The organism is Burkholderia sp. RF2-non_BP3, assembly GCF_001522185.1.
In the GTDB taxonomy this organism is placed as follows: Bacteria; Pseudomonadota; Gammaproteobacteria; order Burkholderiales; family Burkholderiaceae; genus Burkholderia; species Burkholderia diffusa.
This window is the reverse complement of record NZ_LOSU01000011.1, coordinates 1-210,094: the sequence shown is the minus strand read 5'-3', so window position 1 is coordinate 210,094 and position 210,094 is coordinate 1. Positions and strand designations below refer to the sequence as shown.

Sequence of the window (210,094 nt, the reverse complement as noted above, 5' to 3'; positions counted from 1 at the left end):
ATCTGTTCGAATTGGGCTTCGGAGATTTCCATCTCCGAAGCATAACCTTAAATCAGCATAGTGTGAACACGCCCTAGTTCGTCGCCCCAAGAGAAACGCTATAGTTATAGTAATCTGCATAAAAGTGCTGGTCTTTCGGCCAGCCAGATGGTCCGATAACCGGGGGAGGTTAGGATGCATTTGAAGAAGCTGGCTGTCCGGAATTTCAGGCGGCTGCGCAATGTTGTCATTGATCTTGCTTCCGACATCTCCATTTTTGTCGGTGCCAACAACAGCGGCAAGACGTCGGTCGGGCATGCGCTCCAGTTATTCACTGGCAGTGGCCGCTTCAACATTCACGACTTTAGTGCCGAACTGTGGGCCGACATCGTTGCGTTTGGTGAAGGCGATGGCGAGGCGAGTCTTCCCACGATGGAAATCGACGTTTGGTTCGAAATAGGCCCGGACGATGTTCACCGCGTCATCGATCTTCTTCCCAGCCTTGCTTGGGAAGGAAAGCTGGTGGGGATGCGTGTTGCCTACGCGCCCACCAATCCTGCGGCGACGCATGCACGCTATGTCGAAGTGCGCCAGCGCGTGCTCGATGCGGTCGCTAAGGGCGAAGACGGAGCACCCGCCTTCGATCCGTCGCCGCGTAATCTGCGGGAGTTCCTTCGCGACAGGCTGCATGACGAATATGAGCTGCGTTATTTCGTACTCGATCCCGCGCGGTTCGATGCGAAGATGGTCGCAGAGGCTGGCTATGACCCAGCCACTCTCACCGGACGCGATCGCAGCGGCCGTGAGATCTTGAACGGTCTTCTCCACATTGACTTCTTGAACGCGCAGCGCCATCTCTCGGACAGCCCAGGTGGCTCTCGCGCCGAGGATCTCTCTCGTGTACTCAGTCGCTTCTACGGGCGCAACCTCGAACAAAAAGGCGAAGATGTCGAAGCGTTGCGAGCCCTCGCAGCGTCCGAGGTCTCGCTTAACGAGCATCTCGAACGAGTCTTCGAACCGACGCTCAAGAGTTTGTCGAAGCTCGGCTATCCGGGCCTCTCAAATCCGCGCATGATGATCCGCTCGGCCCTCGACCCTGCCCAGATCATGAGCGGTCGAGATGGCGCGGTCGTTCACTATGCGTTGGGAGGAGCCGATGACGGGAATCCCGACCCACCTACCTTGCCCGATCGATATAACGGCCTTGGCTTCAAAAACCTCATCTTCATGGTCGTCGAGCTACTCGACCTCCATGCTCAATGGCTGGCGATCGAGGAAAACCGTCCGCCGGTCCACCTGATCTTCATCGAGGAGCCCGAAGCGCACCTCCATGCCCAGCTTCAACAGGCCTTCATCCGCAAGGTGATGGACATCCTAACGCTCAAGGGCGAGGACCGCACGCACTACACGAGCCAAGTCGTCGTCACGACCCATTCGACTCATATCCTTTACGAACGAGGCTTCCGGCCGATCCGCTATTTTCGTCGAGGCCGTGCACGGAATGGCTCGACTTCCGATGTGCTCAATCTCTCGGTCTTCTATGACAACACCGATCCGGACATCCGAAGCTTCCTCGAGCGCTATTTGAAACTCGCGCACTGCGATCTGTTCTTCGCTGATGGCGCCGTGCTGGTCGAGGGCAATGTCGAACGGCTGCTATTGCCGCAGATGATCGCCAATGCCGCGCCGAGACTGCAATCAACCTATCTCACCGTCCTAGAAATCGGCGGAGCGTTCGGCTACCGATTCAAAACGCTGATCGAGTTTCTCGGACTGACAACGCTCATCATCACAGATCTCGACAGCGTGTTCGGTCCGCTGGGGCAGGATGGCGAGGGTGCGGCACCCGCTGGCCAACCGGAGGCCGCGGAGGCAGTCGGCGAGGACGCGCAGGCTGCCGGCGCCGAGGCTGAGGACATTGATGATGACGAAGAGGATTTGCCCGTGGCTGCGGAGAAGCCCGGGAAGGCGTGCATAGCCGGTCATCCGGGCGCGGCGACGTCCAATCAGACCTTGCTCCAATGGCTACCGAAATGCGACACGGTTGCCGCCCTGTGGGAGGCGACGGCTGAGCAGAAGATCCAGGCGAGGACGGACGACAATGACGCTTTGGTGCGCGTTGCCTATCAGTGCCGGACCGATGTCACTTGGGGCGGAGAAACCCTCGCGCTCGCCGGCCGCACGTTGGAGGAAGCATTCGCACTCGAAAATCTTGAATGGTGCCAGGACAAGAACCGTAAGCCGCTTCAGCTCCGCATCGCCAAGGCCGACGAGAAGAACCTGACCACGCTTGCGGAACGGATCCACAAGCGCGTGCAGGCTAAGAGCTTCAGCAAAACCGACTTCGCGCTCGCCTTGTTAGCCGAAGATCCGAGCAGTTGGTCGGTCCCAACCTATATCGCCGAGGGCCTGAACTGGCTTGAGACCGAGATTGCGCCGCCGGAACCGGTCGAGGACCAGCCGCGTGTGGACGCGCCTCAGGGTGTGCCTGCCGCCGTCGGCGACGAGGTGGCAGCATGACAAGCCGAATCGGCAGTCCTGACACACAAGCCGATCTAGATGTTCGAGGATGTCTCGATCGGATGCCTCCACGCTCGTTTGTCATGGTCGCCGGTGCGGGGTCGGGGAAAACGACCTCGCTGATCAAGGCTATCGCGCACCTAGCCGAGACCCGCGGTCCTGTCCTGCGCCGCGCCGGGCAGCAGATCGCCTGCATCACATATACCGAAGTCGCCGCCGGTGAGATTTCGGCCGATGTCGGGGTCTCGTCGCTATTCCACATCTCGACCATCCACAGTTTCTTGTGGTCAGTCATCCGGCCGTTCCATTCGGATATCGCGGCTTGGGTAGCCACCCGCATCGATGAGAAGATCGCGGAGCGACGCGCACACTACGACAAGCCTCGGACTCAGGCGAAAACGAAGGCCCGCCTTGAGCAGGAGATCGAAGATCTCGAGGCCGAGTTGGCTGCGATCAGTGAAGTGGAGAAGTTCGTGTATGGCACGGGTAGCAGCTACGCTGAAGGCATCCTTGGCCATGACGATATCCTCAAGCTCACCCCAGCCTGCGTCGCAGCGCATCCGCTGCTGAGGCAGCTCGTTGCTAAGCGCTTTCCCTACATCTTCGTCGATGAGAGCCAAGACACCAATCCGGAGGTCGTCGAGGCGTTACGGCACATTGCGGGCGATCATCCTGGTCTGTGCCTCGGGTTCTTCGGAGACCCGATGCAGAAGATCTATATGAGCGGAGCAGGCGCTATCCCGCTAAACGACGGCTGGGCAGAGATCACAAAGCCCGAGAACTTCCGGTGCCCGACATCGGTGCTCGGAGTCATCAATGCAATCCGCGCCCCTGGCGACGGCCTTGCGCAGGTGCGTGGTCGGACGACAATCGTTGATGGCAGCGAGCAACCGGTTGCCGGTACCTCCAATCTGTTCATCCTACCGGCAGACACGGAGCGGAGTGCACGCCTCGCGGCCATTAGGCAGTGGCTGGCCGCCGAAACCGGTGACGGTCTGTGGCTAAGCGACGTGCGGGAAGGAGATGTCCGCCTGCTTGTGCTGGTGCATCGTATGGCGGCCAACCGGCTCGGGTTCCCTAATCTGTATGCTGCGCTCAATGACCGAGCCCCAATGAGTCTGAGTGAAGGGCTGAGCGATGGCACAGCCTGGCCGCTCCGTCCGCTTGTCCAGCACATACTTCCGCTCGTTGTCGCGGCCCAGGCGGGCGATCGGTTCACGGTGATATCGACCTTGCGCAGCGAATGCCCGAGACTTGAACCAGCGCGGCTTCGAGGGCAAGCGACTGCCCCCGTTCTTACAGCGCTACAGCAAGCGCTCGACGGGCTTGTAGGTCTGCTGGCAGCAGGATCGCAGGCGACTATTCGGGACGTCTTGACGCATGTGCGAGATAACGAGTTGCTGCGCCTCGATGATCGCTTTGCCATGCATCTGGTTGCAGAGCCAGTGGATGACGGCAGCAGCGGCTTCGAGAACGTTCAAGCCTATCTGGCATGCGGTGTCGACGAACTCTGGGCCTACCGGCGCTACTTTACAGAGGAGTCGCCGTTCGCGACGCATCATGGGGTGAAGGGCGCCCAATTTGAGCGCGTATTAGTTGTCATCGACGATGAGGAAGCGGCCTTCCGGCAGTATTCTTACGGGAAGTATCTGGGGTACGTCCCCATCTCGGACAAGGACGAAGCCAACATAGCCGCAGGTGAAGAGTCCGTACTCGATCGAACCCGCCGCCTCTTCTATGTATGTTGCTCGCGTGCAATGAAGGATCTGGCAGTCGTGGTCTTTGTGCCCGATGTCGCAGCGGCCCGCACCGCGATCGTTGCGCAGAATTTGTTCCCCGAGACCGCAATCCGGGGCGCCGAGCATCTGGGGTAGGGTCTTAACAGATCGCTAATCAATCGGCGAAGGCCTGGATCTTGCTCATCGGCCTGACGATCTAGCGCAGCAGAACTGACCTCGACTAGATGCGGCTGAATAACGCCGTGTTATCGGGCTTATGAAAGGCCTCGCGGCCTAAAGAGTGGAGGGGGACCCAAGTCCGAAGCTCACGGCGAAGTGAAGATCGGAAAGGTCGCCGTGTTGCGTTATTCTAGAAGGCGATTGACGATGGTGTTGCTAGAGTCGTCGCCCCTCAGATCCCTCCATCCTCCGCGCAAGATAAAGCTCTTGCCGGAAGACGGTAAAAGCGACGGTAATGGCCAATGTCGATCATCGCAAATCCCTTTAACCACGCGGGCTTGCGTGACCTGTTGATGATGGAGTGGGAGTGATCCGGCGCCGGGGCGCGCCTCGGTAGCGGACCACGGCATCTGACGATGCGGACGCCCGGCAGGGATGACCTGCCGGGCGTTGTCGTTTGTGCGATCGGCGAGTGACGGGCGCACGGAAGCGGTGTAAGTCGCCGTCTGGGGGAGGCCGAAACGGGCGGCCCGATGCGAGTCGATTCGTCGGCGCTCAGTCCGCTGGTCGTCCAAACGCGAGCACATCGCACGATGCGATGCGCGCATCCGGCTCGTCTCTGCCCAGTTCCGCCAGATATGGCCACGGATAGATGCCGCGCGCGTGACCGTCGCCGAACAGCAGGCGGATGCCGTAACCGGCCGCTTCCACGCCGTTGAGCGTCAGGTCGGGCGGCGCGTCGACTTGCCTGCCGTCGAGCCGGATCTTCCGGCACGCGGCGCACGGACAATCGCCGCGCAACCTCGCAAAGCCGATACGCTGCGTGCTGCCGTCCGGCCAGCACAGCGTCAACGCACGAGTCGCATGATCGAGGCGAATCTCGGCCGGCGGCGTCATCGTGCATCTCCTCCAAGCTGTGCGATGGCAATCCGCACGGCCTTGCGGACTTCGGGATCGCGATCGTCCAGTGCGTCGCGCAGCGCGGGCAGCGTCTTGGGATCGCGCAGTTCGCCGAGTGCGAGTGCGGCCTCCTTGCGCAGGTTGGTGATCGCATGCGACAGCAGCGCGGCGACGGCCGGCGCCGCGGCGGCGTCGCGCAATTGCCCGAGTGCGCGCACCGCACGCAGGCGCACCTGCCAGTAATCGTCATCGAGCGCGGCGACGAGCGGCGCGCGTGCGACCGAGACACGCAGCTTGCCGAGCGTCGCGGCCGCTTCCTCGCGTACCTGCCATTCGGCGTCGCGCAGTGCGGCAAGCAACGCGGTGACGACGGCCGTGTCGCCGGACGCCGCGAACCCGACCGCGCCGACCGCGATGCGCCGCACGTCCGCATGCGTGTCGGTCGTGGCGATGCGTGCGAGCGGCGACAACGCGCGGACGTCCCTGAGCCAGCCGAGCACGGCGACGGCTTCGGCGCGCACGACTGCTTGCGGCGCGTCGAGCGCGTGCAACGCAGGCGCGAACGCGTCGGGGTCGCGCAGTTCGCGCAGCGCGCGCAACGCGGCGCCGCGCACGAACGGCTCGGCGTGTCCGGCCCAGCGGCACAGCACCGCACCGGACGCGACATCCTTCAGTTCGGACAGGCTGCGTGCCGCGGTCGCGCGCACGTCGTCGTCCGGATCGAGCAGCGCGTGGCACAGCGTGTCGACGACGTCGGGCTGCTCCCAGGCGCCGAGCACGCGCGCCGCTTCGCCGCGCACGTCGGCGGCCGGATCGTCGCGCAGTGCCGCAACGAAGATCGGCACGAGATCGGGATCTTCAAGATCGGCGAGTTCGAGCAGCGCGATGCGGCGCACGGATGCGTCGGGCGCCGCAACACGCGCGACGAGCGCGGCAAGGTCGGAAGCGTGCGCGCCAGGTAGCGGGAAAGCAGGGGAGGATGTGGTCATGGGCAAAATTCGGAGCATTAGCGATGCGTAAGAGGCGTGACGAACAACATGGTCGCGCCGATCCGCGACCCAATGGCGCGCAGCAGCGTCCGCATCATGCGGCGCCTCTGCGTGTCGAGCATGCCGAACGATTCATCCATTGGCAGGATGCGCGGCCGGATGATCGGCACACGCGCGATGTCGACGCACGGGCGGTCCGCCGGGTCAGCGCAGCAGGTATGGGATGTCGACCTTGACCGCGCCGGTCGGGCAGTCGCGTTCGCACGGCATGCAGTACCAGCATTCGTCGAACTGCATGTAGGCCTTGCCTTTGGTCACGTCGATCGCGAGCAGGTCGAGCGGGCATACGTCGACGCAGACGGTGCAGCCCTTGTCGGCGATGCAGCGGTCCTCGTCGATCGTCACGGGCGCGCTGCTGCGCAGAAAGATGTCTTGCGGGGTATGGGGCACGGTCAGGCTCCTCGGAGTCAGAGGGCGGCCGCGAGGGCGGCCGGTTCGCGGATGCGCAGGTGCGCGTAGGCGCTGCGTTCGTCGTCGGCGAGCGGCACGACATAGGGCTCGACCGGCCGCTTCTCGCTGCGCATCGTGCCGTCGGCATCCTTGCGCAACCATGTGTGGCAGAACCATTCGGCGTCGTCGCGATGCGGAAAATCGACGCGATGGTGATATAGCCCCCAGCGGCTCTCGGTGCGGAACAGCGATGCACGCGCGGCCATTTCGGCGCAGTCGCGGATCGCGCGCACTTCGGCCGCGCGCATCAGTTCATGAGGGTGGTTCGCCTTGAGTTCTTCGATATCCTCAATAATGGCGTCAAAACGTTGCAGCCCGATTTCCATCTTGCGCGTCACCTTCGGCGGTTGCAGATAATCGTTCACCATGCGGCGCAGCTTGTATTCGACCTGCGCCGGCGCGAGGCCACGCTCGCGCGTGAGCGGCGCGAGCACGCGGGTGCGTTCGGCCGCGACCTGTTGGTCGTCCACCGGCGCGTGATCGCGGCCGGCCACGTAGTCGGCCGCGTTCTGCCCGGCGAACCAGCCGTAGGTGAACGCGCCGAGCATGTAGTTGTGCGGGACGGCCGCCATGTCGCCGGCCGCGTAGAGCCCCGGCACGGTCGTTTCGGCGCGGGCGTTCACGTACACGCCGGACGCGCTATGGCCGCTGCAGAAGCCGATCTCGGAGATGTGCATCTCGACCATCTGATGCCGGTAGTCGGTGCCGCGTCCTGCGTGGAAGCGACCGCGGCTCGGCCGCTCGTTCGTGTGCAGGATCTGCTCGATGGTCTGGATCGTTTCCTCCGCGAGGTGGTCGAGCTTCAGGAACACCGGGCCGTTGCCACTTTGCAGCTCTTGGTAGAACTCCCACATCATCTGGCCGCTCCAGTAGTCGCACTCGATGAAGCGTTCGCCCTTGCCGTTCGCGGTGAAACCGCCGAGCGGGCCGGTCACGTACGCGCACGCCGGGCCGTTGTAGTCCTTGATCAGCGGATTGATCTGGAAGCATTCGAGGTTCGCGAGCGCCGCGCCGGCGTGGTACGCCATCGCGTAGCCGTCGCCCGCGTTGGTCGGGTTTTCGTACGTGCCCATCAGGTATCCGGACGCCGGCAGCCCGAGACGGCCGGCGGCGCCGCAGCACAGGATCACGGCTTTCGCGCGGATCACGTGAAAATCGGCCGTGCGGCAGTCGAAGCCGAGCACGCCGCTCGCGCGGCCTTGCGCGTCGGTCAGCACGCGCGTCGCGATGATCCTGTTCGTGATCGCGATGCGGGCACGTTTCAACTGCCGATACAGCACCTTCTTGATGTCGTGACCTTCCGGCATCGGCAGCACGTACGAACCCATGTGGTGGACCTTCTTCACCGCGTAGTCGCCGGTGCCGTCCTTTTCGAACTTCACGCCCCAGCGGTCGAGTTGCTCGATCGTCGCGAAGCTGTGCGCCGCATACGCATAAACGGCTTCCTGGTCGACGATCCCGTCGTTGGCGATCGTGATTTCGCGCGTGTACTGCTCGGGCGTTGCGTGGCCGGGAATCACCGCGTTGTTCAGGCCGTCCATCCCCATCGAGATCGCGCCGCTGCGCTTCACGTTGGCCTTCTCCAGCAGCAGCACGCGCAGCGACGGATCGCGCTCCTTCGCCTTGATCGCCGCCATCGGGCCGGCCGTGCCGCCGCCGACCACGACGATGTCGTATTCGAGTACATGGGTGTTCATTGCGGATTCCTTAAGGGTTGGTGCGTTTTCTGCCGGTCGATGCGCAGCCGGTACTGGAACGCGTCGCCGCGGAAGTACAGGTGTTCGTAGTCGATTGGCGCACCGGACGCATCGTGCGTCAGGCGCTCGATCCGCAGTACGGGGCTGCTTTCCTCGACGCGCAGCGCATCGACGATTTCATCGTCGGCGAGGATCGCGTCGATCGACACGTCGGCGTGACCGAGCGGCACGCCGCAGTCGTTCTCGAGAATCAGGAAGATGTCGCGGGTTGCGAGATCGGCGCCCGCGAGCCGCTTGCCGAGCGCCGCGGGCACCCACGTCTGCTCGAGCGACACGGGCTCGCGGTTCAGCAGCCGCACGCGGCGGATCTCGACGAGCGGCGCGCCTTCCGGCACGTTCAGCTTCGTCGCGAGATGGCGGTCGGCCTTCACGGTGCGAAAGCTGCGCAACTGGTTGACGATCTCGTAGCCCATCGACGACATCGCCTCGGCGAAGCCCTGCAGCGACGTCACGTTCTGGAACGCCTTCGGCTTCGACACGAACGTGCCCTTGCCGTGCAGCCTGAACAGCAAGCCTTCCTTCTGCAGGTCGCCGAGTGCCTGGCGCACCGTGATGCGGCTCACGTCGAACATCGCGCAGAGTTCGTGCTCGGACGGCATCCTGCTGTGCGGCGCATAAGTGCCGTCGAGGATACGCGTGCGCAGCGTGTCCTTGATCTGTACGTAGAGCGGAGCCGCCGATAGCGGCACGACGTTGGAAGAGGTCATCGGTCAACTTGTCATGACAAGAGGACTCGAGTGTAGTGACCGCGCTCGCGCGCCCAAACCAACGATTTCTGATTTCGACTTTCCGATTCCGGAAAAGCGGGGGCGGCTGCGTGGCCGAGCTTCGTCCGGATCTGCCGCTTGTCGGCTGCCCGAATCGGCAGACAATCGGAGATTCGCGCTCGCATGTGCCGCGCATGTCGATTTCACGCCGCGTCGTTCGTCGTATCGATGTCGACCGGATTCGCGACGGCGTCCGCAGTCCGGTTCCTCATCGATGCCTGACCGACAGAGCGAAAGGAGGTGCCAGATGCCTGATTCCCGCTATCGCTGGGTGATCGTCGCCGCGGGCGGCCTGATGGGCTGCATCGCGATCGGCGCGATGTTTTCGCTGCCCGTGTTCCTGCGGGCCATCGCACACGACACCGGCTGGTCGATGACCGGCATTTCCGCCGTGATGACGATCGGCTTCATCGCGATGGCCTTCGCGAGCATCGGCTGGGGCAGCCTGTCGGACCGGATCGGCACGCGTGCGGTGGTCGTGACGGGCGCCATTCTGCTGTCGGCGAGCCTGGCGCTTGCGAGCCGAGCGCCGTCGCTGCTCGCGTTCCAGCTGATTTTCGGGCTGGCCGTCGGCAGCGCGACGGCCGCGGTGTTCGCGCCGATGATGGCCTGCGTGACGGGCTGGTTCGACACGCACCGCAGTCTCGCGGTGTCGCTGGTGTCGGCCGGCATGGGCATGGCGCCGATGACGATGTCGCCGCTGGCGGCGTGGCTCGTGTCGGGCCACGGCTGGCGCACGTCGATGCTGCTGATCGCCGCGCTCGCGGCCGCCGTGATGATTCCGGCGTCGCTGCTCGTGCGCCGCGCCCCCGCGCTCGACGGGCCGCACGCCGAGCCGGCGCCGGCGGGCGGGGCCGGGGCCGCGCCGCTGTCGGTCGGCGGCGCGCTGCGTTCGCCGCAGTTCATCGTGCTGCTGCTGACCAACTTCTTCTGCTGCGCGACGCATTCCGGCCCGATCTTCCATACGGTCAGCTACGCGGTGACGTGCGGGATTCCGTTGATCGTCGCGGTGTCGATCTACAGCGTCGAGGGGCTCGCCGGCATGGGCGGGCGCATCGCGTTCGGGCTGCTGGGCGACCGCCTCGGTGCGAAACGCATGCTGGTGGCGGGGCTGCTCGCGCAGGCGCTCGGCGCGCTCGGCTACTACTTCGTGCGCACGCTCGACGGGTTCTACGCGGTCGCGATGCTGTTCGGTTTCATCTATGCGGGCGTGATGCCGCTCTATGCGGTGCTCGCGCGCGAGAACTTCCCGCTGCGGATGATGGGCACCGTGATCGGCGGCTGCGCGATGGCCGGCAGCCTCGGGATGGCGGCCGGGCCGGTCGCGGGCGGTTTGATCGTCGATGCGCTGGGCAGCTATGGCTGGCTGTACCTCGGATCGTTCGCGATCGGCATCGGCGCGTTCCTCGTCGCGATGATGTTCCGGCCGTTTCCGAAGGCGCGGTCGCACGTGGTCGCCGCATGACCCGGCAGTCGCGAAACGGCGATTTCTGCGGGATGACGAACGCCGACCGACCCAGGCGAAAATAAAAAAACAGGGCCGGACGTCGCCCGCGCGGACGACGCCAAATCGGCGCGGAGCCTGCTGCGGCGCAGCACAGCGGCAAGTCGTGGCGATCGGCGCGCATGCACGCCGATTCGGCCCCTAAAAACACAATATCGAGCATACCTTCGAAGGGCCTGTCATACGCACGTCACCCTGCTAGAATTCGGCTGCCGCATTTGTTCCGATTGACTGATGAGATTGCTTGACGCACTGGTCGAACAACGCATTGCCGCCGCCGCCGCGCGGGGCGAGTTCGACGATTTGCCGGGTACCGGCGCGCCGCAGGCGCTGGATGACGACCTGCTCGTACCCGAGGAGGTGCGGGTGGCCAACCGTATCCTGAAGAATGCGGGCTTCGTGCCGCCGGCCGTCGAGCAACTGCGCGCGCTGCGCAACCTGCAGGACGAACTGCAGGCGGTCAGCGATCGTGCCGCGCGCTGCCGGCTGCAGGCGAAGATCCTCGCCCTCGACATGGCGCTCGAATCGCTGCGCGGCGGCCCGATGGTGATGCCGCGCGACTATTGCCGGCGCATCGCGGAACGTCTGTGCGAGCGTGGGCTCGACGACGCGTCCGCCGAAGCGGGGCCGATGTGAGCGCCGACGCGCTGCACGACGCCGCAGCCGGATCGGCCGCAGCTCCCGATTCTCCCGTTCCCGAAGCCGTGCCCGTATCGGCGCGCGACCTGCATTTCATGCGGCTCGCGCAGGCCGCCGCCGAAGAGGCGCGCGCGGCCGGCGAAGTGCCGGTCGGCGCGGTGCTCGTGAGTGGCGACGAGGTGATCGCACGCGGCTTCAACCATCCGATCGGCGGGCACGACCCGTCGGCCCATGCGGAAATGGCCGCGTTGCGCATGGCCGCTCAGCACTTGCAGAATTACCGGATGCCCGGCTGCGAGCTGTACGTGACGCTCGAGCCGTGCCTGATGTGCGCGGGCGCGATCATGCACGCGCGCATCGCGCGAGTCGTCTACGGCGCCGCCGATCCGAAGACGGGCGCGTGCGGCAGCGTGATCGACGCGTTCGCGAATCCTCAGCTCAACCACCATACCGACGTGACCGGCGGCGTGCTCGCCGACGAGTGCGGCGCCGCGCTGAAGTCGTTCTTCGCGGAGCGCCGTCGCGCGCTGCGTGAGGCGCGGCTCGCACGCGACGCCGAATCCGGCGCGCCGTAACCCCTGCCGCGCCCGTCGCCTGGAGCGGGGCGGGCGGCACGGTTCCGTGAACCGGAGACGGTTCGGACCCTCTAAGCAGGTTTGACGATCCCGATACCTTTCGCCATGTCCCTCCAGCCCGCTGCGTCCTACACCATCCGCCTGCTGGCGCCGTCCGGCTATCCGCACGACCCCGATGCGATCAACCGCGCGCTCGAGCGCCTGAGCGGCTCGCAACATCGCATCGAGAACATCGAGGCGACGCAACGCCGCTTCCAGCGATTCGGCGGCACCGACGGCGAGCGGGCCGGCGACCTGAACCGCCTCGCGGATCCGGAGCGCGCGCTGCCGGACATCGCACTCGCGGTGCGCGGCGGCTACGGCGCCGCACGCATCCTGCACGGGCTCGACTATCGCGGGCTCGAGCGCCGCCTGCGCGACCAGCCGATCGCGCTCGTCGGCCACAGCGACTTCACCGCGATCCAGCTCGCGCTGTACGCGAAGGCGCGCATCAAGACGTTCGGCGGCCCGATGCTGTCGGCCGACTTCGGCGCGGAAACGCCGAGCGATTTCACGATGCAGCACTTCTGGCGGACGTTGTCGCAGCCGACCACGACAATCATCGCCGAGGCGCCGCAGGTGCAGACCGTGAACGTGACGGGCACGCTGTGGGGCGGCAACCTGGCGATCCTCACATCGCTCGTCGGCACGCCTTACATGCCCGACATCGAGGGCGGCATCCTGTTCGTCGAGGACGTCAACGAGCAGCCGTTCCGGATCGAACGGATGATCTACCAGTTGCACCTGTCGGGCGTGCTCGCGCGCCAGCAGGCGCTCGTGCTCGGCCAGTTCACGGGTGCGCGGCCGTTCGAGTACGACAACGGCTACGACATGCAGGCGATGATCGACCAGGTGCGCTCCGTGGTCGGTATTCCGGTCGTCACGGGGCTGCAGTTCGGCCACGTTCCCGACCTGCTGACGTTGCCGTTCGGTGCGCAGGCGCAGCTCGTCGCGAATGCGCACGGTTTCCGGCTCACGCTGTCGGACTATCCGCATCTCGGCTGAGTCGGGCAGTGACGATCGAAAGGCGGGGCTTCCCGCCTTTTTCTTTAAGTAAGCGCGCAACTAACGGTCATAAATTTTTGTCGCCGTCGATCGGGTTGGCGGCAGCGCGCGCACCATTTTTGTCAACAAAATGACCGGAAGGGTATACACCGTGAGCCGCGATGGAAAAGCAACAGAGGCTTGTCATGCCTGGATTTGGTGTGCCGCGCACCGCTCTGATACAGGGGAATGCACGCAGATTGTGCGCATTCCGGGAAAAGAATTGTTGACAATCTTTATGTCCGTCCTAGGATGAGGACCATCACGCGATGCAGAACATGAACGACACCGATCCCCATCCGTCCGGCGTTGCCGGTCCCGAAGCGATCGCCGAGCGGATCCGCACGGCGATCCTCGAGCATCGGCTCGCGCCCGGCGCGAAGCTGACGGAGGCGCAGCTTTGCGACGTGTTCGGCGTGAAGCGCGGCACGATCCGGCAGGCGCTCTCGCAGCTCGCGGCCGACAAACTGGTCGATCTCGAGCCGAATCGCGGTGCGTTCGTCGCGAGTCCGACGCTGCAGGACGTGCACGAGGTGTTCGAGATGCGCCGGATCATCGAGCTGGCCGTCGTCGAGCGGCTCGCGACGGGGCCGGGCGCGAAGCGGCTGAAGGGCGTTGCGGCGCTGATCGACAAGGAACGCAAGGCGTTCGAGCGGCACGATTTCGCGGCGTGGATCCGCCTGTCGGGCGAATTCCACACGGCGCTCGCGGCGCTGACGGGCAATGCGACGCTCTGCGAGTGCCTCGACGGGCTCGTCGCACGCTCGACGTTGATGTCGGCGCTGTATGAATCGCACGGACGCAGCCCGTGCTCGTGCGACGACCATGACGAGATCCTGACCGCGCTGGAAGCGGGCGATTCGAAGCGGGCGGTGACGCTGATGGCGCACCACCTGCAGCATGTCGAACTGAAGATGCTGGACCGGCCCGCGCAAGGGCAGGTCGATTTGCGCGAAGTGTTCGGCGGCGCCTGAGCGGCGACGCGAATCCGGCCGCGCGCCACACGACGAGAGCAATGCAGGCCGGCGGTTTGCACCGCCGGCCGCCAGTCCGACTCCGGGCGATGATCCGGAGCGATATCGATGACGGTGGAGCGGCTGGTTGGCCGCGTCAAGGAGAAGTCATGGCTCAGTTCAGTGTGGCGCACGACAGCGCGTATCCGGCGGAAGAAGGCGGCGAGGGCGGTGGACCCGTGTTGCCGGACGGTTACAGTCAACGTTTGTACAACGAAGATTTGGCACCCCTTAAGAATCAGACGTGGGGCGCCTACAACATCTTCGCGTTCTGGATGTCGGACGTGCACAGCGTCGGCGGCTACGTGTTCGCGGGCAGCCTGTTCGCGCTCGGGCTGACGAGCTGGCAGGTGCTGATCGCGCTGATCGTCGGCATCACGATCGTGAACCGGCTGTGCAACCTGATCGCGCGGCCGAGCCAGCAGATCGGCGTGCCGTATCCGGTCGCGTGCCGCGCGACGTTCGGCGTGCTCGGCGCGAACGTGCCGGCCGTGATCCGCGGGCTGATCGCGATCGCGTGGTACGGCATCCAGACCTATCTCGCATCCAGTGCGCTCGTGATCGTCGTGCTGAAGTTCTTTCCGCAATGGCTGCCGTATGCGGACGTCCATCGCTATGGCTTTCTCGGGCTGTCGGCGGTCGGCTGGGCCGGCTTCATGCTGCTGTGGGTGCTGCAGGCGCTCGTGTTCTGGAACGGGATGGAGACCATCAAGAAATTCATCGACTTCGCGGGCCCGGCCGTCTACGTCGTGATGTTCATCCTGGCCGGCTACATGGTGTGGCGCGCGGGCTGGCGCAACATCGGCATCAACCTCGGCGGCGTCAAGTATCACGGCGCGGAAGTGATTCCGGTGATGATCACGGCCGTGTCGCTCGTCGTGTCGTACTTCTCCGGGCCGATGCTCAATTTCGGCGACTTCTCGCGCTACTGCCGCTCATTCGGCGACGTGAAGCGCGGCAACTTCTGGGGGCTGCCGGTCAACTTCCTCGCGTTCTCGCTCGTCACGGTGATCACCACCGCCGCGACGCTTCCGGTGTTCGGCGAACTCATCACCGATCCTGTCGAGACGGTCGGCCGCATCGACCATCCGACCGCCGTGATCCTCGGTGCGCTGACGTTCACGATCGCGACGATCGGCATCAACATCGTCGCGAACTTCGTGTCGCCCGCGTTCGACTTCTCGAACGTCGCGCCGCGGCTGATCAGCTGGCGCGCGGGCGGGATGCTCGCGGCCGTCGCGTCGATCTTCATCACGCCGTGGAACTTGTTCAACAACCCGGCCGTGATCCACTACACGCTCGACGTGCTCGGCGCGTTCATCGGCCCACTGTACGGCGTGCTGATCGCCGACTTCTACCTCGTCAAGCGCGGCCGGCTCGTGCGCGACGACCTGTACACGATGTCGGAGCGCGGCACCTACTGGTACAAGGGCGGCGTGAACCGCCGCGCGCTCGCCGCGCTGCTGCCGGCCGCGGTGATCGCCGTCATCTGCGTGATGGTGCCGGGCTGGCAGGCCGCCGCGAACTTCTCGTGGTTCATCGGCGCCGGGCTCGGTTTCGTGTTCTACCGGCTGCTCGTGCGCACGAAGGCCTGAGGAGCGCGCGATGAAGATCAAGCTGATCAATCCGAACACGACGCAGCGGATGACCGATGCGATGGGCCGCTGCGCGCGTGAAATCGCGGCGGCAGGCACCGAGATCGTCGCGGTGAGCCCGCCGATGGGGCCGCCGTCGATCGAAGGCTATTACGACGAGGCGCTCGCGACGCCCGGGCTTCTGGCCGAGGTCGCGCAGGGCGAGCGCGACGGCTGCGACGCGTACGTGATCGCGTGTTTCGGCGACCCGGGCCTTTATGCGGTGCGCGAACTCGCGCGCGGGCCGGTGATCGGGATCGCCGAGGCGGCGATGCATGCGGCGAGCGTGCTCGCGCCGGGCTTCTCGGTCGTCACGACCCTCGCGCGCACCTGCGGGATGGCGTGGCATCTCGCCGAGCGCTACGGGATGAAGCGGTTCTGCCGCAACGTGCGGGCAACCGACGTCGCGGTGCTCGAACTCGACCGGCCCGGTTCGGCCGCGCGGCGGATCATCGTCGACGAATGCCGGCGCGCGCTCGACGAGGACGGCGCCGACGCGATCGTCCTCGGCTGCGCCGGGATGGCCGAATTCGCGCACGAGATCGAGCAGCAGATCGGCGCGCCGGTCGTGGAAGGCGTCACGGCGGCCGTCAAGTGGGCCGAGGCGCTCGTCGCGCTGCGCCTCGCGACCGCGAAGCGCGGCGACTATGCGCGGCCGCTGCCGAAGCGCTACGACGGCGAATTCGCGCGTTTCAGCCCGCCGGAGGACGCGCCCGCGCCCGCGCCCGCGTCGGCCGCCGCCACGGCGCGAAGCGGGAGCGCCGCGTCGGAACCGGTCCCGAATTTGCCGCAACCGCACATACACGCCGTCTGACATGCACTATCTGCGCCGCTGTATGGGCGCGTATGAACGTTTTCGCTACACTGGGCCGTCATCGCATCGGCCCGTGCGGCCGGCCTCCGGCACCCGCGCGGGTCGATGCGAACCCATTACTTCAGCAAGCTTTCGCCGCACTTCGAACCCATGTCACTCGATCCCAACTATCCTCGCGACCTGATCGGCTACGGCCGCCATCCCGTGCAGGCGAACTGGCCCGGGCGTGCCCGCGTCGCCGTGCAATTCGTGCTGAACTACGAGGAGGGCGGCGAGAACTGCGTGCTGCACGGCGACCCGGGCTCCGAGCAGTTCCTGTCCGAAATCGTCGGCGCGGCCGCGTATCCGGACCGCCACATGAGCATGGAATCGATCTACGAATACGGGTCGCGTGCCGGCGTGTGGCGCATCCTGCGCGAATTCGAGAAGCGCGGGCTGCCGCTGACGGTGTTCGGCGTGGGCATGGCGATCGAGCGTCATCCGGAACTCGCACGCGCATTCGTCGAACTGGGCCACGAGATCGCGTGCCACGGCTGGCGCTGGATCCACTATCAGAGCATGACGCCCGAGCTCGAGGCCGAGCACATGCGCCTCGGAATGGAAGCGATCGAGCGCGTGACGGGCGAGCGTCCGCTCGGCTGGTACACCGGCCGCGACAGCCCGAACACGCACCGTCTCGTCGCGGAATACGGCGGCTTCCTGTACGACTCCGACAACTACGGCGACGACCTGCCGTTCTGGATGGACGTCGAGGTGTCGGGCGGCGGGACGTCGCCGCAGCTGATCGTCCCGTACACGCTCGATACGAACGACATGCGCTTCGCGACGCCGCAGGGCTTCAACACCGGCGACCACTTCTTCGACTACCTGCGCGACGCGTTCGACGTGCTGTACGCGGAGGGCGACGACGCGCCGAAAATGCTGTCGATCGGCATGCACTGCCGTCTGCTCGGCCGGCCGGGACGTTTCCGCGGGCTGCAGCGTTTCCTCGATCACATCGAGAAGCACGATCGCGTATGGGTGACGCGCCGTGTCGATATCGCGCGTCATTGGCGTGAACATCATCCGTATCAGCCCAATCATCGAAACGAAGGGAAAGCATGAAGGCGATGCGTTACACGTTGGAGCAACTGAACACGATGGCGCCGAGCGCATTCGTCGCGGCGCTGTCGGGGATCTTCGAACATTCGCCGTGGGTGGCCGAGGTCGCCGCGGGCGAGCGGCCGTTCGCGAGCATCGACGCGCTGCACGAGACGATGTCGAACGCGGTGGAGACGGGCGGCGAAGCGCGTCAGCTCGCATTGATCAACGCTCACCCGGAGCTGGCCGGCAAGGCCGCCGTGCGCGGCGAGCTGACGGCCGAGTCGACCCGCGAGCAGAGCGGCGCAGGTCTCGACCAGTGCACGCAGGAAGAGTTCGACAAGCTGCTGACGCTGAACCGCACGTATCGCGAGAAGTTCGGCTTCCCGTTCATCCTCGCGGTGCGCGGCTACGACCGGCACGGCATCATCGCGAACTTCGAGTCGCGCGTGAATCATTCGCGCACCGAGGAACTGCGCGCGAGCCTCGACCAGATCTACCGGATCGCGCGCTTTCGCCTCGACGACCTGATCGACGCCTGACACCTCACGACGGCCTGCTGCGTCGCGGCGGCCGATCGCATCACTGAAACAAGGAAACATCATGGCTGTTCCGCTTCTCGATCCCGACGCCCCCGACTTCACGCGGCGCTACGTGAACCTCGCCGACCCGCGCCTCGGTGCGCAGGCGCTCGAGGCCAGCGACGATTTCTTCGCGCCGAAGGATCGGATGCTGAACCCCGAGCCGGCGGTGTTCATCCCCGGCAAGTACGACGACCACGGCAAGTGGATGGACGGCTGGGAGACGCGCCGCAAGCGCACGACGGGCTATGACTGGTGCATCGTCAAGCTCGCGCGGCCGGGCGTGATCAAGGGCTTCGACATCGATACGAGCCACTTCACCGGTAACTTCCCGCCGGCCGCATCGATCGAGGCGGCATACGTGGCCGACGGCGCACCGACGCATGCGACGGAATGGGTCGAGATCGTGCCGTCGACGACGCTGCAGGGCAACAGCCATCACTATGTCGAAGCGCGCGACGCGCGTGCGTTCACGCACCTGCGCGTGAACATCTATCCGGATGGCGGCATCGCGCGCCTGCGCGTGTATGGCCAGCCGCAGCTCGACTGGGCCGGCGCGAGCGCGACCGAGCAGTTCGACCTTGCGGCGATGGAAAACGGCGGCTACGTGGTGGCCGCGAACAACCAGCATTTCGGCGTCGCGTCGAACCTGCTGCTGCCGGGCCGCGGCGTGAACATGGGCGATGGCTGGGAAACCCGCCGCCGCCGCGAACCGGGCAACGACTGGGCGATCATCGCGCTCGCTCAGCCCGGCGTGATCCGCAAGATCGAAGTCGATACCGCGTTCTTCAAGGGCAACTATCCGGACCGCTGCTCGATCCAGGCCGCGTACGTGTCGGGCGGCACCGACAGCTCGCTGATCACGCAGTCGATGTTCTGGCCGGTGCTGCTCGGCGAACAGAAGCTGCAGATGGACAAGCAGCATTACTTCGAGCACGAGATCGCATCGCTGGGCCCGGTGACTCACGTGCGCCTGAACATCATTCCGGACGGCGGCGTGTCGCGCCTGCGTCTGTGGGGGACGCTCGACAAATGAAGACGCTCGCAATCGAACCGCTGACCAAGGACGCGTTCGCGCCGTTCGGCGACGTGATCGAAACGGACGGCGCGAAGCAGATTCCGATCAACCTCGGCACGACGATCCGCTTTCACGATCTCGCGAAGGTCGACGTGACCGACGAAGACGGTCGCACGCTCGTCAATCTGTTCCGCGGCCAGCCGCGCACGCTGCCGTTCGAGGTGAAGATGCTCGAGCGTCATCCGCTCGGCAGCCAGGCGTTCGTGCCGCTGAACGACCAGCCGTATCTCGTCGTCGTCGCGCCGGCGGGCGATCTCGATCCGTCGAAGATCCGCGCGTTCGTGACGAGCGGGTGGCAGGGCGTGAACTATGCGAAGGGCGTGTGGCATCACCCGCTGATCGCGCTCGGCGGCGTCAGCGACTTCATCGTCGTCGATCGCGGCGGCGACGGCCTGAATCTGAACGAGCAGGACCTCCAGGAATCGCTGTGGCTCACCGAGGACGCGCTGGATGCACTGACGGCCTGAGCAGCATTTCGACAGTACCGTTTCATCGAAGAGACCCGCGCGATCTGCGCGGGTTTTTTTATGCTCGCCGCGCGCACAGGCCCATGACGTTGCCGCTACGTCGAAGACGTCGATCGCGTGCTATCGTGCCCGCATCGCCACCGCACGACGCCCGGTTCCCGGGCCGTACCACGATGAGCCAACCTGAAAACGACCTCGCGATCCTGTTGCGCACGATGCAGCCCGAACTGCATCGCGGTGCGTTCGCGTTCGTCGCGCTGCCGGCCGATGCCGACATATCGTTATCCGAAGCGATTGCAACGTTCCGCGAAACGGAAGGCATGACCGTCGTCGTCGACGAGGAAACGGCCGCACGTCGCGGCTGGCCGGTGCTGTTCCGCGCAGCGTGGATCACGCTGACGGTGCATTCGGATCTCGCGGCGGTCGGCCTGACGGCCGCGTTCGCGAGCGCCCTCGGCGCGGCCGGCATCAGCTGCAACGTGATGGCCGCCGCGTATCACGATCACATCTTCGTGCCGTTCGACGACGGCCCGCGCGCGCTCGATGCGCTCGTCGCGCTGCAGCGCGACGCGATGCGGAGCTAGCGCGAGACACGTTCCGCGCGGGCAAAAAAACGGGCCCGTTTCCGGGCCCGCGAACGGAGAGGACTGCACCGACCAACCAAGCGGCGGCCGGCGCAGGGCGGCTTACTTGACCGCGCCGCCCTCGAACCAGGCGGCGAGCTTCACGCGCTCGTCGTCGGTCATGTGCGTGACGTTGCCGATCGGCATCGCCTTCAGGCGCACGGCCTGTTCGTAGATGCGTTGTGCGTTCTTCGACACTTCGTCCGGCGTGTCGAACATCACGCCGGCGGGCGCGCTGCCCATCAGCGTCGGCTTCGACGAGTGGCACTCGACGCAGCGCTGCTGCAGGATCGGCATGATGTCGTTGATCACGATCTTCGGTGCGTTCGCCGCCTGCGCTTCCGGTGCGACCGGCTTCGGCATCGTCCACACCAGTGCGCCCGACAACAGCGCGACGCCGCCGATCGGCAGGTACCACAGCTGCTTGCCGCGGTGACGCATCACGAAGAACTGACGGATCAGCGCGCCGGCCAGCATGATCAGCACGAGCACGACCCAGTTGAACTTGTTCGTGTACGTCATCGCATAGTGGTTCGACAGCATCGCGAACACGACCGGCAGCGTGAAATACGTGTTGTGCACCGAACGCTGCTTGCCGCGCTTGCCGTAGATCGGGTTCGGCTCTTCGCCCTTGAGCATCTTGTCGACCATCTTGCGCTGGCCCGGGATGATCACGAAGAACACGTTCGCCGACATGATCGTCGCGAGCATCGCGCCGACGATCAGGTACGCCGCACGGCCCGAGAAGATGTGGCACGCGAGGTACGCGGCGACGACGACGTAGAGGCCGACGCAGATGCCCAGCACGCGATCGTTGGTGCCGAGGATGCGGCACAGCGAGTCGTAGACGATCCAGCCGGCCGCGAGGAAGCCGAGGGCGGACGCGACGGCGACCACGGGGCCCATGTCGAGCACGCTCTTGTCGATCAGATACGTGTTCGGTGCGAGCAGGTACAGCACGAAGAACAGCGAGAAGCCCGACAGCCAGGTCGTGTACGACGGCCACTTCGACCAGTGCAGGTCATCCGGCATTTCCGGCGGGGCGACCGTGTACTTCTGCATGTTGTAGAAACCGCCGCCGTGGACGTGCCACAGCTCGCCGAACACGCCGCGCTTGCGCTGGTTCGCGTCGGTCGGCGGTTTCAGGCTGTTGTCGAGCGCGACGAAATAGAAGGACTCGCCGATCCACGCAATGGCGACGATGACGTGCAGCCATCGCAGCGCGAGGTTCAGCCAGTCGGTGATGAAGCCTTCCATGAAACTCCTCCAGACTCAGATCGTTGTCTTTGATGCGGGCGCCGATGCGTGTGTCAGCTGCCGCGATAGGTGCTGTACGACCACGGCGACACGAGCAGCGGCACGTGGTAGTGCGATGCGGTGTCGGCGATGCCGAAGCGCAGCACGACGCGGTCGACGAAGCGGGGTTCGGGCACCTTCACGCCGAGCGACGCGAAGTAGTCGCCGGCATGGAACACGAGTTCGTATTCGCCGGCGGCGAGCGCGGCGCCTTCGAGCAGGGGTTCGTCGCAGCGGCCGTCGCTATTGGTCAGCACGGTCTTGATCGCGCGGCGCGATTCGCCGTCCAGCGCGTAGAGGTCCACCTTGATGGCAGCGCCGGGGCGACCGTGTGCCGTATCGAGTACGTGGGTAGTGAGCTTTCCCATTCGCAATTGTCCTTGTGTGAATGCGAGGTTCGGCGGCGACTCGATCCATTGACTGTGCGGCGGATCGAGGCTCCACGTCACGTGGCTACATACCCGTCGGCGAGAGTGAAGCGAGCGCCGTGCAGGCATTGTAAAAAGGTTCCCCGTGCAAATACGGGCGCGATATCAAAGATAATGCGCCGCGCATGAACCGCTGTCGACGCCCCGCCGGAAGCGGCCGGCGGCCCGGGATTCCGGCGCCTGCCGGGGCCGCGCGCGGCGTACCATATCGAATCCGTGAAGCGCGGTATTCCGGATCGCGCATTGTGCGTTGCGCGCGCTTGGGCGATGCTCCGGCCGTGCGCGTCGGGCCGTGGGCCCGCGCGTACCCCGAAGACGGCATTCACGCCGGGTAACCGGGCCAGCGCGTTCGAACGGACGCAGGCACCGGGGCGTGCCGCGAATCAGCGTTCGAACGGCCTTGTGACGGCCTCCGGGAGCGGCTCCCGGGGGCAGAACGACGCGGAGAACGCATGAACCTCGAGCAGCACGCCGGCGCACGCGCGCCGCACCCATCCTCATCCCGCCCGACGACCCTGCTGGTCAAGCACGCCGACGTGCTCGTGACCATGGACGACACGCGCCGCGAATTGCGCGACGCGGGCCTCTATATCGAAGACAACCGGATCGTCGCGGTCGGCCCGAGCGCCGAGTTGCCCGATACCGCCGACGAAGTGCTCGACCTGCGCGGCCACCTCGTGATCCCGGGGCTCGTGAACACGCATCACCACATGTACCAGAGCCTCACGCGCGCGGTGCCGGCCGCGCAGAACGCCGAGCTGTTCGGCTGGCTCACGAACCTGTATCGGATCTGGGCGCACCTGACGCCCGAGATGATCGAGGTGTCGACGCTGACCGCGATGGCCGAGCTGCTGCAGTCGGGCTGCACGACGTCGAGCGATCATCTGTACATCTATCCGAACGGCAGCCGGCTCGACGACAGCATCGGCGCCGCGCAGCGAATCGGCATGCGCTTTCACGCGAGCCGCGGCGCGATGAGCGTCGGCCAGCGCGACGGCGGGCTGCCGCCCGATTCGGTCGTCGAGCGCGAGCCCGACATCCTGCGCGACGCGCAGCGCCTGATCGAGACCTATCACGACGAAGGTCGCTACGCGATGCTGCGGGTGGTGGTCGCGCCGTGCTCGCCGTTCTCGGTGAGCCGCGGCCTGATGCGCGACGCTGCCGTGCTGGCGCGCGACTACGGCGTGTCGCTGCACACGCACCTGGCCGAGAACGTCAACGACATCGCGTACAGCCGCGAGAAGTTCGGGATGACGCCCGCCGAATACGCGGAAGATCTCGGCTGGGTCGGCCACGACGTATGGCACGCGCACTGCGTGCAGCTCGACGATGCGGGCATCGGCCTGTTCGCGCGCACCGGCACCGGCGTCGCGCACTGTCCATGTTCGAACATGCGGCTCGCGTCGGGTATCGCGCCGGTGAAGAAGATGCGTCTCGCGGGTGTGCCGGTCGGACTCGGCGTCGACGGTTCCGCGTCGAACGACGGTGCGCAGATGGTCGCGGAAGTGCGGCAGGCGCTGCTGCTGCAGCGGGTCGGTTTCGGGCCCGACGCGATGACCGCGCGCGAGGCGCTCGAGATCGCGACGCTGGGCGGCGCGAAGGTGCTGAACCGCGACGACATCGGCGCGCTGAAGCCCGGCATGGCCGCGGACTTCGCCGCATTCGACCTGCGCCAGCCGCTATTCGCGGGCGCGCTGCACGATCCGGTCGCGGCGCTCGTGTTCTGCGCGCCGTCGCAGACGGCGTACACGGTGGTGAACGGGAAGGTGGTGGTGCGGGAAGGGCGGCTCGCGACGCTCGACCTGCCGCCGGTCATCGAGCGTCACAACGCGCTGGCGCAGGCACTCGTGGAGGCGTCGCGCTGACGCATCGATGTGAAGGCCGCGCCGCGCGTCGCGGATCGGGCGCGGGGTGGCGGTGGCGGCCGCCACACGCCGCGCATCGCACCGGGCCGCACCGCGACGGCATGGCCGGCGCGTGCGTCGTGCGCGCTTACGCCTCGATCAGCGTGCGGGTCGCTTCGGCGACGAGGCTGCGCAGCCAGCGCACCTCGTCGGAGTAGTGGCAGCGTTCGTGCCACAGCTGGTAATACTGCATCGGCGGAAAGTCGAGCGGCGCCGGCACGACCGACAGCGGCAGGAATTTCGCGTAGTGATCGGCGAACAGGCGCGTCGTCGTGAAGATCAGGTCGGACTTCACCAGCACGTACGGTGCGAGGTTGAAGTACGGCAGCGTGACGACCACATGACGCTTGAGCCGTTCGCGCGCGAGATGCACGTCGATCGCGCCGCGCTGGCCGACCGAGTACGGCGTCGGCGCGAGATGCGGCGCGTTCAGGTACTGGTCGAGCGTGAGCCCGCCGCGCTTCGCGAACGGGTGCGTGTTGCTCATCAGGCAGACGATTTCGTCGACGAACAGGTTCGACAGATGCAGTTGCTCGGGCGGCTCGGGCCAGTTCCCGACGACGATGTCGAGCTTGCCGTCTTCCAGCGCGAGCTCGTAGTCGAATGCGGGGCCGAGCGAGTGGAACTCGAGCGTCGCGTTCGGCGCCGCCTGGCGGAAGCGTTCGACGACGGTCGGCACGAACAGCACGTTCAGGTAGTCGGGGCAGCCGATCCGGTAGCAGCGGATCGACGTGGCCGGGTCGAAATTGTGCTGCTGGAACTTGATGCGCTCGATTTCGCGCAGTGCGTTCTGCACCGGCTCGAGCAGGCGCAATCCGTATTCGGTCGGGACCATGCCGGACTTGCCGCGCACGAGCAGCGGGTCGCCGGTGATGTCGCGCAGGCGCCGCAGTGCGGCGCTGATCGCCGGTTGCGACTGGTTCAGTTTGACGGCCGCGCGCGTGACGCTGCGCTCCATCAACAAGGTGTGCAAGACGCGCAAGAGGTACGTGTCGATCGCCTCGCGTTGCTGACTCATGATTTCTCCAGTTTATATGGCTGGGCTGATCGAGGGGTGATGTGGGTATATGGTTTTTAATATGAACGAAAGTCAGCGTCAAGAGATGGATACCCGCAGACGCGCGCCGGCCGGGCCTCGCGGAGGGGGCTGAACGGGGCGTGATGCGGGTGGGCGCGGCACCGCGCGGATGCGCATTGCACGCATCCGGGGGCCAGGGCACCGCGCGTGACGCGCGTGCGTCAGTCGTCGATGCGCATGCCGACTTTCAGCGTGACCTGCCAGTGGATGACCTGGTCGCCTTCGATGTGGCCGCGCGTTTCGGTGACCTGGAACCAGTGCAGGTTGTGCAGCGTCTTGCCGGCTTTCGAGATCGCGTTGCGGATGGCGTCGTCGCACGATTGCCGCGATGAACCGGTCAGTTCGATCAGCTTGTAGACGTGGTCGCTCATGATGCGCTCCCTGGGTTGTCGGTGTGTGCGGCCGGCGCAAGCGGCGGGCCCGAGACGGCGCCGTGCGTGTCCGGCTTCTTGAGTGATAGGTATGATGGGCGGCAAGTGCAACCCCAATTGGAGACGAGGAACATCGTGGAAGTCGGATTTTGCGGACCGGGATTGATGGGCGCGCCGATGATTCGGCATTTGCTGGCGGCGGGCCATCGGGTCAGCGTATGGAACCGGACGCGCGCCAAGGCCGAGGAGCTCGAAAAGGATGGTGCGCAGGTGGTCGACACGCCGCGCGAACTGGCCGAGCGCGTCGACACGGTATTCGTGTGCGTGCTCGACGGCCGCGCGGTCGGCGACGTCGCGTTCGGCGAGCACGGGCTCCTTGCCGGCGATCCGAATGCGCGTCGCCTGAAGCGCATCGTCGATCATTCGAGCATTCCGCCTGCGGCGACGCGCGACTACGCGGCGCGCGCGGCCGCGCTCGGCGTCGGCTGGATCGACGCGCCGGTGTCGGGCGGCGTGCCCGGCGCGCAGGCCGGCACGCTCGCGGTGATGGCGGGCGGCGGCGAGGCCGACCTCGACGCGGTGCGGCCGCTGATCGACACCTACGCGTCGCGCATCACGCACATGGGCGACGCGGGCGCGGGCCAGACCGCGAAACTCTGCAACCAGGCGATCGTTACCGCGACGGTGACCGCGATCGCGGAAGCGGTCGGCCTCGCCCAGGCGAGCGGCATCGACGCTGCGCGTCTGGCCGACGCGCTGGCGGGCGGGTGGGCCGATTCGGTGCTGCTGCAGACTTTCGTGCCGCGCATGACGTCAGGCGGTCATCCGCCGATCGGCGCGCTGAGCACGTTCCAGAAGGACGTCGACGCGATCGCCGACGCCGCGCGCGACACCGGCGCGGTGATGCCCGTATCGGCCACGGTGCAGCAGGTGCTGCGGCTGGGCGCCGCGCAGGGGCTCGCCGGTGCCGATTTCGCCGCGTTCATCGACATCGTCCGGCCCGGCAACGGGCGTGCGACGGCGCGGTGATCGCGCGGCGACGGTGAAGCGGGAAGCCTGAATGGCCGATGGGCCGCCCGGAGGCGGCCCATCGTGTCGGTGTCGGTTCAGCCGAGGGAGCGCGGTGTCGTATCGCCGGCGTTCTGGCGTCCGAGGCCGCCGCGCAGGCTCGCCTTCGTGCCTGCACCAAATTCGGGCAGGATGCGCGCGCGGGCGCGGCTCGCGAACACGAGGAAGCCGAAGCCGTTCGCCTCGTACCAGTACCCGCCGTTCTCGAGGCCGTCGAGCGGTTGTTCGAGTGCGTTGGCGATCGATTCGATGCAGCGCTTGCGCAGTTCGGCGATGGCCGGATAGGGCGGCTGAGCGCCGCGCACGCTGCACAGGAGCACGTCGAGGCCGGGCAGCACATGCGCATAGAGGACGGGCTCGTCCTGCGCACGGGCGCGGGCAATCTTGGTGTCGAGCTGCGCGAACGGTTTCGAGTGGCGCAATACCGCGAGGAACGACTCCTGGCCGTCCTGTTGCGCACGTCGACGTTTTTTCGGGAAGGACATAAACACTCGCCTCAAAAACAATTGCAAGAAATGCGGCACTTTCATGCGACCCACTCCCGGCTATGTACGCCGCATGTCGATCCTTTATAGCACACGAAAATGCTGCACTCGTGCGGTACGACGATCAATGTCTCCCGTCGACCCGCTTGCCACGATGATCGACACAGCCAGCGTCTTGGCGCCCGTACTGTCGTTTAGTCTCCATCATAGACCTGCTTTTCCCGCGCGTGCATTCGCGCGTCACAAAAAAGTGAGACAGGCCGCGCACGGCGCGCGCCCATGAAAAAGGCCCGCACTTGGCGGGCCCGGCGGATGCTGCGTCGCGCGGTGCTCAGCGTTGCTTGAGCGAATCGCGGATCTCGCGCAGCAGCACGGTGTCTTCCGGCGTCGCGGCCGGCGCGGCTTCGTCAGGCTTGCGCAGCTTGTTGATGAATTTCACCATCAGGAAGATGATGAACGCGAGGATCACGAAATTGATCGCCACGGTGATGAACGAGCCGTAGCCGAATGCGGCGACGCCCGCGGCCTGCAGGTCCTTGAACGAATCGGGATTACCCTTGAACGACGGAGGGATGGTGCCGAGCAGAACGAACTTGTTCGAGAAATCCAGACCGCCCGTCAGCACGCCGATGACCGGCATGATGAGGTCTTTCACGACCGAGTCGACGATCTTCGAGAATGCGCCACCGATGATCACGCCGACGGCGAGATCCATCACATTGCCTTTGACGGCGAACTCCTTGAATTCCTTGATTATGCTCATGAGCGGCTTTCTCCTGGTTGGGCGAGGGGAGGCGTGCCGCGACGCGCAGGGCTGCGAAGCGTCTGGCGGGTCGGAGGGGGATCGGAGGCACGCCGATGGCCGCATGATAGCGAACGTGCCCCATTGCCGGTAGCCCATCTTGAAATGATTAACAAATCACAAATGGGCCGGTGCGAGCGGAAATGAAAGGAAGCGCGGTGTGAGGCGGCGGGCGCGGCGCGATGCGTCGACGCCCGCGTGTGCACGGCTCAGGTGTTGTCGTCGGTCCAGCCGTCGTCGTTGCTGCCGAGATCGACGCCGCCACCGCCGTTGCCGTCGCTCCAGTTCGCGTTGTCGCCGCGGCCGAAGTCGAAGCCCGGATCGTTGTTCTCCTGGGGCCGGCGCTGGTCGTCGACGATCACGTCGCGTTCGACCACGCGTTCGCGGCCGCCGGACATCGCCTCGCCGAGCAGCACGCCCGTCAGCAGCCCGCCCATGCCGCCGCCGAAGCCACCGCCTTGCTGGACCACGACGGGCGGCTGCTGTTGCGGATACGGCTGCTGCGGGTACGGTTGCTGCTGATATGGCTGGCCTTGCATGCCGGTCATGCGATCGGCTTCCTGCGCATACACGGAGCCGCCGCCGTTCGCGGGCGCCGCGGGCTGCGCGCTCGGATCGGGGCGGCCCTCGACGCGCGCCTTCACGCTCGCATGTCGCTGTTCGAGTTCGTCGATGCGATACGGCGGCACCGGGTTCTTGCCGTTCGACAGCGTCTCGACGAGCGTGCGTGCGTCGGTCTCGATGCCTTCGAGTTCGCCGGTGAGCGCGGCGGCGCCCGGCGCCGTCGACAGCTTCGCGTCGAGTTTCAGCGGACGGATGTCGTTCAGCACGTCGGTCGCGCGCTTCAATTGCGTGCGGCGTTCGTCGTCGGCGCGGCTGTTGTCGGCGGAGCGCGCGCGCCGCAACGTCCAGCGCAGCACCAGCGCGATGATCGCGACGATCAGCCCGAGGCCGATCCACATGCCGGTCGACGGATCGTGCTTCGCGACCGGCGCGGCGGGCGCGAGCGACGACTGCAACGAACCGGCCTGGGTGGCCGACGGTGCGTTGCCGCCGGTGCGCGCGGCGTCGGCGCGAATGCGCGATTCGGTCTGCGCGAAACGCGACGCGTCGGTGAAGCGCAGTTGCGGATCGAGCGACTTCGCCCGCTGCAGTTGCGCGAGCGCGTCGGACGCGCGGCCTTCGCGGTCCAGCACCTGGGCGTACAGGTAGCGCGCATGCGCATTGTTCGGATGCGCGTCGATGACTTGCGACAGCTGCGTGTCGGCTTGCTGCCAGTTGCGCTGCGCGATCGATTGCTCGACCTGCTGCAGCGACGGGACCGCAAACGCGGCGGACGACAGCAGCATCAGCGAAAGGCCGAGAGCGGCGAGAGATTTCTTCATGGTCGAACCGGGCGCGAGCGCCCGTCTCCTGACGATCGGTGCGCGCCGCGGGCCCGGCGGGCCGCGGCGCGGTTGCCGTTACTGCGCGGGCGTGTCGAGCTGCTTCTTCAGCGCGGCGAGGCGGTCCTCGACCGACGGGCCCTTGTTCAGCGCGGCGAGCTTGTCGTCGAGCGCCTTGCCGCTCGACGTGTCGGCCGAATTCAGGCGGGCGTCCGAGCGCGCGTTCTGCAGCGCGACCTTGTCCTCGAGCTTCTGGAAGTCCTCGGACAGGTTCTTGCCGCCGATGCCGCCCAGCGCGCTGGCCGCGACGTCCTTCGCCTGCGCGATTTCCTGCTTGGCCTGCAGGATGTTCGAGCGCGCGTTCAGGTCGTTGCGGCGCTGACGCATGTCGGCGATCTGCCCCTTCAGCTTGTCGACCGACGGCTCGAGCGTCGTCAGTTCGGCCGCGAGCGCATCGCGCTCGGCTTCCGCGTTCGACTGCGCGGCGAGCGCCTCGCGTGCGAGCGCTTCGTCGCCGGCCTGCAGCGCGCGCTTCGCGCCGTCCTCGTACTTCTTCACCTTGTCGTCGGCCGCATCGCGCTTGCTGCGCTGGGTCGCGACTTGTGCCTCGATCTCGATCAGCGAATTCTCGGCACGGCCGATGCTGTCGTCGAGCTCCCGCACGATCTGCCGTGCGTCGCGCGACGGATCCTGTACCGAGTCGGCCGCATCGTTCAGCAGGCCTTTGATCGTGCGCGAAACAGAGTCGAAAAGCGACATGAAATCCTCCGTGGTTGAAAGGTGCCGCGTCGGCGGCAATACCCGTCGCGAATCGGTTCCGACCCGCGTGAGCTGGCGGATATTACACCGCCGGCCCCTTAAATACGGCTTAAGTGCCGGAGTTCAAGCGCGAGGCGTGTGCGGACTTCCACCTTTCGCATCTGAAAGAAACGGCGCGGCACGCGCCGGGTTGCGAGTCCATGATAGGCGGAGCATGGCGCCGATACGTTCCGCAATTCACGCTTGTGCGGGAATTTTTACAAAAAATCGCGAAGCCGATCGGTCGATTTCATTAAAATGCGCTGTCACGTCGCGGGAACGGATCGCCGCGCGGCGGGGTCTGTCGACGTGACAGTTGCCACGATGCACCCACTCTGATTCATCCGCTTGCATTTTCCGCATGCGTCCGAGGGCGCCACGCCGCCCGCCATTCCGACATGCCAATTATCAAACGACCGTCTTCTTCTTCCGATCGGAACGAACCTCACTACACGTTGCGCCGTTCGCCGTCGGGAGCCTATTACCCCGATGACGACGACCGCGGCGACGACCGGCGCGCGCAGCGTCGCGGCGGCGGGGGCGGCGATCGCCGTTCGTTCGGCTCGCGCGTCGCGCTGTGGTTCGTCGGCCTGTTCGCGACGCTCGCGATCGTCGGTGCGCTGATCGTCGGCTACGCACTCGTCGTGATGGCGCCGCAGCTGCCGTCGCTCGATGCGCTGACCAACTACCAGCCGAAGGTGCCGCTGCGCGTGTTTACCGCCGATCACGTGCTGATCGGCGAGTTCGGCGAGGAGCGCCGCAGCCTCGTGCGCTTCCAGGACATTCCCGACGTGATGAAGAAGGCGGTGCTCGCGATCGAGGACTACCGCTTCTACGAGCACGGCGGCGTGGACTTCCTCGGCATTCTGCGCGCGGGCGTCGCCGACCTGATGCACGGCGGCGCGCGCCAGGGCGCGAGCACGATCACGATGCAGGTCGCGCGCAACTTCTTCCTGTCGAGCGAGAAGACGTATACGCGCAAGATCTACGAGATGCTGCTCGCGTACAAGATCGAAAAGGCCCTGACGAAGGACCAGATCCTCGAGCTGTACATGAACCAGATCTACCTGGGCCAGCGCTCGTACGGTTTCGCGGCCGCCGCGCGCGTGTATTTCGGCAAGGACCTGAAGGACATCACGCTCGCGGAAGCGGCGATGCTCGCGGGGCTGCCGAAGGCGCCGTCCGCGTATAACCCGGTCGTCAATCCGAAGCGCGCGAAGGTGCGTCAGGAGTACATCCTGAAGCGCATGCTCGAGATCGGCTACATCACGCAGCCGCAGTACGACCAGGCGGTGAAGGAAGAGATCCACGTGCGCACGCCGGGCAACCAGTACGCGGTGCACGGCGAATACGTCGCCGAGATGGTGCGGCAGATGATGTACCAGCAATACAAGGACGAAACCTATACGCGCGGGCTGACCGTCACGACGACGATCAACTCGGCCGACCAGGAAGCGGCGTACCAGGCCGTGCGTCGCGGCATTCTCGATTACGAGCGCCGCCACGGCTATCGCGGGCCGGAAGGCTCGATCAACCTGCCGGCGGCCGGCGACGATCGCGACGAGGCGATCGACGATGCGCTCGCCGATCACCCGGACAACGGCGACCTGCAGTCGGCGGTGGTGCTGGCCGCGTCGCCGAACGCGGTCGAGGTGCAGTTCGTCGGCGGCGCGACGACGACGATCGGCCCGGCCGGGCTGCGCTTCGTGTCGGCCGCGCTGAGCCCGCGCGCGAACGCGACGCTGCGGATCAAGCCGGGCTCGATCGTGCGCGTGCTGAAGGACGGCAAGGCGGGCTGGCAGGTCGTGCAGCTGCCGCAGGTCGAAGGCGCGCTCGTCGCGATCGCGCCGCAGGACGGTGCGATCCGCTCGCTCGTCGGCGGCTTCGACTTCAACAAGAGCAAGTTCAACCACGTGACGCAGGCGTGGCGCCAGCCGGGTTCGTCGTTCAAGCCGTTCATCTATTCGGCGTCGCTCGACAAGGGCCTCGGACCGGCGACGATCATCAACGATGCGCCGTTGTACTTCCCGCCGAGCGTGCCGGGCGGCACCGCGTGGGAGCCGAAGGACGACGATCAGCCCGACGGCCCGATGTCGATGCGCACGGGCCTGCAGCGTTCGAAGAACCTGGTCTCGATCCGGATTCTCGCGTCGATCGGCACGCAGTACGCGCAGGAGTACGTGACGCAGCGCTTCGGCTTCGATCCGGCGAAGACGCCGCCGTACCTGCCGATGGCGCTGGGTGCCGGCCTCGTGACGCCGCTGCAGCTCGCGACCGGCTATGCGGTGTTCGCGAACGGCGGCTACAAGGTCGATCCGTACCTGATCGCCGAAGTCGACGACGCGCGCGGCCAGCCGCTGCAGAAGTCGCAGCCGGTGATCGCCGGCGGCACCGCGCCGCGCACGATCGAAGGCCGCAACGCATACGTGATGAACAGCCTGCTGCACACGGTCGCGACGGCCGGCACGGGCGCGGGCACCAACGCGCTCGGCCGAAGCGACCTGCAGGGCAAGACGGGTACGACGAACGATGCGAAGGACGGCTGGTTCGCCGGCTACCAGCAGTCGCTCGTCGCCGTCGCGTGGATGGGCTTCGACCAGCCGAAGAGCCTCGGCAGCCGCGAATTCGGCGCGCAGCTCGCGCTGCCGATCTGGGTGAACTACATGCGCACCGCGCTGAACGGCGTGCCCGAGCAGCAGATGCCGATGCCGGACGGGCTGACCTCGATCGACGGCGAGCTTTACTACGCGGATCGCACGCCGGGCAACGGCTTCGTCGCGAGCGTGGACATCAACCCGGCCGCGAACGCGATCAGCGCGAACGACGCGCTCGGCTCGGCCGGCTCGGAGGGGCTCGCGCCGCCGCCCGTCACGCAGCAGGAGAAGCAGCAGATCATGGACATGTTCCAGAACAAGTAAGCGATACGCGGATGTTTCGCATGCGACGGGCGCCTTCGGGCGCCCGTTTTCTTTTGCGTGTCGCCGTGCGCCGGCGATGACGACGAATCAGAACGACGCGCAGGCCGGCACGAGCGTGATGCCGACGGACTCCTGCCGGAAGCGCTCGCGGTACGCTTGCCGGATCTCGGCAAGCCGCGCGTGCGTGTTGGGCGTATCGTCGGCGACGATGCGGACCACGAAACTCGCTTCGCGGATGATCTGGCCGGTGGCGCGGTCGCGCCATTGGCCGCGGGTGTCCCAGTAGGTGAAGCCGTCCGGGAAGCGCGGCGTGACGACGTCGGCGAGGAACGCCGCGCGTTCCGCATCGGTGACGGGGCCGCGTCCGGCGATATCGCGCCCGAACAGCAGGTCGGCCTGCAGCATCCGGTGCGCGTCCGGCTGCACGCAGGCCGTGGGCGTGTCGACGACGGGCGAGGGCGGCGCCGCGCAACCGGCGAGCAGCGCGATGGCGGCGGTGCCGATCGCGTGATGCGCGCGACGCCGCCACGTCGCGGGACGTGCGTTCGAAGGCGGCATCTGCCTATTTCGCGTCCGGCGTGCTTCGCGCGCGTAAAACGCTGCGCGCTCAACCACTTGCGTGCATGTTCGGCGGGTTATCAACAGGGCTGTCAACATAAACTGGGGATAACCCGGGGTGCCGTGCACGGCGTCAGTGCTGCAGCTTCGCGTGCGCGAGATGCATGCCGAGCGTCGCGGGGTCGGTGTTCGTGCCCGACAGCAGCACGCCGATCCGCTTGCCCTGCAGCGTTTCGCGCAGCGGGCCGAGCAGCGCCGCGAGCGCGGCCGCGCACGCCGGTTCGACCGCCAGCTTCAGGTGAGAAAACAGGAACAGCATCGCCGCGCGCAGCGCGTCGTCGGACACCGTGACGATGCGGTCGACGTGGCGCCGGCACAGCTGGTAGCTGTATTCCTCGGTGTGCGGCGCCATCAGCGAGTCGGCGATGGTCTGCATCGCGGTCATCTTGATCGTGTGATTCGCCGCGAAGCTGCGGCTCATCGCATCGGCGCCTTCCGGTTCGACGCCATACACGTGCACGCGCGGATTCGCGAGCCGCAGCGCGGTCGCCATGCCGGCCGCGAGCCCGCCGCCGCCGATCGGCACGATCACCGCGTCGAGATCGGGCGTCTGCGTCGCCCATTCGTAGCCGAGCGTCGCGGTGCCGAGAATCGTGTGATAGCCGTTGAACGGATGGATGAAGAAGCGGCCTTCCTCGGCCTCGATCCGCCGCACGAGGTCGAATGCCTGCGACGCGCTGCCGGCGAGCACGACTTCGGCGCGGTACTGCTTGCACTGCGCGATGCGCGCCGGGCTCGCGGTATGGAACATCACGACCTTCGCGCTGCTGCCGAGCCGCATCGCCGCGTACGCGACGGCTGCCGCGTGATTGCCGGCCGACACGCACGTGACGCCGGCGTTCTTGCGCGCTTCGTCGAGGGCCATCAGGTGCGTGAACGCGCCGCGCGCCTTGAAGCTGCCGCTCACCTGCAGCAGCTCGAACTTGAAGTTGACGTGCGTGCCCTCGAGGGACGGCAGGTCGGCGCGCTCGAACACGGGCGTGCGCGCGACCCACGGCGACAACGCGAAATGCTGCGCGGCGATTTCGTCGAGCGTCGGAATCGGCTCGCCGTCGATCGTCGTATGGGCGGTGCCCTGTTGTTCAGTCGACATGACGTGGCGGATGGCGGGGTGGGCCGGCCCGCGCACGCAGGCCGGCGTGGCGGGGGGCAGTCAGTGTGCGTCGACCGACATGCTGCGGATGAACTTGCGCAGGAACTGCTCGCAGGCGGCGAGCTGAGCGAGTTCGACATACTCGTTCGGCTTGTGCGCCTGTTCGATGTTGCCGGGCCCGCACACGATGCTCGGAATGCCCGCGCGTTCGAACAGGCCGGCCTCGGTGCCGTATGCGACCTTGCGCTTGTCCTGGTCGGCCGTCAGCGCGCGCACGAGCTGCGTGATCGCGGCCTGTTCGGTCGCATCGAGCCCGGGTGCGGCGGCGATCTTCGAGAACTCGATCGCCGCGTTCGGATGCTCGCGACGCATCTGCGGCAGCAGCGTTTCCTGCGCATACGCTTCGATGCGCGTGAAGATCTGCTCGGGATCGAGCGTCGGCAGGTTGCGGAACTCGAAGTCGAACCGGCATTCGGCCGGCACCGTGTTGATCGCGTTGCCGCCCTGGATCGTGCTCGTCTGCGCGGTCGTGAACGGTACGTCGTACAGCTCGTCGAACGGGCCTTCGGCGCGGAAGCGCTCGGCGATGTCGCGGATGTGGCAGATGAGGCGCGCCGCGTATTCGATCGCGTTCAGGCCTTTCGGCGTCAGCGACGAGTGTGCCGCGTGGCCGCGCACGCAGCATCGATACGCGTTGATGCCCTTGTGCGCGATGATCGGTCGCATGCTGGTCGGCTCGCCGACGATGCAGCCGGACGGCTTCACGCCGCGCTTGACGAGATCGGCGATCAGAAGCGGTGCGCCCGCGCAGCCGATTTCCTCGTCATAGGACAGCGCGAAATGGATCGGCTTCGCGAGCTTCGTCGCCTGCATCTCCGGCAGCAGCGCGAGCGCCGCGCCGATGAAGCCCTTCATGTCGCACGTGCCGCGGCCATACAGGCGGCCGTCGCGCAGCTCCGGCGCGAACGGATTGCTGTCCCACTGCTGGCCGTCGACCGGCACGACGTCGGTGTGCCCCGACAGCACGATGCCGCCGTCGGTCGAGCCGTCGTGCGCGGGCACGGTCGCGAACAGGTTGGCCCAGCCTTCGCGCGGATCGTGCGTGAGCGTCGACACGATGCCTTTCGCGGCCAGTGCGTCGCGCACCGTTTCGATCAGCCCGAGGTTCGGCACGCGGCTCGTCGTGTCCATCGACACCAGCCGCTCGATCCAGGGCAGGCTGACGAGCGAAGCGTCGCCTTGCGGGGCGGCGGACGGCGCGGGCGCGTCGAGTGTGGACATGGCAAAACTCCGTCTGATGAATGGGAAAATCATACTCAAAAACGCGCGCGCCCGCCTTCGCCGGCCGCGATGCGGTGCAGCATCGCGGCCGTGCGGTCAGCGTGCCGCGCTCGCCGCGTCGGCGCGCGGCGCGAGCGCGCGCAGCGTCTCCTTGATCGTCGACACGCGGATCGCGAGGTCGGGCGAGCGCGTCTCGATGCGCAGCTTGTCCTGGCCCGCGAGCTTGATGTGCCGGTGCTTCTGCACCATCTCGATGATCCGCATCGGATCGATCGGCGGGTTCGGCTCGAACTGCAGCCCGATCGCGACCTCGCTCGCGTCGATCTTGACGATGCCGAGCGGCTTCGCGGCCAGCCGCAGCCGGTGCGTCTCGACGAGCGCGTGCGCCTGCGGCGGCAGCTTGCCGAAGCGGTCGATCAGCTCTTCCTGGATGCCGTCGATCGCGTCGCCGTGTTCGCAGTTCGCGAGACGCTTGTACAGCGACAGCCGTTCCTGCACGTCGGCGCAGTAATCGGCCGGCAGGATCGCGGGCGCGTGCAGGTTGATTTCCGTCGTCGCGGCGAGCGGGGCGGTGAGGTCGGGCTCCTTGCCGTTCTTCAGCGCCTTCACCGCGTCGTTCAGCATGTCGGTGTAAAGCTGGAAGCCGATCTCGTGGATCTCGCCCGACTGCTTGTCGCCGAGCACCTCGCCGGTGCCGCGGATCTCGAGGTCGTGCATCGCGAGATAGAAGCCCGACCCGAGTTCCTCCATCTGCTGGATCGCCTCGAGCCGGCGCTGCGCCTGCTTGGTCAGCGACTGCGGGTCGTGGACCAGCAGGTACGCATACGCCTGGTGATGCGAACGGCCGACCCGGCCGCGCAACTGGTGCAGCTGCGCGAGGCCGAACTTGTCCGAGCGATGCATGATGATCGTGTTCGCGCTCGGCACGTCGATGCCGGTCTCGATGATGGTCGTGCACAGCAGCACGTTCGCGCGCTGCGCGACGAAATCGCGCATCACGCGTTCGAGTTCGCGCTCGTGCATCTGGCCGTGCGCGATCACGATGCGCGCCTCGGGCACGAGTTCCTCGAGCATCGCCTTGCGGTTCTCGATCGTTTCGACCTCGTTGTGCAGGAAGTACACCTGGCCGCCGCGCTTCAGTTCGCGCAGCATCGCCTCGCGGATCACGCTTTCTTCCTCGCGCCGCACGAAGGTCTTGATCGCGAGCCGCTTTTGCGGCGCGGTCGCGATCACCGAGAAATCGCGCAGCCCCTCGAGCGCCATGCCGAGCGTGCGCGGGATCGGCGTCGCGGTCAGCGTCAGCACGTCGACCTCCGCGCGCAGCGCCTTCAGCGCTTCCTTCTGGCGCACGCCGAAGCGGTGTTCCTCGTCGATGATGACGAGGCCGAGGCGCTTGAACTGCACGTCCGACGACAGCAGCTTGTGCGTGCCGATCACGATGTCGACGCTGCCTTCGTTGATCTGCGCGATCGCCGCGTTCACTTCCTTCGCGGTCTTGAAACGCGACAGCTCGACGATGCGTACCGGCCAGTCCGCGAAACGGTCGGCGAAGGTCTGCGTGTGCTGCTCGGCGAGCAACGTGGTCGGCGACAGCAGCGCGACCTGCTTGCCGCCCATCACCGCGATGAACGCGGCGCGCAGCGCGACCTCGGTCTTGCCGAAGCCGACGTCGCCGCACACGAGGCGGTCCATCGGCTTGCCGCTCGTCATGTCGCCGATCACGGCCGCGATCGCCGCGGCCTGGTCGGGCGTTTCCTCGAAGCCGAAGCTTTCCGCGAACTTCACGTAGTCGCGCGGCTCGAGCGCGAACGCATGGCCTTCGCGGGCCGCGCGCCGCGCATACAGGTTCAGCAGCTCGGCAGCCGTGTCGCGGATCTGCTGCGCGGCCTTGCGCTTCGCGCGCTCCCACTGGCCCGAGCCGAGCGCGTGCAGCGGCGCGCTGTCGGGATCTGCGCCGCTGTAACGCGAGATCACGTGCAGTTGCGCGACCGGCACGTAGAGCTTGCTTTCGCCCGCGTATTCGAGATGCAGGAATTCGGTCTCGCCTTCGCCGAGATCCATCGATACGAGGCCCATGTAGCGGCCGATGCCGTGCTGCGCATGCACGACCGGATCGCCGACCTTCAGCTCCGACAGGTCGCGCACCATCGCATCGACGTTGCTCGCCTGTTCCTGTCGGCGACGCCCGGCGCGGCGGCCGAGCGCACCGTACAGCTCGGTTTCGGTGACGATCGCGTAGCCTTCGCCCGGCACCGCGAAGCCGCTCGCGAGCGGCGCGACGCCGAGCGCGAAGGGCGCGTCGCTTTCGAGCCAGCCTGCGAAGTGGTCGTTCGACGCGGGGCGCAGGTGATGCTCGGCGAGCAGTTGCAGGATCGTTTCGCGGCGGCCGGCCGATTCGACCGTCAGCAGCACGCGCTTGCCCGACGATTCGACGAACGTGCGCAGCGCGGCGAGCGGATCGTCCGCATGGCGGTCGACGGTGAGCTCGGGCAGGCCCGTCGCCCAGCCGCCCGCCGGCTGCGCGGGCAGCACGACGCGCGCGAACGGCTTCGCGAACGCGAAGAAATCCTCGTCGGACAGGAACAGGCGCTGGGGCTCGAGGATCGGCCGCTCGCGATCGTGTGCGAGGAACGCATGACGCTGCTTCGTATCGGCCGTGAAGCGTCGGATCGACGCTTCGAGGTCGCCGGTGAACACGAGGTGCGCATCCTGCGGCAGGTAGTGGAACAGCGTGGCCGTCTCGTCGAAGAAGAGGGGCAGGTAATACTCGATGCCGGCCGACGGCACGCCGTTGCCGATGTCCTTGTAGATCGGCGCGCGGCTCGGGTCGCCTTCGAAGGTTTCGCGCCAGCGGCTGCGGAAGGCCGTGCGCGCGGCTTCGTCGAACGGAAACTCGCGGCCGGGCAGGAGGCGCACGTCGCGCACCGGATAGAGGCTGCGCTGCGTATCGGGATCGAACGCACGGATCGAGTCGACCTGGTCGTCGAACAGGTCGATCCGGTACGGCAGCGGCGAGCCCATCGGGTACAGGTCGAGCAGCGAGCCGCGCACGCAGTATTCGCCGGGGCGCACGACCTGGCTCACGTGCTCGTAGCCGGCCAGCGTGAGCTGCGCCTTCAGCTTCGCCTCGTCGAGCCGCTCGCCCTGCGCGAACGCGAACGTGTACGCGGCCATGAACGATGCGGGCGGCATCCGGTACAGCGCCGTGGTCGCGGGCACCAGCAGGATGTCGCAGCGGCCCTCGCCGAGGTCGTGCAGCGTCGCGAGGCGCTCGGAGACGAGATCCTGGTGCGGCGAGAACGTGTCGTACGGCAGCGTTTCCCAGTCCGGCAGCAGGCGCACGCGCGCGTCGGGCGAGAAATAGCGGAGTTCCTGCGACAGCCGCTGCGCGTCGACCGCGTTCGCGCAGATCACCGCGAGGAGCGGGACCGCGTCGCGGTTGTCGGCGAGATAGCGGGCGATGGCGAGTGCGTCGGCGGAGCCGTGCGCGCCGTCGAAGGCGAACCGCTGGCCCGGTTTGACGCGGGCGACGGGCGAGGCGAACGGGGTGGAAGCGTTGTCTGGCATAGGGACGGCAGGGGTGGCGGGCACGGGCGCATCGCGGTGCGCCGGTCGAGACGAAAGACCTATTATAAAATCCGCTTCTCGATTTCATCTTTCCGGCGTTTCCCCTTCGTGACTCCCCGACTTTTCGCCCTGATTCCTTGCGCCGGCACGGGCAGCCGTTCCGGCTCTGCCGTGCCGAAGCAATACCGCACGCTGGCCGGCCGCGCGCTCCTGCATTACACGCTCGCCGCGTTCGACGCGTGCAGCGAATTCGCGCAGACGCTCGTCGTCCTCGCACCCGACGACACGCACTTCGACGCGCGCCGTTTCGCGGGCCTGCGTTTCGCGGTGCGCCGCTGCGGCGGCGGCTCGCGGCAGGCGTCGGTGCTCAACGGGCTGCTCGAGCTGGCCGAATTCGGCGCGACCGACCAGGACTGGGTGCTGGTGCACGACGCCGCGCGCCCGGGCATCACGCCCGAGCTGATCCGCACGCTGGTCGCGACGCTGAAGGACGACCCGGTTGGCGGCATCGTCGCGCTGCCGGTGGCCGATACGCTCAAGCGCGTGCCGGCCGGCGGCGACGCGATCGCGCGCACCGAATCGCGCGACGCGCTGTGGCAGGCGCAAACGCCGCAGATGTTCCGCATCGGCATGCTGCGCGACGCGATCCTGCGCGCGCAGCGCGAAGGGCACGACCTGACCGACGAGGCGAGCGCGATCGAATGGGCCGGCCATACGCCGCGCGTGGTGCAGGGCAGCCTGCGCAACTTCAAGGTCACGTACCCGGAAGATTTCGCGCTTGCGGAAGCGATCCTCGCGCGCTCCACGAACGCTTCCTGACTTTCACCTCATCTCAACCGGAATACGCATGGATTTCAGAATCGGACAAGGCTACGACGTGCATCAGCTCGTCCCGGGGCGCCCCCTCATCATCGGCGGCGTGACGATTCCTTACGAGCGCGGCCTGCTCGGTCATTCGGACGCGGACGTGCTGCTGCACGCGATCACCGACGCGCTGTTCGGCGCGGCGGCGCTGGGCGACATCGGCCGCCATTTCTCCGACACCGACGCGGCGTTCAAGGGCGCGGACAGCCGCGTGCTGCTGCGCGAGTGCGTCGCCCGCGTGAAGGCGGCCGGCTTCACGATCCAGAACGTCGACAGCACGGTGATCGCGCAAGCGCCGAAGCTCGCGCCGCACATCGACGGGATGCGAGCGAACATCGCGGCCGATCTCGGGCTGCCGCTCGAGCGCGTGAACGTGAAGGCGAAGACCAACGAGAAGCTCGGCTATCTCGGCCGTGGCGAGGGCATCGAGGCGCAGGCCGCCGCGTTGCTGGTGAAGCAGGGCGCGTGAGCGCCTGAAGCCGATCCGAAGCGGCGCGCGGGTCGCGCCGCCGGAATGAAAAATGCCACGCGTTTGCGTGGCATTTTCGTTTTTGCGGTGCGGTGCGGCGCGCGTGGCCGCCGCAGTGCACCGTGCTGCCGCGTGCGCGACGGCTTATTCGCCTTCGGCGGCGATCACCTGGGCGGCGGCGTTGATCACCGACGCGATACGGCCGACGTCGCGCAGCTGCGTCGTCGTCATGCCTTGCTCGTTCTTCAGCAGCGCATAGTGCGACTTCACGCAGAAGTGGCACTTGCCGACGATCGATGCGGCGAGCGCGTACATCTCGAACCTGCGCTTGTCGACGCCGCCGTGCGACGCATACGCGCCCATCCGCAGCTCGGCACGCTGCGTCTTCAGGTCGGCGTCGTCGGCCATCTCGACATACGGATACCAGGTGTTGTTCATCCCCATCAGCGCGGCCGCCGTCAGCACGGCGTTCGTCTCTTCGGGCGACAGCACGCCGGCTTCGCGGATCGTCTTCACGAGCACGGTGCTCTTCGCCGCGACCGCCGCCGCCAGCGCGACGCCGACTGCATCGGTGCCTTCGAGCGACGAGCGCGAGATCGTGCCGTCGAGGTTCAGGCGAATGTCCTTCGCGTAGTCGGGGATACGTGCCTTAATCGAGTCGATGAATTCCATTGATATCTCCTATGGGTTGGCCGTTAAAAAAGCCCGCAGGCAGGACGTGCGCCGCGGGCTTCGTGCATCGATGCGCTTACAGCGTTGCGCCGCCGACTGCACGGTTGCACGGGCACAGTTCGTCCGTTTGCAGGCCGTCCAGAATGCGCAGGACTTCTTCCGGGCTACGGCCGACGTTCAGGTTGTTCACCGAAACGTGCTGGATCGTGTTGTCCGGATCGACGATGAACGTCGCGCGCAGGGCCACGCCGGCTTCCTTGTCGCGCACGCCGAGCTGGTCGATCAGCTCGCCCTTGACGTCGCCGAACGAGTAGTGGTTCAGCTTGTCCAGGTCCTTGTGCTCACGGCGCCATGCGAGCTTCACGAATTCGTTGTCCGAGCTGCCGCCGAGCAGGACGGCGTCGCGCTCTTCGAACTGCTTCGTCAGCTTCGCGAACTCGACGATTTCCGTCGGGCACACGAACGTGAAATCCTTCGGATAGAAGTAGATGATCTTCCACTTGCCCGGGAACGACGCTTCGGTGACGGTCTCGAACGCCGACTGGCCGTTTTCCTCGTGATTGTTGAAGCCCGGCTTCGCGGCTACGACGGTGAATGCTTCGAGTTTATCGCCCACGGTTTTCATGCGGATACTCCTGTATGAGTTGGGAAGAAGACTGAGTCAAGCTACCTCGGTGCTGCAACGTTGGTGTGACAGCATGGGCAGGACTATAACACTATTAACAAAACGCTTCAATAGATTTTGGCTAACGATTCCCATAGTTTTTTTCAACCGCGCCGATAGTGTGACGCGCAAGAAGCGTGCGCGAACGCGTCACGCCGTCGCACGCGCCTTGCCGGCGCCGGGGAATTCGAGGGTGACTTCGAGGCCCGCTTCGGGGCTGCGGTTGCGCAGGCGCAGCGCGCCGCGATAGCGGCCGACCAGGCGCAGCACGATCGCCATGCCGAGCCCCGTGCCGTCCGCCTTGGTGCGTGCCGTGTCGACGCGGTAGAACGGCCGCATCACGAGCGGCAATTGGTCCTCGGGGATGCCGGGGCCCTCGTCGCTCACCGACAGCTCGACGCGCGCGTGCGTCACGCGCGTCTCGAGCGTGATGCGCGACACGCCGTCGTCGCGGCTCTGGCCGTATTTGCGCGCGTTCTCGACGAGGTTGCCGATCACGCGGCGCATGTCGGTCTCGTCGGCTTCGATCACGGCGGTCGCCGCGAGCCGCGTGCGGATCTCGACGCCGTCCTCGCCCGCCACGCGCGCGGCGACTTCCTGCGCGATCGACGACAGGTCGACGGGCTCGGGCTTGCGCTGCGACGGGCGCGCGTAATCGATGAAGGCCGCGATGATGCGGTCCATCTGCTCGATGTCGTCGACCATCGCGTCCTTGGTCGCCTGGTCGGACGGGCTCATCTCGGTCTCGAGGCGCAGCCGCGCGAGCGGCGTGCGCAGGTCGTGCGAGATGCCCGCGAGCATCAGCGCGCGGTCGGCCTCGAGCTGTTCGAGATCGCGCACCATCTGGTTGAAGCTGCGGTTGGTCTCGGCCGCGACGCCCATCCCGCGCTCGGGCAGCAGCTCGGGCGTCTGGCCCGAACCGATCTGCCGCGCGGCGAGCGCCAGCCGCGAGAACGGCCGGTTCACGAGACTCGTGATGAACGCCGAGCCGAACAGCGACAGCGCGAGCGCGAACAGGCCCCAGCCGGCCCACTGCAGGCCGGTGACGCTGTCGAGCTGGTCGCGGTCGAGCGCGACCCAGTAGTCGTCGTCGTCGATCTTGAAACTGATCCACACGCCCGGGATGTCGTTGACCGACTGCGCGATCACGGTGTCGTCGCCGAGACGGCTGCGGATGTCGTGTTCGATCAGGCGGTTCAGCGATTCGTCGGGCTGCAGCTTGAACTTGTCGGTTTTTTCGCGCGGGTACACGCGCACGCCCTCGTTGCTCTCGAGATCCTGCAGCAGCGCGCGCCGCAAATCGGGATCGGAATAGAGCAGGGCGGTGCGCGTGAGCTTCACGATCGCGACGAGCTGGAGCGCGACGCGCTGCGCGCGCGGCTCGCGCTCGATCACGCGAAAGCTCTGGAACCACGCGGCGAGACTGACCGAGATCAGCAGCGCGATCAGCAGGAAGGTGCGCCAGAACAGCCCGCCGAACGCGAGCTGCAGGAGGCGCCGGTCGATACGCATGGGACGGGCCGAGGGCGGGCGAAACCGGAAAGGAAAAAGATCAGGCGGCGCCGTCCGGAATGAACACGTAGCCGAGGCCCCAGACAGTCTGGATGAAGCGCGGGCTGCCCGGATCCGGCTCGATCAGCTTGCGCAGGCGCGAGATCTGCACGTCGAGGCTGCGGTCGAACACTTCGTATTCACGGCCGCGCGCGAGCTCCATCAGCTTTTCGCGCGACAGCGGCTGGCGCGGATGACGCGCGAACACCTTCAGCACCGAGAATTCGCCGGTCGTCAGCGGAATTTCCTGGCCGGACTTCGTCAGCGTGCGCGTCGCGAGGTTCAGCGAGAACTCGCCGAACTCGAACACCTCGGTGGTTTCCGACGGCGCGCCCGGCAGCTCGGCCGGCGCCTGGCGGCGCAGCACCGCGTGAATGCGCGCGACGAGTTCGCGCGGATTGAACGGCTTCGGCAGGTAGTCGTCGGCGCCCATCTCGAGGCCGACGATGCGATCGACGTCCTCGCCCTTCGCGGTGAGCATGATGATCGGCGTGCGGTCGTTGCTGCCGCGCAGGCGGCGGCAGATCGACAGGCCGTCCTCGCCCGGCAGCATCAGGTCGAGCACGAGCAGGTCGAAGCGCTCGCGCACCCAGAGCTTGTTCATCGCGGTCGCGTTTTCCGCGACGTACACGTTGAAACCCTGCTCGCCGAGATAGCGGCGCAGCAGATCGCGCAGGCGCGGGTCGTCGTCGACGACGAGAATCTTGGAGGGGTTTTTCGTTTCCATGAGCGGCATCTTATCGCGAATGGGAAATTACGCACGGTCGCGTATTTTCGCGCGTTACAGTCCGTTACAAAATTTACCCGTAGTGTCGCGCGGAGTAAAGGCAGGCTATAGAGATTCCTTTACTCGAAGCCGAAATTCGGTAGATACTCCCCTGCACTCCATCTTTCATCTTTGTACGCCCGAATTCCGCAGGGTTTTTCAAGTACCAGAGGTAACCGGTTGCCGCGTGACGAAGGGAACAAATCGACCAAAGAAGCGAGGACGGTCATGCGATCTGCCCGGATTGCACTGATGCTGACGATCGCACTTGCCGGTCCATATGCGTCGAACTTCGCGTATGCGCAGCGCCCCGAGCAGGGCGCCCCGTCGCGCAAGCTGCCGCGCGGCAAAGCGCCGCAGCCCGACCGCACCGCCGACATGGCGGTCCGTTCCGCCGTGCCTCCCGATCTCGAACAGCGCCGCCGCGACGGGCACATGACGCCCGAGGAGCGCCACCTGTTGCGCCAGCACATCGAGGACGCCGTTCGCGAGCTGTACAAGCGCTGATCCGCACGCGCCCACGCGCCGCGCGGAAAGATTCCGTAGCAATTTTTCCGTCAACTTTCGGATGCCTGCTGCCGTTGTACCGGCATCCGCACCGCCGGTGCGTTCCGGGAGTCCACGACGATGAAAGCGAACGCTGCCGCCCCGGCATCGCCCGCGATGCAGGCGCCGCTCGACGCCGACGATGCGCTGTTCTTCCTGAGCCGCACCGGCTTTTCTCCCGCACCGGCCGAGGTCGCCCGCATCGTCGGGATGACGCGCGCGCAAGTCGTGGCCGACACGCTCGGCAACGTGCGTCGCGACCCCGTGACGCCCTGGCCCGACTGGCTCGTCGAGTTGCCGCCGACCCGCGCGCAGCGACAGGCGCTGACGCCCGACATGCGGCGCGACGAGCAGGGCGAACGCAATCGCCGCTACGACGCGTTGCGTGCGGCGTGGGTCAACGAAATGGTCGTGACGCCGTCGCCGCTCACCGAGCGCATGACGCTGTTCTGGCACGGGCATTTCACGTCCGGGCAGGACAAGGTCCCGTATCCGCAGACGATGGCCGCACAGAATGCGCTGTTTCGCCGCGAGGCGCTCGGCAACTTCGGCACGCTCCTGCATGCGGTCGCGAAGGATCCGGCGATGCTTCAGTATCTCGACGGCGCGAGCAACCGCAAGGGCCGTCCGAACGAGAACTTCGCGCGCGAGGTGATGGAGCTGTTTACGCTCGGCGAAGGGCATTACACGCAGCACGACGTCACCGAGGCCGCGCGCGCGATGACCGGCTGGAGCGTCGATCCCGATACGCTGCGCTTCGTGGTGCGGCCCGAATGGCACGACGCGGGCGACAAGACGATACTCGGCGAGACCGGTGCGTTCGACGGCGACGGCTTTCTCGACATCCTGTTGAAGCGGCCCGACACCGCACGCTTCATCGCCGGCAAGCTGTGGCGCGAGTTCGTATCCGATACGCCCGACGCCGGCGCGCTCGATATCGTCGCCGAACGGTTTCGCGCGAGCGGCTACGACATACGCGCGGCGCTCGCCGCCCTTTGGTCGACCGACGAATTCTGGGATCCGCGCAATCGCGGCGTGCTCGTGAAGTCGCCGGCCGAGTTCGTCGTCGGATCGGTGCGGTTGTTCGACGTCGCGTACGGCGATCCGCAGATGCTCGCGAACACCGTGCGCACGCTCGGGCAGAACCTGTTCTATCCGCCGAACGTGAAGGGCTGGCCGGGCGGCGCGATGTGGATCAACAGCACGACGCTGCTTGCGCGCAAGCAGTTCGTCGAGCAGTTGTTCCGCGCGACCGAGACCGCCGGCATGCGGGCGCCGGCGCATGCAATGGCGGCACCGTCGCCGAATAATGCGCACACGATACCGGTTGCCGACGCCGCGTCGGTTGCCGGCATGCGTGGCGCGCCGGCCCGGCCCGCGCGCGGCGGCCTGCGATTCGACCTCGAACGCTGGCTTGCGCAGTATCGTGCGCGGCCGCAGGCGATTGCCGGATTGTCGACCGAGCTTCAACTGCAGCACGCGGTGCTGCCGGTGTCGCCGGTCGCGGCCATCGATACGGACTCGACCGGCGGCGCGTATCTCGAGGCGCTGCTGATGGATCCGGCCTATCAACTGAAATGACCGAAACGACGATGACCAGGCGCGCTGCCCCGGTGGCCATGCCGCGCGGCGAACCGAAGGATGCACGATGAACCGACGTGATTTTCTGACGCTGACGGGCGCCGCGGCCGCAGCGGGCGTGTCGTTGTGGCAGCCGCCCGCGCAGGCGGCGACATCGAAGGCCGCGGCGGGGCGGCAGCCGGCGGCCGGCTATGCGAACGTGCTGATCCTCGTCGAGCTGAAGGGCGGCAACGACGGCCTCAACACCGTGGTGCCGTATGCCGATCCGCTCTACTACCAGTTTCGCCGAAGCATCGGCATCAAGCGCGATCAGGTGCTGCAGCTCGATGCGCATACGGGGCTGCACCCGTCGCTCGCGCCGTTGATGCCGCTGTGGCGCGACGGGCAGGTCGCGGTCGTGCAGGGCGTCGGCTATCCGCAGCCGAACCTGTCGCATTTCCGCTCGATAGAGATCTGGGATACCGCGTCGCGCTCCGACCAGTACCTGCACGAAGGCTGGCTCACGCGCACGTTCGCGCAGGCGCCGGTGCCGCCCGGCTTCGCGGCCGACGGCGTCGTGCTCGGCAGCGCGGAGATGGGGCCGCTCGCGAACGGCGCGCGCGCGATCGCGCTCGTCAATCCGGCGCAGTTCATCCGCGCGGCGCGGTTGGCCGAACCGTCGTCGCTGCGCGAGCGGAACCCGGCGCTCGCGCACATCATCGACGTCGAGAACGACATCGTGAAGGCGGCCGACCGGCTGCGCCCGCGCGGCGGCATGCGCGAGTTCAGGACCGCCTTTCCGGCCGGTACGTTCGGTACGTCTGTGAAGACCGCGATGCAGGTGCTCGCGGCATGCGAGGCGTCGGGGCCCGGCGCGCAGGACGGCGTCGCGGTGTTGCGGCTCACGCTCAACGGTTTCGATACGCACCAGAACCAGCCGGGGCAGCAGGCTGCGCTGCTCAAGCAGTTCGCGGAAGGGATGAGTGCGATGCGCGGCGCGTTGATCGAACTCGGACGCTGGAACCAGACGCTCGTGATGACGTATGCGGAATTCGGGCGGCGCGTGCGCGAGAACCAGAGCAACGGCACCGATCACGGCACCGCCGCGCCGCATTTCGTGATGGGCGGGCGCGTGGCGGGCGGGTTGTACGGCGCGGCGCCGGCACTCGGACATCTCGACGGCAACGGCAACCTGCCGGTCGCGGTCGATTTCCGCCAGCTGTATGCGACCGTGCTCGGGCCGTGGTGGGGGCTCGATGCGACGCACGTGCTGCAGCAGCGCTTCGATACGCTGCCGCTGCTGAAGGTGTGATGCCGGGGAGGGTGACGGCGCGGGTCAGCGGCGGCGCGCCGCGCGCCACGCGATCCACAGCTTGCGGATCGGTGTCAGGGCGATGCGCTGGTGCAGCACCTGGTAGCCGTCGCGCTCGATTTCGTCGAGCAGCGCACCGGCCAGTGCAATCTGCGCGCGCAATGTGCGTTGCGCGCGGCGCTCGGATGCGGGAACCGCTGCGTCGGCGGCGGCCAGCGCTTCGCGTGCGCGGCCCGTCTGAAACTGCAGCAGCGCGGTGAAAGCCGGGCTGTAGCGGCGGTTCAGCAGGTCGGCAGCGGTCACGTTGTAGCGTTGCAGTTCGTCGATCGGCAGATAGATGCGGCCGTGCCGCGCGTCGTTGCCGAGTTCCTGCACGAATTGCGCGAGCATCAGCGCGCGGCCGGCATCCGCGGCCCAAGGTTGCGGGTCGGCCGGATTCGCGGCACTTGCGCGCGCGACCAGCGACGCGAAGGTGCCGCCGACCTGCGCGATGTAGCGTTGCAGGTTCGCGAAATCCAGATAACGTGCCTGTTCGAGATCCATCCCGTAACCGTTGACGAGCGTGCGCAGCGCATCGGATTCGGCCTTGATCGCCGGGTGGTGTTGCGCGAGCGCCTTCGTGACCGGATGCGACGGTTCGCCGGCGGCGAGCGCCGCGAGTTCCTTGTGCCACCACGCGAGCTTCGTGTGTCCGACGGTCGGATCGCTGGTTTCCTTGACGGTTTCCTCGAGTTCGCGGCGCAGCGCGAACAGGGCCGTCAGCCGCGGTTCGGCGGCGAGCGGCGCCTGGCGCAGCGCGTAGTAGACGCTGGAGCCTGCGGGGGCGGCCTTTTGCTGACAGTAGTCGTCGAAGTTCACGGGTGGGATCGTGGCGGAGGCGGGTTCGGGGACGCGCGCCGGCGCATGGCCGGCACGTCGAGCGCGGCATTCTAGCACCGCTCTTCGACGGGCGCCGGTGGGGCGAGACAATGCTGCGCAGATCGGGTAGAATCTCGCGCTCGCCTGATCGGGTGTGCCGGTTTTCGGTTCGGCATGAAGCCCCGGGCGCGTGGAGAACGCATCTTGCGTGCCATGTGGTTAGGTGACAGAAATCCGCGTGAGTGGCGAAATTGGTAGACGCACCAGGTTTAGGTCCTGACGCCCGCAAGGGTGTGCCGGTTCGAGTCCGGCCTCACGCACCACGAAGTCGAACGTACCCCGCCAAGGGCCGTTCCAAAAAAGCGCTGCCGGTTGGCTGACCGGCAGCGCTTTTTTGTTGGTGCGGTTCCGCGCGGAGTGCACGCGCGGGCTTATGAACGGTTCCAATCCGAATGGAGAGGCTTGCTGCTCGCCGCAGATACCTGTACTGGACCTGAAAAAGAAGCGCCGCGCGTCCACCGACCGCGGCGCTTCGTCGTTTCAAGCGTGCCTAGTCCCAGAAACTCCGCACCGCGACCGCCACGATCACCGGCACCGAGAACACCAGCGGAATCGCGAAATACTGCGCTTCGCGATCGACGATCCAGCTATAGATCAACCACGCCGCGCCGATCGCGAACGTGATGAGCCCGACCAGCACGGCGGCGATATTCAGTGCGAGCTTCGAAGGCTGGCGGCGCGCTTTGTCGTTGGTGTCGGGGTCGCGCGGAGACGATTTCATCTGAAGAGGGGGCCGGACCTGGCAGGTGTAAAGGCACAGGAAACCCCATCCGCACCGATCGCGCAAGGGCCGGCTCCGCATCGTTGGTGAGCGCGCGTTACAAGCCGAACGACACGGCCAGTTCGTCGAGCAGTTCGCGCTGGAACGCGACGAACCGCTCGCCCGGCTGCTGCGCGATCGCGAGATCCAGCATCGGATCGGCGACATCGGTTCGGATACCGGCCAGTTCCTCGACGATCGCGAGTCCGCAGAACGGCACGTACGCTTCCGAATAGCCGCCCTCGTGGACGATCACGAGCCGTCCGCCGCAATGGCGTTGCGCCGCCTCCTTTACCGCGCGCGTCATGTACCGGTAACTGTCCGTATGCAATTGCATGCGCGCGAGCGGATCGACCGCGTTCGCATCGAGGCCGCTCGCGACGATGATCAATTCCGGCCGGAACCGCTCCAGCGCCGGCAGCACGATCCGCTCGAACGCGTGGCGATACGCGTCGTCGCCGCTGCCCGCGAGCAACGGCACGTTCAGGTTCGCACCGATGCCCGCGCCTGCGCCGCGCTCGTCGCCGCCGCTGTAGCCGGGCGGAAAGCAGCGGTCCTGATGCAGCGAGATCGTCAGCGTGTCCGGATCGTCGTAGTAGATCGATTGCGTGCCGTTGCCGTGATGCACGTCCCAGTCGATCACCGCGACGCGGTCGATGCCATGCTTCGCGCGTGCGGCCTCGATCGCGATCGGGATGTTCGCGAGCAGGCAGAAGCCCATCGGGCGATCGCGCAGGCAGTGATGGCCGGGCGGCCGCGACAGCGAAAACGCGTTCGCCGCGCGCTCGGCGACGACGGCGTCGACCGCCGCGATCGCGAGACCCGCGGACAGCGCGGCGATCTCGTAGCTACCCTTGCCGAACGGCGCGAGATCGCCGAGGTCGCCGCCGTTCGCATCGCTGAGCGCGCGGAACGCATCGAGATAGCTCGCCGGGTGGATGCGCAGCAGATCGCCGGTGGTGGCCGGTGCGGCACCGCGCATGTCGAGGTGATCGGCCAGGCCCGACGCCTGCACGAGCGACAGGAGGCGGCGCTTCGAATCGGGTGATTCCGCGTAGCCTGCGCTCGACGGCGGCTGGACCCAGCCGCCGACCGGGAAGAACAGCGCGTGCGTGCCGCCGGTGTGCCAGAAGGTGCGTTCGTCGGTGAAGAAGGCAGTGCGATTCATGGATGCGTTGACCTGTCACGGTTGGGAAGAAGCGGAAGTGATGGAAGACCGCGCGCGCCGATCGATATGGCGCAGCGCGGCAAACGACGCGATCGCGACGGCCGTCGCGGCCGCGAACAGCGCGTGCATCGTGCCGCCGGCATCGAGCAACAGCCCGGCGAGGAGCGGGCCGGCCGCGAGGCCCGCGCCGATCACGAAATTGAGCGTCGCGACGAGGCGTCCGGACGTATCGATCTGAGCGACGGTCGCGAGAATGAACGGCAGTACGAACGTCCACGCAAACTTGAACGCGAAGATCGCGGCGCCGTAGCCGCTCGCATGCGGCAGCGCGGCGAGGGCGACGAGCGACGCCGCGAGCAGCGCGTAACCGGCGGCCAGCATCGTGCGTCGCGCCAGCCGGCCGCCCGCGCACGATGCGAGCGCCGCGCCGGCAATCCCCATCACGCTCGCGATCGCGAGCACGTTGCCGGTCGATTGCGGGTCGAGTCCGGCTTCCGCCGCCGCGCGGCTCGCGAACGTCCACACGCTGCCGATCGCGAGATAGAAGCTCAGTACCGCGCCGATCGCGAGCGCGACGAAGAGCTGTGGTGCATTCGTCGCGGCGCCGTGCGCGGTCCGGGCCGACGCGGTCCGCGCACCGAGCGTCGCCGGAAAGCCGCGTGACAACGGCGCGGCAAGCAGCGCGAGCGCGGCGAGCGCGACGTACAGCGCGCGCAGCCCGAACGCGGCGAACACGTGCGGCAGCACGAACAGGCCAACCGCACCGGCGACCAACTGGCCGACGACCCACAGCCCGTACACGCGATCGCTGTTCTCGCTCGTGGCCGCGCTGGTCATGCAGAGCACCATCAGCGAGCCGCCGCCGAGCGCCGTGACGGCTCGCAGCGCGAGCAGCGCGACGAAGCCGGGCATCCACAACGCGGTCAGGAGATTGCCCGCGCCGAACAGCGCGATCGCGCACGCGGCGACGCGGCGCGCATCGATGCGGCCGAGCCACAGGTACGACGGCACGGTCGCGAGGCTGAACGCGCCGAGTTCGACGAAGAAGTAGGTGCCGATCTGCGACGCGGACAGCCCGAGCTGCGTCGCCAGTTGACCGGCGACGGCCGGCGCGACGAGCAGCAGCAGCGGCGTGATGGCCGCGAACACGACGAGCGCGACGAGCGTCGAGCGCGCGAAAGGCGCCGCGCGGCCGTCGGACGACGGCGCGGCATCGGAGCAAAGGGTTTTCATGGCGGGATCTCGCTGGACGGAATCAGAACAGGTGATACATGCCGACCATCGCGCCGAACTGCGATGCGCCGGCGAGCGGTGTCGGGTCGTATTCGTAGACCGTCTGCGAACTCTGGCCGCTGTTGCGCGCATAACCGAGGTTCACGTAGGCGACGGTGCGTTTCGACAGCGCGTAGGTGGTGCTGGCGATGAAGAGCGTCGGGTGGCCGATCGCCGGCGTGTGCGAATCGGTGTGGTAGACGCCCGCGTTCAGCCCGATGCCGCCCGGCGTCAGATAACGGGCGCCGCCCCAGACGATCGTGCGCGCCGCATCGAGGTCGCCGGTCAGGCGTTCGACGCCCGCGTAGACGGTGAGCGGCAGCGTCGCGAACGCGTAACGCGCGGCGAGCGTGCCGAGTTCGCGGCGGCGCGCGGACGCGTCCTCCGCGGCTGACGCGTCGCCGTGCGCCTGATGCAGCACCGCGCTGACCGACAGTCCGTTGCTGGCGTACTGACCGCCGAGCTCGAGCACGCGTCCGGCGCGCGTGTTGCCCGCGACGCCGGCGGTCGCGGCGAGGGCCTCGACATCGAAGCCGGCGAACGTCGGAGACTGGTACTTGATCGAGTGGTCGATGAAGTTCGCGTTCATCGGCACGAGCACGCCCTGGCCGCTGTACGACGCGTACCACAGCGGGTCGTAGAACAGTGTCTTGTCGAACAGCACGCTGAACTGACGGCCGAGCGTCACGGTGCCGACGGGCCCCGCGATGCCGACATACGCGCCGCGGAAGAACGCGTAGCCGGGCACGGTCGAGGTGCCGTCGTTGATGTTGAGGCCTTGTTCGAGCTTGAACAGCGCGCGCCAGCCGCCGCCAAGATCCTCGGTGCCCTTGAGCCCGACCTGCGACGGCAGGATGCCGTAGTTCTGCAACTGCACGGCCGCGTGCCGTCCGTCGGCATGCGTCAGGTACTGCACGCCGGCGTCGAGCGCGCCGTACAGCGTGAGGGTCGATTGCGCGTGCGTGGCGAGGCTGCACGCGGCGAGCGCCGCGGCGGTCGCCGTGCGGATGAAGTGGAATGTCGTCACGTGGGGTTCTCCATACCGTCCTGCATCGTTTGTCGTTGGTGTCGTCGCGACGCAGTGTCGGCAGCGGGAAAATCGCTGAACAGTCGTGCAGATGAACGGTGAGGAAAACCCGCGGTGCACGGGATGGACGGACCGCGACACCGCGGCGCGGCGTGCTGCGCAGCAGCAACGGGCGGCGCACCGTTCAAATGGATGGGGTTGCCGCGTGTTCCGGCGGCGGAGCCCGCCAAAAATGCCGGTCGCTATAATCGGCCGGTCTGCGTTGCGCGCATCAGCGGCCCGATCGGGCAGGGGAGCGGAAAGGTGAGGATCACCACGGATATCAGGCAGGATCCCGATGCGCTGCGCGACGTGCCGGCCGCGATCGTGCTCGACGAATCCGCATGGCCGCCGCTGCCGTCGCGCCGCGCCGATTTCGACGGCGTGACGCGCGGCGACGCGGCGCGACGCGAACTCGGCCTGATGCTGCTCGACCTGTACGCGCTCGCCGCGCAGTCGAGCATCGGCGAATTCGAGTGCCGCTTCTTTTCGCTGCTGCAGGGGCTCATCCCGTTCGACGCCGCGTGGACCGGCGTCGCGACGCACGTGCCGACCGGCCCGGTGATGCACAACAGTTTCCTGTACCGTCTTCCGCACGCGTTCTTCAGCGACTGGAAACGCGTGCGCGACTGCGATCCGCTCGCGCAGCGCACGCTGCTCGGCGCGCATGGTCGCGCGGTGCGCTTGTCGGTCGTCGAGCCCGGGTTCGACGCGCGGTTTCGCGACTGGTGCGTGAAGTACGGGCTGGCGCAACTGATGTGCGTGTGTACGCTCGATCGCCGCTTCGGGTTGACGACGTTCATGTCGATCTACCGCCAGGGCCTGAACCGTCCGTTCAGCGACGACGACGCGAGCCGCTTCGAGGAAGTGATTCCGCATCTGGCGGCCGCGCTGACGATCAACCGCGCGGCACAGCTCACGCGCGAGCGTGCCGATGCGGTGGCGCCGGCGGCCCGCGCGCTGTGCGACAACTTCGGCGTGCTGCATCACGCTGACCACGGCTTCGACGACGTGCTGCGGACTGAATGGCCGGCGTGGACGGGCCCGCGCGTGCCGGAGCCGCTGGTCGCGCATGTGCGGCGCCAGTCGGGCCAGCCGTACATCGGCGACGCGCTGCGCATCCAGTGCGTGCCCGTCGCGGGACTGTTCCAGATCGAGGCGCGGCCGCGCTCGCTGCTCGACCGGCTGAGCCCGCGCGAGCTGGCGGCGATCCGCTATTACGGTGCCGGGCGTTCGCACAAGGAGGTCGCGCAGCAGATGGCGATTTCGCCGACGACCGTGCGTCACTATCTGCGCTGCGCGTATCGCAAGCTCGGCATGCACGACAAGAGCCAGATCGCCGGCGTGCTCGGCGCGACGGGCGGCTCGACCGACGACGAGCCAGTGGAGGCGGGCATCGCGCCGCGCTGAATCGCTCATGCGAACACGGTCACGCAGATGCTTGCATGAATGGTTGTATCCACAACCATCTGGCGCTATGCTCGTCAGCTCCCGGTAGACGGATTTCCATCATGAACGACACGAATTCAGGGTCGGTGCGCGCGGCGGTGGTCGGTGTCGGCGCGATCGGCGGGTTGCTCGCGGCCGCGCTGTCGCGGGCTGGCATGACGGCGAGCGCATTCGCGCGCGGCGCGACTCTCGATGCCCTGAACGCGCACGGCGTGCGCGTGATCGACGAAGCGGGCGCCGAGTCGTCGGTCCCGGTGCGTGCGAGCGACGACGCGGCCGCGCTCGGCGTGCAGGACTACGTCGTGATCGCGCTCAAAGCGCAGGCATTGCCGGCGCTGGCCGCGCGCATCGCGCCGCTGGTCGGGCCCGGCACGGTGATCGTCGCCGCGATGAACGGGCTGCCGTGGTGGTTCACGCACGGGTTCGCGGGTCCGCTCGACGGCGTGCCGCTCGATGCGGTCGATCCGGCGGGGGCGGTTTCGGCGGCGCTGCCGCCCGCGCAGGCGATCGGCTGCGTCGTGCACCTGTCGTCGAGCACCGACGCGCCCGGTATCGTGCGCCGCGGTCGCGGCAACCGTCTGATCATTGGCTCGCCCGATCCGCGGCTCGATGCGTCGACCGCGCGATTCGCGGCGGCGCTCGCCGCGGGCGGCTTCGACGTCGAGTCGACCGCGGCGATCCGCACCGAAATCTGGGCAAAGCTGTGGGGCAACATGAACATGAACCCGTTGAGCGCGCTGACGGGTTCGACCGCCTCGCAATTGCTCGACGATCCGTTCACGCACGACCTCGCGTTGCGGATGATGGAGGAGGCGGCCGCGATCGGCGCGAAGCTCGGTCTCGATACGGGAATGAGCGGGCCGGAGCGGATTGCCGTGACGCGCAGGCTCGGTGCGTTCAGGACATCGATGCTGCAGGATTTCGAGGCCGGGCGAGCACTCGAAATCGGACCGATCCTCGGCGTGTTTCCGGAACTGGGACGCAAGCTCGACGTGCCGACGCCGTATTGCGACGCGGTGCTGGGATTGCTGCGCCAGCGTGCGGCGAACAGCGGGCTATAGCGGAGGCGCATGACCGCGCCGATGGCCGGCACGAGAAGAAGGATGAAGAAGTGCCGGGCAGTCGTCCGTTAGCCACGGCAAGAGAAGCCGGGCACGCTGCCCTTGGGCTTGCCGTTGCGCGACTCGGGTGGTCCGCAGGCACCCGTATTGCGATTCAGTCGTCGCGTTCGACCGCGTTCGCGACGACCTTGTCGAGCAGTCGCTCGAACGTCTGGCGCTCGTTGTCGGATAGGCAAGCGAGCAAGCCGTCATTCCACTTGCGCACGATCGGCATGATCTTGCGATGCAGCGCGCGGCCGTCGGCGGTCAGCGCGATCAGTACGATCCGGCCGTCTTCCTCGCTCGCGCTGCGCTGGAGCAGCCCCTGGCGCAGCAGCGCCTCCGCCGCGCGGCTCGCCTGGCTCTTGTCGAGGTTGGTGTGGCGAGCGAGATCCATGATCGAAAACGGACCGAAGGCGCCGACGGCGGCGATCACCCGCGCCTCGGGCAGCGAGATGTCCAGCTTGTGCCGGTACACGTCGGCGATCCCGCGGTCGGATCGCTTCGTGAGTGCATGGAGGCGATAGGTCAGAAACTGATCGAGCCCGGCTTGGCGGCCTTTCATGTCGAATCCTGAAGAAAAAGGGCGGGCCCGATTGTTCCTGTATCGCGCGCTCGGGTCAACGGTCAGTGTGCGCCGTACTTCAGCCGTGTCAACTGTTCGGCTTCGTTCGCGAGCAGGTTCGCCGCGTCGCGGATCGCGACGTCGAGCGTGATCGGGCCGGGCGCGGGCGAGAAGCAGCCGGAAAAGTGCTCGGACAGGCGCGGCAGCGCGGCCGGGTCGACCGCGCCCGACAGCAGCGACGCGGGTACGCCCGCGACCCGCGCATGAAGGCAGGCGATGAACGGTGCCTTGCCGTGCAGCGTCTGCACGTCGGAGCGGCCTTCGCCGGTGATCAGCCAGTCGGCGCCGGCCAGCGCGGCATCGAGCCCGATCTGCCGCGCGACGACTTCCGCGCCGGCTTCGAATTGTGCGCCCAGCATGTGGAGCGCGAATCCGAGGCCGCCCGCGGCGCCGGCGCCGGGCAGCTCACGGCCTCGCCGGTCGAGCGCGGCCTCGAGCAGGTCGGCGAAACGGCCGAGCGCGGCGTCGAGGGTCGCAACCTGCTCGGGAGTCACGCCCTTTTGCGGACCGAACACCGCGGTCGCGCCGTGCGCGCCCGTCAGCGGGTTGTCGACGTCGGACATGCCGATGAATTCCGCTTCCTTCAGGCGCGGATCGAGTCCCGACGCGTCGATCCGCGCGATATCGGCGAGCCGCGCCGGGACGGGTTCGACCGGCTGGCCGGCCGCGTCGAAGCATTGCAGGCCGAGGCCGGCGAGCAACCCCGCGCCCGCGTCGTTGGTGCTGCTGCCGCCGAGCGCGACGAAGAAGCGGCGCACGCCCTCGTCGAGCAGCGTGCGGATCGCTTCGCCCATGCCGCGCGTGCTGCGCGCGTCGACGGGCACACTCATGCCGACCGCGTCGGTGATCCCGACGATCTCGGCCGTCTCGACGATCGCGGTGCGCGCGTCGATCACGCCGACCGCCGCGTCGCGTGCCGCGAGCGATGCGCCGGCCACCCGCAGCGTGCGCCGCGTGCCGCCGCCCGCCAGCATCGCGTCGAGCGTGCCTTCGCCGCCGTCGGCCATCGGGCAGCAGCGCACGACCGCGTCGGGACGGGCACGGCGGATGCCGCTGGCGATCGCGTCCGCGACCTGCTCGGCGGAAAGCGAGCCTTTGAACGAATCGGGCGCGATGACGACGACAGGCGCGGACGGGTGTTGCGGCATGGTGTCTCCGGAAGGCGTGATTGGTGTGAAGAATGGCGGCCGCGATCGCGGCGCATCCTCATTCGGAGCTTACAGGATGGTGGGCCCGCGGTGGATACGCCGTTCGGCATAGCGGCGATCCGCGCGCATTGCCGCGCGCGGGAGCGGGCGGCATGGCCGGTCGGCATCGTTGTCGTACCGATCTGGCGGTACGAGGAAAATTGTTTGCTAGAATAGTCGATTCTTCCGGCCAAAGCCGTGCTCCGAGCCGCTTGCGCTAGCCATCCGGCGCGTGCAGGGATGGCGTGGCGCTCCGGCGCGGCGTGTGCATGCGATGCACCTCACGCCGCAGGCAGGCACGGCAAGGAAAACCCGATTCGCTCGAATAATTTTAGGACGATTGAAGCCATGGCTAACGTTGTTGAGAACCTCGGCAAGCTTGAACGCCGCGTGACGATTTCCCTGCCGAAGGACACCGTGCAGAAGGAAATCGACGCCCGTATCCAGAAACTCGCGAAGAACGTTCGCATGCCGGGTTTCCGCCCGGGCAAGGTGCCGCTCAAGATGGTCGCCCAGCAGTACGCGGGTCAGGTCGAGGCGGAAGTGCTGAGCGACAAGATCGGCCAGGAATTCTTCACGATCAGCCGCGCGGAAAACCTGCGCGTCGCCGGCCAGCCGAGCTTCGAGCCGAAGCAGGAGCAGGCTGAGGACGCATACGCGTTCGACGCGACGTTCGAGGTTTACCCGGAAGTGAAGATCGGCGATCTGGCGACGGCTGAAGTCGAGCGCTCGACGACGTCGATCGGCGACGCCGAAATCGACCGCACGCTGGAAATCCTGCGCAAGCAGCGCGTGCACTACCACGCTCGCGGCGAAGCCGGCGAGCATGGCGACGGCGGCGCGGACACCGCAGCGAAGAACGGCGACCGCGTGACGGTCGACTTCGTCGGCAAGATCGACGACGTCGCGTTCCAGGGCGGCACGGCCGAAGACTTCCCGTTCGTGCTCGGCGAAGGCCGCATGCTGCCGGAATTCGAAACGGCGGCGCTGGGCCTGAAGGCGGGCGAACAGCGTACGTTCGACCTGAAGTTCCCGGACGATTACCACGGCAAGGACGTGGCGGGCAAGACGGCGCAATTCACGGTCACGATGAAGAAGATCGAGTGGCCGCACATGCCGGAAATCGACGGCGAATTCGCGAAGTCGCTCGGCATCGAAGACGGCGACCTGACGAAGATGCGCGCCGAAATCAAGGAAAACCTCGAGCGCGAAGCGAAGCGTCGCACGCAAGCCATCGTCAAGAACCAGGTGATGGACGCGCTGCTGAAGATTTCCGAACTCGACGTGCCGAAGGCGCTGATCGAGCAGGACCAGCAACGTCTCGTCGAAATGGCTCGCCAGGATCTGGCGCAGCGCGGCGTGCCGAACGCGAAGGACGCACCGATCCCGGCCGAGATGTTCGCCGAGCAGGCAGAGCGTCGCGTGAAGCTGGGCCTCGTGCTGGCCGAGCTGGTGAAGTCGAACAGCCTCGAAGCGAAGCCGGAGCAGATCCGCGCGGAAGTCGACGAGTTCGCGAAGAGCTACGAAGACCCGAAGGAAGTGGTCCGCTGGTATTATTCGAACCAGCAGCGCCTCGCCGAGATGGAAGCGTTCGTCGTTGAAAGCAACGTCGTCGACTTCGTGCTGGGCAAGGCAAAGGTGACGGACAAGGAAGTGAGCTTCGAGGCACTCGCGAGCGCATCGGCGCAAGCGTAAGTGTCGCTCTAGCGGCGTGCCGGCTGTCGGAGCGACGGCCCGCACGCCGTTTTTACGTCAAGCGCACGGTTGCCATTAATATGGCGATTGAGCGGGCGGCTTCCCTCCGTTCAATTTTCCATTCGAACAAGGTTCATTGAATGATCACTCGCGCTGAATTGCTGGACATGCTTGCTTCGAACGCGCCGCAGGGTTTCGAGGCGCAAGCGCTGGGGCTGGTGCCGATCGTCGTCGAAACGAGCGGCCGCGGCGAGCGTTCGTACGATATCTATTCGCGTCTCCTGAAGGAGCGCCTGGTGTTCATGGTCGGTGAGGTGAACGACCAGACCGCCAACCTCGTGGTCGCGCAACTGCTGTTCCTCGAGAGCGAAAATCCCGACAAGGACATCAGCCTCTACATCAACAGCCCGGGCGGCTCGGTGTCGGCCGGCATGGCGATTTACGACACGATGCAGTTCATCAAGCCGGACGTGTCGACCCTCTGCATGGGCCTCGCGGCCAGCATGGGCGCGTTCCTGCTCGCGTCGGGCGCGAAGGGCAAGCGTTTCGCGCTGCCGAACTCGCGCGTGATGATTCACCAGCCGCTGGGCGGCGCGCGCGGCCAGGCGTCCGACATCGAGATCCAGGCACGCGAAATCCTCTACCTGAAGGAACGGCTGAACAACCTGCTCGCGCAGCATACGGGGCAGGACGTCGAGCGCATCGCCCGCGACACCGACCGTGATAACTTCATGTCGAGCGAAGATGCGAAGGCGTACGGGCTGATCGATCAGGTGCTGTTGAAGCGCCCGTGAGCTTAAGTGGGGTGCCGCCCCGATTCGCGCGGTGCCCCTGCAACGTCCCGAGTGCTCTGAGCATCTGCGGCAAGCGCATCCAGCCGGCTCCGGTCGCGCCCTAGGCGCGGCGTCCGGAGCATTCGGCGTATCATGTCATTTACCTGTCCGGAGGCTCTACATTCATGGCGGACAAAAAAGGTTCGAACAGCGAGAAGCTGTTGTATTGCTCGTTTTGCGGGAAGAGCCAGCATGAGGTGAAGAAACTCATCGCGGGCCCGTCGGTATTCATCTGCGATGAGTGCATCGACCTCTGCAACGAGATCATTCGCGACGAGGCGGCTGCCGCCGGCGTCGAGGCCAGCCTGTCCCGGTCGGATCTGCCGAGCCCGCAGGAAATTCGCGACATCCTCGATCAGTACGTGATCGGCCAGGAGCGCGCGAAGAAGATCCTCGCGGTGGCCGTGTACAACCACTACAAGCGCCTCAAGCATCTCGACAAGAAGGACGACGTCGAGCTGTCGAAGAGCAACATCCTGCTGATCGGCCCGACGGGCTCCGGCAAGACGCTGCTCGCGCAGACGCTCGCGCGGTTGCTGAACGTGCCGTTCGTGATCGCCGATGCGACGACGCTGACCGAAGCCGGCTACGTCGGCGAGGACGTCGAGAACATCATCCAGAAGCTGTTGCAGAACTGCAACTACGAGGTCGACAAGGCCCAGCGCGGGATCGTCTACATCGACGAAATCGACAAGATCAGCCGCAAGTCGGACAACCCGTCGATCACGCGCGACGTGTCGGGCGAGGGCGTCCAGCAGGCACTGCTGAAGCTCGTCGAGGGCACGATGGCGTCGGTGCCGCCGCAGGGCGGCCGCAAGCACCCGAACCAGGATTTCATTCAGGTCGACACGACCAACATCCTGTTCATCTGCGGCGGTGCGTTCGACGGTCTCGAGAAGGTGATCACCGACCGTACCGAAAAGACGGGCATCGGCTTCGGCGCGACGGTCAAGAGCAAGCAGGAACGCGACGCGGGCGAAGTGCTGCGCGAAACGGAACCGGAAGACCTGATCAAATTCGGTCTGATCCCCGAATTGATCGGCCGTCTGCCGGTGGTCGCGACGCTCGGCAAGCTCGATGAAGCCGCGCTGATGAAGATTCTCGTCGAGCCGAAGAATGCGCTCGTCAAGCAGTATCACAAGCTGTTCGCGATGGAGCGCGTCGAGCTGGAAATCCGGCCGGGTGCGCTGCAGGCAGTCGCCCGCAAGGCGATCCGCCGCAAGACCGGCGCGCGCGGTTTGCGTTCGATCATCGAACAGGCATTGCTCGACGTGATGTACGAGCTGCCGGCGATGAAAGGGGTCAGCAAGGTCATCATCGATGAGAACGTCATCGATGGCGACGGCAAACCCCTGCTGATCTATGAGGACACGCCGAAGGTGGCGGGTTCGAACTGACCGGCTTGCCGACGATGTTCTGCGAAAAAGGCCGTTCATGACTCCGTGGGCGGCTTTTTTTCGTTTATCTTGTGGGTAACTCTGACTCGACACGCGGTGGTTACTTTCTTACCGAATATTTCCCGCACTTGAAGGCTTGCAATTCGTTGTGGCGGCCTCAATTACCGAACAATTGATTCCACTCATGGGGAAATGAAATGTCAGGCACCCAACTTCTCCCGCCGGAACGCATCACGCTCCCGCTGCTGCCGCTGCGGGATGTCGTCGTTTTCCCGCACATGGTGATTCCGCTCTTCGTGGGCCGGCCGAAATCGATCAAGGCCCTCGAAGCAGCGATGGAAGGCGGCAAGCACATCATGCTCGTCGCCCAGAAAACCGCGGCCAAGGACGAACCGACCGAAAAGGACATGTACGAGGTCGGTTGTATCGCCAACATCCTGCAGATGCTGAAGCTGCCGGACGGCACCGTGAAGGTGCTCGTCGAGGGCCTGCAGCGTGCGAAGGCGTTGTCGATCGAAGAGCAGGAGACGCAGTTCTCCTGTGAAGTAATGCCGCTCGAGCCCGATCACGCCGACAGCGCGGAAACGGAAGCGCTGCGCCGTGCGATCGTGTCGCAGTTCGACCAGTACGTGAAGCTGAACAAGAAGATCCCGCCGGAGATTCTCACGTCGCTGTCGGGCATCGACGAAGCCGGTCGCCTCGCGGACATGATCGCCGAGCGTCTGCCGCTTAAGCTCGACCAGAAACAGCACATCCTCGAGATGTTCCCGGTCATCGAGCGCCTCGAGCACCTGCTTGCGCAGCTCGAAGCCGAGATCGACATCCTGCAGGTCGAAAAGCGCATCCGCGGGCGCGTGAAGCGCCAGATGGAAAAGAGCCAGCGCGAGTACTACCTGAACGAGCAGGTCAAGGCGATCCAGAAGGAACTGGGCGAAGGTGAAGAGGGTGCGGACCTCGAGGAGCTCGAGAAGCGCATCAACGCCGCGCGCATGCCGAAGGAAGCGAAGAAGAAGGCCGATGCCGAGCTCAAGAAGCTGAAGCTGATGTCGCCGATGTCGGCCGAAGCGACCGTCGTGCGCAACTACATCGACACGCTGATCGGCCTGCCGTGGCGCAAGAAGAGCAAGGTCAACAACGATCTGTCGAACGCCGAGCAGGTGCTCGACGAGGATCACTTCGGCCTCGAGAAGGTGAAGGAACGTATCCTCGAGTACCTCGCGGTGCAACAGCGCGTGGACAAGGTGAAGGCGCCGATCCTGTGCCTCGTCGGGCCCCCGGGCGTCGGCAAGACCTCGCTCGGCCAGTCGATCGCTCGCGCGACGAACCGCAAGTTCGTCCGGATGGCGCTCGGCGGCGTGCGTGACGAAGCCGAGATCCGCGGTCACCGCCGCACGTACATCGGCTCGATGCCGGGCAAGATCCTGCAAAGCCTGGCGAAGGTCGGCGTGCGCAATCCGCTCTTCCTGCTCGACGAAGTCGACAAGATGGGCATGGATTTCCGCGGCGATCCGTCGTCGGCGCTGCTCGAAGTGCTCGATCCGGAACAGAACCACACGTTCGCCGACCACTACATCGAAGTCGACTTCGACCTGTCGGACGTGATGTTCGTCGCGACGTCGAACTCGCTGAACATCCCGCCGCCGCTGCTCGACCGGATGGAAGTGATTCGTCTGTCGGGTTACACGGAAGACGAGAAGGTCAGCATCGCGCAGCGCTACCTGCTGCCGAAGCAGAAGAAGAACAACGGTCTGAAGGACGGCGAGATCGAGGTCACCGAGCAGGCGATCCGCGACATCATCCGCTACTACACGCGCGAAGCCGGTGTGCGTTCGCTCGAGCGGGAAGTGTCGAAGATCTGCCGCAAGGTCGTGAAGATGCTGTTGCTGAAGAAGGCATCGGGCGCGATCAAGGTCGATGGCGAGAACCTCGATACGTTCCTCGGCGTGCGCAAGTACGACTTCGGCCTCGCGGCGAAGGAAAACCAGGTCGGTCAGGTGACGGGCCTCGCGTGGACGGAAGTCGGCGGCGACCTGCTGACGATCGAAGCCGCGGTGATGCCGGGCAAGGGCAACGTGATCCGCACGGGTTCGCTCGGCGACGTGATGAAGGAGTCGGTCGAGGCCGCACGTTCGGTCGTGCGCTCGCGTTCGCGCCGTCTGGGTATCAAGGACGAGGCGTTCGAGAAGCAGGACATCCACATCCACGTGCCGGAAGGCGCGACGCCGAAGGACGGTCCGTCCGCCGGCGGTGCGATGACGACCGCGCTGGTGTCGGTGCTGACGGGGATTCCCGTGCGTGCCGATGTCGCGATGACGGGAGAGATCACGCTGCGTGGCGAAGTGCTGCCGATCGGCGGGCTGAAGGAAAAGCTGCTGGCAGCGCATCGCGGCGGCATCAAGCTCGTGCTGATCCCGGAAGAGAACGTGAAGGATCTCGCGGACATTCCGGACAACGTGAAGAACGCGATCGAGGTCGTGCCGGTCCGCTGGATCGACAAGGTGCTCGAGCTCGCGCTCGAACGTACGCCGACCCCGCTGCCGCCGGAAGAAGAGGCGAAGGCTGCGGCACCGGTCGGCGAGGCGGCGAAGGATGCCGGCTCGACGGAAGTCGTCAAGCACTGAAAACCTGAACGCCGTCTCTGACGGTTGTTCACGAAACCCGCGGCGTGTCCGCGGGTTTTTTATGTGCGTCGACATCGTGGGTTGAGCGGCGCGTTAAATTTTTTGCGCACGGGCTTGGCAAAATGATCGGGGATGAATTAAACTTGCGGGCTCGCTGGTTGTTGATGCCGAAACGCAGATCACAGCCAGAACGAATCGGAAACGGGTGCTTAGCTCAGCTGGTAGAGCGGCGCCCTTACAAGGCGTAGGTCGGGGGTTCGAACCCCTCAGCACCCACCAGTTTCCTGATTCAGCCAGACCAAGGAGCGGTAGTTCAGTCGGTTAGAATACCGGCCTGTCACGCCGGGGGTCGCGGGTTCGAGTCCCGTCCGCTCCGCCAAAAAATGAGAAAGCCCGCCTCGTGCGGGCTTTTTCATTTGCGTCGTCGGTTGCGCCCGTTCGTTGCGCACCTGCTTTTCTCCCGTGCCACCCCGTATGTTGTAATATCGGACGTTTTGTCCAATTTTCCCGTCACGCATGCTCGATTTCTTCCGTAATCACCAGCGCCTGATGATGGCGCTCCTGCTCCTGATCGTGTTGCCGGGGCTGGGTTTCGTCGGGATCCAAGGTTTCCGCGGCTTCTTCGACGACAGCGCGAACGTCGCGGCGGTCAACGGGCACAAGATCACGCGGGTCGAATTCGACGGCGCGTTCCGCCAGCAGATCGACCAGGCGCGCCAGGCGCTCGGCGGGCAGTTCGACATCAAGGCATTCGACACGCCCGAACATCGCAAGCAAGTGCTCGACGGCCTGATCCAGCAACGCGTGCTGGCCGACGAGACGCAGCGCCTGCACCTGACCGCATCCGACAACGCGGTGCGCGACGCGCTGATGAGCGACCCGATGATCGCGTCGCTGAAGAGACCCGACGGTACGATCGACGTCCAGCGCTACGCGCAACTGTTGTCGTTCCAGGGGATGACGCCCGAGCAGTACCAGGAGCGCGTGCGCTACAGCCTCTCGCTGCAGCAGATTCCGGCGAGCATCGTGGCGAGCGCGTTCACGCCGAAGGGGCCGGCGCAACGGCTGTCGGAACTGGCTGCGCAGCAACGTGAAGTGCAGGCGCTCGTGCTGAAGACGAGCGACTACGCGACGAAGGTGCAGCCGACCGATGCACAGCTCACCGCATACTACGACGCGCACAAGCAGGGTTTCGCGACGCCGGAAACCGCGACGATCCAGTATCTCGTCTATTCGCCGGCCGCTGCCGCCGCGAGCGCGCAGCCGACCGATGCCGACATCAAGAAGTTCTACGACGACAACCCGACGCACTTCCGGTCGGAAGCGCAGGTGCGCGTGAGCCACATCTTCATCGCCGCGGCGAGCGACGCAAGCGCGGCCGACAAGGCGGCCGCGAAGGCGAAGGCCGAGCAGCTGCTGGCCGACGTGAAGGCGCATCCGGACCAGTTCGCGCAGATCGCGCAGAAGAGCTCGCAGGACGCGCCGTCGGCGGCGAAGGGCGGCGATCTGGGCTTCATCACGCGTGGCTCGACGGCGGGCGGCAAGGCGTTCGACGATGCCGCGTTCGCGCTGAAGCAGGGCGACGTGAGCGGTATCGTGCAATCGGATCTCGGTTTCCACGTCCTGAAGGCGACGGAAGTGAAGCCGTCGGTGGTCAAGCCGTTCGCCGACGTGAAGGACCAGATCGCAGTCGACCTGAAGCAGCAATACGCGGCGAAGGCGTTCTCGGACAACGCGGAAGGCTTCACGTCGACCGTCTATGAAAAGGCGAAGACGCTGCAGCCGGCCGCCGACAAGTACAAGCTGACGATCCAGACGGCCACCGTCACGCCGACGCCGAATCCGCAACTGCCGCCGACGAGCCCGCTGAACAATCCGAAGTTCCTCGCTGCGGTGTTCGCGAACGACTCGGTGAAGAGCCAGAACAACACGCAGGCGATCGACGTGGGCAACAACACGCTGATCTCGGCGCGCGTGACCGACTACAAGCCGGCGGCCGTGCCGGCGCTCGACACGATCAAGGACGCGGTGCGTCAGAAGGTCATCGCCGAACAGGCCGCGGAACGCGCGAAGAAGGACGGCGCGGCGAAGCTGGCCGAGCTGCAGAAGTCGAAGTCGGTCGATGGCTTCACGGCCGCGCAGAAGGTGTCGCGCACGCAGTCGCAGGGCCTGACGCCGGCGGCGCTGAGCGCCGTCTACAAGGTCGATGCGAAGACGCTGCCGGCATACGTCGGTGTCGATCTCGGCGCGGACGGCTACGCGATCTATCGCGTGAACGCGGTGATCCCGGGCACGGCCGTCGATCCGCAGCAGCTCGCGGCTGCGCAGCAGCAGATGGCGCAGGTCGAAGCGCAAAGCGAAGGCGAGGCGTATCTCGCCGCGCTGCGCGACCGCTCGAAGGTGAAGCTGTACGGCACCACGCAGAGCCAGTCGCAGGATGGCGGCAACTAAGCCACAGCCAAGCGTCAACCCAGCGAAGCGCCGTTCACGGTTTCGCGTGCAGCAACACAAAGCCCCGCTCGAAGCGGGGCTTTTTGCTTTCCGGCGATGGCGCGCCGCGAGGTCAGCCGCGCGGCTTGCCGAGCAGCGGCTTCAGCGCCGGCCAGACGTTGTCGAGCAGGATGCCCTGCGCCTGCTGCGCGGGATGCATCTGGTCCGACTGGAACATCTCCGGCTTGTTCTCGATGCCGGCCAGCAGGAATGGCACGAGCGGTACGCCGAGTTCCTTCGACAGGCGCGTGTAGACCGCATGGAATTTCTGCGTGTAATCGGGCCCGTAGTTGGGCGGCACGTACATGCCGACCAGCACGACCTTCGCGCGCGCTTGCCGCGCATCGGCGATGATGTCGCGCAGGTTCTGTTCGGTCGTCGCGAGCGGCACGCCGCGCAGCGCGTCGTTCGAGCCGAGCTCGACGACGACGATCGACGGCTTGAGCCGTTGCAGCACCGCAGGCAGTCGCGCGCGGCCGCCGCTCGTGGTGTCGCCGCTGACGCTTGCGTTTGCGACGCTATAATCGATTCGCTCGGTCGCGAGCCGTTGCCGCAGCAACGCAACCCAGCCGGTGTCGCGTGGCAACCCGTATTCGGCCGACAGGCTGTCGCCGAGCACGACGAGCGCGGGCTGGCCCGATGTCGAGGCCGCCGCCGTTGCGGCGCGTGCGGGCACGTTTGCTGCGAGCAGGGTACCCAGCAGCGCGGCGAACGCCGCGCGTCTTTTCCAGCGGAATGTCGTGTCCATGTTCAAGATTACCGATCCGATCATCGAAGTCCATGACGTGTGCAAGCGGGTCGCCGACGCAACGGGCGAGCTGACGATCCTCGACGGCATCACGTTCGCCGTGCGGCCCGGCAGCAGCCTCGCGATCGTCGGTGCATCGGGGTCGGGCAAATCGACGCTGCTCGGCCTGCTTGCGGGGTTGGACAGCGCGACGAGCGGTACGGTTCGCCTGCTCGGCCGCGCGCTCGACCAGCTCGACGAGGACGAGCGCGCTGCGCTGCGCAACGGCGCGGTCGGATTCGTGTTCCAGTCGTTTCAGTTGATGCCGCACCTGACGGCACTCGAGAACGTGATGCTTCCGCTCGAGCTGCAAGGCGGCATCAACGCGCGCGACGCCGCCGATCGGGCGCGCGCGTTGCTCGTGCAGGTCGGTCTCGGCGAGCGCACCGCGCATTATCCGAAGCTGCTGTCGGGGGGCGAGCAACAGCGCGTCGCGCTTGCGCGCGCATTCGTCACGCATCCCGCAATCCTGTTCGCCGACGAACCGACCGGCAGTCTCGATGCAGCCACCGGCCACGCCGTCATCGACCTGATGTTCAAACTGAACCGCACGCACGGCGCAACGCTCGTGCTCGTCACGCACGACGCCGAACTCGCGCGGCGCTGCGCGACGACGATCACCATCGACGCCGGCCGCATCGTCGCGCCGCACGCGGCATAGCGCGAGACCGAATTTCTTGCCGGCCGCGCAGGGTGGATCACCCGGTGCGGCCGGCGTGCGTTCGATGCTGTCGCGTCAGCGCTTGAGCGCCGCACGCGCGCGCTCGATCAGCGCGGTCGTCGACGAATCGTGCTTCGCGGGATCGACCGATTCGGCCGACAGGTCGGCTTCGACGACCTTGCCGAGAATCTTGCCGAGCTCGACGCCCCACTGGTCGAACGGATTGATGTCCCATACCGTTGCCTGCACCAGCACCTTGTGCTCGTAGAGTGCGATCAGTGCGCCAAGCGTGCGCGGCGTCAGCGCATCCACCAGCAGCGTCGTCGTCGGGCGGTTGCCGGGGAAGGTCAGGTGCGGCGCGAGCGCTTCCTTGCCGGGGCCGGCGACCTTGCGCGCTTCGTCGAGCGTGCGACCGAGCATCAGCGCTTCACTCTGCGCGAAGCAGTTCGCGAGCAGCTTCGGATGATGGCTCGCGAGCGGATGCTCGGGCGTCAGCACCGCGATGAAGTCGATCGGCACGATCGTCGGGCCCTGGTGCAGCATCTGGAAAAACGCGTGCTGGCCGTTGGTGCCCGGCTCGCCCCACGTGACGGCCGACGTCGGGTAGTCGACGAACGTGCCGTCCAGGCGTGCGGACTTGCCGTTGCTTTCCATCTCGAGCTGCTGCAGGTACGACGGCAGGTAGTGCAGCGCTTCCGAATACGGCGCGACGAGATAGCTCTGCGAGCCGAAGAAGTTGCGATACCAGATGCCGATCAGGCCGAGCAGCACCGGCAGGTTGCGCTCGAGCGGCGCTTCGCGGAAATGGCGATCCATGTCGTTCGCGCCGGCGAGGAGTTCGTCGAACTGCTCGGGCCCGATCGCGATCATGATCGACAGGCCGACCGCCGACCACAGCGAATAGCGGCCGCCGACCCAGTCCCACATTTCGAACACGTTGTCGGCGGAGATGCCGAACTTCACGACTTCGGCCGGGTTCGCCGACACGCCGACGAAGTGCTTCGCCAGCGCATCTTCCGGGCAGCCGCGCGCGACGAACCAGTCGCGCAGCGAGCGTGCGTTCGTCATCGTCTCGAGCGTCGTGAAGGTCTTCGACACGATGATCGCGAGCGTTTCCTCCGGGTCGACCTGTTCGAGCACGCGCGCGAGATCGGCGCCGTCGACGTTCGATACGAAATGAGTCGAAATGTCGGGCGTCGCGACATGGTGCAGCGCGTGCGTGACCATCTTCGGTCCGAGATCCGAGCCGCCGATGCCGATGTTGATCACGTGGCGGATGCGCTTGCCGGTGTAGCCGGTCCACGCGCCGCTGCGCACGGCGCGTGCGAAGGTCGCCATCTTCGCGCGCTCGGCGCTGACCTGCGCATGGAACGGTGCGTGCGGGTCGGTCGCGCGCAATGCCGTGTGCAGCGCGGCGCGGCCTTCGGTCGGGTTGACGATCTCGCCGGCGAACATCGCGTCGCGGCGCGCCTCGACGCCCGCTTCGCGGGCCAGCTGCACGAGCAGGCGCAGCGTGTCGTCGTTGATGCGGTTCTTCGAGAAGTCGGCCGCAAGGCCGCCGCCGGGGATCGTGAAGCGTTCGGCGCGGGTCGGCGCGCGGTCGTTTTCCGGCGCGAACCAGTCGCGCAGCCGCGCGTGGCGGATTTGTTCGAAGTGGGATTGAAGGGCAGTCCAGGCGGGGAGCGAATTCAGCGTCATGGCGGTTCGAGTGAAGCGTGAATCGGGAGGAATGCCGCGCCGGCGCATCGGGATCGGAACGCCGGCGGACGAGCGGGCCCGCCGTGCGGCGGGGCACCCAGTATAGCGGCGTTATATGTCGGCGCGCGCCGACGGGTAAAAAAGGCGATTGATCAGCGTGCGCACCATCGGCGCGAGTTCGCCCGCGGTGAGGCCGGCCGGTCCCGTGCCGTTCGCGGTCAGCGTGTCGGCCGCGAGGCCGTGCAGGTATACGCCCGCAAGGGCGGCTTCGTACGGCGCGACGCGCTGCGCGAGCAACGCGCCGATCAGGCCGCCGAGCACGTCGCCGGTGCCGCCGGTGGCGAGCGCCGCATTGCCGGTCGGATTGATCGTCAGGCGGCCGTCGGGCGCCGCAATCACCGTGCCCGAACCCTTCAGCACGACGATGCTCGCGTAGCGCGCGGCCAGCGCCTGCGCCGCGGCCAGCCGGTCGTGCTGCACCGTCGCGGTATCGCTGCCGAGCAGCCGCGCTGCCTCGAGCGGATGCGGCGTCAGCACGCACGCGTTGCCCCGGGCGCCGCGGGCGGCGACGGCGGCGGCGAGGTCGGCGTGGGTCGCGACGAGGTTCAGCGCGTCGGCGTCGAGCAGGGTCGCGGCGTCGTGCGCGAGCACGTCGCGCACGAGGGCGACCGCGGCCTCGCGCGCGCCGAGGCCGCAGCCTGCCGCGATCGCGGACATCGCATCGAGCTCGAGGCTGTCCGCGGGATGCAGCATCAGTTCGGGAAACGGCGGGTCGTACGGCGGCGCACCGGCGCCGAGGAAGCCGACATGCACCTTGCCGGCGCCCGCGAACAGCGCGGCACGCGCGGCGAGAATCGGCGCGCCGCACATGCCGGTGTCGCCGCCGAGCACCGCCAGGCTGCCGAACGTGCCCTTGTGCGAAGCGAACGCGCGGGCGGGCAGCGCGGCGGCGAACCGTGCCGGTGCATTCAGCACGACGGCCGGCGCGGCGGGCGGTGCGACGTCGAGCGACGCGATGTCGATCTCGCCGGCGAGGTCGCGGCCGTCGCCGGTATAAAGCCCCGGCTTCGCGCCGATGAAGGTGAGCGTGTGCGTCGCGGTGACGGCGACGCCCGCGCCGACGATCCGGCCCGTGTCGCTGTCGAGCCCGCTCGGTACGTCGAGCGCGAGCACGCGGCCGCCGCTTCGGGCATGTGCGGCGATGCGCGCGGCCTGGGCGGCGAACGGTCCGTCGAGTGCGCGCGCGAGGCCGATGCCGAACAATCCGTCGACGACCCACGCGAAATCGTCGAGCGAGGCGGGCGGTTCGGTCGACAGCGGCACGCCGGCCGCGCGCGCGAGGCCGAGCGCCCATTGCGCATCGTCGGGCTTGACCGGCACCGGCATCCAGGCCTGCGTCGCGACGCCGAGCTGCTGCAGTTGCGCGGCGGCCACCAGCGCGTCGCCGCCGTTGTTGCCGGGGCCGACCGCGAACCAGACCGGGCGGTCGTCTCCGGCCACCCGTTCGGACAGCCAGCGCGCGGCGGCGGCGCCCGCGCGGCCCATCAGCGTGTGCGGCGGCAGTTCGGCGGTCGCGGCGGCCTCGGCCGCGCGCAGGTCGGCGACGCGCAGCAACGCGAGCGGGGCGGAGTCGGGAAGCGGGCGGGGATTCGTCATCGCGGGGTCATGGCGGCGGGAGGAGGCCGCCCCGGGACAGGCCCGTGGCGGTCAGGTCGTGAAGCGCGCGGGACTCAGCGCGGCGAGCGTGTCGGCGGGCCACTGCTGCGTGTCGCCGCTCAGACAGTCTGTCACCACTTTAGCAGACCCGCACGCGAGGCCCCAACCGGCCGGGCCATGCCCGAAATTGACGAATACGCGCGGATGCGGGGTCGGACCGACGACCGGCAGGCCGTCCGGCGACAGCAGCTGTGTGCCTTGCCACGACAGCGCGGCGGAAATCTTCGCGGCGCCCGGCACCCAGTCGTGGACGGCCTGGCCGAGTAGCGCGAGCGCGGCCTCGGACAGCGGCTCGGGGAGCGGCTTCGCGGTGTCGGCGAGGCTCTGCAGCACGGCGCCGCCGCCGATGCGCAGCCGCTGGTGGGTTCGCGTGATCGAAATCCGCTTGATCGAATCGACGACGCTCAGGTGCGGCGCATGTTCTTCGTATGCGACCGGGGCGGTCAGCGTATGCGTGCGCACCGGATGCAGCGGCAGCCGCCAGCCGAGCCGCTCCAGCAGCGGCAGGCTGCCGGCGCCCGCGGCGACCACGATCGCGTCGGCCGACATCACGTCGACCTCGTGCGCCTTCGTCGCGTGCCGGCCGCCGGCCGGCGCGAGCTCGACCGCGGCCCGGCCGGTGTCGACGCGGATTGCGGCGACGTCCGCGCCGAAGCGGAACTGCACGCCGTGCTCGTCGAGCGTCTGCTTGATCAGTTTCGCGAACAGCGGGCAATTTCCGGTGCGCTCGCTCTCGAGCAGCACGCCGCCGGCAAAGCCGGGCTCGGCCGGCACCGAAGGCTCGAGCGCCGCGCATTCGTCGGCCGTGAGCACCCGGTACGGCTGGTCGAGCGCACGCAGCAGGTCGAGTGCCGGTTGCAGCGCTTCCCAGTCGCGCGGGTCGCGCACGACGTGCAGGATCCCGGGTTTCTGCTCGAATTCGAGCTGGAGGCGCGCCTCGATGTCGGCGAGCGACTCGCGCGACGCGTCGATCAGCGGGCGCAGCCGCGCATACTGCGCGGCGAATGCGTCGGGCTCGCGCAGCGCGGCGAGCTGCTTGACGAAGCGGCGCACGCCGCCGTTGAAGCCCGGCTTGTAGACGATGCCGGTGTCACGCGGCTGGCGCTGGCGCATGAAGGTCGGCCCGAACCAGACGTCGAGCGGGCTCGGCAGCAGCGTGCCGCCGTCGCCGTAGGTCGCGCCCTGCGCGACGGTCGCGTGGCGTTCGACCACGCACACGCGATGGCCGGCCGCGCGCAGCTGGTAGGCGGTGGCGACGCCGCTGATTCCGCCGCCGATGACGATGACATCCATGGATTGCTTCGATGACGGGCGGCATGCATGCCGCCCGGTGAGGATTCGCTGACGGGCTCCCGGCCCGGTGAACCGCAAATGATAGCGCCAAAATCGCGCGAACCGGCGTCGTGCGACCTCGTCCGATTCCGCCATCACGTGGTCGCCGGCCGCCGCGGCCGTGCGTGCCGGTCCGGCGGCCGGCTGTGCGCCGCGGATGCCGCCGCACCGTTGCGGTGCGTGACGGGTGCCGATCAGCCGGTCTGGGACGGCCGACTTCCGGGTATAATTACGGCCTTCGTGCGACACGCACGCTCGTGTCCGGGTAGTCCCAACGTAAGGGACATCGACTAGCGGTGTTAAGGAGGCGTCAGTACGAGCCTTACCAGCCGCGAAAAGTGCAATGTGGGCCTCATGAAGCCCGGCAGTCTTTGCACTTCTTGTAACGAAGCGAACCCGGTTGGGTACTCCGGGTGTCGCCACAGGCGATGTTCGGTGTGCTGCATTCAGCCGGACATCGCATTGCATTGACCTGATTACCGTCAGGCCCCGCCCAGTCAGCGGCTTCACCTCCGCCGATTGGGCGGGGTGGTGTTTGCAATTCCCCCAGACACTTGTGGCTTGGGGTTTCGAAGCTTGAGACGAGCGAAAGCTCGGTGTGTCATTGTTCAATCTCTCAGTGGTCGGGAGATAGTGAACCTGTTGTACGACCAGCAGTAGCCTAGGGAGACATGCGTCACTGGCAACGGTGGGGTGTGAAGCTCTCCCGACAATGAAGCCCCCGGATGTATCGGGCGCGTGGAGATCGTGAGATCTCCACGTGGAGATTCGGAGCAGCAATCGGATCGAGGAGCTAGGCTGACTGGCAGGGTCAACGTAAGTGAACTGCTGATAAACCTCGTAATAATTGTGGTGCCAAAGCTGCTGTTAGGCATCGACCAAAAGGTGCGCGGTCGGATAACCCGCTGAAGGTTCGGGTTACGTCGTCATCGGACCGCCGGGGAAGAGGCAGGACCTAAACCAGTCGTGTGACACGCCGGGAACGTGGTAAGCCCGTACTGCTGCCAGTGCGTGAGCGCTGGCAGGCGAACCGTGAGGAACGCTGTTGGCCGTGCGGGTATGGGAGGACGGAAAAAGCGAATGCCGGGCTGTAATGGCTCGGATAGGGGTTGAGACATCACCCCACGCGAAAGTGGGCAGACTTCCGTCTGGTCTACCGTCGCAAGACGGCTGACTAACCCTCAAGCTGAAACAGTGATTGCTGGTGGCTTCTTAGTCATCAGTGTTGTTCTTTTCCCTTGTGGGAGCAAAACGCTCCCGCAAGGGGCGTTTTGCTTTCCGCGAAGGGATTCACTTCTTTGAGCAGGAGAGCAGCATGAAAGTATCTGCCCGTAAGGGTGGGTCTGCGCTTTCCCATGCGCCGGACCATTGGCACGACGTCGATTGGCGTCGCGTGGAACGGAACGTGAGAGGGATGCAGATTCGAATTGCGAAGGCGACGCGGGAAGGTGACTGGCGCAGGGTGAAAGCCTTGCAAAGGATGCTGACCCGCACGTTGTCCGCGAAGTTGTATGCGGTACGACGTGTTACGCAAAACCAAGGTGCGCGAACGGCTGGAGTCGATCGCGAACTGTGGGATACGCCTGAGAGCCGATGGGAAGCTGTCGGCAAGTTGAAGCGGCGCGGATACAAGCCTCTGCCATTACGGAGAGTCTTTATCCCCAAGGCCAATGGGAAGTTACGCCCTCTGGGCATACCGACCATGCGGGACAGGGCGATGCAAGCCCTGTACTTGCAGGCTCTGGAGCCGGTGTCGGAATCGACGAGCGACCCGAACTCATATGGGTTTCGGATCAATCGCTCGACGGCTGATGCGATGTCGCAGTTGTTTGTCTCCTTGGCGCAGAAGGCTTCGGCCCAATGGGTCTTGGAGGCAGACATCAAAGGCTGCTTCGACTACATCAATCACGACTGGCTGGTGAACCATGTCCCAATGGACAAGGGAATTCTCCGGAAGTGGTTGAAGGCTGGCCTGATTTACAAGGGGCAGCTACAGGCGACTGAGGCCGGTACGCCGCAGGGAGGCATCATTTCCCCGACGTTGGCCAATGTGACGCTGAATGGGTTGGAGCGAGAACTTGCGGGGCATCTGAACGCCACGTTTGGGATCGTCCGGGCCAAGAGGCTGAAGGTGAGAGTGGTGCGGTACGCAGACGACTTCGTGATCACCGGCACTTCGCAAGAGGTGCTAGAGAGCGATGTCAAACCTTGGGTAGAAGCCTTCCTCGCACAACGAGGACTGCAACTCTCCGAGGAAAAGACGCGGATCGTCCATATCAACGACGGCTTCGATTTCCTGGGGTGGAATTTCCGGAAGTACACGGGAACGCTACTTATCAAACCGAGCAAGAAGAACGTACAGACGTTCTATCGCAAGGTTGAGGAAACAATCAGCGGTAACAAGGCGGCAAAGCAGGAGAGCTTGATCCTTCTGCTGAACCCGATGCTACGAGGATGGGCGCAGTATCACAGCCCCGTAGTTGCCAAGCAGGCGTACACCCGCATGGAGCATCTAGTGATTAAGAGGCTCTGGCGGTGGTCGAAACGGCGGCATCCGAACAAAGGTAAAGACTGGGTGAAGAGGAAGTACTTTCACACGGTTGGAAACCGCAATTGGGTGTTCGCTGCGCCCACAGTGCGCGAAGACGGCAGTAAGGGTCTTCTGGAGATGTACCAACTTAGCGGTACGGAAATCAGGAGACACAAGAAGGTGAGGGGGGACTTCAATCCCTTCGATCCCATGATGGAGCAGTACAGCGAAGAGTTGCGGCAGGAGCGTATGTGGAACTCAATGCGCTACCGGAAGCAATGGGCCTCGCTGTATATGTCACAAAGCGGCTGCTGTGCGCATTGTGGCTGCGCCCTGACGGACGAGACAGGCTGGCACGACCATCATCTGGAATATCGGATGCATGGCGGATCGGACTCTCTCTCCAACCGGGTTTTGCTTCATCCGGACTGTCATCGGCAGGTGCACGCCGGTAAAATTGCAGTAACTAAGCCGGTCTGGCCGTAGGCCAGATTTTGCTCTTGTAGGCTTGAGCCGTATGCGGGGAAACTCGCACGTACGGTTCTTAGGGGGCCCTTCTTCCGCAAGGAAGGGGGGCTACCCTACCTTTCGCCCCACGTCGCCACCTCGCGCGACTCATCGACGTCAGTCCAGCCCATGGCTCACTTCTCGTGTTTTCCCGGCGCTTCGGCCCTCTCCGATTTCCGTCAAACCCGTCTGCTCGACACGCTCAGGCAAATCGACGCCAACATCGTCGCGGTGCGCGGCCAGTTCCTGCACTTCGTCAATGCGGCCGAGCCGCTGTCGGCCGACGACAGCGCACGCATCGACGCACTGATGCACTACGGCGCGCCATTCGAGCCGGCGGCCGAGAAGGGCACGACCGAGACGTTCGTCGTGCTGCCGCGCTTCGGCACCGTTTCGCCGTGGGCGAGCAAGGCGACCGACATCGCGCAGCACTGCGGCCTCACGCAGGTGCGCCGCATCGAACGCGGCGTCGAATTCACGGTCACGCTGAAGTCGGGCCTGCTCGGCGGCAAGAAGGCGCTGTCCGACGACGCGCGCGCAGCCGTCGCGGCCGCGCTGCATGACCGGATGACCGAAAGCGTGGTCGCCGCGCGCGACGACGCGAAGCACCTGTTCGACGAGCTGCCGGCCAAGCCGCTCGCGACCGTCGACGTGCTGGGCGTCGGCCGCGCCGCGCTCGAGCGCGCGAACGTCGAGCTGGGCCTCGCGCTCGCCGACGACGAGATCGACTACCTGGTCGACGCGTTCCGCAAGCTCGAACGCAACCCGACCGACGTCGAACTGATGATGTTCGCGCAGGCGAACAGCGAGCATTGCCGCCACAAGATCTTCAACGCGCAGTGGACGATCGACGGCGAAGCGCAGGACATGTCGCTGTTCGCGATGATCCGCAACACCGAGAAGCTGAGCCCGCAAGGCACGATCGTCGCGTATTCGGACAACTCGTCGATCATGGTCGGCGCCGAAGCCGAGCGCTGGTTCCCGCGCAACGCGGGCGCGGCCGGCGAGCCGGGCGAACGCTACGGTCGTCACACCGAGCTCACTCACACGCTGATGAAGGTCGAGACGCACAACCACCCGACGGCGATCTCGCCGTTCCCGGGCGCGGCGACCGGCGCGGGCGGCGAGATCCGCGACGAAGGCGCGACGGGCCGCGGTGCGCGTCCGAAGGCCGGCCTCACGGGCTTCACCGTGTCGAACCTCGATCTGCCCGACGCACGCCAGTCGTGGGAAAACGCACGCGACGCGGCGCAGCCGGTCGGCGAGCGCAATCCGAACGAGCAGCACGGCCCGTACGGCCGCCCGGACCGCATCGCGTCGCCGCTGCAGATCATGATCGACGGCCCGCTCGGCGGCGCCGCGTTCAACAACGAATTCGGCCGTCCGAACCTCGGCGGCTACTTCCGCGTGTACGAGCAGAACGTCGGCGGCCAGGTGCGCGGCTATCACAAGCCGATCATGATCGCGGGCGGCCTCGGCAACATCGCGGATCAACACACGCACAAGCACGACGTGCCGGCAGGTTCGCTGCTGATCCAGATCGGCGGCCCGGGCATGCGGATCGGCATGGGCGGCGGCGCGGCGAGCTCGATGGCGACCGGCGCGAACACGGCCGAACTCGACTTCGACTCGGTGCAGCGCGGCAACCCGGAAATCGAGCGGCGCGCGCAGGAAGTGATCAACGGCTGCTGGCAGCTCGGCGCGGAAAACCCGATCCTGAGCATCCACGACGTCGGCGCGGGCGGCCTGTCGAACGCGTTCCCCGAAATCGTCGACGGCGCGGGCAAGGGCGCGCGCTTCGAACTGCGCAAGGTCGCGCTCGAGGAATCGGGCCTGTCGCCGCGTGAAATCTGGTCGAACGAGGCGCAGGAGCGCTACGTGCTGGCGATCGCGCCGGCCGACCTGCCGCGCTTCGAGGCGATCTGCGCACGCGAGCGCTGCCCGTTCGCGGTGGTCGGCGTCGCGACCGACGAACGCCAGCTGAAGCTCGTCGACGACGAAGCAACGGGCATCGAGGAATTCCCGGTCGACATGCCGATGGAAGTGCTGCTCGGCAAGCCGCCGCGGATGCACCGCGACGTCGCGCGCGTCGCGACCGAGCGCGCGCCGGTCGAGGTGACGGGCATCGCGCTGTCGGAAGTCGCGGTCGACGTGCTGAAGCACCCGACGGTCGGCAGCAAGTCGTTCCTGATCACGATCGGCGACCGTTCGGTCGGCGGCACGTCGGTGCGCGACCAGATGGTCGGCCCGTGGCAGGTACCGGTGGCCGACTGCGCGGTGACCGCGCTCGACTACGCGGGCTTCAAGGGCGAGGCGATGACGATGGCCGAGCGCACGCCGCTCGCGGTGATCGACGCGCCGGCATCGGGCCGCATGGCCGTCGGCGAGGCGATCACGAACATCGCGAGCGCGCCGATCGCGTCGCTCGACAAGCTGAAGCTGTCGGCGAACTGGATGGCCGCGTGCGGCACGGCCGGCGAGGACGCCGCGCTGTTCGACACGGTCAAGGCGATCGGCATGGAGCTGTGCCCGGCGCTCGGGATCGGCATCCCGGTCGGCAAGGATTCGCTGTCGATGAAGACCAAGTGGGACGAGCAGGGCGTCGCGAAGGAAGTGGTGTCGCCGGTGTCGCTGATCATCTCCGCGTTCGCACCGGTCGAGGACGTGCGCCGTCACCTGACGCCGCAACTGCGCCGCATCGCCGACGCGGGCGACAGCGTGCTGATCGCGATCGATCTCGGCCGCGGCAAGAACCGGATGGGCGGCAGCATCTTCGCGCAGGTCACGCAGCAGGTCGGCGATACGACGCCGGACGTCGACGATCCGGAAGACCTGAAGCGCTTCTTCGACGCGATCCAGTCGCTCAACGCGCAAGACAAGCTGCTCGCGTACCACGACCGCTCGGACGGCGGCCTGTGGGCGACGGTGTGCGAAATGGCGTTCGCGGGTCACGCGGGCGTGTCGCTGAACGTCGACATGCTGACGCTCGACCCGAATCACGAATCGGACTACGGCGACGCGAAGGACTGGGCGAAGCAGACGAGCGGCCGTCGCGAGGATCGCACGCTGCGCGCGTTGTTCTCGGAAGAACTCGGCGCCGTCGTGCAGGTGCGCGCGGCCGATCGCGACGCGGTGCTCGGCGCGCTGCGCGAGTTCGGTCTGTCGGCGTGCTCGCACGTGATCGGCACGGTCAACGATCGCGACGTGATCGAGGTGTACCGCGACGCGAAGAAGGTGTTCGACGCGCCGCGCGCTGAACTCCATCGCGCGTGGGGCGAAGTGAGCTGGCGCATCGCGCGCCTGCGCGACAACCCCGCTTGCGCGGACGCCGAATACGACGCGCTGCTGGACGCGGCCGACCCGGGCATCTCGCCGGTGCTGAGCTTCGATCCGGCCGACGACATCGCAGCACCTTTCATCGCGACGGGCGCCCGCCCGCGTGTCGCGATCCTGCGCGAGCAGGGCGTGAACTCGCATCTCGAAACGGCCTACGCGTTCGACCGCGCGGGCTTCGATGCGCACGACGTGCACATGAGCGACCTGCTGGCCGGCCGCGCGACGCTCGCCGATTTCGCGGGCGCGGTGGCATGCGGCGGCTTCTCGTACGGCGACGTGCTGGGTGCGGGCGAAGGCTGGGCGAAGACGATCCGCTTCAACGCGAATCTCGCCGACATGTTCTCGGCCTTCTTCGCGCGTCCCGACACGTTTGCGCTCGGCATCTGCAACGGTTGCCAGATGCTGTCGAGCCTCGCGTCGATGATTCCGGGCGCGGAGGCATGGCCGAAGTTCACGCGCAACAAGTCGGAGCAGTTCGAGGCGCGCTTCTCGTTCGTCGAAGTGGAGAAGTCGCCGTCGATCTTCTTCGCGGGGATGGAAGGCTCGCGGATTCCGGTGGCGGTCGCCCACGGCGAAGGCTATGCGGACTTCTCGCAGCAGGGCGACATCGATCGCGTCGCGGTCGCGATGCGCTACGTCGACCACCGTGGCGAGGCGACCGAGCGTTATCCGTTCAACCCGAACGGCTCGCCGGCCGGCATCACGTCGGTCACGACGGCCGACGGCCGCTTCTCGGTGCTGATGCCGCACATGGAGCGCGTGCACCGCACGGTCACGATGAGCTGGCATCCGGAAGGCTGGGGCGAAGCGAGCCCGTGGATGCGCGTGTTCCGTAACGCACGCCGCTGGATCGGCTGATGTTCGATCCGCACGCACCGGTCGAGATCGTCACGCTGCGCGACGAACGCGCAAGCGATGTCGATGCGATCGGTCGCGTGATCGTGGCCGCGTTCGCGGACGAGCCGCAGCACGGTCGGTTCGAACGGCAGATCGTCGATGCGCTGCGCGCGGAGGGTGTGCTCAGTGTGTCGCTCGTCGCGGAGCGCGACGAGCGCGTGATCGGTCACGTCGCGTTTTCGCCGGTGTCGATCGGCGGCGAGCCGGCCGGCAGCCAGCAGTGGTACGGGCTCGCACCGCTCGCGGTGCTGCCCGACTGCCAGCGGCAAAGCATCGGCGCGGGGCTCGTGCGCACGGGGCTCGACGCGTTGCGCCGGCTCGGTGCGCGCGGCTGCGTCGTGCTCGGCGATCCCGCGTATTACGCGCGTTTCGACTTCGTGCAGTCCGGCGATCTGGTGTTCCCGGATGCGCCGCCCGAGTATTTTCTCGCGCTGGCGTTCGACGAAGACGCGCCGCGGCCGTCGGGCGAAGTCCGCTACCACGATGTGTTTTATCCGGCATAGCGGTTCGCCGCACTGCCCGAACGCTACCCCGCAGTCCTGAAAAGCCGCCTCGAGGCGGCTTTTTCTTTGCGCGGCCACCGCGTGGGTCGGTCGACCGCAAGCGAGCATGACAAAGAAAAAGGCCGCTCCGGGGAGCGGCCTTTGCGTGGGCGATCGTCGCCGACGTTACTGGATCTTCGCCTGCTGGCGCAGGCCTTCCTCGAACGCCTGCAGCTTCTGCTGCACGAGCTGCTGCGCGATCTGCGCCTTCACCTGGTCGAACGGCGGCGGGGCGATGTCGCGGACGTCGTCGACACGGATGATGTGCCAGCCGAACTGCGTCTTCACCGGCGCGTCGGTCATCTGGCCTTTCTGGAGCTTCTGCGCGGCGGCCGCGAATTCCGGCACGTACGCCTTCGGATCGGACCAGTCGAGGTCGCCGCCGTTCTTGCCCGAGCCCGGATCCTTCGAGTACTGCTTGGCCAGATCCTCGAACTTCGCGCCGGCCTTGATCTTCGCGATCAGGTCCTTCGCCTGCTGCTCGCTGTCGACGAGGATGTGGTGCAGGTGATACTCGCGGTTGCCGCCGGCGCCCTTCACGAGATCGTCATAGCGCGCCTTCACTTCCGCGTCGGTCGGCTGGTTCTTCTTCAGGAAGCTCTCGATCATCGAGCGCAGCACGACAGTCTGTTGCGCGACGGCGACCTGCGCCTTCACGTCCGGACGGTTCGGGATGCCTTCGCGGATCGCTTCCTGCATCAGGATTTCGCGGTTCACGAGTTCCTGGCGCACGGCTTGTTGCAGCTGCGGGCTGTCGGTCTGGCCTTGCTGGACGAGCTGCGCGACCATCGCATCGGCGCGCGACTTCGGAATCGGCGTGCCGTTGACGACGGCGATGTTCTGGGCGAATGCCGGTGCCGCTGCGAATGCAGCCGCCGCGACCCACAGGCGGGGGGATTTCAGGATCATCGGGAATTCCTGTTGAGACTAGATTGAAGATTCGTTGAATTCTTCGGGCGTATAAGCCACGATCGCGAGCGCGTGAATGCCGCGCTGCATCGCATCAGCGAGCGCATCATACACCAGCCGGTGCCGCGCGACGCGCGGCTTGCCCGCGAAGGCGGCCGACACGATCGTCACCGTGTAGTGGCCGCCGGCGGCCGCGCCGGCGTGGCCCGCGTGCTGCGCGCTGTCGTCGCGCACCGCGAGCGACAGCGGCGCGAGCGCCGCGCTCAGGCGCGCTTCGATCAGCGCGATGCGTTCGTCGGGAGAGGCGGCGAGAAAGGCGTCGGTCATGTCATTCGTCCTTCAGGTACTTCGTGAGCCACAGGCTCTGCAGGATGATGAACACGACCATCGCGCCCGTCGTGCCGAACAGCTTGAAGTTCACCCACTGCGATTCGGTGAAGTTGTGCACCACGTACAGGTTCGCGACGCCGAGCACCGCGAAGAACAGCGCCCACGCGACGTTCAGTTTGTCCCACACGGGGTGCGGCAGCGTGAGCTGCTTGCCCATCATCTTCTCGATCAGGTTGTTGCCGAACGCATAGCGTGCGGCGAGCAGCCCGATCGCAAACAGCCAGTACAGCACAGTCGGTTTCCATTGAATGAATTTCTCGTCATGCAGGACGAGCGTGGCGCCACCGAAGACGACGATCACGCCGAGACTGACCCACAGCATCGTGTCGACCTTCCGGTGCCGGAAGGCCACCCACGCGACCTGGGCCAGTGTCGCGACGATCGCGACGGCGGTGGCGGTGAAGATGCCCCAGACCTTGAAGGCGGCGAAAAACAGGATGATCGGAAACAGATCGAACAGGAATTTCATGGCGCTCGCAGCTGCGTGAAAGGCCGCATCGCGCGGCCGTTCACCGTTGTGGGGACCCGCCAGGCGCCACCGTCCGGGATCGGGGCAGCCGGGCAGGCTGTCCGACCGATCCGTCCGGTGCCGCTCATTCGTTTTCGGGTCGGGACTCGAAGTTTAACGCAGCCGAATTGATGCAGTACCGCAAACCGGTCTTGTCGCGCGGTCCGTCCTCGAACACGTGGCCGAGATGCGCGCCGCAATGGTTGCAGCGGACCTCGACGCGCACCATGCCGTGCGAGCGGTCGATCTTCTCGTCGATCACCTCGCTGTTGAGCGGCTTGAAGTAGCTGGGCCAGCCGCAGCCCGAATGGAACTTGGCGCCGGATTCGAACAGCGGCGTGCTGCAGACGACGCATTTGTAGATGCCGGCGTCCTCGGTGTCGGTGTATTCGCCGGTGAAGGCGCGCTCGGTCGCCGCATGCTGCGTGACCTCGTACTGCATCGGCGTGAGCCGGCGGCGCAGTTCGGCGTCGTCCTTCTGGTACGGGAAGGTCTTGTCGTCGGAATCGTGTGACATGTGGATGTTCTCCTGATCGGTCGGTCGGGTCGTGCGGGTCACGACGAGCAGCTCACTTCGAGCGACCCGGCCCAGTCGGGCGGCAATGCCGCATACGTTTCATGTTCCGGTTGTTCGTCGAATGGCCGGCGCAGCACCTGCGCGAGTCGCTCGACTTCGGAAAAATCCTTTTCCTTCGCGCGCCGGATCGCGACTTCGGCCAAATGATTCCGCAGCACGTATTTCGGATTCACGCGATTCATCGCGGCCGCGCGGGCCGCGTCGTCGCGCGTTTCCTCGGACAGCCGTGCGCGATAGAGGTTCGCCCATGCGTCGAATGCGTCGCGATCGATGAACAGGTCGCGTACCGGCGCGTCGCGGCTCGCGTCGTGCTTCGACAGCTGCGCGAGCCGGCGGAACGTCAACGTGAAGTCCGCATGGCTCGCGTGCATCGTTTCGAGCAGCTTGTTCGCGAGCTCGGCGTCGTTCTCGCGCTCGAGCTCGAGGCCGAGCTTCGCGCGCATCGCGCGTTCGAGCGCGGGGCCGAAGCGTTCGGGAAACTTCGCGAGCACGGCCTGCGCGTCGTCGACCGCGCGCTCGGCGCGCGCATCGTCGTCGGCGATCCCGTGCTGCAGCCCGATCAGCGGCAGCAGCGCCTGCGCGAGGCAGTAGCAGTTCCAGTGCGCGATGCGCGGCTGCATCCGGTACGCGTAGCGGCCGCTCGTGTCGGAGTGGTTGCAGATGTGATTCGCGTCGAACGCGTCGACGAAGCCGAACGGGCCGTAGTCGATCGTCACGCCGAGGATCGACATGTTGTCGGTGTTCATCACGCCGTGGCAGAAGCCGACCGCCTGCCACTGCGCGACGAGGTCGGCCGTGCGCAGCATTGCGGCTTCGAGCAGCGCGAGGTACGGATCGTCGGCGTCGCGGCATGCGGGATAGAAGCGGTCGATCACGTGATCGGCGAGCTGGCGCAGCAGGTCCGGGCGATCGTTCGAGAAGAAATGCTCGAAGTGGCCGAAGCGCACGAAGCTCTCCGAAACACGCGTGACGACAGCCGACGTCTCGATCTCCTCGCGCACCACCGGCTGGTCGGAGCCGATCACCGTGAGCGCGCGGGTGGTCGGGATGCCGAGGTGATGCATGGCTTCCGAGCACAGGAATTCGCGGATCGACGAGCGCAGCACCGCGCGGCCGTCGCCCATCCGCGAATACGGCGTGCGGCCGCCGCCCTTGATCTGCAGTTCGTAGCGCTGGCCGTCCGCGCCGGGGAGTTCGCCGATCGTCAGCGCGCGGCCGTCGCCGAGCTGGCCGGCCCACACGCCGAACTGGTGACCGGAATACACCGACGCATACGGCATCGCGCTCGCCGGCCAGTCGCGCGTCGGGTTGCCGGCGAACAGCTCGGCGAACCCGGGCTGCCGGCCGAGCGACACCGGCAGCCCGAGCAGGTTCGCGACCTCGTCGGAAAAGCCGACGACGTACGGCGCGGGCAGCGGCGCGGCCGGCAGCCGCGTATGAAACGCGTCGCCGAGCGTGACGAACGCGCCGGTGGCCGGCGCGCCGAGCGTCGCGGCGAGGTCGGGGAGAGTGTCAGCCGTATCGGCTGCGCTTCGGGAAAACGACATGTTGAGCGCCTCTGGGTAAGCCGATATTGTAAGGCGGCGCCGCGCCGCCCGCATGGCGGCCCGCGCGCCTTGCGCCAGGCCTGTCCGGGCCGTGGACAGGCTGCAAGCTGGCGCACCGTTTCGAGGCTGGTCACCGATTCGCGTCCTTCCGGGAGAACAAGACGATGGGTAAGCCGTTGCTGGGCCAGATGATGGACATGCCGTTGCTGGTGTCGTCGCTGATCGCGCACGCTGCGCGTCATGCGGGCGACACGGAGATCGTGTCGAGGCGCGTGGAAGGCGACCTGCATCGCTACACGTACCGCGACTGCGAGCAGCGCGCGAAACGGCTCGCGCAGGCGCTCGCGCGGCTCGGCGTCGAATCGGGCGACCGCGTCGGCACGCTGGCCTGGAACGGCTACCGGCATCTGGAGGCGTATTACGGGATCGGCGGGATGGGCGCCGTGTGCCATACGATCAACCCGCGTCTCTTTCCTGAGCAGATCGCCTACATCGTCAATCACGCGGAAGACCGCTACGTCTGCTTCGACATCAATTTCGCGCCGCTCGTCGACGTGATCGCGCCGCAATGTCCGCACGTGAAAGGCTGGATCGCGATGACCGACGCCGCGCACCTGCCGTCCGGCGCGACGCCGTTCCTCTGCTACGAAACGCTCGTCGACGCCGAGGACGGCCGCTACGACTGGCCGCGTCTCGACGAATTGCAGGCGTCCGGCCTGTGCTACACGTCGGGCACGACCGGCAACCCGAAAGGCGTGCTGTATTCGCATCGCTCGACGGTGCTGCACGCATACGGCGCCGCGCTGCCGGACGCGATGAACCTGTCGGCGCTCGACGCCGTGCTGCCCGTCGTGCCGATGTTCCATGTGAACGCGTGGGGGTTGCCGTATGCGGTGCCGCTCACGGGCGGCAAGCTCGTGCTGCCCGGCAAGGATCTCGACGGCAAGTCGCTGTACGAACTGATGGAGGCCGAACGCGTGACGTTTTCCGCGGGCGTGCCGACCGTGTGGCTCGGGCTGCTGAACTACATGCGCGAGGCCGGCGTGCGTTTCTCGACGCTGAACCGCACGGTGATCGGCGGCTCCGCGTGCCCGCCCGCGATGCTGCGCACGTTCGAGGACGAATACGGCGTGCGCGTGATCCACGCGTGGGGGATGACCGAGCTGTCGCCGCTCGGCACGCTCGCGACGCTGAACTGGGCGCAGTCGCAGCGGCCGCTCGACGCGCAGCGCCGGTTGCTGGAAAAGCAGGGTCGCGTGATCTGCGGTGTCGACATGCGGATCGTCGGCGACGACGGCAACGAATTGCCATGGGACGGCGTCGCGTTCGGCGAACTGCAGGTGCGCGGGCCCTGGGTGATCGATCGCTACTTCGGGAGCGATGCGTCGCCACTGTCGGACGGCTGGTTCCCGACCGGCGACGTCGCGACGATCGACCCCGACGGCTTCCTGCAGATCACCGACCGCAGCAAGGACGTGATCAAGTCCGGCGGCGAATGGATCAGCTCGATCGACATCGAGAACGTCGCGATCGCGCACCCGGGTGTCGCCGAAGCCGCCTGCATCGCGTGCGCGCATCCGAAATGGACCGAGCGTCCGCTGCTCGTCGTGGTGCCGCGCGAAGGGGCGAACCTGACGCGCGACGCGCTGCTCGCGTTTTACGAGGGCAAGGTCGCGAAGTGGTGGGTGCCCGACGACGTCGTGTTCGTCGAATCGCTGCCGCACACCGCGACCGGCAAGCTGCAGAAGCTGAAGCTGCGCGAGACGTTCCGCGACTACGTGCTGCCGACGGCGGTCGGCGAGCCGTAAGCCGCGGCCGGCGACGGCCCGCCGCGCGGTCTCCCGATCCGGCTCCCGGATCGGGACAAAATCAAATTGAACGACCGTGCTTTTTCGTTGTATGCTGCCTCCGTTCGATCCGGACATGCGGCCGTTCGACCGCGCACAATGAAGCGCAGCCACCCCGGCGCGCGATGCATGGAGGCAGGCAGATGGCAGTGGATTACTCGACTCGCGACGGCGTGGCCGTCATCACGCTCAACAATCCGCCCGTCAACGGGCTCGGCCTGTCGACACGCCAGGGCGTCATGGACGCGCTCGATCGCGCCGCGCAGGATCCGTCGGTCACGGCGATCGTGCTGACCGGCGCGGGCCGCGCGTTCTCGGGCGGCGCCGACATCACCGAATTCAATACCCCGAAGGCCCTGCAGGAACCGACGCTGCACACCGTGATCCGCGCGGTGGAGGCGAGCGCGAAACCGGTCGTCGCGGCGCTGCACAGCGTCGTGATGGGCGGCGGCCTGGAGCTCGCGCTCGGCGCGCACTATCGCGTCGCGGCGCCCGGCGCGCAAGTCGCGCTGCCGGAGGTGAAGCTCGGCCTGCTGCCGGGCGCGGGCGGCACGCAACGCCTGCCGCGCGCGGTGGGCCTCGAAACCGCGCTGAACATGATCGTGTCGGGCGCGCCGGTGCCGTCGGAGCAGCTCGCGACGAGCGGACTGTTCGACGAGATGGCCGACGGCGACCTGCTCGACGCGGCCGTCGCGTTCGCGCGCAAGGTCGGCGCGCGGCAGGGGCCGCATCCGCGCGTGCGCGATCGCGGGATCGTCCACGAGAATGCGGCGGGCTTCATCCAGTTCGCGCGCAATTCCGCACGGGCCGCCGCGCCGAACTTCCCCGCGCCGCACAAGTGCATCGACGCGATCGAGGCCGGCGTGCTGAACGGTTTCGACAAGGGCAGCGTCGCCGAGCGCGACGGTTTTGTCGCGCTGATGATGACGCCGGAAAGCCGCGCGCTGCGCCATGCGTTCTTCGGCGAGCGCGCGGCGAGCAAGATTCCCGACGTGCCGGCCGATACGCCGGTGCGCGAAATTCGCCGCGTCGGCGTGATCGGCGCGGGCACGATGGGCGGCGGGATCGCGATGAACTTCATCAACGCGGGCCTGCCCGTCACGCTGCTCGAGACGAAGCAGGACGCGCTCGACCGCGGGCTGGCCACGATCCGCAAGAACTACGACGCGCAGGTGAAGAAGGGCAAGCTCACGCAGCAGAAGCTCGACGCGCGCATGGCGCTGATCACGCCGACGCTATCCTACGACGACCTGAAGGATGCGGACCTGATCGTCGAGGCCGTGTTCGAGGAGCTCGGCGTGAAGGCGCAGGTGTTCGGCCAGCTCGATGCGGTGGCGAAGCCTGGTGCGATCCTCGCGTCGAACACGTCGACGCTCGATGTCGACAAGATCGCCGCGTTCACGAAGCGGCCGCAGGACGTGGTCGGCATGCACTTCTTCAGCCCGGCGAACGTGATGAAGCTGCTCGAGGTCGTGCGCGGCGCGCAGACCGCGAAGGACGTGCTCGCCACCGTGATGGCGGTGGCGAAGAAGATCCGCAAGACGGCGGTCGTGTCGGGCGTGTGCGACGGCTTCATCGGCAACCGGATGATCGAGCAGTACATCCGCCAGGCACTCTTCATGCTCGAGGAAGGCGCGCTGCCCGCGCAGGTCGATCGCGCGATCGAGAAGTTCGGTTTCGCGATGGGCCCGTTCCGGATGAGCGACCTCGCCGGCAACGACATCGGCTGGGCGATCCGCAAGCGCCGCTATGTCGAGCAGCCCGATCTGCATTACTCGAAGATCGCCGACCGCCTGTGCGAACAGGGCCGCTTCGGCCAGAAGACGGGCGGCGGCTGGTACGACTACGTGCCGGGCGAGCGCAAGGCGAAGCCGTCGGCGCTCGTCGACGAGATGGTCGTCGCGTATTCGAAGGAGCGCGGCGTGGAGCGGCGCAAGATCGGCGACGATGAGATCGTCGAGCGGCTCGTGTTCGCGCTCGTCAACGAAGGCGCGAAGATTCTCGAGGAGAAGATCGCGTCGAAGGCGTCCGACATCGACATGGTTTATCTGACCGGCTACGGCTTCCCGCTGTGGCGTGGCGGCCCGATGCTGTATGCGGACATGGTCGGCCTCTACAACGTCGAGCGCGCGATCCGCCGCTATGCGGCCGCGCCGAACGGCGATGCGTGGACGCTCGCGCCGTCGATCGTCGAACTGGCGAAGGCCGGACGCGGCTTCAACGGCTGACGCCGGGCGTGGCGGCGCGCCCGGGCTTGCAAGGAGAAACGCAATGAAACGCACTGACGACGTGTTGCTCGTGATCGACGTGCAGTACGACTTCATGCCGGGCGGCGCACTCGCGGTGCCGGACGGCGACGCGGTCGTGCCGGTGATCAACGCGCTCGCGCGACGCTTCGACCAGGTCGTGCTGACGCAGGACTGGCACCCGCGCGACCACGTGTCGTTCGCGGCGAATCATCCGGGGCGCGAGCCGTTCTCGACGCTTGCGCTGCCGTACGGCGAGCAGGTGCTGTGGCCCGTGCATTGCGTGCAGGACACCGAAGGCGCGGCGCTGCATCGCGACCTCGACATCCCGCATGCGAGGCTCGTGATCCGCAAGGGCGGCGACGCGCAGGTCGACAGCTATTCCGCGTTCGTCGAAGCCGACCGCACGACGCGCACGGGGTTGGCCGGCTATCTGCGCGAGCTCGGCGCGAAACGCGTGTGGTGCTGCGGGCTCGCGACCGACTATTGCGTCGCGTGGTCCGCGCTCGATGCGCGCGCGGCTGGCTTCGAGGCCGCCGTGATCAACGATGCGTGCCGTGCGATCGACCTGAACGGGTCGCTCGCGCACGCATGGCAACAGATGCAGGCGGCGGGCGTCGCACACGTGACGTCCGCGGGCGCGCGCCCGACGGCGTAGCGCATTCCCATCCGATTCAGGACAGCAGGACCGAAGGAGACTCGCATGACCGAAGCCGTAATCGTATCGACCGCACGCACGCCGCTCGCGAAATCGTGGCGTGGCGCATTCAACATGACGCACGGCGCGACGCTCGGCGGCCACGTGGTCGCGGCCGCGCTCGAACGCGCGAGGCTGGACCCGGCGCGCATCGAGGACGTGATCATGGGCTGCGCGAACCCCGAAGGCGCGACCGGCGCGAACATCGCGCGGCAGATCGCGCTGCGCGCCGGGCTGCCGGTGAGCGTGCCGGGGATGACGGTGAACCGTTTCTGCTCGTCCGGGCTGCAGACCATCGCGCTCGCCGCGCAGCGGATCATCGCGGGCGAGGGCGACGTGTATGTCGCGGGCGGCGTCGAATCGATCTCGTGCGTGCAGAACGAGATGAACCGGCACATGATCCAGGAGGGCTGGCTCGTCGAGCACAAGCCCGAGATCTACTGGAACATGCTTCAGACGGCTGAGAACGTCGCGAAGCGCTACGGAATCTCGAAGGAGCGGCAGGACGAGTATGGCGTGCGGTCGCAACTGCGGGCCGCGGCCGCTCAGGAAGCCGGGCGCTTCAACGACGAGATCGTGCCGATCACGGTTCGCGCGGGCATCGCCGACAAGGCGACGGGCCGGCTGTTCACGCAGGACGTGACGGTGTCGGCCGACGAAGGCATCCGGCCGGACACGACGCTCGACGGCGTGTCGAAGATCCGTTCGGCCGTGCCGGGCGGCGTGATCACCGCGGGCAACGCGAGCCAGTTCTCGGACGGCGCGTCGGCGTGCGTGGTGATGAACGCGGATGTCGCGCAGCGCGAAGGGCTGCAGCCGCTCGGCGTGTTCCGCGGTTTCGCGGTCGCCGGTTGCGAGCCGGACGAAATGGGCATCGGCCCGGTGTTCGCGGTGCCCAAGCTGCTGAAGCAGGCGGGGCTGAAGGTCGACGACATCGGCCTGTGGGAACTGAACGAAGCGTTCGCGGTGCAGGTGCTGTACTGCCGCGATACGCTCGGGATTCCTGACGACCGCCTGAACGTCAACGGCGGCGCGATCGCGGTCGGCCATCCGTACGGCGTGTCGGGTGCGCGCCTGACGGGCCATGCGCTGATCGAAGGCAAGCGGCGCGGCGTGAAATACGTGGTCGTCACGATGTGCATCGGCGGCGGGCAGGGCGCCGCCGGCCTGTTCGAAATCGTCTGATTTTTTTGCATGCCGGCCGACGGCCGCCGCTTGCGTTGACGCCAGCCGCGGCCGTCGAATGCGATTCGAAAGGATCGGGAAGCAAACGGTGCCGGTTCGATGCTGCCGTTTCCCCTTACTTGTCAAACGAATTGCCGCACCTATACTTGCTCTGACATTTGCCTTTCGGCGGGATGGGGCAACGCGTGCATCGCACCGACGCACGCGATGCGTTTCCGGTAGCCGGCGCAGTCGATGCATCGCGCGTGTCCGGCACCGTGAACGTTCGAACCACGCAGCAGACCGAACGGGGACCGAATTGAGCACGACCTATGCAGCCGGGGAACCGCCGCGCGTCGTCAGCGCGGCCGCGAGGCTCTATGCGAAATGCCTGCTGGTCGGCTTCGCATTGCTGCCAGCCTATCTGATCGCCTATCTGTGGTTCTTCAGCGACCCGCACGTCGTGTTCGAGAGCCACGCCTTCCATGAAATTGCGATCGCCGCCGCGACCCTCGAGGGTGCGTTCGTCACCTACGTGACGTGGGTGTGCTACCGGTCGTCCGGCGAGCCGCTGCTGCGCTGGCTGACACTCGGCTTTCTGGGCTTCGCGATGATCTATGCGATGCACGGCGTGTTCACCGGGATGGCGCATCACAACATCTGGCTGTTCCTGCTGTACGGGCCCGCATCGCGCCTCGTGATGTCGATCCTGCTGCTGACGGGCCTGCTGTCGTATTCGCAGCCGCCCGATCGGTTCGAGAAGCGTACGCGCGCGCGAACGTGGCTGCCGTGGATCGTGTTGTTCCTGGTCGTCGACGTGGCGGTCGCATACATCGCGTATTCGCCGGTCGCGGGCGCGCTGGGCACGCGACTGTCGATGGAAGGCGGCGCGCTGGTGTTTTCGCTGCTCAACGTCGGCGTGCTGCTCGCGCGGCGCATCCGTTCGCCGCTGATGGTGATCTACGGGGTGTCGATCATGGCGTTCGCGCTGTCGTCGCTTGCGTTCATCCTCGGCAAGCCCTGGAACCACATGTGGTGGCTCGCGCATGCGATCTTCGCGGGCGGGTTCTTCCTGCTCAGCTACGGCGTCGTGCAGGCGCTGCAGACGACGCGCTCGTTCTCGGCGATCTACAGCCAGGAAGACCTGATGAGCCGGCTGTCGGAATCGATGGCGCGCACCGAGAGTGCGCTGCAGGAGTTGCGGCGCACGAACCAGAAGCTCGAATACATGGCCGCGACCGATCCGATGACGGGCGCGTCGAACCGCCGCCAGTTCATCGCGCAGGTCGAGCGCGAGATCGTGCGCGCGGAGCGCGACGGCACGCCGTTTTGCCTGCTCGCGCTCGATCTCGACAACTTCAAGAACATCAACGACGCATACGGGCACCAGATCGGCGACGAGGTGCTGCGCGGCGTCGTGCGCCAGTGTCTCGAGGCGATTCGTCCGGCCGGTGCGCTCGCGCGGGTCGGCGGCGAGGAATTCATGGCGCTGTTGCCCGAGATGCCGCTCGAAGGCGCGCGCATGACGGCCGAGCGCGTGCGTTCGTCGATCGCGAGTTCGCCGTTCGGGCTGGATTTCAAGCACGTGCAGGTGACGGTCAGCGTCGGCGTCGCGCAGTACGGTGTCGACGGGAGCACGGTCGATGCATTGCTGCGGGCGGTCGATGAACGGCTGTACCAGGCGAAGCGCGACGGGCGCAATCGCGTGGTCGCGCACTGACGAGCGGCCGTCGCGCATGCGACTACGTGGCGCGCGCGGCCGCAACATGATGGCGCGACGCGAGGCAGGTTCGTCTCGCACGCATTCGGAATGAAGCCCCGCACGAGCATGCGCGTGCGGGGCTTTCGTTTCACTGGCGCATCGGCTAACGCGACGCGATGGCCGCCGCACGCTCCGGCTGCGCGTCCTGCATCCGCTGCGACGCCTGCCACCAGTACTTGCCCGCGCGCAGTTGCGGATCGCGGATCGCGAGATACGTCGTGCTCCACAGCTGCGCCGCGTTGGCCTCGGTTGCATCCGCGCTGCGGGTGCCGAATGCATCGGTCTGGTACCGGCCGTTCACGTACGACCAGGTCCACATTTCCGACGTGCGCATGTCGCGTCCGTTCGAGATCACCTGCCAGATCGTCTGCCGGGCCTGCGTCAGCAGCGTGCGCGTCGTGTCCGACAGATCCTGGCGAGCGAGCTGGCGGTCGAGCCCGGCGACCCACATCGCCTGCTGCCACGACCAGATCACCGTGCCGTGATACGCGGAACTCGTGAATTTGGGCCACAGCGCCTGGTTCGCATACGCGGGGTTCGCGATCAGCATCCCGACGTCGGTGACGAGCCCGGTCGGGAACGGCCGCGTGACGTCGGCGACGATCCGCTGAAGCTGGTCGTCCGGCGGCGTGCCGAACAGCAGCGCGAAGCCGCCGTCGGAATTCATCACCGGGATCGGCGTGCCTTGCTGGTCGAGCGACAGCGCGTAGAACATCAGCGGCGCGCTCGGCGCGGCGCCGGCCGGTACACCGGCAGACGTCGCATAGGCCGATATGTCGGTCGTGGCCTGCGCGGCCGGCACGCTCACCTGGAACAGCGGCGGCCCCTGCTGCTCCCAGGTCGCCGCTTCGGTCGCCGTGTTCGCGAGCGTTGCACGTTGCCCGGCGTCCAGGTAAGGATCGAGCAGGCCGCGCGCGAGGAACGCATTCGCCGCGCGCAGCGCGGCCGGCACGAGCACCGCATTCACGTCGTACGGATAGACGCCGCCGCCGAGCCCGTCGGTGCTGTCACGCCAGTTGCCGACGATTTCGCCGGGCCGCAGGTGGATGAGGTTCGCGACCGACGGCTGCTGGGCGAACGGCAGCGCGGTCGCCGCGACGTGCAGCAGGTTGACGACGAGCCGGCTGCCGTTCGTCTGGCCGTCGCTGCCGCGTTGCGCGAGATAGGCGGCCGCGCGCGCCTGGCCGCGCGCGTCGTCGATCAGCCAGGCCGCCGCGATCGGCGCGAGCAGGTAGTCGCTGTCGATCATCTTGTAATCGTAGGTCGGCGTTGCATCGTTCGGCCGGCCGTGCTTCGCGTTGTCGACCAGCGCGAATTCGCCGATGCCTTCCTCGTGCGCGACCTTGCCGTCGTTCGACAGGCGACTCAGCACCGACGTCAGCCCGGCCTCGATCGCCGCGGGCTCGAGCACCGGCATCAGCATGCGCACCGAGATCAGCGTGTCGCGGCCGAAGTACGTGTCGTATTGCCACGAGCCGGCCAGCAGCTTGTCGTGGAAGCTCAGGAATTCGAGCACGTTCTGGCTGACCGGGTCGGGATTCACGGACGGCGCGAGCAGGTCAGCGCGCAGGATCGGCGACAGCGGCGTCTCGCCCGACAGCGCGTCGACGTGCAGTTTCAGCGTATGCGCGCCGGGCGCCGCGCGCAGCACGAGCGTGCCGCCCGCGGCCGTCGCGATGCTGCCGCCGTCGCGCAGCGTGATGCGCAGCATCTGGCCGGGCGCGCCGTCGATCCGGTCGCGCTGCCATTGCGCGGCGCTGCCCTGGACCGTCGGGGCGGTGACGATCTCCGGCGGAATCGTCGCGCCGCCGTTGAAGTCGCGCAGGAAGCGCACGTTGCCGAGCAGGCCCTGGCGGATCGTCAGCGTATCGGTGTCGACCGACACGTCGGCGCCGATGCCGTACAGCGCGCGACCGCGCGTGTCGGGCGCCGACAGCGCGGACGGTGGCGTGTCGAGACTCCAGTTCACCGGCTGAGCGACGTCGTCGAACCACACCCCGGTGCCGCTGTTGCCGGCCGGAAACACCACGAGCAGACGCGGTTTCGTCGACGAGCGCACCAGCAGGTGCGCGGCGACCTTGTCCTGCCGGTAGAACGCATTGATCTGCCCGCCGGCGTCCATGCGGAACGACAGTGCGGCGCTATTCGACGGCGTACCGCTCGACTGGACGTCGTCGTCGTTGCAGGCGGCGAGCAGGCCCGCGCAGACGAATCCGAGACACAGCGATTTCGTGAAGCGGTGCACGTTCATGACGACCCTCCTGATGCATGTGATTTTTATCGGAATGCTGAATGAGCGGACGGTTTGATCCGCTTTGTGCCGCGTCGCGGGCATTCTGAAAATGTCCGGATTAATCGTCGCGTGATGCTCGGGGGCGAATTGAACGGTATTAATCGAATGGACGATCAATGCCGAAAAGTGAAGGCAAAAGGACGCGCCGCCCGTTTTGATGCGGGTGTAGTCACCGGAGAAAGCCTTCGCGAAGGCGAAGGGCGATGTTCGTGCGGTTCCGAAAAAATCAGACGAAAGACGTTGTATGGGATTCTAAATTTCGATGAAAGTCAAAGTCAATGATGTTTTATGGATTTTTGAATATTTAATTGCCTGTTAAATCGCAATTATTACTCGTCTAGTCGGTAAAAACTGCGATTATGAAAATATGAATAACGAATCCGGATAACGATCAATCAAATGGTTGGCAATGGCGCTTCAATCCGGCGATCCGGCGATTGATGCCGGACCGGAGTCGAGCCAATCGCAACGTGAAGCCGGGCGATTCGGCCGAGCAATGCGCGTTCCCGCCATTCGGCCGCAGACGAACGCCATTGCCGCCGCACGCCAACCGATGCGGGCTGCCCGGTGCATGATCACCCCATCGCGGTCGTCAAGTTTGGTAGGCTTGGTGCCTGCCGCCGTTTCCCGGATCGCGTCGTCGAATATCGATGCGGTGAAAAATCGCGTATCGTCGTCGGAACGACCGGACGACGGTCGATATTCGATTCGTTTCGTCCCGCCCGCGCCCGCGGGCGAACGGCGCAGACCGACAACAGACGGGGTGCATCGCCCGCCGCCCCAGCGGCGCGCCGGCAGCACGCACGCCAACGAACAGGAGCAACGGAAGTGATCAGACATATCGTGATGTGGAAGCTGAAAGAATCGGCGGAAGGCGGCACGCGTGCGCAAAACGCGTTGAAGCTGAAGGAAAAGCTCGAAGGCTGCCGCGACCTCGTGCCGGGCATCCTGCAACTTGACGTCGGCATCGCGACGCCGGGCCTGGAAGCCACGTCGGACGTCGTGCTCGTGTCCGATTTCACGGACCAGGCCGCGCTCGATGCGTACCAGGTGCACCCGGTTCACCAGGAAGTGAAGAAATTCGTCGTTGCCGTGGCCGAATCGCGCCAGTGCGTCGACTACCTGTCCGACAGCGCACGATGAGCGACGCGGCATCCCCGACGGACGGCCCGTCGATCGAAAGCCCGTTCGTCGATCTGCTCGGCGTGCGGCTCGTGTCCGCGAAGGATGGCGCGAGCGAGATCGTGCTGCCGCTCGACGAGCGGCACATGAACACGTGGAGCATCGCGCACGGCGGCGTGACGATGACGCTGTCAGACATCGCGCTCGCGATGGCCGCCCGGAGCCTGACCGACGACGGCGTCGGCGTCGTCACGGTCGAGATGAAGGTGAATTTCATGCAGCCCGGGCGCGGCGAGTTGCGCGCATACGGACGCGTGATGCATCGTTCGACGACGATGGCGTACTGCGAAGGTGAGGTGCGCGACAGCGACGGCAACTTCGTCGCGAAGGCGCTCGGCACGTTCAAGTACATGCGGCGGCTCGCGGTCGGCCGCGACATCAAGCGGCAACGCACGCGCACGGCGCCGGATGCCCACCCCGGCCCGAGCGACGCGTAAGCGCCGGAACGCGCGGCCCTGCCTGGTTACGGGCAGGGCCGTTTTGTTTTGCGGCACGGATTCGCAGCGGGCCCGCGTCACGCTGCGAACGGAGCCAAGGAGCCAGCCATGAACACGATCAATCGCCAGATTCTGCTCGTGTCACGCCCGCAAGGCGCCGCGAGCGCCGACAACTTCCGGCTCGTCGAAACGCCGCTCGTGCCGCTCGCCGACGGCGAGCTGCGGGTCCGCAACCATTTCCTGTCGCTCGATCCGTACATGCGCGGACGCATGAACGACGCGAAGTCGTATGCGGTGCCGCAGCCGCTGAACGAGGTGATGATCGGCGGCACGGCGGGCGAGGTGATCGAATCGCGTCACCCGGATTTCGCTGTCGGCGAGCACGTGGTCGGCCAGTTCGGCTGGCAGGAATACGGCACGTCGAACGGCAACGGGCTGCGCAAGGTGGACACGTCGCGGGTGCCGCTGTCCGCCTGGCTTGGCGTGACCGGCATGCCGGGCGTGACGGCGTGGGTCGGGCTGAACCGGATCATCGCGCCGAAAGCGGGCGAAACGATCGTCGTCAGCGCGGCGAGCGGCGCGGTCGGCAGCGTCGTCGGCCAGCTCGCGAAGCGCGCCGGATGCCGTGCGGTCGGTATCGCGGGCGGCCCCGACAAGTGCCGCTACGTGGTCGACACGCTCGGCTTCGACGCGTGCGTCGACTATAAGGCCGGCCGGCTGGCCGACGATCTGGCCGCCGCGACGCCGGACGGCGTCGACGGCTGTTTCGAGAACGTCGGCGGCGCCGTGCTCGACACGACGATGACGCGGATGAACGCATTCGGCCGGATCGCCGTGTGCGGGATGATCGCCGGCTACGACGGCGTGCCCGTGCCGCTCGCGAATCCGGGCCTGATCCTGCGTTCGCGGCTGACGATGCAGGGCTTCATCGTGTTCGAATATCCCGACGCATGGCCGCCCGCGCTGGCCGAGCTCAGCGAGCTCGTCGCGACGAAGCGGCTGCATTACCGGGAGACGATCGCATACGGACTCGAGCGGGCGCCGGACGCGTTCCTCGGGCTCCTGAAAGGCCGCAATTTCGGCAAGCAGCTCGTGCAGCTCGTCTGATCCGCGCGTGGCATCATGTGACGCTTGTCCGTTCACGGCGCCGCACGCGCCGTCCTCACCGATGCCGCTGAATCCGAAGATCGCCCAGATACTCGACATGGTCGAGCGCGCGAAACGCCCGTCCTATCACCACCAGACGCCGCAGCAGGCGCGCGCCGCGTACGAGAAGAGCGCGCCGATCCTCGATGTCGCGCCCGCGCCGATGCATTCGGTCGAGGCCTGCGTCGTGCCGACGCGCGATGGCCGCACGATCGGCGCGCGGCTGTACCTGCCGGTCGAGCCGAGCCTCGCCGAACCGCTGCCGGCGTTCGTCTATTACCACGGCGGCGGTTTCACGGTCGGCAGCGTCGACACGCACGACGCGCTGTGCCGCATGTTCGCGCGCGACGCGCAGTGCGCGGTGCTGTCGGTCGACTACCGGCTCGCGCCCGAGCACCGGTTCCCGACCGCGGTGAACGACGCCGACGACGCATTGCGCTGGCTGCATCGCGAGGCCGCCGCGTTCGGCATCGATGCGGCGCGGCTCGCGGTCGGCGGCGACAGCGCGGGCGGCACGCTCGCGACCGTCTGCGCGGTGCTCGCGCGCGACGCGGGCATCGACCTTGCGCTGCAGCTGCTGATCTATCCGGGCGTGACGGGCTACCAGGACACCGAATCGCACGGACGGCTCGCGAACGGCTACCTGCTGACGCAGGACACGATCCAGTGGTTCTTCACGCAATACGTGCGGGATCGATCCGACCGCGACGACTGGCGCTTCGCGCCGCTCGACGGCCCGCGCGGCGCGCCGTCGTTCGCCGGTGTGGCCCCGGCCTGGATCGCGACGGCCGAATACGACCCGCTGAGCGACGAGGGCGCCGCGTACGCGGACAAGCTGCGCGCGGCCGGCAATGCGGTTACGCTGGTCTGCTATCCGGGGATGATCCACGAGTTCTTCAAGATGGGCGGCTACGTGCCGGAGGTGCGGGCCGCGCATGCCGACGCGGTGGCGGCGCTCAAGGCCGCATTCGACGACGTTTGACGGCGGCGGCGCCCGGCGCCGCGCGGAGGAAGCGATGACCGACGGCTGGGTGGAAACGGGTGACTGGGCCGTGCTGGGCGGCGATGCCGCACGTATTCGCGATGCGGTGTTCGTGCGCGAGCAACGGATTCCGCCGGAATGGGAGCTCGACGACGAGGATCCGCTGTCGCTGCACGCGGTGGCTTACCGTGTCGATGTGGCGACCGGCGCGCGCCGCGCGGTCGCGACGGGACGGCTGCTGCGCACCGGCACGATCGGCCGCGTCGCGGTGCTGGCCGACGCGCGCGGGCAGGGCGCGGGATCGGCCGTGCTGCATGCGCTGCTGGACGCGGCGCGGCATCGCGGCGAGCCGGTCGTGCGGCTCTACGCGCAGGATGCCGCGGTGGCGTTCTACGTGCGGCACGGCTTCGCGGCGATCGGCGAACCGTTCGTCGAAATCGGCGTGCCGCACGTCGAGATGGCGCGCGCGCCCTAGTGCCGCGCGGGCGGCAGGCTCAGCGCGGTTGCGTCGCGTCGATGTCGAACGTGAACGCGCGCTCGAAACTGCCCGGGCGAACGGTGCGGTGCGAGCCGTCGTCGTCGCAGCGTTCCTTGATGTCGACCGTCAGCCGCACGCCTTCCTTCATCGTCACGCGCAGCGCGGTCGTGCCGCGCGTGCCGTATTCGGGCGTCTCGATGAACGCGGCCGACAGCGCCCGCTCGCGCTCGACCGGAATGCCGGTATGCGGCAGCGCGTCGTCGTCCGCGACATGCGGATCGCGCATCAGATCGATCAGCTCGTCGAGCGACGGGGTCGGGTTGTCGGTCAGCAGCGTGCCGAGTTCGGCGCGCTTGCGCACGACTTTCGGCCAGGGTGTATCGAGCCGCGCGTTCGACAGCGCATGCACGCCGGCGCCGATCGAGACCGGCGCGGCGATCCCGGTTTCACCTTCGGCCGCGCGATTGCAGAGCCACGCGAGTTCGCGCCGCTTCCAGTCGCCGACCAGCAGGTTGAAGCCGTTGTAGACAGCCGCGTGCTCGGCCAGCTCGCCGAGGTAGTCGAGCGGCGCGACGGACGGGCCGCGGAGGAAATCGGACACGAGCTTGCCGCGGGTCGGCGCGCCCGCGCGAATGTCGAACGGCGCGCGGTAATTGGTCAGCGCCGCGAAGCGGCCGTCGCGAGACACGCCGAGCCACGTGCCGCCCGCTTCGAGATCGCGGCCGGCGAGCACGCCCGGCACATCCTCCCACCACGAAAGCGGCGCACTCGTGCGGCGAAAGAATTCGTCGCGGTTGGCGGTCAGGGTAAAGACGGGACCGGCGGCGGCATCAGGCTGCCAGTCGAAGGCAATCAGACACATCGGGCGAATCTCTCGCAGGAAACGTCGGGCGCCGGCCGCCATGTGCGCGCCGGCGTGCGAACGGGTTGTCAGTGCGTCACGCTTCCGTCGGCCATGCGTACGGCAGCGCGTCGAACGCGAGCGCCGGACCGTCGGCCGCACCGAGGTGCACCGTGCCGTTGTCGAGCGCGGCCAGCTTGATCTCGACGAGCGCGTCGACGCCGCCCGCGGGCGCGGCCGCCGCGTTGACGATCATCCCGCACGGCTGGCCCGGGTCGTCGCTGTGGAACAGCTCGACGCCGGCATGCACGGTGTCGGTCTCGCCGACGACGTGCGCGAGCGCGGTACGGCGCTTGATCGTGCCGCGGTACTGGCTGCGCGCGACGATTTCCTGGCCCGGGTAGCACCCCTTGCGGAAGTTAACGGCACCGATCACGTCGAAGTTGACCATCTGCGGCACGAACTGTTCGACGGCCGGCTGCGTGATGCGCGACTCGCCCGCGCGCACGTCGAGCCAGTCCCACACGGCCGGCGACACGACCGGCAGCTTGCCGGCGAGCGCGGCGAGACGCGCGTCGACTTCCGCGCGCGGCCCGATCCACAGGTAGCGCTTGCGGCCGGCCGCATCCGGCACGCGAATCAGCGCCCCGGCCGGGCCGTCGACCTTCACGTGCACGCCGTCCGGCAGCGCGTCGAAGATGCCCGACAGCGCGTCGCGCACGTCGCCCGCGAAGCCGACCACCGCGAGCGCGTCGCTCGCGTCCGTCAGTTTCGCTTTCGCACGCAGCACGAACATCGACAGCCGTTTCTGCACGGCGGCCTGGACGTCCTTCGAGACGAGCAGGCGCACGCCGTGACCGGCGCGCCACGCGAGGAACGACGCGAGCAGGCGGCCCTTCGGCGAGCAATAGCCGGACAGGCGCGCGCTCGCGGCATCGAGATGCTCGATGTCGTTGGTGAGCTGGCTGTGCAGGAACGTCGCGGCGTCGTCGCCGGCCACGTCGATCACGCCGAACTGCGCGAGCGGCATGCAGGCGCCCGGCGCGTCGAAATCGGCGGCGGACGGGCGGGGGAAAACGGGGAGCGAGACGGATGCGGGCTGGGCAGCCGGTGGAGCGAACGGTGTGCTCATGGAATGAGGGAACAGTCAACCCTGACTTTGACGAAGGCGAGCAAGTATTATATGGGTCTTACCTGAGTCACGTTTCCATGTCCCTACTGAAGAAATGCGCCGCGACTGTCGTGGCGCTGGCCGTCGTTGTGGCCGCCGCCGGCGCGGGCGGCGGGTATTACTGGGCGACCCGGCCGCTGCTGCTGGGTGCCGCGTCGCTCGACGTCACGATCAAGCCGCGCAGCAGCGTGAAGAGTGTCGCGCTGCAGCTCGAGCGCGGCGGCGTCCCGGTCGAGCCGCTCGGCTTCGTCGCGATGACGCGCCTGCTCGGGCTGTCGAGCCGGCTCAAGTCCGGCAACTACGAATTCAAGACCGGCATCACGCCGTACGACGTGCTGCAGAAGATCGCACGGGGCGACGTGAACGAATACGTCGCGACGGTGATCGAAGGCTGGACCTTCAAGCGGATGCGCGCGGAACTCGACGGCAATCCCGATCTCGCGCACGCGACGGCCGGCATGAGCGACGCCGAACTGTTGCGCGCGATCGGGGCGCCGGACAACGCGATCCAGCGCGGCAGCGGCGAGGGGCTGTTCTTCCCCGACACCTACCTGTTCGACAAGGGCACGAGCGATCTGAACATTTACCGGCGTGCGTACCACCTGATGCAGACGCGTCTCGACGAAGCGTGGGCCGCGCGCGTGCCCGGACTGCCGTACAAGACGCCTTACGAAGCGCTGACGATCGCGTCGATCGTCGAAAAGGAAACGGGCCACGCGGCCGACCGCGCGTTCGTCGCGGCGGTGTTCGCGAACCGGCTGCGCATCGGGATGCCGCTGCAGACCGATCCGTCGGTGATCTATGGCCTGGGGGATGCGTACGACGGCCGCCTGCGCAAGCGCGACCTGCAGGCCGACACTCCCTACAATACCTACACGCGCCGCGGGCTGCCCCCGACGCCGATCGCCCTGCCGGGCGTCGCCGCGCTGCAGGCGGCGATCAATCCGGCCCAGACGAGCGCGCTCTATTTCGTCGCGAAGGGCGACGGCACGAGCGTGTTCTCGGACACGCTCGGCGACCACAACAAGGCTGTGGACAAGTACATACGAGGTCAATAATGGCGAGCGGTAAATTCATCACGTTCGAAGGCATCGACGGGGCGGGGAAGACCACCCACCTGCAATGGTTCTGCGAACGCCTCCAGGCCAGGCTGGCCGCGAGCGGCCGGCAGGTCGTCGTGACCCGCGAGCCGGGCGGCACGCAACTGGGCGAGAAGCTGCGCGAAATCCTGCTGAACCAGCCGATGGATCTCGAGACCGAAGCGCTGCTGATGTTCGCTGCGCGCCGCGAGCACCTCGCGCTCGTGATCGAGCCCGCGCTCGCGCGCGGCGATTGGGTCGTGTCCGATCGCTTCACCGACGCCACGTTCGCGTATCAGGGCGGCGGCCGCGGGCTGCCGCGCGACAAGCTCGAGACGCTCGAGCGCTGGGTGCAGGGCGGTTTCCAGCCCGACCTGACGGTGCTGTTCGACGTCGCGCCGCAAGTGGCGAGCGAGCGCCGCGGCGCCGCGCGCATGCCCGACAAGTTCGAAAGTGAGTCGGACGCATTCTTCGCGCGCACCCGCGGCGAATACCTGCGGCGCGCGGAAGAAGCGCCGCATCGCTTCGCGATCGTCGACGCGACGCAGACGATTCCCGAAATCCGCCAGCAGCTCGAACGCGTGCTCGCCGCGCTGTAACACGAAGGAACGCACCACATGATCTATCCGTGGCAGACCGACGACTGGAACCGCCTGCAGCAACTGCGTGCGCAGTGGCCGCATGCGCTGCTGCTGCACGGCCAGGCCGGGATCGGCAAGCTGCAGTTCGCGCAGCATCTCGCGCAGGGCTTCCTGTGCGAGGCGCCGCAGCCGAACGGCGGGCCGTGCGGCACCTGCGCGGCCTGCACGTGGTTCGCGCAGGGCAACCATCCGGACTACCGGATCGTGCTGCCCGAGGCGCTCGCGGGCGAGGCGCCGGGCGCCACCGACGACGCGAAGCCGGCCGACGCGGACGAAGGCGCCAAGAAGACGCGCACGCCGAGCAAGGAAATCAAGATCGAGCAGGTGCGTGCGTTGCTCGACTTCTGCGGGGTCGGTTCGCACCGCGGCGGCGCGCGCGTCGTCGTGCTGTATCCGGCCGAGGCGCTGAACGTCGCCGCGTCGAACGCGCTGCTGAAGACGCTGGAGGAGCCGCCGTCCGGCGTCGTGTTCCTGCTGGTGTCGGCGCGCATCGACCGGCTGCTGCCGACCATCATCAGCCGCTGCCGGCAGTGGCCGATGACCGTGCCGGCGCCCGACGCGGCCGCGGCGTGGCTCGCGGCGCAGGGCATCGACGATGCGCGCGCGCTGCTCGCCGAGGCCGGCGGCGCGCCGCTCGCCGCGCTGGCGCTCGCGAGCGACGAGAACCGCCCGCTGCGCGATTTCACGCTCGGCCAGCTCGCGGCCGGCGCCGCGTGCGATCCGTTCGCGTGCGGCGAGACGCTGCAGAAGCTGCCGGTGCCGCTGGTGCTCGGCTGGCTGCAGCGCTGGCTGTACGATCTGCTCGCGCAGCGGATGGCGGGCGCGCCGCGCTACTTCCCGATGCAGGCGGCCGCGCTCGCGCGGTGCGCGGAAGGCGTCGACGCGAATGCGTTCGCGCGCTTCATGAAGGCCGTGACGCGCCAGCGGACGGTCGAGAACCATCCGCTCAATGCCCGGCTCGTATTCGAGGAACTGTTTCTCGGTTATCGGGAAATGTTCGCGTGAGCGCGTATTGTTTCCTTCGCGTGAGGAAACGATTGCCGGCGAGCGCATGAGCGCCCGCCAACCGTATTCAGGAACCACGATGTTCGTCGACTCTCACTGCCACATCAATTTCAAGGGTCTCGCCGATCGCCTGCCTGCCGTGCTGGAGAACATGCGTGAGCACGACGTCACGCACGCGCTGTGCGTGTCGGTCGACTTCGAGACGCTGCCCGAGGTGCTCGCCATCGCGCAGGCGCACGACAACGTGTACGCTTCGGTCGGCGTGCACCCGGACCACGAGGACGCGCGGGAGCCGACGCTCGCGGAACTGATCGAGCTGGCCGCGCACCCGAAGGTCGTCGCGATCGGCGAGACGGGCCTCGACTACTATCGCCTCGAGGGCCGCTCGATCGCCGACATGGAGTGGCAGCGCGAACGCTTTCGCACGCACATCCGCGCGGCGACCGCGACGATGAAGCCGCTGATCGTCCATACGCGCTCGTCGTCGGAAGACACGCTGCGGATCATGGCCGAGGAGCGCGCGGACGTGCCCGGCGGCGTGATGCACTGCTTCACCGAGCCGTGGCCCGTTGCCGAGCAGGCGCTTGCGCAGAACTTCCATATCTCGCTGTCGGGGATCGTCACGTTCAAGAATGCGACCGACGTGCAGGACGTCGCGCGGCGCGTGCCGCTCGACCGGCTGCTGATCGAAACCGACTCGCCGTACCTCGCGCCGGTGCCGTATCGCGGCAAGCCGAATGAACCTGCGTACGTCAGCCATGTCGGACGCTTTATCGCATCCGAGCGCGGGATTGCCGTCGAGGCGCTCGCCGATGCGACGACACAGAACTTTTTCCGGCTGTTCAAGATCGCCCGCTAACGACGCGCGGCCAGCCGATAACCCAGGGAAGGAGCCCACAACAATGACGAAGCCGACCACATATCTGCCCAAGCGCGCACTCGTCGCCGCCGCGCTCGTCGCGAGCGGCCTCTTCGCCGCCGCCGGCGCGCATGCCGAGTCGCTCGACGCGATCGTCAAGGCGGTCAAGTTCGACGACATCGCCGACATCGGCAAGCAGCTCAAGAGCGGCAAGCTCGATCCGAACACGCTCGCGCCGAACGGCGACCCGATCCTCGTGATCGCCGCGCGCGAGAAGTCCGACAAGGTTGCCGCCGCGATCGCCACGACGCCGAACGTCGACCTGGAGAAGGAAGACAAGGCCGGCGAGAACGCGCTGATGCTCGCGTCGCTGAACGGCGACGTCGGGCTCGTCAAGCTGCTGATCGACAAGGGCGCGGAAGTCAGCAAGAAGGGCTGGGCACCGCTGCACTACGCGGCGACCAACGGCCAGGACGAGGTCGTCAAGATCCTGCTCGACCACGACGCATATATCGATACCGCATCGCCGAACGGCACGACGCCGCTGATGATGGCCGCGCGCGGGAACCACGCGACGACGGTCAACCTGCTGCTCGACCAGGGTGCCGATCCGCAGGTGAAGAACCAGCTCGGCATCACCGCGCTCGAGTTCGCGAAGCACTACAAGGCGCCGGACGCGATCGACATCCTGAGCAAGCGGACGGTGCGCATCGGTGCGTCGGCGCCGGCAGATGCCCAAAAGAGTGCAAAATGACGGTTTCGGCGCGGTGGCGCAGCGCCCGGACGGCCGGAATCCGGCCGTCCGCGGGCGTGCGGCCGCCGCGCCGGTCAGCGCAGCAAGCGGCCCCCGGGCCGCATTGACATAAGGAACACCATGTTGCGGGCTATGTTTTGTGCCGCGGCGTTCGCCGTGCCGTTGTCGGCGGCGGCTTTCACGGGCGCGGATCTCGACCGGCTGTGCGCGAAGACGGACGTCAAGTCGCGGGCGTCGTGCGCGGCCTACATCGAAGGCGCCGCCGATGGCGTCTACAACACGATCGACGCGATCGGCGGCACCACGGGGCCGCGCGTCGGACAGTATTTCTGCCTTCCGCCCGACATCCGGGCGCAGCAGATGACCGACGCGGTGCGCAAGTACATCGCGGAGAACCCGAAGCTGGCCGACTACAACGCGAGCACCGCGGTGTCGCTCGGTCTCGGCAAGGCGTTCCCGTGCAGGGGCGGCAGCTGATCTGACGCCGCGGCCGGGCGCGCGCGTTGCCCGGACGTCGCCGACGCATCCAGGACGAGGCCGCCGCGCCTCATAACCGAAGCATCCCGGGCGCCGATGATTTCAATCGAGGAATTGCAGCGCATCGCCGATGCGCCATTGCATGCGTGGCTCGGCACGCTGGGCGTGTCGGTCATCGTCGTGCTTGTCGTCGTGATCGTGCACCGTGTCGGCGCACGCATCGTCAAGCGCATCGCGCAACCGTATCCGTTGATGAGCGTGATCCTGCGCTACATCGACAAACCGTCGCTCGTCACGCTCGCGCTGCTCGCGCTCGAGTTCCTGTGGATCCAGGCGGACGAAGGCATGTCGTTCGTGGGCGGGATGCGCACCGCGGCCGCGGTCGGCTCCATCGTGTCGCTGACCTGGCTGCTGGTGCGGCTCGCGGCCGGCGTCGGCGACGCGATCATCCAGGCCCATCCGATGGACGCGGCCGACAATCTCCACGCACGACGCGTCCACACGCAGGCCAAGGTGCTCGTGCGGACCGTCATGGTGCTGATCGTGATCATCGGCACCGGCGCCGCGCTGATGACGTTCCCGAACGTGCGCCAAGTCGGCGCGAGCCTGCTGGCGTCGGCCGGCGTCGCGGGGCTGGTTGCCGGCATCGCCGCGCGGCCGGTGCTCGGCAACCTGATCGCCGGGCTGCAGATCGCGCTCACGCAGCCGATCCGGCTCGACGATGTCGTCGTGATCCAGGGCGAGTGGGGCCGCATCGAGGAAATCACGGGCTCGTTCGTGTCGGTGCGGCTGTGGGACCAGCGCCGGCTCGTCGTTCCGCTGCAGTGGATCATCGAAAACCCGTTCACGAACTGGACGCGCAGCAGCTCGGAGATCATCGGCACGGTGTACCTGTCGGTCGACTACCGCACGCCGCTCGCGCCGCTGCGCGAGGAGCTCGCGCGGCTCGTCCATGCGGCGCCCGAGTGGGACGGTCGCGTGCAGGTGCTGCAGGTGACCGACGCGACCGAGCGCACGATGCAGTTGCGCGCGCTCGTCAGCGCGGCCGACTCGTCGGCGTGCTGGGATCTGCGCTGTCGCGTGCGCGAGGGCTTGATCGCCTACCTGCAGGCGCGTTTTCCGCAATGCCTGCCGCGCAGCCGGATGGAGCTGTATCCGCACGATGCGGCACTGGACGAGCCGAACCCCGAACGGCCGCATGCGCGCCCGCCCGCCGCCAGCACGGCGGCCAACACCGCGGCCGATCCGAAGGCCACCGAAGGCCGCTGAACGCGTGCCGACACCCGCCGCCATTTCCTTTCCATGACCGCGCTGAACACGCTCGCCATCGCCAACTACCGCTCGCTGCGCGAGCTGATCGTGCCGCTCGCGGCGCTCACCGTCGTCACGGGGCCGAACGGCAGCGGCAAGTCGAGCGTGTACCGCGCGCTGCGGCTGCTCGCCGATACGGCGCAGGGGCGCGTGATTCCGTCGCTCGCGCGCGAAGGCGGGCTGCCGTCGACGCTGTGGGCCGGCCCCGAGCGCTTTTCGCGCGCCATGCTGAGCGGCGAAATGCCGGTGACCGGTACGGTGCGCAACGGGCCCGTGAGCCTCAAGCTCGGTTTCGCGGGCGACGATTTCGGTTATGCGATCGATCTTGGCCTGCCGGTCCCGAGCCATTCGCAGTTCTCGCTCGATCCCGTCGTGAAGCGCGAATGCATCTGGGGCGGCGCGCTGCTGCGCCCGTCGACGCTGCTGGTCGACCGGCAGGGCGCGCAGATTCGCGCGCGCACCGCGGCGGGCGACTGGCGCACGGTGCCGCAACCGGTCGCGAGCTTCGACAGCATGATGACCGAGTTCGCCGATCCGGTCGGCGCGCCGGAGATGATCGCGGTGCGCGAGCGGATCCGGTCGTGGCGCTTCTACGACCATTTCCGCACCGATGCGCAGGCGCCGGCCCGGCAGTCGCACATCGGCACCCACACGCCGGTGCTCGCGGACGATGGCGCCGACCTGGCCGCGGCGCTGCAGACGATTCGCGAAATCGGGGATGCCGCCGCGCTCGATGCGGCGATCGACGATGCGTTTCCCGGCGCCTCGATCGACATCGACAATCCGGGCGGCCGCGGCCGCTTCGACGTGCTGATGCGCCAGCCGGGGCTGCTTCGGCCATTGTCGGCCGCCGAGCTGTCGGACGGCACGCTGCGCTATCTGCTGCTCGCGGCCGCGCTGCTGACGCCGCGGCCGCCCGCGCTGATGGTGCTGAACGAACCGGAGACGAGCCTGCACCCCGATCTGCTGCCGGCGCTCGGCCGCCTGATCGCGCAGGCCGCGCAACGTTCGCAGGTGCTGGTCGTGTCGCACGCGGCGCGGCTCATCGCGACGCTCGAACGCGAGGCCGGCTGCGAGTCGCTGGTGCTCGACAAGCAGCTCGGCGCGACCGTGCTCGTCGACGCGGATACGCGCGACCTGCCGCCGTGGAAGTGGCCGTCGCGCTGACGGGCGGGGCAGTGTGCGCGGCCCGCCGGCGACAGGCCGTCGGACGGTCGCCGCCGGATGCCCGCCGCGCCGGCCCGGCCGCCCCGAAGCGGTATGGGCGGCCTGCGGGCGAATGTATCCTGTCTGTAACAACGCCCATAAAATGAAAGCCCGATGCTTCCGGGCATCGGGATCGCGAATAATAATGAGATATTCGGCCGGCGCGATGCCGGCCGCATGCCGCACGCAGCGCGGCGTGCATCTGCCCCCCGTGCCGGCCGACCGAGGACACAGGAGACGTGGACCATGAGAATTGCCCAGATCGCCCCGCTGACCGAATCCGTGCCGCCGAAGCTGTACGGCGGCACGGAACGCGTCGTGTCCTACATCACCGAGGCGCTCGTCGACCTCGGCCATGACGTGACGCTGTTCGCCAGCGGCGATTCGACGACCCGGGCCAGGCTCGAACCGGTGTGGCCGCGCGCGTTGCGGCTCGACTCGTCGATCCGCGATCGCGTCGCCCCGCACATGCTGCTGATGGAGACGGTCGCGCGCCGCGCGAAGGATTTCGACGTGCTCCATTTCCACATGGACTACTACTCGTTTTCGGTTTTCAACCGGCAGGACACGCCGTACGTGACGACGCTGCACGGCCGGCTCGACCTGCCGGAGCAGCAACCGGTGTTCGACACGTTCAACACCGCGCCGGTGATCTCGATCTCGAATTCGCAGCGCCAGCCGCTGCCGCAGGCGAAATGGCTGACGACCGTGTACCACGGGCTGCCCGACGCACTGTACCTGCCGCAGCCCGTCGAGCCGCGCTATCTCGCGTTCCTCGGCCGCATCTCGCCGGAGAAGCGGGTCGACACGGCGATCCGCATCGCACGCCAGTGCGGGCTGCCGATCCGGATCGCAGCGAAGATCGACGCGGCGGACCAGGAATACTTCGAACGCGAGATCAAGCCGCTGTTCGCCCTCCCGCACGTCGAATACATCGGCGAGATCGCCGACCACCAGAAGGCCGAATTCCTGTCGGGCGCGCATGCGCTGCTGTTTCCGATCGACTGGCCGGAGCCGTTCGGTCTGGTGATGATCGAGGCGATGTCGTGTGGCACGCCGGTGATCGCGTTCAATCGCGGCGCGGTGCCGGAAGTGCTGGACGAAGGCGTGTCGGGCTTCATCGTCGAAGACGAAATCAGCGCGGTGGCCGCCGTGAACCGGCTGCACCTGCTGCCGCGCGCACGCGTGCGGCAGCGCTTCGAGGAGCGCTTCACGTCGCGGCGGATGGCGCAGCAGTATGTCGACGTGTACCAGTCGCTGATTCGCGCGCAGAAGCGCTCGCGCTTCAAGGTGATCGATTCGACGACCTGACGCGTCACGCGCGCGGATAAAAAAACGGCGATGCCCGCAAGGACATCGCCGTTTGTACATCGTCCGCGCGCGGTGCGCACGGGCGAGGACGCCTCGGCGTCAGATCTTCAGCTTCGTGACCTTCGTGCCGTTGATCGACACGTCGCCCATCAGGCCGGCATTGGTCAGCACGATGACCTGGACCGGCGCGGTGGCCGTGGTCGTGTCGACCGCGCCGTTCGCGCCCATCTTCACGAGCGCGACCGATGCACCGGCGCCGGCTGCCCAGCCGTCCGAGCCGCGGAACTCGTCGAGCGCTTCCTGCGTCATGAACAGGAACACGATCGCCTTCGACTGCGCGCCGGCCTGCAGGCCGACCGACAGCGACGACGTGTTGTAGTAGCCGACCGTGCTGCCGCCGACGCGCAGCGCGCCGTTGCCCGTCTGGCCGCCGACGATGAAGCCTGCCTGGATCACGTCCGGGAACACGAGCACGCCGCGCGACTTCGCGACGAGTTCGCGCGAACCCTTGACCGTGGAATACATGCGCGACAGCGTTGCATCGACGCTCGAGTCGATCGCCTGACGCTTCGACGCGTTGGTCGCGGCATTGTCGGGCTTGTCGGGGGTGGTGGTGCAACCGGTGAGCGCAAGGCTGCCGACGATGAGCGCAGCGGCGGCTTTCAGCACAAGGTTCCGTTTTTGCATCGTTCTTCTCCATCGGGTGATGTTCGGAGTGAGTCTCGCTCAAGGAGCGGATCACGTCGGCAGTTATATCACAGTGGATTACAACCGCTTTTCATTCGCGCATGAAAAGGCGTCAAATCGTTTTGGGGTGTCGCGGCGCGCCAACGGACGGACCGGCGCGCGTACGGCACGTCGCGCGGCCGGCCGGGGACGGCAGGAAAAGGGAAGGGGGCGTTGCTGCGCGTCAGTGCGGCGTGACGGGCGGTGCCGGCGGGGCGGGCGGCTTGATCGGCGGGCGCCGCAGCGCGCGGCGGATCAGCGCGATCACGACCCCGCACGCGAACAGGAACGCGGCCGGCACGACCCAGTAGCCGACGAATGCGTGCCACAGATAACCGGCGAGCGTATTGCGGCGCACCACGTATTCGTCCCGGGCCGCTTGCTGACGTGCCGCGTTGGCGGCCAGCACGTCGGCCGGGCAACCGGCGGCGCGCGCCGCGTCAGGATCGCCGTGGCACTTCGCGGCGGCGCCTGCCGCCTGCTGTGCATCGGTGAGCTGCCAGGTGGTCAGCGCGAGCTGAAGGTCGGCCTTGTTGTACGCCATTTCCTCGCGGATCTCGCGCACGGCGACGATCGCGACGGGCACGGCCCAGAACACGATCACGATCAGCCAGCGGCGGAACCAGCGGTGTTGTCTCCATGCCATCCATGCCTCCGTTTGACGCGGCGTGCGCGTCCGTCTCGAGGGCGGCCCGATGGCGCTTCTTGTACTTGGGTGGGCCGCGTTGCAGCCATCATAGAAGAAATCGCGGCGAATTGCCGCACCATTTGGCGGCATCCGTACGGCGCGCGGGGGAGTGCGGCGGAAGGGCGGTGGAGCATATGGCGACGGCGGCGATGCCGTCGGCCGGCACGGCGACGCATCCGGCGTCATCGCGCGCGTCGATGCGCGTGCAACGAAAAGAAAAATGCCGCGCCCGCCGAAGCGGTGCGCGGCATTCGCGCGGGAGCGCCGGAACTCAGGCGGCCGGCTGGCTGCTCAGGCAACTCTTCATGAACGCCTTGCGGTCGTCGCCCTTCTTGTCGGCGGCCTGGGTGTTGCAGGCCTTCATCTTTTCCTGCTGCGACATTTTCTTCGCGGGCTTGGCCGACAGGCAGTCCTTCATGAACGCCTTGCGTTCGTCGCCCGTCTTGCCGGCGGCCTGGGTGTTACAGGCCTTCATCTTGTCCTGCTGGCTGTTCGCCGCGAAAGCGGGGGAAGCCAGCATGCCGCCGAGAAGCACTGCGGCTACGAGCGATTGGATTTTCATTTCGACACTCCCATGGGGTGAATTGCGTTTTATATCGACGCCGTCACGAAGCCCGGCGCAACGGAACAGGGTCACATCGCGCCGCGCGCTCCGATTATGGCAAATCAATGTGAAAACACCAAAACGGCATTCCTATAACGCGGCGGACGGCGTGGCCGTTGACGGCGCGCGCGCGCCGGCCATCGGGACAAACCATGACGCGACGCGTTCGGCTCCGGTCGCGCGCACGTGACCTACCGAATGCCCGCCGCGAGCCATTACAATCGCGGCCATGAATACTCCGAACTCCGCAACTTCTTCGTCCGCGCCGGCGCTGCCGCGCATCGCCGTACTCGCCACCGGCGGCACGATCGCCGGCGCCGCGCCGGACGCCGCCAGCACGGCCGGCTATCAGGCCGGCGCGCTCGGCGTCAATTTCCTGCTCGACGCGGTGCCGGCGCTCGCGTCGGTCGCGCGCATCGATGCCGAGCAGGTCGCCAGCATCGACAGCAAGGATCTCGCGCTGCCGCTGTGGAATACGCTCGCCGCGCGCATCGACGCGCTGATGGCCGATCCGGCGATCGACGGCATCGTGATCACCCACGGTACCGACACGCTCGAGGAAACCGCGTACGCGCTGCATCTGGTCGTGACCGGCGACAAGCCGGTCGTGCTGACGGCCGCGATGCGGCCGGCCACCGCGCTGTCGTCCGACGGGCCGCTGAACCTGCTGAACGCGGTGACGGTCGCCGCTCACCCGGCCGCGCGCGGGCAGGGCGTGCTCGTCGCGTTCAACAACCGGATCCACGGCGCGCGCGACGTCGTGAAGACGAGCACTTACGCGGTCGACGCATTCCAGTCGCCGGAACTGGGCGCGCTCGGCTGGGTGCAGGACGGCCGCGTCGAATTCGCGCGCCGCGTGACGCGTTCGCGCGATGCGCATCTGGCGATCGCGGCCACGTGGCCGCCGGTCGAAGTCGTCGCGAGCTATGCGGGCGTGACGCGTACGGCCGTCGACGCGCTCGTTGCGGCCGGCGTGCGCGGCCTCGTCGTCGCGGGCACCGGCAACGGGTCGATCCACGCGACGCTGCAGGCGGCGCTCGCCGATGCGGCGAAAGCGAGTGTCGCCGTGGTGCGTGCGTCGCGCGTCGGCTCGGGGCACGTGATGCGCAACGGCGCCGCGAACGACGACGCGCTCGGTTTCGTGAGCGCCGGGTCGCTGAGCCCGTTCAAGGCACGCGTGCTGCTGATGCTCGCGCTCGCGAACGGCATGCACGGACGCGACGCGCTGCAACGCGCATTCGACACGCTGTGACCGCTGGCCGCCGATCGGGCGGCGCGCATGAAAAAAAGGCAGGCCATCGGCCTGCCTTTTTTGCGTCAGTGCTGCGCGAATGCTCAGGACTGCGGCGGAATCACGAGCTTCTGGCCCGGATAGATCCGGTCCGGGCTCGACAGCATCGGCTTGTTCGCCTCGAAGATCGCCGGGTACTTGTTCGCGTCGCCGTACACTTCCTTGGCGATCGCCGACAGCGTGTCGCCCGGCTTCACGTCGTGGTACTGAACTTCCGGATCGTCCGGCTGCAGATCGTCGTCGTTGACACCCGCGACGCCTTGCACGTTGCCGGCCGCGACCTTGACCTTCGCCTTCGTGTCGAGGTCGGCGACGCTGCCCGACAGCGTGACGGTGCGCGATGCGCCGTCGAACGCGACGGTCAGGTTCGACGTGTCGAGACCTTGCGTGTTGATGTAGTTCTTGATCGCATCGGCCGCGGTCTGGTTCGCGGCATTCGGATCTTCCGCTGCTTGCGCATCGGCGTGACCCAGCAGTTTTTCACCCGCCTCTTTGATAAACGAAAGAAGACCCATCGCTGCACTCCCTAGGTGGTTGAAAAGAAAACGCGCCGTGAAGTGGCGAAAAAAACACCGCGCTGGGTGCGATCACCGGAGTGAGCGCAGGCGCGGCGGATTTCTCGAAAGGCGTGGCGAAAGTGTAGGCGTTCATCGCGACGATTGCATGAAAAATCGCACGCCCGAACGTAAAGAAATGTAATACGCGAAATCCGACAGGCGGACACCCGACGACGACGTCTGACCGACCAAGGCTTCCCCGGCGTCGCCGGGTGCCGCTGCGGACCCCACCACGCCGCTCTCAGCCCAGAGCGGCGTTTTTCGCCCCGCCGTGCACGCATTTCAGCAATGCGCGGCGGGGCGCCCCACCGTGATGCACGCGCAGGCGCGCATCGATGCGACCGGCCGCAGCCGGCTCGCGTGTGTGCGTCGCGCGTTCGCCGTTGCAGCGATACGCGCGTCGTTGCGTCGGCGTTACGCGGCCGGCGTCTGGCCGATCTCGAAGTTCGACATGATCTCGAGCGCACGCACGAGTGCCGAGTGATCCCACGCCTTGCCGCCGTGCGATGCGCACACGCTGAACAGCTGCTGCGCGCTCGCCGTGTGCGGCAGTGCGAGGCCGAGCTTGCGTGCGCCGTCGAGCGCGAGATTCAGGTCCTTCTGATGCAACTCGATGCGGAAGCCCGGATCGAACGTGCGCTTCGTCATGCGCGCGCCGTGCACTTCGAGGATGCGCGAGGCGGCGAAGCCGCCCATCAGCGCCTGGCGCACGCGCTCCGGATCGGCGCCCGAGCGGGCGGCGAACAGCAGCGCTTCGCCGACCGCTTCGATGTTCAGCGCGACGATGATCTGGTTCGCGACCTTGCAGGTCTGGCCCGCGCCGTTGTCGCCGACGAGCGTGATGTTCTTGCCCATCTTCTCGAACAGCGGCTTCGCGCGCTCGAAGGCTTTCTCCGGGCCGCCGACCATGATCGTCAGCGTCGCTTCGCGGGCGCCGACTTCGCCGCCGGACACCGGCGCGTCGAGGTAGTCGCAGCCGAGCGCGTTGATCTGCTTCGCGAATTCCTGCGTGTCGAGCGGCGAGATCGAGCTCATGTCGATCACGAGCTTGCCGGCCGTCAGACCCTTCGCGACGCCGTCGTCGGCGAACAGCACGTTACGCACGTCAGGCGTGTCCGGCACCATCGAGATGATGATGTCGGCGTTCCGCGCGACTTCGGTCGAGTTCGCGACGACCTTCGCGCTGGCGCGCAGGTCGTCGGGAATCGGGAACGCACCGTTCACGACGAGCTGATGATCGCCCTTGAGCAGGTTGCGCGCCATGTGCGCGCCCATGATGCCGAGGCCGATGAAACCGATGGTTGCCATGTGTGAAAGTCTCCTATTGGGGCGTATGTGGGAAAGCCGCGGGAAAGGCGGATATCAGGCGGCGCGACGCGCCGAGCCCGGTGCGCAGCCGGCGACGCTTTGCAGCCAGCCGAGCCCTTCCGTCGTGGTGGTGCGGGGCTTGTATTCGCAGCCGACGTAGCCGGCGTAGCCGAGCCGGTCGAGCAGCGCGAACAGGAACGCGTAATTGATCTCGCCCGTACCCGGCTCATTGCGGCCCGGGTTGTCCGCGAGCTGGACGTGGCCGATCGATGCGAGGTTGCGTTCGATCGTCGCGGCCAGTTCGCCTTCCATGCGCTGCATGTGATAGATGTCGTACTGCAGGAACAGGTTGTCCGAGCCGACCGCGCGGATCACGTCGAGCCCTTCGGACGAGCGGTTCAGCGCGAAACCGGGGATGTCGAAGCTGTTGCACGGCTCGACCAGCAGACGGATGCCTTCGCGCTTCAGCGCGTCGGCGGCGAAGCGCAGGTTGTCGACGATCGTGACGAACGTCTTGTCGCGCGCCGTGCTCGCCGACGGAATGCCGACGAGGCAGTTCAGCTGCGGCACCTTCAGCGCCTTCGCGTACTCGATCGCACGGCCGACCCCTTCCTGGAACTCGCCGACGCGATCGGGCAGGCACGCGATGCCGCGCTCGCCCTGGTCCCAGTTGCCGGCGGGCAGGTTGTGCAGCACGAGGCGCAGGCGGTGCGTCTCGAGCCGCTCGGCGAGTTCCTCTTTCGCGTACGGATACGGGAACAGGAACTCGACGGCGTCGAAGCCCGCGTCGGCGGCCGCCTTGAAGCGGTCGAGGAACGGCACTTCGTTGAACAGCATGGTCAGGTTTGCAGCAAACTTCGGCATGAGCTAAGCCTCTTCGGTCGGTCAGTCAAAAAATGTCGTGCGGATCAGTCGAGCATCGAGATCGCGGTCGGCGCGTGTTCGGCCTTCTCGGCGAGTTCCTCGAACTCGTTGATCGCATCGATTTCGGTGCCCATCGAGATGTTCGTCACGCGCTCGAGGATCACTTCGACGACGACCGGCACGCTGAACTCTTCCGCGAGCGCCTGCGCCCGCTTCAGCGCCGGCTCGATTTCTTCCGGCTTGAACACGCGCAGCGCCTTGCAGCCGAGGCCTTCGGCGACCGCCACGTGGTCGACGCCATAGCCGTTCAGCTCCGGTGCGTTGACGTTGTCGAACGCGAGCTGCACGCAGTAGTCCATGTCGAACGCACGCTGCGCCTGGCGAATCAGGCCGAGGTACGAGTTGTTCACGACGACGTGCACGTACGGCAGCTTGAATTGCGCGCCGGCGGCCAGCTCCTCGATCATGAACTGGAAGTCGTAGTCGCCCGACAGCGCGACGATCGGACGGCGCGGGTCGGCCGCACGCACGCCGAGCGCGGCGGGGATCGTCCAGCCGAGCGGGCCGGCCTGGCCGCAGTTGATCCAGTTGCGCGCCTTGAACACGTGCAGGAACTGCGCGGCGGCGATCTGCGACAGGCCGATCGTGCTCACGTAGCACGTGTCGCGGCCGAACACCTTGTTCATTTCTTCGTACACGCGCTGCGGCTTGACCGGCACGTTGTCGAAGTGGGTCTTGCGCTGCAGCGTGCGCTTGCGTTCCTGGCACTCGGACACCCACGCGCCGCGATCCTTCAGCTTGCCGGCGGCCTTCCATTCCTGCGCGACGGCGACGAACAGCTCCAGCGCGGCCTTCGCGTCCGACACGATGCCGAGATCCGGGCCGAACACGCGGCCGATCTGGGTCGGCTCGATGTCGACGTGCACGAACTTGCGGCCCTTCGTGTAGACCTCGACGCTGCCCGTGTGGCGGTTCGCCCAGCGGTTGCCGATGCCGAGCACGAAGTCGGACGCGAGCATCGTCGCGTTGCCGTAGCGGTGCGACGTCTGCAGGCCGACCATGCCGGCCATCAGCGGGTGGTCGTCCGGAATCGCGCCCCACGACATCAGCGTCGGGATCACGGGCACGCCGATCGTTTCGGCGAACTGGACGAGCAGGTCTTCGGCCGCCGCGTTGAGCACGCCGCCGCCCGACACGATCAGCGGCTTGTCCGCGTCGTTGAGCATCGCGAGCGCCTTCTCGATCTGCGCGCGGGTCGCCGCGGGCTTGTAGACCGGCAGCGGTTCGTACGTGTCGATGTCGAATTCGATCTCGGCGAGCTGCACGTCGATCGGCAGGTCGACCAGCACCGGGCCCGGGCGGCCCGAGCGCATCAGATGGAACGCCTGCTGGAACACGCGCGGCACCAGCGCCGGTTCGCGCACGGTGACGGCCCATTTGGTGACGGGCTTCGCGATCGACTCGATGTCGACGGCCTGGAAGTCTTCCTTGTACAGGCGCGCACGCGGCGCCTGGCCCGTGATCGCAAGGATCGGAATCGAGTCGGCCGACGCGGAGTAGAGACCGGTGATCATGTCGGTGCCGGCGGGGCCCGACGTGCCGATGCACACGCCGATGTTGCCCGGCGCGGCGCGCGTGAAGCCTTCGGCCATGTGCGACGCACCCTCGACGTGGCGGGCCAGCACGTGGCTGATGCCGCCCGACTTGCGCATCGCGGAATAGAACGGGTTGATTGCCGCGCCCGGCACGCCGAATGCGGTCTGGATACCTTCCTTCTCGAGCACGAGTACGGCTGCGTCGACGGCTCTCATCTTGGCCATGAATGTCTCCTTGAATGTGCGGATCTTGCGAATCGGTCTGTTGGGAACACTTTAGGGACGCAGGAAAGGTTTGATAAGATCAGCCGAAGTCGCTTATTTCGAAACTAAAAGTATGGAATGACGGCCGGACGGGGCTTTCCCGCCGGTGTCGGAGCCGGGACGGAGACGGGAGATGGATCGTTTCAAGCAGATCGAGACGTTCGTGCGGGTCGCGGACGCGGGCAGCCTCGCGGCGGCCGCGCTCGAGGAGGGCGTGTCGCCGGTGGTGCTCGGGCGGCGCATCGACGCGCTGGAGAAGCGCCTCGGCGTGAAGCTGATGTACCGCTCGACGCGGCGGCTGGTGGTGAGCGAGGAGGGCGCCGCGTTCCTCGAGCGCTGCCGCGGGCTGCTGTCCGAATGGGACCAGGCCGAGAACGAGCTGGCCGCCGGCCGCCGCGCGGTCAGCGGGCACCTGATCGTGTCCGCGCCGGCCGCGTTCGGCCGCAAGCACGTGGCGCCGCACGCGCCCGGTTTCCTCGTCGACAAGCCGGAAATGCAGCTGTCGTTCAACCTGACCGATCGCGTCGTCGATCTCGTGCGCGAAGGCTACGACCTGTCGATCCGGATCGGCGGCTCGGTCGACCCGAACTTCGTCGCGGTCAAGCTCGCGTCGAACCGGCGTGTCGTGTGCGGCACGCCCGACTATTTCCGTCGCCACGGCCGGCCGAAGTCGCTCGACGACCTGCTCAGGCACAACTGTCTCGCGTTCAACCTGCAGGGGGGGCAGAACCGCGGCTGGTATTTCCAGCGCCACGGCAAGATCGTGACGATGCGGGTGGCCGGCAATCTCGACTGCAACGACGGCGAACTGCTGCACCGCTGGGTGGCGGAAAGCCTCGGGCTCGGCTGGCGCTCGACCTGGGAAATCGCCGCGCAGCTCGAGACGGGCGAACTCGAGACGGTGCTCGACGAATATGCGCTGCCGGACTACGACATCCTCGCGGTCTATCCGCAGCAGCGCTACGTGCCCGCGCGCGTGCGCTACTTCATCGACTACCTGCGCGAAGCGTATGCGCGCCCCGGCTACTGGAGCACCACGCCGTAACGGGCGCGGCAGGTTCCGGCATTTTTTTGCGCATCGTCGGCTGCATGCGGGAATAAACTCGACGCAGCGGCGGTAAGGTCATCGAGTGCGCACGCTGCCGGTCTGTCCGGGCGCCGGGCGCGGAACGGGCGCGGCTTCGGCCGCCGGGACGAGGGAGGCCATGTGGGGCAAGCCGGACAGGCGGTCGACGAACGGACGGACGACGACGCGGTCGCGCGCGGCGAGCGGTTTCGCGCGCTCGTGCTGCCGCATCTCGACGCCGCGTACAACCTCGCGCGCTGGCTGAGCGGCAATGCGGGCGACGCGGACGACGTCGTCCAGGACGCGTGCATGCGCGCGTTGCGCTTCGTCGACTCGTGCCGCGGCGACAACGCGCGGCCGTGGCTGCTGACGATCGTGCGCCACACCTGGTACACCGAATGGCGCCGCCGCACCCACGCGCACGAGGTTGCATTGCCCGACACGCTCGACGACACGGAGGTGCCCGACGACTGGCAGCCGGCGACCGAGGATCCGCTCGCGCAATTGCTGCGCGGCGAGAACGTGAGGCTCGTGAATGCGGCGCTCGCGAAGCTGGCGCCCGAATATCGCGAGGTGCTGGTGCTGCGCGAGATGGAGGATTTGAGTTACCGCGAGATCGCGGCGATCGCCGACGTGCCCGTCGGCACCGTGATGTCGCGGCTTGCGCGCGGCCGGCGCAGGCTCGCCGCGCTGCTGGGCGACGCGGTGGCGCCGGCGTCGACGTCCAAACCCGCGCCGGGACGAGCGTCGGCAAGCGGAACCGCATCGGAGGCGATCGATGGACTGTAACGAAGCGCGAGCGTTGCTGGACGCGGACGTCGACCGCGAGCTGTCGGCGCCCGATGCATTGCGCATCCAGCGGCATGTCGAAGGGTGCGACGCGTGCCGCCGCGAACGCGAACGAATCGTCGCGCTGGGGCGGATCGTGCGGCAGGCCGACTATCACCGCGCGCCGAATGCGCTGCGGGCGAGCATCCTCGCGGGGCTGCCGGCGGCGGGCGGCGCGGGGGAGCGCAGCCAGGCCCACGCGGAACCGGGGCCCGACGTGGCGGCGCGGCCGCGGCCTCGACCGAACGGTCGCCGCTGGTTTTCATGGCCGACCGGGCGCGGCGAGCCGGCTCGCCCGGCGTCTGCCGGGCCGGGGCCGCGTGTCCCGGCGCTGCCGGGGCTCGGCTGGGGCATGGCGCTGGTGATCGCGCTGGCCGCGGCCGCCGGGATGGTGGTGTCCACGCGCCACGCCGAAACCGGCCAGACGGTCGACGAACTGGTCGCGAGTCACGTTCGGGCCGGCCTGTCGGCGCGCGACATCGACGTGATCTCGACCGATCGGCATACGGTCAAGCCGTGGTTCAACGGCCGACTCGACTATGCGCCGCCGGTCGAGGACCTGTCCGCGAGCGGTTTTCCGCTGGCCGGCGGGCGGCTCGACTACGTCGGGCGGCGCCGCGTCGCAGTGCTCGTCTACCGGTACCGGCAACACGTGATCGACGTGTACGTGTGGCCGGCCGGCGTCGGGCGACAGGCTGCGCCGTATGCGGCCGTGTCGCAGGGTTACGCGCTCGACCGCTGGGATGCGGCCGGGATGACGTGGTGGGCCGTGACCGACGCCGAACCGTCGGCGCTGGACGCGTTCAGGACGGCGCTCGACGCGCGGCTGGGCGGGGCGCGCAGCGAGTGACGGCAGGCCGCGTCGTCGGGCACGTCATCCCGTGCGCGATGCTCGGTCCCCGATTCATGAACAGGCGCGCCGACGGCCTTTTCGGCTGTCGGCGCCGTTCAAGTCTTTGAAAACATGGCCGAATCCGGTCGGAAATCGTCGATCGGTGTTGCATGTGCCCCGTATCCGGGTTAGAATCTTCGGCTTCTCACTTGCCACACCGGTTCAGACGCCCGGGTGGCTTTAATCCACAAGGAGTGTGTAATGCGTCATTACGAAATCGTATTCATCGTGCACCCCGATCAGAGCGAGCAAGTGCCCGCGATGATCGAGCGTTACAAGACCACGATCACGACGCACGGCGGCCAGATCCACCGTGTCGAAGACTGGGGCCGTCGCCAGCTGGCCTACATGATCGAGAAACTCGCGAAGGCTCACTACGTCTGCATGAACATCGAGTGCGACCAGACGACGCTCGACGAACTCGAACACGCGTTCAAGTTCAACGACGCCGTGCTGCGTCACCTCATCGTCAAGATGAAGAAGGCCGAGACCGGCCCGTCGCCGATGATGAAGGAAGTTCAGCGCGAAGAAGCCAAGAAGGCGGCTGCAGCTCAGCCGACCGAAGCGCAGGCTTAAGTTCGTCACTCATTAAGCCATCAAGGAGCGCGCCACTCACGTGAACAGGTTGCAATTGACGGCGAGCGTCGTCGAACGCGCACCGGTGCGATATACGCCGGCAGGTGTTCCGATCGCAAGCGCCACGTTGCATCACCGCACGGAAGTCGTCGAAGCAGGCATTCCCCGTCAGGTCGAAATGACGATCGAGGCGGTGGCGGCCGGTGAGGCGAGCGGCAAGCTGGAAAGTCGTGAGATGGGCGTCGAAACGCTGTTCACGGGCTTTCTGGCAAAGAAGAGCCGCAACGCGAGAACCTTGGTGTTTCACATCACTGCATTGCAGGACATAGGAAAGGACTGAAATCATGGCCCGCCCGACTGGTAAGAAATTCGACAAGCGTCGTCAGCAACAAAACCCGCTCTTCAAGCGCAAGAAGTTCTGCCGTTTCACGGCTGCCGGCGTCGAGCAGATCGACTACAAGGACACGGAAACGCTGAAGGACTTCATCGGCGAAAACGGCAAGATCACGCCGGCTCGTCTGACGGGTACGAAGGCGCACTATCAGCGTCAGCTGGACACGGCAATCAAGCGTGCGCGTTTCCTCGCGCTGCTGCCGTACACCGATCAGCACAAGGCGTAATCAGGCGACGCAATAAGGAGAATTCGAATGCAAATCATTCTGTTGGAAAAAGTCGCCAATCTGGGCAACCTCGGCGATATCGTCAAGGTCAAGGACGGTTACGCTCGCAACTTCCTGATCCCGAACCGCAAGGCTCGCCGTGCAACGAAGGAAGCGATCGCCGAATTCGAAGTTCGCCGCGCTGAACTCGAAAAGATCGCCGCTGAAAAGCTGGCGGCATCGCAGGCAGTCGGCGAGAAGCTGAACGGCCAGTCGTTCGAAATCACGCAGAAGTCGGGCGTTGACGGCCGTCTGTTCGGCTCGGTCACGAACGGCGACGTCGCGGAACTGCTGAAGAAGGCAGGTTTCGAAGTCGAGAAGCTGCAAGTTCGCATGCCGGAAGGCCCGCTGAAGATGATCGGCGAGCACAACGTTCAGGTCGCGCTGCACACGGACGTCGTCGTCGACGTCACGGTCAACGTGATCGGCGACCACGCGTAAGCGTATGCAAGCTTTCCGGGCGGCTTCCGCCGTCCGGACAAGGGCAGGCGCCCGGGCAACCGGGGCCTGCCTTTTTTATTGCCCGATCGCCGGAGCGGTAGCGCTGCCGCGATCAATTCGCGATAATCCCAACCCATGAACGCGCCGCAAGATCCTCAAATCGAATCGCTGAAAGTCCCGCCGCATTCGGTCGAAGCCGAGCAGTCGGTGCTCGGCGGCCTGTTGCTCGACAACGCGGCATGGGACCGGATTGCCGACTTCCTGTCGCAGGGCGACTTCTATCGCTACGACCATCGGATCATCTACGAGCACATCGGCCGGCTGATCGCGTCGACGCGCCCGGCCGACGTCGTGACCGTGTACGAAGCGCTGACCACGTCCGGCAAGGCCGACGACGTCGGCGGCCTCGCGTACCTGAACGCACTCGCGCAGAACACGCCGAGCGCCGCGAACATCCGCCGCTACGCGGAAATCGTGCGCGACCGCGCGGTGCTGCGTCGGCTCGTGTCGGTCGCCGACGAAATCTCGGCCGACGCGTTCAATCCGCAGGGCAAGGAAGTTCGCCAGCTGCTCGACGAGGCCGAGTCGAAGGTGTTCTCGATCGCCGAAGAGGGCGCGCGCGGCAACCAGGGCTTCCTCGAGATCGGCCCGCTGCTCACGCAGGTCGTCGAGCGCATCGACACGCTGTATCACACCGCGAACCCGAGCGACGTTACGGGCACGCCGACGGGCTTCGTCGACCTCGACCGGATGACGTCCGGGATGCACGGCGGCGAACTGATCATCGTTGCAGGGCGGCCGTCGATGGGTAAGACCGCATTTTCGATGAACATCGGCGAATACGTCGCGGTCGAGTACGGGTTGCCGGTCGCGGTGTTCTCGATGGAAATGCCGGGCACCCAGCTCGTGATGCGTATGCTCGGTTCGATCGGCCGGCTCGACCAGCACCGGATGCGTACCGGCCGGCTGACGGACGAAGACTGGCCGAAGCTGACGCACGCGGTGCAGAAGATGAGCGAGGCGCAGCTCTTCATCGACGAGACGGGCGGCCTGAACCCGATGGAATTGCGCTCGCGCGCGCGGCGCCTGGCTCGGCAGTGCGGCAAGCTCGGCCTGATCATCGTCGACTACCTGCAGCTGATGTCGGGCTCGTCGCAGGGCGAGAACCGCGCGACCGAAATCTCGGAAATCTCGCGATCGCTGAAGAGTCTGGCCAAGGAGCTGGACGTGCCGGTGATCGCGCTGTCGCAGCTGAACCGCGGGCTGGAACAGCGTCCGAACAAGCGTCCGGTGATGTCCGATTTGCGTGAATCGGGCGCAATCGAACAGGACGCGGACGTGATCCTGTTCATCTATCGTGACGAGGTCTACAATCCGGACAGCCCGGACAAGGGTACGGCCGAAATCATCATCGGCAAGCAGCGTAACGGCCCGATCGGACCCGTTCGGCTCACGTTCCTGGGCCAATACACGAAGTTCGACAACTTTGCGGGGGCGCAGAACTTCTACGGCGAGTAACACTTCTTCGCCAGATGTAAACCGTTATTTCACCAAGCGTTGTATCCAATCCCGGCGCGCGCATATGCGCGCGTCGCGTCGCAACCGAAAACGGTACAATATCGCCCGTTTTCGTGACAGTCGTTTGACAATCTCTCAGGAATCCCATGTTCGGTCGATTCATGCCCACCGAGGGCAAGTTCTTTGAACTCTTCAACGCGCACGCGAAGCACATCGTTTCCGGTGGCCGCGAGCTCGAACTGCTGATCGACAATCTCGCCGACGCCGAGATTCACAAGCAAAACGTGCAAACTGCCGAGAAGGCCGCTGACAAGCTGACGCATGAAGCGATCGATCTGCTGCACAAGACCTTCATCACACCGCTCGATCGCGACGAGATCCACAAGCTGATCACGACAATGGACGACATCCTCGACCTGATGGAGGACGTCGCGACGGCCGTATCGCTGTACGACGTGCAATCCGTCACGTCCGAGGCGAGCCAGCTCGCGCACATCGTCACGCAATCGGCGCAGCACGTGCAGCAGGCCGTCGGATTGCTGTCCGACATGAAGCAGTCGGCGCAGATCCTCAAGCAGTGCGAGGAGATCGATCGCTGGGAGTCGGAGGCCGATCGCGTGCTGCGCGCGGCAATGTCGAAGCTGTTCCGCGAGGAAGACGACGTGAAGACGCTCATCAAGCTGAAGGCGATCTACGAACTGCTCGAGGAGATCACCGACAAGTGCGAGGACGTCGCGAACATCATCGAAGGCATCGTGCTGGAAAACGCCTGAGCGGATCACGATGCATTCGATACAACTCGCCCTATGGATGGTCGCGACGCTCGTGCTCGTCGCGCTCGTATTCGACTTCATGAACGGCTTTCACGACGCGGCGAACTCGATCGCCACCGTCGTGTCGACCGGGGTGCTGAAACCCCAGCAGGCCGTGGTGTTCGCGGCCGCGTTCAACGTCATCGCGTATTTCATCTTCCACCTGAAGGTCGCGCAGACGGTCGGTAAAGGCACGATCGATCCCGAGATCGTCGACCACTATGTCGTGTTCGGCGCGCTGGTCGGTGCGATCGGCTGGAACGTGATCACGTGGTATTACGGGATTCCGTCGAGCTCGTCGCATGCGCTGATCGGCGGCCTCGTCGGCTCCGCGCTCGCGAAGTCCGGCTGGAGCTCGCTGAACATCGACGGCCTGATGAAGACCGTCGCGTTCATCTTCATCTCGCCGCTGCTCGGCTTCATCCTCGGTTCGCTGTTCATGCTCGGCGTGTCGTGGCTGTATTTCCGTACCGCTCCCAGCAAGGTCGACCGGCGCTTCCGCCGGCTCCAGCTGCTGTCGGCCGGTCTGTACAGCCTGGGCCACGGCGGCAACGACGCGCAGAAGACGATCGGCATCATCTGGATGCTGCTGATCGCGTCGGGCTATGCGTCGGCGACGTCCGACGCGCCGCCCGCGTGGGTGATCGGCGCGTGCTACCTGTCGATGGGTCTCGGCACGCTGTTCGGCGGCTGGCGCATCGTTCGCACGATGGGTCAGAAGATCACGAAGCTCAAGCCGGTCGGCGGTTTCTGTGCCGAAAGCGGCGGGGCGATCACGCTGTTCATCGCGTCGTTCCTCGGCATTCCGGTGTCGACCACGCACACGATCACCGGTGCGATCGTCGGCGTCGGCGCGACCCAGAAGCTGTCGGCCGTGCGCTGGGGCGTTGCCGGTAATATCGTGTGGGCCTGGGTGCTGACGATTCCGGCGTCCGCGCTGATCGCTGCGGGCGGATGGTGGGTCGGGCATCAGATCTTCTGATTCCGACGCTCCCTGACGACGCGACATGCGCCGCACACCGAAAGGTTGCGGCGCATTTTTCTTTGGAGATCGGGAAAGGCGCGGATGGGCCGGGAATGGCGGGGTTGCCGCCGGGATGGGGCCGGTCAGTAACTGCCGTTCGCGAAGCGGGCGATCGGATCGTCCGCGGTGCCGGTGCGCGGGCCGAGCGGTGCGGATTGCGTCGACGCACGCAGCACCTGCACGGGCTCGATGCCGCGCGGCGACGTCGCGGCGGCGGCGGGCGGGGGCTCCGCGTCGAACGCGGCAGCCTGGGCGGCCGTCAGTGCCATCGTCGGAATCTGCGTGCCGGTCTCCGTCGGGGCCGTGGTCGCCGCTATCGCGGTCATGTCGCCATTCGCGGATGCCGCCTGCTGCTGGGCTGCCGGCACGCGTGGCGACGGAGGTTCGTACGGATCGGCGGCCGTGGCGGCTGCCGGGGCGACAGCTGCGGTCGATACGACCGGTGCCGCCTGGATGACCGGAGCCGGCGACGGTGTCGCGCCGGCTTGTGACGAAGCGTAGGTCGGCTGCCGCGCCGCGGCGGCTGAGACGACCGGGGCCGGTGCGGCCGTCGGCGCATCGCGCCGTGCCTCGTAGGTCGGCGCATCGAACGGCGCCGGCGTGCCGCGCGGCGGCGCGACGCGGCGAATGCCGTCGAAGCGCTTGGCCCAGTACGGGTTCGTCAGGTAGTCGAGCCGCACGGTGCCGCCGGTCGACGGCGCGTTGACGAAGCGCAGCTTGCCGACGTAGATACCGACGTGCGAGTGCGGGCGGCCGGTCGTATTGAAGAAGATCAGGTCGCCCGGCGCGACCTGGTCGGGGTCGATCGACACGCCGCGGCTGCTCATGTCGGCGGTCGTGCGCGGCAGGTTCACGTCGGCCGCTCGGCCGATCACGTAGCGCACGAGCCCGCTGCAGTCGAAGCCGCTCGTCGGCGTGTTGCCGCCCCAGCGATACGGCACGCCGACGAGGCTCATCGCCTGGATCGAGATCTCTTCCTGACCGACGCTGTGATCGACGAATTTCGGGAAATTGGCGGGCGCCGGGAACGCGCGCGGCGTCGTGATCTTCATGCCGGAGGTGCGCGAACCCGACTGCGGCGGCACGCTGGAGCAGGCTGCGAGCAGTGAAACGACGGCGACGGGAACCCAGATTCGAAGCATGACAAGGCGGACGAGCGCACGACGCTCGCGAATCGTATGACAACAGACAGACCCGATGGTAGACGTTCCGGCGGGGCTTAGGCAACCATTCCTGAGAATTTACTTGAAGTTTCGCGCGTAAGTGAGGCTGTTGCGTAACGAAGCGTGACCAACGTTTCCGACCCCAAAAATAAAAACGGCGCTCCGGAAACGGAGCGCCGCATGGCGTCGACGGCCGGCGGTCGGCCGGTCGCGCGTTACAGGATGTCCGACGCGTAGTCGGCGAGCCGCGAGCGTTCGCCGCGCGCGAGCGTGACGTGGCCGCTGTGGCCCCAACCCTTGAAGCGGTCGACGACGTAGGTCAGGCCCGAACTGCCTTCGGTCAGGTAAGGCGTGTCGATCTGCGCGATGTTGCCGAGGCAAACGATCTTCGTGCCGGGGCCCGCGCGCGTGACGAGCGTCTTCATCTGTTTCGGCGTGAGGTTCTGCGCTTCGTCGATGATGAGGTACTTGTCGACGAACGTGCGGCCGCGCATGAAGTTCATGCTCTTCACTTTCAGGCGCGAACGGATCAGCTCCTGCGTCGCCGCGCGACCCCATTCGCCGGCTGCGTCGTCGGTTTTCTGCAGCACTTCGAGGTTGTCGTCGAATGCGCCCATCCACGGCTGCATCTTCTCTTCCTCGGTACCGGGCAGGAAACCGATGTCCTCGCCGACGGGCACGGTCGCGCGCGTCACGATGATCTCGTTGTAGCGTTTGTCGTCGAGCACCTGCGCGAGGCCGGCCGCGAGCGCGACGAGCGTCTTGCCGGTGCCGGCCTGGCCGAGCAGCGTGACGAAGTCGATCTCGGGGTTCATCAGCAGGTTCAGCGCGAAGTTCTGCTCGCGGTTGCGCGCGGTGATGCCCCACACGTTGTTCTTGTGGTGGCTGTAGTCACGCAGCGTCTGCAGCAGCGCCGTCTTCCCGTTCAGCTCGCGGACGATCGCATGGAACGTCGGTTCGCCGTTCTGCGGCTCGAGATAGACGAACTCGTTGACGAGCATCGACGCGACGAGCGGGCCCGTCACGCGGTAGTACGTGGTGCCCGTCTTCGTGTCCTGCCAGCTCTCCATGCCCTTCGCGTGCCGGGTCCAGAAGTCCTGCGGCAGTTCGCGCACGCCGGTATAGAGGAGGTCCTTGTCCTCGAGTACCTGATCGTTGAAGTAGTCTTCCGCGGGCAGGCCGAGCGCGTGCGCCTTGATCCGCATGTTGATGTCTTTCGACACCAGCACGACCTGACGGTCCGGCCGGTCGCGCTGCAGCGCGCGTACGACGCCCAGGATCTGGTTGTCGGCCTTGCCTTCCGGCAGGCCTTCGACGGGCGGAATGTTGGTGAGCGTCGTCTGGAAGTGCAGGCGGCCGAGCGCCTCGCGGCTGCCGAGGCGCGACAGCGGAATGCCGTTCGTGATCGGGCCCGCGTCGGCGACCAGCGCGTCGAGCGTGCGGCTCACCTGGCGCGCGTTGCGCGCGACTTCCGACATCCCCTTCTTGTGGTTGTCGAGTTCTTCGAGCGTCATCATCGGCAGATAGACGTCGTGTTCCTCGAAGCGGAAGAGGCTGCTCGGGTCGTGCATCAGCACGTTGGTGTCGAGCACGAACAGTTTCTGCAGTTCGGCCTCGGCCGGCTTGCGGCTGCGCGACTTCGTCGCGGCGCCGGCATCGCGTGCGGGCGCCGCGGCCGGTTTCCCGGCGGCGGGCTTGTCGTGGCGTGCCTCGACCGGCGCGATGGGCGCAGCTTCGACCGGCGCCTGCATCGGCTGCAGCAGCGCCGCGGTCTGTTTGGTCTTGCGGCCGCGTGCCGGTGTGCTCGCGGCTTCTTGCGCCGACGACGCGACGGCGCGCAGCGGCGCGGCCGTGTTCGCGGCTTCGGTCATCGGTTGGGCCACGCTGGCCGGGCCATAGTCACCGGCTGTGGATGCGTCCCCTTCGGCGGATTTCTTCGCGGCTTTCGCGGGCCGCGCTTTCGCCTTGTATTCGTCGGGCGGCAGCAGGCTGCCGAGCTTGCTGGGGGGGGTAGGCAAAGGCATGGTGTCCCTCGGGAGGAATCGTGTCGCATGAAGTGCGCCGCTGATCGCATCCTGCGTGACGTACACGCATGCAGTTTGCGCGCGGTGGCGCACAGGAATATCGTCTAGCCGGTTCGCCTAAGTGTCGATCAGCTCCTTGACGGGGTGAGGGCCGGACCGAGGGCCGGCGCGCAGTCCATAAAAAAAGCCGCTGCCCCGTCGACAGGGACATGCGGCTCGGCTGATACCGTCGTAATGCGCGTCAGGTGCCGGAAAGCATCGCAACGGGCACCGGTGCAGCTACGAGAAATATGGGGCGAACTGGCATTCATTGCGGCCCAATATAACGCGGCTCAAAGCGCTTGTACAGCACTTAGCACGTCGTCCACGTGACCGGGCACCTTGATGCCGCGCCATGCCTGGCGAAGCACGCCGTCGGCGTCGATCAGGAACGTCGAGCGCTCGATTCCGCGCACTTCCTTGCCATACATTTTCTTCATCTTGATGACATCGAACAGCGCGCACAGCGCTTCGTCGGCATCGGAGATCAGCGGGAACGGCAGTTCGAGCTTTGCCTTGAAGTTGTCATGCGAGCGCAGGCTGTCGCGCGACACGCCGATGACTTCGGCGCCGGCCTTCTTGAACTTCGGATAGAGATCGCGGAACTGCAGGCCTTCGGTCGTGCAGCCCGGCGTGTTGTCCTTCGGATAGAAATACAGGACGAGCTTCTTGCCCTTCAGGTCGGACAGCGAAATGTCGCCGCCCGTAGCCGGTGCGGTGAAATCGGGAACTTGACGGTCAACTTCGACGGACACGTGTTTCTCCTGTTGTTATGGAAAGGCGCCGCTCGGGCGGCGCGGTACGGCGGGACGTTGCGGCGGCACGCCGCAAGGGCGGGGCCGGCGGCGCCGGCGCGCGCGAACTCAGTCGGGCTGGACGATCAGTTCGCCGGAGCGGCCGGGAATCTCGCCCCACGTGACAGGGTACGATGGCAGCGAGTCGCGGTCCAGCGTCGCGTGGTAATCGCCCATCGTCGCAAACGTATGGCCCTGCGCGCGCCACCCGGCGAGCAGCTGCTCGAACACCGGCGCGAGCTTCTGGCCTTCCAGTTCCGCATGCAGCGTGAACACCTGGTCGTGCGGATTGGTCTCCGTGAACTTCAGGATATGCGCGGCGACGTTGTGCGTGTCGATGCCGTCGATGCCGAGCACTTCGTCGAGCGTCGGCAGCGTGGTCGGCATCTGCACGTGCGACAGCGTGCGGCCGCCGACCACGGGCAGGTACGGCGAATGGCCGCGACCGTCGGATGCGTAGCGCATCCCCCATGCGTCGATCTGCTCGAACGCCGCGTCGTTCATCTGCCAGCCGGCCGCGCCGTGCGTGACGGGCGGCGCGCCGAAGACGTCGACGAAGCGCGCGTGGCTCTTCTGCATTTCACGCGCGGTCCAGTCGCGATCGCGCACGCGCACGTTGTCCTGCCAGTACACGTGATCCCACGTGTGGATCCCGCATTCGAAGCCGGCCTCGTGGATCGCGCGCATGTCCGCGATCGCGCGGCGGCCGATGTCGGGGCCCGGCAGCAGCACGCCGTACATCAGCTGCTTCACGCCGTAATGCTCGACCACCGACGTGCGCGACACCTTCTTCAGGAAGCCGGGGCGGAACACGCGCCGCAGCGCCCAGCCCGTGTGATCGGGCCCGAGGCTGAAGAGGAAGGTCGCGCGCGCACTGAAGCGGTCGAAGATGCGCGCGAGGTTCGGCACGCCTTCGCGCGTGCCGCGCAGCGTGTCGACGTCGATCTTGAGGACGATACGAGCCAAGCGAGCGTCCCGTCAGTTCTGCTGCTCGACCAGCGCGCGCGCGTCGGCGACATGGCCGCGATACGCTTCGAAGATCTTGCGCAGCGCGTCGTCGAACGTCGATTGCGGCGCCCATGCGAGCTCCTGCATCGTGTTGTCGATCTTCGGCACGCGGTTCTGCACGTCCTGGTAGCCGTTGCCGTAGTAGGCGCCCGACGTCGTTTCGACGAGCTGAACCTGCTTCGCGGAGCCGGCGTATTCCGGGTATTCGGCGGCCAGTTCGAGCATCTTGTGCGCGAGCTCGCGAACCGAGAAGTTGTTCTTCGGATTCCCGATGTTGTAGATCTTGCCCGACGCGACGCCGTTCTTGTTCTCGATGATCTTCATCAGCGCGCTGATGCCGTCGTCGATATCGGTGAACGCGCGCTTCTGCGAGCCGCCGTCCACGAGGCTGATGTTCTCGCCGCGCACGATGTGGCCGAGGAACTGCGTGACGACGCGCGAGCTGCCTTCCTTCGGCGTGTAGATCGAGTCGAGGCCCGGGCCGATCCAGTTGAACGGACGGAACAGCGTGAAGTTCAGGCCCTCCATCCCGTAGCCCCAGATCACGCGGTCCATCAGCTGCTTCGAGCACGCGTAGATCCAGCGCGGCTTGTTGATCGGGCCGTAGGTGAGTGCCGATGCATCCGGGTCGAACTGCTCGTCCGAGCACATGCCGTAGACCTCGGAGGTCGACGGGAACACGAGGTGCTTGCCGTACTTGACGGCCGACCGCACGATCGGCAGGTTCGCCTCGAAGTCGAGCTCGAACACGCGCAGCGGCTGCTGGACGTAGGTCGCGGGCGTCGCGATCGCCACGAGCGGCAGGATCACGTCGCACTTCTTCACGTGATACTCGACCCACTCCTTGTTGATCGTGATGTCGCCTTCGAAGAAGTGCATCCGCTCGTGGTTGACGAGGTCGCCCAGCCGATCGGTCTGCATGTCCATGCCGAACACTTCCCAATCGGTGGTTTCAAGAATGCGCTTCGACAGGTGATGGCCGATGAAGCCGTTCACACCCAGGATCAGGACTTTTTTTGCTTTCATGAATGACGGGAAGAATGAATGAACTGCGCGAATTCCGCGGGCGTCACGACGGTTTCGCTGCCGTCGCGCTGCTGCCACAGCTCGAGAATGGATAGGGCGCGGCTGTCGCCGCAGACGCCGAATAGCGCATTATCGCTTACGTGCAGGCCGGGCGGCAAATCCGCCGCGGCCGCGGCGAGCGCGCTGCCGGGCGCCGCGAGGCGCGCGCGGGCGATCACGAACCGCGTGCCGCCGACGTCGGTGAACGCGCCCGGATACGGGGGCGCGACCGCGCGAACCAGGTTGTAGACCTGCGCGGCCGGCTTCGACCAGTCGACGCGGCCGTCCTCCGGCTTGCGTCCGCCGTAGTAGCTGCCGTTCGAGAGATCGTTCGGCAGATGCGGCGCATCGCCCGCGAGCAGCGCGGGCAGCACGCGCCAGAGCGTCTGCTCGGCGGCCACCGTCACCTTGTCGAACACCTGCGTGGCCGTGTCGTCCGGCAGGATCGGCACTGCGGTCTGGCCGATGATCGCGCCGGCGTCGGGCTTCGCGGCCATCTCGTGCAGCGTCGCGCCGGTTTCCGTTTCGCCGTTCAGCACGGCCCAGTTGGTCGGTACCCGACCCCGGTATTTCGGCAGCAGCGAACCGTGCATGTTGTACGCGCCGCGCGGCGCGATCGCGAGCAGGTCCACCGGCAGCATGTGGCGGTAGTAGAACGAGAAGATGAAGTCCGGCTGCGCGTCGGCCACCGCGCGGCGCAGTGCCGGATCGGCGGGGTCGGCCGGCGTGACGACCGGGATCCCGTGCTCGGCGGCGACGGATGCGACGCTGCCGAACCAGATGTTCTCGTTCGGATTGTCCTCGTGCGTGACGACGAGCGCGACGTCGACACCGCGTGCCAGCAACACCTGCAGGCACCGCACGCCAACGTTGTGATACGCGAAGACGACGGCGCGCGGCTTCATTGCGACACCCCCGTGCGATTCGTGCCGGCCGGCACCGCCGGCATGCCGTCATGCTGTTCGAGCACGGCCTGGATCAGGTAGCGCGGCCGTGCACGCACCTGCTGGTAGATGCGGCCGACGTATTCGCCGAGCAGGCCGAGCGCGAAGATGATTACGCCGAGCAGGAAGAACGTGATCGCGAACAGCGTGAACACGCCTTGCACTTCCGCGCCGACGATGAAACGGCGCACGAGCAGCAGCACGAACAGCGCGGCGGAGCCGAGCGACAGGATCACGCCGATGAACGACAGCCACTGCAGCGGCACGACCGAGAAGCCCGTCACGAGGTCGAAGTTCAGCCGGATCAGGCTGTACAGCGAGTATTTCGACTCGCCCGCGAAGCGTTCTTCGTGCGCGACCTCGATTTCGGTCGGGTTCTGCGCGAACGTATAGGCCAGCGCGGGGATGAACGTGTTGACTTCGCCGCACACGTTGATCGTGTCGATGATGCGGCGGCTGTACGCGCGCAGCATGCAGCCCTGGTCGGTCATCTTGATCCGCGTGATGCGCTCGCGCAGCCGGTTCATCATCTGCGATGCCTTGCGCCGCCACAGGCTGTCCTGACGCTGCTTGCGGATCGAGCCGACGTAGTCGTAGCCCTCGCGCATCTTCGCGATCAGCTTGCCGATTTCCTCGGGCGGGTTCTGCAGGTCGGCGTCGAGCGTGATGACGATGTCGCCGCGCGACTGCGCGAAGCCGGCGAGGATCGCCATGTGCTGGCCGTAGTTGCCGTTGAGCAGCACGACGCGCGTCGTGTCGGGGCGCACGTGGAACTGGTCCGCCAGCATCGCGGCCGAGCGGTCGCGGCTGCCGTCGTTGATCAGGATCACTTCGTACGACGTGCCGAGTGCGTCGAGTGCCGGGTACAGGCGCGCGAACAGCGCGGCCAGGCCCTCTTCCTCGTTGTACACGGGGATGATGACCGATACCTCCGGGTTCGCGGCGCCCGGATGCCCGGCGCGTGCTTCAAGGTGATTCATGTACGCTTATTTTCCGTATTGTTCGCAAATCTGGTTGACGGCGTCGGCCACGCGACGCACGTCGTCTTCCGTCATCTGGGTGAAGAGCGGCAGCGTGACGGTCGATGCGCCGTATCGTTCGGCGTGGGGGAACATGCCCTCCTTGAAGCCGCGTGCACGATACAGCGTGAAAAGATGGATGGCCGGGTAGTGGACGCCCGTGCCGATCCCGCGTTCCTTCATCTGCGCCATGAAATCGGCGCGCGAGATCGACAGACGGTCGAGCGGCAGCGTGACCTGGAACATGTGCCAGTTGCTGTTCTCGAAATCGGCGACGGGCAGGCCGAGCCCGAGCTTCACGGCCGGGCCGCCGTCGAGCGCGGCGAAGTACGCGCGCACGAGAGCGCGGCGCTGCGCGGTGAAGCGCTCGAGATGCGGCAGCTGGCCGAGGCCGACGCGCGCGGCGACGTCGGTCAGGTTGTACTTGCCGCCGAGCACGTCGCAGTCCATCCCGTCGAAGCCGGTGCGCGTGATGCCCTGCAGGCGGTACTTCTGCGCGAGCGTCGCCTCGTCCTCGTTGTTCAGCACGAGCGCGCCGCCTTCGATCGTCGTCAGGTTCTTGTTCGCGTGGAAGCTGAACGACACGATGTCGCCGATCGCGCCGATGCGCTTGCCTTTCCAGGTCGAGCCGAGCGCCTGCGCGGCGTCCTCGATCACGCGCAGGTTGTGTGCGCGCGCGATTGCGTACAGGCGGTCCATGTCGACCGGCAGGCCGGCCAGGTAGACCGGGATGATCGCCTTCGTGCGCGGCGTGATCGCCTGCTCGAGCTTGTCGAGGTCGATGTTGCGCGTGACGGGATCGATGTCGGCGAATACGGGCGTCGCGCCCGTCTCGAGGATCACGTTGCTGGTCGACACCCACGACGCCGGCGTCGTGATCACCTCGTCGCCGGGGCCGACGCCCGCGATGCGCAGGCCGATCTCGAGCGTGCAGGTGCCCGAATTGAACACGCGGACCGGACGGCCGCCGCAGTACTCGGACAGCGCTGCCTCGAATTTCTGGCTTTGCGGGCCGGTGGTGATCCAGCCCGAGCGCAGCACTTCGACGACACCCTGGATGGTTTCCTCGTCGATCTCGGGGCGGGTGAACGGCAGGAACGGAGCGGTAGTCTGGCTCATGAACGCTTGTGGCCTGTAATGGCTGGTAATAAAGGGGTCGGGCGATCCGGCCCGAAACCGGCATTAAACACCGGTTGCCGGATTCGTACCGTGATTTTTTGTAGGCGGACGCTTAATGCCGCCGGCCCGGCACGCTCAACTGCGCGCGAGCACGAGCACGCCGATCAGGATGATGCCGATGCCGACGAGCCGCTGGACCGACAGCACCTCGCCGAACAGGTACCAGGCGGCAAACGCGTTGACCACGTAGCCGAGCGACAGCATCGGGTACGCGATCGACACGTCGACCCGCGACAGCCCGAGAATCCAGACGACCACGCTCAGCACGTAGCAGCCGAGGCCGCCGATGATCGGCAGCTGGGTCGCGATCTTCAGGCCGACCGGGATGATGTTCGCACGGCTGAATTCGAAGTGTCCAACGGCGTTGACGCCGGCTTTCAGCAGGAGTTGCGCACAGGCGTTGAGCATCACGCCGGTGATGATGCAGACGAACGAAACGGGATTCATGCGGCGGGCGTCCTTACGATTGCGGTTTCTCGACGATCACGCGGCGGTTGTCGCGCGCGATCACGCGCATCGGCACGCCTTGCTTGACCAGCGTGTCGTACTGGCCGGGCGGCATGATCGCGAGCGCATGGGTTTCCTGCTTCCAGCGTTCGATCCATTGGTCGACGGTCGGGATCCACTTGTTCGGCTCGACCGAGATCCCGAATGCGAGTTCGTCCTGGCGCTGGACCATGATCGTCGTGTGGCCCATATAGAACGGGAACGTGTGATCGAGCATCTCGATCGAGTAGAACGGCGTGTCGGGCGGCAGCTTCGCCAGTTCGGCGCGCACGGCGGGCGCGAGCAGCGCGCCCGAGCTGTAGCGCCCGAACTCGTCGTGACCGGTGCCGCCGATCGTGCCGAGCGCGAGCCACGCGGCGCCGAACGCGGTGATCGCGGCCGCGACGCCCACGCGACGGTTCAGCCAGGCGGCCGCCAGCGTCAGCGCGCCCGCGACCGCGAGGCCGGCGTACAGCCATAGCTGGAACGCGCGGTACAGCGCATTCGGCGTGCGGGCGTCGCCCTGATACGCGAGGAAGATGATCCCGAACGCCGCGACGACGAAGAACACGAGGTAGCCGAGCAGGTGACGGCGGAACCGGTCGGCGCTCATCAGCGGCAGGTACGCGCCGATCATCAGCGCGAGCGCGGGCGCGACCGGCAGCACGTACGAAATCAGCTTCGAATGCGATGCGCTGAAGAACAGGAAGATGAACGCGCTCCAGATCAGCAGCACGAGCATCGGGGAGAAGCCGTTCGGCTGACGCGGCATGCGCAGTGCATGGCGGAAGCTCTGCCACGCGACCGACAGCCACGGCAGGAAGCCGACCAGCAGCACCGGCACGAAATAGTAGAGCGGGCCCGGGCGGTTCTGTTCCGGGGTCAGATACCGGCGGAACTGCTGGACGATGAAGAAGAAGTTGAAGAACTCGGGGTTGCGCTGCTGGACGAGCACGAACCACGGCGTGACGATCGCGAAGAAGATCACGAGGCCGCTGACCAGATACAGCCGCTTCCACAGTGCCCAGTCGCGGGCGATCAGCGTATAGAGCACCAGCACGGCGCCGGGCAGGATCAGACCGACGAGGCCCTTGGACAGCACGGCGAACGCCATCGCGGCCCAGCACGCCCACATCCAGCCGCGCGCCGCGCCCGCCTGCAGCCCGGGCCGCTGCGCGAGCAGCAGCGAGCAGAGCGACAGCGTCATCCAGAACGCGAGCCCCATGTCGAGCGCGTTGAAGTGGCCCATCAGGTTCCAGTACGGCGAGCACGCGAGCACCACGGCCGCGAGGAAGCCGGACAGCGGGTTGAACAGGCGCGCGCCCGTGAAGCCGACCAGCAGCACGCCGGCGAAGCTGGCGAGGCCCGTGTAGAGGCGCGCCTGCCATTCGCCGATGCCGAACCACGCGAACGTCAGCGCGTTCAGCCAAGTTTGCAGCGGCGGCTTCTCGAAGTACTTGTAGCCGTTGTAGCGCGGCGTGATCCAGTCGCCGGTGACGAACATTTCCCGCGCCATTTCCGCGTAGCGGCCTTCGTCGCTCGGGATCAGGTGGCGCAGCCCGAGCGGCGCGAACCAGACGATCGCGAGCGCGACGAGCAGGAGGACGAGCGTGATGCGGTTGAGCGGTAGCCTCGACGGCGTATCGTTCATGGATTTTCAGCCTGTTGGTTGTTGTGAGAGCCGCCGGCGGGTTGCGCCGGGGCGGTCGGCTTGCCGGTCATCGACCCGGACGACGATCCGGGGATCGACCCGGTGTGCCGGCCCGAGTTTTACCGCAACAGTGATTAACGTTCAATTAAGAGCGCGGCGGCGACCTTGCGGCCCTCGGCCATCAGGATGTTGTAGGTGCGGCAGGCGGCCTGGAAATCCATCGTCTCGACGCCGATCCGCTGGGCCGTGAGCGCGGCCACGAGGCGCGGGTGCGGGAAGCGCAGCCGCGCGCCGCTGCCGAAGATCACGAGCTCGGGCGCCGGGTCGAGCAGCATCGCGAAATGCTCGGGCGCGAGCGCGTCGAACGACGACACGGGCCAGTCCCGCACCGGTGCGCCGGGCAGCACGATGACGCTTCCTTCGTGGCGTTGGAGGTTGACGTCGACATAATCGGGGCCGTAGCCGGTGACGGTATTGAGCGCGCCGCTCGTGTCCTGGTGCAGTTTCAAATCGGTATTCCGCGGTTCCGTGGAGGGAGTGTCTGGCAAGGGCCGCACGGGCCCGGGCGGCCGGTTTCGCGACCGCCGCGCGCGGGACGCCTGACGGCGCGGGCCCGGAGCGGCCATGGTGCATTGCGAAAGTCGGCCAAAATCCGCTAAATTATAACTTTTTGGTCGCCCCCGGGCGCCACTTGCATCGTGCGTCGCCACAAGCCGCGTCCGACCGCCCGCATTTTCCCCAGTCTAGACAGCGCGCACAGACCGGCCGCTCTCCAGTTTTGATCCCGTCCCCCGGCCGCAAGGCCAACCCAGGAACCGTGTCGTCGTGAAACCGATTCAGAAGTCGAACAAGCTGCTCAACGTCTGCTACGACATCCGTGGCCCGGTGCTCGAGCACGCGAAGCGCCTCGAGGAAGAAGGCCACCGCATCATCAAGCTGAACATCGGCAACCTCGCGCCGTTCGGTTTCGACGCGCCGGACGAAATCATCCAGGACATGATCCGCAACCTGCCGGCGTCGTCAGGCTATTCGGATTCGAAGGGCGTGTTCTCGGCCCGCAAGGCCGTGATGCACTACACGCAGCAAAAGGGTGTCGTCGGCGTCGGCCTCGACGACATCTACATCGGCAACGGCGCGTCCGAGCTGATCGTGATGGCGACCCAGGCGCTCCTGAACGACGGCGACGAAGTGCTGCTGCCGGCGCCCGACTACCCGCTGTGGACGGCCGCCGTGAGCCTGTCGGGCGGCACGCCCGTGCATTACGTGTGCGACGAGCAGAACGCGTGGATGCCCGACCTCGACGACATCCGCAGCAAGATCACGCCGAACACCAAGGCGATCGTCGTGATCAACCCGAACAACCCGACCGGCGCGCTTTATTCCGACGAATTGCTGCGCGATCTGCTCGAGATCGCGCGCCAGCACGGGCTGATCGTGTTCGCCGACGAGGTCTACGACAAGATCGTCTACGACGGGCTCGAGCACACGGCGCTGGGCTCGCTGTCGGAAGACGTGATCACCGTCACGTTCAACAGCCTGTCGAAGAGCTATCGCTCGTGCGGCTATCGCGCGGGCTGGATGGCCGTGTCGGGCCTCGGCGGCGACAACCGCCGGCGCGCGAAGGATTATCTGGAAGGGCTCGGGATCCTGTCGTCGATGCGCCTGTGCGCGAACGTGCCCGGGCAGTTCGCGATCCAGACCGCGCTCGGCGGCTACCAGAGCATCAAGGAGCTGATCGTGCCGAGCGGGCGCCTGTACAAGCAGCGCGAGCTGGCGTACGACATGCTCACGTCGATTCCGGGCGTGACCTGCGTGAAGCCGCAGGCCGCGCTGTACATGTTCCCGCGCCTCGATCCGAAGCTTTATCCGATCCAGAACGACCAGCAGTTCATCCTCGACCTGTTGCTCGAGGAACGCGTGCTGCTCGTGCAGGGGACGGGCTTCAACTGGGCGGCGCCGGATCATTTCCGCGTGGTCTTCCTGCCGAACCTCGACGACCTGACCGATTCGATCAACCGGATCGCGCGCTTCCTCGACGGCTACCGCAAGCGCCATTCGGTCTGAGCGGACAAGGTCCCCGGCATTCATTCATTCTTACTCATCGATCACACGCAGCATGGAACCGATCAAAGTTGGCCTGTTGGGCTTCGGCACCGTCGGCAGCGGCACCTTCACGGTGCTGCACCGCAACCAGGAAGAAATCAAGCGACGCGCGGGGCGCGGCATCGAGGTCGCGCGCATTGCGGTGCGCAACCCGGCCAAGGCGCAGGCCGCGCTCGGCGGTAACGCCGGCGCCGCGCAGATCACCGACGATTTCAACGCGGTCGTCGACGATCCGTCGATTTCGATCATCGCCGAGATGATCGGCGGCACGGGCATCGCGCGCGAGCTCGTGCTGCGCGCGATCGCGAACGGCAAGCACGTCGTGACGGCGAACAAGGCGCTGCTCGCGGTGCACGGCACCGAGATCTTCGAGGCCGCGCGCGAAAAGGGCGTGATGGTCGCGTTCGAGGCGGCCGTCGCCGGCGGCATTCCGATCATCAAGGCGCTGCGCGAAGGCCTGACCGCGAACCGCATCCAGTACATCGCCGGCATCATCAACGGCACGACGAACTACATCCTGTCGGAAATGCGCGACCGCGGCCTCGACTTCGCGACCGCGCTGAAGGCTGCGCAGGAGCTCGGTTACGCGGAAGCCGATCCGACCTTCGACATCGAAGGCGTCGACGCCGCGCACAAGGCGACCATCATGAGCGCGATCGCGTTCGGCGTGCCGGTCCAGTTCGACCGCGCGTACGTCGAAGGCATCAGCAAGCTCGACGCGACCGACATCCGCTACGCGGAAGAGCTCGGCTACCGGATCAAGCTGCTCGGCATCACGCGCCGCGCCGAAAACGGCATCGAGCTGCGCGTGCATCCGACGCTGATTCCCGAGAAGCGCCTGCTCGCGAACGTCGAGGGTGCGATGAACGCGGTCGTCGTGCACGGCGACGCGGTCGGCACGACGCTGTATTACGGCAAGGGCGCGGGCGCGGAACCGACCGCGTCGGCGGTCGTCGCGGATCTCGTCGACGTCACGCGCCTGCACACGGCCGACCCCGAGCATCGCGTCCCGCATCTCGCGTTCCAGCCGGACAGCCTGTCGAACACGCCGATCCTGCCGATCGAGGAAGTGACGAGCGGCTACTACCTGCGCCTGCGCGTGGCCGACCAGACGGGCGTGCTCGCGGACATCACGCGCATCCTCGCCGCGACGGGCATCTCGATCGACGCGCTGCTGCAGAAGGAGTCGGAGCAGGTCGACGACGCGAACGGCGAAACCGACATCATCCTGATCACGCACGAGACGCTTGAGAAGCACGTGAACGCGGCGATCGCGCAGATCGAAGGCCTCGCGACGGTGGTCTCGAAGGTGACGAAGCTGCGCATGGAAGCGCTGAACTGAGGACCAGGAACGACATGAACTACATCTCCACGCGCGGCGCCGGCATCGGCGAGCGCCACACGTTCTCCGACATCCTGCTCGGCGGTCTCGCGAAGGACGGCGGGCTGTACCTGCCGGCCGAGTACCCGAAGGTGTCGGCCGACGAACTGGCCCGCTGGCGCACGCTGCCGTACGCGGATCTCGCGTTCGAGATCCTGTCGAAGTTCTGCGACGACGTGCCGGCCGACGACCTGCGCGCGATCACGCGCCGCACGTATACGGCCGCCGTGTACAGCAACACGCGCCACAGCGAGAACGCGTCCGACATCACGCCGCTGAAGACGCTCGGAACCGAGAACGGCGCGCCGGTCTCGCTGCTCGAACTGTCGAACGGCCCGACGCTCGCGTTCAAGGACATGGCGATGCAGCTGCTCGGCAACCTGTTCGAGTACACGCTCGCGAAGCACGGCGAAGCGCTGAACATCCTCGGCGCGACGTCGGGCGACACGGGCAGTGCGGCCGAATACGCGATGCGCGGCAAGGCCGGCGTGCGCGTGTTCATGCTGTCGCCGCACAAGAAGATGAGCGCGTTCCAGACCGCCCAGATGTTCAGCCTGCAGGATCCGAACATCTTCAACCTCGCGGTCGAAGGCGTGTTCGACGACTGCCAGGACATCGTGAAGGCCGTGTCGAACGATCACGCGTTCAAGGCGCAGCAGAAGATCGGCACCGTCAACTCGATCAACTGGGCGCGCGTCGTCGCGCAGGTCGTGTACTACTTCAAGGGCTATTTCGCGGCGACGACGTCCAACGACGAGCGCGTGTCGTTCACGGTGCCGTCGGGCAACTTCGGCAACGTCTGCGCGGGTCACATCGCGCGGATGATGGGCCTGCCGATCGCGAAGCTCGTGGTCGCGACCAACGAGAACGACGTGCTCGACGAGTTCTTCCGCACCGGCGCATATCGCGTGCGCAGCGCGGAAAACACGTATCACACGAGCAGCCCGAGCATGGACATCTCGAAGGCGTCGAACTTCGAGCGCTTCGTGTTCGACCTGCTTGGCCGCGATCCGGCACGCGTGATGCAGCTGTTCCGCGACGTCGAGGAGAAGGGCGGTTTCGATCTCGCGGCGAGCGGCGACTTCGCGCGCGTCGCCGAGTTCGGCTTCGTGTCGGGTCGCAGCAGCCACGCGGACCGCATCGCGACGATCCGCGACGTGTTCTCGCGCTACGACACGATGATCGATACGCACACGGCCGACGGCGTGAAGGTCGCGCGCGAGCACCTCGACGCGGGCGTGCCGATGATCGTGCTCGAGACGGCCCAGCCGATCAAGTTCGGCGAGACGATCCGCGAGGCGCTCGATCGCGAAGCCGAGCGGCCGGCCGCATTCGACGGGCTCGAGGCGCTGCCGCAGCGTTTCGAGGTCGTAAAGGCCGATGCGCAGCAGGTGAAGGACTTCATCGCCGCGCATACGGGCGCATAACGTAGCAGCCGGGGCAGCGCCGGGCCGCGGGGTCGCAAGCCCCGCGGCTCAGGACGGCCGGAATACCGATTCGTCGCACGGATCGGGGTTCCGGCCGTTTCGCTTGGTGGCGGCCGCGCGCGGGCGCGTTGCCGGATGGCGCGCGAAACGAGTGCCGGGGCAGCGCGTTCGCGCCGATCACAGTTGCCGCATGTCCGGCATATCGCACGTGGGCGCGATGGCGTCGCTACAATGACGTATTGATTCCAACGATCCCCGATTCCATCGATGTCGAACCCGAATCCCGCGGCGCCGCGCGCGCCGATGCTGTCGACCGCCGAAGCGCTCGCTGCGCTGCTCGAAGCCGCGAAGCCGCTGCCCGGCGCCGAAACCGTCGCCACGCTCGACGGTCTCGGCCGTGTGCTGGCGGCCGACGTGAGCTCGCCGCTCGACGTGCCGCCGATGCATACGAGCGCGATGGACGGCTATGCGGTGCGCGTCGCTGACCTGCTGCACGGCGAGCGGCGCCTGCCGGTGTCGCAGCGGATCCCGGCCGGCCACCCGGCCGCGCCGCTCGCGGCGGGCACGGCCGCGCGGATCTTCACCGGCGCGACGGTGCCGCCCGGCGCCGATGCCGTCGTGATGCAGGAGCAGACGTCGGCCGACGGCGATGCGGTCGAAATTCTCCACACGCCGAAGGCCGGTGAGTGGATCACCGCGCAGGGCGCGGACATCCGCCAGGGCTCGGTGATCCTGCCGGCCGGGACGCGGCTTACCCCGCAGGCGCTCGGGCTGGCCGCGTCGGTCGGCTGTGCGCAGCTGTCGGTCGCGCGGCGGATTCGCGTCGCGGTGTTCTTCACCGGCGACGAACTGACGATGCCGGGCGAGCCGCTGAAACCCGGCGCGATCTACAATTCGAACCGCTTCACGCTGCGCGGGCTGCTTGAGCGGCTCGGCTGCCACGTGACCGACTTCGGGATCGTGCCCGACTCGCTCGCCGCGACCCGCGACACGCTGCGCGAGGCCGCGCGCGATCACGACGTGATCCTGACGAGCGGCGGCGTATCGGTCGGCGACGAGGATCACGTGAAGCCTGCCGTCGAGGCCGAGGGGCGGCTCGCGCTGTGGCAGATCGCGATGAAGCCTGGCAAGCCGCTCGCGTTCGGCGCGGTGCGCCGCGGCGACGCGCGTCCCGACGCGCATTTCATCGGGCTGCCGGGCAATCCCGTGTCGAGCTTCGTCACGTTCCTGCTGTTCGTGCGGCCGTTCCTGCTGCGTCTGTCCGGTGTGCGCGACGTCGCGCCGCGTGCGCTGTCGCTGCGCGCGGACTTCTCGCAAAGCAAGGGCGACCGGCGCAACGAATTCCTGCGCGCGCGCGTCAACGCGGCCGGCGGCCTCGACCTGTTCCCGAACCAGAGCTCGGCGGTGCTGACGTCGACGGTCTGGGGCGACGGCCTGATCGACAATCCGCCGCAGCACGCGATCAGCGCGGGCGAGACCGTGCGTTTCATTCCGTTTTCCGAACTGCTGTCGTAACGCGACGGCTTCCTGACCCATGAAGATTCAACTGAAATTCTTTGCAAGCGTGCGCGAGGCGCTGGGCGTGTCCGACGAACAGGCTGACGTGCCGGACGGCGTGACGACCGTCGGCGACGTGCGCGCGTGGCTGCGCCTGCGCGGCGGCGCGTGGGCCGAGACGCTCGCCGAAGGGCGCGCGTTGCGCATGGCATGCAATCACGAGATGACCGACCCCGATACGCGGCTCACCGACGGTTGCGAGGTCGCGTTTTTTCCGCCCGTGACGGGCGGTTGAGCTTTGCATGGGACCAGAGTAAAGCGCTGAAGCGCTAACTCTGGTCGACAGAGGCAGACGATGGCTACGGTACGAGTACAGACTAACGATTTCGACCTGAACGCCGAGGTGGCGGCGCTGCGCGCGCGCAACCCGAAGATCGGCGCGGTCGCCTGCTTCGTCGGCACCGTGCGCGACCTGAACGAAGGCGATTCGGTCGCCGCGATGGAACTCGAGCACTATCCGGGGATGACCGAGAAGGCGCTCGAGAAGATCGCCGCCGAGGCCGCCCGGCGATGGCCCGGGATCGACGTCGCGATCGTGCATCGCGTCGGCCGGCTGCTGCCGCTCGACCAGATCGTGATGGTCGCGACGGTCGCATCGCATCGCGGCGACGCGTTCGCGTCGTGCGAGTTCGTGATGGACTACCTGAAGACCGAGGCGCCGTTCTGGAAAAAGGAAACGACGCCGGACGGCGAGCGCTGGGTCGACGCCCGCAGCACCGACGATGCGGCGCTCGCGCGCTGGGGCGTCGAATCGGGCAACACGCCGCGTTGAGCGCGGCGTTCGTGTCGTGCGGCGACGTGCCGCAGGCACTCGAGCGCTCCGGCGCTGCGAATCGTCGTGTCAAGCGTCCGGATCGGTTCCGCGCCCGATGATCTTCGTCGGAAACGGCTCGCCGCGGACGCGTGACGGCAGCGCATGCGGATCGTTGCCCGTGCCGCGACGGCGTGGCGCGATCGCGTCGAGCAGCGCCTGCTGCTCGGGCGGAATCTGATAATCCCAGCCGAAGCGGCTCAACTGCAGGCTCTGCGCGATGCGCAGCGCGGGCTCCATGAAGCGGATGGCCGCGGGCGGCGTGTAGCGTCCCTCGACGGTCTTCAGGAACAGCGACAGCCAGCGGCTGAAATGCGCGGGCTCGATCCCGTCGAGTGGCTGGTGCGCCTGCTGCACGTTGCCGCGATAGCCCTTGGTGCCGAGCACAAGGCTCGACCAGAAGCTCACCATCTTCGGCAGATGATCGTCCCAGCGGCCGTCCAGCTTCGCGTCGAACACGGGGCCGAGCAGCGGATCGGCGCGCACGCGCTCGTAGAACGCGTACACGAGGTCGCGGATGTTGTCTTCGGTCGGTTCGGCGTCGCGAGGGCGGGCCGGGGCGGTTTCGGGCGAGGCGGGCAGAGCGGTCATGGCAAAAAGGGCCGGGAAATCAGGGCGTCAGCGTCGTGTCGGCGGAACGGCAGCGTGGGCAACGCGCAGGACGCCGACAGAATTTTCACGCAAAATAGCGTCCACCGATGCCTGAAAAATGCGTAGGTGCCATGCATCTTATTGCGCGCCGGCCGTCCCGGCAACCCGGCGCCGTCAAGCGGCCTCGAGAACCGTCCCGGTGCGCGTTCCGATTGATCCGGCCCGCTTGATTGGGGCGCGATCGATCATTTTTCGTATTCGCTCATGAGACTCACCGACTACACCGACTATTCGCTGCGCGTCATGCTGTACCTGGCCGTGCGCGGCGAGGGGCTCGCGACGATCCAGGAGATCTCGGACGCCTACGGCATCTCGAAGAACCATCTGATGAAGGTCGTGCAGCAGCTCGGCGAGCTCGGCTGGGTCGATACCGTCCGCGGCCGCAACGGCGGGCTGCGGCTGTTTCCCGATTCGCTGAAGCTGACGGTCGGCCAGGTGGTGCGCGCGACCGAGAACGATTTCGCGCTGGTCGGCTGCTTTGCGCCCGACGGCGACGAGTCGCGCGGTTGCGTGATCGAGCCGCAGTGCCGCCTGAAGGGCGTGCTGGCGGCCGCGCGCGACGCATTCTTCGCCGAACTCGACCGTCACACGCTCGGCGAACTGACCGTGCCCGCGTCGCCGCTCATGGCGCTGCTGGGCATTCGTCCGGTCGCGCTGGTGCGTGCCGAGCCGTCCGGGGATGACGCGCCGGCATCCGCCGCGTCGCCGTCGAAGGTCGGCTGACGCGCCGGCACCATCGCCGCCATCCGGGCGGCGGCCGGCCCGCAGGCCGCCGCATCGCCAGCCGGCGATTTTTGCGCTGAATCAACTCGAATTTCGCTTGAAACCCGTATAACCATCCACATCTTGGTGTTAATCGAAAATTGGAGGTCTCGCCAAATGAGAATCGACAAGCTCACCACCAAGTTCCAGGAAGCACTCGCGGACGCCCAAAGCCTCGCGGCAGGCCGCGACAATCAATACATCGAACCCGTTCACGTGCTGGCGGCGCTGGTCGCGCAGCAGGACGGCTCCGCCCGCTCGCTGATGTCGCGCGCGGGCGTTCACGTGCAGGCGCTGCAAGGCGCGCTGAACGAAGCCATTTCGCGCCTGCCGCAAGTCACGGGCACGGGCGGCGACATCCAGATCGGCCGCGAGCTGGCCGGGCTGCTGAACCAGGCCGACAAGGAAGCGCAGAAACTCAACGACACGTTCATCGCGAGCGAGATGTTCCTGCTCGCCGTGTCCGACGACAAGGGCGACGCCGGCAAGCTCGCCCGTCAGCATGGCCTCACGCGCAAGGCGCTCGAAGCCGCGATCGCCGCGGTGCGCGGCGGCTCGCAGGTGCACAGCCAGGACGCGGAAAGCCAGCGCGAGGCGCTGAAGAAATACACGGTCGACCTGACCGAGCGCGCCCGCGCCGGCAAGCTCGATCCGGTGATCGGCCGTGACGACGAAATCCGCCGTTCTATCCAGATCCTGCAGCGCCGGACCAAGAACAACCCGGTGCTGATCGGCGAGCCGGGCGTCGGCAAGACCGCGATCGTCGAAGGGCTCGCGCAGCGTATCGTCAACGGCGAAGTGCCCGAGACGCTGAAGGGCAAGCGCGTGCTGTCGCTCGACATGGCCGCGCTGCTCGCCGGCGCGAAGTATCGCGGCGAGTTCGAGGAGCGCCTGAAGGCCGTGCTCAACGACATCGCCAAGGACGAAGGCCAGACGATCGTGTTCATCGACGAGATCCATACGATGGTCGGTGCCGGCAAGGCCGAAGGCGCGATGGACGCAGGCAACATGCTGAAGCCGGCGTTGTCGCGCGGCGAGCTGCACTGCATCGGCGCGACCACGCTCGACGAATACCGCAAGTACATCGAGAAGGACGCCGCGCTTGAGCGCCGCTTCCAGAAGGTGCTCGTCGACGAGCCGAGCGTCGAGGCGACGATCGCGATCCTGCGCGGGCTGCAGGAGAAGTACGAACTGCACCACGGCGTCGACATCACCGACCCGGCGATCGTCGCCGCGGCCGAGCTGTCGCACCGTTACATCACCGATCGTTTCCTGCCGGACAAGGCGATCGACCTGATCGACGAGGCTGCGTCGAAGATCAAGATGGAAATCGATTCGAAGCCCGAAGAGATGGACAAGCTCGATCGCCGTCTGATCCAGTTGAAGATCGAACGTGAGGCCGTGAAGAAGGAGCAGGACGAGGCGTCGCAGAAGCGCCTGCAACTGATCGAGGAAGAGATCGATCGCCTCGGCCGCGAATATGCGGACCTGGAAGAGATCTGGACCGCCGAGAAGGCCGCGGTGCAGGGCAGCGCGCAGCTCAAGGAAGAGATCGAGAAGGTGCGGGCCGACATCGCGCGTCTGCAGCGTGAAGGCAAGCTGGAGAAGGTCGCCGAGCTGCAGTACGGCAAGCTGCCGCAACTCGAGTCGCAACTGAAGCAGGTCACGCAGGCCGAAGAGCAGGAGCAGCACAACCCGACGCGTCCGCGTCTGCTGCGCACGCAGGTCGGCGCGGAAGAAATCGCGGAAGTCGTGTCGCGCGCAACCGGGATTCCGGTGTCGCGGATGATGCAGGGCGAACGCGAGAAGCTGCTGCACATCGAGGAAAAGCTGCACGAACGCGTGGTCGGCCAGCACGAGGCGATCGGCGCGGTCGCGGATGCGATCCGTCGTTCGCGCGCCGGTCTCGCCGATCCGAACCGCCCGTACGGCTCGTTCCTGTTCCTCGGCCCGACGGGCGTCGGCAAGACCGAGCTGTGCAAGGCGCTGGCGGCGTTCCTGTTCGATTCGGAAGAGCACCTGATCCGCATCGACATGAGCGAGTTCATGGAGAAGCACAGCGTCGCGCGGCTGATCGGCGCGCCGCCGGGCTATGTCGGCTACGAGGAAGGCGGCTACCTGACGGAAGCCGTGCGCCGCAAGCCGTACAGCGTGATCCTGCTCGACGAGATCGAGAAGGCGCACCCGGACGTGTTCAACGTGCTGCTGCAGGTGCTCGACGACGGCCGCATGACCGACGGGCAGGGGCGTACGGTCGACTTCAAGAACACGGTGATCGTGATGACGTCGAACCTTGGCTCGCAGGTGATCCAGGCAATGACGGGGGCACCGCAGGAAGAGATCAAGGACGCCGTGTGGCTCGAAGTGAAGCAGCACTTCCGCCCCGAGTTCCTGAACCGGATCGACGACGTCGTCGTGTTCCACGCGCTCGATCGCAGCAACATCGAATCGATCGCGAAGATCCAGCTCGCGCGCCTGCACGACCGGCTCGCGAAGCTCGACATGGCGCTCGACGTGTCGCCGGCGGCGCTCGAACAGATCGGGAAGGTCGGCTACGATCCGCTGTTCGGCGCGCGGCCGCTGAAGCGCGCGATCCAGCAGGAGATCGAGAACCCGGTCGCGAAGCTGATCCTCGCGGGCCGCTTCGGTCCGAAGGACGTGATCCCGGTCGACGTCAGCGACGGCAAGTTCGTGTTCGACCGCGTCGTGCACTGATCGCCGGTGATCGGCCGCACGCCCGGTTCGCGCCGGGCGTGCAAAAACAAACACCCCGCTCAGGCGGGGTGTTTGCATATGGTGCGGCCGAAACCGCCGTCGAGGCCGTCAGCCGGCGCGGTGCGGGCTCAGGCCTGCTTGCCGCCGAACATGCCGGCGAGCTGCGTGAGCGTGCCGAGCACGTTCGACGTATCGACCTGGCCGCCGGCCGGCACTTCGCCGTTCGGCGTCGCGCCGTTGACGACGTGCGGCAGCACCTGCGCGAGGATCGACGATGCCTGGGACGGATCGATGCCGACCTTGCTCGCCAGCGAGCCGACGACGTCGGAACCGAGCACGTTCTGCAGCGTGTCGGCCGAGATCGGCTGGTTTTCGCCGTTGCCGACCCACGAGCCGATGATGTCGCCGGCGCCGCCGGCCTTGAACTTCTCGATCAGGCCGTTCAGGCCGCCCGGCTGGTTGTTGATGAATTCGAGCGCGGTCGTGATGAGCGCGCTTTGCGAGTTGCCGCCGGCCTGGCCGCCGATCAGACCGCCAACGATGTCGAGGAGACCCATGGTTCTTCACCTTCACTGAAAAGGGCGCCGCAACGACGGCGCCCGTTGATCGAATGCCGCGCGCACGCGATCGCACGCGCGGCGCACATCAGGCGCCCGACGCCGCGGCGGCGGAGGCTGCCTTGTCCTTCTTGCTCTTCTTCTTCGAACCCTTCGTCGCCTTCGTGGACGACGCTGCGGCCGGCGCGCTCGCGCTCGCTCCCGCATCGGCGGATGCCGCCGCGGCCGCGGCCGCCTTTTCCTTCTTCGACGCACGCTTGCTCTTGGCCGGCTTCGACGCCGCTTCCGGCGCGCTGGCGGCCGGGGTCGGCGCCGGCGCTGCGGTCGTCGGCGCCGGCGCCGTGCCTGCCGACGTCGTGGCCGACGGGGTTGCGGACGTCGTCGCGGCCGGCTTCGACAGCTTCACGCCCTTCGGCGGCGTCGACGAGCCGCCGATCGTCAGGCCGTTTTCCTCGAGATGCCCGACCGACTTCGTGCCGAGACCCTTCACGCGGTTCGCGAGATCGTCCGCGTCCTTGAACGGGCCGTTCTTGGTGCGCTCGTCGATGATCGCCTTCGACTTCACGGGCCCGAGGCCCTTCACCGATTCGAGCGCGGCCTGGTCGGCCGAGTTGACTTCGACGGCCGCGGCGAGACCGGCGGCAAGCGACAGCGATAGCGCGACGAACAGCATCAGCAGCTTTTTCAGCATGGCAAAGGCTCCCTGGTTCTGACGGATGAATGGCTGTTGCAACGGACGGCGGGGCGAGACTTCGCCGGGCGTCGCCGTTAAGCATAGGACAAATGCGTGCCCTTTTTGAGACAGGCTGACCGAATCTTGCTGAAGGCTTGCGTCGCTGTAAAGACAGAAAGCCGCGCCGTGCGGTGGTTTTGACCATTCTTTACGGTGTCCGCGGCGGTGATTTCAGATCGTTGTACTTGGCCGATCGATAACGCTTGACTTAGAGTGAACTCTAACTCCTAACCTTGATCCTGCCATGTCGAAAACCGTATCCACACCTTCCGCCGCCGGTCCGCTGACGATCGGGCAAGTCGCCGAACTGACCGGCGTGTCGACGCATACGCTGCGGTATTACGAGCAGGCCGGCCTGCTGCGCGCGATTTCGCGCACGGCGGCCGGGCACCGGCTCTATGCGCCGGCCGATCTTGACTGGCTTGCCTTCGTGATGCGCCTGAAGGCGACCGGCATGCCGATCGCGCAGATGCAGCAGTTCGCGGCGCTGCGTGCGCAAGGCGAGTCGACGTTCGGTGCGCGGCGGCGGTTGCTGACCGAGCATCGCGACGCGGTGTGCGCGCATATCGCGGAACTGCAGGCGAGCCTCGACGCGATCGGCGACAAGATCGCGTATTACGAGACGCAGGAACGCGAGACGGAACGACGGGCGACCTCTTCTCACTCTTTATTGGAACAGGACGGACACCATGGAACAACGCGTTGACGATCGCTATGCGCGGGGCTGGGACAAGTTGAAGGAAATCGACGGTGAAGCGGGCGAGCGCGTGATCGCCTCGCTTGCGTCGATCGCGCCGGATTTCGGCCGGATGGTGATCGAATTTCCGTTCGGCGACGTCTACAGCCGGCCGCAGCTCGACCTCAAGTCGCGCGAAATCGCGACGATCGCGGCGCTGGCCGCGCTCGGCAACGCGCAGCCGCAGCTGAAGGTGCATATCGAGGCCGCGTTGAACGTCGGCTGCACGCGCGACGAGATCGTCGAGGTGTTCATTCAGATGGCCGTCTACGCGGGGTTTCCTGCTGCGCTCAACGCGTTGTTCGCGGCGCACGAGGTGTTCACGCGGCGCGATGAAGCGGCTGGCCGGGACGGCGGCACGACCGAAGCGGTCGCGCACGCCGCGTGATGCGACGCGTGCCGGTGCGTCAGAGGCGGTGCGGCGCGACGATCCGGTGTTTCGCGATCCGCCGGTACAGCGTCGCGCGCGAGATGCCGAGCGCCTGCGCGGCCGCGTCGGGCCGCCAGCGATGCGCGGTGAGCGCCGCGACGATACGGCCGCGTTCGTCGTCCGGCAGCGCGCCGGCCGGACCGGCGCCGAGCTGCGCGGCGAGATCGGCCGGCAGGTCGCGCCGCGTCACGCGTGCGGCGTCGCATACCGCGCACGCATAGCGCAGCACGTTGCGCAGTTGCCGCACGTTGCCCGGCCACGGGTACGAGGCGAGTTGCTCGGCGAGCGACGCGTCGAGCGTGAGCACGTGGCCTGTCGCCTGCGCTTCTTCGGCGAATACCGCGGCGATCACGTCGCGCACGTCCGCGCGCTCGCGCAGCGGCGGCAGTTCGAACGTCGCGCCGCTCAGCCGGTAATACAGATCCTCGCGGAACGTGCCGTCGGTCACCATCCGTGCGAGATCGCGGTGCGTCGCGCAGATCACATCGAGATCGACGCGCACCGGCGTATCGCTGCCGAGCGGCACGACCTCGCCGTCGGCGAGCACGCGCAACAGGCGGGTCTGCAGCGTGAGCGGCATGTCGCCGATTTCGTCGAGGAATAGCGTGCCGCCGTCCGCGAGCGCGATCTTGCCGCGCGCGCCGTGCTTGCGCGCACCGGTGAACGCGCCGGCCGCATAGCCGAACAGCTCGCTTTCGATCAGCGCCTCGGGCAGCGCGCCGCAGTTGACCGCGACGAACGGCCGTGCGCGTCGCGCACCGGCATCGTGGATCGCGCGGGCGAATACTTCTTTTCCTGCACCGGTTTCGCCCAGCACGAGAATCGGCAGCCGCTTGCTCGCGACACGCAGCGCGAGTTCGGCCTGTTGAGCGACGCGCGCGTCGCTGCTGTGCAGGAACGGCGTCAGCGCGCCGACGTGGCGCTGCGCGGTGCCGGGGCGGCGCGACGCCGTGCCGGTTTCGCGGCCGGTGCGCCGGAGCGGCGCGCGCAGCCGCGCATAGAGCGGGGCGCCGGTCGCGCGCAGCCGCAGCGCGACGATTGCGTCGAGCCGCGCGGCGTCGCGCAGCGGCATCTCGGTTGCGTCGAAGATCTCGTCGATATGGCGCGGTTCGCGCAGCGCCGGCAGCGCGTCGCGCGCCTGCCGGTTCGCGGCGACGATGTTGCCGCACTCGTCGAACGCGATCAGCCATTCGGGCTGCGCCTCGACGTAATGACGATTCGGATGCCCGAACAATATCCAGTGCTGCGCGGTGCTGTGCACGAAATAGCCGTCCTCGATCAGCGCCGCGCTCTGCCGCACGAGCTGATATACGAGCCGCTGGCTATCGCGGCCGTCCGGCGACTGGACGGCCGACGCGTCGAGCACGCCGATCAGTTCGCCGCCCGGCGCGAAGATCGGGGCCGCGCTGCAGGTGAGCGTGGTGAACGCCGCGCGGAAGTGGTCGGTCTTGTGCACGGTGATCGGCGCGAGATCGGTCAGCACGCTCGCGACCCCGCAGGTGCCTTCCTCGCTTTCCGACCAGCACGAGCCGATGTGCAGCCCCGCATGACGGAAGTCGTTGCGGCGTTCGCGGTCGATCCGGTAGTCGATCGTCACGCCGTGCGCGTCGGTCAGCATCACGCAGTAATCGGCGACGCGAATCATGTCGTGCAGGCGCGTCAGGCACTGGCCCGACGCGCGCAGGAAGGCTTCCTCCTTGTCGCGCACTTCGCGCAGCTCGGCCGCGGTCAGCACGCGCGGGCCGATCGACGACGCGGGGTCGAGCGCGTAGCGCTCGAGCGAGCGCTGCCACGACGACACGAGACGCGCGGAATCGGCCGGCGCGGGCAGGCGTCCGGCGAGCGCGCCGAGCACACGGTCGGCGTGCTGGGCCTGGGGGACGGCATAGGGCATGGTCGGCTCCGGTTCCGTACGGCGGGGAATTCGATGTTCTTGTAGCACATCCGCCTGCGCGGATCACATTGCATCGCAGCACGCGCGCGGCGTGAGACGTTCGTCTCAGTGACATCTCAGCCGGTCTCGCGCGATTGAGACGCGCGGGCATGCCGGGTGCGACGGTGGCCCGCATCATGGCGTTGCGCGCCGTGCCGCGATACGCGTGGCTTGCGGGCCGAAGCGCCATCCGGATGAAGGTGCCGAAACCGGCGCGCGGGGCGATCGACGGCGTGAGACGCATGGGCGGTTTCGCGGGGCGTCGGGCTGGCGCGGCAACAGCAGGCGATGGCCGGCATGGCCGCCGCGCCAGTCTGCAAGCGGGTTCCGTGGTCGTTGAACGCACGGTGGCACGCCGCTTGCAGATGTCACGGGCAAGCTCGGCGCGGTCGCGTCGGCGACGACGATCCGCTGCCCTCGATGACGGCGGACGACACATGCAGGGCCGGCGCGAGCGCCGGTCCACTGGAGACAAGCCCGTGACGACGCCCGTGACCGTCGGCGTGATCGCGAACCCCGCATCGGGGCGCGACATTCGCCGCCTGACGACGCATGCATCCGTGTTCCCGACGGCGGAAAAGGCCAACATGATCGTGCGCCTGCTCGCCGGCCTCGGCGCGATGGGCGTCGAGCGCGTGCTGACCTTGCGCGACAAGACGGGCATCGCGACGCTGCTGATGCGTGCGCTCGACACGCATCGCGCGGTCGCACCGCGCGAGCGCTGGCCCGACGTCGAATTCGTCGACCTGCCGATCTCCGATACCGTCGCCGACACGCACGCCGGCGCCGCATACATGCACCGGATGGAAGTCGCGCTGATCGTCGTGCTCGGCGGCGACGGCACTCATCGCGCGGTCGCCGCGCATTGCGGCGCGACGCCGCTGGTCGCGCTGTCCACCGGCACCAACAACGCGTTTCCCGAACATCGCGAGGCGACCGTCGCGGGCGTCGCGGCAGGACTCGCCGCGACCGGCGCCGTGCCGGCCGAGGTCGCGTTCGCGCGCAACAAGCGGCTCGTCGTGCGCTGCGCGGCGGGGGCGAACGCGGGGCGCGAGGAGATCGCGCTCGTCGACGTGTGCGCGGCCCGCCAGCGCTTCATCGGCGCGCGCGCGATCTCGGGGCCCGACGACATCGACACGCTTTATCTGACTTTCGCGGAGCCGGACGGCATCGGCCTGTCCGCGCTCGGCGGCGCGTGGGCACCGCTCGAGCGCGGCGCGCCGCACGGGCTCGCGATGCGTTTCGCGGTAGACGGCAAGACCGCCGGCACGCCGCTCGTCGCCCCGATCGCACCCGGGCGCGTCGATCGCGTCGTGATGCGCAGTTGCGAACGGCTCGAGCCGGGTGCGTGGCAGACGATCCCGTTCGAGCACGGCACGCTCGCGTTCGATGGCGAGCGCGAGATCGAGGTCGCGCGCGGCGACCGCTACGAGATCGCGCTCGACTGGCGCGGGCCGCTGACGGTCGATGTCGGCCGCACGCTGCGTTACGCGTCGTCGCGGCAGTTGTTGCGCGATGCCGGCGCGTGGCGCGACTGACGATGGCTTCACGTTTCACCGACGGCCGGGCCGTCGTGCAATCCGTCGCCGGGGCGTTGCCGCGGCGGCATTCGCAGTCAGACCTATCCAGGAGACACACATGACCGTTTCGACACAGCTCAGCAGGGACACGCTGCTGGACGCCTACCGGCTGATGCGCACGATCCGCGAATTCGAGGAACGCCTGCATGTCGAGTTCGCGACCGGCGAAATCCCCGGCTTCGTTCACCTGTACGCGGGCGAGGAGGCCTCCGCGGTCGGCACGATGCTGCACCTCGGACTTGAAGACTATGTCGCCACCACGCATCGCGGGCACGGCCACTGCATCGCGAAAGGCGTCGACGTGCACGGGATGATGGCCGAGATCTACGGCAAGAAGACGGGCGTCTGCCACGGCAAGGGCGGCTCGATGCACATCGCCGACCTGTCGATGGGGATGCTCGGCGCGAACGGGATCGTCGGCGCGGGCGGCCCGCTCGTGTGCGGCGCGGCGCTCGCGGCCAAGCACAAGAAGACGGGCGGCGTCGGCGTGTGCTTCTTCGGCGACGGCGCGTCGAACCAGGGCGTGATCTTCGAATCGATGAACCTCGCGTCGGTGTGGCGGCTGCCGGCGATCTTCGTGGCCGAAAACAACGGTTATGCGGAGGCGACGTCGTCGAGCTGGTCGGTCGCGACCGACAACATCGCCGATCGCGCGAACGGCTTCGGGATGCCGGGCGTGATCGTCGACGGTTTCGATTTCTTCGCGGTGCACGAGGCGCTCGGCGAAGCCGTCGCGCGGGCACGCAACGGTGGCGGCCCGACGCTCGTCGAAGTGAAGTTCACGCGCTATTTCGGTCACTTCGAAGGCGATGCGCAGACCTATCGCGCGCCGGGCGAAGTGCAGAAGCTGCGCGACGAGAAGGACTGCCTGAAGCATTTCGAAGCGCGCGTCGTGCGTGCCGAGGCGCTGACGATCGACGAACTGCGCGCGGTCGATGCGCAGGTGAAGGCGTTGATCGACGACGCGGTCGCGCAGGCGAAGGCCGCGCCGCTGCCCGACGCGGCCGACCTGCTGACCGACGTGTACGTGTCGTACCCGTGAGCGCGATGTGACACAGCGGCCACCGGCCCGAAGCCGGCACGGCGAACCCAATATTCCAGGAGACGGACATGGCAAGGAAGATCACTTATTCGCAGGCGATCAACGAGGCGCTCGCGCAGGAAATGGCGCGCGACGACAGCGTGATCGTGATGGGCGAGGACAACGCGGGCGGCGCGGGCGCGCCGGGCGAGGACGACGCATGGGGCGGCGTGCTCGGCGTGACGAAGGGGCTGTTCCACAAGTTTCCGGGCCGCGTGCTCGATACGCCGCTGTCGGAAGGCGGCTACATCGGCGCGGCGGTCGGCGCGGCCGCGTGCGGGATGCGGCCCGTCGCGGAGCTGATGTTCATCGATTTCATGGGCGTGTGCTTCGACCAGATCTTCAACCAGGCCGCGAAATTCCGCTACATGTTCGGCGGCAAGGCCGTGACGCCGGTCGTGATCCGCGCGATGTACGGCGCCGGCCTGCGCGCGGCCGCGCAGCATTCGCAGATGCTCACGTCGCTGTTTACACACATCCCGGGGCTGAAGGTCGTGTGCCCGTCGACGCCTTACGACGCGAAGGGGCTGCTGATCCAGTCGATCCGCGACAACGATCCCGTGATCTTCCTCGAACACAAGCTGCTTTACACCCGCGAAGGCGATGTGCCTGAGGAATCCTATGCGATTCCGTTCGGCGAGGCGAACGTCGTGCGCGACGGCGACGACGCGACGATCGTCACTTACGGACGCATGGTGCATCTCGCGACCGACGCGGCCGCGAAGCTCGCGAAGGACGGCATTCAGGTCGACGTGATCGACCTGCGCACGACGTCGCCGCTCGACGAGGAAACGATCCTCGAAAGCGCGGAGCGCACCGGACGCGTGGTGGTGGTCGATGAAGCGAACCCGCGCTGCTCGATCGCGACCGACATCGCCGCGCTCGTCGCACGGCGCGCGTTCCGATCGCTCAAGGCACCGATCGAGCTCGTGACCGCACCGCACACGCCCGCGCCGTTCGCCGGCGTGCTGGAAGACCTTTACATCCCGTCCGCCGACGCGATCGCGCAGGCGGTACTCAAGACGAGGAGCTGACACGATGTCGATTCACATGATCACGATGCCCAAGTGGGGGCTGTCGATGGAGCAGGGGCAGGTCAACGGCTGGCTGAAGGCGATCGGCGAACGCGTGACGAAGGGCGACGAAGTGCTCGACGTCGAGACCGACAAGATCTCGTCGGGCGTCGAATGCGCGTTCGACGGCACGCTGCGCCGTCAGGTCGCGCAGGAAGGCGAGACGCTGCCGGTCGGTGCGCTGCTCGGCGTGGTGGCTGCAGCCGAGGCCAGCGATGCCGATATCGACGCGGCGATCGCCGAATTCCAGCGCGACTTCGTGCCGACCGCGGCCGCCGACGTCGCGGCCGGCCCGCAACCCGAGAAGGCGCAGATCGGTGGACGTACGATCCGGTTCCTGAAACTCGGCGACGGTTCGGGCACGCCAGCGGTGCTGATCCACGGCTTCGGCGGCGACCTCAACAACTGGCTGTTCAACCACGCGGAGCTCGCCGCGCATCGGCCCGTATGGGCGCTCGACCTGCCCGGGCACGGCGAGTCGGGCAAGGCGGTCGACACCGGCAGTCTCGACGAATTGGCCGACGCGGTGCTCGCGCTGCTCGACGCGCAGCACATCGATCGCGCGCACCTGATCGGGCATTCGATGGGCGGCGCGGTCGCGATGGCGGCGGCGGAGCGCGCGCCGCAACGCGTTGCCTCGCTGACGCTGATCGCGAGCGCCGGGCTCGGCGTCGACATCAACCGCGGCTACATCGACGGCTTCGTCGCCGGCAACAGCCGCAATACGCTGAAGCCGCACCTCGGCGCGTTGTTCGCCGACAACGCGCTCGTCACGCGGCAACTGGTCGAGGATCTCGTCAAGTACAAGCGGCTCGAAGGCGTGCAGGCCGCGCTGGAGAAGATCGTGAACGCCGCGTTCGACGGCGCGTCCCAGCGGCGCGTGTTCCGCGACCGCGTCGGGGCGCTCGCGCCGCGCACGCTCGTGATCTGGGGCGAGCGCGACCAGGTGATTCCGGCGCAGCATGCGCAGGGTTTGCCGGACGGCGTGCGGGCCGAGGTGATCGCCGGCAGCGGTCACATGGTGCAGATGGAGGCGGCTGCCGACGTGAACCGCCTGATCGTCGCGTTTCTCGGAGACTGACGATGGCCGCCGCGCTCGAACGACCCAGCCTCACCGCGCTCGGCCAGCCGGGCGCGAGGAGCCGCGACAAGCTCGCGCGCATCCCGGTGCGCGTCGAGCCCGCGGCCGGTGCGGCGCTGCCGAAGCCGCCGTGGCTGCGGGCGCGGCCGATGATGAGCGGGGCGGTCGCCGACATGGCGGCCGTGCTGCGCGATCACCGGCTGCATTCCGTCTGCGAGGAGGCGATGTGCCCGAACATCGGCGAATGCTTCGCGCAGCGCACCGCGACGTTCATGATCATGGGCGGACTGTGCACGCGGCGCTGCCCGTTCTGCGACGTCGCGCACGGCCGCCCCGAGCCGCTGGATCCCGACGAGCCCGCGCGGCTCGCCGACGCGGTCGCGGCGCTCGGGCTGCGCTACGTCGTGATCACGTCGGTCGATCGCGACGACCTGCGCGACGGCGGCGCCGCGCATTTTGCGGCCTGCATCGCGGCGGTGCGCGCGAGCGTGCCGGGCATCGGCGTCGAGGTGCTGACGCCCGACTTCCGTGGCCGCGTCGCGCGGGCGCTCGATGCGTTGTCGTCGGCGTGGCCGGACGTGTTCAATCACAACGTCGAAACGGTGCCGTCGCTGTATCGGGCGGCGCGGCCGGGCGCCGAATATCGCGGTTCGCTCGACCTGCTCGCGCAGGCGAAGGCCGCGCGGCCGACGCTCGTGACGAAATCGGGTTTGATGCTCGGGCTCGGCGAGCGCGACGACGAGGTGCGGGACACGCTGCGCGACCTGCGCGCGCACGAGGTCGACGTGCTGACGCTCGGCCAGTATCTCGCGCCGTCCGCGCATCATCTGCCGGTGCGCCGCTACGTGAGCCCCGACGCGTTCGCCGCGTGGCGCGACGAGGGGTTGGCGCTCGGTTTCAGGGAAGTCGTTGCAGGCCCGCTCGTGCGGTCCTCGTACCACGCGGCCGACGTGCTGGAGGACGCGTAGGCCGCGCGCCGTGCGTCATGCGCTGTATGCGCTGACGGCCGGTTGCGCGCGGCTGACGTGGCGCAGGTAGAGCGCGAGGCCTGCGCCCGCGAGCATCAGGCTGATCGTGTTCGCGAACCAGAAGCCGCGCGCGCCGGTCAGCCAGGCCGGTGCGATGCCGCCGACGTCGAAGCCGAGCACGTAGCCGCCGCCGAGCCCGACGCCCCACAGCGCGACCGCATAGATCACGGTCGGCACGACCGCGACCTTGTACGCGCGCAGCACGAAGGCAGACGTGATCTGCAGCGCGTCGAAGAAGTGGTAGCAGGTGACGATCGCGACCAGCGGCAGCGCGGCGGCGGCCACGGCCGGGTTCGGTGTGTAGCCGCCGACGATCAGCGGACGCAGCGTGAACACGAGCACGCCGTACGCGGCCGCGATCCCGCACGCGAGCATCACGCTGTGCCGGCCGAGCAGGCGTGCCTCGTCCGGGCGGCCGGCACCGAGTGCGCGCGCCACCAGCGTCGACGCCGCGACGCCGATCGACAGCGGCGTCATGTACAGCACCGCGCCGATGTTGCCGGCGATCTGGTGGCCGGCGAGCGTCGTCGTGCCGAATTGCGCGATGAAGAGCGCCATGCACGTGTACGACGTGACCTCGATCAGGTACGACAGGCCCATCGGCACGCCGAGCTTCAGGATCGCCTTCTGGCGTGCCCAGACGGGCCAGCAAAAGCGCGAGAAGATCGACAGCGGCGAGAACACGTCGAGCTTTGCGAGCAGCGTGAAGCCGATCAGCGCGAGCGCCCAGTTGATCAGCGTGCTGGCGAGCCCGCAGCCGGGGCCGCCGAGGGCCGGCACGCCGAGGCCGCCGAAGATGAACCACACGTTGAGCGGAAACTTGAGCAGCAGCGCGCCGACCTGCAGGATCATCGCGAGGCGCGGCTTGCCGGCTGCGTTGGTCAGCGCGTTGTAGATCCGGAACACGAGGCTCGCCGGCAGGCCGTACGACAGGATCCGCAGGTAATCGACCGTGCGGTCGTGCAGCGCGGGCGGCGCGTGGGCGATGTGCAGCAGCGGTTCGGGAAAATGCAGCAGCAGGAAGCCGGGCACCGCGAGCATCAGCGCGAGCCACAGCGCCTGGCGGACCTCTTCGCCGATTTCCGCGTAGCGCCGCGCACCGTACAGTTGCCCGGTGATCGGCTGCAGCGCGGACAGGATGCCCGTCATCCCGATGTAGACCGACACGTAGATCGACGAACCGAGCCCGAGTGCGGCCAGGTCGATGGCCGAATAGCGGCCGACCATTGCCGTGTCGATCACGCCGAACGCGATGATCGCGAGCTGGCCGACGAGCACCGGCCATGCGAGACCGACGATCCGGCGGATGTCGGCGAACATCGTCAATCGACCGTCCGGTGGCGCGCGCCGCGGCGCTTGACGGGCGCCGTCGGCCGCTCGATGCGCTCGTACAGGCGGAAGCGTTCGTCGCGGTCGGCGACGCGGCGGCCTTCCCACACGAGACGCCACACGTATTGCGACATCGCGCTCGGCTCGCCGAAGTCCGCGCGATCCTGGCGCAGGATCACGTCGCAGTCGCCCGAGAACTCGAAGTGCATGTCGCCGAAGTATGCGAAGGTCGCGATCTGCGCATCGCCGAGCCGCACGGGCGAGATGCATTCATAGTCTTTCGGCAGATGCGACGCGATCTGTTGCGCGACGTCGCTGTAGGTCCGGCCGTAGTTGACGATCGGCAGCCACAGCGTCATCAGCAGCACCCACATCAGCGTGGTGCCCGCGCCCGACAGCACGACGCTGCGCCACAGCACCTTCGGCTGGCGCGAGATGCGCCAGCGCGCGAGCAGGCACCAGCACACGGTGACGATCACCGCGCAGATGAACGACAGGATCTTGAAGTGCGGTTCGTAGCCCGGCACGAGGCGCGCGAGGTTGCGCGCGAGCGGGTGCGGGAAGCCGGTGAGCGACGCGAGCCATACGAGCCACACGAAGGTGCCGAGAATCGTGAAGCTCAGCACCGCGAACCAGTCGAATGCGTTGATCGCGCCGCGCTTGAGCGTCGGCAGCGCGAAGGTGGCGAGCACCGCGAGCGGCGGCAGCAGCAGCATGTACATGCGGTTCGACTGCTGGCTCTGCAGGATCACGAGCGCGACGAGCGGCACCACGACCGACAGCGGAATCGCGATGTGCGCGCGGCGGCGCATGCCGGCCCAGCTCCACCAGGCCCAGATCGCGAGCGGCCACGCGGGCCACGTGAACAGCGGCAGGTTCTTCGCCGCGTAGGCGAGCACCGCGGTCGGCGGCCCCGAGAAGCGCATCAGGCTGCCATGGATCCACTGGTTGAAGAACCACGCGGCGTCGTCGGGTGCCGCGTGGAACGCGGCGAGCGGCCACAGCGTGAAGATCGCGGCCGCGAGCGGCAGGCCGATCAGCGGCAGGCGCAGGTTGCGCATTTCCGGCGTGACGAGCCACAGCGCGGCGGTGCCGGCGAGCAGCGCGACGACGAGCACCGGGTTGCCGGACAGCGCGACGAGACCGATTGCGATGCCCCACCACAGCGCACCCTGCATCGGCTTATCGATGCCGCGCACGATGCCGTACACGAACATCGCGATCCACGCGAACTGCGCGAGCTGCGGCGTGGTTTCGTGGCCGCGCTCCGCGAGCCCGAAGCACGCGACGAGGACCAGCAGCGCGCCGTCGGCGAGCGTGCGGCCGTAGTCGCGCGGCTCCGGCTCGCCGCCGAATGCGTACTTGAACGGCTGGACCTCGGCGCGCCGGCCGAGCAGGTACGCGGCGTACCAGACGAACGCGCACGCGACGCAGAACAGCACGCCCGTGTCCACGCGCGACGCGTTGCTCGCGTCGACCCACGGCGCCAGCGCGCGGATCGACAGCGCGCCGAGCCAGTAGCCGAGCGGCCCGTCGGTCGTGATGAACTTGCCGACGAGATTCGGCAGTAGCCAGTCGTGCCAGCCGCCGGTGGCCATCGTCCACATCACGCCGAAACCCGCCGCGTCCTCGTTCTTCCACGGGTCGCGGCCGAACAGGCCGAACGCCGCGTAGACGAGGCAGAGCGTGAGCAGCAGCCAGCGCGGCAGCGCGCGCGTGGCGGAGGCGGTGAGACGAACGACTGGCTTCATGCAGATGAGCGATTTGTTATGGGCGGGCGGCCGGCGCGGTCATGCGCCCGCCGACGGCGCCGGATTCGAGCATCCGGCATTGTAGACGCGCCGGCCGTTGCGCGTCGGACGATTGCCCCGGCACCCGCCTGCGAGCGGTGTTTTCCCGGCGAGCGGAGACAAAAAAGGGCAGCCTGGGCTGCCCTTTCGTGCGGTACCGGTGCGTTGCAACCACCGGATCGGTGCGAAGCTTACTTCGCGACCTTGCCGCTGGCGCGTGCGCCGAACTTGTTCTTGAACTTCTCGACACGGCCTGCCGTGTCCATGATCTTTTGCTGACCCGTGTAGAACGAGTGCGATTCCGACGACACTTCGATCTTGGCGAGCGGGTAGGTCTTGCCTTCGTGTTCGATGGTTTCACGCGTCTGGATCGTCGAGCGCGTGATGAACTTGAAGCCGTTCGACATGTCTTGGAAGACGACTTCGCGGTAGTCCGGGTGAATGCCAGGTTTCATGATGTTCCTTGGTGAGAGCGGTAGCCAACCCGCCGCTTGCCGTGCCGGACCGCACGCATTTGCGCGATTCAGCCGACGTCAAGCCCGGCGCGAGCCACTTGCCTAAGGTCGAAAAACGGCGATTATGCCAGAAAATCAGACGGTTGACGAATAATTTTCACCGCGCGTCGAGGGCGCCCGTCCGGGCCGGATCCTGCCGATAGTAGCGGGCGAGCAGCCGGTAGAGTTCCGGAAATTCGGACTCGAACGCGCGCGGTCGCACGAACAGCGCCTCGCTGCACACCGCGAAGAACTCCGACGGGTGATCGGCCGCATAGGGATCGATCAGCGAGTCGCGCTCGAAGCGCGCCCACGCGCGATCCGGCACCGCATCGACGCGCGCGCAGAACTGGTCGTACGCATGCTCGAACACGTCGGCCCACGCCTGCGCGTCGAGGTGCGGCGCGTGCCAGCGGCGAAAAAGGGGCGGATACCCGTCGGCCTCGCCGTTGACCATGTCGATCTTGTGCGCGAACTCGTGGATCACGACGTTGTACGCGTCGCGGCCGTCCGTCATCTGCGCGTCTTCCCACGACAGGATCACCGGGCCGCCTTCCCACGCTTCGCCGCTCGCATCCTGCTCGACTTCATGGACGACACCGTCCTCGTCCTGCACGGTCTTGCGGATGACGAATTCGCCCGGATACACGACGACGCCGACCCAGCCGTCGTACAGCGACAGATCGAGGTTCAGCACGGGCAGGCACGCCTGCGCGGCGATCGCGACGATCATCTCGTCGGTCAGCTCGAGCCCCTGCGCGGTCGAGAACGATTTCTTCGCGATGAACAGGCTCGTCAGCTCGCGCAGCCGGCCCAGGTCGCCGGGCGACAGCGCGTCGAGGAACGGCAGGCGTGCGACGGTGTCCTGCCACAGCGCATCGGGAATCGGATGGCTGCGCAGCGCGCGGTCGCGGCGGCGGTCGTCGAACCAGCGGGTCAGTTTCGAGAGCATGGAGGCAGCGCGGGAGAATCCAAAGCCTGTCTTTTAACTCAATCGATTTCTTTTTGCCATGCCGCGAAGAGGCCGCCGACGAGCGCGACGCCCGCGAGGAAATAGAAACCGTCGAGCGACGCGAGAAACGACGCCTGTTGCGCGACCATCCGGGCGACAGATGCGATCGCGAGGGCGTGCGCCTCGCTCAGTGCATGGCCGGCGGCCGCATAGGTGTGCGTGAGAGCGTCGACCGTTTGCTGGAACAGCGGATCGAACACGTTCGCGCGCTCCACGAGCCGCGTCTGATGTACCGCCAGCCGGTGCTGCTCGACGATGATCACCGACGACGTCGCGAACGAGATCGTCAGTTGCCGCACGATGTTCTTCAGCCGGTAGCCATGCGTGTATTCGTCGATCGCGAAGATGCGGAACGTCAGGTTCGCGACCGGCAGCACGATGAACAGCAGCAACAGCCCGCGCAGCAGCAACGGGACGATCAGCGCGGCCTCGCCGACCTGGGGCGTCATGCGCGTCATCCACAGCGCGGCGACGATTGCGATCGCGAACCCCGGCACGACGAACCATTTCTTGTGCGTGACGCGCTTCGCATGGCGCAGGTAGGCGAACAGCGCGGTGGCCGAGATCAGCGACATCGTGCCGACCAGGCGCCCGGCGTTCTCGACCGGATAGCCGAGCCCGCCTTCGAGCAGGCGGGAGGTCAGGTAGCTGAAGCCCGTCGACTCGTAGTAATAGAACATGTACAGCAGCAGCCCGACCTGGAACGTGCGCTCGCGAAACGCATGCAGTCGCACGAGCGGCGTCGGATGGTTCCACTGGTGATACGCGAACCACGCGAGCGCGCCGAGGCCCGCGATCGTCAGCAGGATCAGCATCGGCGAGCCGCTGTAGAGCTGGTAGTGCACCTGCTGCACCACGATCTGCAGGGCGCCTTGCGCGAGCGCGAACACGACGTACGGCCAGAAATGCCCGGAGCCGCGTTCGTCGTCGGGCGTCCTGCCCGAATCGGGCAGCGTGACGAGCGCGAGAATCGCGAACGCGATGCCCGCGGGCGCGGTGCACGCGAACAGCGCGCGCCACGTCGAATGCGCGACGAGCAGCCCGCCGACGATCGGTGCAAGCGCGCTGCCGAGCAGGATCATGATCAGGAACGCGCGCGTGGCGGGCGGCCGCTCCTGCGGCTTGAAGCTGATCTGGATCAGGATCCGGCATGCACCCATCATCGGGCCGATGAAGTAGCCCTGGAAGCCGCGCGCGAACGCGAGCTCGAGCGACGTGTCGGCAAGCGCCGCCGCGATCGCGCCGAACGAGAACATCAGCATGCAGCCGGCGACGTAGCGGCGATGCCCGAGCCGATCGACCCACCATTGCTGCTGCAGGATGCCGAGCACGGCCGTGACCGCATACGCGCTCGACGACCACACGAGTTCGTCGGGCGATGCGTTGATGCCACCCGCGATATAGCTCGCGAAGAACGAGAAGGCCGCGTTGTCGAAGTAGTCGATGCCGGTGACGAGCGCGAGCGCCCACGGGAATAGGTCCGCGCGCAGGTTTGCGCGGCTCCACAGTGGCGGGCGACCTGGCGCGACGTTCATTCCCGGTCCTTGCGCGCGCGCCGCGTGCCGGCTTCGGCTTGCCGCTGCGCGATCAGCGTGTCGGGGTTTTCGCCGGCGAGGCGCCGTTCGATGTAGTCGATGTCGTGCTGCAGTTCCTTGCGCAGCGCGACGGCTTCCTTCAACTCGTGCTGGACGGCCGCGATCCGCTGATCGAGCGTGTCGATTTGCCCGGCGAGCCCCGAGCGGATGTCGCGCAACGACGCGTCCGAATAACGGCGCCGGCCGTCGCCCGTTTCTTCCAGCGGGCGCTTGAGCATCTCGGTGATGCCGTGTAGCGAAAAGCCGAGCGCGCGCAGCCGCAGGATGCGGGCGAAGCGTTCGAGATCGGCTTCGTCGTAAAGGCGATAGCGGCCGCCGCTGCGTGACGGCGTGACGAGCCCGCGCTCTTCGTAATACTTCAGTGTGCGCGGTGTGACGCCGAGCCGCGACGCCGCGTCGCTCACGGTCAGCAGCGAGGGGGAAGTGTCGTTCGGCATCGGGATGGCGGGGCCTGGGTCGGGGCAATGGCGCGATTATAGATCAACCTGTACGTTCACGTTCAGGTTGGCATGAAAAAACGGCCGCCGGGCGAAACGCGCGGGCGGCCGTTCGTTGCGGGGCGGGGGCGATCAGCCGCCGCGACGCATCAGGTCGAAGAACTCGGAGTTGCTCTTCGTCTGGCGGATCTTGTCGAGCAGGAATTCCATCGCCTCGACTTCGTCCATGTCGTGGATGAACTTGCGCAGCACCCAGATCTTTTGAAGGATCTCGGGCTTGATCAGCATTTCTTCGCGGCGCGTGCCCGACTTGTTCAGGTTGATCGACGGATAGACGCGCTTTTCCGCGAGACGACGCTCGAGGTGCACTTCCATGTTGCCGGTGCCCTTGAATTCTTCGTAGATCACGTCGTCCATGCGGCTGCCGGTTTCGATCAGCGCGGTGCCGATGATCGTCAGCGAGCCGCCTTCCTCGATGTTGCGCGCCGCGCCGAAGAAGCGCTTCGGGCGCTGCAGCGCGTTCGCGTCGACACCGCCCGTCAGCACCTTGCCCGACGCCGGGATCACGGTGTTGTATGCGCGTGCGAGACGCGTGATCGAGTCGAGCAGGATCACGACGTCGTGCTTCATTTCGACGAGGCGCTTGGCCTTCTCGATCACCATTTCGGCGACCTGCACGTGACGCGTGGCCGGTTCGTCGAACGTCGAGGCGATCACTTCGCCGGCGACGGAGCGCTGCATTTCGGTCACTTCTTCGGGGCGCTCGTCGATCAGCAGCACGAACAGGATGACGTCCGGATGGTTCTGCTTGATCGCGTGTGCGATGTGCTGGAGCATCACGGTCTTGCCCGACTTCGGCGACGCGACGAGCAGGCCGCGCTGGCCCTTGCCGATCGGCGCGATCATGTCGATGATGCGGCCCGTGACGTTCTCTTCGCCGCGCATTTCGCGTTCGAGCGACAGCGGCTTGTTCGGGTGCAGCGGCGTGAGGTTCTCGAACATGATCTTGTGTTTCGAGGCCTCGGGCGGCTGCCCGTTGACTTTGTCGACCTTCACCAGCGCGAAGTAGCGCTCGCCGTCCTTCGGCGTGCGGACTTCACCTTCGATGGTGTCGCCGGTGTGCAGGTTGAAGCGGCGGATCTGCGACGGGCTGATATAGATGTCGTCGGTGCTCGCGAGGTACGACATTTCCGGCGAGCGCAGGAAGCCGAAACCGTCCGGCAGCACTTCGAGCGTGCCGTCGCCGAAGATCGTCTCTCCCGTCTTGGCGCGCTTTTTGAGAATGGCGAACATCAGCTCCTGCTTGCGCAGGCGGTTCGCGTTTTCGATCTCCAGGCCATTGGCCATTTCGATCAGTTCGGACACGTGCAGAGACTTGAGCTCGGATAAATGCATACGGAGAACCCGCCAGGGAGGAGAAGCGACGAAAAGGAATAAGGGAGGAGGGCGAGCGGAAGCGCTCTGAGACTTAATGCGTCTTGTAGACGTTTTTTGATTCTAGCATACGCCGATTCGCGCCTGAGCGGCCGATCGGCGGCTTGACGGCGGACGTGTTGTCGGTTGACAACACGTCCGCGGAACGGCCGGTATTACAGGTGGCTGTCCAGGAATGCGGTGAGCTGCGACTTCGACAGCGCGCCGACCTTCTGCGCGGCGGCCGCGCCGTTCTTGAACAGGATCAGCGTCGGGATGCCGCGCACGCCGAACTTCGCGGGCGTTGCCTGGTTGTCGTCGACGTTGATCTTCGCGATCTGCAGCTTGTCGCCGTAATCCTTCGCGACTTCGTCGAGGATCGGGGCGATCATCTTGCACGGGCCGCACCATTCGGCCCAGAAGTCGACGAGCACGGGCTTGTCGGATTTGACGACGTCCTGTTCGAACGATGCGTCGCTGATGTGTTTGATCTGTTCGCTCATTGGGTCAATACCTCTTACGGTTCGGGGACTGCCTGCTCGGCGCGTTGCGGCGCTCCGGCGGCCTTATTGGCTACCGGCCGCTGCGGCAGGTCACTCCGCTCTCCGAAGGAAGGGCGTAAGCGCTGCATGGCGCGGCTCGCGGGTCGTTCGGGCGTCATATTAGCCTAAATTGCTATCTGCTGCGGGCAGCGATAGTAGCCGCTACGCGAGTAGGGGTACGACGCGCCGTTCGACCGTTGTGTCCCGAAGGTGGAGGCCGGTGCGCAAAATACAAGAGTCACGAAGCGTCACGATATATATTCGCAAGCCCGCGCTGGAGTGGCGCGCCCGTACGCGCGTCGGTTTGCTCGATCTTTCGCTTTGTTGCGAACAAACGGTCGCATTCGGCAGGAAGCGGTGATAGAATATGCCGTGACGGGCCTCCTCGCATGGTGGGGCGGTGAACCTGGTCAGGTCGGGAACGAAGCAGCCACAATCGTTTTCCGCCAGTGCCGAGGGTCGGGCTCGTCACCTTTCCTCTCGCCCCGTTCGTCGGGCGTTTTTTATTTCTGCGTCATTCTCCGTTTTACCTGCGTGTTGCCCGTTTTCCGCACCGTTTCGCGTGTCGGCGCAACGCAGCGTTACTGATACAATTTCCCGATGACCTATCAAGTTCTCGCACGCAAGTGGCGTCCGAAGGATTTCGCTTCGCTCGTCGGCCAGGAGCACGTCGTCAGGGCGCTCACGCACGCGCTCGACGGCGGGCGTCTCCATCACGCCTATCTGTTTACCGGAACCCGCGGCGTCGGCAAGACGACGCTGTCGCGGATCTTCGCGAAGGCGCTCAACTGCGAAACCGGCGTCACGTCGCAGCCGTGCGGTGTGTGCCGCGCGTGCCGCGAGATCGACGAAGGCCGCTTCGTCGATTACGTCGAAATGGACGCGGCGAGCAACCGCGGCGTCGACGAAATGGCCGCGCTGCTCGAGCGCGCGGTGTACGCGCCCGTCGATGCGCGCTTCAAGGTCTACATGATCGACGAAGTGCACATGCTGACGAACCACGCGTTCAACGCGATGCTGAAGACCCTCGAGGAGCCGCCGCCGCACGTCAAGTTCATCCTCGCGACGACCGATCCGCAGAAGATTCCCGTCACCGTGCTGTCGCGCTGCCTGCAGTTCAACCTGAAGCAGATGCCGGCCGGGCATATCGTGTCGCATCTTGAGCGAATCCTCGGCGAAGAGCGCATCTCGTTCGAGCAGCAGGCGCTGCGCCTGCTCGCGCGTGCCGCGCAGGGCAGCATGCGCGATGCGCTGTCGCTGACCGATCAGGCGATCGCCTATTCGGCGAACGAAGTGACCGAATCGGCCGTGTCGGGCATGCTCGGCGCGCTCGACCAGACCTACATGGTGCGCCTGCTCGATGCGCTCGCGGCCGGCAACGGCCCGGAGATTCTCGCGATCGCCGACGAGATGTCGCTGCGCAGCCTGTCCTTTTCCACCGCGCTGCAGGATCTTGCGAGCCTGCTGCATCGGATCGCATGGGCGCAGTTCGCGCCGGGCTCGGTCCTCGACGAATGGCCGGAAGCGGCTGACCTGCGCCGCTTCGCGGAGACGCTGAGCCCCGAGCAGGTTCAACTGTTTTATCAGATCGCGACGGTCGGGCGCGCCGAGCTCGGCCTTGCACCGGACGAATACGCCGGCTTCACGATGACGTTGCTGCGGATGCTCGCGTTCGAGCCGGCCGTCGGCGCCGGCAGTGCGCCGGGCGGTCAGCCGGCCGTGCCGCGTGCCGTATCCGCGCCCGCGTCGCCGCGTGTGGCTGCCGCCGCGTCGGCGGCGCCCAAGCCGTCTTCGGTACCGGCAGCCGCCGCGGACGCAGCGCGCCCGCAAGCGGCCGCTCCTGTCGCGCCTGCTGCGCGTCCGTCGCCGGCCCGGTCTGACGATGCCGTGACTCCGCCTGCCGTGAAGCCTGTTTCGACGCCGGCAGCGGCCGCGGCGCCGGTCGCGCCGCAGCCGGAAGCGAACGCGGCACCGCAAGCGGCGCCGACGAGCGATGCGTTGCCCGCGGTGCGCAACGAACCCGAATTGCCTGCTGCCGCCAAGCGCAACGACGAACCGGCGCCGCGTGCAGTGCCGGCCGAGTCCGCCGCGCGCCCGTCGGCCCGCGGTGGTGCGGCCGCCGCACTCGACGTGCTGCGCAATGCCGGCATGCGCGTGTCGTCCGAACGCTCGCGGACGGGCGGCGCGTCGAAACCGGCGCCGGCCCAGCCGGCCCCGGAGAAACCGGCGGCATCGCGACCTGCCGTGCAGGTGCCGACGCCGCGCGCGGCGGCACGCGCGCCGCAGCCGGCCGACACGCGTCAGGCCCCGCCGCCGTGGGAAGACATTCCGCCGGACGAGTACGTGCCGCTCAGCGCCGACGAGATGTTCGGCGGTGCGGCGGACGACGGCTTCGTGCCTGTGTTCGACAGCGGCCCCGACGACGTGCGCATTGCGCCGAAGCAGGCGGAGGCCCGTCCGTCCGCACCGGTCGACACGCGCCCGCTGCCGCCCGCGATCGCGCTCGATCCGGTCGGTTTCGACGGCGAATGGCCGGCGCTGGCCGCACGGCTGCCGCTGAAGGGCGTCGCATATCAGCTCGCGTTCAACAGCGAGCTGACGGCCGTCGACGCGACGACGTTGAAACTGTCCGTGCCGGTGCCGCAGTATGCGGACGCCGCTCAGGTCGCGAAGCTGAAGGCCGCCCTGGCCGACGCGCTCGGCAAGCCCGTCGAGGTCGCGGTCGAGGTCGGGCCCGCACGGCGCACCGCGGCGGCGCTGGATGCGGCCGCGCGTGCGGCACGCCAGCGCGAGGCCGAGCAGGACATCCATGGCGATCCGTTCGTCCAGCAACTCGTGCGTGACTTCGGCGCGCGTATCGTCGAAGGCTCGGTGCGGCCGCTCGCCGATTCGGCGCCGGACGGCACGCCCCCGACGCTGCATTGAACGAATCGCACCGCGACAGGCACAATCACGCCCGCACACATTGACCGGCACGCGCCGCGTGCCGGTTTTCACACGATCAAGAAGGAGTATTCCCATGTTGAAAGGCAACCTCGCCGGACTGATGAAGCAAGCGCAGCAAATGCAGGAAAACATGAAGAAGATGCAGGAGCAGCTTGCGCAGATCGAAGTCGAAGGGCAGTCGGGTGCCGGCCTCGTCAAGGTGACGATGACCTGCCGCAACGAAGTGCGTCGCGTGGCGATCGACCCGAGCCTGCTCGCGGACGACAAGGACATGCTCGAGGATCTGGTCGCGGCCGCGTTCAACGATGCCGTGCGCAAGGCCGAGGCGACGTCGCAGGAAAAGATGAGCGGCATGACGTCGGGCCTGCCGCTGCCCCCGGGCTTCAAGCTGCCGTTCTGAGCGCAGCGTCCGTTCAGCTTTCAGCCGCCGTATGAAACAGCCGTCCGCCCTGTCCGCGCTCGTCGAAGCGTTGCGCGTATTGCCCGGCGTCGGGCCGAAATCCGCGCAGCGCATGGCGTACCACCTGATGCAGCACGATCGGGAGGGCGCGGAGCGGCTCGGCCGGTCGCTGCTATTCGCGACCGAGCACCTGCAGCACTGCGAGAAGTGCAATACGTTCACGGAAGCGCAGATCTGCGAGGTGTGCAGCGACGAGGAGCGTGATCCGACGCTGCTGTGTGTCGTCGAGACGCCGGCCGACCAGATCATGCTCGAGCAGACGATGACGTATCGCGGGCTGTATTTCGTGCTGATGGGGCGGCTGAGCCCGCTCGACGGGATCGGCCCGAAGGAAATCCATTTCGACCGCCTCGTGCGGCGCGCGTCCGACGGGATCGTCAAGGAGGTCGTGCTCGCGACCAACTTCACGAACGAGGGCGAAGCCACCGCGCACTACCTCGGCCAGACGCTGAAGGCGCGCGGGCTCGCGGTCACGCGCCTCGCGCGCGGCGTGCCGGTGGGCGGCGAGCTCGAATACGTCGACGCGGGCACGATCGCCCGCGCGATGCTCGACCGCCGCACGATGTAAGCCGGGCGCCGCCGGCCGGCGGCGCCGTTTCTCATGTCAGGGAGACACATGAGCACCAGCCAGGGCCCCCTCGCGGGCGTCAAAGTGCTCGAATTCGGGACGCTGATCGCGGGGCCGTTCGCGTCGCGCCTCTTTGCTGAATTCGGCGCGGAAGTGATCAAGATCGAGGATCCGAACGGCGGCGACCCGCTGCGCAAGTGGCGCAAGCTGCATCCGGAGCAGGGCGGCACGTCGTTGTGGTGGTCGGTCCAGGCACGCAACAAGAAATCGGTCACCCTCAACCTGAAATCCGATGCCGGCAAGACGATCGCGCGGCAGCTCGCGCGCGAGGCCGACATCGTGATCGAAAACTTCCGCCCGGGCCTGCTCGAGAAGCTCGGGCTCGGCTACGACGTGCTGTCGGCCGACAACCCCGGTCTCGTGATGGTGCGCCTGTCCGGCTACGGGCAGACGGGCCCGTACCGCGACCGGCCCGGCTTCGGCGCGATCGCCGAATCGATGGGCGGGTTGCGCCACATCACCGGCTATCCGGACCTGCCGCCGCCGCGCATCGGCATCTCGATCGGCGACTCGATCGCCGCGCTGCACGGCGTGATCGGCGCGCTGATGGCACTTCACCACCGCAAGGTGAACGGCGGCGCGGGGCAGGTGGTCGACGTTGCGCTGTATGAAGCGGTGTTCAACATGATGGAAAGCGTGGTGCCCGAGTACGGCGTGTACGGGATGGTGCGCGAGCGCACCGGCGCGTCGCTGCCGGGCATCGTGCCGTCGAACACCTACGCGTGCCGCGACGGCAGCATCGTGATCGGCGGCAACAGCGACCCGATCTTCAAGCGACTGATGAAGGCGATCGAACGCGACGATCTCGCCGACGATCCGGCGCTTGCACGGAACGACGGACGCGTGCCGCGCACGCAGGAGATCGACGATGCGATCGCCGCGTGGCTCGCGCCGCGCACGATCGACGAGGCGCTCGTCGTGCTCAACGCGGCCGACGTGCCGGCCGGGCGCATCTACAGCGCCGCAGACATGTTCACCGATCCGCAGTTCGTCGCGCGGCAGATGATCCAGCGTTTCAAGCTGGCCGACGGCACCGACATTCCGCTGCCGAACATCACGCCGAAGCTGTCCGACACGCCGGGCGAAACGCGCTGGCTCGGGCCCGAACTCGGCGAGCATACGGACGAGGTGCTGCGCGGCCTCGGCTACGACGCACAGGCGATCGCCGCGCTGCGCGAGGCCGGCGCGATCTGAGCGCCCCAAGGCCGGGCGCTTTGCGCCGGGTCTCCGGCAGGGCAACCTCTCCGGACGGGCACCCTTCGGGGCGGAAAACGCCGGGTGGCAAAACGTTGTCTCGCGTCTGCGGAACGCCGCCGCGCAATGCGGCGGCGCACCGTGCACGCAGGCCCGTCCGCAGCCGCCTGACTGTCGCTCTCGCGCCATCTTTCCTCGGTTACAATCGCCGGATGCGAATCCTACTCAGCAACGACGACGGCTATCTCGCCCCCGGTCTCGCCGCGCTCAGCGACGCGCTGCAGCCGCTTGCCGACCTCACGGTGATCGCGCCCGAGCAGAACTGCAGCGGCGCATCGAATTCCCTCACGCTGTCGCGGCCGCTATCGGTGCAGCGCGCGACGAATACGGGTTTCTTCTACGTGAACGGCACGCCGACCGATTCGGTGCACGTCGCGTTGACGGGGATGGCCGACGCGAGGCCCGACCTCGTCGTGTCCGGGATCAACAACGGCCAGAACATGGGCGAAGACACGCTCTATTCAGGGACAGTTGCGGCCGCCACCGAAGGCATCATGTTCGGCGTGCCGGCCATCGCGTTTTCGCTGGCCGAGAAGGGCTGGGCGCATCTGGCGGACGCGGCGCGCGTCGCCGCGGAAATCGTCGAACACTATCTCGCGCATCCGCTGCCCGGTCAGCCGCTGCTGAACGTCAATATTCCGAATCTGCCGTACGACGAACTGAAAGGCTGGCAGGTCACGCGCCTCGGCAAGCGTCACCCGTCCCAGCCGGTGATTCGCCAGACCGACCCGCGCGGCGAACCGGTCTACTGGATCGGTGCCGCGGGTGCGGCGCTGGACGCGAGCGAAGGCACCGATTTCCACGCCGTCGCAAACGGTTTCGTATCGATCACGCCGCTGCAGCTCGATCTCACGCATACGCAAATGCTGCCTGCGACGCGCGAATGGGTGCGCGCAGGAGGGCGGGCTTCATGAGCGGCGAGCGCGCGAAGCGGTTTCCGCTCGCGCTCGAAGATCTCAAGCGAGCGCCACGCAAATCGGAAGGCCGGGCCGGCGAACGCCATGCGGCGGGCGCGGTGCCGAAGGCCGTCGACAAGTCCGCCGCCGTGCTGAAGCCGGTGGCGGTGAAGACGGGCGTCGCCCGCCCGGTGCACGGCACGACCGCCGCGAAGCCGGCGACCGTGCCGAAACCGACCGTGCCGAAGCCCGCGATGCCCAAGCCGGCTGCGCCGAGCGTCGCGCCGGCCGGTGCGTTCGCGCTGACGTCGGAACGTGTGCGCGAGCGCATGGTCGAACGCCTGCGCGCGAACGGCGTGACCGACGCGCGCGTGCTGGATGCGATGGCCGCGGTGCCGCGCCACATGTTCGTGGATCCGGGGCTCGCGACGCAGGCATATGAGGATGCCGCGCTGCCGATCGGCCACCAGCAAACGATTTCAAAGCCGTCGGTCGTCGCGCGCATGATCGAGCTCGCGATGGCCGGCCGCACGCTCGAGCGCGTCCTCGAGATCGGCACCGGTTGCGGCTACCAGGCCGCGGTGCTGAGTCACGTGGCGCGCGACGTGTATTCGATTGAACGCATCAAGCCGCTCTACGAGCGCGCGAAGCTGAACCTGCGGCCGCTGCGCGTGCCGAACATCCGTCTGCATTACGGCGACGGGCGTGTCGGCCTGCCGGCTGCGGGCCCGTTCGACGCGATCGTGATCGCGGCGGCGGGGCTCGACGTGCCGCAGGCGCTGCTCGAGCAACTCGCGATCGGCGGGCGGCTCGTCGCGCCGGTCGGCGCGCAGAGCGGGCAGCCCCAGGTGCTCACGCTCGTCGAGCGCGTCGCGCACGCGCAATGGCGGGAGTCGCGGCTTGATCGCGTTTTCTTTGTCCCTTTAAAATCCGGAGTGATTTGAAACCGATGAGTATGTTGCGCGCGATGCAAAACAACCGAACCAGGGAACCGCTCACGTTCGCCCAGCGCGCGATCTGTGTGGCCGCGTTCTCCACGCTACTGGCCGCCTGTGCGACGCGGCTCGACAACGCGCCCGTCGTCGACCGCTCCGGAACGCTCGGCACGACCGCCGCCGCGCAGCCGGCGGTGCCGCTCGGCCCGCCGCCGCCCGGCTTCTACCGTGTGAAACCGGGCGATACGCTGTACCGGATCGCGCTCGAAAACGGGCAGAATTATCGCGACATCGCCACGTGGAACAACCTGGCGAACCCGAACCAGATCGAAGTCGACCAATTGCTGCGCGTCGCGCCGCCGGGCGGTGCCGCGGTTGCCGGCTCGCCGGCTGCCGCGCCGATCGCCGGCGCTGCCGTCGCGACCGCACCGCTCAGCAGCGGTCCCGCGACGTCGGCCGCGGGCTCGTCGTCCGCGAGCACGCCGCCGGCCGCCGCCGCATCGAGCGATACGGCCGCAGCGCCCAGCGGCCCCGTGACGTTTGCATGGCCCGTGCGCGGCCCGGTGCTGAACGGTTTCGACGACGCGAAGAACAAGGGCGTCAATATCGGCGGCACGTCCGGCGAGGCCGTGAAGGCGGCGGCCGACGGCCGCGTCGTCTACTCGGGCAACGGCCTGCGTGGTTACGGCAACCTCATTATCATCAAGCACGATGCAACTTACCTCACAGCGTATGCACACAATCGCGCTTTGATGGTAAAAGAGGGGGACGCGGTGACGAAGGGGCAAAAGATCGCCGAGATGGGTAACAGCGATGCCGACCGCGTGATGCTGCATTTCGAGGTTCGCCGGCAGGGTAAACCTGTCGATCCGCTGAAGTATTTGCCGCCTCAATAACCGAGACGACCATGCCGAAATCGAAGCGCCACGAGCCGCAAGCCGAGTCTGAGAAGATCAGTCGTGCCACGCAAGCATCGGCGGAGCGAGCTGGCGCTTCGACGGACGACGAAGACGACGTCGCGGAAAACGAACGTGATCTCGAGGCGCGCGACGCCGAAACGGACGGTGACGACGAGCGCGAAGGCCGTGCGGAAGCCGCGCCCGACGTCGACGATTTCCGCGCATTGCTGCAGGCCGAACTCACGGCCGACACGATCCAGCATTACCTGAATCGCATCAGCGTGAAGCCGCTCCTGACCGTCGAGGAGGAGCAGCGCTATTCGCGTCTCGCGAAGGCTGGCGAATTCGAGGCGCGGCAGGTGATGATCGAGCGCAACCTGCGTCTCGTCGTCAGCATCGCGAAGGGCTACCTGAACCGCGGCGTGCCGTTGCTCGACCTGATCGAGGAAGGCAACCTCGGCCTGATGCACGCGATCGAGAAATTCGACCCGACGCGCGGCTTTCGTTTCTCGACCTACGCGACGTGGTGGATCCGCCAGAGCATCGAACGGGCGATCATGAACCAAGCCCGCACCGTGCGCCTGCCCGTGCACGTGATCCGCGAACTGAACCAGGTGCTGCGTGCGAAGCGCCACCTCGAAAAGAATTCTATGTCGACGGGCGAGGCGGCCGAGCGCCGCGAAGCCAGCATCGACGACATCGCCTATCTCACCGGCAAGACCGCCGAGGAAGTCACCGACATCCTCGCGCTCAACGAGCACACCGCGTCGCTCGACGCGCCGCTCGATCTCGATCCCGCGAGCAGTCTGCTCGACCTGCTGCCCGACGACCAGAGCCAGTCGCCCGACGCCGAGGTGCAGCACCGCGAACTCGAGACGCTGACGCGCGCGTGGCTGTCGCGGCTGTCCGACAAGCATCGGCACGTGATCGAGCGCCGCTTCGGCCTGAACCACATCGAACCGGCCACGCTCGAGGAACTGGCCGACGAGATGGGGCTCACGCGCGAGCGCGTGCGGCAGATCCAGCAGGAAGCGCTGGTGCGCCTCAAGCGGTTCTTTGCCTCCAACGGCGTGCGCAAGGACGCCGTTCTGTAACCGATGACTCCGATTCTCGTTTTTGACATCGAGACCATTCCCGATGTCGACGGCATTCGCCGTCTGGAAGATCTGCCCGCGACCCTCGACGATGCCGCGGTGGCCGAACATGCGTTCGCCGCGCGCCGCGAGAAGACCGGCAGCGATTTCCTGCCGCATCACCTGCAGCGCATCGCGGCGATCTCCTGCGTGTTCCGCGACAACAACGGTTTTCGCGTGCGCTCGCTGGGCACGCCCCAGGACAACGAGGCGACGCTGGTCCAGTCGTTCTATCGCGTGATCGAGAAATACACGCCGCAGCTCGTGTCGTGGAACGGCGGCGGCTTCGATCTGCCGGTGCTCCACTACCGTGCGCTCGTGCACGGGATCCCCGCGACGCGCTACTGGGATCTGGGCGAGGACGACCGCGACTTCAAGTGGAACAACTACATCTCGCGCTATCACTCGCGACACACCGATCTGATGGACGTGCTCGCGATGTATCAGGCGCGCGCGAATGCGCCGCTCGACGCGCTTGCGAAGCTGTGCGGTTTTCCGGGCAAGCTCGGGATGGACGGCAGCCAGGTGTGGCCCGCGTTCCAGGACGGCCGGATCGAGGAAATCCGCAACTATTGCGAAACCGACGTCGTCAATACTTACCTGCTGTATTGCCGGTTCCAGCTGATGCGCGGCGGCCTGACGCCGAGCGAATACGCTGACGAGATCCTGCTCGTGAAGAACGCGCTGGCACAGGAGCCCGCGTCGCATTGGGCCGAATACCTCGCCGGTTTCGAGGTGTGATGCGGGCGGCTCGCGCCGCGGCAGCGATCAATCGAGTTCGAGCACGACAGGCTGGTGATCCGACGCGCGCAGGTCGCCGTCGATCTCGCAGCGCGTGACGCGTGGCAGCAGCGTATCGGTCACGAACACGAAATCGCATGCGAGCGGACCTTCCGACCATTGCGCCGTATCGTAGACGCCGGCAGTCGGCGGCGGCGTGCAGCCCGGGTGGCGGGCAATCCACGCATCGGCGAACGGCGGCGCGTCGGCGATCGGCGCCAGCATGCGCCGGTACGCATCGCTGTCGAACGCGCTGTTGAAATCGCCGCAGACGATCGCGTCGCGCGGCTGGCCGGTCGCGCTGAACGGCCCCGTCGCGTTTTCCGCCGGCGCGGGCCGGTCCGCGTGGGCGCAGGCCTCGCGATGCCGGTCACGCAACGCATCGACCTGCGCGAGTCGCTGGCGCGCCGAATAGAATTCGAGGTGCGTCGTGACGACCCGCAGCGGGCCCGACGGCGTCACCAGCTCGACGTCGAGCGCGACACGCGGCATTGACGGTGCGCCCGCGTCCGCCGGCCACGGCAGCAGGTGGCGCAGCACGCGCCGGACGGGTAGCCGGGACGCGATCGCATTACCGAACTGGCGGCGCGGCGCGCCGGGTTCGAGCGCCGGCAAGTCGGCGCCGATCGCGTCGACGATCGTATAGCCGGGCAGCAAAGCCGCCAGTTCGGCGAACTGGTCGGGGCCCGGCCGGCCGGGCAGGGCGCCGAAGCCGCGCGTCATTTCCTGCAGACACAACACGTCGAAGTCGCCGAGCCCGCGGGCGGCGGCGATGGTGCGGGGGAGGTCGACGACGCCGTCCGCGTCCCGACCCCATTGAACGTTCCAGTCGATCAGTCGCATGGTCGAGTCTCCTGAGTTTTCCGCGAGCAGAACCTGTGCCGCCCATGGCCTGGCGCGGGACGCGGCGCATGCGGGCCGGCGGCAGGCCGTTCCTGCATGACGCCGCGCGGTAGACGCATCCATCTGGACGCTTGCGCCACGAAAGCGGGCGATGCGGGCTTTCGTCGTCTACAATCTCGCCTTCTTCAACGTTTTGTCAGGAAAAGCTGGTGTCCGAAGCCGTCCCCACTTCTGCGCGCAAATCGAAAAATGCGCCCGTCGCGCCCGGGCCTGCCCCGGTTCTCGAGATCGAATCGCTCGACATGGAAGCGCGCGGTGTCGGCCGCACGACGACCGAGGACGGCTCGCCGGGCAAGGTCATCTTCGTCGAGGGCGCGCTGCCCGGCGAGCGCGTGACCTATTCGAGCTATCGTCGCAAGCCGAGCTATGAGCAGGCGACCGTTGTCGATATTCTGCGCCCGAGCGTGCTGCGCACGCAGCCGAAGTGCAAATTCTTCGGCACCTGCGGCGGCTGCTCGATGCAGCACCTCGACATGCGTGCGCAGGTGGCGATCAAGCAGCGCGTGCTCGAGGACAACCTGTGGCACCTGTCGAAGCTGCGCGCCGAGACGGTGTTCGCGCCGATCCACGGCCCGTCGTGGGGCTACCGCTACCGTGCGCGCCTGACCGTGCGCAACGTCGCGAAGAAGGGCGGCGTGCTGGTTGGATTCCATGAAAAGAAGAGCAGCTATGTCGCCGACATGACGAGCTGCGAAGTGCTGCCGCCGCACGTGTCGGCGATGCTCGTGCCGCTGCGTCGGCTGGTGGAGGGGCTGTCGATCCGTGACCGGATGCCGCAGATCGAGCTCGCGGTCGGTTCGCAAGTCACGGCGCTGGTGCTGCGCGTGCTGGAGCCGATCAATGCGGACGACGAAGCGCTGCTGCGCGCGTTCGCGGACGAGCACAAGGTGCAATTCTGGCTTCAGCCGAAGGGCCCGGACACGGTCACGCCGTTCTATCCGCTCGACGTGCCGCTCGACTACACGCTGCCGGAGTTCGGCATCCGCATGCCGTTCAAGCCGACCGACTTCACGCAGGTCAACCATCAGATCAATCGCGTGCTGGTGGGCCGCGCACTGCGCCTGCTCGCGCCGTCGCGCGACGATCGCGTGCTCGACCTGTTCTGCGGGATCGGCAACTTCACGCTGCCGCTCGCGCGGCTGTCGCGCGAGGTGATGGGCATCGAAGGCAGCGAGACGCTGACGACGCGCGCGCTGGCGAATGCGCGCGAGAACGGTGTCGACGGGCACACGACGTTCGCGTGCCGGAACCTGTTCGAGGTCACGGGCGACGACCTTCGTGCGCTCGGCGCGTTCGACAAGTTCCTGATCGATCCGCCGCGCGAAGGCGCGCTCGCGGTGTCGAAGGCGCTGGCCGAAATCGCGCAGAGCGGCGAAGGCCCGCTGCCGAAGCGCATCGTCTACGTATCGTGCAACCCGTCGACGCTCGCGCGCGACGCGGGCCTGCTCGTGCACGAGGCCGGCTATCGGCTGAAGGGTGCCGGGGTCGTGAACATGTTCCCGAATACGTCGCACGTCGAATCGATCGCGCTGTTCGAGCGCGATTGAGCGGACGGGCGGCGGACGTAAAAAAACCGGCCCTCGAGGCCGGTTTTTTCATGGTGTGCAGCGACCGTCAGTTGCGGTTGCCGCCGAAGATGCCCAGCAGCGCGAGCAGGTTCGTGAACACGTTGTACAGATCGAGGTAGATCGCAAGCGTAGCCGAGATGTAGTTCGTCTCGCCGCCGTTCACGACGCGCTGGACGTCGAACAGCATGTAGGCCGAGAAGATCGCGATCGCGAGCACGGACACGGTGAGCATCAGCGCCGGCAGTTGCAGGAAGATGTTCGCGACCGAGGCAAGCAGGATCACGATCACGCCCATGAACAGCCACTTGCCGAGCCCCGAGAAGTCACGCTTACTGACCGTGGCGATCGTCGCCATCGCGGCGAAGATGATGCCGGTGCCGCCGAACGCGAGCATGATCAGCGACGGGCCGTTCGAGAAGCCGAGAATGAAGCTCAGCAGGCGCGACAGCATCAGGCCCATGAAGAACGTGAAGCCGAGCAGCACGAACACGCCGGCCGCGCTGTTTTTCGTCCGCTCGATCGCGAACATGAAGCCGAACGCGATCGCGAAGAACGCAAGCAGGCTCATCATCGGGCTCGTGGCCGCGAACAGCGAGAAGCCCGTCGCGACGCCGACCCATGCGCCCAGCACCGTCGGCACCATCGACAGCGCGAGCAGCCAGTACGTGTTCCGCAGCACGCGATTGCGAACCTCCGCGGTGCTGACGGAGCCGCCGCGGCCGAAATTGTACGGATAGTCGTTCATGGTTTCTCCTAACATTGAACGCGTGGGCGTCCCGGGGCCGGTTCGGCACACGCGGTGTGCGGCGCAGCAAACCGGAGCAGCTATGGCTAAGATACGTTCCGCGCCGCGAGGTTTCAATGGCCGGCGGCGCAAAAACATATGGATTCTGAACCTTTCACTCGTGTAAGGGTTCAATCGCAATGATACACGGGATCGTGCTACAATAGCGGATTCATTTGAACCTGTAACTTCTTAATTCCTTGGAGTTTTTATGGCAATCGAGCGCACCCTGTCGATCATCAAGCCGGATGCGGTGGCAAAGAACGTGATCGGCCAGATCTACAGCCGTTTCGAAGGCGCCGGCCTGAAGATCGTCGCATCGCGCATGGCACACCTGTCGCGTGCGGACGCAGAGAAGTTCTACGCAGTTCACGCAGCACGTCCGTTCTTCAAGGATCTCGTCGATTTCATGATCTCGGGCCCGGTGATGATCCAGGTTCTGGAAGGTGAAGGCGCGATCCTGAAGAACCGCGACCTGATGGGCGCGACGGATCCGAAGAAGGCGGAAAAGGGCACGATCCGCGCCGACTTCGCCGACAGCATCGACGCGAACGCCGTGCACGGCTCGGACGCTGCCGAAACGGCCGCGGTCGAAATCGCGTTCTTCTTCCCGGAAATGAACGTCTACTCGCGCTAAGCCCTGGCTGGCAACAAGTAGGCAGGATTCAGCGCACGCGGCAAGGCAGCACATCATGACGAGCGAAACTTCCGTCAATCTTCTCGACTTCGATGCCGAGGGTCTTGTCGCGTACTGCGGCAGCCTCGGCGAGAAGCCGTTCCGCGCCAAGCAGTTGCAGCGCTGGATCCATCAGTACAACGCCGGCGATTTCGACGGCATGACCGACCTTGCGAAGTCCCTGAGAGAAAAGCTCAAGGGCCGCGCGTCGATCGTGATGCCCGATATCGTCAGCGATCACGTTTCCACCGACGGCACGCGCAAGTGGCTGATCGACGTCGGAAACGGCAATGCGGTCGAAACCGTTTTCATCCCGGAAGAGACGCGCGGCACGCTGTGCGTGTCGTCGCAGGCCGGGTGTGCGGTCAACTGCCGCTTCTGCTCGACGGGCAAGCAGGGTTTCTCCCGCAATCTGTCGACAGCCGAAATCATCGGCCAGCTCCGGATGGCCGAATTTGCATTGCGTGCGTCGCTTGGCCGTGCGCCCGGTCCGAACGGCAAGGCCGAACGGGTCGTCACCAACGTGGTGATGATGGGCATGGGCGAGCCGCTGCTGAACTACAGCGCGGTCGTGCCCGCGATGCGGCTGATGCTCGACGACAACGCCTACGGCCTGTCGCGCCGCCGCGTCACGTTGTCGACGTCCGGCGTGGTGCCGATGATGGACCGCCTCGGCGCCGAACTGCCGGTCGCGCTCGCTGTTTCGCTGCACGCGCCGAACGACGCGCTGCGCGACGAGCTGGTGCCGCTCAACAAGAAGCATCCGCTTCGCGAGCTGATGGCCGCGTGCCAGCGTTATCTGAAAGTTGCGCCACGCGACTTCATTACTTTCGAATACTGCATGCTCGACGGCGTCAACGACACCGAAGCGCATGCGCGCGAACTGCTGGCCGTCACGCGCGACGTGCCCTGCAAGTTCAATCTGATCCCGTTCAATCCGTTTCCGGAATCGGGCCTCATCCGCTCGAAGACGGAGCAGATCAAGCGTTTCGCACAGGTCCTCATCGACGCGGGTGTCGTCACGACCGTGCGCAAGACGCGCGGCGACGACATTGACGCCGCGTGCGGCCAGCTGGCCGGCGCCGTGAAGGATCGCACGCGACTGGCGGAGCGAACGGGCGCAGCAGCAAAAATCATCGAAGTTCGGGCGGTTTGACGGGGATGCCCGAACCTTTTGGCGGTACAACACGCGAATAGCGATCGGTCGCGGCGCCTCGGCGCTGCGCATGATATGGACGGTTGCGGGGGCCGGCGGCGCCCGCCAGTGAAGAAGAATCGACGCGAGGACAAGGATGAGTGAGCCGCAGCCGACAAACGGCGCAGAGACGAATGCCGCGAAGCCGGCGCAGGCAGGGCTTGAAACGCTGGCAGCCGTCGGCAGCCGGCTGGCGCAGCTCCGGGAAGCCAAGGGTTGGACGGTCGACGACGTGTCGGCGCGGCTCAAGGTCGCCCCGCAGAAGCTGCGTGCGCTCGAGGCAGGCGACATCAGCCATTTGCCCGGCGTGACGTTCGCGCTCGGCGTCGTGCGCAGCTACGCGAAAATGCTTGGCGTCGACCCCGAGCCGTTTGCACAGGCATTGCGCCGCGAGCGGGGCGTGCCGGAGGTCGATCTGTCGATGCCTGCGTCGTCGGGGACGGATCTGCCGCGTGGGCGCGTGTCGATTCCGCTCGGCGGCTCGTCGCGCCATCATCCGTGGCTGTGGGGAACGGCGATCGTTGTCGTCGCGGTGATCGCGGTGCTCATGTGGCACACTGGCGGCGATTCGTCGAGCTGGCTCGCGCGCTTCAAGGGCGGCGGCGACACCGAACATGCGTCGGCGGCGAGCGCGCCGGCGGCGTCTTCCGCCGAAGAGGCGGGCGCGGGCGGCGCGTCGACGGCAGTCGGCAACGACGTCCCGGCGCAGGTTGCAGCATCCGCCGCGGCACCGCAGGTCGTTGCGTCGGCTGCTCCGGTTGCTTCAGCCCCGGCCCCGACGGCCGTCGCGCCTGCGTCGCAACCGATCGTCGCGACGGCAGCGGCGAGCAGCGCGGCCGTGCCGGCGCAGCCCGCGAGCGTCGTGGTGGCGGCAGGCCAGTCGATGGTCGAACTGAAGGTCAAGCAGGATTGCTGGTTCAGCGTGCGCGACAAGAGCGGCAAGGAGCTGTTCTCGGCGCTGGTGCGGGCCGGCGAGACGAAGCAGGTCGCCGGCGACGGGCCGTTCAAGGTGACGATCGGCAACAAGGCAGGTCTTGATACGGTCGCGTTCGACGGAAAACCTGTCGATCCGGCGAAATATTCGGCAGCGCGGGGTAACGTGGCGCGGTTCACGCTGCCCTGACGTCAAGCGCCGTGACGCAGGTCTGTCCTGGACAGGCCGCGAGGGCACGGCGCTTTTTCAATTCATGCGCCGCCTCGCGGCGCATTCCGCGTAAATGGATCTATCGATGCAATCCGAAGCTCAATCCCCACGCAGCAGTCAGATTTGTTCAACCGAGCCGGTGTTCGGCGGGCATCAGCCGCGTCGCGTGTCGCATGCGGTGGATGTTCGTTGGGGCGGGCAGCTCGTGACGATCGGCGGCGATGCGCCGGTGCGCGTGCAGTCGATGACGAATACGGACACGGCCGATGCGATCGGCACGGCGATCCAGATCAAGGAGCTCGCGAACGCGGGCTCCGAACTGGTGCGTATCACGGTCAATACGCCGGAGGCCGCGGCCGCCGTGCCGGCGATCCGCGAGCAGCTCGACCGGATGGGTGTGACCGTCCCGCTCGTCGGAGATTTTCACTACAACGGCCACCTGCTGCTGCGCGACTACCCGGGCTGCGCGGAGTCGTTGTCGAAGTACCGGATCAACCCGGGTAACGTCGGCCAGGGCGCGAAGCGCGACACGCAGTTCGCGCAGATGATCGAAGCCGCGGCGAAGTACGACAAGCCGGTGCGGATCGGCGTGAACTGGGGCAGCCTCGACCAGGATCTGCTCGCGCGCATGATGGACGAGAACGGCGCGCGTTCGCAGCCGTGGGATGCGCAGAGCGTGATGTACGAAGCGCTGATCCAATCGGCGATCGGCTCGGCCGAGCGCGCGGTCGAACTGGGGCTCGGCCGCGACCGCATCGTGCTGTCGTGCAAGGTCAGCGGCGTGCAGGACCTGATCGCCGTGTACCGTGAGCTCGGCCGCCGCTGCGGCTTCGCGCTGCACCTCGGTCTGACCGAGGCCGGCATGGGCTCGAAGGGCATCGTCGCTTCGACGGCCGCGCTCGGCGTGCTGCTGCAGGAAGGGATCGGCGACACGATCCGCATTTCGCTGACGCCGGAGCCGGGCGCGTCGCGCACGGGCGAAGTGATCGTCGGCCAGGAAATCCTGCAGACGATGGGCTTGCGCTCGTTCGCGCCGATGGTGATCGCGTGCCCGGGCTGCGGCCGCACGACGAGCACGCTGTTCCAGGAACTCGCGATGCAGATCCAGACCTATCTGCGCGAGCAGATGCCGGTCTGGCGCAAGGAATATCCGGGTGTCGAAAAGATGAACGTCGCGGTGATGGGCTGCATCGTCAACGGCCCGGGCGAGTCGAAGCACGCGAACATCGGCATCAGCCTGCCGGGTTCGGGCGAAAACCCGGCCGCGCCCGTCTTCATCGACGGCGAGAAGGTCAAGACGCTGCGCGGTGAGCGGATCGCCGAGGAATTCCAGCAGATCGTCAGCGACTACGTCGCACGCAATTACGGCCGCACCGAGGCCCTGAACTAAATTCGTCCACACACACGAACGATGACTGAACAGAAACGCAAGATCGAGAAGCTCACCGGCGTCAAGGGCATGAACGACATCCTCCCGCAGGATGCCGGCCTCTGGGAGTTCTTCGAAGCTACCGTGAAATCGCTGCTGCGCGCGTACGGCTATCAGAACATCCGCACGCCGATCGTCGAACATACGCAGCTCTTCACGCGCGGCATCGGCGAAGTCACGGACATCGTCGAGAAGGAGATGTACAGCTTCACCGACGCGCTGAACGGCGAGAACCTGACGATGCGCCCGGAAAACACCGCGGCCGTCGTGCGTGCATCGATCGAGCACAACATGCTGTATGACGGCCCGAAGCGCCTGTGGTACATCGGCCCGATGTTCCGTCACGAGCGTCCGCAGCGCGGCCGCTACCGCCAGTTCCACCAGGTCGGCGTCGAGGCGCTCGGCTTCGCGGGCCCGGATGCGGATGCCGAGATCATCATGATGTGCCAGCGCCTGTGGGACGACCTCGGCCTGACCGGCATCAAGCTCGAGATCAATTCGCTCGGCCTCGCCGAAGAGCGTGCCGCGCACCGCGTCGAACTGATCAAGTATCTCGAGCAGTTCGCCGATGTCCTGGACGAGGACGCCAAGCGTCGCCTGTATACGAACCCGCTGCGCGTGCTCGATACGAAGAACCCCGCGCTGCAGGAAATCGCGCAGAACGCGCCGAAGCTGATCGACTTCCTGGGCGACGCGTCGCGTGCCCACTTCGAAGGGCTGCAGCGCCTGCTGCTGGCGAACAACATCCCGTTCAAGATCAACCCGCGTCTCGTGCGCGGCCTCGACTACTACAATCTGACCGTGTTCGAGTGGGTGACCGACAAGCTCGGCGCGCAGGGCACGGTCGCGGCCGGCGGCCGCTACGATCCGCTGATCGAGCAGCTCGGCGGCAAGCCGACCGCCGCGTGCGGCTGGGCGATGGGCATCGAGCGCATTCTCGAACTGCTGAAGGAAGAAGATCTCGCGCCCGAGCAGGAAGGTGTCGACGTGTACGTGGTGCACCAGGGCGAGACCGCGCGCGAACAGGCGTTCATCGCGGCCGAGCGTCTGCGCGATACGGGCCTCGACGTGATTTTCCACTGCAGCGCCGATGGCGGCCCGGCAAGCTTCAAGTCGCAGATGAAGCGGGCCGATGCGAGCGGTGCCGCGTTCGCGGTGATCTTCGGCGAAGAAGAGGTCGCGAACGGCACGGTCGGCGTGAAAGCGTTGCGCGGTGCGGGCGAGGATGGGGAAAAGAACGTTCAGCAGACCGTACCGGTCGAAAGCTTGACCGAATTCCTAATCAATGCGATGGTTGCATCCGCCGAAGACGGCGACGACTGATCGCGCTGGCATTCGCTCGACAAGAAAAGCCTGAAAAGGAAGGAATCGCTCGCCGATGAGTTATCACGACGAACAAGAATCGATTGAAAGTCTCAAGGCGTGGTGGGCCCGCTGGGGCAACCTCACCACGTGGATCGTGCTCGCGGCGCTGGTCGTCGCGGCCGGTTTCAACGGCTGGAATTACTGGCAGCGCCGTCAGGCCGCCGAGGCTTCCGGGTTGTACGAGCAGGTGCAGAAGGCCGCCGCCGCGAATGACAAGGCGACGATGGCCCGCGCGGCCGCCGACATGGAAAGCAAGTTCGGCAGCACGCCGTATGCGCAGATGACCGCACTGTCGGCGGCGAAGACGTTGTACGCGGCCGGCGACGCCGCCGGCGCGAAGGCGCAGCTGCAATGGGCCGTCGATCACGCCAAGGACGACGAGTACAAGCAGATCGCGAAACTGCGTCTCGCATCGCTGCTGCTCGACGAGAAGGCGTACGATGCGGGCCTCGCGCTGCTGTCCGGCACGCCGGTCGATGCATTCAAGGGCCTCGTGGCCGATCGCCGTGGCGATCTGCTTGCGGCGCAAGGCAAGACCGACGATGCGCGCGCCGCGTACAAGCTCGCGCTCGCCGGCCTGTCGCAGGACGACCAGTCCGCGCGTCAGCTCGTGCAGTTCAAGCTCGATGCGCTCGGCGGCTGATCCCGGCCCCCTCAACCTCTTAACTCTGCTTCGCTAACCGATGAATTTGCTGAAACGTTACGCTGTGCCCGTAGCCTGCGCGGCGGCTGTCCTGGCATTGGCGGCCTGCTCGTCGTCGAAGGACGCGCGCCGCGTGCCGACGCCGCTCACCGAGTTCAAGCCCGTCATGGACGTGCAACAGGTCTGGAAGGCGAGCGTCGGCAAGGGCGGGCGCTATCTGTTCTCGCCGGTGGCCGTTGGCGACGCCGTCTACGCGGCGGGCGAGAACGGTTCGGTCGAGAAGATCGACGCGAAGACGGGCCAGACGCTGTGGCGCGCGAAGGTCGGTTCGGACCTGTCGGCCGGGGTCGGCAGCGACGGCAACCTGACCGCGGTCGGCGCGTTGAAGGGCGGCGTGTTCGTGCTGGGCCCCGACGGCAAGCAGCTGTGGAAGACGAGCGTGCAGGGCGAGATCTTCTCGCCGCCGCTGGTCGGCAACGGACTCGTGATCGTGCGCACGATCGACGGCCAGGTGATCGCGTTCAATGCGCAGACGGGCGAGCAGAAGTGGAACTACCGCAACCGCGCGGTGCCGCTGAACCTGCGCGTGTCGGCCGGCATGACCTTCGCGGGCGATGCGGCTGTGCTGGCGGGCTTCCCCGGCGGCGGTCTCGTCGCGATCAACCTGCAGACGGGCGAGCCGTTCTGGCAGACGCCCGTGTCGTTCCCGAAGGGCGTGACCGAAGTGGAGCGCATCAACGACGTCAGCGGTCCGCCGACGCTCGTGGGTGCCGAAGCGTGCGCGGTCACGTTCCAGGGCCAGCTCGGCTGCTTCGACGCGAACTCGGGCCGTCCGCTGTGGGAAAAGGCGTTCTCGAGCCGCAGCGGTCTCGCGCAGGATGATTCGGTCGTCGCCGGCGGCGACGACTGGTCGGTCGTGACGGCCTACGACGCGGCGAGCGGCAACCAGCTCTGGCGTAACGACAAGCTGAAGAGCCGCGACGTCGGCGTGCCCTACCTGCTCGGCCATGCGGTCGTGATGGGCGACTACCAGGGCTTCGTGCACTTCCTGTCGCGCGAGGACGGCAGCTTCATCGCCCGAATGAAGACCGACGGCAGCGCGATCACCGCGGCGCCGGTCCTGGCGGGCAATACGCTCGTCGTGCAGACGAAGGACGGTGGTCTGTACGGGTTCCGTCCGCGCTGACGCGCACGTAACAGGCGCGAACGCGGCGCGGCGGGCTCGTTCCGCGCGCCGCGGTCGCGCGACATGAAGGCGGCCGGTGTCCCCGGCCGCTCGGTATTTGAAAGGCAGTTCGAAACGAAAGACGACGGCGCGCAACGCGCGCCCGGCGCGCGCATCCGGCGCGGCGCGAATTCGTGATATTTTCATTCAGCGCAGCCGCCCGCAGCAGCGGGCCTCCCGCTGCTGCGCATCACCGTAGAAAACACAGATGAAACCGGTCATTGCCCTCGTTGGGCGCCCCAATGTGGGGAAATCCACGCTGTTCAACCGGCTCACGCGTTCGCGCGATGCGCTGGTCGCCGACTTGCCGGGCCTGACGCGCGATCGCCATTATGGCGAAGGGCGGGTCGGCGCACGGCCGTATCTGGTCGTCGATACCGGCGGCTTCGAGCCCGTCGCGAAGGACGGCATCCTGCACGAGATGGCACGTCAGACGCGCCAGGCCGTCGAGGAAGCCGACGTCGTCGTGTTCATCGTCGACGGCCGTAACGGCCTCGCGCCGCAGGACAAGTCGATCGCCGACTACCTGCGCAAGACTGGCCGGCCGATCTTCCTGGTCGTCAACAAGGCCGAGGGGATGAAGTACACGGCGGTCGCGACGGACTTCTACGAGCTCGGGCTCGGCGATCCGCGCGCGATCTCGGCCGCGCACGGCGACGGCGTGACCGACATGATCAACGAGGCGCTGGAAGTCGCATACGCGGGCCAGCCCGAGGAAGCGGACGAGGACGATCCGTCGCGCGGCATCAAGATCGCGATCGTCGGCCGGCCGAACGTCGGCAAGTCGACGCTCGTGAACGCGCTGATCGGCGAGGACCGCGTGATCGCGTTCGACATGCCAGGCACGACGCGCGATTCGATCTACGTCGACTTCGAGCGCAACGGCAAGAAATATACGTTGATCGACACCGCAGGCCTGCGCCGCCGCGGCAAGGTGTTCGAGGCGATCGAGAAATTCTCGGTCGTGAAGACGCTGCAGTCGATCTCGGACGCGAACGTCGTCATTCTTCTGCTGGATGCGCAGCAGGACATTTCCGACCAGGACGCGCACATCGCCGGCTTCGTCGTCGAACAGGGCCGCGCGCTCGTGATCGGCGTCAACAAGTGGGACGGTCTCGACGATCACGCACGCGATCGCGCGAAAGCGGATTTGACCCGCAAGCTGAAATTCCTCGACTTCGCGAAATCGCACTACATTTCGGCCGCGAAGAAGACCGGCATCGGCGCGCTGATGCGCTCGGTCGACGACGCGTACGCGGCGGCGATGGCGAAACTGCCGACGCCGAAGCTCACACGCGCGCTGATCGAGGCGGTCGAGTTCCAGCAGCCGCGGCGTCGCGGTCCGGTGCGTCCGAAGCTGCGCTACGCGCACCAGGGCGGCCAGAATCCGCCGCTGATCGTCATCCACGGCAACGCGCTCGACGCCGTGACGGAAACCTACAAGCGTTACCTCGAAAACCGATTCCGCGAAACTTTCTCACTGACCGGGACTCCATTGCGCATAGAGTTCCGTTCGTCGAACAACCCGTACGCGGACAAGGGCTGAAGCATGTCCTGGAAGGGATAGGCCGCATGGCCTACGCCCGGGCGGGGCATGCAAAATCGGCTATAGTGTAGCGATTGGCGCCGGATCTCTTTTTCTTCGTCGCCAATCCAGATCAACCTGCAAAAAAAGATGGAGTACGCCATGAGCAACAAAGGGCAATTGTTACAAGACCCGTTTTTGAACGCACTGCGCAAAGAGCACGTTCCCGTTTCGATCTATCTCGTCAACGGCATCAAGCTGCAAGGGAACATTGAATCGTTCGACCAGTACGTCGTGTTGCTCCGTAATACGGTGACCCAGATGGTCTACAAGCACGCCATCTCGACGGTCGTGCCGGCGCGCCCGGTGAATTTCCACCCGGACGCGGAAGCCTCGTCCTAACCCATCGCAGCGGCCGGCGTCCGGTCGCCGCGAGCGACCGATGCCAGCCGCCTTATCTTGACACCCGATAATTTGATCAACGCAGCGCTCGTCGGTATCGACTTCGGCAAGACCGATTTCGAAGCCAGTCTCGAAGAACTCAGTCTTCTCGCCTCCAGTGCGGGGGCCCGTCCCGCCGTCACCCTCACGGGTCGTCGCGCCAGTCCCGATGCCAAGATGTTCATCGGCAGCGGCAAAGCCGAAGAATTGCGGCTTGCCTGCGACGCGCACAACGTCGAAATCGTCATCTTCAACCACGCACTGGCACCGGCCCAGCAACGCAATCTGGAGCAGGCGCTTAACAGGCGGGTGGTCGATCGCACGAGCCTCATCCTCGATATCTTCGCGCAGCGTGCCCGCAGCCACGAAGGCAAGCTGCAGGTCGAGCTCGCGCAGCTGCAATACCTGTCGACCCGCCTGATTCGCGCGTGGACCCACCTGGAGCGGCAAAAGGGCGGTATCGGCCTGCGCGGCCCCGGGGAAACCCAGCTCGAAACCGACCGCCGGTTGATCGGCGAGCGCATCAAGATGCTGAAGTCGCGGCTCGACCGGCTGCGCAGGCAGCACAGCACGCAGCGTCGTCAGCGCGCGCGCAGCGGCACGATGTCGGTGTCGCTCGTCGGCTATACGAACGCGGGCAAGTCGACGCTGTTCAATGCGCTGACGAAAGCGCAGGCCTATGCGGCCGACCAGCTGTTCGCCACCCTCGATACGACGTCGCGGCGCGTGTATCTCGGCGACGAGGCAGGTCAAATTGTCGTATCCGATACGGTCGGGTTCATTCGCGAACTGCCTCACCAATTGGTTGCCGCGTTTCGCGCGACCCTCGAGGAAACGATTCATGCGGATCTGCTGCTGCACGTCGTCGACGCGTCGAGCGCGGTGCGGCTCGAACAGATCGAGCAGGTGAACGGCGTGCTGCACGAGATCGGTGCGGACACGATCCGGCAGGTGCTGGTGTTCAACAAGATCGACGCCGTGCCTGAGCTGGCGGCCCGCGGCGACGCGGTCGAGCGGGACGAGTATGGTAATATTTCGCGCGTCTTTTTGAGCGCACGCACCGGTCAGGGTCTTGATGCGTTGCGTGCCGCCATCGCCGAGATCGCCTCCGCGGAACACCTTTCCGGCGCGACGTTACCCAACGGCGCGCTCGACGGCGCACCCGCTGAACCACACGAAGACCACACGATTTCCGAACACGGGCGCTAACCGGTCCCGGCCGGTTCGCCGGCGTCTAATCTGGTGAACAAACTCTGGTGAACGAATACAACGAGCGGAGTACCTGGCGGCGGATGCGCGCCTTGCTGTCGATCAACGATCCCCGCTGGGGGCGCGGCGAAGGCAAGGGCAACGACGGATCCCGTCCGCGTGCGAATGAATCGAAGCGTCCGCCCGGTGGCGACGGTGACGGTCCGCCCGATCTCGACGAGATGTGGCGCAACTTCAACCGGCGTCTGAGCGGCCTGTTCGGCGGCAAGGGCGGCAACGGCTTCCGGCCCGACAATGGCCGGGCCGCGCGCGTCGGCGTCGGCATCGTGATCGGCGTGCTGGTCGCGGTCTACGCGGGCAGCGGGCTGTTCGTCGTGCAGGACGGCCAGACGGGCGTCGTGCTGCAGTTCGGCAAGCTGTCCGGCACGGTTGGCCAGGGCGTGCACTGGCGCGCGCCGTATCCGTTCGCGTCGCACGAGATCGTCGACACGTCGCAGGTCCGTTCGATCGAGATCGGCCGCAACAACGTCGTGCGTCTCGCGAACGTGAAGGAAGCGGCGATGCTGACGCGCGACGCCGACATCGTCGACGTGCGTTTCATCGTCCAGTATCGGATTCGTTCGGCAACCGACTACCTGTTCCGCAGCGTCGATCCGGAGCGCAGTGTGTCGCAGGCCGCCCAGGCCGCGGTGCGCGCGATCGTCGGCACGCGCAGCGCGGCCGACATGCTGAACCAGGATCGCGATGCACTGCGCGAGCAATTGTCCGCCGCGATCCAGCGCGATCTCGATCGCTACCAGTCGGGCCTCGAGATCACGGCCGTCACGATGCAGAGCGTCGCGGCGCCCGAGCAGACGCAGGCCGCGTACGCCGAAGTCGCGAAGGCGCGCGAAGATCGCGAGGCCGCGAAGCGTGCCGCGCAGGCCTATGCGAACGACCTGCTGCCGAAGGCGCAGGGCAATGCCGCGAAACTCGCCGACGAAGCGAAGGCGTATGCCGATCGCGTGGTCACGGAGGCAGAGGGCGACGCCGACCGGTTCAAGCAGGTCTACGCACAGTATTCGAAGGCGCCCGCGGTGATCCGCGAGCGGATGTACCTCGAGACGATGCAGGAAATCTATTCGAACGCGACGAAAGTGTTCGTCGGCAACAAGGGTGGCAACAGCGTCGTGTATCTGCCGCTCGACAAGCTCGTCGAGCAGGGGCGGCAAGATGCCGCGAATGCCACGACGCCTGCCGGTGCATCCGCGCCCGTCGCGGCGTCGGCCCCGGCCGCCGCTGCGTCGAGCGCACCCGCGAGCGCGGCTTCGGGCGCAGCGGCGCCCGCACCGGGCAGCGACGTGCTGCGGTCGCGCGAAGCGTTCCGCAGCCGCTCGCGTGAAGACGATACGAAGTAACGGAGAGCGCAGAACATGAACCGAATCATTGCGCTCGTCGTCGCAATCGTGATCGCCGCCTTCGCGGCGTCGTCGACCGTCCTGACCGTCGACCCGCGCCACACTGCCGTGCTGTCGGGCCGCGACGGCGCGCAACCCGAACTCGCGGGCCCCGGCATTCATTTCAAGCTGCCGCCGCCGCTGCAAACGGCGACGCTGATCGACACGCGCCTGCAATCGCTCGAGTCGTCGGATCCGCTGCAACTGGCGACCGAAGACAAGCACGACCTGCTCGTCGTGTATGCGGTCAAGTACCGGATCAGCGATCCGATGAAGTATTTCACGGCGACGGGCGGCGACCCGGCGGCCGCCACCGAGCGTCTGGCCGGCGCGCTGAAGAGCGCACTCGGCGACGCGTTCGGCAAGCGTGCGCTCGACGACGCGCTCGGCGGCCAGCGCGACATCGCCAATGCGGCGCGCGAGGCGGTGCGCGCGAAGGCGTCGGGCTTCGGCGTCGACGTGGTCGACGTGCAGTTGACGCGCGTCGACTTGCCGGCTGCGCAGACGGATGCCGTCTATCAGCGGATGATTGCCGCGCTGCGCGACCAGGCCGCACGGGTGCGCGCGGATGGCGCCGCCGATGTCGAGCAGATCAAGGCCGACGCGGAACGCGAACAGCAGGCAGTGCTCGCGAATGCGTACAAGTCCGCGCAGACGATCAAGGGCGAGGGCGACGCGAAGGCCGCGTCGATCGCCGCCGATGCGTTCGGCCGCGATCCGCAGTTCTACCAGTTCTACGCGAGCCTGCAGGCTTACCGGAATACCTTCAAGCGCAACGACATCATCGTCGTCGACCCCGACAGCGAGTTTTTCCGTTTCATGCGCAGCCCGACGGGCGGTGCCGCACCGGCGGCACCCGCTCCCCGCAAACACTGACCTTGGGGCGCCGCGTCGAGCGGCGCCGTCGCTCGCATGGATTTGGCTGGCTCGTTGTTGCTCGCGGTAGCACTGATGCTGATCATCGAGGGGGCGTTCCCCTTCGTGTTTCCCGTCGCCTGGCGCGACACGTTTCGTAGAATAGCGGAGCGGCCGCCGCATCATATCCGGATCGGCGGGCTCATCGTGATGGCGCTCGGGCTCGTCCTGCTGCTGCTCGCCACCTGATCCGGACGGCGCACCCGCCGTTCGTTCCGCCCGATTTCCGATTTCCGATTCATCTCGCGGCGCGCGTGTCGCGCCCTGTTTCCTGTCGTAGGACCGTAACGATGTCGACCTGGTTACTTCCCGAGAATATCGCCGACGTACTGCCGTCGGAAGCGCGCAAGATCGAGGAGCTGCGCCGCAGGCTGCTCGATCGCTTCCGTTCGTACGGCTACGAAATGGTGATGCCGCCGCTGCTCGAATATCTCGAGTCGCTGCTGACGAGCGGCGGCGCCGACCTGCGCTTGCGTACTTTCAAGCTAGTCGATCAGTTGTCGGGCCGCACGCTCGGCCTGCGCGCGGACATCACGCCGCAGGTTGCGCGTATCGACGCGCACCTGCTGAACCGCCAAGGCGTGACGCGTCTCTGTTATGCGGGCCACGTGATGCATACGCGTCCGCGCGGTCTGCATGCGACGCGCGAGCAGATCCAGATCGGCGCCGAAATCTACGGACATGCCGGACTGGAAGCCGATCTCGAGATCCAGCAGCTGATGCTCGACGCGCTGCATCTCGCGGGGCTGTCGCGGATCCGTCTGGATCTGTGCCACGCGGGCGTGCTCGCGGCGCTGCTCGCACGCGACGCGCAGGCCGCCGAGCGCGGCGAGGCGCTCTACGACGCGCTGTCGGGCAAGGACGTGCCGCTGCTGAACGAACTCACCGACGATCTCGGCGCCGATACGCGCGCGGCGCTGCGGACGCTGCCGCATCTGTACGGCGACGCGAGCGTGCTCGACGAGGCACGTGCACGCCTGCCGGTGCTGCCCGAGATCACGCGCGCGCTCGACGATCTTGCGCAGCTCGCGGCGCAGGCGAAGGGTGTCGAGGTGGCGATCGATCTCGCCGATCTGCGTGGCTACGCGTACCACAGCGGCGCGATGTTTACGGCGTACATCGACGGCGTGCCGAACGCGATCGCGCGCGGCGGCCGTTACGACCACGTGGGCCAGGCCTACGGTCGCGCCCGCCCGGCGACGGGCTTCTCGCTCGATCTGCGCGAGCTTGCGCGGATTTCGCCGATCGAGGCGCGCGGTACCGCGATTCTCGCGCCGTGGGCACAGGACGACGCGCTGAGCGCGGCCGTTGCGGCGCTGCGCGATGCGGGCGAGGTCGTGATCCAGGCGTTGCCGGGGCATGACCACGTGCTCGACGAGTTCGCCTGCGACCGTTCGCTTGTCGAGCGTAACGGCGCATGGGTGGTCGAACCCCGTTAAACAGAGGTTCGCGGGCCGTCGTTCGACGTGCATATCGTTGAAGCGAAACGGAAAAATTCGGAATCGCCCGCGAACATAGGTAGAATACGTTTTTAACCAGCTAACGAATCAACATGTCTGCCAGCGCAGTGAACGTGACTCCCGGGCGCAATGTCGTCGTCGTGGGAACGCAATGGGGTGATGAAGGCAAGGGCAAGATCGTCGACTGGCTGACGGACCACGCTCAGGGCGTCGTGCGTTTCCAGGGCGGTCACAACGCCGGCCACACCCTCATCATCGGCGGCAAGAAAACCATCTTGCGCCTCATTCCGTCGGGCATCATGCGTGAAGGCGTCGCCTGCTACATCGGCAACGGCGTCGTCCTGTCCCCCGAGGCACTGTTCAAGGAAATCGGTGAGCTGGAAGAGGCCGGCGTGAACGTGCGCGATCGCCTGTTCATCTCCGAAGCCACGACGCTGATCCTGCCGTACCACATCGCAATCGACCAGGCGCGCGAAGCGCGCAAGGGCGCCGGCAAGATCGGTACGACCGGCCGCGGCATCGGCCCCGCGTACGAAGACAAGGTCGGCCGCCGCGCGCTGCGCGTGCAGGACCTGTTCGACGCGAAGACCTTCGCCGACCGCCTGCGCGAAAACCTCGATTTCCACAACTTCGTGCTGACCCAGTACCTGGGTGGCGCGGCCGTCGATTTCCAGGCCACGCTCGACACGATGCTCGGCTATGCCGATCGCCTGAAGCCGATGGTGGCCGACGTGTCGCGCCGCCTGTACGACGCGAACAACGCCGGTCAGAACCTGCTGTTCGAAGGCGCGCAAGGCACGCTGCTCGACATCGACCACGGCACCTATCCGTTCGTCACGTCGAGCAACTGCGTCGCGGGTGCGGCATCGGCCGGCGCCGGCGTCGGTCCGCAGAAGCTGAACTACATCCTCGGCATCACGAAGGCGTACTGCACGCGTGTCGGCTCGGGTCCGTTCCCGAGCGAGTTGTACGACGCGGACAATCCGCAGCGCCAGGACCAGATCGGCGTTACGCTGGCGAACGTCGGCAAGGAATTCGGCTCGGTCACCGGCCGTCCGCGCCGCACCGGCTGGCTCGACGCAGCGGCGCTGCGCCGCTCGATCCAGATCAACGGCGTGTCGGGCCTGTGCATGACGAAGCTCGACGTGCTCGACGGCCTCGATGAAGTCAAGCTGTGCGTCGGCTACAAGATCGACGGCAAGGATGTGGACATCCTGCCGCGCGGTGCCGCCGACGTCGCGCGCTGCGAGCCCGTGTACGAAACGTTCGCCGGCTGGAAGGAAAGCACCGTCGGCATCAAGACGTGGGACGCATTGCCGGCGAATGCTCAGGCATACCTGACCCGTGTCCAGGAAGTGGCCGGCGTGCCGGTCGACATGGTTTCGACGGGGCCGGATCGCGACGAGACGATCCTGCTTCGCCATCCGTTCAAGGTGTAATTCTCAGCATGACGCAGCAAATCACGATGACGGCGGCAGACTTGATGACCGATCCGCGCAACGACGACAAGAACCTGTGGGTAGGCTGGGACGAATACCATCGTCTGATCGAGTTGCTTGCGCTCCAGGTGCATGCATCGGGCTGGAAGTTCGACCAGATCCTGTGCCTCGCGCGCGGCGGTCTGCGCGTCGGCGATCAACTTTCGCGCATCTACGACGTCCCGCTCGCGATCCTCGCGACGAGTTCGTATCGCGAAGCGGCCGGCACCGAGCAGGGCGAGCTCGACATCGCGCAGTACATCACGATGACCCGTGGCAACCTCGAGGGCAACGTGCTGCTGGTCGACGATCTCGTCGATTCGGGCGTTACGCTCGCGCGCGTGCAGGAGCACCTGAAGGAGCGTTATCCGGCGGTCAAGGCCGTGCGCTCGGCGGTGCTCTGGTACAAGGGTTGCTCGAAGGTCAAGCCTGACTATCACACGCAGTATCTGCCGACGAATCCGTGGATTCATCAGCCGTTCGAAGAGTGGGACACGGTTCGTCCTCACAATCTCGAGGCGTGGATCAAGCGCGGTCGCGCGCAGCGCGACGGCTCGGGCGTGTGAGCGGCCGGTCGATCGAAGGAAAGCCTTGTACGGCGCCGCTTGCGGCGCCGTTTTTTATTGCAGCAGCGGGCCGGTGAGCGCCACAATCGGTGTTCGCGGTAGGCAGACGGCGCGTCCCCGGCTATGATGGCAGCCCTGCCACAGCTTGCGCGGGATTGCATGCGCGGCGTGGATCACGTGGCTTCAGGGCAACAGGGCAGGACGGTTTTTCAGGGGGGCGCGAGTAGAATAGCGCTCGTTTTGTCCGAACCGGACCCGATTATTAAGCTTCATATGAACGACACGATCCAGGCGACCGACGCAGCCCATGCGCATTCGACGCACCAACATTCGATGCGGGCGCTTGCGATAGCGGCCATCGGCGTCGTGTTCGGCGATATCGGCACGAGCCCGCTGTATTCGCTGAAGGAGGCGTTCAGCCCCGCACACGGCATTCCGCTCACCGAAGGCTCGATTCTCGGGGTGATCTCGCTGCTGTTCTGGGCGATCATCCTGGTGGTCGGCATCAAGTATCTGCTGTTCGTGATGCGTGCCGACAACAACGGCGAGGGCGGCGTGCTCGCGCTGATGGCGCTGTCGCTGCGGCCGCTGGACTCGAAAACCCGCGTCGCGGGCGCGCTGATGGCGCTCGGGATCTTCGGCGCGTGCATGTTCTACGGCGACGCCGTGATCACGCCGGCGATTTCCGTGATGTCGGCGGTCGAAGGTCTGGAGATCGCGACGCCGCACCTGTCCCATCTCGTGATGCCGATCACGATCGTGATTCTGATCGCGCTGTTCTGGATCCAGCGTCACGGTACCGCGATGGTCGGCAAGCTGTTCGGGCCGATCATGGTGCTGTGGTTCATCGCGATCGCGGCGCTCGGCGTGTATCACATCGTGCGCGTGCCGGGCATCATCGCGGCGATCAACCCGTATTACGCAGCGTCGTTCATGTCGGAGCATGTGCTGCAGGCCTATGTCGTGCTCGGTTCGGTCGTGCTGGTGCTGACCGGCGCGGAAGCGCTCTACGCGGACATGGGCCACTTCGGCGCGAAGCCGATTCGCCTCGCCGCATACGGGCTCGTGATGCCGTCGCTCGTGCTGAACTACTTCGGCCAGGGCGCGCTGCTGATCCAGAACCCGAAGGCGATCGAGAACCCGTTCTTCCTGCTGGCGCCGGAATGGGCGCTGCTGCCGCTCGTCGTGCTGTCGACGGTTGCGACCGTGATCGCTTCGCAGGCCGTGATCTCCGGCGCGTATTCGCTGACGTCGCAGGCGATCCAGCTCGGCTACGTGCCGCGCATGAAGGTGCTGCATACGTCCGAATTGGCGATCGGCCAGATCTACGTGCCGGTCGTGAACTGGCTGCTGCTGTTCGTGATCCTCTGCATCGTGATCGGCTTCAAGAGCTCCGACAACCTCGCCGCAGCATACGGTATCGCGGTGACGGCGACGATGGTGATCACGACCGTGCTCGCGGCCGTCGTGATGGTGAAGGTGTGGAAGTGGAACCGGCTGCTCGTCGGCGCGATCATCGCGGTGTTCCTCGCGGTCGACCTGGGCTTTTTCGGCGCGAACCTGCTCAAGGTCGCGCAGGGCGGCTGGCTGCCGCTCGGCATCGGCGCGCTGTTGTTCTTCCTGTTGATGACCTGGTACACGGGCCGCCACATCGTCAAGGAGCGTACGGCTGCCGACGGTATCCCGCTCGAGCCGTTCCTGCAGGGGCTGCTCGCGCATCCGCCGCACCGTGTGTCGGGCACCGCGATCTACCTGACCGGTAACGACAAGCTCGTCCCCGTCAGCCTGCTGCACAACCTGAAGCACAACAAGGTGCTGCACGAGCGGACCATTTTCCTGACGTTCGTCACGCGCGACATCCCGTATGTGCGCGACGACAAGCGCCTGAGTGCGCGCGACGCGGGCGGCGGCCTGTACATCGTCAAGGCCGAATACGGCTTCAACGAGACGCCGGACGTGAAGGCCGTGCTCGAGGAATTCGGCCGCACGCACGACATGACGTTCGAACTGATGGATACGTCGTTTTTCCTCGCGCGCGAAACGGTCGTACCGACGCATCTGCCCGGCATGTCGATCTGGCGCGAACGCGTGTTCGCATGGATGCATCAGAACGCGGCGAAGCCCACCGACTTCTTCTCGATCCCGGCGAACCGCGTGGTCGAGCTCGGCACCAAGATCGAAATCTGACCGGCACGCGGGCCGCACATGCGGCCCATGCCGGTCCGGCCGCGCTTGCCGAGGCCATGAAAAAGCCCGCCTTCCGGCGGGCTTTTTTCGTTCGTCGACGGCCTTCGCGTGCTCAGCGCTTCAGCTTCGCGAACGCCGCGGCCATCGCGCCGGCCGGTTCCGGCTCGCGCGAACGCTGGGGACGGGCCGCGCCGCGGCCGGCATTGCCGCGATCCTGACCGGCGCGCGGCGCCAGGCCCGGTGTGGCCGCTTCGTCGTCCAGGCGCATCGTCAGCGAAATGCGCTGACGCTTCACGTCGACGTCGAGCACCTTGACCTTGACGACCTGGCCGGCCTTCACGACTTCGTGCGGATCCTTGATGAACTTCGTCGACATCGCGGACACGTGGACGAGGCCGTCCTGATGCACGCCGACATCCACGAATGCGCCGAACGCCGCGACGTTCGTCACGACACCTTCAAGCAGCATGCCCGGCATCAGGTCGGACACCTTTTCGACGCCGTCACGGAACGTTGCGGTCTTGAATTCGGGGCGCGGGTCACGACCCGGTTTTTCGAGTTCGGACAGGATGTCGCGCACGGTCGGCAGGCCGAAACGTTCGTCGACGAATTCGGCCGGCGACAGGCCGGACAGCGCATCGCGGCTGCCGAGCACGTCGTCGATCCGCTTGCTGATCTTCGCGAGGATCCGTTCGACGACCGGATAAGCCTCCGGGTGGACCGACGAGCGGTCGAGCGGATTCTCGCCGCCGTTGATGCGCAGGAAGCCGGCTGCCTGCTCGAAGGTCTTGTCGCCGAGGCGCGGCACCTTGCGCAGGTGATCGCGCGACGGGAACGGCCCGTTCGCGTCGCGGTAGTCGACGATGTTGCGCGCGAGCGTGGCGTTCAGGCCAGAGACACGCGCGAGCAGCGCGACCGACGCGGTGTTCGCGTCGACGCCGACCGCGTTCACGCAATCCTCGACCACCGCATCGAGCGAGCGGGCGAGTTCGCGCTGGTTCACGTCGTGCTGGTACTGGCCGACGCCGATCGCCTTCGGCTCGATCTTCACGAGCTCGGCGAGCGGGTCCTGCAGGCGGCGGGCGATCGACACGGCGCCGCGCAGCGACACGTCGAGTTCCGGGAATTCCTTTGCGGCCAGCTCGGACGCCGAGTAGACCGACGCGCCGGCTTCCGACACGACGATCTTCTGCAGCCGCAGTTCCGGATGCTTCGAGATCAGCTCGCTCGCGAGCTTGTCGGTTTCACGGGACGCGGTGCCGTTGCCGATGCTGATCAGCTCGGCCTGCGTCTGCGCGGCGATGCGCGCGAGCTTCGCGAGCGAGCCGTCCCAGTCGCGGCGCGGCTCGTGCGGGTAGATCGTATCGGTCGCGAGCAGCTTGCCGGTGCGGTCGACCACGGCAACCTTCACGCCCGTGCGCAGGCCGGGGTCGAGACCGATCACGGCCTTCGGGCCGGCCGGCGCGGCCAGCAGCAGGTCCTTCAGGTTGCGGGCGAACACTCGGATCGCTTCGGCTTCCGCCGTTTCGCGCAGTTGCGTGAGCAGTTCGTTCTCGATGTGCGGCTGCACCTTCACACGCCAGCACCAGCGGCACACGTCCGACAGCCACTTGTCCGCCGGGCGGCTCTGGTTCGCGATCCCGAAATGGCGCGCGATCATCGCTTCGCCGGGATGCGGGACTTGCGCGTCGAGTTCCTCGCCGAGCCCGAGCTTGACGGTCAGCACGCCGGCATTGCGACCGCGGAACAGAGCCAGCGCGCGGTGCGACGGGACCGTCCGGATCGTTTCCGCGTAGTCGTAGTAATCGCGGAACTTCTCGCCTTCCTCGTTTTCCTTGCCTTCGACGACTGCGGAGGATACGACGCCCTGGCTGTGCAGGTAGTCGCGCAGCTTGCCGAGCAGTTCGGCCGTTTCGCCGAATTGTTCGGACAGGATGTCGCGCGCGCCGTCGAGCGCGGCCTTCACGTCGGCGACGCCCTTGTCGGCATCGACGTACGCGGCGGCTTCCGTCTGCGGGTCGAGCAGCGGATTCGCGAGCAGCGCCTGCGCGAGCGGCTCCAGGCCGGCTTCGCGCGCGATCTGCGCGCGCGTGCGGCGCTTCGGCTTGTACGGCAGATAAAGGTCTTCGAGCACCTGCTTGCTGTCGGCCGCGTCGATCGCGGCGCGCAGTTCGTCGGTCAGCTTGCCCTGTTCGTCGATGCTCGACAGGATCGCCGCGCGGCGGTCCTCGAGCTCGCGCAGATACAGGAGGCGTTCCTCGAGCTGGCGCAGCTGCGTGTCGTCCAGGTTGCCGGTCACTTCCTTGCGGTACCGGGCAATGAACGGAACGGTCGAGCCTTCGTCGAGGAGTTGCACTGCCGCCGCGACCTGGCGCGGCTGGACGGACAGTTCGGTGGCGATGCGCTGTACGATCTTGAGTGCTACGGTTTCCGTCATGTCGTGGATGATCTGCCTGCTGAAATCGCGGCGCGGGCCGGCAGGCCGCGCGGCGCGGGCTGCTAGACGGGCCCGCCGGACCAGATGCCGCGGGTGAGTGAAGCGGGGCATTTTGCCATAAATGGCGGAGCGTCCAGCCGGGGGTGATAGAATTTGACACATGTCCCGCAGCTTTCCTACGACGTTGCCAACTTCCCGCATTTCTCTCGTCGCGCTCGGCGCAGCGCTTGCCGCGGCTTTGTCCGCCGGGTCTACCGTCGCGTACGCACAGGCATCGGGCGCAACCGCGCCGGACGCCGCAGTGGCCGCGCCCGTCGCCCCCCCCGCCACGCAGGATTTTGACGCCCGTCAAAAAGTGCTCAATCAACGTTCCGCGGAAAACGATTATCGTTATGCCGTGGCGGAGCACGATTGCTACAGCAAGTTCTTTGTCAATCATTGTCTCGGCAATGCGCGCGACCGGATGCGCGAGGAGCGGGCGAGCATCCGTCAGGAGCAGCTCGCGCTCGACGACGAGCAGCGCGCGGTGCGGGCGCAGCAGCGCGACCAGCAGCAGGCGTTGAAGCAGGCGCAGAATGCGGCGGAAGCGCCGCAGCGCGCGGCGAACGATGCGGCGAACGCGGCTGCGTTCCGCGACAAGCAGGAGCAGAATGCACTGAAGCAGGCGCAGCGCGGCGCCGAGGGGCCGCAGCGCGCCGCGAACAAGCAGGCATACGACCAGAAGCAGGCAGACTTCCAGCGCAAGCTCGACCAGGCGCGCCAGCAGGGCGCGCAGAAGGCGCAGGAGCGGGCGGACAACGCCGCGCGCTACGAGCAGAAGCAGAAGGAAGCCGCGCAGCACAAGGCCGATGTCGAGCGGCGTCAGCAGGAAGCGGCCGACAAGGCCAAGCAGCAGCAACAGCAGGGGCAGTAACGTGTTGGATTGATCCGGAGTCAGTCTCGTGCGTGCCGGCACGCCAGTCGGCGCGCTGCTTCGATGAGGAGGCGCATATGCAAAACCGTCCCACGGAACAGCAGCAGGAATTGCACAACCGTTTGGCTGCATTGCAGGAGCAGCACCAGCAGCTCGCTCGGGAGATCGAGCTGAAGGAAGGACACTCCGACATCGACGACATCACGCTGCACCGGCTGAAGAAGGAAAAGCTGGCGGCCAAGGACAAAATCATTTTGCTGCAATCGCAGCTGGAACCGGATAAGCGCGCCTGAGCGCGGCCTGGCAAGCGCCGGCGCCGCCCGGGCGCTGGACACAGGAACGCTTGCCTTGAATTCACCGCTTGAAGCCAACCCCGATGCCCGGCGTGACGCGTCGTCCGCCGGGCGCGTTCGTGCGCCCGAAGGCACCTTCGAGCTGAGCCGCAAGCGCGTCGACGAACTCGACACGATCTTCGGCGACGGCGGATTGCTCGCGCGCGCGCTCGACGGCTATCACCCGCGTCAGTCGCAAATCGAGATGGCGCGCGCGGTCGCGTCCGCGATGGAGGCGTCCGCGCGCCGGATGCCCGAGCCGGAAATCTTCGAGGCCCGCAAACGGCCGGCACGCCGCCTCGGCGAAGGCGACAAGGCGGCCGAATCCGCCGCGGAGGGGGCTGCGGTCGAAGCCGACGGCGACGCCGGCGACAACACGCTGATCGTCGAGGCCGGCACCGGTACCGGCAAGACCTATGCGTATCTGGTGCCCGCGATGCTGTGGGGCGGCAAGGTGATCGTGTCGACCGGCACGAAGCACCTGCAGGACCAGTTGTTCCAGCGCGACATCCCGACGGTGCGCAACGCGCTCGCGGTGCCGGTGACGGTCGCGATGCTCAAGGGCCGCTCGAACTACCTGTGCCATTACTACCTGCAGCGCACGGCCGACAACGGCCGCCTGCCGTCGCGCCAGGACACCGCGTATCTGCAGGAAATCGTCCGGTTCGCCAAGGTCACGAAGAGCGGCGACAAGGCCGAGCTCGCGAGCGTGCCGGAGACGGCACCCGTGTGGTCGATGGTCACGTCGACGCGCGACAACTGCCTCGGCCAGGAGTGCCCGCATTACAAGGAGTGCTTCGTGATGCAGGCGCGCCGCGAGGCGCAGCAGGCGGACATCGTCGTCGTCAACCATCACCTGTTCTTCGCGGACATCATGCTGCGCGACACAGGGATGGCCGAACTGCTGCCGAACGCGAACACGGTGATCTTCGACGAAGCGCACCAGCTGCCGGAGACGGCCACGCTGTTCTTCGGCGAGACGCTGTCGACCACGCAGATCCTCGAACTCGCGCGCGACACGGTCGCCGAAGGCCTGAGCCATGCGCGCGATGCGGTCGAGTGGGTGAAGCTCGGCGGCGATCTCGAACGTGCGGCGCGCGACCTGCGTCTCGCGTTCGCGAACGACCAGATCGTGCGCATGTCGCTCGCGCAACTGGGCGACGATCACCCGATGTTCGGCGCGCTCGACGCGCTCGAAGTGGCGCTCGATGCGCTTGCCTCGGCGCTCGCGAGCCAGGCCGAGCGGGCGGAGTCGCTCGGTGCGTGCCTGCGGCGCGCACGCGAGCTGCAGGACCTGCTCGCGGGCTGGGTCGCGCCCGGCGCGGCGGAAGCGGCCGCGAAGGCCGATGCCGCGGCCGCCGGCGACAAGGCGGCCACCGACGACCCGAACGAGAAGGTGCGCTGGGTCGAAGTGTTCGCACATACCGTCCAGTTGCACGAGACGCCGCTGTCGGTTGCGCCGATTTTCGCGAAGCAGCGTGCCGGCGTGCCCCGCGCGTGGGTGTTCACGTCGGCGACGCTGTCGGTGCGCGGCGACTTCACGCACTACGCGGCCCAGATGGGCCTCAGCTCGCGGCGCTCGATGACGCTCGCAAGCCCGTTCGACTATCAGACGCAGGGCCTGCTGTATGTGCCGCGCAACTTGCCGCAGCCGTCGTCGCCGGCGTTTACCGATGCCGTGTTCGATGCCGCGTTGCCGGCGATCGAGGCATCGGGCGGCGGCGTGTTCATGTTGTGCACGACGCTGCGCGCGGTCGACCGGATCGCGTCGAAGCTGCGCGACGTGATCGAGTCGCGCGGCTGGAACACGCCGCTGCTGGTGCAGGGCGATGCCAGCCGTACCGAACTGCTCGATCGGTTCCGTTCGTACGGCAATGCGATTCTCGTCGGCAGCCAGAGCTTCTGGGAAGGCGTCGACGTGCGCGGCGACGCGCTGTCGCTCGTCGTGATCGACAAGCTGCCGTTCGCGCCGCCCGACGATCCGGTGCTGGCCGCGCGGCTCGATGCATTGACCAAGAAGGGCTTGAGCCCGTTCGCGGTTCACCAACTGCCCCAGGCCGTGATCACGCTGAAGCAGGGCGCGGGCCGGCTGATTCGCGCGGAGACGGATCGCGGCGTGCTGATGATCTGCGACACGCGGCTCGTCGACAAGCCTTACGGTCGGCGGATCTGGCAGAGCCTGCCGCCGTTCAAGCGCACCCGCGAGATCGCGGTCGTGCAGGACTTCTTCGACGAGCATCGCGCGGCAAAACGCGCGTGACCGCGCTGCCGCCTGCTGCGGGCGGCACCAACAAGAAACCCGGCTCGATGGCCGGGTTTTTTGTTGGTGCTTGGGCGTCGCTCAGAACTGCCACCACGACTTCTTCGTGCCGGGGCGCGAATGGCCGGTGATGTACGGGCTGTCCGGGAAGGTTCCGGCGAGCACGCGCTTCGTGTCTTCCGCGAGTTCCGGCTGGTTCAGCTTGCCGTACGACAGGATCATGATGTGCAGCGCGTCCTCGATCGCCGGCGCGCCCTTGTAGTCCTTGATCGCGAGCTGCGCACGGTTGATCGCCGCGACATAGGCGCCGCGCCGATAGTAGTAGTCGGCCGCGTGCACTTCGTGCGAAGCGAGCGCGTTGACGATGTAGCGCATCCGGGCGGCGGCGTCGGGCGCGTACTTGCTCTTCGGGAACCGGTCGACGACGACCTTGAACGCGTCATACGATTCGCGCAGTGCCTGCGGATCGCGCTCGCTCATGTCCTGGCCGGAGAAGCGGCCGAACAGGCCCAGATCGTCGTTGAAGTGGATCATCCCCTTCAGGTAGTACGCGTACGGGATGTCCGGGTGATCCGGATGCAGCTGGATGAAGCGGTCGACGGCCTGGTCGGCGGCTGCCGCTTCGTTGTCCTTCCAGTTGCAGTACGCGACGTTGATCTGCGCCTGTTGCGCGAAACGGCCGAACGGATCGCGACCTTGCAGCGATTCGAAATATTTCGCGCACTTGCCCCAGTCGCCGCCGGACAGTGCGTCCTGGGCCTCTGAGTATAATTTGTTGTTCGACCAGGTAGCCGTCTCGTCCTGCTTCTGCGGCAAGCCGTGGCAGCCGGCGATGAGGGCCGCGGCCGCTACCACCGCAGCTCGGGCGGCGACGGTTTTGGCCGTACGTTTGGTCGAATTCATCATGCTCGCATGTCCTAGCTTCAAGTCTCGGTGACCCAGTCTAAATGACCCGTTCAAGTTCGCAGAATGCCCCGCGGGGCAAGTCAAATCGCGAAGATTATAGCCCAAGCGATCGGCCCGCCGACGCTGCGTCGGGGGATTCTCCCGACGACGATCTCGCTGCAGACGCGATGCAGCCGCCTGTCGTGCCGTCCGCGGCGGCCGACGAAGCGCCGCGCGTCGTCGAAGTGCCGCTGTCGCTCGCGGGTGAGCGCCTCGATAAAGCGCTGGCCCAACTGTTCCCCGAATTCTCCCGCAGCCGCCTGCAGAGCTGGATCGAGGCGCAGCGCGTGCTGGTCGACGGCGCGCCGGCGAAGATCCGCCAGCCGGTGCCGCTCGGCGCGAGGATCGAGCTCGTGCCCGACCTGCTGCCCGAGCAGCTGGCGTTTACGCCGGAGCCGGTGCCGCTCGACGTGATCTACGAGGACGACGCGCTCGTCGTCATCAACAAGCCGGCGGGCCTCGTCGTCCACCCGGCTGCCGGCAACTGGAGCGGCACGATCCTCAACGGCCTGCTGCATCGCTACGGCGACGCGGCGGCCGGCCTGCCGCGCGCGGGCATCGTGCACCGGCTCGACAAGGAGACGTCCGGCCTCATGGTGGTTGCGCGCACACTCGCCGCGCAGACCGACCTCGTGCGCCAGCTGCAGGCACGCACGGTGAAGCGCCGCTATTTCGCGCTCGTCTGGGGCATGATGCCCGAAGACGGCACGATCGACGCGCCGATCGGCCGCGATCCCCGCGAGCGCACGCGCATGGCCGTCGTCACCGGCGCGTCGGGCAAGCCCGCGCGCACGCATTTCCGCACGGTTGACACATGCATGTGGCAACGTCAGCCGGTGTCTGCGATCCAGTGCGATCTCGAAACCGGCCGCACGCATCAGATCCGCGTGCACTGCTCGCATGTCGGGCATCCGCTGCTCGGCGATCCGGTGTATGGGCGCGCGCGCGGCAAGCGCTCGGTCGCGCCGCTGCCGGGCGGGTTCGCGCGGCAGGCGCTGCACGCCTGGCGGCTCGGCCTCGTGCATCCGGTGACGGGCAAGACGATGCAGTGGCGTTGTCCGTTGCCGGACGACATGAACGCGCTCGTCGCGGCGCTGGGCTTCGGGCAGGGCGACGAGGAATTCGACGATGAAGACGGTGTCTACGACGATGACGATTTCGCCGGCGATTATCAGGATCACGACGACGATTACGACGATGAGGAGGAGTGAGTGCCGATGACGAACCTGGCGCCGTTGACGTGGCAGGACTGCGTGCAGCCCGACTGGCAGGTGGCGCCGCGCGTGCGTGCGCTGATCACGACGCGCGACGGCGGCGTGAGCGAGGGCCCGTACGGGCGCTGGCAGGACGGCGCCGCGTTGCCGGGCGGGATGAATCTCGGCCTGCATACCGGTGACGATCCGGCCCATGTCGCCGCGAATCGCGCGCGCTTGCTCGCGTTGGCGGGCCAGTCGCGAGCGGCATGGCTCGAACAGGTTCACGGCGCGCGGATCGTGTGCGCGGACGAGGTGATCGAGGCCGCGCCGGGTGCCGAGGCGCCCGTGCAGGCCGACGCGAGCGTGACGGACCGCGCGGGCGCGGTCTGTGTCGTGATGGTCGCGGATTGCCTGCCGGTGCTGTTGTGCGACGCGCGGGGTCGCGCGGTGGGTGCCGCGCATGCTGGCTGGCGGGGGCTCGCGGCCGGCATCGTCGAGCAGACCGCGGCTCGCGTCGCGGCACTCGCTGGCGGCGCGACGGATGAACTCCATGCGTACCTCGGGCCCGCGATCGGCCCGCGGGCATTCGAAGTCGGCGCCGATGTGCGCGAGGCGTTTCTCGACACGGCTCCGCAGTCGGAGCATGATGAGACGCGGCAAGCGTTCGTCGCGATCGACGGCGCGCCCGGCAAGTATCTCGCCGACCTCTATGCGCTTGCGCGCCTGCGCCTCGCGCGTGCAGGCGTGGCGCACGTGAGCGGCGGGACCGCCTGCACGGTCACCGAACACGCGCGCTTCTATTCGTACCGGCGCGACCGCGTGACCGGCCGCATGGCGGCGGCGATCTGGCTGGCAGATTGACGGCTGACCGCGCGCGTTAGCGCGCGGCTTGGTTTGTTGCGCTGCGAAATCGGTTATTCCGATATTGGCGCGGCAATGCGGCGTTGCATGGACAACCGAATGAATAATCGCGAAGTCAAGTCGATCAAAATGTTTTATGTTTCGCCGGAAGCCTTGTCCCGCTTGTTGCGCACGGATTATCTCCGAGCAGAAATGTTCGGTGGTTTGACGCAGTGCTTCACATGGGGAAAACGATAATGATAAAAATACCGCACTGCGGCAGAATCTGGAGACGCCTCTCCAGAGCATGACGGCCCGGCTCGCAGCCGGCACGCCGCGCGCGAGCAGGATTTCACGATTGACGCTCACGAATCACCGGTAAGGCAGGTAATGACAGCATCGAAAAATTCGTCGACGTCCGCTCAGGCGGGCACTTCCGCAAGCAGCACCGGATTCGACCAGGCTACCCAGCCGATGCAGCAGATGTTCGAGGCATGGCTGAACGCCTGGCGCGGTTTCGCCGATCCGGCGCGAGCCGCAACGGCGGCGACCACCGCGAATCCGTTCGCCGCATTCCAGTTCCCGACATCCGTTCCGTTCCAGATGCCGTCGATGCCCGATCTGGGCGCCTTCGGCGGCCTGGCTTCGCCGTTCGCGGGACTGAAGCTGCCGGTGGCCGCGATCCCGCCGGAGCGGCTCCAGAAGCTGCAGGCCGACTACGCGCGCGATTGCATGACGCTGATGCAGCAGGCCGCCGCGGCGAAGCTCGAGTCGCCTGAACTGAAGGACCGCCGCTTCAGCGCGGATGCGTGGAAGGCTTCGCCCGCGCATGCGTTCGCCGCGGCGTGGTATCTGCTCAACGCGCGCTACCTGCAGGAACTGGCCGACGCGCTCGAGACCGATCCGAAGACGCGCGAACGTATCCGTTTCTCCGTCCAGCAATGGACCGCCGCCGCCGCGCCGAGCAACTTCCTGGCGCTCAATCCCGATGCACAGAAATCGATCCTCGAGACGCAGGGCGAAAGCCTGCGGCAGGGGATGATGAACCTGCTCGGCGACATGCAGCGCGGCAAGATTTCGCAGACCGACGAATCGCAATTCGTGGTCGGCAAGAACCTCGGGTGTACCGAAGGCTCGGTCGTCTACGAGAACGACCTGATCCAGCTGATCCAGTACGCGCCGAAGACGGACAAGGTGTTCGAGCGGCCGCTCCTGATCGTGCCGCCGTGCATCAACAAGTTCTACATCCTCGACCTGCAGCCCGAGAATTCGCTCGTCGCGCATGGGCTGTCGAACGGCCATCAGGTGTTCCTCGTGTCGTGGCGCAACGCCGATGCGTCGGTCGCGCACAAGACGTGGGACGACTACATGAACGAAGGGCTGCTCGCGGCGATCGACGCCGTGCAGCAGATCAGCGGCCGCGAGCAGATCAACACGCTCGGCTTCTGCGTCGGCGGCACGATGCTCGCGACCGCGCTGTCGGTGCTCGCCGCGCGCGGCGAACATCCGGCCGCGTCGATGACGCTGCTGACCGCGATGCTCGATTTCACCGACACCGGCATCCTCGACGTGTTCGTCGACGAGGCGCACGTGCAGATGCGCGAGCAGACCATCGGCGGCAAGAACGGCGCGGCACCGGGGCTGATGCGCGGCGTCGAGTTCGCGAACACGTTCTCGTTCCTGCGGCCGAACGACCTCGTGTGGAACTACGTCGTCGACAACTACCTGAAGGGCCGCACGCCCGCCGCGTTCGACCTGCTGTACTGGAACAGCGACTCGACGAGCCTGCCGGGCCCGATGTACGCGTGGTACCTGCGCAATACCTATCTCGAGAACAAGCTCCGCGTGCCGGGCGCGCTGACCGTGTGCGGCGAATCCGTCGACCTGTCGCGCATCGACGTGCCGACCTTCATCTACGGGTCGCGCGAGGATCACATCGTGCCGTGGCAGACGGCCTACGCGTCGACGTCGATCCTGACGGGCCCGTTGAAGTTCGTGCTCGGCGCGTCGGGCCACATCGCGGGCGTGATCAATCCGCCGGCGAAGAAGAAGCGCAGCTACTGGGTCAACGACAACGATCTGCCCGAATCCGCGGACGACTGGTTCGCCGGCGCGACCGAGCAGCCGGGCAGCTGGTGGACGACCTGGGTCGAGTGGCTCGACCAGTACGGCGGCCGCAAAGTGGCGCCGCCCGCCAAGGCCGGTTCCGCGCAGTTCCCGGTGATCGAACCGGCGCCGGGTCGCTACGTGTTGCAGCGCGATTGACGAAAGACGGACAGCGGCGCACGCTGTCCGGTGCACCGCAGTTTTTTTAACAGGGCCGGTAGCGATGCGCCGTGTCGTGCGGGCCTGGAGGAAAGGGAAATGACGGACGTAGTGATCGTATCGGCCGCGCGGACCGCGGTCGGCAAATTCGGCGGCTCGCTCGCGAAGATCGCGGC

189 protein-coding genes, 3 tRNA genes, 1 other RNA gene and 1 pseudogene are annotated in these 210,094 nt (G+C 66.8%); 118 read left to right on the top strand and 76 right to left on the bottom strand.

All coding sequences use genetic code 11. The features are described 5' to 3' along the window. The first annotated feature begins 174 nt into the window (after window positions 1-174). Together WS45_RS05440 and WS45_RS05435 are read left to right on the top strand one after the other, a co-directional pair. Complete coding sequence (locus WS45_RS05440; RefSeq protein WP_059698626.1) at window positions 175-2,499, top strand: ATP-dependent nuclease; 2,325 nt, start codon at window positions 175-177, stop codon at window positions 2,497-2,499. Then, window positions 2,496-4,373: a UvrD-helicase domain-containing protein gene (locus tag WS45_RS05435; protein WP_059698624.1), complete on the top strand. Its 1,878-nt coding sequence runs from the start codon at window positions 2,496-2,498 to the stop codon at window positions 4,371-4,373. Before WS45_RS05440 ends, WS45_RS05435 begins: the two co-directional genes overlap by 4 nt. 579 nt (window positions 4,374-4,952) lie before the next feature. Here WS45_RS05435 and WS45_RS05430 read toward each other — a convergent pair. From WS45_RS05430 to WS45_RS05410, 6 genes are read right to left on the bottom strand one after another with little or no spacing between them, the layout of a single operon-like run. Further along, window positions 4,953-5,294: a gamma-butyrobetaine hydroxylase-like domain-containing protein gene (locus WS45_RS05430; RefSeq protein ID WP_059698622.1), complete on the bottom strand. Its 342-nt coding sequence runs from the start codon at window positions 5,292-5,294 to the stop codon at window positions 4,953-4,955. Next, entirely contained in the window at window positions 5,291-6,286 is a 996-nt protein-coding gene (locus tag WS45_RS05425; protein WP_059698620.1) for a HEAT repeat domain-containing protein, read from the bottom strand. Before WS45_RS05425 ends, WS45_RS05430 begins: the two co-directional genes overlap by 4 nt. Window positions 6,287-6,303: 17 nt before the next feature. Then, window positions 6,304-6,456, bottom strand: coding sequence for a hypothetical protein (locus tag WS45_RS33110; protein WP_257140302.1), 153 nt, complete (start codon window positions 6,454-6,456; stop codon window positions 6,304-6,306). Between the two features lie 34 nt (window positions 6,457-6,490). Continuing rightward, window positions 6,491-6,736: a 4Fe-4S dicluster domain-containing protein gene (locus WS45_RS05420; protein ID WP_059529554.1), complete on the bottom strand. Its 246-nt coding sequence runs from the start codon at window positions 6,734-6,736 to the stop codon at window positions 6,491-6,493. Between the two features lie 17 nt (window positions 6,737-6,753). Next, window positions 6,754-8,493 (bottom strand): fumarate reductase/succinate dehydrogenase flavoprotein subunit, encoded by a 1,740-nt coding sequence (locus WS45_RS05415; RefSeq protein WP_059698618.1) that lies wholly within the window; start codon window positions 8,491-8,493, stop codon window positions 6,754-6,756. Beyond that, window positions 8,490-9,260, bottom strand: a complete 771-nt coding sequence (locus WS45_RS05410) for a GntR family transcriptional regulator (protein ID WP_059529561.1) — start codon at window positions 9,258-9,260, stop codon at window positions 8,490-8,492. Before WS45_RS05410 ends, WS45_RS05415 begins: the two co-directional genes overlap by 4 nt. Window positions 9,261-9,567: 307 nt before the next feature. Between WS45_RS05410 and WS45_RS05405 the strand changes: the two genes are divergently transcribed. The 12 genes from WS45_RS05405 (at window position 9,568) to WS45_RS05350 (ending at window position 20,372) form a co-directional block, all read left to right on the top strand. After that, a complete protein-coding gene (locus WS45_RS05405) occupies window positions 9,568-10,785 on the top strand; it encodes an MFS transporter (RefSeq protein WP_059698616.1) in 1,218 nt (405 codons plus the stop codon). 273 nt (window positions 10,786-11,058) lie between these two features. Continuing rightward, complete coding sequence (locus tag WS45_RS05400; RefSeq protein ID WP_009694817.1) at window positions 11,059-11,460, top strand: DnaJ family domain-containing protein; 402 nt, start codon at window positions 11,059-11,061, stop codon at window positions 11,458-11,460. After that, window positions 11,457-12,038 (top strand): tRNA adenosine(34) deaminase TadA, encoded by a 582-nt coding sequence (gene tadA, locus WS45_RS05395; protein WP_059693514.1) that lies wholly within the window; start codon window positions 11,457-11,459, stop codon window positions 12,036-12,038. Before WS45_RS05400 ends, tadA begins: the two co-directional genes overlap by 4 nt. 105 nt (window positions 12,039-12,143) lie before the next feature. Further along, the gene (gene ldcA, locus WS45_RS05390) at window positions 12,144-13,082 is read left to right on the top strand and encodes a muramoyltetrapeptide carboxypeptidase (RefSeq protein ID WP_059529569.1); all 939 of its coding nucleotides are present in this window, start codon (window positions 12,144-12,146) and stop codon (window positions 13,080-13,082) included. A gap of 308 nt (window positions 13,083-13,390) precedes the next feature. Beyond that, on the top strand, window positions 13,391-14,095 hold the full coding sequence (locus WS45_RS05385) for a GntR family transcriptional regulator (RefSeq protein WP_059698614.1): 705 nt from the start codon (window positions 13,391-13,393) through the stop codon (window positions 14,093-14,095). Between the two features lie 149 nt (window positions 14,096-14,244). Next, window positions 14,245-15,729, top strand: coding sequence for an NCS1 family nucleobase:cation symporter-1 (locus WS45_RS05380; RefSeq protein WP_059698612.1), 1,485 nt, complete (start codon window positions 14,245-14,247; stop codon window positions 15,727-15,729). A gap of 10 nt (window positions 15,730-15,739) precedes the next feature. After that, window positions 15,740-16,582 carry an aspartate/glutamate racemase family protein gene (locus WS45_RS05375; protein ID WP_059698610.1) on the top strand — a complete coding sequence of 281 codons (843 nt, stop codon included), beginning with the start codon at window positions 15,740-15,742 and terminating at the stop codon, window positions 16,580-16,582. Between the two features lie 150 nt (window positions 16,583-16,732). Continuing rightward, complete coding sequence (puuE, locus tag WS45_RS05370; protein WP_059529581.1) at window positions 16,733-17,686, top strand: allantoinase PuuE; 954 nt, start codon at window positions 16,733-16,735, stop codon at window positions 17,684-17,686. Beyond that, the gene (gene uraD / locus WS45_RS05365) at window positions 17,683-18,204 is read left to right on the top strand and encodes a 2-oxo-4-hydroxy-4-carboxy-5-ureidoimidazoline decarboxylase (protein ID WP_059693513.1); all 522 of its coding nucleotides are present in this window, start codon (window positions 17,683-17,685) and stop codon (window positions 18,202-18,204) included. The genes puuE and uraD overlap by 4 nt, the downstream gene beginning before the upstream one ends. 61 nt (window positions 18,205-18,265) lie before the next feature. Continuing rightward, entirely contained in the window at window positions 18,266-19,279 is a 1,014-nt protein-coding gene (gene alc, locus WS45_RS05360; RefSeq protein ID WP_059693511.1) for an allantoicase, read from the top strand. Beyond that, a complete protein-coding gene (locus tag WS45_RS05355) occupies window positions 19,276-19,788 on the top strand; it encodes an ureidoglycolate lyase (RefSeq protein WP_059529590.1) in 513 nt (170 codons plus the stop codon). Before alc ends, WS45_RS05355 begins: the two co-directional genes overlap by 4 nt. Before the next feature lie 173 nt (window positions 19,789-19,961). Beyond that, window positions 19,962-20,372, top strand: a complete 411-nt coding sequence (locus WS45_RS05350; RefSeq protein WP_059698608.1) for an ACT domain-containing protein — start codon at window positions 19,962-19,964, stop codon at window positions 20,370-20,372. A gap of 102 nt (window positions 20,373-20,474) precedes the next feature. On the opposite strand, the gene WS45_RS05345 is transcribed toward WS45_RS05350, so the two are convergent. Both WS45_RS05345 and uraH read right to left on the bottom strand, forming a co-directional pair. After that, complete coding sequence (locus WS45_RS05345) at window positions 20,475-21,668, bottom strand: urate hydroxylase PuuD (protein ID WP_059698607.1); 1,194 nt, start codon at window positions 21,666-21,668, stop codon at window positions 20,475-20,477. A 53-nt stretch (window positions 21,669-21,721) separates the two neighbouring features. Further along, window positions 21,722-22,075: a hydroxyisourate hydrolase gene (gene uraH, locus WS45_RS05340; protein WP_011657188.1), complete on the bottom strand. Its 354-nt coding sequence runs from the start codon at window positions 22,073-22,075 to the stop codon at window positions 21,722-21,724. 512 nt (window positions 22,076-22,587) lie between these two features. On the opposite strand from uraH, the gene WS45_RS05335 reads away from it, so the two are divergent. Further along, window positions 22,588-24,000, top strand: coding sequence for an 8-oxoguanine deaminase (locus WS45_RS05335; RefSeq protein ID WP_059529598.1), 1,413 nt, complete (start codon window positions 22,588-22,590; stop codon window positions 23,998-24,000). Between the two features lie 127 nt (window positions 24,001-24,127). Here the strand turns inward: WS45_RS05335 and WS45_RS05330 are convergent, their stop codons facing one another. Together WS45_RS05330 and WS45_RS05325 are read right to left on the bottom strand one after the other, a co-directional pair. Next, entirely contained in the window at window positions 24,128-25,057 is a 930-nt protein-coding gene (locus tag WS45_RS05330) for a LysR substrate-binding domain-containing protein (RefSeq protein WP_006762467.1), read from the bottom strand. Window positions 25,058-25,278: 221 nt separating this feature from the next. Next, a complete protein-coding gene (locus tag WS45_RS05325; RefSeq protein WP_006755984.1) occupies window positions 25,279-25,488 on the bottom strand; it encodes a dodecin in 210 nt (69 codons plus the stop codon). A gap of 135 nt (window positions 25,489-25,623) precedes the next feature. Between WS45_RS05325 and WS45_RS05320 the strand changes: the two genes are divergently transcribed. Continuing rightward, window positions 25,624-26,517 (top strand): NAD(P)-dependent oxidoreductase, encoded by an 894-nt coding sequence (locus tag WS45_RS05320; protein WP_059698605.1) that lies wholly within the window; start codon window positions 25,624-25,626, stop codon window positions 26,515-26,517. 77 nt (window positions 26,518-26,594) lie between these two features. On the opposite strand, the gene WS45_RS05315 is transcribed toward WS45_RS05320, so the two are convergent. The 4 genes from WS45_RS05315 to WS45_RS05300 all read right to left on the bottom strand — a co-directional run bounded on the left by WS45_RS05315 (window position 26,595) and on the right by WS45_RS05300 (window position 29,987). Then, entirely contained in the window at window positions 26,595-27,041 is a 447-nt protein-coding gene (locus WS45_RS05315; protein WP_027784713.1) for a hypothetical protein, read from the bottom strand. A gap of 331 nt (window positions 27,042-27,372) precedes the next feature. Next, window positions 27,373-27,804, bottom strand: coding sequence for a large conductance mechanosensitive channel protein MscL (gene mscL, locus WS45_RS05310; protein ID WP_059529603.1), 432 nt, complete (start codon window positions 27,802-27,804; stop codon window positions 27,373-27,375). 248 nt (window positions 27,805-28,052) lie between these two features. After that, entirely contained in the window at window positions 28,053-29,228 is a 1,176-nt protein-coding gene (locus WS45_RS05305) for a tetratricopeptide repeat protein (protein ID WP_059698603.1), read from the bottom strand. 78 nt (window positions 29,229-29,306) lie between these two features. Continuing rightward, entirely contained in the window at window positions 29,307-29,987 is a 681-nt protein-coding gene (locus WS45_RS05300) for a PspA/IM30 family protein (protein ID WP_044843730.1), read from the bottom strand. A gap of 437 nt (window positions 29,988-30,424) precedes the next feature. On the opposite strand from WS45_RS05300, the gene WS45_RS05295 reads away from it, so the two are divergent. Further along, window positions 30,425-32,944, top strand: coding sequence for a penicillin-binding protein 1A (locus WS45_RS05295; protein WP_059698601.1), 2,520 nt, complete (start codon window positions 30,425-30,427; stop codon window positions 32,942-32,944). An 87-nt stretch (window positions 32,945-33,031) separates the two neighbouring features. Here WS45_RS05295 and WS45_RS05290 read toward each other — a convergent pair whose 3' ends face one another. The 4 genes from WS45_RS05290 to mfd all read right to left on the bottom strand — a co-directional run bounded on the left by WS45_RS05290 (window position 33,032) and on the right by mfd (window position 39,503). Beyond that, window positions 33,032-33,502 (bottom strand): DUF3574 domain-containing protein, encoded by a 471-nt coding sequence (locus WS45_RS05290; protein ID WP_059698598.1) that lies wholly within the window; start codon window positions 33,500-33,502, stop codon window positions 33,032-33,034. 133 nt (window positions 33,503-33,635) lie between these two features. Next, window positions 33,636-34,655: a threonine/serine dehydratase gene (locus WS45_RS05285; RefSeq protein WP_059698595.1), complete on the bottom strand. Its 1,020-nt coding sequence runs from the start codon at window positions 34,653-34,655 to the stop codon at window positions 33,636-33,638. 60 nt (window positions 34,656-34,715) lie between these two features. Beyond that, window positions 34,716-35,936 carry an acetylornithine deacetylase gene (gene argE, locus WS45_RS05280; protein ID WP_059529624.1) on the bottom strand — a complete coding sequence of 407 codons (1,221 nt, stop codon included), beginning with the start codon at window positions 35,934-35,936 and terminating at the stop codon, window positions 34,716-34,718. 96 nt (window positions 35,937-36,032) lie between these two features. Beyond that, complete coding sequence (gene mfd / locus WS45_RS05275; protein WP_059698593.1) at window positions 36,033-39,503, bottom strand: transcription-repair coupling factor; 3,471 nt, start codon at window positions 39,501-39,503, stop codon at window positions 36,033-36,035. 108 nt (window positions 39,504-39,611) lie between these two features. On the opposite strand from mfd, the gene ispD reads away from it, so the two are divergent. Beyond that, complete coding sequence (ispD, locus tag WS45_RS05270) at window positions 39,612-40,322, top strand: 2-C-methyl-D-erythritol 4-phosphate cytidylyltransferase (protein ID WP_059693491.1); 711 nt, start codon at window positions 39,612-39,614, stop codon at window positions 40,320-40,322. A 28-nt stretch (window positions 40,323-40,350) separates the two neighbouring features. After that, a complete protein-coding gene (gene ispF / locus WS45_RS05265; RefSeq protein WP_057925367.1) occupies window positions 40,351-40,836 on the top strand; it encodes a 2-C-methyl-D-erythritol 2,4-cyclodiphosphate synthase in 486 nt (161 codons plus the stop codon). Between the two features lie 144 nt (window positions 40,837-40,980). Here ispF and WS45_RS05260 read toward each other — a convergent pair whose 3' ends face one another. The 4 genes from WS45_RS05260 to ompR all read right to left on the bottom strand — a co-directional run bounded on the left by WS45_RS05260 (window position 40,981) and on the right by ompR (window position 44,459). Continuing rightward, the gene (locus tag WS45_RS05260) at window positions 40,981-41,508 is read right to left on the bottom strand and encodes a carboxymuconolactone decarboxylase family protein (protein WP_044843722.1); all 528 of its coding nucleotides are present in this window, start codon (window positions 41,506-41,508) and stop codon (window positions 40,981-40,983) included. Window positions 41,509-41,584: 76 nt separating this feature from the next. Then, a complete protein-coding gene (locus WS45_RS05255) occupies window positions 41,585-42,133 on the bottom strand; it encodes a peroxiredoxin (RefSeq protein ID WP_006478563.1) in 549 nt (182 codons plus the stop codon). Between the two features lie 189 nt (window positions 42,134-42,322). Further along, window positions 42,323-43,684, bottom strand: coding sequence for an ATP-binding protein (locus WS45_RS05250; protein ID WP_059693488.1), 1,362 nt, complete (start codon window positions 43,682-43,684; stop codon window positions 42,323-42,325). 40 nt (window positions 43,685-43,724) lie between these two features. Continuing rightward, window positions 43,725-44,459 (bottom strand): osmolarity response regulator transcription factor OmpR, encoded by a 735-nt coding sequence (gene ompR, locus WS45_RS05245; RefSeq protein ID WP_004192636.1) that lies wholly within the window; start codon window positions 44,457-44,459, stop codon window positions 43,725-43,727. A 258-nt stretch (window positions 44,460-44,717) separates the two neighbouring features. Between ompR and WS45_RS05240 the strand changes: the two genes are divergently transcribed. The 3 genes from WS45_RS05240 to WS45_RS05230 all read left to right on the top strand — a co-directional run bounded on the left by WS45_RS05240 (window position 44,718) and on the right by WS45_RS05230 (window position 47,907). After that, window positions 44,718-44,996, top strand: coding sequence for a hypothetical protein (locus tag WS45_RS05240; protein ID WP_059693486.1), 279 nt, complete (start codon window positions 44,718-44,720; stop codon window positions 44,994-44,996). A gap of 120 nt (window positions 44,997-45,116) precedes the next feature. After that, the gene (locus WS45_RS05235; protein ID WP_059698590.1) at window positions 45,117-46,616 is read left to right on the top strand and encodes a DUF1800 domain-containing protein; all 1,500 of its coding nucleotides are present in this window, start codon (window positions 45,117-45,119) and stop codon (window positions 46,614-46,616) included. Between the two features lie 67 nt (window positions 46,617-46,683). Next, entirely contained in the window at window positions 46,684-47,907 is a 1,224-nt protein-coding gene (locus WS45_RS05230) for a DUF1501 domain-containing protein (RefSeq protein ID WP_059698588.1), read from the top strand. Between the two features lie 24 nt (window positions 47,908-47,931). Here WS45_RS05230 and hpnD read toward each other — a convergent pair whose 3' ends face one another. Further along, the gene (gene hpnD / locus WS45_RS05225; protein WP_059698586.1) at window positions 47,932-48,765 is read right to left on the bottom strand and encodes a presqualene diphosphate synthase HpnD; all 834 of its coding nucleotides are present in this window, start codon (window positions 48,763-48,765) and stop codon (window positions 47,932-47,934) included. A gap of 236 nt (window positions 48,766-49,001) precedes the next feature. On the opposite strand from hpnD, the gene WS45_RS05220 reads away from it, so the two are divergent. Continuing rightward, a tRNA-Leu gene (locus tag WS45_RS05220) sits at window positions 49,002-49,088 on the top strand. A gap of 227 nt (window positions 49,089-49,315) precedes the next feature. Here the strand turns inward: WS45_RS05220 and WS45_RS05215 are convergent. From WS45_RS05215 to WS45_RS05200, 4 genes are all read right to left on the bottom strand, one after another. Then, window positions 49,316-49,546: a hypothetical protein gene (locus WS45_RS05215; RefSeq protein ID WP_059698584.1), complete on the bottom strand. Its 231-nt coding sequence runs from the start codon at window positions 49,544-49,546 to the stop codon at window positions 49,316-49,318. Between the two features lie 97 nt (window positions 49,547-49,643). After that, complete coding sequence (locus tag WS45_RS05210) at window positions 49,644-50,753, bottom strand: class II histone deacetylase (RefSeq protein ID WP_059698582.1); 1,110 nt, start codon at window positions 50,751-50,753, stop codon at window positions 49,644-49,646. Between the two features lie 15 nt (window positions 50,754-50,768). After that, entirely contained in the window at window positions 50,769-51,986 is a 1,218-nt protein-coding gene (locus WS45_RS05205) for an MFS transporter (RefSeq protein ID WP_059698580.1), read from the bottom strand. A 22-nt stretch (window positions 51,987-52,008) separates the two neighbouring features. Beyond that, window positions 52,009-53,052, bottom strand: a complete 1,044-nt coding sequence (locus WS45_RS05200) for a porin (RefSeq protein ID WP_059698577.1) — start codon at window positions 53,050-53,052, stop codon at window positions 52,009-52,011. A 303-nt stretch (window positions 53,053-53,355) separates the two neighbouring features. Here WS45_RS05200 and WS45_RS05195 point away from each other — a divergent pair, with 303 nt between their 5' ends. Further along, on the top strand, window positions 53,356-54,501 hold the full coding sequence (locus tag WS45_RS05195) for a helix-turn-helix transcriptional regulator (protein ID WP_059693370.1): 1,146 nt from the start codon (window positions 53,356-53,358) through the stop codon (window positions 54,499-54,501). Between the two features lie 101 nt (window positions 54,502-54,602). After that, window positions 54,603-55,601, top strand: a complete 999-nt coding sequence (locus tag WS45_RS05190) for a 2-dehydropantoate 2-reductase (RefSeq protein ID WP_059698576.1) — start codon at window positions 54,603-54,605, stop codon at window positions 55,599-55,601. 154 nt (window positions 55,602-55,755) lie between these two features. Here WS45_RS05190 and WS45_RS05185 read toward each other — a convergent pair whose 3' ends face one another. After that, the gene (locus tag WS45_RS05185) at window positions 55,756-56,205 is read right to left on the bottom strand and encodes a MarR family winged helix-turn-helix transcriptional regulator (protein WP_059698575.1); all 450 of its coding nucleotides are present in this window, start codon (window positions 56,203-56,205) and stop codon (window positions 55,756-55,758) included. Between the two features lie 62 nt (window positions 56,206-56,267). Next, entirely contained in the window at window positions 56,268-57,413 is a 1,146-nt protein-coding gene (locus WS45_RS05180; protein ID WP_059698574.1) for a glycerate kinase, read from the bottom strand. Between the two features lie 387 nt (window positions 57,414-57,800). On the opposite strand from WS45_RS05180, the gene tig reads away from it, so the two are divergent. The 7 genes from tig (at window position 57,801) to WS45_RS05145 (ending at window position 66,449) form a co-directional block, all read left to right on the top strand. Further along, window positions 57,801-59,147, top strand: coding sequence for a trigger factor (tig, locus tag WS45_RS05175; RefSeq protein ID WP_059529684.1), 1,347 nt, complete (start codon window positions 57,801-57,803; stop codon window positions 59,145-59,147). A 140-nt stretch (window positions 59,148-59,287) separates the two neighbouring features. After that, window positions 59,288-59,941 (top strand): ATP-dependent Clp endopeptidase proteolytic subunit ClpP, encoded by a 654-nt coding sequence (clpP, locus tag WS45_RS05170; protein WP_006496351.1) that lies wholly within the window; start codon window positions 59,288-59,290, stop codon window positions 59,939-59,941. 164 nt (window positions 59,942-60,105) lie between these two features. Continuing rightward, window positions 60,106-61,377 carry an ATP-dependent Clp protease ATP-binding subunit ClpX gene (gene clpX / locus WS45_RS05165; protein WP_006754177.1) on the top strand — a complete coding sequence of 424 codons (1,272 nt, stop codon included), beginning with the start codon at window positions 60,106-60,108 and terminating at the stop codon, window positions 61,375-61,377. A 197-nt stretch (window positions 61,378-61,574) separates the two neighbouring features. Continuing rightward, window positions 61,575-63,998 (top strand): endopeptidase La, encoded by a 2,424-nt coding sequence (gene lon / locus WS45_RS05160; RefSeq protein ID WP_059698573.1) that lies wholly within the window; start codon window positions 61,575-61,577, stop codon window positions 63,996-63,998. A 203-nt stretch (window positions 63,999-64,201) separates the two neighbouring features. Continuing rightward, window positions 64,202-64,277, top strand: a tRNA-Val gene (locus tag WS45_RS05155). Window positions 64,278-64,300: 23 nt separating this feature from the next. Beyond that, window positions 64,301-64,377, top strand: a tRNA-Asp gene (locus tag WS45_RS05150). Window positions 64,378-64,514: 137 nt separating this feature from the next. Further along, window positions 64,515-66,449, top strand: a complete 1,935-nt coding sequence (locus tag WS45_RS05145; protein WP_059698571.1) for a SurA N-terminal domain-containing protein — start codon at window positions 64,515-64,517, stop codon at window positions 66,447-66,449. A gap of 112 nt (window positions 66,450-66,561) precedes the next feature. On the opposite strand, the gene WS45_RS05140 is transcribed toward WS45_RS05145, so the two are convergent. Then, window positions 66,562-67,236 carry an arylesterase gene (locus tag WS45_RS05140; RefSeq protein WP_059693358.1) on the bottom strand — a complete coding sequence of 225 codons (675 nt, stop codon included), beginning with the start codon at window positions 67,234-67,236 and terminating at the stop codon, window positions 66,562-66,564. Between WS45_RS05140 and WS45_RS05135 the strand changes: the two genes are divergently transcribed. After that, window positions 67,235-67,936 carry an ABC transporter ATP-binding protein gene (locus WS45_RS05135; RefSeq protein ID WP_059529693.1) on the top strand — a complete coding sequence of 234 codons (702 nt, stop codon included), beginning with the start codon at window positions 67,235-67,237 and terminating at the stop codon, window positions 67,934-67,936. The two genes, WS45_RS05140 and WS45_RS05135, sit on opposite strands and share 2 nt — an antisense overlap. Before the next feature lie 75 nt (window positions 67,937-68,011). On the opposite strand, the gene pgi is transcribed toward WS45_RS05135, so the two are convergent. The 3 genes from pgi to WS45_RS05120 all read right to left on the bottom strand — a co-directional run bounded on the left by pgi (window position 68,012) and on the right by WS45_RS05120 (window position 72,643). After that, window positions 68,012-69,634, bottom strand: coding sequence for a glucose-6-phosphate isomerase (pgi, locus tag WS45_RS05130; protein ID WP_059529697.1), 1,623 nt, complete (start codon window positions 69,632-69,634; stop codon window positions 68,012-68,014). A 111-nt stretch (window positions 69,635-69,745) separates the two neighbouring features. After that, window positions 69,746-71,290 (bottom strand): NAD(P)H-hydrate dehydratase, encoded by a 1,545-nt coding sequence (locus WS45_RS05125; RefSeq protein WP_059698569.1) that lies wholly within the window; start codon window positions 71,288-71,290, stop codon window positions 69,746-69,748. Between the two features lie 51 nt (window positions 71,291-71,341). Beyond that, complete coding sequence (locus tag WS45_RS05120; protein WP_059698566.1) at window positions 71,342-72,643, bottom strand: FAD-dependent oxidoreductase; 1,302 nt, start codon at window positions 72,641-72,643, stop codon at window positions 71,342-71,344. A 1,354-nt stretch (window positions 72,644-73,997) separates the two neighbouring features. Here WS45_RS05120 and ltrA point away from each other — a divergent pair. The 3 genes from ltrA (at window position 73,998) to WS45_RS05105 (ending at window position 80,455) form a co-directional block, all read left to right on the top strand. After that, window positions 73,998-75,698: a group II intron reverse transcriptase/maturase gene (gene ltrA / locus WS45_RS05115; protein WP_059698563.1), complete on the top strand. Its 1,701-nt coding sequence runs from the start codon at window positions 73,998-74,000 to the stop codon at window positions 75,696-75,698. A 150-nt stretch (window positions 75,699-75,848) separates the two neighbouring features. Then, complete coding sequence (gene purL, locus WS45_RS05110; protein ID WP_059698561.1) at window positions 75,849-79,913, top strand: phosphoribosylformylglycinamidine synthase; 4,065 nt, start codon at window positions 75,849-75,851, stop codon at window positions 79,911-79,913. Beyond that, window positions 79,913-80,455, top strand: a complete 543-nt coding sequence (locus WS45_RS05105; RefSeq protein ID WP_059698559.1) for a GNAT family N-acetyltransferase — start codon at window positions 79,913-79,915, stop codon at window positions 80,453-80,455. The genes purL and WS45_RS05105 overlap by 1 nt, the downstream gene beginning before the upstream one ends. 165 nt (window positions 80,456-80,620) lie before the next feature. On the opposite strand, the gene WS45_RS05100 is transcribed toward WS45_RS05105, so the two are convergent. From WS45_RS05100 to WS45_RS05080, 5 genes are all read right to left on the bottom strand, one after another. After that, window positions 80,621-81,403, bottom strand: coding sequence for a peptidylprolyl isomerase (locus WS45_RS05100; RefSeq protein ID WP_059529712.1), 783 nt, complete (start codon window positions 81,401-81,403; stop codon window positions 80,621-80,623). Window positions 81,404-81,421: 18 nt separating this feature from the next. Continuing rightward, a complete protein-coding gene (locus WS45_RS05095) occupies window positions 81,422-81,730 on the bottom strand; it encodes a BolA family protein (RefSeq protein WP_059529714.1) in 309 nt (102 codons plus the stop codon). 1 nt (window position 81,731) lies between these two features. Beyond that, window positions 81,732-82,262 (bottom strand): septation protein A, encoded by a 531-nt coding sequence (locus WS45_RS05090; RefSeq protein WP_011352350.1) that lies wholly within the window; start codon window positions 82,260-82,262, stop codon window positions 81,732-81,734. A 124-nt stretch (window positions 82,263-82,386) separates the two neighbouring features. Beyond that, complete coding sequence (gene msrB / locus WS45_RS05085) at window positions 82,387-82,818, bottom strand: peptide-methionine (R)-S-oxide reductase MsrB (RefSeq protein ID WP_059698558.1); 432 nt, start codon at window positions 82,816-82,818, stop codon at window positions 82,387-82,389. 38 nt (window positions 82,819-82,856) lie between these two features. Further along, entirely contained in the window at window positions 82,857-84,425 is a 1,569-nt protein-coding gene (locus WS45_RS05080) for a protein adenylyltransferase SelO (RefSeq protein ID WP_059698557.1), read from the bottom strand. Window positions 84,426-84,589: 164 nt separating this feature from the next. On the opposite strand from WS45_RS05080, the gene WS45_RS05075 reads away from it, so the two are divergent. The 5 genes from WS45_RS05075 to WS45_RS05055 all read left to right on the top strand — a co-directional run bounded on the left by WS45_RS05075 (window position 84,590) and on the right by WS45_RS05055 (window position 92,099). Then, entirely contained in the window at window positions 84,590-86,233 is a 1,644-nt protein-coding gene (locus WS45_RS05075; RefSeq protein WP_059698555.1) for a 3-(methylthio)propionyl-CoA ligase, read from the top strand. 182 nt (window positions 86,234-86,415) lie between these two features. Next, window positions 86,416-88,500 carry a 3-hydroxyacyl-CoA dehydrogenase NAD-binding domain-containing protein gene (locus tag WS45_RS05070; protein ID WP_059693344.1) on the top strand — a complete coding sequence of 695 codons (2,085 nt, stop codon included), beginning with the start codon at window positions 86,416-86,418 and terminating at the stop codon, window positions 88,498-88,500. Window positions 88,501-88,543: 43 nt separating this feature from the next. Beyond that, a complete protein-coding gene (gene pncA, locus WS45_RS05065) occupies window positions 88,544-89,176 on the top strand; it encodes a bifunctional nicotinamidase/pyrazinamidase (protein ID WP_059698553.1) in 633 nt (210 codons plus the stop codon). 45 nt (window positions 89,177-89,221) lie between these two features. Then, window positions 89,222-90,400 carry an acetyl-CoA C-acyltransferase gene (locus WS45_RS05060; RefSeq protein ID WP_059698551.1) on the top strand — a complete coding sequence of 393 codons (1,179 nt, stop codon included), beginning with the start codon at window positions 89,222-89,224 and terminating at the stop codon, window positions 90,398-90,400. A gap of 298 nt (window positions 90,401-90,698) precedes the next feature. Next, entirely contained in the window at window positions 90,699-92,099 is a 1,401-nt protein-coding gene (locus WS45_RS05055) for a sensor domain-containing diguanylate cyclase (protein ID WP_059698549.1), read from the top strand. A gap of 145 nt (window positions 92,100-92,244) precedes the next feature. On the opposite strand, the gene WS45_RS05050 is transcribed toward WS45_RS05055, so the two are convergent. After that, window positions 92,245-94,386 carry a hypothetical protein gene (locus WS45_RS05050; protein WP_059698630.1) on the bottom strand — a complete coding sequence of 714 codons (2,142 nt, stop codon included), beginning with the start codon at window positions 94,384-94,386 and terminating at the stop codon, window positions 92,245-92,247. A gap of 60 nt (window positions 94,387-94,446) precedes the next feature. Between WS45_RS05050 and WS45_RS34730 the strand changes: the two genes are divergently transcribed. The 7 genes from WS45_RS34730 (at window position 94,447) to WS45_RS05025 (ending at window position 98,656) form a co-directional block, all read left to right on the top strand. Next, window positions 94,447-94,716: a hypothetical protein gene (locus tag WS45_RS34730; protein ID WP_156437033.1), complete on the top strand. Its 270-nt coding sequence runs from the start codon at window positions 94,447-94,449 to the stop codon at window positions 94,714-94,716. 127 nt (window positions 94,717-94,843) lie between these two features. Beyond that, window positions 94,844-95,266 carry a hypothetical protein gene (locus WS45_RS34725; protein WP_156437031.1) on the top strand — a complete coding sequence of 141 codons (423 nt, stop codon included), beginning with the start codon at window positions 94,844-94,846 and terminating at the stop codon, window positions 95,264-95,266. Further along, the gene (locus WS45_RS05045; RefSeq protein WP_059529737.1) at window positions 95,263-95,577 is read left to right on the top strand and encodes a Dabb family protein; all 315 of its coding nucleotides are present in this window, start codon (window positions 95,263-95,265) and stop codon (window positions 95,575-95,577) included. The genes WS45_RS34725 and WS45_RS05045 overlap by 4 nt, the downstream gene beginning before the upstream one ends. Continuing rightward, on the top strand, window positions 95,574-96,053 hold the full coding sequence (locus WS45_RS05040) for a PaaI family thioesterase (RefSeq protein WP_011885047.1): 480 nt from the start codon (window positions 95,574-95,576) through the stop codon (window positions 96,051-96,053). Before WS45_RS05045 ends, WS45_RS05040 begins: the two co-directional genes overlap by 4 nt. A 108-nt stretch (window positions 96,054-96,161) precedes the next feature. Beyond that, window positions 96,162-97,160 carry an NADP-dependent oxidoreductase gene (locus WS45_RS05035; RefSeq protein ID WP_059698547.1) on the top strand — a complete coding sequence of 333 codons (999 nt, stop codon included), beginning with the start codon at window positions 96,162-96,164 and terminating at the stop codon, window positions 97,158-97,160. Window positions 97,161-97,221: 61 nt separating this feature from the next. Next, the gene (locus tag WS45_RS05030) at window positions 97,222-98,181 is read left to right on the top strand and encodes an alpha/beta hydrolase (protein ID WP_059698545.1); all 960 of its coding nucleotides are present in this window, start codon (window positions 97,222-97,224) and stop codon (window positions 98,179-98,181) included. 34 nt (window positions 98,182-98,215) lie between these two features. Continuing rightward, window positions 98,216-98,656 carry a GNAT family N-acetyltransferase gene (locus tag WS45_RS05025; RefSeq protein WP_059693316.1) on the top strand — a complete coding sequence of 147 codons (441 nt, stop codon included), beginning with the start codon at window positions 98,216-98,218 and terminating at the stop codon, window positions 98,654-98,656. Between the two features lie 19 nt (window positions 98,657-98,675). Here the strand turns inward: WS45_RS05025 and WS45_RS05020 are convergent, their stop codons facing one another. Together WS45_RS05020 and ygfZ are read right to left on the bottom strand one after the other, a co-directional pair. Continuing rightward, window positions 98,676-99,521, bottom strand: a complete 846-nt coding sequence (locus WS45_RS05020) for an NRDE family protein (protein WP_059529749.1) — start codon at window positions 99,519-99,521, stop codon at window positions 98,676-98,678. A 76-nt stretch (window positions 99,522-99,597) separates the two neighbouring features. Then, on the bottom strand, window positions 99,598-100,632 hold the full coding sequence (gene ygfZ / locus WS45_RS05015) for a CAF17-like 4Fe-4S cluster assembly/insertion protein YgfZ (RefSeq protein WP_059698544.1): 1,035 nt from the start codon (window positions 100,630-100,632) through the stop codon (window positions 99,598-99,600). A 77-nt stretch (window positions 100,633-100,709) separates the two neighbouring features. Here ygfZ and mltG point away from each other — a divergent pair, with 77 nt between their 5' ends. The 9 genes from mltG (at window position 100,710) to WS45_RS04970 (ending at window position 109,314) form a co-directional block, all read left to right on the top strand. Beyond that, window positions 100,710-101,729: an endolytic transglycosylase MltG gene (gene mltG / locus WS45_RS05010; RefSeq protein ID WP_059698542.1), complete on the top strand. Its 1,020-nt coding sequence runs from the start codon at window positions 100,710-100,712 to the stop codon at window positions 101,727-101,729. Next, on the top strand, window positions 101,729-102,349 hold the full coding sequence (tmk, locus tag WS45_RS05005; protein WP_059529758.1) for a dTMP kinase: 621 nt from the start codon (window positions 101,729-101,731) through the stop codon (window positions 102,347-102,349). The genes mltG and tmk overlap by 1 nt, the downstream gene beginning before the upstream one ends. An 18-nt stretch (window positions 102,350-102,367) precedes the next feature. Next, window positions 102,368-103,396: a DNA polymerase III subunit delta' gene (locus WS45_RS05000; protein WP_059698540.1), complete on the top strand. Its 1,029-nt coding sequence runs from the start codon at window positions 102,368-102,370 to the stop codon at window positions 103,394-103,396. 79 nt (window positions 103,397-103,475) lie between these two features. Continuing rightward, on the top strand, window positions 103,476-104,255 hold the full coding sequence (locus tag WS45_RS04995) for a TatD family hydrolase (protein ID WP_059698538.1): 780 nt from the start codon (window positions 103,476-103,478) through the stop codon (window positions 104,253-104,255). 43 nt (window positions 104,256-104,298) lie between these two features. Next, on the top strand, window positions 104,299-105,009 hold the full coding sequence (locus tag WS45_RS04990) for an ankyrin repeat domain-containing protein (protein ID WP_059529767.1): 711 nt from the start codon (window positions 104,299-104,301) through the stop codon (window positions 105,007-105,009). Window positions 105,010-105,129: 120 nt separating this feature from the next. After that, window positions 105,130-105,486 carry a Rap1a/Tai family immunity protein gene (locus WS45_RS04985; RefSeq protein WP_006755340.1) on the top strand — a complete coding sequence of 119 codons (357 nt, stop codon included), beginning with the start codon at window positions 105,130-105,132 and terminating at the stop codon, window positions 105,484-105,486. Between the two features lie 96 nt (window positions 105,487-105,582). Next, complete coding sequence (locus WS45_RS04980; protein WP_059529770.1) at window positions 105,583-106,755, top strand: mechanosensitive ion channel family protein; 1,173 nt, start codon at window positions 105,583-105,585, stop codon at window positions 106,753-106,755. 33 nt (window positions 106,756-106,788) lie between these two features. Further along, complete coding sequence (locus WS45_RS04975) at window positions 106,789-107,964, top strand: AAA family ATPase (protein WP_059698536.1); 1,176 nt, start codon at window positions 106,789-106,791, stop codon at window positions 107,962-107,964. A 285-nt stretch (window positions 107,965-108,249) separates the two neighbouring features. Then, the gene (locus WS45_RS04970; protein ID WP_059529776.1) at window positions 108,250-109,314 is read left to right on the top strand and encodes a glycosyltransferase family 4 protein; all 1,065 of its coding nucleotides are present in this window, start codon (window positions 108,250-108,252) and stop codon (window positions 109,312-109,314) included. A 99-nt stretch (window positions 109,315-109,413) separates the two neighbouring features. Here WS45_RS04970 and WS45_RS04965 read toward each other — a convergent pair whose 3' ends face one another. From WS45_RS04965 to WS45_RS04955, 3 genes are all read right to left on the bottom strand, one after another. Continuing rightward, the gene (locus tag WS45_RS04965) at window positions 109,414-110,001 is read right to left on the bottom strand and encodes a BPSL1445 family SYLF domain-containing lipoprotein (RefSeq protein WP_059449922.1); all 588 of its coding nucleotides are present in this window, start codon (window positions 109,999-110,001) and stop codon (window positions 109,414-109,416) included. 223 nt (window positions 110,002-110,224) lie between these two features. Further along, the gene (locus WS45_RS04960) at window positions 110,225-110,686 is read right to left on the bottom strand and encodes a hypothetical protein (protein WP_059464355.1); all 462 of its coding nucleotides are present in this window, start codon (window positions 110,684-110,686) and stop codon (window positions 110,225-110,227) included. A 313-nt stretch (window positions 110,687-110,999) separates the two neighbouring features. Next, on the bottom strand, window positions 111,000-111,290 hold the full coding sequence (locus WS45_RS04955) for a PsiF family protein (RefSeq protein ID WP_044843641.1): 291 nt from the start codon (window positions 111,288-111,290) through the stop codon (window positions 111,000-111,002). A gap of 271 nt (window positions 111,291-111,561) precedes the next feature. On the opposite strand from WS45_RS04955, the gene WS45_RS04950 reads away from it, so the two are divergent. Continuing rightward, window positions 111,562-112,584, top strand: a complete 1,023-nt coding sequence (locus tag WS45_RS04950) for an asparaginase (RefSeq protein WP_059698534.1) — start codon at window positions 111,562-111,564, stop codon at window positions 112,582-112,584. An 83-nt stretch (window positions 112,585-112,667) separates the two neighbouring features. On the opposite strand, the gene lysM is transcribed toward WS45_RS04950, so the two are convergent. From lysM to gcl, 4 genes are all read right to left on the bottom strand, one after another. Further along, window positions 112,668-113,138, bottom strand: a complete 471-nt coding sequence (gene lysM / locus WS45_RS04945) for a peptidoglycan-binding protein LysM (protein ID WP_021162125.1) — start codon at window positions 113,136-113,138, stop codon at window positions 112,668-112,670. Window positions 113,139-113,594: 456 nt separating this feature from the next. Further along, window positions 113,595-114,488: a 2-hydroxy-3-oxopropionate reductase gene (locus WS45_RS04940; protein ID WP_059529785.1), complete on the bottom strand. Its 894-nt coding sequence runs from the start codon at window positions 114,486-114,488 to the stop codon at window positions 113,595-113,597. Between the two features lie 54 nt (window positions 114,489-114,542). Then, entirely contained in the window at window positions 114,543-115,352 is an 810-nt protein-coding gene (gene hyi, locus WS45_RS04935; protein ID WP_011657073.1) for a hydroxypyruvate isomerase, read from the bottom strand. Between the two features lie 44 nt (window positions 115,353-115,396). Beyond that, entirely contained in the window at window positions 115,397-117,172 is a 1,776-nt protein-coding gene (gene gcl, locus WS45_RS04930) for a glyoxylate carboligase (RefSeq protein ID WP_059698531.1), read from the bottom strand. A gap of 172 nt (window positions 117,173-117,344) precedes the next feature. Here gcl and WS45_RS04925 point away from each other — a divergent pair, with 172 nt between their 5' ends. The 10 genes from WS45_RS04925 to WS45_RS04880 all read left to right on the top strand — a co-directional run bounded on the left by WS45_RS04925 (window position 117,345) and on the right by WS45_RS04880 (window position 124,985). Beyond that, window positions 117,345-118,256, top strand: coding sequence for a LysR family transcriptional regulator (locus WS45_RS04925; protein ID WP_059529794.1), 912 nt, complete (start codon window positions 117,345-117,347; stop codon window positions 118,254-118,256). 162 nt (window positions 118,257-118,418) lie between these two features. Further along, window positions 118,419-119,066: an RNA polymerase sigma factor gene (locus WS45_RS04920; RefSeq protein ID WP_059698529.1), complete on the top strand. Its 648-nt coding sequence runs from the start codon at window positions 118,419-118,421 to the stop codon at window positions 119,064-119,066. Further along, window positions 119,056-119,955 (top strand): zf-HC2 domain-containing protein, encoded by a 900-nt coding sequence (locus tag WS45_RS04915; protein WP_059698528.1) that lies wholly within the window; start codon window positions 119,056-119,058, stop codon window positions 119,953-119,955. The genes WS45_RS04920 and WS45_RS04915 overlap by 11 nt, the downstream gene beginning before the upstream one ends. A gap of 243 nt (window positions 119,956-120,198) precedes the next feature. Next, on the top strand, window positions 120,199-120,573 hold the full coding sequence (gene rpsF, locus WS45_RS04910) for a 30S ribosomal protein S6 (protein WP_006755436.1): 375 nt from the start codon (window positions 120,199-120,201) through the stop codon (window positions 120,571-120,573). A 40-nt stretch (window positions 120,574-120,613) separates the two neighbouring features. Further along, window positions 120,614-120,913, top strand: a complete 300-nt coding sequence (gene priB / locus WS45_RS04905) for a primosomal replication protein N (RefSeq protein ID WP_006486250.1) — start codon at window positions 120,614-120,616, stop codon at window positions 120,911-120,913. A 4-nt stretch (window positions 120,914-120,917) separates the two neighbouring features. Continuing rightward, window positions 120,918-121,193, top strand: coding sequence for a 30S ribosomal protein S18 (rpsR, locus tag WS45_RS04900; RefSeq protein WP_004193360.1), 276 nt, complete (start codon window positions 120,918-120,920; stop codon window positions 121,191-121,193). 27 nt (window positions 121,194-121,220) lie between these two features. Then, on the top strand, window positions 121,221-121,673 hold the full coding sequence (gene rplI, locus WS45_RS04895; protein ID WP_047900882.1) for a 50S ribosomal protein L9: 453 nt from the start codon (window positions 121,221-121,223) through the stop codon (window positions 121,671-121,673). Window positions 121,674-121,808: 135 nt separating this feature from the next. Beyond that, entirely contained in the window at window positions 121,809-123,191 is a 1,383-nt protein-coding gene (locus WS45_RS04890) for a replicative DNA helicase (protein WP_044847233.1), read from the top strand. A gap of 146 nt (window positions 123,192-123,337) precedes the next feature. Beyond that, the gene (locus WS45_RS04885; RefSeq protein WP_044847234.1) at window positions 123,338-123,964 is read left to right on the top strand and encodes a DUF47 domain-containing protein; all 627 of its coding nucleotides are present in this window, start codon (window positions 123,338-123,340) and stop codon (window positions 123,962-123,964) included. 10 nt (window positions 123,965-123,974) lie between these two features. After that, the gene (locus WS45_RS04880; protein WP_059449911.1) at window positions 123,975-124,985 is read left to right on the top strand and encodes an inorganic phosphate transporter; all 1,011 of its coding nucleotides are present in this window, start codon (window positions 123,975-123,977) and stop codon (window positions 124,983-124,985) included. Between the two features lie 125 nt (window positions 124,986-125,110). On the opposite strand, the gene WS45_RS04875 is transcribed toward WS45_RS04880, so the two are convergent. Then, the gene (locus WS45_RS04875; protein WP_059698526.1) at window positions 125,111-126,169 is read right to left on the bottom strand and encodes a C40 family peptidase; all 1,059 of its coding nucleotides are present in this window, start codon (window positions 126,167-126,169) and stop codon (window positions 125,111-125,113) included. Between the two features lie 236 nt (window positions 126,170-126,405). Further along, window positions 126,406-128,214, bottom strand: coding sequence for a PhoH family protein (locus tag WS45_RS04870; RefSeq protein WP_059529806.1), 1,809 nt, complete (start codon window positions 128,212-128,214; stop codon window positions 126,406-126,408). Here WS45_RS04870 and WS45_RS36510 point away from each other — a divergent pair. Continuing rightward, window positions 128,110-128,354, top strand: a pseudogene (locus WS45_RS36510) (hypothetical protein); the annotation flags it as partial. The gene WS45_RS04870 and the pseudogene WS45_RS36510 overlap by 105 nt on opposite strands. Window positions 128,355-128,546: 192 nt before the next feature. Here WS45_RS36510 and WS45_RS04865 read toward each other — a convergent pair. The 9 genes from WS45_RS04865 to WS45_RS04825 all read right to left on the bottom strand — a co-directional run bounded on the left by WS45_RS04865 (window position 128,547) and on the right by WS45_RS04825 (window position 136,908). Further along, entirely contained in the window at window positions 128,547-129,008 is a 462-nt protein-coding gene (locus WS45_RS04865; RefSeq protein WP_006756046.1) for a peroxiredoxin, read from the bottom strand. Between the two features lie 108 nt (window positions 129,009-129,116). Then, complete coding sequence (locus WS45_RS04860; protein ID WP_059529808.1) at window positions 129,117-130,013, bottom strand: polysaccharide deacetylase family protein; 897 nt, start codon at window positions 130,011-130,013, stop codon at window positions 129,117-129,119. A gap of 12 nt (window positions 130,014-130,025) precedes the next feature. Then, complete coding sequence (locus tag WS45_RS04855; RefSeq protein ID WP_059529811.1) at window positions 130,026-131,081, bottom strand: bifunctional UDP-4-keto-pentose/UDP-xylose synthase; 1,056 nt, start codon at window positions 131,079-131,081, stop codon at window positions 130,026-130,028. Next, window positions 131,078-132,025, bottom strand: coding sequence for a formyltransferase (locus WS45_RS04850; protein WP_059698524.1), 948 nt, complete (start codon window positions 132,023-132,025; stop codon window positions 131,078-131,080). The genes WS45_RS04855 and WS45_RS04850 overlap by 4 nt, the downstream gene beginning before the upstream one ends. Continuing rightward, on the bottom strand, window positions 132,022-133,044 hold the full coding sequence (locus tag WS45_RS04845) for a glycosyltransferase (protein ID WP_059529818.1): 1,023 nt from the start codon (window positions 133,042-133,044) through the stop codon (window positions 132,022-132,024). Before WS45_RS04845 ends, WS45_RS04850 begins: the two co-directional genes overlap by 4 nt. A gap of 6 nt (window positions 133,045-133,050) precedes the next feature. Further along, window positions 133,051-134,202, bottom strand: a complete 1,152-nt coding sequence (locus WS45_RS04840) for a DegT/DnrJ/EryC1/StrS family aminotransferase (protein WP_059698522.1) — start codon at window positions 134,200-134,202, stop codon at window positions 133,051-133,053. A gap of 135 nt (window positions 134,203-134,337) precedes the next feature. Further along, on the bottom strand, window positions 134,338-134,709 hold the full coding sequence (locus WS45_RS04835) for an EamA family transporter (RefSeq protein ID WP_014896865.1): 372 nt from the start codon (window positions 134,707-134,709) through the stop codon (window positions 134,338-134,340). 13 nt (window positions 134,710-134,722) lie between these two features. Beyond that, complete coding sequence (locus tag WS45_RS04830; RefSeq protein ID WP_059698520.1) at window positions 134,723-136,399, bottom strand: glycosyltransferase family 39 protein; 1,677 nt, start codon at window positions 136,397-136,399, stop codon at window positions 134,723-134,725. 134 nt (window positions 136,400-136,533) lie between these two features. Beyond that, window positions 136,534-136,908 (bottom strand): Mth938-like domain-containing protein, encoded by a 375-nt coding sequence (locus WS45_RS04825; protein ID WP_059529828.1) that lies wholly within the window; start codon window positions 136,906-136,908, stop codon window positions 136,534-136,536. A gap of 316 nt (window positions 136,909-137,224) precedes the next feature. Here WS45_RS04825 and WS45_RS04820 point away from each other — a divergent pair, with 316 nt between their 5' ends. The 6 genes from WS45_RS04820 to WS45_RS04795 all read left to right on the top strand — a co-directional run bounded on the left by WS45_RS04820 (window position 137,225) and on the right by WS45_RS04795 (window position 143,639). Then, the gene (locus tag WS45_RS04820) at window positions 137,225-138,463 is read left to right on the top strand and encodes a pyridoxal phosphate-dependent aminotransferase (RefSeq protein WP_059529831.1); all 1,239 of its coding nucleotides are present in this window, start codon (window positions 137,225-137,227) and stop codon (window positions 138,461-138,463) included. A 52-nt stretch (window positions 138,464-138,515) separates the two neighbouring features. Beyond that, window positions 138,516-139,844: a homoserine dehydrogenase gene (locus tag WS45_RS04815; protein ID WP_059529834.1), complete on the top strand. Its 1,329-nt coding sequence runs from the start codon at window positions 138,516-138,518 to the stop codon at window positions 139,842-139,844. Window positions 139,845-139,858: 14 nt separating this feature from the next. Further along, window positions 139,859-141,310: a threonine synthase gene (thrC, locus tag WS45_RS04810; protein WP_059698518.1), complete on the top strand. Its 1,452-nt coding sequence runs from the start codon at window positions 139,859-139,861 to the stop codon at window positions 141,308-141,310. A 267-nt stretch (window positions 141,311-141,577) separates the two neighbouring features. Continuing rightward, complete coding sequence (locus WS45_RS04805) at window positions 141,578-142,825, top strand: molybdopterin molybdotransferase MoeA (protein ID WP_059529840.1); 1,248 nt, start codon at window positions 141,578-141,580, stop codon at window positions 142,823-142,825. A 19-nt stretch (window positions 142,826-142,844) separates the two neighbouring features. Next, window positions 142,845-143,102 (top strand): molybdopterin converting factor subunit 1, encoded by a 258-nt coding sequence (gene moaD, locus WS45_RS04800; protein WP_006758354.1) that lies wholly within the window; start codon window positions 142,845-142,847, stop codon window positions 143,100-143,102. Between the two features lie 60 nt (window positions 143,103-143,162). Further along, window positions 143,163-143,639 carry a molybdenum cofactor biosynthesis protein MoaE gene (locus WS45_RS04795; RefSeq protein WP_059693276.1) on the top strand — a complete coding sequence of 159 codons (477 nt, stop codon included), beginning with the start codon at window positions 143,163-143,165 and terminating at the stop codon, window positions 143,637-143,639. Between the two features lie 69 nt (window positions 143,640-143,708). Here the strand turns inward: WS45_RS04795 and WS45_RS04790 are convergent, their stop codons facing one another. Next, window positions 143,709-144,269 (bottom strand): group III truncated hemoglobin, encoded by a 561-nt coding sequence (locus WS45_RS04790; RefSeq protein ID WP_059698516.1) that lies wholly within the window; start codon window positions 144,267-144,269, stop codon window positions 143,709-143,711. Window positions 144,270-144,533: 264 nt separating this feature from the next. On the opposite strand from WS45_RS04790, the gene WS45_RS04785 reads away from it, so the two are divergent. Both WS45_RS04785 and clpB read left to right on the top strand, forming a co-directional pair. Next, the gene (locus WS45_RS04785) at window positions 144,534-145,052 is read left to right on the top strand and encodes an Rrf2 family transcriptional regulator (protein ID WP_059693272.1); all 519 of its coding nucleotides are present in this window, start codon (window positions 144,534-144,536) and stop codon (window positions 145,050-145,052) included. A gap of 156 nt (window positions 145,053-145,208) precedes the next feature. After that, complete coding sequence (gene clpB, locus WS45_RS04780) at window positions 145,209-147,806, top strand: ATP-dependent chaperone ClpB (RefSeq protein ID WP_059529853.1); 2,598 nt, start codon at window positions 145,209-145,211, stop codon at window positions 147,804-147,806. Between the two features lie 128 nt (window positions 147,807-147,934). Here clpB and WS45_RS04775 read toward each other — a convergent pair whose 3' ends face one another. Together WS45_RS04775 and WS45_RS04770 are read right to left on the bottom strand one after the other, a co-directional pair. After that, a complete protein-coding gene (locus tag WS45_RS04775) occupies window positions 147,935-148,363 on the bottom strand; it encodes a YidB family protein (protein ID WP_059529856.1) in 429 nt (142 codons plus the stop codon). A gap of 88 nt (window positions 148,364-148,451) precedes the next feature. Further along, window positions 148,452-149,054 (bottom strand): ComEA family DNA-binding protein, encoded by a 603-nt coding sequence (locus WS45_RS04770; RefSeq protein ID WP_059698514.1) that lies wholly within the window; start codon window positions 149,052-149,054, stop codon window positions 148,452-148,454. A 286-nt stretch (window positions 149,055-149,340) separates the two neighbouring features. Between WS45_RS04770 and WS45_RS04765 the strand changes: the two genes are divergently transcribed. Beyond that, window positions 149,341-149,802: a MerR family transcriptional regulator gene (locus WS45_RS04765; protein WP_059698512.1), complete on the top strand. Its 462-nt coding sequence runs from the start codon at window positions 149,341-149,343 to the stop codon at window positions 149,800-149,802. Then, window positions 149,786-150,220 (top strand): carboxymuconolactone decarboxylase family protein, encoded by a 435-nt coding sequence (locus tag WS45_RS04760; RefSeq protein ID WP_059698510.1) that lies wholly within the window; start codon window positions 149,786-149,788, stop codon window positions 150,218-150,220. The genes WS45_RS04765 and WS45_RS04760 overlap by 17 nt, the downstream gene beginning before the upstream one ends. A gap of 19 nt (window positions 150,221-150,239) precedes the next feature. Here the strand turns inward: WS45_RS04760 and WS45_RS04755 are convergent, their stop codons facing one another. After that, window positions 150,240-152,156 carry a sigma-54-dependent Fis family transcriptional regulator gene (locus WS45_RS04755; RefSeq protein ID WP_059698508.1) on the bottom strand — a complete coding sequence of 639 codons (1,917 nt, stop codon included), beginning with the start codon at window positions 152,154-152,156 and terminating at the stop codon, window positions 150,240-150,242. 518 nt (window positions 152,157-152,674) lie between these two features. On the opposite strand from WS45_RS04755, the gene WS45_RS04750 reads away from it, so the two are divergent. From WS45_RS04750 to lipA, 5 genes are all read left to right on the top strand, one after another. Beyond that, window positions 152,675-153,733: an ATP-NAD kinase family protein gene (locus tag WS45_RS04750; RefSeq protein ID WP_059698506.1), complete on the top strand. Its 1,059-nt coding sequence runs from the start codon at window positions 152,675-152,677 to the stop codon at window positions 153,731-153,733. A 100-nt stretch (window positions 153,734-153,833) separates the two neighbouring features. Next, window positions 153,834-154,817: a thiamine pyrophosphate-dependent dehydrogenase E1 component subunit alpha gene (locus WS45_RS04745; RefSeq protein WP_059698504.1), complete on the top strand. Its 984-nt coding sequence runs from the start codon at window positions 153,834-153,836 to the stop codon at window positions 154,815-154,817. A 68-nt stretch (window positions 154,818-154,885) separates the two neighbouring features. Further along, window positions 154,886-155,890, top strand: coding sequence for an alpha-ketoacid dehydrogenase subunit beta (locus WS45_RS04740; protein ID WP_059529875.1), 1,005 nt, complete (start codon window positions 154,886-154,888; stop codon window positions 155,888-155,890). Between the two features lie 4 nt (window positions 155,891-155,894). After that, window positions 155,895-157,010: an acetoin dehydrogenase dihydrolipoyllysine-residue acetyltransferase subunit gene (locus tag WS45_RS04735; protein WP_059698501.1), complete on the top strand. Its 1,116-nt coding sequence runs from the start codon at window positions 155,895-155,897 to the stop codon at window positions 157,008-157,010. Between the two features lie 2 nt (window positions 157,011-157,012). Beyond that, on the top strand, window positions 157,013-157,978 hold the full coding sequence (gene lipA, locus WS45_RS04730) for a lipoyl synthase (RefSeq protein WP_059698499.1): 966 nt from the start codon (window positions 157,013-157,015) through the stop codon (window positions 157,976-157,978). Window positions 157,979-157,993: 15 nt separating this feature from the next. Here lipA and WS45_RS04725 read toward each other — a convergent pair whose 3' ends face one another. The 8 genes from WS45_RS04725 to trxA form a co-directional block, all read right to left on the bottom strand. Further along, the gene (locus WS45_RS04725; protein WP_059529884.1) at window positions 157,994-159,358 is read right to left on the bottom strand and encodes an MATE family efflux transporter; all 1,365 of its coding nucleotides are present in this window, start codon (window positions 159,356-159,358) and stop codon (window positions 157,994-157,996) included. A 2-nt stretch (window positions 159,359-159,360) separates the two neighbouring features. After that, window positions 159,361-161,118, bottom strand: a complete 1,758-nt coding sequence (locus WS45_RS04720; protein WP_059698497.1) for an ArnT family glycosyltransferase — start codon at window positions 161,116-161,118, stop codon at window positions 159,361-159,363. 230 nt (window positions 161,119-161,348) lie between these two features. Continuing rightward, window positions 161,349-161,612 carry a type B 50S ribosomal protein L31 gene (locus tag WS45_RS04715; protein WP_040144297.1) on the bottom strand — a complete coding sequence of 88 codons (264 nt, stop codon included), beginning with the start codon at window positions 161,610-161,612 and terminating at the stop codon, window positions 161,349-161,351. A gap of 157 nt (window positions 161,613-161,769) precedes the next feature. Continuing rightward, window positions 161,770-162,603 carry a zinc-dependent peptidase gene (locus WS45_RS04710; RefSeq protein WP_059698494.1) on the bottom strand — a complete coding sequence of 278 codons (834 nt, stop codon included), beginning with the start codon at window positions 162,601-162,603 and terminating at the stop codon, window positions 161,770-161,772. Between the two features lie 38 nt (window positions 162,604-162,641). Next, window positions 162,642-164,198, bottom strand: a complete 1,557-nt coding sequence (locus WS45_RS04705) for an MFS transporter (protein ID WP_059698492.1) — start codon at window positions 164,196-164,198, stop codon at window positions 162,642-162,644. Further along, window positions 164,195-164,695, bottom strand: a complete 501-nt coding sequence (locus WS45_RS04700) for a MerR family transcriptional regulator (RefSeq protein WP_059698490.1) — start codon at window positions 164,693-164,695, stop codon at window positions 164,195-164,197. The genes WS45_RS04705 and WS45_RS04700 overlap by 4 nt, the downstream gene beginning before the upstream one ends. A gap of 132 nt (window positions 164,696-164,827) precedes the next feature. After that, window positions 164,828-166,090 carry a transcription termination factor Rho gene (gene rho / locus WS45_RS04695; RefSeq protein ID WP_006478662.1) on the bottom strand — a complete coding sequence of 421 codons (1,263 nt, stop codon included), beginning with the start codon at window positions 166,088-166,090 and terminating at the stop codon, window positions 164,828-164,830. A gap of 194 nt (window positions 166,091-166,284) precedes the next feature. Then, on the bottom strand, window positions 166,285-166,611 hold the full coding sequence (gene trxA, locus WS45_RS04690) for a thioredoxin TrxA (protein WP_006402348.1): 327 nt from the start codon (window positions 166,609-166,611) through the stop codon (window positions 166,285-166,287). 413 nt (window positions 166,612-167,024) lie between these two features. On the opposite strand from trxA, the gene ffs reads away from it, so the two are divergent. The 10 genes from ffs to WS45_RS04640 all read left to right on the top strand — a co-directional run bounded on the left by ffs (window position 167,025) and on the right by WS45_RS04640 (window position 176,542). Next, window positions 167,025-167,123: signal recognition particle sRNA small type (ffs, locus tag WS45_RS04685), an RNA gene on the top strand. 127 nt (window positions 167,124-167,250) lie between these two features. Next, window positions 167,251-169,575 (top strand): DNA polymerase III subunit gamma/tau, encoded by a 2,325-nt coding sequence (gene dnaX, locus WS45_RS04680; RefSeq protein ID WP_059698489.1) that lies wholly within the window; start codon window positions 167,251-167,253, stop codon window positions 169,573-169,575. A gap of 94 nt (window positions 169,576-169,669) precedes the next feature. Continuing rightward, window positions 169,670-169,996 (top strand): YbaB/EbfC family nucleoid-associated protein, encoded by a 327-nt coding sequence (locus WS45_RS04675; protein ID WP_006755698.1) that lies wholly within the window; start codon window positions 169,670-169,672, stop codon window positions 169,994-169,996. A gap of 31 nt (window positions 169,997-170,027) precedes the next feature. Further along, the gene (gene recR / locus WS45_RS04670; RefSeq protein WP_014896897.1) at window positions 170,028-170,624 is read left to right on the top strand and encodes a recombination mediator RecR; all 597 of its coding nucleotides are present in this window, start codon (window positions 170,028-170,030) and stop codon (window positions 170,622-170,624) included. Between the two features lie 48 nt (window positions 170,625-170,672). Beyond that, a complete protein-coding gene (locus WS45_RS04665; protein WP_059529902.1) occupies window positions 170,673-171,878 on the top strand; it encodes a CaiB/BaiF CoA transferase family protein in 1,206 nt (401 codons plus the stop codon). Between the two features lie 212 nt (window positions 171,879-172,090). Next, entirely contained in the window at window positions 172,091-172,852 is a 762-nt protein-coding gene (gene surE / locus WS45_RS04660; RefSeq protein WP_059529905.1) for a 5'/3'-nucleotidase SurE, read from the top strand. Then, on the top strand, window positions 172,849-173,778 hold the full coding sequence (locus WS45_RS04655; RefSeq protein WP_059698487.1) for a protein-L-isoaspartate(D-aspartate) O-methyltransferase: 930 nt from the start codon (window positions 172,849-172,851) through the stop codon (window positions 173,776-173,778). Before surE ends, WS45_RS04655 begins: the two co-directional genes overlap by 4 nt. A 5-nt stretch (window positions 173,779-173,783) precedes the next feature. Beyond that, the gene (locus tag WS45_RS04650) at window positions 173,784-174,665 is read left to right on the top strand and encodes a peptidoglycan DD-metalloendopeptidase family protein (RefSeq protein ID WP_059693239.1); all 882 of its coding nucleotides are present in this window, start codon (window positions 173,784-173,786) and stop codon (window positions 174,663-174,665) included. Window positions 174,666-174,676: 11 nt separating this feature from the next. After that, window positions 174,677-175,762 carry an RNA polymerase sigma factor RpoS gene (rpoS, locus tag WS45_RS04645; RefSeq protein ID WP_059529914.1) on the top strand — a complete coding sequence of 362 codons (1,086 nt, stop codon included), beginning with the start codon at window positions 174,677-174,679 and terminating at the stop codon, window positions 175,760-175,762. Between the two features lie 3 nt (window positions 175,763-175,765). Further along, window positions 175,766-176,542: a 3'-5' exonuclease gene (locus WS45_RS04640; protein ID WP_059529916.1), complete on the top strand. Its 777-nt coding sequence runs from the start codon at window positions 175,766-175,768 to the stop codon at window positions 176,540-176,542. A gap of 27 nt (window positions 176,543-176,569) precedes the next feature. Here WS45_RS04640 and WS45_RS04635 read toward each other — a convergent pair whose 3' ends face one another. Further along, window positions 176,570-177,424 (bottom strand): endonuclease/exonuclease/phosphatase family protein, encoded by an 855-nt coding sequence (locus WS45_RS04635; RefSeq protein WP_059698485.1) that lies wholly within the window; start codon window positions 177,422-177,424, stop codon window positions 176,570-176,572. Between the two features lie 209 nt (window positions 177,425-177,633). Here WS45_RS04635 and rlmD point away from each other — a divergent pair, with 209 nt between their 5' ends. Further along, a complete protein-coding gene (rlmD, locus tag WS45_RS04630) occupies window positions 177,634-179,031 on the top strand; it encodes a 23S rRNA (uracil(1939)-C(5))-methyltransferase RlmD (RefSeq protein WP_082721843.1) in 1,398 nt (465 codons plus the stop codon). Window positions 179,032-179,098: 67 nt separating this feature from the next. Here the strand turns inward: rlmD and WS45_RS04625 are convergent, their stop codons facing one another. Next, window positions 179,099-179,797, bottom strand: a complete 699-nt coding sequence (locus WS45_RS04625; protein ID WP_006761414.1) for a Bax inhibitor-1/YccA family protein — start codon at window positions 179,795-179,797, stop codon at window positions 179,099-179,101. 250 nt (window positions 179,798-180,047) lie between these two features. On the opposite strand from WS45_RS04625, the gene ndk reads away from it, so the two are divergent. From ndk to WS45_RS04540, 17 genes are all read left to right on the top strand, one after another. Further along, window positions 180,048-180,473: a nucleoside-diphosphate kinase gene (ndk, locus tag WS45_RS04620; RefSeq protein WP_006478674.1), complete on the top strand. Its 426-nt coding sequence runs from the start codon at window positions 180,048-180,050 to the stop codon at window positions 180,471-180,473. Window positions 180,474-180,528: 55 nt separating this feature from the next. After that, the gene (gene rlmN, locus WS45_RS04615) at window positions 180,529-181,668 is read left to right on the top strand and encodes a 23S rRNA (adenine(2503)-C(2))-methyltransferase RlmN (RefSeq protein ID WP_059698483.1); all 1,140 of its coding nucleotides are present in this window, start codon (window positions 180,529-180,531) and stop codon (window positions 181,666-181,668) included. Window positions 181,669-181,804: 136 nt separating this feature from the next. Next, window positions 181,805-182,830: a helix-turn-helix domain-containing protein gene (locus WS45_RS04610; protein WP_059698481.1), complete on the top strand. Its 1,026-nt coding sequence runs from the start codon at window positions 181,805-181,807 to the stop codon at window positions 182,828-182,830. Window positions 182,831-182,936: 106 nt separating this feature from the next. Then, window positions 182,937-184,241, top strand: a complete 1,305-nt coding sequence (ispG, locus tag WS45_RS04605; RefSeq protein WP_027787235.1) for a flavodoxin-dependent (E)-4-hydroxy-3-methylbut-2-enyl-diphosphate synthase — start codon at window positions 182,937-182,939, stop codon at window positions 184,239-184,241. A 21-nt stretch (window positions 184,242-184,262) separates the two neighbouring features. Beyond that, window positions 184,263-185,603, top strand: a complete 1,341-nt coding sequence (gene hisS, locus WS45_RS04600; protein ID WP_059698479.1) for a histidine--tRNA ligase — start codon at window positions 184,263-184,265, stop codon at window positions 185,601-185,603. Window positions 185,604-185,658: 55 nt separating this feature from the next. Then, entirely contained in the window at window positions 185,659-186,288 is a 630-nt protein-coding gene (locus WS45_RS04595; RefSeq protein WP_059529930.1) for a tetratricopeptide repeat protein, read from the top strand. Between the two features lie 40 nt (window positions 186,289-186,328). After that, complete coding sequence (gene bamB / locus WS45_RS04590; protein WP_059698477.1) at window positions 186,329-187,474, top strand: outer membrane protein assembly factor BamB; 1,146 nt, start codon at window positions 186,329-186,331, stop codon at window positions 187,472-187,474. 247 nt (window positions 187,475-187,721) lie between these two features. Further along, on the top strand, window positions 187,722-189,059 hold the full coding sequence (gene der / locus WS45_RS04585; protein WP_044848985.1) for a ribosome biogenesis GTPase Der: 1,338 nt from the start codon (window positions 187,722-187,724) through the stop codon (window positions 189,057-189,059). Window positions 189,060-189,200: 141 nt separating this feature from the next. Continuing rightward, on the top strand, window positions 189,201-189,440 hold the full coding sequence (gene hfq, locus WS45_RS04580) for an RNA chaperone Hfq (RefSeq protein ID WP_006399927.1): 240 nt from the start codon (window positions 189,201-189,203) through the stop codon (window positions 189,438-189,440). A gap of 72 nt (window positions 189,441-189,512) precedes the next feature. Continuing rightward, entirely contained in the window at window positions 189,513-190,688 is a 1,176-nt protein-coding gene (gene hflX, locus WS45_RS04575) for a GTPase HflX (protein WP_174908897.1), read from the top strand. A gap of 47 nt (window positions 190,689-190,735) precedes the next feature. Then, window positions 190,736-192,085: an FtsH protease activity modulator HflK gene (gene hflK, locus WS45_RS04570; protein ID WP_059693228.1), complete on the top strand. Its 1,350-nt coding sequence runs from the start codon at window positions 190,736-190,738 to the stop codon at window positions 192,083-192,085. 15 nt (window positions 192,086-192,100) lie between these two features. Then, entirely contained in the window at window positions 192,101-193,000 is a 900-nt protein-coding gene (hflC, locus tag WS45_RS04565) for a protease modulator HflC (RefSeq protein WP_059698474.1), read from the top strand. 36 nt (window positions 193,001-193,036) lie between these two features. After that, window positions 193,037-193,228: a DUF2065 domain-containing protein gene (locus WS45_RS04560; RefSeq protein ID WP_009687995.1), complete on the top strand. Its 192-nt coding sequence runs from the start codon at window positions 193,037-193,039 to the stop codon at window positions 193,226-193,228. A 101-nt stretch (window positions 193,229-193,329) separates the two neighbouring features. Next, a complete protein-coding gene (locus WS45_RS04555; RefSeq protein WP_059693226.1) occupies window positions 193,330-194,478 on the top strand; it encodes an ATP phosphoribosyltransferase regulatory subunit in 1,149 nt (382 codons plus the stop codon). 113 nt (window positions 194,479-194,591) lie between these two features. After that, complete coding sequence (locus WS45_RS04550; RefSeq protein ID WP_059693224.1) at window positions 194,592-195,938, top strand: adenylosuccinate synthase; 1,347 nt, start codon at window positions 194,592-194,594, stop codon at window positions 195,936-195,938. A gap of 8 nt (window positions 195,939-195,946) precedes the next feature. Further along, window positions 195,947-196,543 (top strand): phosphoribosyltransferase, encoded by a 597-nt coding sequence (locus WS45_RS04545; RefSeq protein ID WP_059698472.1) that lies wholly within the window; start codon window positions 195,947-195,949, stop codon window positions 196,541-196,543. Window positions 196,544-196,816: 273 nt separating this feature from the next. After that, window positions 196,817-198,730, top strand: a complete 1,914-nt coding sequence (locus WS45_RS04540) for a potassium transporter Kup (RefSeq protein ID WP_059693222.1) — start codon at window positions 196,817-196,819, stop codon at window positions 198,728-198,730. Between the two features lie 112 nt (window positions 198,731-198,842). On the opposite strand, the gene WS45_RS04535 is transcribed toward WS45_RS04540, so the two are convergent. After that, window positions 198,843-201,167: a Tex family protein gene (locus WS45_RS04535; protein ID WP_059526047.1), complete on the bottom strand. Its 2,325-nt coding sequence runs from the start codon at window positions 201,165-201,167 to the stop codon at window positions 198,843-198,845. 160 nt (window positions 201,168-201,327) lie between these two features. On the opposite strand from WS45_RS04535, the gene WS45_RS04530 reads away from it, so the two are divergent. The 3 genes from WS45_RS04530 (at window position 201,328) to WS45_RS04520 (ending at window position 204,672) form a co-directional block, all read left to right on the top strand. Then, window positions 201,328-202,080 carry a hypothetical protein gene (locus tag WS45_RS04530; protein WP_059698470.1) on the top strand — a complete coding sequence of 251 codons (753 nt, stop codon included), beginning with the start codon at window positions 201,328-201,330 and terminating at the stop codon, window positions 202,078-202,080. A gap of 77 nt (window positions 202,081-202,157) precedes the next feature. Next, the gene (locus WS45_RS04525) at window positions 202,158-202,373 is read left to right on the top strand and encodes a YdcH family protein (RefSeq protein ID WP_006755091.1); all 216 of its coding nucleotides are present in this window, start codon (window positions 202,158-202,160) and stop codon (window positions 202,371-202,373) included. A gap of 55 nt (window positions 202,374-202,428) precedes the next feature. Further along, window positions 202,429-204,672, top strand: coding sequence for an ATP-dependent DNA helicase (locus tag WS45_RS04520; protein ID WP_059698468.1), 2,244 nt, complete (start codon window positions 202,429-202,431; stop codon window positions 204,670-204,672). Window positions 204,673-204,753: 81 nt separating this feature from the next. Here the strand turns inward: WS45_RS04520 and WS45_RS04515 are convergent, their stop codons facing one another. After that, on the bottom strand, window positions 204,754-205,578 hold the full coding sequence (locus WS45_RS04515) for an outer membrane protein assembly factor BamD (RefSeq protein WP_059698466.1): 825 nt from the start codon (window positions 205,576-205,578) through the stop codon (window positions 204,754-204,756). 41 nt (window positions 205,579-205,619) lie between these two features. Between WS45_RS04515 and WS45_RS04510 the strand changes: the two genes are divergently transcribed. The 3 genes from WS45_RS04510 (at window position 205,620) to phaC (ending at window position 209,918) form a co-directional block, all read left to right on the top strand. Then, complete coding sequence (locus tag WS45_RS04510) at window positions 205,620-206,828, top strand: RluA family pseudouridine synthase (RefSeq protein WP_059693216.1); 1,209 nt, start codon at window positions 205,620-205,622, stop codon at window positions 206,826-206,828. Between the two features lie 6 nt (window positions 206,829-206,834). After that, window positions 206,835-207,674 (top strand): peptidoglycan editing factor PgeF, encoded by an 840-nt coding sequence (pgeF, locus tag WS45_RS04505; protein ID WP_059698628.1) that lies wholly within the window; start codon window positions 206,835-206,837, stop codon window positions 207,672-207,674. Window positions 207,675-208,043: 369 nt separating this feature from the next. Next, window positions 208,044-209,918, top strand: a complete 1,875-nt coding sequence (gene phaC, locus WS45_RS04500) for a class I poly(R)-hydroxyalkanoic acid synthase (protein ID WP_059698464.1) — start codon at window positions 208,044-208,046, stop codon at window positions 209,916-209,918. Here the strand turns inward: phaC and WS45_RS35860 are convergent. Continuing rightward, window positions 209,897-210,094, bottom strand: a 198-nt coding sequence (locus tag WS45_RS35860; RefSeq protein ID WP_218921626.1) for a hypothetical protein, incomplete at its 5' end; no start/stop codon positions are given. The two genes, phaC and WS45_RS35860, sit on opposite strands and share 22 nt — an antisense overlap.

What these genes read in the sequence shown, in the direction of transcription:
- tig (WP_059529684.1), top strand. Translation starts at nt 57,801, where the DNA reads ATGGCTAACGTTGTTGAGAACCTCGGCAAGCTTGAACGCCGCGTGACG.
- WS45_RS04715 (WP_040144297.1), bottom strand. Translation starts at nt 161,612, where the DNA reads ATGAAACCTGGCATTCACCCGGACTACCGCGAAGTCGTCTTCCAAGAC.
- WS45_RS05255 (WP_006478563.1), bottom strand. Translation starts at nt 42,133, where the DNA reads ATGAAAACCGTGGGCGATAAACTCGAAGCATTCACCGTCGTAGCCGCG.
- WS45_RS05020 (WP_059529749.1), bottom strand. Translation starts at nt 99,521, where the DNA reads ATGTGTCTGATTGCCTTCGACTGGCAGCCTGATGCCGCCGCCGGTCCC.
- WS45_RS05190 (WP_059698576.1), top strand. Translation starts at nt 54,603, where the DNA reads ATGAACGACACGAATTCAGGGTCGGTGCGCGCGGCGGTGGTCGGTGTC.
- uraH (WP_011657188.1), bottom strand. Translation starts at nt 22,075, where the DNA reads ATGGGAAAGCTCACTACCCACGTACTCGATACGGCACACGGTCGCCCC.
- WS45_RS04550 (WP_059693224.1), top strand. Translation starts at nt 194,592, where the DNA reads ATGTCTGCCAGCGCAGTGAACGTGACTCCCGGGCGCAATGTCGTCGTC.
- ygfZ (WP_059698544.1), bottom strand. Translation starts at nt 100,632, where the DNA reads ATGAGCACACCGTTCGCTCCACCGGCTGCCCAGCCCGCATCCGTCTCG.
- WS45_RS04560 (WP_009687995.1), top strand. Translation starts at nt 193,037, where the DNA reads ATGGATTTGGCTGGCTCGTTGTTGCTCGCGGTAGCACTGATGCTGATC.
- WS45_RS05350 (WP_059698608.1), top strand. Translation starts at nt 19,962, where the DNA reads ATGAGCCAACCTGAAAACGACCTCGCGATCCTGTTGCGCACGATGCAG.
- WS45_RS04870 (WP_059529806.1), bottom strand. Translation starts at nt 128,214, where the DNA reads ATGCCTTTGCCTACCCCCCCCAGCAAGCTCGGCAGCCTGCTGCCGCCC.
- WS45_RS04725 (WP_059529884.1), bottom strand. Translation starts at nt 159,358, where the DNA reads ATGTTCGCCGACATCCGCCGGATCGTCGGTCTCGCATGGCCGGTGCTC.
- WS45_RS04980 (WP_059529770.1), top strand. Translation starts at nt 105,583, where the DNA reads ATGATTTCAATCGAGGAATTGCAGCGCATCGCCGATGCGCCATTGCAT.
- WS45_RS05140 (WP_059693358.1), bottom strand. Translation starts at nt 67,236, where the DNA reads ATGGACACGACATTCCGCTGGAAAAGACGCGCGGCGTTCGCCGCGCTG.
- WS45_RS05430 (WP_059698622.1), bottom strand. Translation starts at nt 5,294, where the DNA reads ATGACGCCGCCGGCCGAGATTCGCCTCGATCATGCGACTCGTGCGTTG.
- WS45_RS05440 (WP_059698626.1), top strand. Translation starts at nt 175, where the DNA reads ATGCATTTGAAGAAGCTGGCTGTCCGGAATTTCAGGCGGCTGCGCAAT.
- WS45_RS05215 (WP_059698584.1), bottom strand. Translation starts at nt 49,546, where the DNA reads ATGAAATCGTCTCCGCGCGACCCCGACACCAACGACAAAGCGCGCCGC.
- WS45_RS04990 (WP_059529767.1), top strand. Translation starts at nt 104,299, where the DNA reads ATGACGAAGCCGACCACATATCTGCCCAAGCGCGCACTCGTCGCCGCC.
- WS45_RS04640 (WP_059529916.1), top strand. Translation starts at nt 175,766, where the DNA reads ATGACTCCGATTCTCGTTTTTGACATCGAGACCATTCCCGATGTCGAC.
- WS45_RS05030 (WP_059698545.1), top strand. Translation starts at nt 97,222, where the DNA reads ATGCCGCTGAATCCGAAGATCGCCCAGATACTCGACATGGTCGAGCGC.
- ndk (WP_006478674.1), top strand. Translation starts at nt 180,048, where the DNA reads ATGGCAATCGAGCGCACCCTGTCGATCATCAAGCCGGATGCGGTGGCA.
- WS45_RS04625 (WP_006761414.1), bottom strand. Translation starts at nt 179,797, where the DNA reads ATGAACGACTATCCGTACAATTTCGGCCGCGGCGGCTCCGTCAGCACC.
- phaC (WP_059698464.1), top strand. Translation starts at nt 208,044, where the DNA reads ATGACAGCATCGAAAAATTCGTCGACGTCCGCTCAGGCGGGCACTTCC.
- WS45_RS04985 (WP_006755340.1), top strand. Translation starts at nt 105,130, where the DNA reads ATGTTGCGGGCTATGTTTTGTGCCGCGGCGTTCGCCGTGCCGTTGTCG.
- ldcA (WP_059529569.1), top strand. Translation starts at nt 12,144, where the DNA reads ATGTCCCTCCAGCCCGCTGCGTCCTACACCATCCGCCTGCTGGCGCCG.
- WS45_RS05025 (WP_059693316.1), top strand. Translation starts at nt 98,216, where the DNA reads ATGACCGACGGCTGGGTGGAAACGGGTGACTGGGCCGTGCTGGGCGGC.
- mfd (WP_059698593.1), bottom strand. Translation starts at nt 39,503, where the DNA reads ATGCCAGACAACGCTTCCACCCCGTTCGCCTCGCCCGTCGCCCGCGTC.
- gcl (WP_059698531.1), bottom strand. Translation starts at nt 117,172, where the DNA reads ATGGCCAAGATGAGAGCCGTCGACGCAGCCGTACTCGTGCTCGAGAAG.
- WS45_RS05035 (WP_059698547.1), top strand. Translation starts at nt 96,162, where the DNA reads ATGAACACGATCAATCGCCAGATTCTGCTCGTGTCACGCCCGCAAGGC.
- WS45_RS05135 (WP_059529693.1), top strand. Translation starts at nt 67,235, where the DNA reads ATGTTCAAGATTACCGATCCGATCATCGAAGTCCATGACGTGTGCAAG.
- lipA (WP_059698499.1), top strand. Translation starts at nt 157,013, where the DNA reads ATGGCCGCCGCGCTCGAACGACCCAGCCTCACCGCGCTCGGCCAGCCG.
- rho (WP_006478662.1), bottom strand. Translation starts at nt 166,090, where the DNA reads ATGCATTTATCCGAGCTCAAGTCTCTGCACGTGTCCGAACTGATCGAA.
- WS45_RS04775 (WP_059529856.1), bottom strand. Translation starts at nt 148,363, where the DNA reads ATGGGTCTCCTCGACATCGTTGGCGGTCTGATCGGCGGCCAGGCCGGC.
- WS45_RS05315 (WP_027784713.1), bottom strand. Translation starts at nt 27,041, where the DNA reads ATGTCCTTCCCGAAAAAACGTCGACGTGCGCAACAGGACGGCCAGGAG.
- WS45_RS04545 (WP_059698472.1), top strand. Translation starts at nt 195,947, where the DNA reads ATGACGCAGCAAATCACGATGACGGCGGCAGACTTGATGACCGATCCG.
- WS45_RS05375 (WP_059698610.1), top strand. Translation starts at nt 15,740, where the DNA reads ATGAAGATCAAGCTGATCAATCCGAACACGACGCAGCGGATGACCGAT.
- msrB (WP_059698558.1), bottom strand. Translation starts at nt 82,818, where the DNA reads ATGTCACACGATTCCGACGACAAGACCTTCCCGTACCAGAAGGACGAC.
- WS45_RS04665 (WP_059529902.1), top strand. Translation starts at nt 170,673, where the DNA reads ATGAGCACCAGCCAGGGCCCCCTCGCGGGCGTCAAAGTGCTCGAATTC.
- WS45_RS04880 (WP_059449911.1), top strand. Translation starts at nt 123,975, where the DNA reads ATGCATTCGATACAACTCGCCCTATGGATGGTCGCGACGCTCGTGCTC.
- tmk (WP_059529758.1), top strand. Translation starts at nt 101,729, where the DNA reads ATGGCGAGCGGTAAATTCATCACGTTCGAAGGCATCGACGGGGCGGGG.
- clpX (WP_006754177.1), top strand. Translation starts at nt 60,106, where the DNA reads ATGGCGGACAAAAAAGGTTCGAACAGCGAGAAGCTGTTGTATTGCTCG.
- pgeF (WP_059698628.1), top strand. Translation starts at nt 206,835, where the DNA reads ATGACGAACCTGGCGCCGTTGACGTGGCAGGACTGCGTGCAGCCCGAC.
- ltrA (WP_059698563.1), top strand. Translation starts at nt 73,998, where the DNA reads ATGAAAGTATCTGCCCGTAAGGGTGGGTCTGCGCTTTCCCATGCGCCG.
- WS45_RS04700 (WP_059698490.1), bottom strand. Translation starts at nt 164,695, where the DNA reads ATGCCGAACGACACTTCCCCCTCGCTGCTGACCGTGAGCGACGCGGCG.
- WS45_RS05060 (WP_059698551.1), top strand. Translation starts at nt 89,222, where the DNA reads ATGACCGAAGCCGTAATCGTATCGACCGCACGCACGCCGCTCGCGAAA.
- WS45_RS05355 (WP_059529590.1), top strand. Translation starts at nt 19,276, where the DNA reads ATGAAGACGCTCGCAATCGAACCGCTGACCAAGGACGCGTTCGCGCCG.
- rpsF (WP_006755436.1), top strand. Translation starts at nt 120,199, where the DNA reads ATGCGTCATTACGAAATCGTATTCATCGTGCACCCCGATCAGAGCGAG.
- WS45_RS04960 (WP_059464355.1), bottom strand. Translation starts at nt 110,686, where the DNA reads ATGGCATGGAGACAACACCGCTGGTTCCGCCGCTGGCTGATCGTGATC.
- hflC (WP_059698474.1), top strand. Translation starts at nt 192,101, where the DNA reads ATGAACCGAATCATTGCGCTCGTCGTCGCAATCGTGATCGCCGCCTTC.
- WS45_RS04875 (WP_059698526.1), bottom strand. Translation starts at nt 126,169, where the DNA reads ATGCTTCGAATCTGGGTTCCCGTCGCCGTCGTTTCACTGCTCGCAGCC.
- WS45_RS05290 (WP_059698598.1), bottom strand. Translation starts at nt 33,502, where the DNA reads ATGCCGCCTTCGAACGCACGTCCCGCGACGTGGCGGCGTCGCGCGCAT.
- rplI (WP_047900882.1), top strand. Translation starts at nt 121,221, where the DNA reads ATGCAAATCATTCTGTTGGAAAAAGTCGCCAATCTGGGCAACCTCGGC.
- argE (WP_059529624.1), bottom strand. Translation starts at nt 35,936, where the DNA reads ATGTCCACACTCGACGCGCCCGCGCCGTCCGCCGCCCCGCAAGGCGAC.
- WS45_RS04770 (WP_059698514.1), bottom strand. Translation starts at nt 149,054, where the DNA reads ATGCTGAAAAAGCTGCTGATGCTGTTCGTCGCGCTATCGCTGTCGCTT.
- WS45_RS04850 (WP_059698524.1), bottom strand. Translation starts at nt 132,025, where the DNA reads ATGAAGCCGCGCGCCGTCGTCTTCGCGTATCACAACGTTGGCGTGCGG.
- WS45_RS04795 (WP_059693276.1), top strand. Translation starts at nt 143,163, where the DNA reads ATGGCTACGGTACGAGTACAGACTAACGATTTCGACCTGAACGCCGAG.
- WS45_RS04885 (WP_044847234.1), top strand. Translation starts at nt 123,338, where the DNA reads ATGTTCGGTCGATTCATGCCCACCGAGGGCAAGTTCTTTGAACTCTTC.
- mltG (WP_059698542.1), top strand. Translation starts at nt 100,710, where the DNA reads ATGTCCCTACTGAAGAAATGCGCCGCGACTGTCGTGGCGCTGGCCGTC.
- WS45_RS04890 (WP_044847233.1), top strand. Translation starts at nt 121,809, where the DNA reads ATGAACGCGCCGCAAGATCCTCAAATCGAATCGCTGAAAGTCCCGCCG.
- hyi (WP_011657073.1), bottom strand. Translation starts at nt 115,352, where the DNA reads ATGCCGAAGTTTGCTGCAAACCTGACCATGCTGTTCAACGAAGTGCCG.
- WS45_RS04790 (WP_059698516.1), bottom strand. Translation starts at nt 144,269, where the DNA reads ATGACCGCTCTGCCCGCCTCGCCCGAAACCGCCCCGGCCCGCCCTCGC.
- WS45_RS04805 (WP_059529840.1), top strand. Translation starts at nt 141,578, where the DNA reads ATGTCGAACCCGAATCCCGCGGCGCCGCGCGCGCCGATGCTGTCGACC.
- moaD (WP_006758354.1), top strand. Translation starts at nt 142,845, where the DNA reads ATGAAGATTCAACTGAAATTCTTTGCAAGCGTGCGCGAGGCGCTGGGC.
- WS45_RS05385 (WP_059698614.1), top strand. Translation starts at nt 13,391, where the DNA reads ATGCAGAACATGAACGACACCGATCCCCATCCGTCCGGCGTTGCCGGT.
- lysM (WP_021162125.1), bottom strand. Translation starts at nt 113,138, where the DNA reads ATGGGTCTTCTTTCGTTTATCAAAGAGGCGGGTGAAAAACTGCTGGGT.
- WS45_RS05250 (WP_059693488.1), bottom strand. Translation starts at nt 43,684, where the DNA reads ATGCGTATCGACCGGCGCCTCCTGCAGCTCGCGTTCGGCGGGCTGTTC.
- WS45_RS05075 (WP_059698555.1), top strand. Translation starts at nt 84,590, where the DNA reads ATGGGTAAGCCGTTGCTGGGCCAGATGATGGACATGCCGTTGCTGGTG.
- WS45_RS04855 (WP_059529811.1), bottom strand. Translation starts at nt 131,081, where the DNA reads ATGAAAGCAAAAAAAGTCCTGATCCTGGGTGTGAACGGCTTCATCGGC.
- WS45_RS05105 (WP_059698559.1), top strand. Translation starts at nt 79,913, where the DNA reads ATGTTCGATCCGCACGCACCGGTCGAGATCGTCACGCTGCGCGACGAA.
- WS45_RS05185 (WP_059698575.1), bottom strand. Translation starts at nt 56,205, where the DNA reads ATGAAAGGCCGCCAAGCCGGGCTCGATCAGTTTCTGACCTATCGCCTC.
- WS45_RS05095 (WP_059529714.1), bottom strand. Translation starts at nt 81,730, where the DNA reads ATGACCGACGCCTTTCTCGCCGCCTCTCCCGACGAACGCATCGCGCTG.
- alc (WP_059693511.1), top strand. Translation starts at nt 18,266, where the DNA reads ATGGCTGTTCCGCTTCTCGATCCCGACGCCCCCGACTTCACGCGGCGC.
- lon (WP_059698573.1), top strand. Translation starts at nt 61,575, where the DNA reads ATGTCAGGCACCCAACTTCTCCCGCCGGAACGCATCACGCTCCCGCTG.
- WS45_RS05210 (WP_059698582.1), bottom strand. Translation starts at nt 50,753, where the DNA reads ATGAATCGCACTGCCTTCTTCACCGACGAACGCACCTTCTGGCACACC.
- der (WP_044848985.1), top strand. Translation starts at nt 187,722, where the DNA reads ATGAAACCGGTCATTGCCCTCGTTGGGCGCCCCAATGTGGGGAAATCC.
- WS45_RS04510 (WP_059693216.1), top strand. Translation starts at nt 205,620, where the DNA reads ATGACCCGTTCAAGTTCGCAGAATGCCCCGCGGGGCAAGTCAAATCGC.
- puuE (WP_059529581.1), top strand. Translation starts at nt 16,733, where the DNA reads ATGTCACTCGATCCCAACTATCCTCGCGACCTGATCGGCTACGGCCGC.
- WS45_RS04915 (WP_059698528.1), top strand. Translation starts at nt 119,056, where the DNA reads ATGGACTGTAACGAAGCGCGAGCGTTGCTGGACGCGGACGTCGACCGC.
- ispG (WP_027787235.1), top strand. Translation starts at nt 182,937, where the DNA reads ATGCAATCCGAAGCTCAATCCCCACGCAGCAGTCAGATTTGTTCAACC.
- WS45_RS04755 (WP_059698508.1), bottom strand. Translation starts at nt 152,156, where the DNA reads ATGCCCTATGCCGTCCCCCAGGCCCAGCACGCCGACCGTGTGCTCGGC.
- WS45_RS04720 (WP_059698497.1), bottom strand. Translation starts at nt 161,118, where the DNA reads ATGAAGCCAGTCGTTCGTCTCACCGCCTCCGCCACGCGCGCGCTGCCG.
- WS45_RS04515 (WP_059698466.1), bottom strand. Translation starts at nt 205,578, where the DNA reads ATGATGAATTCGACCAAACGTACGGCCAAAACCGTCGCCGCCCGAGCT.
- WS45_RS04540 (WP_059693222.1), top strand. Translation starts at nt 196,817, where the DNA reads ATGAACGACACGATCCAGGCGACCGACGCAGCCCATGCGCATTCGACG.
- ispF (WP_057925367.1), top strand. Translation starts at nt 40,351, where the DNA reads ATGGATTTCAGAATCGGACAAGGCTACGACGTGCATCAGCTCGTCCCG.
- WS45_RS04595 (WP_059529930.1), top strand. Translation starts at nt 185,659, where the DNA reads ATGAGTTATCACGACGAACAAGAATCGATTGAAAGTCTCAAGGCGTGG.
- WS45_RS04705 (WP_059698492.1), bottom strand. Translation starts at nt 164,198, where the DNA reads ATGAACGTCGCGCCAGGTCGCCCGCCACTGTGGAGCCGCGCAAACCTG.
- WS45_RS05285 (WP_059698595.1), bottom strand. Translation starts at nt 34,655, where the DNA reads ATGTCGACTGAACAACAGGGCACCGCCCATACGACGATCGACGGCGAG.
- trxA (WP_006402348.1), bottom strand. Translation starts at nt 166,611, where the DNA reads ATGAGCGAACAGATCAAACACATCAGCGACGCATCGTTCGAACAGGAC.
- recR (WP_014896897.1), top strand. Translation starts at nt 170,028, where the DNA reads ATGAAACAGCCGTCCGCCCTGTCCGCGCTCGTCGAAGCGTTGCGCGTA.
- WS45_RS04835 (WP_014896865.1), bottom strand. Translation starts at nt 134,709, where the DNA reads ATGAATCCCGTTTCGTTCGTCTGCATCATCACCGGCGTGATGCTCAAC.
- WS45_RS04735 (WP_059698501.1), top strand. Translation starts at nt 155,895, where the DNA reads ATGTCGATTCACATGATCACGATGCCCAAGTGGGGGCTGTCGATGGAG.
- clpB (WP_059529853.1), top strand. Translation starts at nt 145,209, where the DNA reads ATGAGAATCGACAAGCTCACCACCAAGTTCCAGGAAGCACTCGCGGAC.
- WS45_RS04840 (WP_059698522.1), bottom strand. Translation starts at nt 134,202, where the DNA reads ATGAGCCAGACTACCGCTCCGTTCCTGCCGTTCACCCGCCCCGAGATC.
- WS45_RS04610 (WP_059698481.1), top strand. Translation starts at nt 181,805, where the DNA reads ATGAGTGAGCCGCAGCCGACAAACGGCGCAGAGACGAATGCCGCGAAG.
- WS45_RS04950 (WP_059698534.1), top strand. Translation starts at nt 111,562, where the DNA reads ATGAATACTCCGAACTCCGCAACTTCTTCGTCCGCGCCGGCGCTGCCG.
- WS45_RS04555 (WP_059693226.1), top strand. Translation starts at nt 193,330, where the DNA reads ATGTCGACCTGGTTACTTCCCGAGAATATCGCCGACGTACTGCCGTCG.
- WS45_RS04965 (WP_059449922.1), bottom strand. Translation starts at nt 110,001, where the DNA reads ATGCAAAAACGGAACCTTGTGCTGAAAGCCGCCGCTGCGCTCATCGTC.
- WS45_RS04710 (WP_059698494.1), bottom strand. Translation starts at nt 162,603, where the DNA reads ATGCTCTCGAAACTGACCCGCTGGTTCGACGACCGCCGCCGCGACCGC.
- WS45_RS05380 (WP_059698612.1), top strand. Translation starts at nt 14,245, where the DNA reads ATGGCTCAGTTCAGTGTGGCGCACGACAGCGCGTATCCGGCGGAAGAA.
- WS45_RS05435 (WP_059698624.1), top strand. Translation starts at nt 2,496, where the DNA reads ATGACAAGCCGAATCGGCAGTCCTGACACACAAGCCGATCTAGATGTT.
- hisS (WP_059698479.1), top strand. Translation starts at nt 184,263, where the DNA reads ATGACTGAACAGAAACGCAAGATCGAGAAGCTCACCGGCGTCAAGGGC.
- WS45_RS04940 (WP_059529785.1), bottom strand. Translation starts at nt 114,488, where the DNA reads ATGGCAACCATCGGTTTCATCGGCCTCGGCATCATGGGCGCGCACATG.
- WS45_RS05240 (WP_059693486.1), top strand. Translation starts at nt 44,718, where the DNA reads ATGCGATCTGCCCGGATTGCACTGATGCTGACGATCGCACTTGCCGGT.
- rpsR (WP_004193360.1), top strand. Translation starts at nt 120,918, where the DNA reads ATGGCCCGCCCGACTGGTAAGAAATTCGACAAGCGTCGTCAGCAACAA.
- WS45_RS05120 (WP_059698566.1), bottom strand. Translation starts at nt 72,643, where the DNA reads ATGGATGTCATCGTCATCGGCGGCGGAATCAGCGGCGTCGCCACCGCC.
- WS45_RS05325 (WP_006755984.1), bottom strand. Translation starts at nt 25,488, where the DNA reads ATGAGCGACCACGTCTACAAGCTGATCGAACTGACCGGTTCATCGCGG.
- WS45_RS05090 (WP_011352350.1), bottom strand. Translation starts at nt 82,262, where the DNA reads ATGAAATTCCTGTTCGATCTGTTTCCGATCATCCTGTTTTTCGCCGCC.
- WS45_RS04845 (WP_059529818.1), bottom strand. Translation starts at nt 133,044, where the DNA reads ATGAATCACCTTGAAGCACGCGCCGGGCATCCGGGCGCCGCGAACCCG.
- WS45_RS04530 (WP_059698470.1), top strand. Translation starts at nt 201,328, where the DNA reads ATGTCCCGCAGCTTTCCTACGACGTTGCCAACTTCCCGCATTTCTCTC.
- WS45_RS05070 (WP_059693344.1), top strand. Translation starts at nt 86,416, where the DNA reads ATGGCAGTGGATTACTCGACTCGCGACGGCGTGGCCGTCATCACGCTC.
- clpP (WP_006496351.1), top strand. Translation starts at nt 59,288, where the DNA reads ATGATCACTCGCGCTGAATTGCTGGACATGCTTGCTTCGAACGCGCCG.
- thrC (WP_059698518.1), top strand. Translation starts at nt 139,859, where the DNA reads ATGAACTACATCTCCACGCGCGGCGCCGGCATCGGCGAGCGCCACACG.
- WS45_RS05040 (WP_011885047.1), top strand. Translation starts at nt 95,574, where the DNA reads ATGAGCGACGCGGCATCCCCGACGGACGGCCCGTCGATCGAAAGCCCG.
- WS45_RS05100 (WP_059529712.1), bottom strand. Translation starts at nt 81,403, where the DNA reads ATGATCCTGAAATCCCCCCGCCTGTGGGTCGCGGCGGCTGCATTCGCA.
- WS45_RS05305 (WP_059698603.1), bottom strand. Translation starts at nt 29,228, where the DNA reads ATGAAGAAATCTCTCGCCGCTCTCGGCCTTTCGCTGATGCTGCTGTCG.
- WS45_RS04655 (WP_059698487.1), top strand. Translation starts at nt 172,849, where the DNA reads ATGAGCGGCGAGCGCGCGAAGCGGTTTCCGCTCGCGCTCGAAGATCTC.
- WS45_RS04830 (WP_059698520.1), bottom strand. Translation starts at nt 136,399, where the DNA reads ATGAACGATACGCCGTCGAGGCTACCGCTCAACCGCATCACGCTCGTC.
- WS45_RS04815 (WP_059529834.1), top strand. Translation starts at nt 138,516, where the DNA reads ATGGAACCGATCAAAGTTGGCCTGTTGGGCTTCGGCACCGTCGGCAGC.
- WS45_RS04740 (WP_059529875.1), top strand. Translation starts at nt 154,886, where the DNA reads ATGGCAAGGAAGATCACTTATTCGCAGGCGATCAACGAGGCGCTCGCG.
- surE (WP_059529905.1), top strand. Translation starts at nt 172,091, where the DNA reads ATGCGAATCCTACTCAGCAACGACGACGGCTATCTCGCCCCCGGTCTC.
- WS45_RS04635 (WP_059698485.1), bottom strand. Translation starts at nt 177,424, where the DNA reads ATGCGACTGATCGACTGGAACGTTCAATGGGGTCGGGACGCGGACGGC.
- mscL (WP_059529603.1), bottom strand. Translation starts at nt 27,804, where the DNA reads ATGAGCATAATCAAGGAATTCAAGGAGTTCGCCGTCAAAGGCAATGTG.
- WS45_RS05410 (WP_059529561.1), bottom strand. Translation starts at nt 9,260, where the DNA reads ATGACCTCTTCCAACGTCGTGCCGCTATCGGCGGCTCCGCTCTACGTA.
- WS45_RS04995 (WP_059698538.1), top strand. Translation starts at nt 103,476, where the DNA reads ATGTTCGTCGACTCTCACTGCCACATCAATTTCAAGGGTCTCGCCGAT.
- WS45_RS04975 (WP_059698536.1), top strand. Translation starts at nt 106,789, where the DNA reads ATGACCGCGCTGAACACGCTCGCCATCGCCAACTACCGCTCGCTGCGC.
- WS45_RS34725 (WP_156437031.1), top strand. Translation starts at nt 94,844, where the DNA reads ATGGCGCTTCAATCCGGCGATCCGGCGATTGATGCCGGACCGGAGTCG.
- WS45_RS04525 (WP_006755091.1), top strand. Translation starts at nt 202,158, where the DNA reads ATGCAAAACCGTCCCACGGAACAGCAGCAGGAATTGCACAACCGTTTG.
- WS45_RS05345 (WP_059698607.1), bottom strand. Translation starts at nt 21,668, where the DNA reads ATGGAAGGCTTCATCACCGACTGGCTGAACCTCGCGCTGCGATGGCTG.
- purL (WP_059698561.1), top strand. Translation starts at nt 75,849, where the DNA reads ATGGCTCACTTCTCGTGTTTTCCCGGCGCTTCGGCCCTCTCCGATTTC.
- WS45_RS05205 (WP_059698580.1), bottom strand. Translation starts at nt 51,986, where the DNA reads ATGAAAACCCTTTGCTCCGATGCCGCGCCGTCGTCCGACGGCCGCGCG.
- WS45_RS05080 (WP_059698557.1), bottom strand. Translation starts at nt 84,425, where the DNA reads ATGTCGTTTTCCCGAAGCGCAGCCGATACGGCTGACACTCTCCCCGAC.
- bamB (WP_059698477.1), top strand. Translation starts at nt 186,329, where the DNA reads ATGAATTTGCTGAAACGTTACGCTGTGCCCGTAGCCTGCGCGGCGGCT.
- WS45_RS05125 (WP_059698569.1), bottom strand. Translation starts at nt 71,290, where the DNA reads ATGACGAATCCCCGCCCGCTTCCCGACTCCGCCCCGCTCGCGTTGCTG.
- pncA (WP_059698553.1), top strand. Translation starts at nt 88,544, where the DNA reads ATGAAACGCACTGACGACGTGTTGCTCGTGATCGACGTGCAGTACGAC.
- WS45_RS04785 (WP_059693272.1), top strand. Translation starts at nt 144,534, where the DNA reads ATGAGACTCACCGACTACACCGACTATTCGCTGCGCGTCATGCTGTAC.
- dnaX (WP_059698489.1), top strand. Translation starts at nt 167,251, where the DNA reads ATGACCTATCAAGTTCTCGCACGCAAGTGGCGTCCGAAGGATTTCGCT.
- WS45_RS04970 (WP_059529776.1), top strand. Translation starts at nt 108,250, where the DNA reads ATGAGAATTGCCCAGATCGCCCCGCTGACCGAATCCGTGCCGCCGAAG.
- pgi (WP_059529697.1), bottom strand. Translation starts at nt 69,634, where the DNA reads ATGACGCTGAATTCGCTCCCCGCCTGGACTGCCCTTCAATCCCACTTC.
- WS45_RS04745 (WP_059698504.1), top strand. Translation starts at nt 153,834, where the DNA reads ATGACCGTTTCGACACAGCTCAGCAGGGACACGCTGCTGGACGCCTAC.
- WS45_RS05425 (WP_059698620.1), bottom strand. Translation starts at nt 6,286, where the DNA reads ATGACCACATCCTCCCCTGCTTTCCCGCTACCTGGCGCGCACGCTTCC.
- WS45_RS05415 (WP_059698618.1), bottom strand. Translation starts at nt 8,493, where the DNA reads ATGAACACCCATGTACTCGAATACGACATCGTCGTGGTCGGCGGCGGC.
- ompR (WP_004192636.1), bottom strand. Translation starts at nt 44,459, where the DNA reads ATGCCGCTCATGGAAACGAAAAACCCCTCCAAGATTCTCGTCGTCGAC.
- WS45_RS05235 (WP_059698590.1), top strand. Translation starts at nt 45,117, where the DNA reads ATGAAAGCGAACGCTGCCGCCCCGGCATCGCCCGCGATGCAGGCGCCG.
- rpoS (WP_059529914.1), top strand. Translation starts at nt 174,677, where the DNA reads ATGCCGAAATCGAAGCGCCACGAGCCGCAAGCCGAGTCTGAGAAGATC.
- WS45_RS05000 (WP_059698540.1), top strand. Translation starts at nt 102,368, where the DNA reads ATGATCTATCCGTGGCAGACCGACGACTGGAACCGCCTGCAGCAACTG.
- WS45_RS05335 (WP_059529598.1), top strand. Translation starts at nt 22,588, where the DNA reads ATGAACCTCGAGCAGCACGCCGGCGCACGCGCGCCGCACCCATCCTCA.
- WS45_RS04955 (WP_044843641.1), bottom strand. Translation starts at nt 111,290, where the DNA reads ATGAAAATCCAATCGCTCGTAGCCGCAGTGCTTCTCGGCGGCATGCTG.
- WS45_RS05145 (WP_059698571.1), top strand. Translation starts at nt 64,515, where the DNA reads ATGCTCGATTTCTTCCGTAATCACCAGCGCCTGATGATGGCGCTCCTG.
- WS45_RS05405 (WP_059698616.1), top strand. Translation starts at nt 9,568, where the DNA reads ATGCCTGATTCCCGCTATCGCTGGGTGATCGTCGCCGCGGGCGGCCTG.
- WS45_RS05400 (WP_009694817.1), top strand. Translation starts at nt 11,059, where the DNA reads ATGAGATTGCTTGACGCACTGGTCGAACAACGCATTGCCGCCGCCGCC.
- WS45_RS05180 (WP_059698574.1), bottom strand. Translation starts at nt 57,413, where the DNA reads ATGCCGCAACACCCGTCCGCGCCTGTCGTCGTCATCGCGCCCGATTCG.
- WS45_RS04925 (WP_059529794.1), top strand. Translation starts at nt 117,345, where the DNA reads ATGGATCGTTTCAAGCAGATCGAGACGTTCGTGCGGGTCGCGGACGCG.
- WS45_RS05330 (WP_006762467.1), bottom strand. Translation starts at nt 25,057, where the DNA reads ATGAGTCAGCAACGCGAGGCGATCGACACGTACCTCTTGCGCGTCTTG.
- uraD (WP_059693513.1), top strand. Translation starts at nt 17,683, where the DNA reads ATGAAGGCGATGCGTTACACGTTGGAGCAACTGAACACGATGGCGCCG.
- WS45_RS04535 (WP_059526047.1), bottom strand. Translation starts at nt 201,167, where the DNA reads ATGACGGAAACCGTAGCACTCAAGATCGTACAGCGCATCGCCACCGAA.
- WS45_RS05300 (WP_044843730.1), bottom strand. Translation starts at nt 29,987, where the DNA reads ATGTCGCTTTTCGACTCTGTTTCGCGCACGATCAAAGGCCTGCTGAAC.
- rlmN (WP_059698483.1), top strand. Translation starts at nt 180,529, where the DNA reads ATGACGAGCGAAACTTCCGTCAATCTTCTCGACTTCGATGCCGAGGGT.
- WS45_RS05230 (WP_059698588.1), top strand. Translation starts at nt 46,684, where the DNA reads ATGAACCGACGTGATTTTCTGACGCTGACGGGCGCCGCGGCCGCAGCG.
- WS45_RS04765 (WP_059698512.1), top strand. Translation starts at nt 149,341, where the DNA reads ATGTCGAAAACCGTATCCACACCTTCCGCCGCCGGTCCGCTGACGATC.
- WS45_RS05260 (WP_044843722.1), bottom strand. Translation starts at nt 41,508, where the DNA reads ATGGAATTCATCGACTCGATTAAGGCACGTATCCCCGACTACGCGAAG.
- WS45_RS04675 (WP_006755698.1), top strand. Translation starts at nt 169,670, where the DNA reads ATGTTGAAAGGCAACCTCGCCGGACTGATGAAGCAAGCGCAGCAAATG.
- WS45_RS04760 (WP_059698510.1), top strand. Translation starts at nt 149,786, where the DNA reads ATGGAACAACGCGTTGACGATCGCTATGCGCGGGGCTGGGACAAGTTG.
- WS45_RS04650 (WP_059693239.1), top strand. Translation starts at nt 173,784, where the DNA reads ATGAGTATGTTGCGCGCGATGCAAAACAACCGAACCAGGGAACCGCTC.
- WS45_RS05295 (WP_059698601.1), top strand. Translation starts at nt 30,425, where the DNA reads ATGCCAATTATCAAACGACCGTCTTCTTCTTCCGATCGGAACGAACCT.
- hfq (WP_006399927.1), top strand. Translation starts at nt 189,201, where the DNA reads ATGAGCAACAAAGGGCAATTGTTACAAGACCCGTTTTTGAACGCACTG.